252 protein-coding genes, 1 tRNA gene, 1 riboswitch and 1 other annotated feature (2 of these 255 cut by a window edge) are annotated in these 226868 nt (G+C 51.2%); of the genes, 29 read left to right on the top strand and 224 right to left on the bottom strand.

Annotation, left to right across the window (positions count from 1 at the left end):
* Together GQS10_RS04680 and GQS10_RS04675 are read left to right on the top strand one after the other, a co-directional pair.
* A protein-coding gene (locus GQS10_RS04680; protein WP_166239478.1) for a DinB family protein crosses the window boundary here: on the top strand, nucleotides 1-61 show its 3' end. Its footprint begins 455 nt before the window's first position; 61 of the gene's 516 nt are visible here — the last part of the coding sequence; its start codon lies off the left edge, out of view; the stop codon is at nucleotides 59-61.
* Between the two features lie 190 nt (nucleotides 62-251).
* Nucleotides 252-1019, top strand: a complete 768-nt coding sequence (locus GQS10_RS04675) for a class I SAM-dependent methyltransferase (protein ID WP_166239476.1) — start codon at nucleotides 252-254, stop codon at nucleotides 1017-1019.
* 151 nt (nucleotides 1020-1170) lie between these two features.
* Here GQS10_RS04675 and GQS10_RS04670 read toward each other — a convergent pair whose 3' ends face one another.
* The 29 genes from GQS10_RS04670 to GQS10_RS04530 all read right to left on the bottom strand — a co-directional run bounded on the left by GQS10_RS04670 (nucleotide 1171) and on the right by GQS10_RS04530 (nucleotide 32405).
* Nucleotides 1171-1980: a VanW family protein gene (locus GQS10_RS04670; RefSeq protein ID WP_243734951.1), complete on the bottom strand. Its 810-nt coding sequence runs from the start codon at nucleotides 1978-1980 to the stop codon at nucleotides 1171-1173.
* Nucleotides 1981-2083: 103 nt separating this feature from the next.
* On the bottom strand, nucleotides 2084-3115 hold the full coding sequence (locus GQS10_RS04665) for a LacI family DNA-binding transcriptional regulator (RefSeq protein WP_166239472.1): 1032 nt from the start codon (nucleotides 3113-3115) through the stop codon (nucleotides 2084-2086).
* 140 nt (nucleotides 3116-3255) lie between these two features.
* Nucleotides 3256-4848: an ABC transporter substrate-binding protein gene (locus GQS10_RS04660; protein WP_207952120.1), complete on the bottom strand. Its 1593-nt coding sequence runs from the start codon at nucleotides 4846-4848 to the stop codon at nucleotides 3256-3258.
* A 96-nt stretch (nucleotides 4849-4944) separates the two neighbouring features.
* Nucleotides 4945-5829, bottom strand: a complete 885-nt coding sequence (locus GQS10_RS04655) for a carbohydrate ABC transporter permease (protein WP_424991766.1) — start codon at nucleotides 5827-5829, stop codon at nucleotides 4945-4947.
* A gap of 46 nt (nucleotides 5830-5875) precedes the next feature.
* A complete protein-coding gene (locus GQS10_RS04650; RefSeq protein WP_166239470.1) occupies nucleotides 5876-6844 on the bottom strand; it encodes an ABC transporter permease in 969 nt (322 codons plus the stop codon).
* Between the two features lie 29 nt (nucleotides 6845-6873).
* Nucleotides 6874-9663, bottom strand: a complete 2790-nt coding sequence (locus GQS10_RS04645) for a beta-galactosidase (RefSeq protein WP_166239468.1) — start codon at nucleotides 9661-9663, stop codon at nucleotides 6874-6876.
* Nucleotides 9664-10175: 512 nt separating this feature from the next.
* Nucleotides 10176-11060, bottom strand: coding sequence for a DnaD domain protein (locus GQS10_RS04640; RefSeq protein ID WP_243734950.1), 885 nt, complete (start codon nucleotides 11058-11060; stop codon nucleotides 10176-10178).
* A 69-nt stretch (nucleotides 11061-11129) separates the two neighbouring features.
* A complete protein-coding gene (asnS, locus tag GQS10_RS04635; protein ID WP_166239466.1) occupies nucleotides 11130-12425 on the bottom strand; it encodes an asparagine--tRNA ligase in 1296 nt (431 codons plus the stop codon).
* Between the two features lie 144 nt (nucleotides 12426-12569).
* A complete protein-coding gene (locus GQS10_RS04630; RefSeq protein WP_166239464.1) occupies nucleotides 12570-13781 on the bottom strand; it encodes an acetate/propionate family kinase in 1212 nt (403 codons plus the stop codon).
* Nucleotides 13778-14653: a 3-hydroxyacyl-CoA dehydrogenase family protein gene (locus GQS10_RS04625; protein WP_166239462.1), complete on the bottom strand. Its 876-nt coding sequence runs from the start codon at nucleotides 14651-14653 to the stop codon at nucleotides 13778-13780. Before GQS10_RS04625 ends, GQS10_RS04630 begins: the two co-directional genes overlap by 4 nt.
* A gap of 164 nt (nucleotides 14654-14817) precedes the next feature.
* Nucleotides 14818-16317, bottom strand: coding sequence for an AAA family ATPase (locus GQS10_RS04620; protein WP_166239460.1), 1500 nt, complete (start codon nucleotides 16315-16317; stop codon nucleotides 14818-14820).
* Nucleotides 16310-16843, bottom strand: coding sequence for a hypothetical protein (locus tag GQS10_RS04615; protein WP_166239458.1), 534 nt, complete (start codon nucleotides 16841-16843; stop codon nucleotides 16310-16312). The genes GQS10_RS04620 and GQS10_RS04615 overlap by 8 nt, the downstream gene beginning before the upstream one ends.
* Before the next feature lie 138 nt (nucleotides 16844-16981).
* On the bottom strand, nucleotides 16982-17515 hold the full coding sequence (locus tag GQS10_RS04610) for a hypothetical protein (RefSeq protein WP_166239456.1): 534 nt from the start codon (nucleotides 17513-17515) through the stop codon (nucleotides 16982-16984).
* Complete coding sequence (locus GQS10_RS04605; protein WP_166239564.1) at nucleotides 17508-18800, bottom strand: amidohydrolase; 1293 nt, start codon at nucleotides 18798-18800, stop codon at nucleotides 17508-17510. Before GQS10_RS04605 ends, GQS10_RS04610 begins: the two co-directional genes overlap by 8 nt.
* Nucleotides 18801-18811: 11 nt before the next feature.
* Nucleotides 18812-19444 (bottom strand): redox-sensing transcriptional repressor Rex, encoded by a 633-nt coding sequence (locus tag GQS10_RS04600; RefSeq protein WP_166239454.1) that lies wholly within the window; start codon nucleotides 19442-19444, stop codon nucleotides 18812-18814.
* A complete protein-coding gene (gene dinG, locus GQS10_RS04595) occupies nucleotides 19441-22329 on the bottom strand; it encodes an ATP-dependent DNA helicase DinG (RefSeq protein ID WP_166239452.1) in 2889 nt (962 codons plus the stop codon). Before dinG ends, GQS10_RS04600 begins: the two co-directional genes overlap by 4 nt.
* Nucleotides 22330-22403: 74 nt before the next feature.
* Entirely contained in the window at nucleotides 22404-23048 is a 645-nt protein-coding gene (locus tag GQS10_RS04590; RefSeq protein ID WP_166239450.1) for a tetratricopeptide repeat protein, read from the bottom strand.
* 115 nt (nucleotides 23049-23163) lie between these two features.
* Nucleotides 23164-23547 (bottom strand): aspartate 1-decarboxylase, encoded by a 384-nt coding sequence (gene panD, locus GQS10_RS04585; protein ID WP_166239448.1) that lies wholly within the window; start codon nucleotides 23545-23547, stop codon nucleotides 23164-23166.
* Nucleotides 23540-24436: a pantoate--beta-alanine ligase gene (gene panC, locus GQS10_RS04580; protein WP_166239446.1), complete on the bottom strand. Its 897-nt coding sequence runs from the start codon at nucleotides 24434-24436 to the stop codon at nucleotides 23540-23542. The genes panD and panC overlap by 8 nt, the downstream gene beginning before the upstream one ends.
* The gene (gene panB, locus GQS10_RS04575) at nucleotides 24437-25300 is read right to left on the bottom strand and encodes a 3-methyl-2-oxobutanoate hydroxymethyltransferase (protein WP_166239444.1); all 864 of its coding nucleotides are present in this window, start codon (nucleotides 25298-25300) and stop codon (nucleotides 24437-24439) included.
* A 390-nt stretch (nucleotides 25301-25690) separates the two neighbouring features.
* Nucleotides 25691-25933, bottom strand: coding sequence for an AbrB/MazE/SpoVT family DNA-binding domain-containing protein (locus tag GQS10_RS04570; RefSeq protein ID WP_166239442.1), 243 nt, complete (start codon nucleotides 25931-25933; stop codon nucleotides 25691-25693).
* A 134-nt stretch (nucleotides 25934-26067) separates the two neighbouring features.
* Nucleotides 26068-27057 carry a biotin--[acetyl-CoA-carboxylase] ligase gene (locus GQS10_RS04565; RefSeq protein WP_166239440.1) on the bottom strand — a complete coding sequence of 330 codons (990 nt, stop codon included), beginning with the start codon at nucleotides 27055-27057 and terminating at the stop codon, nucleotides 26068-26070.
* A complete protein-coding gene (locus tag GQS10_RS04560; RefSeq protein WP_166239438.1) occupies nucleotides 27054-28340 on the bottom strand; it encodes a CCA tRNA nucleotidyltransferase in 1287 nt (428 codons plus the stop codon). Before GQS10_RS04560 ends, GQS10_RS04565 begins: the two co-directional genes overlap by 4 nt.
* The gene (gene bshA, locus GQS10_RS04555) at nucleotides 28331-29491 is read right to left on the bottom strand and encodes an N-acetyl-alpha-D-glucosaminyl L-malate synthase BshA (RefSeq protein ID WP_166239436.1); all 1161 of its coding nucleotides are present in this window, start codon (nucleotides 29489-29491) and stop codon (nucleotides 28331-28333) included. Before bshA ends, GQS10_RS04560 begins: the two co-directional genes overlap by 10 nt.
* A gap of 49 nt (nucleotides 29492-29540) precedes the next feature.
* Nucleotides 29541-30230, bottom strand: a complete 690-nt coding sequence (gene bshB1, locus GQS10_RS04550; protein WP_166239434.1) for a bacillithiol biosynthesis deacetylase BshB1 — start codon at nucleotides 30228-30230, stop codon at nucleotides 29541-29543.
* A complete protein-coding gene (gene mgsA / locus GQS10_RS04545) occupies nucleotides 30227-30649 on the bottom strand; it encodes a methylglyoxal synthase (protein WP_166239432.1) in 423 nt (140 codons plus the stop codon). Before mgsA ends, bshB1 begins: the two co-directional genes overlap by 4 nt.
* A 12-nt stretch (nucleotides 30650-30661) precedes the next feature.
* A complete protein-coding gene (gene dapB / locus GQS10_RS04540; RefSeq protein ID WP_166239430.1) occupies nucleotides 30662-31465 on the bottom strand; it encodes a 4-hydroxy-tetrahydrodipicolinate reductase in 804 nt (267 codons plus the stop codon).
* Nucleotides 31466-31470: 5 nt separating this feature from the next.
* Nucleotides 31471-32001 (bottom strand): tetratricopeptide repeat protein, encoded by a 531-nt coding sequence (locus GQS10_RS23610; protein WP_166239428.1) that lies wholly within the window; start codon nucleotides 31999-32001, stop codon nucleotides 31471-31473.
* Nucleotides 32002-32048: 47 nt separating this feature from the next.
* Entirely contained in the window at nucleotides 32049-32405 is a 357-nt protein-coding gene (locus GQS10_RS04530) for a nucleotide pyrophosphohydrolase (protein ID WP_166239426.1), read from the bottom strand.
* 155 nt (nucleotides 32406-32560) lie between these two features.
* On the opposite strand from GQS10_RS04530, the gene GQS10_RS04525 reads away from it, so the two are divergent.
* The gene (locus GQS10_RS04525; RefSeq protein WP_243734949.1) at nucleotides 32561-33385 is read left to right on the top strand and encodes a YitT family protein; all 825 of its coding nucleotides are present in this window, start codon (nucleotides 32561-32563) and stop codon (nucleotides 33383-33385) included.
* An 18-nt stretch (nucleotides 33386-33403) separates the two neighbouring features.
* Here the strand turns inward: GQS10_RS04525 and GQS10_RS04520 are convergent, their stop codons facing one another.
* From GQS10_RS04520 to GQS10_RS04180, 69 genes are all read right to left on the bottom strand, one after another.
* Nucleotides 33404-34291, bottom strand: a complete 888-nt coding sequence (locus tag GQS10_RS04520) for a sporulation protein YpjB (protein ID WP_166239422.1) — start codon at nucleotides 34289-34291, stop codon at nucleotides 33404-33406.
* 57 nt (nucleotides 34292-34348) lie between these two features.
* Nucleotides 34349-34942 carry a DUF1405 domain-containing protein gene (locus tag GQS10_RS04515; RefSeq protein ID WP_243734948.1) on the bottom strand — a complete coding sequence of 198 codons (594 nt, stop codon included), beginning with the start codon at nucleotides 34940-34942 and terminating at the stop codon, nucleotides 34349-34351.
* Nucleotides 34943-35065: 123 nt separating this feature from the next.
* A complete protein-coding gene (locus GQS10_RS04510; RefSeq protein WP_166239420.1) occupies nucleotides 35066-35974 on the bottom strand; it encodes a c-type cytochrome in 909 nt (302 codons plus the stop codon).
* A 24-nt stretch (nucleotides 35975-35998) separates the two neighbouring features.
* Nucleotides 35999-36670 carry a menaquinol-cytochrome c reductase cytochrome b subunit gene (gene qcrB / locus GQS10_RS04505; RefSeq protein WP_166239418.1) on the bottom strand — a complete coding sequence of 224 codons (672 nt, stop codon included), beginning with the start codon at nucleotides 36668-36670 and terminating at the stop codon, nucleotides 35999-36001.
* A 17-nt stretch (nucleotides 36671-36687) separates the two neighbouring features.
* A complete protein-coding gene (locus GQS10_RS04500; protein WP_243734947.1) occupies nucleotides 36688-37227 on the bottom strand; it encodes a Rieske (2Fe-2S) protein in 540 nt (179 codons plus the stop codon).
* Between the two features lie 166 nt (nucleotides 37228-37393).
* A complete protein-coding gene (locus GQS10_RS04495; protein ID WP_166239416.1) occupies nucleotides 37394-37792 on the bottom strand; it encodes a DUF2487 family protein in 399 nt (132 codons plus the stop codon).
* A 214-nt stretch (nucleotides 37793-38006) separates the two neighbouring features.
* Complete coding sequence (locus GQS10_RS04490; protein WP_166239414.1) at nucleotides 38007-38195, bottom strand: IDEAL domain-containing protein; 189 nt, start codon at nucleotides 38193-38195, stop codon at nucleotides 38007-38009.
* A gap of 62 nt (nucleotides 38196-38257) precedes the next feature.
* A complete protein-coding gene (locus GQS10_RS04485; protein ID WP_166239412.1) occupies nucleotides 38258-38779 on the bottom strand; it encodes a gamma carbonic anhydrase family protein in 522 nt (173 codons plus the stop codon).
* 84 nt (nucleotides 38780-38863) lie between these two features.
* Nucleotides 38864-39994: a hypothetical protein gene (locus GQS10_RS04480; protein WP_166239410.1), complete on the bottom strand. Its 1131-nt coding sequence runs from the start codon at nucleotides 39992-39994 to the stop codon at nucleotides 38864-38866.
* 122 nt (nucleotides 39995-40116) lie between these two features.
* Nucleotides 40117-40710 carry a histidine phosphatase family protein gene (locus tag GQS10_RS04475; protein ID WP_166239408.1) on the bottom strand — a complete coding sequence of 198 codons (594 nt, stop codon included), beginning with the start codon at nucleotides 40708-40710 and terminating at the stop codon, nucleotides 40117-40119.
* 1 nt (nucleotide 40711) lies between these two features.
* Complete coding sequence (locus tag GQS10_RS04470; protein WP_166239406.1) at nucleotides 40712-41335, bottom strand: zf-HC2 domain-containing protein; 624 nt, start codon at nucleotides 41333-41335, stop codon at nucleotides 40712-40714.
* A 6-nt stretch (nucleotides 41336-41341) separates the two neighbouring features.
* A complete protein-coding gene (locus GQS10_RS04465) occupies nucleotides 41342-41941 on the bottom strand; it encodes an RNA polymerase sigma factor (RefSeq protein WP_166239404.1) in 600 nt (199 codons plus the stop codon).
* Nucleotides 41942-42411: 470 nt separating this feature from the next.
* A complete protein-coding gene (locus GQS10_RS04460; RefSeq protein ID WP_166239402.1) occupies nucleotides 42412-43035 on the bottom strand; it encodes a hypothetical protein in 624 nt (207 codons plus the stop codon).
* Nucleotides 43036-43199: 164 nt separating this feature from the next.
* Nucleotides 43200-44294 (bottom strand): prephenate dehydrogenase, encoded by a 1095-nt coding sequence (locus GQS10_RS04455; protein ID WP_166239400.1) that lies wholly within the window; start codon nucleotides 44292-44294, stop codon nucleotides 43200-43202.
* Nucleotides 44291-45397: a histidinol-phosphate transaminase gene (hisC, locus tag GQS10_RS04450; RefSeq protein ID WP_166239398.1), complete on the bottom strand. Its 1107-nt coding sequence runs from the start codon at nucleotides 45395-45397 to the stop codon at nucleotides 44291-44293. The genes GQS10_RS04455 and hisC overlap by 4 nt, the downstream gene beginning before the upstream one ends.
* Nucleotides 45398-45516: 119 nt before the next feature.
* Nucleotides 45517-47223 carry a methyl-accepting chemotaxis protein gene (locus GQS10_RS04445; protein ID WP_166239396.1) on the bottom strand — a complete coding sequence of 569 codons (1707 nt, stop codon included), beginning with the start codon at nucleotides 47221-47223 and terminating at the stop codon, nucleotides 45517-45519.
* A gap of 223 nt (nucleotides 47224-47446) precedes the next feature.
* Nucleotides 47447-47653 carry a sporulation histidine kinase inhibitor Sda gene (sda, locus tag GQS10_RS23770; RefSeq protein WP_166239394.1) on the bottom strand — a complete coding sequence of 69 codons (207 nt, stop codon included), beginning with the start codon at nucleotides 47651-47653 and terminating at the stop codon, nucleotides 47447-47449.
* 276 nt (nucleotides 47654-47929) lie between these two features.
* Nucleotides 47930-48742, bottom strand: a complete 813-nt coding sequence (trpA, locus tag GQS10_RS04435) for a tryptophan synthase subunit alpha (protein ID WP_166239392.1) — start codon at nucleotides 48740-48742, stop codon at nucleotides 47930-47932.
* Complete coding sequence (trpB, locus tag GQS10_RS04430; RefSeq protein WP_166239558.1) at nucleotides 48735-49931, bottom strand: tryptophan synthase subunit beta; 1197 nt, start codon at nucleotides 49929-49931, stop codon at nucleotides 48735-48737. Before trpB ends, trpA begins: the two co-directional genes overlap by 8 nt.
* A 5-nt stretch (nucleotides 49932-49936) precedes the next feature.
* Nucleotides 49937-50707: a phosphoribosylanthranilate isomerase gene (locus GQS10_RS04425; protein WP_166239390.1), complete on the bottom strand. Its 771-nt coding sequence runs from the start codon at nucleotides 50705-50707 to the stop codon at nucleotides 49937-49939.
* A 1-nt stretch (nucleotide 50708) separates the two neighbouring features.
* Nucleotides 50709-51512, bottom strand: a complete 804-nt coding sequence (gene trpC / locus GQS10_RS04420; RefSeq protein WP_166239388.1) for an indole-3-glycerol phosphate synthase TrpC — start codon at nucleotides 51510-51512, stop codon at nucleotides 50709-50711.
* Nucleotides 51502-52542 (bottom strand): anthranilate phosphoribosyltransferase, encoded by a 1041-nt coding sequence (gene trpD, locus GQS10_RS04415; protein WP_166239386.1) that lies wholly within the window; start codon nucleotides 52540-52542, stop codon nucleotides 51502-51504. Before trpD ends, trpC begins: the two co-directional genes overlap by 11 nt.
* Nucleotides 52543-52569: 27 nt before the next feature.
* Complete coding sequence (trpE, locus tag GQS10_RS04410) at nucleotides 52570-54111, bottom strand: anthranilate synthase component I (RefSeq protein WP_166239384.1); 1542 nt, start codon at nucleotides 54109-54111, stop codon at nucleotides 52570-52572.
* 311 nt (nucleotides 54112-54422) lie between these two features.
* Nucleotides 54423-54797 (bottom strand): chorismate mutase, encoded by a 375-nt coding sequence (gene aroH / locus GQS10_RS04405; protein ID WP_166239382.1) that lies wholly within the window; start codon nucleotides 54795-54797, stop codon nucleotides 54423-54425.
* Between the two features lie 3 nt (nucleotides 54798-54800).
* Nucleotides 54801-55895 (bottom strand): 3-dehydroquinate synthase, encoded by a 1095-nt coding sequence (aroB, locus tag GQS10_RS04400; protein ID WP_166239380.1) that lies wholly within the window; start codon nucleotides 55893-55895, stop codon nucleotides 54801-54803.
* Between the two features lie 17 nt (nucleotides 55896-55912).
* Nucleotides 55913-57076 carry a chorismate synthase gene (gene aroC, locus GQS10_RS04395; RefSeq protein ID WP_166239378.1) on the bottom strand — a complete coding sequence of 388 codons (1164 nt, stop codon included), beginning with the start codon at nucleotides 57074-57076 and terminating at the stop codon, nucleotides 55913-55915.
* A 181-nt stretch (nucleotides 57077-57257) separates the two neighbouring features.
* Nucleotides 57258-57434 (bottom strand): hypothetical protein, encoded by a 177-nt coding sequence (locus tag GQS10_RS04390; RefSeq protein ID WP_166239376.1) that lies wholly within the window; start codon nucleotides 57432-57434, stop codon nucleotides 57258-57260.
* Nucleotides 57435-57507: 73 nt separating this feature from the next.
* Nucleotides 57508-58293 (bottom strand): CheR family methyltransferase, encoded by a 786-nt coding sequence (locus GQS10_RS04385; protein ID WP_166239374.1) that lies wholly within the window; start codon nucleotides 58291-58293, stop codon nucleotides 57508-57510.
* Nucleotides 58294-58431: 138 nt separating this feature from the next.
* Entirely contained in the window at nucleotides 58432-58875 is a 444-nt protein-coding gene (gene ndk, locus GQS10_RS04380) for a nucleoside-diphosphate kinase (RefSeq protein ID WP_166239372.1), read from the bottom strand.
* Nucleotides 58876-58904: 29 nt separating this feature from the next.
* Nucleotides 58905-59885 (bottom strand): heptaprenyl diphosphate synthase component II, encoded by a 981-nt coding sequence (gene hepT, locus GQS10_RS04375; RefSeq protein WP_166239370.1) that lies wholly within the window; start codon nucleotides 59883-59885, stop codon nucleotides 58905-58907.
* 13 nt (nucleotides 59886-59898) lie between these two features.
* On the bottom strand, nucleotides 59899-60756 hold the full coding sequence (locus GQS10_RS04370) for a menaquinone biosynthesis protein (protein WP_341805003.1): 858 nt from the start codon (nucleotides 60754-60756) through the stop codon (nucleotides 59899-59901).
* A complete protein-coding gene (locus tag GQS10_RS04365) occupies nucleotides 60753-61361 on the bottom strand; it encodes a UbiX family flavin prenyltransferase (RefSeq protein ID WP_166239366.1) in 609 nt (202 codons plus the stop codon). The genes GQS10_RS04370 and GQS10_RS04365 overlap by 4 nt, the downstream gene beginning before the upstream one ends.
* Nucleotides 61358-62230 (bottom strand): UbiA-like polyprenyltransferase, encoded by an 873-nt coding sequence (locus GQS10_RS04360; protein WP_166239364.1) that lies wholly within the window; start codon nucleotides 62228-62230, stop codon nucleotides 61358-61360. The genes GQS10_RS04365 and GQS10_RS04360 overlap by 4 nt, the downstream gene beginning before the upstream one ends.
* Nucleotides 62227-62943 carry a demethylmenaquinone methyltransferase gene (locus GQS10_RS04355; RefSeq protein ID WP_166239362.1) on the bottom strand — a complete coding sequence of 239 codons (717 nt, stop codon included), beginning with the start codon at nucleotides 62941-62943 and terminating at the stop codon, nucleotides 62227-62229. Before GQS10_RS04355 ends, GQS10_RS04360 begins: the two co-directional genes overlap by 4 nt.
* 13 nt (nucleotides 62944-62956) lie before the next feature.
* Nucleotides 62957-63814, bottom strand: coding sequence for a heptaprenyl diphosphate synthase component 1 (locus GQS10_RS04350; protein WP_166239360.1), 858 nt, complete (start codon nucleotides 63812-63814; stop codon nucleotides 62957-62959).
* 91 nt (nucleotides 63815-63905) lie between these two features.
* Entirely contained in the window at nucleotides 63906-64433 is a 528-nt protein-coding gene (locus GQS10_RS04345) for a hypothetical protein (protein ID WP_166239358.1), read from the bottom strand.
* A 93-nt stretch (nucleotides 64434-64526) separates the two neighbouring features.
* The gene (mtrB, locus tag GQS10_RS04340) at nucleotides 64527-64748 is read right to left on the bottom strand and encodes a trp RNA-binding attenuation protein MtrB (RefSeq protein WP_166239356.1); all 222 of its coding nucleotides are present in this window, start codon (nucleotides 64746-64748) and stop codon (nucleotides 64527-64529) included.
* A gap of 131 nt (nucleotides 64749-64879) precedes the next feature.
* Entirely contained in the window at nucleotides 64880-65812 is a 933-nt protein-coding gene (locus tag GQS10_RS04335; protein ID WP_243734946.1) for a phosphatase PAP2 family protein, read from the bottom strand.
* Nucleotides 65813-66003: 191 nt separating this feature from the next.
* Nucleotides 66004-66080, bottom strand: a tRNA-Pro gene (locus GQS10_RS04330).
* Between the two features lie 75 nt (nucleotides 66081-66155).
* On the bottom strand, nucleotides 66156-66590 hold the full coding sequence (locus GQS10_RS04325) for a divergent PAP2 family protein (protein ID WP_166239354.1): 435 nt from the start codon (nucleotides 66588-66590) through the stop codon (nucleotides 66156-66158).
* Nucleotides 66587-68491, bottom strand: a complete 1905-nt coding sequence (locus tag GQS10_RS04320; protein ID WP_166239352.1) for a hypothetical protein — start codon at nucleotides 68489-68491, stop codon at nucleotides 66587-66589. Before GQS10_RS04320 ends, GQS10_RS04325 begins: the two co-directional genes overlap by 4 nt.
* Before the next feature lie 52 nt (nucleotides 68492-68543).
* Nucleotides 68544-68897: an EamA family transporter gene (locus tag GQS10_RS04315; RefSeq protein ID WP_166239350.1), complete on the bottom strand. Its 354-nt coding sequence runs from the start codon at nucleotides 68895-68897 to the stop codon at nucleotides 68544-68546.
* A gap of 12 nt (nucleotides 68898-68909) precedes the next feature.
* Nucleotides 68910-69815: a decaprenyl-phosphate phosphoribosyltransferase gene (locus GQS10_RS04310; protein WP_166239348.1), complete on the bottom strand. Its 906-nt coding sequence runs from the start codon at nucleotides 69813-69815 to the stop codon at nucleotides 68910-68912.
* Between the two features lie 161 nt (nucleotides 69816-69976).
* Entirely contained in the window at nucleotides 69977-70249 is a 273-nt protein-coding gene (locus GQS10_RS04305) for an HU family DNA-binding protein (protein WP_166239346.1), read from the bottom strand.
* Nucleotides 70250-70501: 252 nt separating this feature from the next.
* Nucleotides 70502-71053, bottom strand: coding sequence for a class I SAM-dependent methyltransferase (locus GQS10_RS04300; protein ID WP_341805002.1), 552 nt, complete (start codon nucleotides 71051-71053; stop codon nucleotides 70502-70504).
* A gap of 278 nt (nucleotides 71054-71331) precedes the next feature.
* On the bottom strand, nucleotides 71332-72810 hold the full coding sequence (spoIVA, locus tag GQS10_RS04295; RefSeq protein ID WP_166239342.1) for a stage IV sporulation protein A: 1479 nt from the start codon (nucleotides 72808-72810) through the stop codon (nucleotides 71332-71334).
* A 278-nt stretch (nucleotides 72811-73088) separates the two neighbouring features.
* Nucleotides 73089-73859 (bottom strand): hypothetical protein, encoded by a 771-nt coding sequence (locus GQS10_RS04290; protein WP_166239340.1) that lies wholly within the window; start codon nucleotides 73857-73859, stop codon nucleotides 73089-73091.
* Nucleotides 73853-74206 carry a 2Fe-2S iron-sulfur cluster-binding protein gene (locus tag GQS10_RS04285; protein ID WP_166239338.1) on the bottom strand — a complete coding sequence of 118 codons (354 nt, stop codon included), beginning with the start codon at nucleotides 74204-74206 and terminating at the stop codon, nucleotides 73853-73855. Before GQS10_RS04285 ends, GQS10_RS04290 begins: the two co-directional genes overlap by 7 nt.
* Nucleotides 74203-74829, bottom strand: a complete 627-nt coding sequence (locus GQS10_RS04280) for a nucleotidyltransferase family protein (protein WP_166239336.1) — start codon at nucleotides 74827-74829, stop codon at nucleotides 74203-74205. Before GQS10_RS04280 ends, GQS10_RS04285 begins: the two co-directional genes overlap by 4 nt.
* 36 nt (nucleotides 74830-74865) lie before the next feature.
* Nucleotides 74866-75159, bottom strand: coding sequence for a 2Fe-2S iron-sulfur cluster-binding protein (locus GQS10_RS04275; protein WP_166239334.1), 294 nt, complete (start codon nucleotides 75157-75159; stop codon nucleotides 74866-74868).
* 48 nt (nucleotides 75160-75207) lie between these two features.
* A complete protein-coding gene (locus tag GQS10_RS04270) occupies nucleotides 75208-75378 on the bottom strand; it encodes a DUF2768 family protein (protein ID WP_424991764.1) in 171 nt (56 codons plus the stop codon).
* 119 nt (nucleotides 75379-75497) lie between these two features.
* Complete coding sequence (locus tag GQS10_RS04265) at nucleotides 75498-75770, bottom strand: stage VI sporulation protein F (RefSeq protein WP_166239330.1); 273 nt, start codon at nucleotides 75768-75770, stop codon at nucleotides 75498-75500.
* Nucleotides 75771-75863: 93 nt separating this feature from the next.
* The gene (locus tag GQS10_RS04260; protein ID WP_166239328.1) at nucleotides 75864-76919 is read right to left on the bottom strand and encodes an NAD(P)H-dependent glycerol-3-phosphate dehydrogenase; all 1056 of its coding nucleotides are present in this window, start codon (nucleotides 76917-76919) and stop codon (nucleotides 75864-75866) included.
* Between the two features lie 20 nt (nucleotides 76920-76939).
* Entirely contained in the window at nucleotides 76940-77536 is a 597-nt protein-coding gene (gene plsY, locus GQS10_RS04255) for a glycerol-3-phosphate 1-O-acyltransferase PlsY (RefSeq protein ID WP_424991765.1), read from the bottom strand.
* Nucleotides 77537-77556: 20 nt separating this feature from the next.
* Nucleotides 77557-78879 carry a ribosome biogenesis GTPase Der gene (gene der / locus GQS10_RS04250; RefSeq protein WP_166239325.1) on the bottom strand — a complete coding sequence of 441 codons (1323 nt, stop codon included), beginning with the start codon at nucleotides 78877-78879 and terminating at the stop codon, nucleotides 77557-77559.
* Between the two features lie 142 nt (nucleotides 78880-79021).
* The gene (locus GQS10_RS04245; protein WP_166239323.1) at nucleotides 79022-79210 is read right to left on the bottom strand and encodes a capping complex subunit for YIEGIA; all 189 of its coding nucleotides are present in this window, start codon (nucleotides 79208-79210) and stop codon (nucleotides 79022-79024) included.
* A 133-nt stretch (nucleotides 79211-79343) separates the two neighbouring features.
* The gene (locus GQS10_RS04240; RefSeq protein WP_243734945.1) at nucleotides 79344-80216 is read right to left on the bottom strand and encodes a YIEGIA family protein; all 873 of its coding nucleotides are present in this window, start codon (nucleotides 80214-80216) and stop codon (nucleotides 79344-79346) included.
* Nucleotides 80209-80844 (bottom strand): hypothetical protein, encoded by a 636-nt coding sequence (locus GQS10_RS04235; protein WP_166239319.1) that lies wholly within the window; start codon nucleotides 80842-80844, stop codon nucleotides 80209-80211. Before GQS10_RS04235 ends, GQS10_RS04240 begins: the two co-directional genes overlap by 8 nt.
* Before the next feature lie 133 nt (nucleotides 80845-80977).
* Nucleotides 80978-82024 carry a type 2 isopentenyl-diphosphate Delta-isomerase gene (gene fni / locus GQS10_RS04230; protein WP_243734943.1) on the bottom strand — a complete coding sequence of 349 codons (1047 nt, stop codon included), beginning with the start codon at nucleotides 82022-82024 and terminating at the stop codon, nucleotides 80978-80980.
* Nucleotides 82025-82107: 83 nt separating this feature from the next.
* Nucleotides 82108-83325 carry a 30S ribosomal protein S1 gene (rpsA, locus tag GQS10_RS04225; protein ID WP_166239315.1) on the bottom strand — a complete coding sequence of 406 codons (1218 nt, stop codon included), beginning with the start codon at nucleotides 83323-83325 and terminating at the stop codon, nucleotides 82108-82110.
* 188 nt (nucleotides 83326-83513) lie between these two features.
* Complete coding sequence (locus GQS10_RS04220) at nucleotides 83514-84095, bottom strand: lysophospholipid acyltransferase family protein (protein WP_166239313.1); 582 nt, start codon at nucleotides 84093-84095, stop codon at nucleotides 83514-83516.
* On the bottom strand, nucleotides 84082-84783 hold the full coding sequence (gene cmk / locus GQS10_RS04215) for a (d)CMP kinase (protein WP_166239311.1): 702 nt from the start codon (nucleotides 84781-84783) through the stop codon (nucleotides 84082-84084). Before cmk ends, GQS10_RS04220 begins: the two co-directional genes overlap by 14 nt.
* Nucleotides 84784-84897: 114 nt before the next feature.
* Nucleotides 84898-85110, bottom strand: a complete 213-nt coding sequence (locus tag GQS10_RS04210) for a hypothetical protein (RefSeq protein WP_166239310.1) — start codon at nucleotides 85108-85110, stop codon at nucleotides 84898-84900.
* Between the two features lie 44 nt (nucleotides 85111-85154).
* Nucleotides 85155-85808 carry a flagellar brake protein gene (locus GQS10_RS04205; RefSeq protein ID WP_166239308.1) on the bottom strand — a complete coding sequence of 218 codons (654 nt, stop codon included), beginning with the start codon at nucleotides 85806-85808 and terminating at the stop codon, nucleotides 85155-85157.
* Nucleotides 85809-85939: 131 nt separating this feature from the next.
* Entirely contained in the window at nucleotides 85940-87316 is a 1377-nt protein-coding gene (gene ypeB, locus GQS10_RS04200; RefSeq protein ID WP_166239306.1) for a germination protein YpeB, read from the bottom strand.
* A gap of 303 nt (nucleotides 87317-87619) precedes the next feature.
* Nucleotides 87620-88327: a glutamic-type intramembrane protease PrsW gene (gene prsW, locus GQS10_RS04195; protein ID WP_166239304.1), complete on the bottom strand. Its 708-nt coding sequence runs from the start codon at nucleotides 88325-88327 to the stop codon at nucleotides 87620-87622.
* 43 nt (nucleotides 88328-88370) lie between these two features.
* Nucleotides 88371-89615, bottom strand: coding sequence for a Glu/Leu/Phe/Val family dehydrogenase (locus tag GQS10_RS04190; protein WP_166239302.1), 1245 nt, complete (start codon nucleotides 89613-89615; stop codon nucleotides 88371-88373).
* A gap of 173 nt (nucleotides 89616-89788) precedes the next feature.
* Complete coding sequence (locus tag GQS10_RS04185) at nucleotides 89789-90400, bottom strand: genetic competence negative regulator (protein WP_166239300.1); 612 nt, start codon at nucleotides 90398-90400, stop codon at nucleotides 89789-89791.
* A gap of 174 nt (nucleotides 90401-90574) precedes the next feature.
* On the bottom strand, nucleotides 90575-90913 hold the full coding sequence (locus GQS10_RS04180) for a hypothetical protein (RefSeq protein WP_166239298.1): 339 nt from the start codon (nucleotides 90911-90913) through the stop codon (nucleotides 90575-90577).
* A gap of 174 nt (nucleotides 90914-91087) precedes the next feature.
* On the opposite strand from GQS10_RS04180, the gene GQS10_RS04175 reads away from it, so the two are divergent.
* A complete protein-coding gene (locus GQS10_RS04175; RefSeq protein ID WP_207952133.1) occupies nucleotides 91088-91999 on the top strand; it encodes a polysaccharide deacetylase family protein in 912 nt (303 codons plus the stop codon).
* Nucleotides 92000-92082: 83 nt separating this feature from the next.
* Here GQS10_RS04175 and GQS10_RS04170 read toward each other — a convergent pair whose 3' ends face one another.
* Both GQS10_RS04170 and GQS10_RS04165 read right to left on the bottom strand, forming a co-directional pair.
* The gene (locus GQS10_RS04170; protein WP_166239296.1) at nucleotides 92083-92304 is read right to left on the bottom strand and encodes a hypothetical protein; all 222 of its coding nucleotides are present in this window, start codon (nucleotides 92302-92304) and stop codon (nucleotides 92083-92085) included.
* Complete coding sequence (locus tag GQS10_RS04165) at nucleotides 92282-92926, bottom strand: CPBP family intramembrane glutamic endopeptidase (protein WP_166239294.1); 645 nt, start codon at nucleotides 92924-92926, stop codon at nucleotides 92282-92284. Before GQS10_RS04165 ends, GQS10_RS04170 begins: the two co-directional genes overlap by 23 nt.
* Nucleotides 92927-93037: 111 nt before the next feature.
* Here GQS10_RS04165 and GQS10_RS04160 point away from each other — a divergent pair, with 111 nt between their 5' ends.
* Entirely contained in the window at nucleotides 93038-93961 is a 924-nt protein-coding gene (locus GQS10_RS04160) for a hypothetical protein (protein ID WP_166239292.1), read from the top strand.
* 2 nt (nucleotides 93962-93963) lie between these two features.
* On the opposite strand, the gene GQS10_RS04155 is transcribed toward GQS10_RS04160, so the two are convergent.
* Nucleotides 93964-94287, bottom strand: coding sequence for a rhodanese-like domain-containing protein (locus GQS10_RS04155; RefSeq protein WP_166239290.1), 324 nt, complete (start codon nucleotides 94285-94287; stop codon nucleotides 93964-93966).
* A 203-nt stretch (nucleotides 94288-94490) separates the two neighbouring features.
* Nucleotides 94491-94728 (top strand) — a binding site (T-box leader).
* Nucleotides 94729-94799: 71 nt separating this feature from the next.
* Here GQS10_RS04155 and serA point away from each other — a divergent pair.
* On the top strand, nucleotides 94800-96389 hold the full coding sequence (gene serA, locus GQS10_RS04150) for a phosphoglycerate dehydrogenase (protein ID WP_166239288.1): 1590 nt from the start codon (nucleotides 94800-94802) through the stop codon (nucleotides 96387-96389).
* 141 nt (nucleotides 96390-96530) lie between these two features.
* Here the strand turns inward: serA and GQS10_RS04145 are convergent, their stop codons facing one another.
* The 28 genes from GQS10_RS04145 to GQS10_RS04010 form a co-directional block, all read right to left on the bottom strand.
* Entirely contained in the window at nucleotides 96531-98030 is a 1500-nt protein-coding gene (locus tag GQS10_RS04145) for an ATP-binding protein (RefSeq protein ID WP_166239286.1), read from the bottom strand.
* A 1-nt stretch (nucleotide 98031) separates the two neighbouring features.
* Nucleotides 98032-98748, bottom strand: coding sequence for a response regulator transcription factor (locus GQS10_RS04140; RefSeq protein WP_166239285.1), 717 nt, complete (start codon nucleotides 98746-98748; stop codon nucleotides 98032-98034).
* 51 nt (nucleotides 98749-98799) lie between these two features.
* A complete protein-coding gene (ccsA, locus tag GQS10_RS04135) occupies nucleotides 98800-100056 on the bottom strand; it encodes a cytochrome c biogenesis protein CcsA (RefSeq protein WP_166239283.1) in 1257 nt (418 codons plus the stop codon).
* A 3-nt stretch (nucleotides 100057-100059) separates the two neighbouring features.
* The gene (gene resB, locus GQS10_RS04130) at nucleotides 100060-101739 is read right to left on the bottom strand and encodes a cytochrome c biogenesis protein ResB (RefSeq protein WP_166239281.1); all 1680 of its coding nucleotides are present in this window, start codon (nucleotides 101737-101739) and stop codon (nucleotides 100060-100062) included.
* Between the two features lie 20 nt (nucleotides 101740-101759).
* Nucleotides 101760-102281 (bottom strand): redoxin domain-containing protein, encoded by a 522-nt coding sequence (locus tag GQS10_RS04125; protein WP_341805001.1) that lies wholly within the window; start codon nucleotides 102279-102281, stop codon nucleotides 101760-101762.
* 61 nt (nucleotides 102282-102342) lie between these two features.
* On the bottom strand, nucleotides 102343-103089 hold the full coding sequence (locus GQS10_RS04120; protein WP_166239277.1) for a pseudouridine synthase: 747 nt from the start codon (nucleotides 103087-103089) through the stop codon (nucleotides 102343-102345).
* Between the two features lie 103 nt (nucleotides 103090-103192).
* Complete coding sequence (locus tag GQS10_RS04115; protein ID WP_166239275.1) at nucleotides 103193-103543, bottom strand: N-acetylmuramoyl-L-alanine amidase; 351 nt, start codon at nucleotides 103541-103543, stop codon at nucleotides 103193-103195.
* Nucleotides 103544-103609: 66 nt separating this feature from the next.
* Nucleotides 103610-104143 carry a spore maturation protein gene (locus tag GQS10_RS04110; RefSeq protein ID WP_166239273.1) on the bottom strand — a complete coding sequence of 178 codons (534 nt, stop codon included), beginning with the start codon at nucleotides 104141-104143 and terminating at the stop codon, nucleotides 103610-103612.
* Nucleotides 104144-104149: 6 nt separating this feature from the next.
* Nucleotides 104150-104755 carry a nucleoside recognition domain-containing protein gene (locus tag GQS10_RS04105; protein WP_166239552.1) on the bottom strand — a complete coding sequence of 202 codons (606 nt, stop codon included), beginning with the start codon at nucleotides 104753-104755 and terminating at the stop codon, nucleotides 104150-104152.
* Entirely contained in the window at nucleotides 104749-105912 is a 1164-nt protein-coding gene (locus GQS10_RS04100; protein ID WP_166239271.1) for a D-alanyl-D-alanine carboxypeptidase family protein, read from the bottom strand. Before GQS10_RS04100 ends, GQS10_RS04105 begins: the two co-directional genes overlap by 7 nt.
* Nucleotides 105913-106041: 129 nt before the next feature.
* On the bottom strand, nucleotides 106042-106584 hold the full coding sequence (ytfJ, locus tag GQS10_RS04095) for a GerW family sporulation protein (RefSeq protein WP_166239269.1): 543 nt from the start codon (nucleotides 106582-106584) through the stop codon (nucleotides 106042-106044).
* A gap of 74 nt (nucleotides 106585-106658) precedes the next feature.
* Entirely contained in the window at nucleotides 106659-107321 is a 663-nt protein-coding gene (locus GQS10_RS04090; RefSeq protein WP_166239267.1) for a DUF2953 domain-containing protein, read from the bottom strand.
* A 105-nt stretch (nucleotides 107322-107426) separates the two neighbouring features.
* A complete protein-coding gene (gene scpB, locus GQS10_RS04085) occupies nucleotides 107427-108083 on the bottom strand; it encodes an SMC-Scp complex subunit ScpB (protein ID WP_166239265.1) in 657 nt (218 codons plus the stop codon).
* Nucleotides 108052-108837: a segregation and condensation protein A gene (locus GQS10_RS04080; RefSeq protein WP_166239263.1), complete on the bottom strand. Its 786-nt coding sequence runs from the start codon at nucleotides 108835-108837 to the stop codon at nucleotides 108052-108054. The genes scpB and GQS10_RS04080 overlap by 32 nt, the downstream gene beginning before the upstream one ends.
* A 97-nt stretch (nucleotides 108838-108934) precedes the next feature.
* A complete protein-coding gene (ribH, locus tag GQS10_RS04075) occupies nucleotides 108935-109405 on the bottom strand; it encodes a 6,7-dimethyl-8-ribityllumazine synthase (protein ID WP_166239261.1) in 471 nt (156 codons plus the stop codon).
* A gap of 112 nt (nucleotides 109406-109517) precedes the next feature.
* Nucleotides 109518-110753 carry a bifunctional 3,4-dihydroxy-2-butanone-4-phosphate synthase/GTP cyclohydrolase II gene (locus GQS10_RS04070; RefSeq protein ID WP_166239259.1) on the bottom strand — a complete coding sequence of 412 codons (1236 nt, stop codon included), beginning with the start codon at nucleotides 110751-110753 and terminating at the stop codon, nucleotides 109518-109520.
* A 54-nt stretch (nucleotides 110754-110807) separates the two neighbouring features.
* The gene (gene ribE, locus GQS10_RS04065) at nucleotides 110808-111488 is read right to left on the bottom strand and encodes a riboflavin synthase (protein ID WP_166239257.1); all 681 of its coding nucleotides are present in this window, start codon (nucleotides 111486-111488) and stop codon (nucleotides 110808-110810) included.
* Nucleotides 111489-112598, bottom strand: a complete 1110-nt coding sequence (gene ribD, locus GQS10_RS04060) for a bifunctional diaminohydroxyphosphoribosylaminopyrimidine deaminase/5-amino-6-(5-phosphoribosylamino)uracil reductase RibD (protein WP_166239550.1) — start codon at nucleotides 112596-112598, stop codon at nucleotides 111489-111491.
* A gap of 226 nt (nucleotides 112599-112824) precedes the next feature.
* A riboswitch (FMN riboswitch) is annotated at nucleotides 112825-113009 on the bottom strand.
* Nucleotides 113010-113174: 165 nt separating this feature from the next.
* Nucleotides 113175-113606: a peptidylprolyl isomerase gene (locus GQS10_RS04055; protein ID WP_166239255.1), complete on the bottom strand. Its 432-nt coding sequence runs from the start codon at nucleotides 113604-113606 to the stop codon at nucleotides 113175-113177.
* Between the two features lie 141 nt (nucleotides 113607-113747).
* The gene (locus GQS10_RS04050; RefSeq protein ID WP_166239253.1) at nucleotides 113748-115943 is read right to left on the bottom strand and encodes a methyl-accepting chemotaxis protein; all 2196 of its coding nucleotides are present in this window, start codon (nucleotides 115941-115943) and stop codon (nucleotides 113748-113750) included.
* Nucleotides 115944-116112: 169 nt separating this feature from the next.
* Entirely contained in the window at nucleotides 116113-117444 is a 1332-nt protein-coding gene (gene lysA, locus GQS10_RS04045; RefSeq protein WP_166239251.1) for a diaminopimelate decarboxylase, read from the bottom strand.
* A gap of 101 nt (nucleotides 117445-117545) precedes the next feature.
* A complete protein-coding gene (locus tag GQS10_RS04040; RefSeq protein WP_166239249.1) occupies nucleotides 117546-119132 on the bottom strand; it encodes a spore germination protein in 1587 nt (528 codons plus the stop codon).
* Between the two features lie 39 nt (nucleotides 119133-119171).
* Nucleotides 119172-119606, bottom strand: coding sequence for a stage V sporulation protein AB (locus tag GQS10_RS04035; RefSeq protein WP_166239247.1), 435 nt, complete (start codon nucleotides 119604-119606; stop codon nucleotides 119172-119174).
* Nucleotide 119607: 1 nt separating this feature from the next.
* Nucleotides 119608-120237, bottom strand: a complete 630-nt coding sequence (locus GQS10_RS04030; RefSeq protein WP_166239245.1) for a stage V sporulation protein AA — start codon at nucleotides 120235-120237, stop codon at nucleotides 119608-119610.
* Nucleotides 120238-120358: 121 nt separating this feature from the next.
* Nucleotides 120359-121114, bottom strand: a complete 756-nt coding sequence (sigF, locus tag GQS10_RS04025; RefSeq protein WP_166239243.1) for an RNA polymerase sporulation sigma factor SigF — start codon at nucleotides 121112-121114, stop codon at nucleotides 120359-120361.
* Nucleotides 121115-121124: 10 nt separating this feature from the next.
* Nucleotides 121125-121589: an anti-sigma F factor gene (spoIIAB, locus tag GQS10_RS04020; RefSeq protein ID WP_166239241.1), complete on the bottom strand. Its 465-nt coding sequence runs from the start codon at nucleotides 121587-121589 to the stop codon at nucleotides 121125-121127.
* Nucleotides 121586-121939 carry an anti-sigma F factor antagonist gene (gene spoIIAA, locus GQS10_RS04015; protein ID WP_166239240.1) on the bottom strand — a complete coding sequence of 118 codons (354 nt, stop codon included), beginning with the start codon at nucleotides 121937-121939 and terminating at the stop codon, nucleotides 121586-121588. The genes spoIIAB and spoIIAA overlap by 4 nt, the downstream gene beginning before the upstream one ends.
* 149 nt (nucleotides 121940-122088) lie before the next feature.
* Nucleotides 122089-123261 carry a D-alanyl-D-alanine carboxypeptidase family protein gene (locus GQS10_RS04010; RefSeq protein WP_166239238.1) on the bottom strand — a complete coding sequence of 391 codons (1173 nt, stop codon included), beginning with the start codon at nucleotides 123259-123261 and terminating at the stop codon, nucleotides 122089-122091.
* Nucleotides 123262-123602: 341 nt separating this feature from the next.
* Between GQS10_RS04010 and GQS10_RS04005 the strand changes: the two genes are divergently transcribed.
* The gene (locus GQS10_RS04005; RefSeq protein ID WP_166239236.1) at nucleotides 123603-123902 is read left to right on the top strand and encodes a hypothetical protein; all 300 of its coding nucleotides are present in this window, start codon (nucleotides 123603-123605) and stop codon (nucleotides 123900-123902) included.
* Between the two features lie 197 nt (nucleotides 123903-124099).
* Here GQS10_RS04005 and GQS10_RS04000 read toward each other — a convergent pair whose 3' ends face one another.
* The 12 genes from GQS10_RS04000 to GQS10_RS03945 all read right to left on the bottom strand — a co-directional run bounded on the left by GQS10_RS04000 (nucleotide 124100) and on the right by GQS10_RS03945 (nucleotide 134917).
* Nucleotides 124100-125446: a pyrimidine-nucleoside phosphorylase gene (locus GQS10_RS04000; RefSeq protein WP_166239548.1), complete on the bottom strand. Its 1347-nt coding sequence runs from the start codon at nucleotides 125444-125446 to the stop codon at nucleotides 124100-124102.
* Between the two features lie 37 nt (nucleotides 125447-125483).
* A complete protein-coding gene (locus GQS10_RS03995) occupies nucleotides 125484-126065 on the bottom strand; it encodes a superoxide dismutase family protein (RefSeq protein ID WP_243734942.1) in 582 nt (193 codons plus the stop codon).
* A gap of 208 nt (nucleotides 126066-126273) precedes the next feature.
* Entirely contained in the window at nucleotides 126274-127119 is an 846-nt protein-coding gene (locus GQS10_RS03990; RefSeq protein WP_166239232.1) for a purine-nucleoside phosphorylase, read from the bottom strand.
* A 14-nt stretch (nucleotides 127120-127133) separates the two neighbouring features.
* The gene (locus GQS10_RS03985) at nucleotides 127134-127958 is read right to left on the bottom strand and encodes a purine-nucleoside phosphorylase (RefSeq protein ID WP_166239230.1); all 825 of its coding nucleotides are present in this window, start codon (nucleotides 127956-127958) and stop codon (nucleotides 127134-127136) included.
* A gap of 33 nt (nucleotides 127959-127991) precedes the next feature.
* Entirely contained in the window at nucleotides 127992-129167 is a 1176-nt protein-coding gene (gene deoB / locus GQS10_RS03980) for a phosphopentomutase (protein ID WP_166239228.1), read from the bottom strand.
* Between the two features lie 81 nt (nucleotides 129168-129248).
* Nucleotides 129249-130157 (bottom strand): site-specific tyrosine recombinase XerD, encoded by a 909-nt coding sequence (gene xerD / locus GQS10_RS03975; protein ID WP_166239226.1) that lies wholly within the window; start codon nucleotides 130155-130157, stop codon nucleotides 129249-129251.
* Nucleotides 130158-130247: 90 nt separating this feature from the next.
* The gene (locus GQS10_RS03970) at nucleotides 130248-130484 is read right to left on the bottom strand and encodes a YqzK family protein (protein ID WP_166239225.1); all 237 of its coding nucleotides are present in this window, start codon (nucleotides 130482-130484) and stop codon (nucleotides 130248-130250) included.
* An 81-nt stretch (nucleotides 130485-130565) separates the two neighbouring features.
* A complete protein-coding gene (gene ald / locus GQS10_RS03965) occupies nucleotides 130566-131681 on the bottom strand; it encodes an alanine dehydrogenase (RefSeq protein ID WP_166239223.1) in 1116 nt (371 codons plus the stop codon).
* Between the two features lie 182 nt (nucleotides 131682-131863).
* Nucleotides 131864-132310, bottom strand: coding sequence for a ferric iron uptake transcriptional regulator (gene fur / locus GQS10_RS03960; RefSeq protein WP_166239221.1), 447 nt, complete (start codon nucleotides 132308-132310; stop codon nucleotides 131864-131866).
* A 107-nt stretch (nucleotides 132311-132417) separates the two neighbouring features.
* On the bottom strand, nucleotides 132418-133059 hold the full coding sequence (gene spoIIM, locus GQS10_RS03955) for a stage II sporulation protein M (RefSeq protein WP_166239219.1): 642 nt from the start codon (nucleotides 133057-133059) through the stop codon (nucleotides 132418-132420).
* A gap of 74 nt (nucleotides 133060-133133) precedes the next feature.
* Nucleotides 133134-134345: a PHP-associated domain-containing protein gene (locus tag GQS10_RS03950; RefSeq protein WP_166239217.1), complete on the bottom strand. Its 1212-nt coding sequence runs from the start codon at nucleotides 134343-134345 to the stop codon at nucleotides 133134-133136.
* Complete coding sequence (locus GQS10_RS03945) at nucleotides 134342-134917, bottom strand: NUDIX domain-containing protein (RefSeq protein ID WP_166239215.1); 576 nt, start codon at nucleotides 134915-134917, stop codon at nucleotides 134342-134344. Before GQS10_RS03945 ends, GQS10_RS03950 begins: the two co-directional genes overlap by 4 nt.
* Nucleotides 134918-134986: 69 nt before the next feature.
* Here GQS10_RS03945 and mciZ point away from each other — a divergent pair, with 69 nt between their 5' ends.
* Nucleotides 134987-135160 carry a Z-ring formation inhibitor MciZ gene (gene mciZ, locus GQS10_RS03940; RefSeq protein WP_166239213.1) on the top strand — a complete coding sequence of 58 codons (174 nt, stop codon included), beginning with the start codon at nucleotides 134987-134989 and terminating at the stop codon, nucleotides 135158-135160.
* A gap of 70 nt (nucleotides 135161-135230) precedes the next feature.
* Here the strand turns inward: mciZ and GQS10_RS03935 are convergent, their stop codons facing one another.
* Entirely contained in the window at nucleotides 135231-135656 is a 426-nt protein-coding gene (locus GQS10_RS03935) for a VOC family protein (RefSeq protein WP_166239211.1), read from the bottom strand.
* Nucleotides 135657-135986: 330 nt separating this feature from the next.
* Entirely contained in the window at nucleotides 135987-137126 is a 1140-nt protein-coding gene (locus GQS10_RS03930; protein ID WP_166239209.1) for a M20/M25/M40 family metallo-hydrolase, read from the bottom strand.
* Between the two features lie 70 nt (nucleotides 137127-137196).
* Between GQS10_RS03930 and prli42 the strand changes: the two genes are divergently transcribed.
* Nucleotides 137197-137298, top strand: coding sequence for a stressosome-associated protein Prli42 (gene prli42 / locus GQS10_RS03925; protein WP_243734941.1), 102 nt, complete (start codon nucleotides 137197-137199; stop codon nucleotides 137296-137298).
* 46 nt (nucleotides 137299-137344) lie between these two features.
* Here the strand turns inward: prli42 and GQS10_RS03920 are convergent, their stop codons facing one another.
* The 4 genes from GQS10_RS03920 to lpdA all read right to left on the bottom strand — a co-directional run bounded on the left by GQS10_RS03920 (nucleotide 137345) and on the right by lpdA (nucleotide 142359).
* Nucleotides 137345-138784 (bottom strand): dihydrolipoamide acetyltransferase family protein, encoded by a 1440-nt coding sequence (locus GQS10_RS03920; RefSeq protein ID WP_166239544.1) that lies wholly within the window; start codon nucleotides 138782-138784, stop codon nucleotides 137345-137347.
* A gap of 28 nt (nucleotides 138785-138812) precedes the next feature.
* The gene (locus GQS10_RS03915) at nucleotides 138813-139796 is read right to left on the bottom strand and encodes a pyruvate dehydrogenase complex E1 component subunit beta (protein ID WP_166239207.1); all 984 of its coding nucleotides are present in this window, start codon (nucleotides 139794-139796) and stop codon (nucleotides 138813-138815) included.
* Nucleotides 139796-140866, bottom strand: coding sequence for a thiamine pyrophosphate-dependent dehydrogenase E1 component subunit alpha (locus GQS10_RS03910; RefSeq protein WP_166239205.1), 1071 nt, complete (start codon nucleotides 140864-140866; stop codon nucleotides 139796-139798). Before GQS10_RS03910 ends, GQS10_RS03915 begins: the two co-directional genes overlap by 1 nt.
* Nucleotides 140867-140931: 65 nt before the next feature.
* Complete coding sequence (gene lpdA / locus GQS10_RS03905) at nucleotides 140932-142359, bottom strand: dihydrolipoyl dehydrogenase (RefSeq protein ID WP_166239203.1); 1428 nt, start codon at nucleotides 142357-142359, stop codon at nucleotides 140932-140934.
* A 99-nt stretch (nucleotides 142360-142458) separates the two neighbouring features.
* Here lpdA and GQS10_RS03900 point away from each other — a divergent pair, with 99 nt between their 5' ends.
* The gene (locus GQS10_RS03900) at nucleotides 142459-142725 is read left to right on the top strand and encodes a DUF2627 domain-containing protein (protein ID WP_166239201.1); all 267 of its coding nucleotides are present in this window, start codon (nucleotides 142459-142461) and stop codon (nucleotides 142723-142725) included.
* A gap of 52 nt (nucleotides 142726-142777) precedes the next feature.
* Here GQS10_RS03900 and GQS10_RS03895 read toward each other — a convergent pair whose 3' ends face one another.
* The 34 genes from GQS10_RS03895 to GQS10_RS03730 form a co-directional block, all read right to left on the bottom strand.
* Nucleotides 142778-143152, bottom strand: a complete 375-nt coding sequence (locus tag GQS10_RS03895; protein ID WP_166239199.1) for a cupredoxin domain-containing protein — start codon at nucleotides 143150-143152, stop codon at nucleotides 142778-142780.
* 206 nt (nucleotides 143153-143358) lie between these two features.
* The gene (locus GQS10_RS03890) at nucleotides 143359-143667 is read right to left on the bottom strand and encodes an HNH endonuclease (RefSeq protein ID WP_166239197.1); all 309 of its coding nucleotides are present in this window, start codon (nucleotides 143665-143667) and stop codon (nucleotides 143359-143361) included.
* A gap of 15 nt (nucleotides 143668-143682) precedes the next feature.
* Entirely contained in the window at nucleotides 143683-144447 is a 765-nt protein-coding gene (locus GQS10_RS03885) for a hypothetical protein (RefSeq protein WP_166239195.1), read from the bottom strand.
* 92 nt (nucleotides 144448-144539) lie between these two features.
* On the bottom strand, nucleotides 144540-145217 hold the full coding sequence (locus GQS10_RS03880; protein WP_166239193.1) for a DUF1129 family protein: 678 nt from the start codon (nucleotides 145215-145217) through the stop codon (nucleotides 144540-144542).
* A gap of 4 nt (nucleotides 145218-145221) precedes the next feature.
* Nucleotides 145222-145554 (bottom strand): PadR family transcriptional regulator, encoded by a 333-nt coding sequence (locus GQS10_RS03875; protein WP_166239542.1) that lies wholly within the window; start codon nucleotides 145552-145554, stop codon nucleotides 145222-145224.
* A gap of 231 nt (nucleotides 145555-145785) precedes the next feature.
* Entirely contained in the window at nucleotides 145786-146298 is a 513-nt protein-coding gene (locus GQS10_RS03870) for a hypothetical protein (RefSeq protein ID WP_166239191.1), read from the bottom strand.
* A 293-nt stretch (nucleotides 146299-146591) separates the two neighbouring features.
* The gene (spo0A, locus tag GQS10_RS03865) at nucleotides 146592-147398 is read right to left on the bottom strand and encodes a sporulation transcription factor Spo0A (RefSeq protein ID WP_166239189.1); all 807 of its coding nucleotides are present in this window, start codon (nucleotides 147396-147398) and stop codon (nucleotides 146592-146594) included.
* 124 nt (nucleotides 147399-147522) lie between these two features.
* The gene (gene spoIVB, locus GQS10_RS03860; RefSeq protein ID WP_166239187.1) at nucleotides 147523-148851 is read right to left on the bottom strand and encodes a SpoIVB peptidase; all 1329 of its coding nucleotides are present in this window, start codon (nucleotides 148849-148851) and stop codon (nucleotides 147523-147525) included.
* 128 nt (nucleotides 148852-148979) lie between these two features.
* Nucleotides 148980-150674, bottom strand: coding sequence for a DNA repair protein RecN (gene recN / locus GQS10_RS03855; RefSeq protein ID WP_166239185.1), 1695 nt, complete (start codon nucleotides 150672-150674; stop codon nucleotides 148980-148982).
* 24 nt (nucleotides 150675-150698) lie between these two features.
* The gene (gene ahrC, locus GQS10_RS03850; RefSeq protein ID WP_166239183.1) at nucleotides 150699-151145 is read right to left on the bottom strand and encodes a transcriptional regulator AhrC/ArgR; all 447 of its coding nucleotides are present in this window, start codon (nucleotides 151143-151145) and stop codon (nucleotides 150699-150701) included.
* Between the two features lie 40 nt (nucleotides 151146-151185).
* A complete protein-coding gene (locus GQS10_RS03845; RefSeq protein ID WP_166239181.1) occupies nucleotides 151186-151641 on the bottom strand; it encodes a hypothetical protein in 456 nt (151 codons plus the stop codon).
* A 92-nt stretch (nucleotides 151642-151733) separates the two neighbouring features.
* Nucleotides 151734-152555 carry a TlyA family RNA methyltransferase gene (locus GQS10_RS03840; RefSeq protein WP_166239179.1) on the bottom strand — a complete coding sequence of 274 codons (822 nt, stop codon included), beginning with the start codon at nucleotides 152553-152555 and terminating at the stop codon, nucleotides 151734-151736.
* 18 nt (nucleotides 152556-152573) lie between these two features.
* Nucleotides 152574-154466, bottom strand: coding sequence for a 1-deoxy-D-xylulose-5-phosphate synthase (gene dxs / locus GQS10_RS03835; protein ID WP_166239177.1), 1893 nt, complete (start codon nucleotides 154464-154466; stop codon nucleotides 152574-152576).
* Nucleotides 154438-155067, bottom strand: a complete 630-nt coding sequence (locus GQS10_RS03830; protein ID WP_166239540.1) for a CNNM metal transporter family protein — start codon at nucleotides 155065-155067, stop codon at nucleotides 154438-154440. The genes dxs and GQS10_RS03830 overlap by 29 nt, the downstream gene beginning before the upstream one ends.
* A 332-nt stretch (nucleotides 155068-155399) precedes the next feature.
* Nucleotides 155400-155564: a hypothetical protein gene (locus GQS10_RS03825; RefSeq protein ID WP_166239175.1), complete on the bottom strand. Its 165-nt coding sequence runs from the start codon at nucleotides 155562-155564 to the stop codon at nucleotides 155400-155402.
* Between the two features lie 257 nt (nucleotides 155565-155821).
* Complete coding sequence (locus GQS10_RS03820; RefSeq protein WP_166239538.1) at nucleotides 155822-156730, bottom strand: polyprenyl synthetase family protein; 909 nt, start codon at nucleotides 156728-156730, stop codon at nucleotides 155822-155824.
* 14 nt (nucleotides 156731-156744) lie between these two features.
* Nucleotides 156745-157008 carry an exodeoxyribonuclease VII small subunit gene (gene xseB / locus GQS10_RS03815; RefSeq protein WP_166239173.1) on the bottom strand — a complete coding sequence of 88 codons (264 nt, stop codon included), beginning with the start codon at nucleotides 157006-157008 and terminating at the stop codon, nucleotides 156745-156747.
* Nucleotides 157009-157012: 4 nt separating this feature from the next.
* Complete coding sequence (xseA, locus tag GQS10_RS03810) at nucleotides 157013-158317, bottom strand: exodeoxyribonuclease VII large subunit (RefSeq protein ID WP_207952129.1); 1305 nt, start codon at nucleotides 158315-158317, stop codon at nucleotides 157013-157015.
* Between the two features lie 50 nt (nucleotides 158318-158367).
* The gene (gene folD, locus GQS10_RS03805; protein ID WP_166239169.1) at nucleotides 158368-159234 is read right to left on the bottom strand and encodes a bifunctional methylenetetrahydrofolate dehydrogenase/methenyltetrahydrofolate cyclohydrolase FolD; all 867 of its coding nucleotides are present in this window, start codon (nucleotides 159232-159234) and stop codon (nucleotides 158368-158370) included.
* A gap of 24 nt (nucleotides 159235-159258) precedes the next feature.
* A complete protein-coding gene (nusB, locus tag GQS10_RS03800) occupies nucleotides 159259-159732 on the bottom strand; it encodes a transcription antitermination factor NusB (RefSeq protein ID WP_166239167.1) in 474 nt (157 codons plus the stop codon).
* A gap of 88 nt (nucleotides 159733-159820) precedes the next feature.
* Entirely contained in the window at nucleotides 159821-160042 is a 222-nt protein-coding gene (locus GQS10_RS03795; protein WP_166239165.1) for a DUF2273 domain-containing protein, read from the bottom strand.
* 15 nt (nucleotides 160043-160057) lie between these two features.
* The gene (gene amaP, locus GQS10_RS03790) at nucleotides 160058-160597 is read right to left on the bottom strand and encodes an alkaline shock response membrane anchor protein AmaP (protein ID WP_166239163.1); all 540 of its coding nucleotides are present in this window, start codon (nucleotides 160595-160597) and stop codon (nucleotides 160058-160060) included.
* A gap of 86 nt (nucleotides 160598-160683) precedes the next feature.
* Entirely contained in the window at nucleotides 160684-161097 is a 414-nt protein-coding gene (locus GQS10_RS03785; RefSeq protein WP_166239161.1) for an Asp23/Gls24 family envelope stress response protein, read from the bottom strand.
* 136 nt (nucleotides 161098-161233) lie between these two features.
* Nucleotides 161234-162592 carry an acetyl-CoA carboxylase biotin carboxylase subunit gene (accC, locus tag GQS10_RS03780; RefSeq protein ID WP_166239159.1) on the bottom strand — a complete coding sequence of 453 codons (1359 nt, stop codon included), beginning with the start codon at nucleotides 162590-162592 and terminating at the stop codon, nucleotides 161234-161236.
* Between the two features lie 17 nt (nucleotides 162593-162609).
* Nucleotides 162610-163110, bottom strand: coding sequence for an acetyl-CoA carboxylase biotin carboxyl carrier protein (accB, locus tag GQS10_RS03775; RefSeq protein ID WP_166239157.1), 501 nt, complete (start codon nucleotides 163108-163110; stop codon nucleotides 162610-162612).
* A 179-nt stretch (nucleotides 163111-163289) separates the two neighbouring features.
* Nucleotides 163290-163949, bottom strand: a complete 660-nt coding sequence (locus GQS10_RS03770; protein ID WP_166239155.1) for a SpoIIIAH-like family protein — start codon at nucleotides 163947-163949, stop codon at nucleotides 163290-163292.
* A 49-nt stretch (nucleotides 163950-163998) separates the two neighbouring features.
* Nucleotides 163999-164646: a stage III sporulation protein AG gene (gene spoIIIAG, locus GQS10_RS03765; RefSeq protein WP_243734940.1), complete on the bottom strand. Its 648-nt coding sequence runs from the start codon at nucleotides 164644-164646 to the stop codon at nucleotides 163999-164001.
* 26 nt (nucleotides 164647-164672) lie between these two features.
* A complete protein-coding gene (gene spoIIIAF / locus GQS10_RS03760; protein ID WP_166239153.1) occupies nucleotides 164673-165350 on the bottom strand; it encodes a stage III sporulation protein AF in 678 nt (225 codons plus the stop codon).
* A 12-nt stretch (nucleotides 165351-165362) separates the two neighbouring features.
* Nucleotides 165363-166583 (bottom strand): stage III sporulation protein AE, encoded by a 1221-nt coding sequence (gene spoIIIAE / locus GQS10_RS03755; RefSeq protein ID WP_166239151.1) that lies wholly within the window; start codon nucleotides 166581-166583, stop codon nucleotides 165363-165365.
* Nucleotides 166584-166621: 38 nt separating this feature from the next.
* Nucleotides 166622-167011 carry a stage III sporulation protein AD gene (spoIIIAD, locus tag GQS10_RS03750; protein ID WP_166239534.1) on the bottom strand — a complete coding sequence of 130 codons (390 nt, stop codon included), beginning with the start codon at nucleotides 167009-167011 and terminating at the stop codon, nucleotides 166622-166624.
* 9 nt (nucleotides 167012-167020) lie between these two features.
* Nucleotides 167021-167224: a stage III sporulation protein AC gene (spoIIIAC, locus tag GQS10_RS03745; protein ID WP_166239150.1), complete on the bottom strand. Its 204-nt coding sequence runs from the start codon at nucleotides 167222-167224 to the stop codon at nucleotides 167021-167023.
* 16 nt (nucleotides 167225-167240) lie between these two features.
* A complete protein-coding gene (gene spoIIIAB / locus GQS10_RS03740) occupies nucleotides 167241-167756 on the bottom strand; it encodes a stage III sporulation protein SpoIIIAB (RefSeq protein ID WP_166239148.1) in 516 nt (171 codons plus the stop codon).
* The gene (spoIIIAA, locus tag GQS10_RS03735; RefSeq protein WP_166239146.1) at nucleotides 167749-168750 is read right to left on the bottom strand and encodes a stage III sporulation protein AA; all 1002 of its coding nucleotides are present in this window, start codon (nucleotides 168748-168750) and stop codon (nucleotides 167749-167751) included. The genes spoIIIAB and spoIIIAA overlap by 8 nt, the downstream gene beginning before the upstream one ends.
* 74 nt (nucleotides 168751-168824) lie before the next feature.
* A complete protein-coding gene (locus tag GQS10_RS03730) occupies nucleotides 168825-169091 on the bottom strand; it encodes a YqhV family protein (RefSeq protein WP_166239144.1) in 267 nt (88 codons plus the stop codon).
* A gap of 197 nt (nucleotides 169092-169288) precedes the next feature.
* Between GQS10_RS03730 and comA the strand changes: the two genes are divergently transcribed.
* The 3 genes from comA (at nucleotide 169289) to GQS10_RS03715 (ending at nucleotide 171416) form a co-directional block, all read left to right on the top strand.
* Entirely contained in the window at nucleotides 169289-170107 is an 819-nt protein-coding gene (gene comA, locus GQS10_RS03725; RefSeq protein WP_166239142.1) for a phosphosulfolactate synthase, read from the top strand.
* 51 nt (nucleotides 170108-170158) lie between these two features.
* Nucleotides 170159-170872, top strand: a complete 714-nt coding sequence (locus GQS10_RS03720; protein ID WP_166239140.1) for a 2-phosphosulfolactate phosphatase — start codon at nucleotides 170159-170161, stop codon at nucleotides 170870-170872.
* A gap of 79 nt (nucleotides 170873-170951) precedes the next feature.
* Nucleotides 170952-171416 carry a DUF441 family protein gene (locus tag GQS10_RS03715; protein WP_166239138.1) on the top strand — a complete coding sequence of 155 codons (465 nt, stop codon included), beginning with the start codon at nucleotides 170952-170954 and terminating at the stop codon, nucleotides 171414-171416.
* 58 nt (nucleotides 171417-171474) lie between these two features.
* Here GQS10_RS03715 and GQS10_RS03710 read toward each other — a convergent pair whose 3' ends face one another.
* The 5 genes from GQS10_RS03710 to GQS10_RS03690 form a co-directional block, all read right to left on the bottom strand.
* Nucleotides 171475-172731, bottom strand: a complete 1257-nt coding sequence (locus tag GQS10_RS03710; protein ID WP_166239136.1) for an aspartate kinase — start codon at nucleotides 172729-172731, stop codon at nucleotides 171475-171477.
* A 169-nt stretch (nucleotides 172732-172900) separates the two neighbouring features.
* Nucleotides 172901-173458, bottom strand: coding sequence for an elongation factor P (gene efp / locus GQS10_RS03705; RefSeq protein ID WP_166239134.1), 558 nt, complete (start codon nucleotides 173456-173458; stop codon nucleotides 172901-172903).
* Between the two features lie 32 nt (nucleotides 173459-173490).
* On the bottom strand, nucleotides 173491-174579 hold the full coding sequence (locus GQS10_RS03700; RefSeq protein ID WP_166239132.1) for a M24 family metallopeptidase: 1089 nt from the start codon (nucleotides 174577-174579) through the stop codon (nucleotides 173491-173493).
* Nucleotides 174580-174582: 3 nt separating this feature from the next.
* A complete protein-coding gene (aroQ, locus tag GQS10_RS03695) occupies nucleotides 174583-175032 on the bottom strand; it encodes a type II 3-dehydroquinate dehydratase (RefSeq protein ID WP_166239532.1) in 450 nt (149 codons plus the stop codon).
* Between the two features lie 86 nt (nucleotides 175033-175118).
* Nucleotides 175119-175604: a YqhR family membrane protein gene (locus GQS10_RS03690; RefSeq protein ID WP_166239130.1), complete on the bottom strand. Its 486-nt coding sequence runs from the start codon at nucleotides 175602-175604 to the stop codon at nucleotides 175119-175121.
* A gap of 132 nt (nucleotides 175605-175736) precedes the next feature.
* Here GQS10_RS03690 and GQS10_RS03685 point away from each other — a divergent pair, with 132 nt between their 5' ends.
* Together GQS10_RS03685 and GQS10_RS03680 are read left to right on the top strand one after the other, a co-directional pair.
* A complete protein-coding gene (locus GQS10_RS03685) occupies nucleotides 175737-176687 on the top strand; it encodes a DUF1385 domain-containing protein (RefSeq protein WP_166239128.1) in 951 nt (316 codons plus the stop codon).
* Nucleotides 176688-176703: 16 nt separating this feature from the next.
* The gene (locus tag GQS10_RS03680; RefSeq protein WP_166239126.1) at nucleotides 176704-176973 is read left to right on the top strand and encodes a hypothetical protein; all 270 of its coding nucleotides are present in this window, start codon (nucleotides 176704-176706) and stop codon (nucleotides 176971-176973) included.
* On the opposite strand, the gene GQS10_RS03675 is transcribed toward GQS10_RS03680, so the two are convergent.
* Entirely contained in the window at nucleotides 176970-177935 is a 966-nt protein-coding gene (locus tag GQS10_RS03675) for a patatin-like phospholipase family protein (protein ID WP_166239124.1), read from the bottom strand. The genes GQS10_RS03680 and GQS10_RS03675 overlap by 4 nt on opposite strands.
* A 148-nt stretch (nucleotides 177936-178083) precedes the next feature.
* Nucleotides 178084-178506, bottom strand: coding sequence for a transcriptional regulator MntR (gene mntR / locus GQS10_RS03670; protein WP_166239122.1), 423 nt, complete (start codon nucleotides 178504-178506; stop codon nucleotides 178084-178086).
* Nucleotides 178507-178646: 140 nt separating this feature from the next.
* Between mntR and splB the strand changes: the two genes are divergently transcribed.
* Complete coding sequence (gene splB / locus GQS10_RS03665) at nucleotides 178647-179705, top strand: spore photoproduct lyase (protein ID WP_166239120.1); 1059 nt, start codon at nucleotides 178647-178649, stop codon at nucleotides 179703-179705.
* A 7-nt stretch (nucleotides 179706-179712) separates the two neighbouring features.
* On the opposite strand, the gene GQS10_RS03660 is transcribed toward splB, so the two are convergent.
* From GQS10_RS03660 to GQS10_RS03630, 7 genes are all read right to left on the bottom strand, one after another.
* The gene (locus tag GQS10_RS03660) at nucleotides 179713-180420 is read right to left on the bottom strand and encodes a cytochrome c biogenesis CcdA family protein (protein WP_166239118.1); all 708 of its coding nucleotides are present in this window, start codon (nucleotides 180418-180420) and stop codon (nucleotides 179713-179715) included.
* Nucleotides 180421-180435: 15 nt separating this feature from the next.
* A complete protein-coding gene (locus GQS10_RS03655) occupies nucleotides 180436-181242 on the bottom strand; it encodes a metal ABC transporter permease (protein WP_166239116.1) in 807 nt (268 codons plus the stop codon).
* 3 nt (nucleotides 181243-181245) lie between these two features.
* On the bottom strand, nucleotides 181246-182013 hold the full coding sequence (locus tag GQS10_RS03650; RefSeq protein ID WP_166239114.1) for a metal ABC transporter ATP-binding protein: 768 nt from the start codon (nucleotides 182011-182013) through the stop codon (nucleotides 181246-181248).
* A 169-nt stretch (nucleotides 182014-182182) separates the two neighbouring features.
* Nucleotides 182183-184195 (bottom strand): methionine--tRNA ligase, encoded by a 2013-nt coding sequence (gene metG, locus GQS10_RS03645; RefSeq protein WP_166239530.1) that lies wholly within the window; start codon nucleotides 184193-184195, stop codon nucleotides 182183-182185.
* A gap of 354 nt (nucleotides 184196-184549) precedes the next feature.
* Nucleotides 184550-184765, bottom strand: coding sequence for a membrane protein insertion efficiency factor YidD (gene yidD, locus GQS10_RS03640; RefSeq protein ID WP_207952125.1), 216 nt, complete (start codon nucleotides 184763-184765; stop codon nucleotides 184550-184552).
* Entirely contained in the window at nucleotides 184765-185193 is a 429-nt protein-coding gene (locus tag GQS10_RS03635) for a Fur family transcriptional regulator (RefSeq protein WP_166239110.1), read from the bottom strand. The genes yidD and GQS10_RS03635 overlap by 1 nt, the downstream gene beginning before the upstream one ends.
* A gap of 99 nt (nucleotides 185194-185292) precedes the next feature.
* Nucleotides 185293-186261: an ABC transporter substrate-binding protein gene (locus GQS10_RS03630; protein WP_166239528.1), complete on the bottom strand. Its 969-nt coding sequence runs from the start codon at nucleotides 186259-186261 to the stop codon at nucleotides 185293-185295.
* A 305-nt stretch (nucleotides 186262-186566) separates the two neighbouring features.
* Here GQS10_RS03630 and GQS10_RS03625 point away from each other — a divergent pair, with 305 nt between their 5' ends.
* Genes GQS10_RS03625 through GQS10_RS03615 form a run of 3 tightly spaced genes read left to right on the top strand, consistent with a single transcriptional unit; the run spans nucleotide 186567 to nucleotide 189366 of the window.
* Nucleotides 186567-187565 carry a FecCD family ABC transporter permease gene (locus GQS10_RS03625; protein WP_166239108.1) on the top strand — a complete coding sequence of 333 codons (999 nt, stop codon included), beginning with the start codon at nucleotides 186567-186569 and terminating at the stop codon, nucleotides 187563-187565.
* The gene (locus GQS10_RS03620) at nucleotides 187562-188548 is read left to right on the top strand and encodes a FecCD family ABC transporter permease (RefSeq protein ID WP_166239106.1); all 987 of its coding nucleotides are present in this window, start codon (nucleotides 187562-187564) and stop codon (nucleotides 188546-188548) included. The genes GQS10_RS03625 and GQS10_RS03620 overlap by 4 nt, the downstream gene beginning before the upstream one ends.
* 14 nt (nucleotides 188549-188562) lie before the next feature.
* Nucleotides 188563-189366 carry an ABC transporter ATP-binding protein gene (locus GQS10_RS03615; protein WP_166239104.1) on the top strand — a complete coding sequence of 268 codons (804 nt, stop codon included), beginning with the start codon at nucleotides 188563-188565 and terminating at the stop codon, nucleotides 189364-189366.
* On the opposite strand, the gene GQS10_RS03610 is transcribed toward GQS10_RS03615, so the two are convergent.
* Both GQS10_RS03610 and GQS10_RS03605 read right to left on the bottom strand, forming a co-directional pair.
* Nucleotides 189363-190034 (bottom strand): NlpC/P60 family protein, encoded by a 672-nt coding sequence (locus GQS10_RS03610; RefSeq protein WP_166239102.1) that lies wholly within the window; start codon nucleotides 190032-190034, stop codon nucleotides 189363-189365. The two genes, GQS10_RS03615 and GQS10_RS03610, sit on opposite strands and share 4 nt — an antisense overlap.
* A gap of 58 nt (nucleotides 190035-190092) precedes the next feature.
* A complete protein-coding gene (locus GQS10_RS03605; protein ID WP_166239100.1) occupies nucleotides 190093-190689 on the bottom strand; it encodes an LPXTG cell wall anchor domain-containing protein in 597 nt (198 codons plus the stop codon).
* Between the two features lie 104 nt (nucleotides 190690-190793).
* Between GQS10_RS03605 and map the strand changes: the two genes are divergently transcribed.
* Both map and GQS10_RS03595 read left to right on the top strand, forming a co-directional pair.
* Nucleotides 190794-191540 (top strand): type I methionyl aminopeptidase, encoded by a 747-nt coding sequence (gene map / locus GQS10_RS03600; protein ID WP_207952117.1) that lies wholly within the window; start codon nucleotides 190794-190796, stop codon nucleotides 191538-191540.
* A gap of 127 nt (nucleotides 191541-191667) precedes the next feature.
* Complete coding sequence (locus GQS10_RS03595) at nucleotides 191668-192441, top strand: CPBP family intramembrane glutamic endopeptidase (protein ID WP_166239096.1); 774 nt, start codon at nucleotides 191668-191670, stop codon at nucleotides 192439-192441.
* 70 nt (nucleotides 192442-192511) lie between these two features.
* Here the strand turns inward: GQS10_RS03595 and GQS10_RS03590 are convergent, their stop codons facing one another.
* Nucleotides 192512-193063 carry a glutathione peroxidase gene (locus GQS10_RS03590; RefSeq protein WP_166239094.1) on the bottom strand — a complete coding sequence of 184 codons (552 nt, stop codon included), beginning with the start codon at nucleotides 193061-193063 and terminating at the stop codon, nucleotides 192512-192514.
* Between the two features lie 165 nt (nucleotides 193064-193228).
* On the opposite strand from GQS10_RS03590, the gene GQS10_RS03585 reads away from it, so the two are divergent.
* From GQS10_RS03585 to GQS10_RS03565, 5 genes are all read left to right on the top strand, one after another.
* A complete protein-coding gene (locus GQS10_RS03585) occupies nucleotides 193229-194110 on the top strand; it encodes a selenium metabolism-associated LysR family transcriptional regulator (RefSeq protein WP_166239093.1) in 882 nt (293 codons plus the stop codon).
* Between the two features lie 84 nt (nucleotides 194111-194194).
* On the top strand, nucleotides 194195-195097 hold the full coding sequence (gene phnD, locus GQS10_RS03580) for a phosphate/phosphite/phosphonate ABC transporter substrate-binding protein (RefSeq protein ID WP_166239526.1): 903 nt from the start codon (nucleotides 194195-194197) through the stop codon (nucleotides 195095-195097).
* 30 nt (nucleotides 195098-195127) lie between these two features.
* Nucleotides 195128-195886, top strand: a complete 759-nt coding sequence (gene phnE, locus GQS10_RS03575) for a phosphonate ABC transporter, permease protein PhnE (protein WP_166239091.1) — start codon at nucleotides 195128-195130, stop codon at nucleotides 195884-195886.
* Nucleotides 195887-195930: 44 nt separating this feature from the next.
* Nucleotides 195931-196677 carry a phosphonate ABC transporter ATP-binding protein gene (phnC, locus tag GQS10_RS03570; protein WP_166239089.1) on the top strand — a complete coding sequence of 249 codons (747 nt, stop codon included), beginning with the start codon at nucleotides 195931-195933 and terminating at the stop codon, nucleotides 196675-196677.
* 104 nt (nucleotides 196678-196781) lie between these two features.
* The gene (locus tag GQS10_RS03565; RefSeq protein ID WP_166239087.1) at nucleotides 196782-197423 is read left to right on the top strand and encodes a VC0807 family protein; all 642 of its coding nucleotides are present in this window, start codon (nucleotides 196782-196784) and stop codon (nucleotides 197421-197423) included.
* 59 nt (nucleotides 197424-197482) lie between these two features.
* Here GQS10_RS03565 and GQS10_RS03560 read toward each other — a convergent pair whose 3' ends face one another.
* The 5 genes from GQS10_RS03560 to GQS10_RS03540 form a co-directional block, all read right to left on the bottom strand.
* Nucleotides 197483-199006 carry an FGGY-family carbohydrate kinase gene (locus tag GQS10_RS03560; RefSeq protein WP_166239085.1) on the bottom strand — a complete coding sequence of 508 codons (1524 nt, stop codon included), beginning with the start codon at nucleotides 199004-199006 and terminating at the stop codon, nucleotides 197483-197485.
* Nucleotides 198993-200330 carry a hemolysin family protein gene (locus GQS10_RS03555; protein ID WP_166239083.1) on the bottom strand — a complete coding sequence of 446 codons (1338 nt, stop codon included), beginning with the start codon at nucleotides 200328-200330 and terminating at the stop codon, nucleotides 198993-198995. Before GQS10_RS03555 ends, GQS10_RS03560 begins: the two co-directional genes overlap by 14 nt.
* A 150-nt stretch (nucleotides 200331-200480) precedes the next feature.
* The gene (locus GQS10_RS03550; RefSeq protein WP_166239081.1) at nucleotides 200481-201593 is read right to left on the bottom strand and encodes a DUF3900 domain-containing protein; all 1113 of its coding nucleotides are present in this window, start codon (nucleotides 201591-201593) and stop codon (nucleotides 200481-200483) included.
* Nucleotides 201594-201686: 93 nt separating this feature from the next.
* Nucleotides 201687-202739 carry an acyltransferase family protein gene (locus GQS10_RS03545; RefSeq protein WP_166239079.1) on the bottom strand — a complete coding sequence of 351 codons (1053 nt, stop codon included), beginning with the start codon at nucleotides 202737-202739 and terminating at the stop codon, nucleotides 201687-201689.
* Nucleotides 202740-202890: 151 nt separating this feature from the next.
* A complete protein-coding gene (locus tag GQS10_RS03540; RefSeq protein WP_166239077.1) occupies nucleotides 202891-203826 on the bottom strand; it encodes a GNAT family N-acetyltransferase in 936 nt (311 codons plus the stop codon).
* Between the two features lie 118 nt (nucleotides 203827-203944).
* Here GQS10_RS03540 and GQS10_RS03535 point away from each other — a divergent pair, with 118 nt between their 5' ends.
* A complete protein-coding gene (locus GQS10_RS03535) occupies nucleotides 203945-204466 on the top strand; it encodes a PCYCGC motif-containing (lipo)protein (RefSeq protein WP_166239075.1) in 522 nt (173 codons plus the stop codon).
* A 55-nt stretch (nucleotides 204467-204521) separates the two neighbouring features.
* Here GQS10_RS03535 and GQS10_RS03530 read toward each other — a convergent pair whose 3' ends face one another.
* The 9 genes from GQS10_RS03530 to msrA form a co-directional block, all read right to left on the bottom strand.
* Nucleotides 204522-205322 carry an alpha/beta fold hydrolase gene (locus tag GQS10_RS03530; protein WP_166239073.1) on the bottom strand — a complete coding sequence of 267 codons (801 nt, stop codon included), beginning with the start codon at nucleotides 205320-205322 and terminating at the stop codon, nucleotides 204522-204524.
* Nucleotides 205297-205866 (bottom strand): helix-turn-helix transcriptional regulator, encoded by a 570-nt coding sequence (locus tag GQS10_RS23605; RefSeq protein ID WP_166239071.1) that lies wholly within the window; start codon nucleotides 205864-205866, stop codon nucleotides 205297-205299. The genes GQS10_RS03530 and GQS10_RS23605 overlap by 26 nt, the downstream gene beginning before the upstream one ends.
* Before the next feature lie 240 nt (nucleotides 205867-206106).
* Entirely contained in the window at nucleotides 206107-206724 is a 618-nt protein-coding gene (locus GQS10_RS03520) for a YcnI family copper-binding membrane protein (RefSeq protein ID WP_166239069.1), read from the bottom strand.
* A gap of 27 nt (nucleotides 206725-206751) precedes the next feature.
* Nucleotides 206752-208401, bottom strand: a complete 1650-nt coding sequence (locus tag GQS10_RS03515; protein WP_166239068.1) for a copper resistance CopC/CopD family protein — start codon at nucleotides 208399-208401, stop codon at nucleotides 206752-206754.
* Nucleotides 208402-208537: 136 nt separating this feature from the next.
* A complete protein-coding gene (locus tag GQS10_RS03510; protein WP_166239066.1) occupies nucleotides 208538-210307 on the bottom strand; it encodes a thioredoxin-like domain-containing protein in 1770 nt (589 codons plus the stop codon).
* Between the two features lie 40 nt (nucleotides 210308-210347).
* Nucleotides 210348-210638, bottom strand: coding sequence for a DUF3817 domain-containing protein (locus GQS10_RS03505; RefSeq protein ID WP_166239064.1), 291 nt, complete (start codon nucleotides 210636-210638; stop codon nucleotides 210348-210350).
* A 4-nt stretch (nucleotides 210639-210642) separates the two neighbouring features.
* Complete coding sequence (locus tag GQS10_RS03500; RefSeq protein ID WP_166239062.1) at nucleotides 210643-211605, bottom strand: EamA family transporter; 963 nt, start codon at nucleotides 211603-211605, stop codon at nucleotides 210643-210645.
* Nucleotides 211606-211693: 88 nt separating this feature from the next.
* Complete coding sequence (locus tag GQS10_RS03495) at nucleotides 211694-212359, bottom strand: VOC family protein (protein WP_166239060.1); 666 nt, start codon at nucleotides 212357-212359, stop codon at nucleotides 211694-211696.
* An 87-nt stretch (nucleotides 212360-212446) separates the two neighbouring features.
* Nucleotides 212447-213406, bottom strand: coding sequence for a peptide-methionine (S)-S-oxide reductase MsrA (gene msrA, locus GQS10_RS03490; RefSeq protein ID WP_166239058.1), 960 nt, complete (start codon nucleotides 213404-213406; stop codon nucleotides 212447-212449).
* A 198-nt stretch (nucleotides 213407-213604) separates the two neighbouring features.
* Here msrA and arfA point away from each other — a divergent pair, with 198 nt between their 5' ends.
* Nucleotides 213605-215098: an arabinosylfuranosidase ArfA gene (gene arfA / locus GQS10_RS03485; RefSeq protein ID WP_166239524.1), complete on the top strand. Its 1494-nt coding sequence runs from the start codon at nucleotides 213605-213607 to the stop codon at nucleotides 215096-215098.
* Nucleotides 215099-215257: 159 nt separating this feature from the next.
* On the opposite strand, the gene GQS10_RS03480 is transcribed toward arfA, so the two are convergent.
* The 8 genes from GQS10_RS03480 to GQS10_RS03445 all read right to left on the bottom strand — a co-directional run bounded on the left by GQS10_RS03480 (nucleotide 215258) and on the right by GQS10_RS03445 (nucleotide 221803).
* Entirely contained in the window at nucleotides 215258-215458 is a 201-nt protein-coding gene (locus GQS10_RS03480) for a DUF6199 family natural product biosynthesis protein (RefSeq protein WP_166239056.1), read from the bottom strand.
* Between the two features lie 21 nt (nucleotides 215459-215479).
* Nucleotides 215480-215980 (bottom strand): hypothetical protein, encoded by a 501-nt coding sequence (locus GQS10_RS03475; protein ID WP_166239054.1) that lies wholly within the window; start codon nucleotides 215978-215980, stop codon nucleotides 215480-215482.
* Nucleotides 215977-217287, bottom strand: a complete 1311-nt coding sequence (locus tag GQS10_RS03470) for an FtsW/RodA/SpoVE family cell cycle protein (RefSeq protein WP_166239052.1) — start codon at nucleotides 217285-217287, stop codon at nucleotides 215977-215979. The genes GQS10_RS03475 and GQS10_RS03470 overlap by 4 nt, the downstream gene beginning before the upstream one ends.
* The gene (locus GQS10_RS03465; protein ID WP_166239050.1) at nucleotides 217284-217616 is read right to left on the bottom strand and encodes a PadR family transcriptional regulator; all 333 of its coding nucleotides are present in this window, start codon (nucleotides 217614-217616) and stop codon (nucleotides 217284-217286) included. Before GQS10_RS03465 ends, GQS10_RS03470 begins: the two co-directional genes overlap by 4 nt.
* A gap of 101 nt (nucleotides 217617-217717) precedes the next feature.
* Entirely contained in the window at nucleotides 217718-218185 is a 468-nt protein-coding gene (locus GQS10_RS03460) for a hypothetical protein (protein WP_166239048.1), read from the bottom strand.
* A gap of 55 nt (nucleotides 218186-218240) precedes the next feature.
* Nucleotides 218241-219026, bottom strand: a complete 786-nt coding sequence (locus GQS10_RS03455; RefSeq protein WP_166239046.1) for a MerR family transcriptional regulator — start codon at nucleotides 219024-219026, stop codon at nucleotides 218241-218243.
* Between the two features lie 24 nt (nucleotides 219027-219050).
* Complete coding sequence (locus GQS10_RS03450) at nucleotides 219051-219842, bottom strand: VOC family protein (RefSeq protein WP_166239044.1); 792 nt, start codon at nucleotides 219840-219842, stop codon at nucleotides 219051-219053.
* 89 nt (nucleotides 219843-219931) lie between these two features.
* On the bottom strand, nucleotides 219932-221803 hold the full coding sequence (locus tag GQS10_RS03445) for a hypothetical protein (protein ID WP_166239042.1): 1872 nt from the start codon (nucleotides 221801-221803) through the stop codon (nucleotides 219932-219934).
* A gap of 225 nt (nucleotides 221804-222028) precedes the next feature.
* Between GQS10_RS03445 and GQS10_RS03440 the strand changes: the two genes are divergently transcribed.
* A complete protein-coding gene (locus GQS10_RS03440) occupies nucleotides 222029-222679 on the top strand; it encodes an HAD-IA family hydrolase (RefSeq protein WP_166239522.1) in 651 nt (216 codons plus the stop codon).
* A 254-nt stretch (nucleotides 222680-222933) separates the two neighbouring features.
* Here the strand turns inward: GQS10_RS03440 and GQS10_RS03435 are convergent, their stop codons facing one another.
* The 4 genes from GQS10_RS03435 to GQS10_RS03420 all read right to left on the bottom strand — a co-directional run.
* Nucleotides 222934-223392, bottom strand: a complete 459-nt coding sequence (locus tag GQS10_RS03435) for a hypothetical protein (RefSeq protein WP_166239040.1) — start codon at nucleotides 223390-223392, stop codon at nucleotides 222934-222936.
* A 1-nt stretch (nucleotide 223393) separates the two neighbouring features.
* On the bottom strand, nucleotides 223394-224182 hold the full coding sequence (locus GQS10_RS03430; RefSeq protein ID WP_166239038.1) for a hypothetical protein: 789 nt from the start codon (nucleotides 224180-224182) through the stop codon (nucleotides 223394-223396).
* A 175-nt stretch (nucleotides 224183-224357) separates the two neighbouring features.
* Complete coding sequence (locus tag GQS10_RS03425) at nucleotides 224358-224723, bottom strand: sensory rhodopsin transducer (RefSeq protein WP_166239036.1); 366 nt, start codon at nucleotides 224721-224723, stop codon at nucleotides 224358-224360.
* Nucleotides 224724-224745: 22 nt separating this feature from the next.
* Nucleotides 224746-226868: the 3' portion of a glycoside hydrolase family 88/105 protein gene (locus GQS10_RS03420; RefSeq protein WP_166239034.1), read on the bottom strand. The gene runs 172 nt beyond the window's last position; the window shows 2123 of its 2295 coding nt (coding positions 173-2295); its start codon lies off the right edge, out of view; the stop codon is at nucleotides 224746-224748.

Raw genomic sequence — 226868 nt, 5'->3', positions numbered from 1 at the left:
TGCCTCGACGATGACAGAATACGCCTTATTCTGGTATACAAGCGAACCCGCTGTACGGTAAACCGGCAAGGAGCATTTGCTGCCAAGCATCTGCTCCTTTCTTTGTTCCGATTATACTCAACATAACCAGCTAATAGATAATACCTATTACCTGAATCATTTTTATATATTTCTATTCTTTATGCTCTTGTGCAACAATGTCCATAGGAAGGAAATGGATACCTAAACCAACAGATTGGAGCTGCTGTCCTATGAAACCCGCTCAAACCTGGAAACCCGCGCATTATGATGAGAAGCTTGGATTTGTTTCCGCTTATGGCAAAGAGGTCGTTCAGCTGCTCGATGCGAAAGCCGGAGAAGCGATTTTGGATGTCGGCTGCGGTACAGGGGATTTAGCTCACGAGATCGCGCAAAACGGAGCTGTTGTTACCGGTGTGGATCAATCCCCTGAAATGATTAAGAAGGCCCGCTCTAAATATGCAACGACTCCGTTCCATGTCATGGACGCGCATCATTTGGATTTTCATGAAACGTTCGACGCTGTATTTTCCAACGCCGCGCTCCATTGGATGAAACAGCCCGAGCTCGTGATTGAAGGGGTTTGGAACAGCCTTAAGAGCGGCGGTCGGTATGTCGCTGAGTTCGGCGGAAAAGGAAATGTGGAAACGGTTGTGTCAGCCATCGTGCAGGTATTATCGGATGATTACGGAATTGAGGCCACACAGCGTAATCCTTGGTATTTTCCCAGTATCGGAGAATACAGTACACTGCTTGAAAAGAAAGGGTTCCGGGTTGTATACGCCGTGCATTTTGACCGGCCAAGTCCGATGGAGGATGGCGAGGAAGGAATCTATCATTGGTTAAAAGGGTATGCCGATTGCTTCTTTTTAGGCCTGTCCGATCACGAAAAACAAGCCGCTTACGAGCGCATCGCCCAAAAGACGAAAAACCGTCTTTTTCAAGACGGCGTGTGGAACATCGATTATAAACGCTTGCGCATTGCGGCCGTAAAACCTTAGAGCAGCTCCTTGCCCCTCAACGCGACAAGCTTCTATACTTGCTCGAATCTAGCGTATTATCGGTGAAAGCCTTGCAGCAGCACTCTATTCATCCTTCGTCCCTTTGGAAACGATTACTGATGTAAAAACAACGTCCTTGCGTCCGTCCATTTCACCGATCGCCGCCTGCCTCGAGCAACGGGGAATACATCGTTAAGGCGTGATTTTCCGTAACATACTCCTCATCGATACACTCGCCATCCCGATTCAGCACCCGGCGATAAATTGTGTTATGGCGCACATACCCGCCCCAGTACTCTTGGGTGAAGCGATGATCCTTTTCAAACACCTCATAACGGTACAGCGGGCGAGTGGCTGCGCGCCATTCTCCGATCAGCTGGTCATCCGACAAATACACATGCAGCTGATAAGGCTCTGACGTATCGTTGCGAATTTGCAAATCCAAGTAATTATAAGCACAGGTCGCTCCGCTTCCAAAAGGCTGGGTCCGGTTTGAATCCGGAAACACGTCGTAGCTGTGGCGGTGGCGCTCCGTCACCGTAAGCGGGGTATGCAGAGTAATCCAGTACAATAAATTGGAAAGCTGGCACAGCCCCCCGCCAATACCGGGCTTAAACGTACCGTAAAACAGCACCATCCCCTCTACATACCCTTTTCTTCGATTCGGCTTCCCAATCGTTTTCCAATACGAAAATGTTTCTCCCGGCTGCAGCAGAAGACCGTTAAGCTGCTTAAGCGCGATCCGAAGATTAATCACTTTATTGTGCTGATACCACATCTCTACGTCCTTTAGCTTGCGAAGCGTCGGCGTTTGATGGCTTGCTGCTACGTAAGGCAGCCAATCCTCGGAGTACGTGCGAGCAAACGTGCCGCGCCTTTTCATCCACTGAACATATCGCTTCCATGTAAAATACAGCTTCCCTGCGGCTAGTCGTATTTTTGAACGTTTGATCGGTTTCAAGCCGGCTCCCCCCGCCTTCTCGTCTTCCATTTCTCATTTAACGAAGCACGCTTTCAAAAGGTTGCAGTGGAACCGCCGGCACAGTCTTCCAGCTGGGCGTCAGCTACCTTTTTCGATACGGTGCGGTGCTTTGCCGAACGACAAGCTGCGGCTGCAGCGCCGTTATTTTTTTGATTTTTTCGCCGTGAATCATTTGGTGCAGAAGCTGAACGGACTGCCTTCCAAGCTCGTACGTCTGCTGTGTAACCGTCGTTAATTCGGGAATCAACGTCGTAGATAACGGGGTATCATCGTACCCTACAATCGACATTTCCCCAGGAATAGTGAGGCCATGCTCGATCGCCGCTTTAACGGCGCCCACCGCATTGAAATCGTTCACACAAAATACCGCGCTAGGCCGTTCATGACCCTGCAGCAGCCTTGTCATCAGCTCTTTGCCGCTCTTAACCGAAAAATCTTGATGCAAAATCCATTCCTCGCGAATCCGAAGACGGTTCTCCAACATTTTCTTCTTAAAGGCCTTTACTTTATGAATGGTTGGCGTCATATAATCGACCCCGCCGATAAAGGCAATCTCTTGATGCCCCAATTCAATCAGATGCTGCACGGCCATTTCCGCACCTGCTGCTTCATCAGCCATCACGCGGTGAAGACCGCTCTTGGGAAGGCTGCCGTTTATAAGAATCATAGGGATTTGCTGCGACAGCTCGACCACCTCGTTCACCATCTCAGGGCTGCAGCGGGATAAATTAATTCTCCCCCCGAGAAAAAGAATGCCGTCCACCCGTTTTTCCTTTAACACGGAAAGGTAGTCGGATTCCCTACGATAATCGCCCCCTGAGTTGCACAAAAAAATGGTGTAGCCGTTGGCCCTGGCCTCATTCTCCGCTCCCTTAAACACCTCAGGAAAAAACGGATTCGTTATATCCGGCAAAATCATTCCGATCATCCCGGTAGCTTTGCTGATCAAGCTTCTTGCAAGCGCGTTCGGCTGAAACTGATACTTTTTAATAACGGCATTCACTTTTTCCCGCGTACTATGCTTAACCGGTGCAGTGTCGTTGAGCACTCTCGAGACCGTCGCCACAGAAACATTCGCTTCTTTTGCAATATCGTATACGGTAATCGTTTTCATTGGACTATCCTCTCAGCATCCATCGTTCGTCAAATATAACAATAAGTGCTTAAGAAAAAAATGTAAATAACAAGGATGAAGGCAAGCCAGATCCGCAATGAGGACCTGCTCACCTTCATGTGAACTGCTATGAATAAGGACTATTTCTCCATAAATTTCTTATATTCGTCCATTTGCCGCTGAAGCTCGGCAAGTACTTTATCATAGCCTGCGGTCTTCAGCTTCTGGCGGAATTGTTCCACAGCTTGAACAGGGTCCCCCGCTTTGCCATACGAAATCGCTGCTCCCATCTCTCCCGTTACTTGGGAAATCGCCGTAATTTCTGCCTCAACCGGGGTTTTGTCAAAGACGAATTGGCCGTACGGATACGGCTTCTTGTACTTGTCGTACTCCGCATAATAGGTTTCTTCAATTTGATCCCAAGTGGTTGCGCTGGGGATTTCGAATTTATCAACGCGTCCGCCCCAGAAGTTCGAATAATAGTTGTCTCTTGTCTGGTCATAGCCTTCCGGACGCACGCGTTTTCCGTCCTTGATTTCGTAATGTACACCCTCAATGCCGTAGTTGAGCAGGCGATAAATTTCCTCGTCGTTGCGCAGCAAGTCGTATGCCATTAATGCGCGCTCCGGGTTTTTGCTGTGTGCGCCGACCGACGTGCCCCCATGCGTAATCGTAAGCTCCAGCAGATTTTGCCGCGTTCTCGAAAACGGGAACATTTGCAGCTCAGAGCCCGGCTGCTGTGTATCCATTTCTACGCGCAATCCAGAGAATGTTTGCGTATGATGCTGATCAAGACCGGATAGCCCCGCCTTCAGCGAAGCACGATTGTCGTTTTTATTGTTCAGCACGTCCTCACGCCAGAAGCCCCGATCCCCCCAGTCCTTCATCATTTTCGCAAAATCAACGAACGTTTCCTCAAACACTGGGCTAACGACGGTATACCGTTCATCGTAAGATTTCGTAAAGTAAATCGGCATATAACCGGTGGAGATCGGCAGTCCTAGCGCGTCCGTATGGGAAGTCGCCCAGCCGTCCCATAGGCCGGTCGCTCCTGTTGCGTCCCATGGAATGACCTCCGCCTTATGATCCTTTATCCATTGAAGATAGTTTCCGATGCCCTCGAAGCTATCGATCGGTTCCGTAATCCCCGCTTCCTTGGCCCAATCCCCTCGGTAGAAAAAGCCATGATTCACCCATTGGGTGTAGCTGTTTTCCGGAATGAGGACAATCTTTCCGTTATATTTGCTTTCAGCCCAATGCTCCGGCGGGATCTCCGACCAAGTTTTCGGTGCATATTTAGGCAGTAAGTCGTCAAGGCTCATGAAAGCCCCTCTCTGCGCGTTCCCCCAGGTATCCAGCCAGTCTGTGCCGACCGTAATTAAATCAATCGGCTCGCCGGATGCGAGCAGCAGGTTGTATTTGGTCTGCCAATCGGCCCACTCAACCCACTTCCACTCCAGCTTGACGTTAATTTTCTCCTTCATCTTTTCATTGATTTTCTGCAAAACCTTCTCAAACTGGCCATTCGTCGGTTTATTGCCAAGGACGACATAGCTGATCGTTACGAATTTGGAGGTATCAGCGCCGGCCTCTCCATTGCCTTTCGCTTCCTCCTTAGAGCCTCCCGGGTTCGAGCTGCCTCCGCCCTCATTTCCTCCGCCGGTGCAAGCCGTAAGACTAAATGCGAATACGAACGCCAGCAGCAAAACAAACAGCTTTTTTATCTTCACCATACTTCTTCCTCCCTTTATCTCAATGGCCAAGCTTTGTAAACGCTTACTACAATCGGTGGAAGCTCCCCTTATTCCGCTTTAACCTTGAAACCAGCTTCAGCCTTTCACCGCTCCAACCGTAATCCCCTTAATAAAGAACCGCTGCACAAACGGGTAAAACAAAATAACCGGCCCCGTTGCCACGACCGCCGTCGCCATTTTCATCGATTCGAGCGGCACGTCGCGCAGTTCAACATTAGAGGCGGCAGCCGAATTTCGAATAAAGTCGGCACTGGTAATGACGTTATACAGAAACAGCTGAAGCGGCCGGTATTTCATATCCGCCGAGAGAAACAGCATGGCATGATACCATTCATTCCAATACCCCAGCGCGATAAATAAACCGATCGTGGCGAGCGCCGGAGTCGACATCGGCAAAATCAGCCGGATGAATATCGTGAAGTCGCCTGCACCGTCCATTTTCGCCGATTCCGTAATGGCATGAGGGATTGATTTGATAAAGGCCCTCATCATAATAATGAGAAACGGGCTCATCAGTCCCGGAAGCAGCACTGCCAAATAATTGTCCTTCAAGCCCAAATATTGCGTCATCAGCAGATAGAACGGGACAAGACCGCCTGAAAACAAGGTCGTAAAGTAGATGAAAAAGGAAATTCCATTACGATATTGGAAGTCAGGACGCTGCAGCACATACCCGGTCATTGCGACGAGAAACAAGCCAACCGCTGTTCCGACAACAGTGATCCCCATCGTTACGAGGTATGACCCCACAATGAGATCCGGATTTTCAAACACGATTTTGTAGGCGAACGTGCTGAATTCCCGCGGCCAAAAATTGAAGCCGTGTTTTTTTATCGACATTTCCGACGTAAAAGACGTTCCAAGCACGAGCAAGAAAGGCAGAAGGCAGCACAGCGCAAAGACGGAAATAAAAACATAACCGAACAGCTTGATCAGTGTTCCGCTAAGGTCTGTGCGAATGCTGCTGTATGATTTCTCTTCTTGGATATCCACGCAGCGTTCCCCCTTAGAACAGCGAGTTTTCCGGCGAGAGCCTTCTTACCAGCCAGTTCGCGGTAATGACAACAAAAAAACCGAAAACCGACTGGTATAAGCTGACCGCACTGCCGATCGAGAAATTGAAGTTATTCATAAGCGAACGAAAGACATAGGTTTCAATAATATCCGTTGTTGCGTAAAGACTTGTATTATTGGCCCCGACCAGATTGTAAAATAAGCCGAAGTTCCCTTTAAGAATTCCTCCGAGCGAAAACAACAGCAAAATAATGAACGTCGGCTTAAGCCAAGGCAGTACGATGTAGCGAATGCGTTGGAATGCATTGGCGCCGTCGATTTCCGAAGCCTCCACAATCTCGTTATCCAATCCCATAATGGCCGCAAAATAAACAATGGAACCGTACCCCGTTGACTGCCACAAATAAGTGAGCACAATGATAAACGGCCAAATGTCCGGATTCGAGTACGTCTTCATCTTTTCAAAGCCAAAGGCTTGAAGCATTCCGTTCAGCAGCCCGTACTCATAGTTCAGAATATTGTAGGCGATCAGCCCGATCAGCACGGCAGAAATAAAGTGCGGCAAAAACATGAAGGTCTGGGCTATTTTTTTGAACCATTTTCTCCGAAGCTCGTTAAGCAGCACGGCAACTAAAATTTGCAGCACGTTCCCAAGCACAATAAAGGCTAAATTGTAAGCGATCGTATTGATGGTAAGACGCCACAGGTCCCCGTTCATGACGAGGAATCTAAAGTTATCGAACCCCACAAACGGGCTGCGAAAAATGCCGTCCGAGTAATTGTATTTAATGAACGCAAGATAGAGCCCCGGCATCGGCAGGTACGCAAATACGATAAAAAATACGATCGCCGGAAGAGACATGAGGAGCAGCGTTCTGTTATTCCAAAATTTCCGGAATCGAGACGCCCTGCTGGGCACCGTCTTTCTATGCGGTACCGTCGGTTCAGTGGTCGGATGCATATGAAACTCTCCTTTTCGAAAAATTGCAGCTACACGGGTAAGAACGAGAGGCCCTCCAACCTGCAGTCCCCCTCCCCCTGCACGGCTTCCAGTAAGATGGCGAGTTTATTTTGCCTTTCCTTGAACCAAGGTCCGGGCAAATAAAAGGAATCCGCACTTCCCCCAGTGATTCTCGGGCGTTCTGGGCTGCCGGGCAGCCAAAGGCGTCCAACCAGCTGTTCATTGAACAGTACCGACAGCTTTAGGTTGGCCCCCGCTGCTTTTACTCTCCATCCCTTCCCTTCATTGCTGTCCTGGAGCTCTCCCAGCAGCCAAGCCATATCTCCTCGCTTTAACTCCATCGGAAGCTTCACCGGTAAAGCGTTGGGGATGGAACCCGCGTGTGCCCACAGCTGTTCCTCTTGGCACGAAGAAAGTGTCCAATCCGTTACAGCTGTTCCTTCGAACAGCATCACCTTCCCCGCCGCCGCTCCAGGCGACTTCTTCACATATAACGTGATGTGCACCCTCTCCCCCGGCCGAACGAATGGCGTAATGACAGCGAATGGATTTGACGGATCAATCCTTCCCGCTTCCTTTCCATTGACCATCAGGGCTGCTTCCGCCTGTATTCCTTTGAAATGGAGAATCCAAGAGTCCGCATTTCGTGAAGCCGTAAAGCTTTGATGGTAGTATTCGTTCGCTGGACGATCCGACGACAGCCATCCCCCGAAGCTTACGACCGGCCACATAGGATCTTCCGTTGTCACGGCTGTAAAATCCTCAGGATGCGTAGGGCCGCCCGAAGATTGTACACGCCAATTTTGCGATAATTCCTTGATGCTGTTCACCGAGACAAGGCCTCCAATCCCTTTCAAAGCATGGAGCCGCAGTCCCGGAAGCCGCAGATCGTCAAAATTGGTATGTCCCCAAATTTCAGCTCGAACGGTTAATGTTTCTGCGCTATTATTCTCTTCCAGCGGGATGTAGCAGCTGCTTCCGCCCGGTGCGACAGTCGTCACGTACTCGTTGCCCGAGTACAAGGAAATGACATCGCTTGCCTCTTGCATAAAAATCCCTAAACGGCCCGAGTTTGCCGACTCGTCGACCACTGCCTCATACCATGCAAAGCCTCGGTAAATGCTGAAGTGTTCCAAATGGTCGACTTTCCCCGCAACCGTTACGCGATCGACAGCCATGGATTGCTCCGGCGGAACGCTGCCTAATGACCATTGGATGGAAGCATCTACAGCTTCCGTACGGTAATTTTTCTTCTGCTCGAACCGGACAGTGCCGTCATCTTGAACTTCCTCCAGCATTAAAGCCGCAGAGCGGTTCATCGTAATCAGTTTTAACCGGCGGCCACCGGACAGCTGCAATGTGCAGGCTGCGGTTTCGTTCGCATGGAACGTCAATGTCACCGTATCGTTTTGCTCTTGCACGGATATATGGGTCGTATCCAGTACGGAAGGCTGTGGCAGCCGTAAAGAGATTTCACCCTCATGATCCGTGTGAAATAAGAGAGTCGTTAGCGCTTCCTCCCTTTTCACGAGAAACAGCTCCGCCGTCGCATAGAGGAGTGTTCCTTCTATGCCCCAACACTCCATAGGAACATCACAGGGCAATGCTACGGAACGCCCCCGTTCAAGCTGAAGCGAAGTGAGCTGTGGAACTTGGGAGCGGCCGCATTGAATCCTCACTTCCTCCGCCTGCTCACCTACGTTTGAAAGGAAGAGCAGCTCGCCGCCGTCTTTTAAACGCAGGGCGTTAGATACAATTTGTCTGCCGCTGGCTGCCGCGGCGCTGACAACGAATTCCTTCCCTGAAGGCTCCGCTTCGGTTAGGGAAGGGCCGTACGTTTCGATGAGTCGCCGCAGCATTTTTCCCTCGTATGCTTCCGGGCGCACGTGACCTTCCGGTGAAATCATGCCGCCGAAGTCATAATCCGAGGTCATAAAGGAAAGCGGCTCGCCCCAATTATTCGTGCCGTTCGTAAATCCAAAATCCGTCCCCGATACTTGCAGGTACGGACCGAGCAGCTTTACGCCGCAGGAGAGCAGCCGCCTCAGCAGAAAGTGGGAACGATTCGTCTCCGTAACGAGGAGCGGCAGTCCCATGCTTGCAAGAAGCTCTTGATAGTGGATCACCTTTTCCTCGAAGCTTGGGTCCAGGTCGTTCGGATAGAAATTACACGTCGGCACAACCCCTTCGGCCAATCCTGAAGCCTCCCGCAATCCGCCCTGCCCGGCGCAAGCGATGAGCGGAACCGTGATCCCATGCGATGCCGCCATATCCCGCAAAGAGGAGATATACCCATTCGGGTCGCTGCATCCATAGAAGTCCAGCTCGTTCTCAAGCTGCACGCAGATCACGGTGCCTCCTGCACCAACTTGATACCTGCGAAGTACAGGAAGAATCCGGTCAAACCATTTGGACACATAGTTCAAAAATACCGGATTATGATCGCGCAGCTTGATCCCTTCGATTACGTTCAGGTAAGCAGGGAGCGCTCCCCCATCCCATTCCGAGCAAATATAAGGCCCCGGTCTGGCAACTACCCATAGACCGGACTCCGCCGCCTCTTGGAGGAAGGCTTCAACGTCTTTCTCTCCGCTGAAATCCCACTGGCCCTCCTTCGGCTCATGGTAATTCCATGGGAAATAGACGTCGATGCAGTTATAGCCGAATTGCTTTAACTGCTCCATTCTTTCACGCCAAAGAGCTTGTGGAATTCGAAAGTAAAAAAGCGATGCGCATAGCAAAATGTCCGAGCTTCCTAAAATTTCAATTGCGTTCGAAGACAGCTGGATGGGCTGCAGCGTCTCAGTGTTTGCTTTCATGCGTTTCCTCCGTTCGTTTGAAATCAGATGAAACGGGTTTCATGAAACCCATTTCACAAAGTGGAGTTGTTCTTGCTTCCTGTTCTTTTTTACTAGCTTGCTCTTCTTGCCTTGCTCTTCTTGCTGATGGCACTGTTGTTGCGGTTGGCTGCTGCTGGATGTTTTTATAGCGGAAAGAGAGGCGAAAGCTTATAGGACATACGACGACTGATTCCTATTGCTTAAGGAGAAATAACGGTTGGTAGTAGAACAAATCACACTAAAGATAGCGCTTACATTTAAAATACCAATGTTTTCCTTTTGTGTCATGCAATTATTTTTACTTCTTGCGTAAAATCAGCAATAATTTTGGCCTGCCTGTCCAAGCTGACGTAGGATCGGGAAGTAATGATTACATACAGAATTGTCGGCGCACCAGAAAAAAAACCAGGCCGCCCATTCGGACAGCCTGGTTTACATATGCATCGGTATGTTAGAATTCCACCGAAATTGTGTTCACTGAAAATGAACGATCACCGGGCGCGGAAGCGCTGAGTGTACTCCTTGGCCTGCTCAACCGTACGCACTTGGTTACGGCTCCATTCGAGCAGAATCCGGTCAATGTAGTTGAAGCGCAGTTTTCCCGCAAACACGGCTTCTTTCAGCGCAGCGGCGATCAGCGGCTCGGCATAACGGTCAAAGTCGATCCATTTGACAATCGTTTCGCACTCCATGGGAGAAAGCGGACGGCCAAATTCCTTTTCGAACATGGTAAAGACATCGACCTGTTCCACCGCCTTGCCGCTTTGGGGTCCCCCTCCAGCTGCGGAAGAACGCGGCGCTCCGCCTGAGCCTGCTTGACCCGGAGACGTCGTCGCCTCCAGCCCTGCCGCGCCCTGAGTAGCAGCAAGACCAGCCGGATTCTGCCGCCCCCCAGCCTGCTGCCCTCCGAAGTCGCCGGCAGAAGAACGCCGGCCGGAATCAGCCGACCAACCGCCGGTAGGATGCCCCGGCTCGGCGTGCTCCGAATCCGATGCGGCTTCGGTCTTCTGACGCTGCTCGGCAGCCCACAGCTTGATCGTCCGTTCCCACAGCGGTCCAAGGTTAAACCGGTCAAAATGCACGCCGGAGAACGAATCATAGTCCTCCTCCAGCTCGACAAACCCGCCGCTGACAAGCTTCTCCAGCGCTTCGATCACTGCGTTCGGCGTCGCGCTCATTCGCTCCTGCAGCTGCTCATGGGTCGGGAAATCCACCCTCTCATTTTCCATAAACGCATGCAGCTGAATGACCAGCATCGCTTCCGTATCGGTGAGGCCAAGCTTAGCATACACCTGCAGAAACATCAGCGGTATGGAAGCTGAGCCTGTCCGGACAGCGGCAAGAGCGCCCTGTTCCCAAGAATTCAACCCGTTCATGCGTCAACCTCCCGGTTCCTGCTCCAAAATCCTCAAAACAATATTCTCCCTGCTGCTGCAAAGGACCCCTTACGGGTATAAACGATACAGCAGACGCGGGAACGGAATCGTCTCCCGCACATGATCCAATCCGCAAATCCATGCAACCGTGCGCTCTAGCCCCAAGCCAAAGCCGGAATGCGGCACCGAGCCATATTTGCGCAGATCCAAATACCATTGGTAAGCTTCACGGGAGAGCTCGTGCTCGTCGAAGCGCGCTTCCAGAAGCGCCGGGTCGTCAATACGCTGCGACCCGCCGATAATTTCCCCATAACCCTCCGGCGCGATCATATCGGCGCAGAGCACAACCTCCAGCCGGTTCGGATCCGGCTTCATATAAAACGCCTTAATCGTCGTCGGATAATGTGTAATAAATACCGGCTTATCGTAAGCTTCGGCAATCGCCGTTTCATGCGGCGCACCAAAGTCCTCGCCCCACGGGAACTCAAAGCCGTTCTTGTTCAAGAACTCGACCGCTTCATCGTACGTTATCCGCGGGAATGGACCGACGATTTTCTCCAGCTTGCTTGTATCCCGCTCCAGCACCTTGAGCTCCTTCTCACAGTTGCGCAGCACAGACTGCACGATGTGCGATACAAACTGCTCCTGAATCTCAAGATTCTCTTCGTGCTCCACAAACGCCATTTCCGGCTCAATCATCCAGAACTCAATCAAGTGACGACGCGTCTTCGATTTTTCGGCACGGAACGTCGGCCCGAACGAATACACACGGCCTAACGCCATAGCCGCCGCTTCCATATACAGCTGACCCGATTGCGTCAAGAACGCATCCTCGTCAAAATATTTCGTATGAAATAAATTCGTTGTGCCTTCACAAGAGGAAGGCGTCAATATCGGAGGATCGACCAGCTTGAAATCGCGCTCGTCAAAAAACTGCTGAATCGCGCGAATAATTTCCGAGCGAACCGTCAGGATCGCACGCTGACGCGGCGAGCGAATCCATAGATGGCGATGATCCATTAAGAAGTCGACGCCATGCTCTTTCGGAGTAATCGGATAGTCCTGTGTAATATGAATCGGCTCTACATTCGTCAGCGTCAGCTCATACCCGCTAGGGGAACGCGGCTCCTCACGTACAATCCCTGTCACCCAGAGCGAGCTTTCCTGCGTCAGCTGCCCAGCTTTCTCCCAAACCTGCTCGCCTACCTCGTTCTTAACGAGAACGCCTTGAATAAAGCCAGTCCCGTCACGCAGCTGCAAAAACTGAATTTTACCGCTCGATCGTTTATTATGTACCCAGCATCCGATTCGGACCTCTTCGCCCACATGCCGGTTTACATTTGAAATTAACGCTTTGACCGCCATCTTGATACCACCTTGTTTCGTGATGATCAGGAAAACTACAGCTTATCCACCCAGGAAAGCGCCCATGCTGCACCGCAAATGATTGTATCATGCGAAAACCAGCATAAAGCGCCTCTGGGTGAACCCATTAATCGACCACTGTAATTATCCTTGATTTCCCGATTGTACCAAATTGAAAGTATCCCGGGCAATGACGAGCTCCTCATTCGTTGGAACAACGAGCACTTCCACCTTCGAATCCGCAGAAGAAATGCGTCTAACCTCACCGGAACGAATCTTGTTCGCTTCCAAATCCAGCTTTACTCCTAAGAACGACAAGCCTTCGCACACGTGAGCACGCAGAGTAGCGGAATTTTCTCCAACACCCGCTGTAAATACCATAACATCTAAACCGTTCAACGCCGCAGCGTAAGAACCGATGTACTTCCGCAAGCGGTACGTGTACATCTCGAAGGCAAGCTCGGCGTTCTTGTCGCCCTCCGCCATTGCCTCTTCAATTTCACGCATGTCGCTGCTAATATTGGAAATCGCGAGCAAACCGCTGTGCTTGTTCAGCATGGAGTTTACCTCGTGAATCGCGAGGTCCTGCTTCGCCATCGTAAACGGCACAATCGCCGGATCCAAGTCACCGCTGCGCGTGCCCATCATCAAGCCCTCAAGCGGTGTCATCCCCATCGACGTATCCACCGATTTTCCGTCCTTAACCGCAGACAAGCTGGCGCCATTCCCGATATGGCACGTAATAATCTTAAGATCCTCGATCGGACGTCCGAGAAACTTTGCTGCTTGCGCACTGACATACGCATGCGAAGTCCCGTGGAATCCGTAGCGGCGAATCTTGTATTTCCGATAAAGAATTTTTGGAATCGCATATAAGTAAGCATGCTGCGGCATCGTTTGATGGAACGCCGTATCGAATACCGCAACCTGAGGCACTCCAGGCAATACCTGATCAACCGCGTTAATGCCCATCATATGAGCCGGATTGTGCAGCGGCGCAAGGTCAAACAATCTCTTAATTTCTTGCTTTACTTCCTGTGTAACGATAACGGAAGAGGAGAACGATTCGCCTCCGTGTACAACGCGGTGACCTACGGCTTGAATTTCATCCACCGATTTCAAGACGCCGCACTCCGGATGAACGAGCTTATCCATAACCTTACGGATCGCCGTCGTATGATCAAGAATCTCACTTACCTCACGAACCTCGGGAGCGTCGGTAGGCTCATGAGTAAGCATGGCTGTATCCATGCCGATACGCTCAACCTTTCCCTTGGCCAAAACCGACTCATCGGTCATATTGTACAACTGATATTTTAGGGAAGAACTTCCCGCATTAATGACTAAAATGTTCATTTGATCCGGTCACCGTCCTCATCATATCGGAAAAATCCGCTGCCTGTTTTCGTTCCGAGCTGCCCAGCGCGCACCATCTTGCGGAGCAGCGTAGAAGGTCTGTATTTAATGTCGCCGAATTCCCTAAAGAGGCGTTCAAGCGCATACAGTACAGAATCAAGACCAAAGCGGTCCGCCATTTCAAGCGGGCCATAACGGAAATCGTAGCCGATCCGCATCGCTTTATCGATATCCTCAGCCGTCGTTACACCTTCTACGAGAGTATGAACAGCCTCGTTAATGAGCGTACAAATAAGCCGCGTAGTTACGAATCCCGGGGATTCATACACTGCAATCGGCTCTTTTTGAATAAATTCCTCGACGAACTTTTTCACCGTTTCAAACGTTGAAGTGGAAGTTTTCAAACCACGAATGATTTCTACCATATCGATCTTTTCGACAGGGTGAATAAAGTGCATGCCGATCACACGTTCCGGCTTCGTAGTTTCCTCAGCCAACTCCGTTAAGCTAAGAGTTGAAGTATTGCTCGCCAGAATCGTATCCTTGCCGCATACTTGATCCAATTTGCGAAAGACCTTTTTCTTCACATCTAAATCTTCCGTTACGGTTTCGATAACCAAATCGCATTCCGAAACCCGTTTAAATTCCGAAATTTTATGTATCCGCGATAAAATGATTTTTTTCTCCGAGTTCGTAATTGCCCAGCGTTCAATTTCTTTGTCCAAGTGCAGTGAGATCATCTTGTATCCGCGATCCAACTGCTCCTCCGTTTTTTCGACCAGAAACACGTCGAGCCCTTTCACCGCAAGCATTTGGGCAATACCTTGGCCCATCGTACCGGCGCCGATTACAGCGACTTTGCGAATATCCATATTTTGTTCCACCTCATCTTTTTCTCTATGACTAAGAATGGTTCTCAGCCTATCCAGCGTTGAGTATATCATTTCCGTTCAAAACTCTCTAGGACATTTATCACATCAATTATGTACAAATACCGACACATCCCGCAAAAAATTACAGGAAGTGCCGGATTCGGTTAAGCGGCCGTGGAAAACTGCTTCATCAGTTCTCTGAAACGGTCGCCCGATAAGGTTTCTTCTTTAATCAAAATCTCAAGGGATTGCTCAAACACCGGGCGGTAATTTGCCAATACCTCATGTGTTGTTGCAATTAAACGGTCAAGGATTGCTCCGTTTTCCTTCGTATACTCTTCCTTCGTCACCATCTGCAGGTTTACGATACCAAGCTCGGTCAAGCCCGAGTCGATCATCGTCTGCACCAGCTGCAGCGCTTGGTCGAAGTCGCCTTTGGAGCCCGTGCTGCGGTGGCCGTAAAAAATTTCTTCGGAAACTGCTCCGCCTAAAGCGACCATAATTTGATTTTCAATAAAAGGCTTCGTGTATAGATACTGGTCCTGCTGCGGCTGATGACGCACATAACCGAGCGCCTTACCGCGCGGACTTAGCGCTACCTGCGCGACCGAGCCCGGGCGCACATGTTCAGCAACAATAGCATGTCCCAGTTCATGGATTGCTACACGCTTCCGCTCATCACTCGTTGTTTCACGGTCTGTTTTTTCGCCCATCATGACCTTATCGACCGCCTTGGACAAGTGACCCTGACTGATCAGCTCCGACTGCTCACGCATGGCATAGATCGCCGCTTCGTTCATGACGCTTTCAAGCTGCGCACCCGAGAAGCCGTACGTTTCCTCGGCGACCTTATCCATCGAAACATCATCGGCAATCGGTTTGTTGCGCATATGAATGTTCAGGATATGCAGACGGCCTTTTTTATCCGGAAGATCGACATTGATATGACGGTCAAAACGTCCCGGACGCAAAAGCGCGCTATCCAGCGTTTCTTTCCGGTTCGTCGCTGCAATCAGCAAAATACGCGGCGCATCCGTAGTATGAATGCCGTCCATTTCCGTCAGAAGCTGGTTCAGCGTCTGGTCGTATTCCTTATGCTGGCCGCCGTCACGCTTGCCGCCGATCACGTCAATTTCATCAATAAAAATGATCGCACTTTCTTTATTTTCTTTAACCGCGCGCTGACGTGCTTCCTTGAACAAGTCACGGATGCGCCCAGCGCCGACGCCGACGTACATTTCCACAAATTCCGAACCGGACGCAGCAACATAAATCGAGTTCGTATAATGTGCAGCCGCTTTCGCGAGCAAGGTTTTGCCCGTGCCCGGAGGACCTTCCATCAAAATGCCTTTTAACGGACGGATCCCGAACTTCTTAATTTCTTCATGCTTGATCAAAAAGTCAAGAGCTTCCTTCAGCTCTCCCTTCGCTCTCTCTTGGCCGCCGATATCCTCGAAGGTCAAGTAAGCAGGAGGCTTCGATTTCGTTTTTCCGCGATCCCCGCCTACGCCGCCGACACCGGCACGCATACGGGTCATATAGAACAATGAACCGAGAATTACGCCCATCAGTACAATAGGAACAACATTTACACCCATAAACACTAAAAATGCAATGACAACAGGAACAAGTCCGATCATAATTTCTTTACCGTACTTACTCATTCGCCCACACCCCCAATGTCGCAGGTTTACGAGGCATAATGACATGCTTCGTAGCGCCGGTGCCATCCTTCATCGTAATATAGACGTTGAGTTCGTCCATGCGGGTGTCAACCACAACCCCCAATCCTTCGGCCTGCTTTTGCAGCGCATCAGGAATGCGGCTGTACTGCTTCGTTTCCATTGCCTCGGCCACATCAAACAATGCCTTCGACCATAGCTTCTCGAGCTCTTCTGATGCCGATTCGGCTACGTCGACCTCCAAGCTTCTATTATCAAGATAAGAAGCTCCCTTTGAACGGATTTCCTTAATGACCTTGCTCAGGTCGACATCCGGAGCAAGCGTGAGCTCAAGCTCCACCGACGTGCGGCCGTACTGCATTTCTGCTTTCTCCACACCCTCAATCGCCTGTACCGTTTCAAGAAGCGGATTTTCTTTTGCAACACTATGATAAACGAACCACCCACCGAAAAGCACGACGGAAGACACGATTACACTTGTTAAAATAGGAAGAAGACGCAGTTTCATTTCTTACGTCCCCCTTTCTAATCTATCGGTTTTTGATATATCTGAGTACATATCAGAGTATAGCATATCATTTGCCGATTAGGGGATGTAATGTGTGGAAGCCTGCGTCTTCGATCCAATATTGCAATTGTATACAGCTTAATTTGGCCGTTTGCTCAACTTATAGGTTTCAAGCCACTGTCCGGAAGCAAACGAATAAAAATCGTAGTAATACCGTCTGCCCCCGTCTTCTTCGCGATAATAAAACAGCTCCCAGGCCAAATCATTATGCCATTTGGCCGGAGAAATCCGTATGATATGCTTTTCCGCATCGCGTTCCGCCATTTCCAGCATTCGCTCCCGCGAAACGCCGCTGGACGGATCCACCACAACCGGAGCCTCGCCTTCCGTTATCCAAACCATTCGTGCATTACCTGCCGCATCCTTGCCGCTCACGATATGGAATTCCTTCTGTCCGACAAAGCGTTCGATATCGGTAATTTCGATGATCGGGGTATCGCGAAGCGTTTGCTCCATCGTCTGCTTCTCGTCCTGCCATTGCGGCGTTGAGGCAGTCCGATAGAAGTAAGTGACGAAAATTATCGATACCATGACCAAAAATAAAGCGCCGAAGCCGATTTTGGCCCCTAAGCTGATCGGCGTTCCCCGCCTGGATTCGCTGCGGCTAAGCAAGCAGTTCTCCGTAAGCGCGGGCGGCTTCCGCCATCACCTTTTCTTCATCCACGGTGAGGCATACCCGATTTTTGAGCAGCTGGCGTCCATTCACCCACATATCGCAGGTGTCTTGACCGGCAGCGGAATAAACGACATGCGAAATCAAGTCGGTTTTCGGGGCCAAATGCGGCTGATCGAGCTTCAGCGAGATAATATCCGCAGCGTATCCTTCTTTGAGCGCCCCGGTGTCCTCAAGCCAAATCGACCGGGCTCCGTCAAGTGTTCCCATCCTCAGCGCTTGCGCCGCCGGAATGGCCGTAGGGTCGCCGCTGACACCTTTATGAATAAGCGCGGCCAATCGAACCTCCTCGAACATATCGAGGTTATTGTTGCTTGCCGCCCCGTCTGTTCCAAGGGAAACAAGCACACCCGCTTTCGTGAGCTCAATCAGTCTCGCTACCCCGCTGGCCAGCTTCAAATTGCTGCCCGGATTATGGGATACGCGAACATCATGGCGGGCAAGAATTTCAATTTCCTCATCCGTTAAATGAACGCCATGCGCAACAAGCGTCGGCCTTGTAAAGACGCCAAGCTTCTCCAAGTGAGCAACCGGGCGCGCACCGTATTGATCGACGTTGTCCTGAACTTCTCTCGCCGTTTCGGACATATGGGTATGAATCGGAAGCTGCAGGTCATGTGCCGCCTGCACGATCCGCTCGATATAGTCCGGCGGGCAAGTATAAGGCGCATGAGGAGCCATCATCGTTGTAATGCGTCCTTCTGCTTTACCGTGCCAATCCTTTGCAAACCGGACCGCTTCCTCCAGCTTGGCCGTTTGTACATCCGGAGGACATAAGCCGATCACTCCGCGGCAAAGGCGGGCGCGAACGCCCGTTTCCTCGACCGCTTTTGCGGTCTCATCCATGTTGTCGTACATATCGACAAAGGTTGTCGTGCCGCTCTTGATCATTTCCACGATGGACAGCATGACGCCTGCGCGAGCCTTCGGCGCATCGATTTTGCCTTCCATCGGCCAAATTTTTTCCTGCAGCCATACCTGCAGGTTCAAATCGTCCGCGTAGCCGCGCAGCAAAGACATTGCAGCATGGCCATGCGTATTGACAAGACCGGGCATATACAGCTTATTGCGTCCGTCGACGACTTCCATGCCTTCCGTTTGTGCCGGGGCTTCCGTGCCTATGTACGATATTTTGCTGCCATCCATAACGAGATGTCCTTCAATGACTGGACGCGATTCGTCCATCGTAATGAAGGTACCGTTTTTAATCCAGGTCTTATTCATGATCCCGTTGCTCACTTGGCTTCCTCCTCTAAATAAAACGCAAGGCTTTGCAACTCTGTCGTAAAATCGGCGTAATGCACGCGCAGCTCGTTGGGCACACGCAGAATGATCGGGGCGAAGGACAAGATCGCCTCGACCCCTGCTTCCACAAATAAATTCGCCACATTTTGCGCCTCAGCCGCAGGTACGGTAATGATACCGATCCGTACACCAAGCCTCTTGACCGTGTCGATCAGCTCATTCATCGGCTGCACAGCCAGCTGATTAATCGAGCTGCCAACCTTTCCTTCCGAGGCGTCAAACACAGCGACGATTTTCATATTATCCTTCAAGTACGCATTATAATTGCACAGAGCCTGACCTAAATTGCCGGCTCCGACCAGGGCAACGTGAATCAGCTTGTCGAGCTTTAAAATTTGCCGGATTTTCTCGATCAAATAACCGACATCGTAGCCGATGCCCTTTTTGCCGAAGTCACCAAAATAAGCAAGATCCTTACGAATTTGTGCAGGATTCAAATCAAGGCGCTGTCCCAGCTCCTGAGAAGATACCGTTTGGACGCCGCGCAGCCGCAGCTCGTTTAAATACCGCAAATAAATCGGCAGTCTGCGGACGACGGCTTCGGATATTTTTGGGGGTTTCATACCATCTCCACCTGTTCCTTTTCCTTCAACCACTGGTCCATCCGCACGATCATTTGGTCGGCGGACATATGTTCAATTTTTGGACCCGGCAGCGAGTATAAAAAATGCTTTCCATACTGTGTATGCAGCACCCTCGTATCATAAATGATGACGATGCCGTGATCATTCGCTGTCCGCACCAGTCGGCCGAAGCCCTGCTTAAATTTAATAACGGCCTGCGGAACCGACAGCTTCATAAACGGATTTTTATTTTGCTTCTTTAAAAATTCGGAACGTGCCTCAACCAGCGGATGGTTCGGCGGAGAGAACGGAAGCCGCACAATCGCTAAGCAGGTAAGCGCGTCCCCGGGAATATCGACGCCTTCCCAAAAGCTGCTTGTGCCAAGCAGCACCGTTTTCGAATTTTGCTGGAACATGCGCACAAGCTTATTGCGTCCTGCCCCTTCCTGGCCCTGGCCTAGAACGCCGATACCTTCTCCGCGCAGCGCTTCCTTCAGCGGCTCGTAAATCTGCTTCAGCATTTTATAGGAAGTAAACAGCACCAGCATGCGGCCGCCGGTTACCTTGGCAGCTTCCGCTAAGGATGGAATGAGGCGGCTGACAAACTCGGCTTCTCCCGCCTGCCCCTTGACGATTGGGAAATCGCGGGGAATGACGACAAGCGCCTGCTCACGGTATCGGAATGGAGAAGGCAGCTTCACCGCTTTCGCCTTTCCGGATTCCAGCGCCGCATCCAGGCCAAGCTGTTCACATACATACTGGAACGAGTTTTCAATGGACAGCGTCGCCGAAGTCAGCACGACACTTTCCTTCGTTCCGAAAAACTGCTCGCGCAGCAAGTCGCTTACATCAATCGGCACCGCTGAAAGCTGCAGCGATTTGCTCTTGTAAGCCGGATTCATTTCCATCCAGTACACATAGTTTTTATCCGCCATTTGCACGAAAAACCTTGTAGCATCGCGCACTCTGTATAAATCTTTAACCGTACCGTTCAAATCTGTCAAGTAGCTCTGTACATCAAGCTCGTCTTTATATTCCTTGAGCTCATTAAGAACCTTCTCCAGCTTACGCAGCGTATCGGAAAGCCCCGTATAGAGGTTCTCTTCTGTTTCCTTCATTTTGTCCCATCCGATTGGAGGCTCGCTTTGCTTTAAGCGGAACACGATCGCGCCGCCCTCAGGCAGCGAGTCAGCTGCTGCAGAATTGGAGGCAAACGTATACAGCGATTCATAAAGCAGATCCCACTGCTCCTTAATCGTTTGCACGCTGCCGAGCATTTGCCCTAAAGAAGAGGCCCACGCCTCGGCGCGTTCCTGCTCCTGCTCTGCATTCTCAAGCTTCATAATCAGCGCCGGAAGCTGTCCCGTTTTACTGTCGCGCATCATCCGCAGCAACGGATTTACCAGACCGAAGTAATGCACATCCATCCCAAGGTGATTGCTCGCGACTTCCTCTACTTGATGGGCCTCGTCGAGAATCAGGTGGCGGTACGATGGAAGCAGACGATGATCCGCCTTCATGTCGGAGAACAACAAGGAATGGTTCGTAATGACGACATCGGCCTGTGATGCCTCATGTCGTGCACGGTGATAAAAACAGCTGCGAAACCACGGACATGCACGGTTCAAGCAGGAATCTGTATCGCTGGCGACGCTTGACCAAATATCCGACCCGCGCAGGCCTAGCTGAATTTCGTCATCATCGCCCCGCAGCGTATCGGCGAGCCATACGACCATCATTGCCGCAGCCAGCCGTTCTTCCTTCGAAGCGGCAGGATCAAGCGTATTTACGCGCTGCTCAAATTTACGCAAGCACAAGTAATGATGCCGGCCTTTGAGCAGCGCAGAGCGGAACGGAACCGGAAACAGCTCGTGGAGCAGCGGGATATCACGATCGAACAGCTGCTCCTGCAGCGTAATCGTATGCGTGCTGACAACCACTTTGTTCTCTGTGGTCAGGCTGTAGTAAATGCTCGGGACAAGATAGCCGAGCGATTTACCGGTACCGGTGCCCGCCTCAACAAGCAGGTGCTTGTCTGCGTCAAACGCTGCATGAACCTCGCCCATCATCTGATCCTGGGCAGGCCTGTCCTCGAACGACTGCAGACGCTCCTTAAGCGCTTCCCGGATCCGGTCGGCAAACGCGTCAAAGCCTTCTTCCAACAGCTGCTCCTGCTCTTCGGTAAATTCGGTTTTATCATCGTCGGTCCACTCTTGTCCCGAAAGGGCAAATTGACGGTAATATCGATATTTCGGGTTATCAACAAAACCTTCCCGCTCCCGTTCCTCCAAGTTGGTATGCAGGAACCAAAGAAGATCCTCGGTCGTCGGATGAAGGCTTCCCTCAAACAAATAAACGACGCGCTGCAGCGTGACCAGCGGCAGATCGTCAAGCTTTTCCAAGCATTTAAGCCAAATATGTGCGGTCGCTTCAGCATCGCTGTCAGCTTGATGAGGACGATCATGCGTAATGTCGAATGCTTTGCTGACAAAGGAAAGCTGAAGGCTGCTTAGGGTGGGGTACAACAGTCGCAGCCAATCGACAGTATCCAGTACTCTCCCGTCAAAAGGCATGTAACCGCAGGATTGAAGTGAGCGCTGCAAAAAAGACAGGTCGAAAGAAGCGTGGTGCGCAACAAGGGTACTGCCGGAAATCAGCGGAACCATATCGATCAGCACGTCTTCTAAGGAAGGGGCGTCCGCTACATCCTCTTCCGTTATTCCGGTTAAACCGGTTATAAAAGGAGGAATCGCGATGCTTGGCTTTATGTACGAGCTGAACTGCGTCGTAATTTTTCGATCCTCTATAATAACGAGACCAACCTGGATCGCTTCGTCCCCAGGCTGATCTCCAGTCGTTTCAAAATCGAGTACTGCGAATTTCATCGCGTTACTTCCTTCCTCAGGGTTGTGTCCACTCCCTAGCATACCAAAAGAGCGGGACAAAAGGGAACCCTCCCTTAAGGAATTAACCCGATGCCTAGCTCCCCCTCCGGAATTCCAGCTGCCATTTGCGTGCACAGCTCTAAATTTCGGATCGGGTCTTGAAACGTCGGGTCGAGGGAACGCGCATTTTCAAAATATTCGGTAGCCTGCTCTAAATTCCGCTGTACAAAATGAATACAGCCCATGGCGTTAAAGGCTACAGCCTTAAGACGCTTGTCTTCAGACATCGGTATAATAAATTGAAGATGACGTGAGGCTTCGGCGTATTCGCTAAGCTTCATATACCCCAGTGCTAAATATAATCGAGCGGGCAAAAACTCGGGCTGTCCAGCAACTACCTGTTCAAACTCCTTAACCGCTTGTTCAAACATAAGCAGCTTAAAATAGCCTTGACCTTTTTGATAATGATCGGCTCCATCCTGACCTTCAACCGAAACTTCCTTCAAACCGGCGGCAGACTGTGCGTGATGGGTTCCTTGATGCAATTGCCCCATTTTCTCTTCGAATAATAACCACTGTTCAATAAAGGTGTCGCTCATCGATTTCAACACGTCAAGCTGATCCTCGAGCTCCTGCTTCTTCTCTCCGTCGGCTTTCGGGTATTCCTCGATGATTTGATCCAGTGCGTCATGCATAGTGGCAAAAAGCTGTTTGATCACCCCGCACCACCTCCTCAGCTAAATTGGCTTCGGACGCATCCGCTGCAGACAATGTCGCCGGTTTATGCTCATTTTTTGTTTCGGGAGGTTTTTTCATACGAGGGTTTCGCAGCTTTTATATGACTGTACCGTGAATTTCTTCCTTTACTGTGTCGATGACACGATTGTTGGAATCCATAATCGCAACCTTCGGCTGGAAGCTCAGCGCCTCTTCATTTGTCATCATGCCGTACGCAATAATGATGACAATGTCACCGATATGCACGAGACGCGCCGCGGCGCCGTTCAAACAAATGACTCCCGATCCGCGAGGTCCGGCAATAACATAAGTTTCCAAACGCGCTCCATTGTTGTTATTGACGATCTGCACTTTTTCATTGGCAATAATATCAACCGCATCCAGGATATCCTCGTCGATCGTAATACTGCCAACATAGTTCAGGTTCGCTTCCGTTACCGTAGCGCGGTGAATTTTGGATTTCATCATTGTTCTAAACAAGCCGAACCCCTCCTTGAAAAATGCGGTTGTCAATCAATCTTGTGCTGCCGAACCGAACGGCCAAAGCGGCAATCCATTGAGCCGCCGGCAAGCTTTCTTGGGAAGCGGACACAGCCGCAATAGGGCCCTGTATCTGCTGCAGTGCAGGGAAAGAGAGAACCTCCGCGTAATCGATCCGGGCCAGCGGCATCGCTTCAATGCTGCTGCGCATCTTCCCCTCTAGCAGCTCGGCCGTCATGCCAGGCTCCCGGGCCCAAAGCTCCAGCTGATCCAGCGTCCGGCTCAGCACAACCGCCTGTGCGCGCTCCTCTTCATTTAAGTACACATTGCGTGAGCTCATGGCCAATCCATCCTGCTCGCGGAGCGTTGGACAAGGCACAACCTCAACAGGTAGATTTAAATCATTTACCATTTGAGAGATGACCGCCACCTGCTGCGCATCCTTCATGCCGAAGAACGCCTTATCCGGCTGCACCATCTGAAAGAGCTTCATCACAACCGTCGCCACGCCGTCAAAATGTCCCGGCCTTGAAGCCCCGCACAGACGCTCAGTCACATCGGACACGATGACCTTCGTACGGATGGGAGATGGATACATTTCTTCCACCGTTGGTAAAAATACTGCGTCCACCCCCGCGCTGCGGGCAAGGTCCAAATCCCGCTCCTCATTGCGCGGATACCGTTCAAAGTCTTCATTCGGCCCAAACTGCAGCGGATTGACGAAAATGCTCATGATCACGCAGCCGGTTTCTTGCTTTGCACGGTTCACCAAGCTTAAATGGCCGTCGTGTAAATAGCCCATTGTCGGCACAAAGCCAACGGTCCGGCCCCCGCTTTGCTGCTCCGCTCGGTATTTGCGCAGCTCCGCGATTTCACGTATGATCTTCATCTACTCGTCACCCTTCTTGGAGCCATATAAGTATTGAACGACTTCGTCATCGAGCGCAAAGGTATGCGATTCATCCGGGAATGCGCGGCTCTTGACCTCGCTGACATACTGGGATATCGCCGTGCGGATCTGCGAGCCGACATCGACGTATGTTTTCACAAATTTCTTCGGATGCGGCTCGGCCGTATATTGTACGACGTCATGAAACACGAGTACTTGACCATCGCAGCCTCTTCCGGCACCAATCCCGATCGTAGGGATCGACAACTCTTTCGTAATGAGAGCGGCTAGCTCCTCCGTTACCATCTCCAAAACAATCGCGAACGCACCGGCAGCTTCGAGCGCCTTCGCATCCTTCAGCATCCGATCGGCCTGCTCGGTGCTTTTCCCTTGAATTTTGTACCCGCCGATCTGGTGAACAGCCTGCGGGGTAAAGCCGATATGTCCAAGCACCGGCACTCCTGCCGCGACAACCGCCTTTACGGTGTCGGCGATTTCCTCGCCGCCTTCCAGCTTAACCGCCTTGCACCCGCCCTCGCGCATTAAGCGGCCGACCTGTGCAAGCGTGCTGTCCAAGCTTCCGTGATACGTTAGAAATGGCATATCCGCAACGACGAACGTGTTGCGAACGCCGCGGGCCACCGCACGGGAATGATATATCATATCGTCAATCGTAACGGGCAGTGTGGAATCATATCCGAGCACAACATTACCGAGTGAGTCACCGACTAGGATCACATCCGCTCCCGCCTGTTCCGCTAGCTGTGCGGTAGGATAATCATACGCAGTGATCATTGCGATTGGCGTTCCTTTTTGTTTCATGCTTCTAAGCTTGGCCGTAGTGACCGGTTTTCTGGATTCCATGGCATTCCCTGCTTTCCGGAAAATTAAAAAAACCCTCTGGTCTGAACCAAAAGGGTGTTCCGCGCATAAGGAATCGACATGCATGATCCTTCTGTCTCGGTCCTTACGGCTCAGAGCAGAATCCGACATTACACTATTATAGTATGAAGATGTTTGAGTTCCTTCATCCCCGGCACTTCGCAATCCTAATCGAAAGGCCGGTCCATTGCATGTATAGTGCAGTTCACTTTCGTGATACCGCCTTGAACGTAGTATAGCAGAATCTGTATTATTTTCAATACAGTTTGCCTGCAAAACAAAAAACTTTATGCTATGCTTGCACAGTTTTATTCATAGGTGTCGGAAAAGACAAAAAAAATACGCCACAATGGACGTATTCTCAAAGCTGGTCTATGCCGTATGCATTTCGCCGACACATGCGGAGCAGATCATTTTGCCTTTAAAATAAGTAATGTCCTCCGCATTTCCACAGAACAGGCAGGCTGGCATGTATTTCTTCAAAATAATGCGATGCTCGTCTACGAAAATTTCCAATCCGTCACGAATATCTATACCCAGAGTCCGGCGAAGTTCAATGGGAATAACGATCCGACCCAACTCATCAACATTACGCACGATACCGGTTGCTTTCATTGAGCTCACCTCCGTATGAATAATAAACATAAAAGATTACAAATTTATTATTCCATAAAATCTTTACATTTCCTAGTATATAAGGAAGTCGTTTCGCACGATTAAAAAGTGCTGGATTTTTTCTCAATTTAGTGTTATCGCGTTCGCATATCCCCGGTATAAACGGTAACCGGCTTCGTGCTTCCCGCTCCGTTTGGCACAGCCACAATGAGCCCGCCCAGCTCATCCAAACCGATCGCCGTACCCTCAACGAAGCCGCCGTGTGTGCTGATGCTCACCTGCTTTTGCAGCGTCACGCTATGCGCTTCCCACAAAGCCTGGACGGCTCCGAAGCCGGATACAAGATAGTGCTCGTAAAGCTGCTCCCATTCTGCAAAAAACCGGGCAATGAACTCCTCCCGATCTACTGCGCGGCCGGAAGCGATTTTTAAAGAGACTGCCTTGTCCAGAAGCTCCTCAGGGTAATCCTCGACATCCAAATTCGCGCTAATCCCAACGCCGACGATGACATGGCTGAGCCGTTCATCCTCCGCAGAGGATTCCAGCAGAATACCGCTAACCTTCTTCCCGTCTATCAGCAGATCGTTCGGCCACTTAATACCGGCTGACAGCTCAGGGAATATTTGGCGGATCGTGCGGTACAACGCAACAGCGACAACGATTGTTAGCTGCGGCACATAATGCACCGGAATCGGCGGCGTCAGCACAAAGCTCATCCAAATCCCCTTTCCTTTGGGGGAGTGCCAATGGCGGCCCATCCGGCCCTTGCCTTTCGTTTGCTCCTCGGCGATCACAAGCGTCCCTTCCGGTGCACCCATGGCGACCCACTGGTGCGCGGCAATTTGCGTGGAATCAAGAGAATCATGGACATACAGGCGCCGTCCGAAAACTTTAGTGGTCAACAGCGAAGTGAGCTTCACCGGATCGATCCGATTCGGCTCCTCAATCAGCTTATAGCCTAGTCGTGAGATCGCCTCGAACTTATACCCGTCTTCCTTCATTTTGCGGATATGCTTCCATACCGCTGTCCGAGAGCACTGCAAATGCTTGCTGATCGTTTCTCCCGATAAAAATCGGCCCGAATGCTCCCGGAACAGCTGTGTTAAGGTCTCGATAGTATTCATCCCTGCGTTCCCCTCTCTACGAGCTGCTCTACCGCATCCCGTGCCCTTTCCAGCAGCGTGTCGCGTTCATTCGGCACACGCCCGGCCGCCGTATCGGCCAGCAGCCGGTCAAGCAGCAAGCCGATAAAAGGACCTGCTTGTTTATTAGGCAATAGCTCTTGCAAATCATTTCCTTTAATGTCGAGATCCTTTAAGCCCCAAACAGGGATTTCGGCGATCCAGCTTTGGCCCTGTATTCGCAGCTGCTCCCAAACCTTTCCGGTCAGACAGGCTTCATAAGTAAAAGCCAGCTTAAGGATCGCCTCCGTCGTTTCAAGACCGAACCGAAGCGATGTCTCCTTAAAGCGTTCGCTCAGCTGTGCGGCTGTCAACTGTTGATCTTCCCAGCTGTCCACAGTATCGATTAGATCTACCCGCTCGACAATTGACTTCGTTACAGCTTTTGAAAACGTTAGGCGCAGAAGGAGCGAACGGAGCTGTTCCGTCCGTACCCCGGAATGTACAAACAACCAGGCCCAGCGCAAAAGAGGATCATCCATTCGATCAATGGAGTAGGCGGACTCTTCCGCGAACAGTTTTTCCGCTCGTGAGAGCGGGATAGCTACCGGCTTCTTCGCAAAATGAAGCAGATTGCTTTCATACAGCAGCCGCAGCGCCTGCGAAGGCTTTGCTCCGCCGATCATTCGTTCAAGCTCTGCGCGTACACGCTCCAATGCGATATGCTGCAGCAGACTGGCCTGATCCCGCAGCGCCTTCCACGTGTCGGTGTGAACCCGCAGGCCGTATTCTGCGCTGAACCGGATGCAGCGGAGCATGCGCAGCGCATCCTCGCGGAAGCGCTCGCCCGGATCTCCGACGCAGCGCAGCAGCTTGTCCCGCAGGTCGGCCTGCCCGCCGAACGGATCAACAAGCTCAAAATCGCTTGTCATTGCCATTGCATTGATCGTAAAATCACGCCGCTTCAAATCTTCCGTCACATCCTGCACAAAGGAAACGGAAGACGGACGGCGATAATCGGTGTATTCCGCCTCGGAGCGATACGTGGTTACCTCAAAGGGATGGCCGTCCTGTATAACCGTTACAGTGCCATGCTGCAGTCCAGTAGGCACAAACTTCGGAAAAACAGACATCACCTCAGCCGGAGTGGCTGAGGTGGCGATGTCGATATCTTTTATATTTCGGCCTAACAGCCGATCACGGACAAAGCCCCCGACAAAGTACGCTTGGAACCCTTTCAAGCTTAATTGACGCAGCACTTCACGTGCCGCTTCTATCATCTGCATACGAGCTCTTCCCTTTGCGGTTCACGGTTCAACACCCTGTAATAGATATCCTCATAACGATAACGAATTAAATCATTGCAAAATACGGTTCTAGCCCGCGTTAAACAAGCGTTGCTCACCTTTTCGTAGAGAGCGTCATCGGAAAGCAGCCGGATGGCATATTCCGCCATGGAAGCAGTGTCCCCGATCGGCGCAAGATAACCGGTCTCGCCATGCGTAATCAGCTCCGGAATTCCGCCGGCCTCCGAGGCGACAGTCGGCACGCCGCATGCCATCGATTCCAAGGCGACGAGACCAAAGCTTTCTTTTTCCGAAGGAAGGAGAAGAACATCGGCTAACGAAATGACATCCGCAACCTCTTCCTGTTTGCCTAAGAAGACTACGCGATCCTGCAGACCAAGCTCCTGCACTTTCTGGTTGACTCTCGGCAAATCCGGTCCTTCGCCGACAAAAACCAGCTTGCTCTTCACCTGCTCGTTGACTCTATGGAATATATCGACGACGTCCATGACTCTTTTCACCGGTCTGAAGTTCGAAATATGCATTAATATTTTTTCACCCTGCTCTGCGAAATCACAGCGGTATTCCGAGCAGTCGCGAGGATAATAGACGCGCTTATCTACAAAATTATAGGTAAGGTCGATCGGCTTTCGAATGTCCAGCAGTTCGACCGTTTCGCGGATTAAATCCTGAGACACGGCCGTAACCGCATCGCTTTGGTTAATGCCGAGGCGAATGATCTCTTTAAGCGTCTCATCCTGCGCCAGCACGGTGATGTCGGTTCCATGCAGCGTCGTAACCACCTTCAAATGGTCGCCGACCATCTGCTTCGCCAAGTAAGCACAAATCGCATGCGGTACAGCATAATGGACATGTAAAATGTCCAAGTTTTGCATTTTCGCCACCTGCGCCATTTTGCTTGCAAGCGATAAATCGTAGGGCGGATAACGGAATACATAGTAATCGTTGACTTCCACTTCATGATAAAAAATATTTTTATGATAAGATCCCAGCCGGAACGGCAGGCTGTGCGAAATAAAATGGACTTGATGCCCCTGCTCGGCTAAAAGCTTCCCCAACTCCGTAGCTACAACGCCAGATCCCCCCAGCGTCGGGTAACACGTAATCCCGATTTTAAGCTTGTTCGGCATGTTCTGCCCTCCCCGGAACCATTTTTACTATCGTATTGTAAGGAATCCATTAAAATACGTCGATTTTGAGCGGCAGCTTGCTAACAAATCCTTCTGCGTAGCGCACACCGATTTTTTGCCCCATGAGATGATCCCTTGCTTCAACCCTGGATACATAAGCTTGATTCAAAGGCGTATCGACATAGGAGCTGTCCAATTTCTCAAATTGCGACCGATAGGCGGACAATGCGGCGGTTTTCAATTCATATACCTCGGAAACATCTACCGCAGAATTCGGCTCGTAAGTATCGTTAATAAAATAATAATAACACCATGATACCGTAACCGGTTCATGCTCCGGCATGTAATTACGCAGCTTAGCATTAAACACCGCTTGATCCACAATGGACGAGCAGGCGACATGATCCGGATGCCGATCCTGCCAATACGGCGCAAATACAATCGATGGGCGCAGCCTGCGAATTTCCCGCGTCACCGCATCAATAATATCCTTCGTCATATACAAGCCGCGGTCAGGCAGCTTCAAATTGCTTCGTTCGGCAAGCTGCAGCACCTGCGAGGCTTCAGCCGCCTCCTGCTGACGCAGCTCGACCGTCCCGTTGGACGATAATTCAGCCTGCGTCAAGTCGCAAATCGCAATCCGCCGCCCGGCCTTGGCCGCTTTGGCAATCGTCCCGCCCATTCCGATTTCCGCATCGTCCGGATGCGCTCCGAATACGAGAATATCGACCGGAGTCATGCTTCGGCAGCTCCCGGCTTATATTTATGTACAAGCTCACGCCATGCAAAATCGCCGCGATCGAGTGCACGGACAAGAAGTTCGGCTGTCGCTACGTTCGTCGCTACCGGAATGCCATGCACATCGCAGAGGCGAAGCAGCGCAATAATATCCGGCTCATGCGGCTGTGCCATCAGCGGGTCGCGCAAGAAGATGATGAGATCCATCTCATCTTGTGCCACTAATGCGCCGATTTGCTGGTCACCGCCCAGCGGACCGGACAAGAATCGATGCACCTGCAGACTTGTCTGCTCCATAATGCGGGCTCCGGTCGTGCCGGTTGCATACAGCTTGTGCTTTTCAAAAACATGCTCATATGCGACAGCAAAATTAACAATCTCGTCTTTCTTTCGATCGTGGGCAATTAATGTGATATTCATGGTGATCATCCCCTAGTCCAGAAAATGTTCAAAGCCGTAAACCATGCCGGTAACACCCATTACTTTCTTCACAGCCATCGCGACACCCGGCATGTAGCCTGCACGCTCGTATGAATCGTGGCGAATTTTAAGCGATTGGCCAAACGCCCCGAAAATAACCTCCTGCTGGGCAAAAATGCCTGGCAAGCGTACGCTGTGGATCCGGAAGCCGTCGTAATAGCCGCCGCGGGCCCCTTCAATCGTTTCGTGCTCATTCGGGTTGCCCTGCTTCATTTCTCGGCGAACCTCAGAAATGAGCTCGGCCGTCTTCACCGAGGTACCCGAAGGCGCATCCAGCTTTTGGTCACCATGGTATTCAATAATTTCAAGATGAGGGAAATATTTAGCAGCTTGGGCGGCAAACTTCATCATTAGGATCGCACCGATCGAAAAGTTCGGTGCAATCAATCCGCCGATGCCCGCATCGCGGCACATCAAATCCAAGTCTTCAATATCCTTAGGGGTAAAGCCCGTCGTCCCCATAATCGGTCGTACGCCGTGTGAGATCGCCAGCTTGGCATGCTGCAGAACGACCTTTGGTGTCGTAAAATCGACAAGAACATCGCATGGACTCTCATTCAGCGCATCTTCTAACGACGCTTGTACGATAACTCCGCAAGCCTCTCGTCCCGCCATTTGACCGGCATCTTGGCCGGCTTTGGATGGACTTACCGCTGCAGCAAGCGACAGCTCGGAGTCAGAAAGCACCATGCGTACGACTTCTATTCCCATACGGCCGCTGGCGCCTGCCACAGCCACTCGAATCGGTTGGTTCATGTGTATTAGTCCCTTCTCTTTGTAGAATGAATCCATTGCTTAAATTGCGATTCGCATTCGCTCAGCAGCGACTTCGCTTCCGCATGCTGAGGATCAAACTTTAAAAGCTCTTTCAATGTAGACACCGCTTCTGCGTAATTTCCTAACTGACGATGCGCCAGCGCTTGCAGCAAGTACGCTTCCGTGAGCAACGGATCAAGCGCAATAGCCTGCTGAAGCGTTGCAACGGCCATATACAAATTTTCCGCAGAGCCGCCGTAATACCTTTCGACATCATGCACCATTTGTTTGGCCTGCAAGGTCTGTAAATGATATCGATACTGCTCGGAGGACGGCATTAAGCGCCCGGCCTGCTCGGCATGCTCGATGGCTTTGGATAACTTGTTGCTCCGCGCATACGTCACGGAAATTTTATAATGATAACTGGCGTTGTCCGGATCGAGCGCAATCGCTTCTTCGAAGTGCCGGATCGCCTCTTCAAAATCGTTTTGCAAAATGGATTCGTAAGCCTTTTGAATTTGATGATCCCCATTCACGCTGTCCCCCCCGCCTTTCTAAAAAAAGGTGATGGTACAGCATATGTTCAGGATTCCGGATCGGTGTTAATTTTCGTCCATCGGTTGGCATCTCTTGTCGAAAATTTATGCATAACCTTCTCGTAAGCTTCCGTCAAATCGATCCCCAAAGAATTGGCAAAGCATATGGTGACATACAATATATCGCCAAGCTCCATTTCGATTGAGTTTTCCGCTTCATCCGCTTTCTTCTTTTTAGGACCGAATTGGTGGTTAACTTCCCGTGCCAGCTCCCCGACTTCCTCGCTCATTCTGGCCATAAGCGCCATCGGCTCGAAATATCCTTCTTTAAACTGCGATATGTATGCATCGACTTCATGTTGAATCTCGTGAAGTGATTTTCTTTTTACTTGTTCGGTACTCATGCAATCCCCTCTTTCTATGATAACATGTTAGCGTAAAGGAACTATGAAAACAAATGCTTTTTTCGTGGAATACTACGAAAAGTACAAACCGCGAAGGAGGAACCTTTCTGAACCTGCTCACAAGAAATCCGATTTTATCCCGTTTGCTTCCGATCATGCTCGGTACTGCCATTTACGCATTCGGAATTCATTATTTTATTTTGCCTAACGCCTTAACGGAAGGCGGAGTCACAGGGATAACCATCCTGCTGAATTACGCCTTTTCGATCCCTCTTTCCATCTCCACACTTGTTCTCAACGTCCCGTTATTTATATGGGGTTGGAGAGTGCTTGGGGGGAAAAACATGATCTATACGATTGTGGGTACGGTTTCCCTAGCGTTCTTCCTTTGGATTATGGAGCTTCTTACGGCAAGTGGATGGATGGTTCCGTTTCAATCTGAGCAGGATTTATTTCTCGCTACGCTCTATGCAGGCGTAACGATCGGGATTGGAATCGGAGTTGTGCTTCGCTTCGGGGGCACTACGGGCGGTGTCGACATTATTGCGAGAATATTACATAAAAAGAAAGGCTGGAGCTTCGGACAAATCATATTAATGTTTGATATCCTAGTGCTCGCCGCATCACTGCTCTACATCTCGCAAGAACGTGTGCTGTATACGCTGGTTGCCGCTTTTATCGCCTCCAAGCTGATTGATATCGTCCAGGACGGGGTTTATGCTGCCAGGGCTTTTACTGTTATTTCCGAGCATGCTGAAAAGCTCTCGCATGAAATCATGCAAGAGCTGGACCGTGGTGTCACACTGTTTCCGGCGAAGGGCGCCTTTTCCGGGAATGAAAAGAACGTTGTGTATTGCGTCGTACAGAGACAAGAAACACGCCGTCTGCAAGGCTTGATCCGGCGTGTTGATCCCAAAGCGTTTATTATTATTTCTGAGGTTCATGACGTACTTGGCGAGGGCTTCCGGCCGGATACTTAAGATATCGCAAGATTTCTGCTACATCCACGGGTTCTGCCGGCCTCGCCCCGTTTTGACCTGAACAAAATCCCGCTCCACCTGATAACGGCGATAGCCGACATAAGTAAGCACCGAAACGATAATCGATCCAATGATAGAAATCAGCATGAACGGGCTCGCAGGCGGATTTACCGGTGCAAAAGCATCCTTGTCGGAAGTCCCTTTGCCAAACAGTCGGTCAATTTCAGATGATAATTGGCCGACAATTGGCTTTAGCTGCTCCGGTTTGGAGTTCTCTTGCGTGCTGAACGTATGTAGAGCTTTAAAGAGCGAATCCATCGTCTCCGCTTCCGTCGGGCTTTTACTAATCAGAACAGAAGGACGTATGATCCTATAGTGATTGTCGGCGTTCACAATCAGCTCCCGAAGCTGCACAGCTTCCGGCGTCTCCAACGCTTTCTCCAATCCCCTCACATCGTCCTTCATTACTTTGTAGTATTGATGCCACATTGGTTGACTTTTATGAGTCAAAGCATCAACCGCTAATCGAACCTGTGCGGCCCGTACAAAGCCTTCATCGACATTAAAATCCGCCGAATTAAACGTCCGTTTCGCATCGGACACTACGGTTGTTAACGCCTGCATTCCTTCCACGGAAGTCACCCCTTCGAAGCGGAGCTTGCGAATACCCGATTCCAGCAGCTGCAGCTGCTCTCTAGCCTCTTGTGCATTCCCGTCAGAGGCTGTCCGGTAAAAGGACTGCGCCGTTCGGTCCAGCCAATTTACAGCGGCAGCCTGCTCCTGATCGATTTGATCAGCAGGATTTTGCCGAGGATCCGGCGGTTCCTTTACCGTGGTACAGCCGGATAACAGGATAGAAAGCGATACGATCACAACCAATGTCGAACATGCCAATGACCGTTTCATAGCGGAAAACATTCGGACATCCCCCCTAGAAAGCATCTTATGGAGGGATGTCCGTTTTTAGAAGCTGTTTTTTGATTTTGTCCAATAAAGAACGACTGCACAGGCCACTCCGAGTATCCCTAGGGAAACCGTGAACAGCGAGACCACACCTAGGTCGTCATGCAGGACAGAAGAAAGCCAAGGAAACACACCGAAGGTGTAATCGATCCAGTCATTCGTGATTGTCCACACCGCTGCCACTGCTACCGTCGGCAGGGTAAAGGAGTAGAATCTTCCATACAAAAGCACCTCGACAGCCATCGCTAAATGGGATGCAATCAGCATGTAATGCTCCCATACTAAAGGCTCACCCTGTGCTGCAGAAGCGACAATCATCGCAACCGCCCAAATCCCATATTTCACTGAGGTAACGATCGCCAGCGCCTCAATCAACCCTCTGATTACCCGTCCTGCGGGTCCATGCTGCAGTGGAGTTTTGCGGTGCTGCTCGATCAGCAAATAAACGAGTGATAGCGTAAAGAAAAGGCTCGCTGTCGGACTATCCGGCACAAACCAGACAAGCCATTTCGCATAATGCTGCCACGTATCGATGAGCTGGAGCCGGTACCATTCATATCCGTACCAGGTACCTAAAGCATTACTCACAAACATGGCCCACAGAAAAGCAGGATGCAGTAGAAAAGAACGGCTAAACAAATATGATATCATCGTCTTCACAACATTCACCTTGTAAAAAAGGAGAACCTTCAAGGTTCTCCTTTGGATTGTAATATTTTATTTCTCGGCTTTTTGTGCTGCCAGCCAGGTTGCCAAAGCATCCATGTCGGCATCAGTCAAGCCTTTCTTGAGGCTTTCTTCCCACTGCTTTCCAGGCATCTTGCCAATGCCATCCTTCATCAGTGTAACAAGTTCGTCCTTTGAGAACTTATCGCCAACACCGCGAAGCGCAGGGATTCCAGCATTTGCCATACCCTTAAGATCTGGCGAGTGACATTGTACGCAAGTGGATTTTTTGTAAATCTCCATTGCCGGATTACTTTCATCCACGATGGCTACCGCTTGTTCTTTCGCCGCTCCAGCCGGCTTCGGCGATTCAAATTCCTCACCGTTCTTGCGGGCTTCTTCCATCTTTTGTTCACGCTCAATATGTTCCGGAACGATTCCGTTAATTTTCAGCTCTTCCTGGTAGTGAGCCCAGGAAACGCGTGTTAAGTAAATGACCGCTACAAGCGTCAAGAACATAAGAGAGGAAGCAATTGGACGGCGATAGAAACGGCGTTCTTTGCCTGTATCCAAGAATGGAGCCAGTGTCAAAGCACCGAACATCAATCCTGGAATACCTAGCGTTCCGAGTACAACGAATGCATCGGATGTATACGGGTACTTCAACAGCTGGTACATAAATAAGAAATACCAGTCCGGCATCGGAATAAACGCTGTATTCGTCGGGTTCGCCGGATAACCAAGCGGAGCCGGTTCAGAGATAACGAGCGCAAGAATGCCGACTAACACAACGCAGCCGACCATCCATTCCTTCAGCAAGAAATTCGGGATAAAGGCTTCCGATTTGCCCGGGAAGGAGGTATAGTCCGCCGGAAGAAGCACTTTCGTATTTTTACGTACACGTGAGTCGCCTACGTAAACAATTTTTTCGTTAGGATCATGTCCATGACCGTGTGCCACGAAGCCGCCCTCCTTAAATTAGAATCATAGCGGTCCCGAAATGCCCTGTTTGCGGATCATAAAGAAGTGAGCCGCCAGGAGACCGAGCAGTACGGCAGGTAGGAAAAACACGTGCAGCGCGAAGAAACGAGTAAGCGTCTGTGTGCCGACGATAGAACCCCCCTGCAGGAACGTCTTGACGTATTCACCAATGAAAGGTGCGGAAGCGGCAATTTCGATACCAACCTTCGTTGCGAAATATGCTTTGTTGTCCCATGGCAGAAGGTATCCTGTAAAGCCAAGACCCATCATGACCATAAAGATCAGCATGCCGACAACCCAGTTCATTTCACGAGGCGCTTTATAAGAACCGGTGAAAAATACGCGAAGCGTATGCAAGAACATCATTACGATAACTAGGCTTGCGCCCCAGTGGTGCATGCCGCGCACGATAACGCCAAACGCTACTTTATGCTGCAGGTAGTCAACGCTGGCATAAGCATTTACGATATCCGGCGCGTAATACATCGTCAAAAACATGCCGGACAGCACTTGAATGACCGTGATAAAAAACGTCAAACCGCCGAAGCAGTATACAAACGCCGAGAAGTGATGCGCAGGGTTGACGTGCTCCGGAACCTCATGGTCGGCAACGTCCCGCCACATCGGCGTAATGTCCAGACGTTCGTCGATCCAGTTGTATACACTCTTTAACATCTGTTTTTACGCCCCCCTTATAATCTTGTATTTTTAGTCAGCCCGCCGAGATACACAAAACCGTTCTCAATCTTGACTGTGTATTCGTCAAGCGGCGCCGGCGCAACGTTAAGGTTTTTACCGTCCTTGGAATAGTGCGCGCCGTGGCAAGGGCAAAAATACTGCTGGGAGGCCGCAGGATCGGTGTTCCAGTTGATTGTGCATCCAAGATGCTTACAAACTGGAGACAGTGCGAAGACTTTACCGTCATCTCCTCTTGCGATCCATGCCGATACTTCCGGATCGCTCTCGTACCATCCATCAACCTGATGGATTTGGAACGTGAACGATTTTGGTTCATTCGTGATCTTGTTTTCTTCGATTACTTTTACAAAGTCAGTTTCCGCTTTCGGCTGCAAAATTGGATCGACTGCGAAACGCAGCATCGGAATCGTAACGCCGGCAGCCATAAAGGCACTCGCCCCGCCGAGCGTATAAGAGAGGAATTGACGTCTGGACATTTCCTTCTTAAGCGGCTTACGTTCTTCCGATCCATGTTCGCGGTGATTGTCGCTCATTCTGTTACCCCCTTTTCTTGCTGATATGCTTACGTTCTCAAGGAGAACACGTTTTCGACATACTAGGACATTACTTATAATAGCTTACGCCTCATATAGCGTCAAGAAAGAAGCAGGAGCTCAAACTCGCCTCTCCGCAGGGATGCCGAAAAATGTTACGATTTTGTCACAACTGTGAACGCCACAGCGCTTCAACGGTCTCCCGTGTCGGATCCCCCGGAATCAGAATCAAATCAACCCCATCAAGCTCATAATTCTTGAAGCTTTCATCCAAGCACGCCACAATCACATAACGGAATTGTTCTTCCTTTAATCGCAGGGCCGTACGTGAAAGTGCTTCGATGTCGGCCTGTACCGAATCGGCATAATGAAACGCCGGATATGTAACGACTCTGCCTTTATACGGGATTTCCAGCGTATCAAGAAGGTCTCTCAGCCGCTCTAATGCGGCCGTTGTTTCGTATGGAGCTTCATTCCCCCGCAGCGCTGTTACAGGCAGCACGCAAGTATCCAGATAAGGCTGAAGCTCGTCCCATTGCTCTTGTGAAATGTCGCTAAATTTCATTCTTTGTACTCCTCAACAAAATCATACCAACAATCTGTGCTCAATTTTACAATTGCCCGCTTTGAAACGCAACCGCACTGGCTTGAAAGGGAGCACGAAATAAAAAAACCGGAGCCGTAGATCAAAGATTTCCTCTGACAGGCTCCGGTTTTAGAACTCTTCATTTTGGGAACAGGCCGAACCTTACTTTATGCATTTCGATCGCCTCGAAGCATTATGCAGTGGACATTAAGCTCTTCAATTCTGAAGTTAATGTTAGAAACGCCGCTTTGTCCTTATTGGAGAGTGCCGCGTCGATTTCCCGGTACAGCTGCCGCTGCTTGTATTGGCGAATCGCTTCGTCCAGCACCATTTCCGCCATTAGACTGTTCACAGCCTCATTAACTATGATTTTGCGTTCCATGGGATCTACCTCCAAATCTTCGAGAGAAGCACTCTCTCCCGTTGATCAGCGATTTAGAAAGTTCATTGACCCATCCGGAATTCCGACTGAAACTGCCTGCCCTTTTCTACGTAATTGGCTGTCGTCCGCTTCATCCGCTGCAAATCTTCTTCCGTTAATTCCCGGACCACTTTGGCCGGACTACCTAGACTAAGGGTATAGGGAGGGATCGTTTTATTTTCCGGGATGAGCGAACCTGCTCCTATTAAAGCATATTCGCCGATTGCCGCTCCGTTAAGGACAATCGCCCCCATCCCAATTAATGTACCTCTGCCTATCGTGCAGCCGTGAATAATGGCGCTATGGCCAACGGATACATCATCCTCAACGATAAGCGGCTGATCCGTGTTCACATGTCCAACCGCCAAGTCCTGAATGTTCACGCGGCTGCCGATTACAATCGGCGCCAAATCTCCCCGCAGTACAGCGTTAAACCAGATGGATGAAAGCTCGCCGACCGTTACATCGCCCGCGATCCGCGATCCCGGCGCGTTGTATACGCTCGGATGAATCTTAGGGTACGTGCCTTGAAACGGATATTCCATATTTCAACCGCTCCTCTATTCGTTGCGCCAATTCCTTTAATCGACTTGACGCTCACGGAAATTGGAGTGATTTTACAAAAGCTTCTATCCGTTGTCAACTGGTATTTCAATTCGTTCTTCGTCAGCTACATACACGCCGCGTACAATGCTGCTTCCCAGCTTCGTCATCTTAATCACCGTGCCGGACGACTCATCCTCACCGATGCGCAGTAATCCAAGATGCATCATCATTTGCAAAATCCGGAGTTGAAATACCGATTCTTGGGTATCGTAATAGAACGGCTTCACTAGCGGAAGCAGCACCTCCATGATGGAAGAAAGCGCAATCCACGACGATGTGGACAGCCGATTTACCCAATGGACAATCGATGCGATATTGGGAACCGGCCCCTTGTAAAGGCGCAGCCAAAACTTGTAAATGTCCAGAACATCCTCTTTGCGCCCGCTCTGTATGCGTTCGGCTCCAAGTTCAGTGAGCGTGAGCTTCAGGCCGTTCTCCTGAATCAAGTGGTTGTAGTAGCAGTAGTCGTAGATAAAAGAAAACCGGTTCGGATAATCCTTAAATTTTCGTCCATAACCAAATCGTACGCCGACTCTGCCGACCAATTCCTCCCGCACAGCAAACCTGTCCATGATGTGCTGCTGCGAGCGCTTGTACATCGTTCCTTCCGCGGTAACATCGACTTCCTGCTGATATAAATAGTGTAAAAATTGATAGATGTCTTCAGCAAGAAGTCCCTGTTCATCCCGGTAAGCCCCCGGTTCCCCGTCCAGCAAATGAATTTTTTGCTCAAAATGGCGGGCCAGCGTTCCTTCGAATCGCTGCTTTAAATCTTCCGGCAGCTGAAACAAATACTTGGTGTGATGGGAATGCCCGTTAAACAGCCAACCATAATGGCGAAACTTCGTAATAACCTCTCTTGGATTCCATTTCTCGTCTTTTTCCTTGTCGAACCGGCTTTGCGATGCGCGTGCGGTTAATTCTTCCAAGCTGAACGACTGCCGCGGATCAAATAACAGCGAATTTAAGAAGCGTATGTCCTCGATCGTGAGGTTCAATAGATTTTGCTCAAACACTTCCTTACGGCTCATCCTGCTCAAAATGTTTTGAATCAGTTCGTTTTTCGAATGAGAACTGCACTCGCACTCGTAATGATCCGCAATTCGGCTTAACTGGTGAATATCCGCAAAACTCAGCATATCGGCCAGGTTCATGGTAAAGCCCCCCTTGCCACAAAAATGGTAACGTCTTTTTTGTAAGCTAGTAACCATTATGGGAGAGTTAGAGGAAATTTATTCCTATGTACAGCAAAAAGAGCCTTCCAAATTGGAAAGCTCTAGTCTAAATGCGAGATACAATTGTATAAAAGGATTACATCACCCTTCGGCCCGCGCTTGATCACGCTTAACGATGTGTTGTCAGGCCCTCTCAATTCCGGGTCGCCCATCAGGATGGAAAACATCATCCGGATCGTTCCGCCGTGTGATACGAATAGGATCGATTTTCCCGGATGATTCCGGCTCCAGTCGTTTACGCATGCCCAGCCTCGTTCGCCAAGCGATTCATTGGATTCTACCCCGTATGCCGGGTCCTCCGGAAATCCGGTGATGCCCCAGCGTTCCAACCGCTCCTCCGCTGTGGTTCCTTCCAACGGACCGTAATGCCGCTCCCTCAACCTCTCATCTTCATATACCACTGAGATGCCAAGCCGCTCCGCAATTTTCGCTGCGGTTTCCTTTGCCCGGGATAAGTCGCTGGAGACGATTAGATCCCAATCACCAGCAGTAAATCTTGCGGCAATCGCTTGCGCCTGCTTCTTACCGTTCTCGTTCAATGGAATATCCCGATGACCCTGAAGCCGTCCGGCTCCGTTCCAATCGGTATGTCCGTGCCTGACAAAGCCGATCCGAGTCATTTCCTGCTTATTCATCCTAGCTTCTCGTTCTGGCAAACCAGTTCAGGATAAGCAGTGCCCCTACTAAACCGAGGAAGGAACAAGCCAGCACGTAATTCGGATGATAAGTAACCGAACCCATTTTTAGAATAAAAGGATCGCTAAGCGAAGCGACAGGCACACCCTTCATTCCCGAGGCGGCCAGTTGGTTTACCTTGGCTTCGCCAAGTGCATTGGCTACCGGCATCAAACCCGACGTATCCGCGCTAAAAATATGAAACTCATCGACAGGCTCTTGGAACGTAAACGAATAAATAAAGCTGAACAAAAACAACGCCAAACTAAATGCAACCACACCCATGATGCGCAGCCGCAGCTTCCGCGGAATGGCGAACACCCGCTCCTGTACCGGAACACGCCATCCCTCATCGGCATAGATCCGATCCATAACTCCCATTGAAACAGAAGCTCCGGTTTGCTCAAGCGGCAGCTCGAAACCGCCCGTTGAGCGGATCAGTTCATTGCTCTCCCGCCATATTTCAAATTCTTCCGCGCAAGAAGCGCAGCGCTTTACGTGTTCGTCGACCGCCTGCCTGCGAAAATCATCGCGCGGCAAATCCCAATAATCGCCGAACAGTTCCGTCACATCGCTGCATTTCATTATCATTCATCCCTTCGTGCTTCTCGAGTACTCGAATTCCTCGAACACCGGCTCGGAGAAATACGGCTCCAGCTGAGATTTCACGCTGGCACGCGCCCGAAACAGTAGAGACTTCACACTGCTTACCGTTTGTCCGAGAATATCCGCAATTTCTTGGTAGTCAAGCTGATCGTATTCTCGCAGAATAAGGGCTGAACGCTGCTTCTCCGGCAAATTGTTAATCGCCGCCCGAACCATCCCAACCTTCTCGCCCCGCAGCGCCGCCTGCTCCGGCAGCGCTCCGATTTCCGTCTGTGGAACTGGAACGCCCTCTTCAAGGGAGACACTCGTCGCCTTCTGTTTGCGAAGCTCACTGAGCACGGTATTTCTGGCGATCGTGTACAGCCAGGTAGAGAAAGAAGCCTCGACTTCCCGGAAGGTTGTTAAGCTTCGATACGCCTTATAAAAGGTTTCCTGGCACAAATCCTCCGCCATCATTTCCATATGTGCGCTTTTGAGCATATGGAAAATAAACGCTAAAATTTTGCGTTCATACCGTTTGACCAGCTCTTTATACATCTGGACATTGCCGTCTTTAATTTCACGGATCAACTGGGAATCGGTCATCTACACGACCCTCCTTGCCGCAGCAGGTGTTCCCAGCCGTTCTAGTAATAAGTACCGAACTGGGATGAAAAAGTTGCGCTCACGGCGGAAAAAATGTTTTCTCCTACGAGAAATCGTCTATAAACATTCTTTATGAATCGTCAAAATCCTTCTTTATTCGACCCACTTCAAAAAATTGGAATTCACCAACATTCATTGTATGGCCATCCAACAAAAAGATGCTAAAAAACCAAAAAAAAAGCCCGCCATTAAAAATGGCAGGCTGCACTGATTTAGTGCAAGTTTCGGATAGGAGTGGAGAGAAACCATACTGTACTTTTATTATATGTATCCGTTTTCAAAATGTCAACAAAAATTTTTAAGCGCTTTCTTAAATGTTTCGAAACGTTCATGGAGGCCGCGTTCAGCTTCTCACCCTGTTGTTGTGTTCTAAGCTGAACGCGGTTTATATGGCTCATCATCCGTATTCTTCAAATCGTCCACTGATCATGGCAAATGGCAGTGAGGTACCAGCTCCCCTCAACTTCCGAAAAGACCAGCCTCAGACTTGCCCAATCCATGCCCTCTAGCTCTTTTTGAAAGCCGGGAAAATGGTATTCGACCGTAATGTGTTGTTCAGGAGGATAGAGCTCGAACAGGTTGTTGGTGGTCGTCCCCTTGCCCATCGTCCGATTGTAGCTAATATGCTCTGCTTCTGAGTAGGGATGATCGTAAACAAACTTGTTGTAATACTCGGCAAACGTCAGCTCAATCGGTTCGCCGCTTCCGGCGTAATGCCCCCAAGCTTTCCTGGTTTGATCCGTAAAAGCCCCAGCCCAATCCTCAGATTGGAACGTAATCTGTTTCTTCGGCTCTACGTAGGCATACGGGGAAAAAAGGACGCCTTCCTTCGGATGCGTCAGCGAGGCCAGCGCTTGCTCATCCTGGTCCCGTAAGGCCGCGATCGCCTTGGACACCGTGTCCTGAATTACCTGTTTGGCATCCTCTTCTCTTTCAAACGAAGCCGGATCATTCACAGTTGAAGCAGGCTGTAAACCGCTACAGCCTCCCAGCGCCAAGCAGATGACCACTAATAACATTAACCAAGGTCTCATGAACACATTCCTCCTTCACTCTCGCTGCCTTCTCCACTAACTAACGCAATGTGGTGTGGTGATGTTGCAGTCTGGATACGAAACAGGCTCGAGTGATTTAAGGGGGAGGAAAATCAAAAAGCCGTACTACCTTATCGAGTAGTACGGCGTCAGGTTCATATTCGTTAAAGATTGACTTCGTAGCCAAGCTGCTTCAGCAGCGGCACCGCCCGTTCCTGGTCCTCCGCATCCGCAAAAGATAAACGCAATACCCCCGGCACATCGAGCCTGCTCTCCATGATATGAATATTGCGCAAATTAATCTTATGCTCGCCAAGAATCGACGCAATCCTTCCAATGACCCCCGGATGATCGGGGATGTCTACATAGAGGTCATACTGGGCGGTGATGATGCCCTTCCGGCGTTCCGGAAGCTTCCGCCTGAAGTCGCCCGATTCCGTAAACTTACGGATAATCTCCTCGCCATCCCCCTGCTCCAATACACGGACGAAATCGGCAATTTCACGATTCCAATCCTGAAGCAGCCTGAGCATGACATCCCGATTGCTCAAGAGGATATCACGCCATACGATCGGATCGCTCGAGGCGATTCTCGTGATATCGCGGAAGCCGCCTGCTGCCAGCTGCTCATGAAGCCCATTTTCTCCGTTATACCGCGCTACCAGTCCTACTAACGCCACCGCGATAATATGCGGCAAATGGCTGATTGCCCCTACGATATCGTCATGCTTCTGCGGATCCATCGTCACCAGATTTGCCCTTGTATGAGCAAGCAGACCTTGAAGACGCTGGATTGCATCCGGTGGTGTTGCTTGATCCGGAGTCAGCACATAATAGGCGTTTTCATATAGCAGTGAAGTAGCTGCTTCCACCCCCGACTGCTCTTTACCAGCCATCGGATGGCCGCCGATAAAGCACACACCTTCAGGAAGCTGAATTTGTTGAGCACAATGCGCGATATTCGCCTTTGTACTGCCGACATCGGTAATGATGCAGCCAGGGCGAAGCGGCAGCTCCGCCAAACGCTGCAGGTACGATTCAAGCAAGCCGACCGGAACGCAAAGGAAAATAAAATCCGCGCCTTCCGCCGCTGCCTCGAACGAGGTTGTCGCTTCGTCAACAACCTCCCGTTTGACATATTTTTCTACGGAAGCTGGGTTGGACGAATGACCGACAACATGAAAACCAGGCTTGCCCTTAAAGCAAAGGGCGAGCGAGCCGCCGATCAGCCCTACTCCGTAGATTGTAATTTTGGTCATACCTGCTCTGCCACATCCTCAAGCACTTGTTCCAACGCACTAATAAATTTCTCGTTTTCTTCCTTGCTGCCGATCGTCACACGGAAACATGTTGGGAAACCGATCGAGGCCGTATGTCCTCCACGCACGATAATCCCCTTACGCAATAATCCTTCATAGACCAGTTTTGCGTCACGCTTCGCATCTACCAAAATAAAATTGCCATGCGCAGGATAATAAGCAAGGCCCAAGCGCGAGAACTGCTCGGTTAAATAGAGCAGACCTTCATGATTTTTTCTACGGCAATCTTCGACAAATGCTTGATCCTGAACAGCAGCCAATGCGGCAGCCTGTGCAAAGCCGGTCGTATTAAACGGCTCGCGCACTTGATTAATCGTATGAATCACATCGGGATGACCGATGCCATAGCCAATACGGAGCGAGGCCAGACCGTAGCATTTCGAGAATGTGCGGAGCACGATTACGTTTTTATATTTCTCCGCCAGCTCTAGACTGCGCGGGTACTCTGCGGAAACGATATACTCGTAATAAGCCTCATCCAGCACAACAAGCACATGGGAAGGCACTTTGTTAAGGAAATCAACAACCTCTTCATGAGACACGATCGTGCCGGTCGGGTTGTTCGGATTGCAAATCCAAACCACTTTCGTTTTTGGCGTTACGCGAGAAAGCATCGCAGGCAGATCATGTACGCCATCTTTCAAAGGAACCTCGATAACCGAAGCATTTTCAATTTCAGCATTATGCTTATATTGAGGGAACGTCCGGTCCGCCATGATCGTTTCATCGCCCTGCACAAAGTAAGCGCGGGCAATCATCAGAATGACCTCATCGGAGCCGGCCCCGAAAATAATTTGATTCGTTTGTACGCCAAGATGCTGCGCCAGCGCCTTCGTTAGCTCAACGCTTGCTCCGTCCGGATAAACATGGGCCTGGTCGACATGCTTGACGATCGCCTCCTTCGCCTTCGGCGAACAGCCGAACGGATTTTCATTCGAGGCAAGCTTTATAACCTCCGTTAATCCGAGCTCCTGTTTCACCTCATGGATCGGTTTTCCCGGCTGATACACCGGCAAATGGACGATATTCGATTTTGGCTGCATGGCGATCCCCTCTTCTAATTTGTCGCGTTAAAGCGCTATGGTCCATTGTCTCATACTTCACGTTGAATGTTAAGACATATTTTTGCGCAGCGACGGTACCTCTGACTCCATTCTGGCGGCTATACCTTAAACCGTGCGGTTAGCCTTTGCAGCTCACCGGCCAAATCCGCAAGCGAAGCCGATGAAGCCGATACCTCTTCCATGGCCGCCAGCTGCTCCTGCGTTGCCGCTGAAGCCTGCTGCGAACTTTCCGCAGCCGATAATGCAGTACCAGCTATAAGCTCTATAGAACGGTTTACCTGTCCTGTCTGGTCCGTCATTTGTTTCATAAATGTACGAATATCTGAAAGCTGATCAGCGACTTTATGAACACTGCTCTGTATCGCTTGGAAGGATTCATTCGCCTGCTGAACGTAATGGGACCCGCCCTGGATTTCATTTGCCGCCTCCAGCATAGAAGCGGAAACCTGCTGCGTGTCTTCTTGGGTTGAAGAAATAAGCTCCGAAATCTCTCTAGCGGATTTGGCCGACTGCTCCGCCAGCTTCCTGACTTCGCCGGCAACAACGGCAAAGCCTAAGCCGTGCTCCCCCGCTCTCGCCGATTCTATCGCAGCGTTTAAAGCCAGCAAATTGGTTTCTTGTGAAATGGACGAAATCACATCAACGATTCGCCCAATGGCCGCGGAGCGTTCCGTCAGTTTCTCTATGGATGAAGATAAACCGCTGATTTTCGCTTCAATGAACCGCATATGTTCATTCATTGCCTCTAAAGAAGTAACCCCCGCTCCTGCCCGCTTCATTGCTTCTTCAGCGTTGACGCTTACCTCCTCCGAACGGCCGGTTACTTGTATTACATCCTCCGCCATGCGTTTCATTGCGGCCGCGCTTTCTTCAATACTTCGCACCTGCTGCTCCGCGCCGTTCGCCACCTCATGAACCGCCCCGGCGATATGCTCTGTCGCTTGGCTTGTTTGCTCCGCGCCGGCATGCAGCTGTTCAGAAGAAGCGGCCACCTGCTTTGCAGTAATGTCTACCTGCCGAATCATTAGCTGCAGGCTGCCGAGCATGCGGTTGAAGGTAAGAGCAAGCATTCCCGCTTCATCCTTGCTGCGGATATGAATCTCTTTCGTTAAATCCCCTTCACCGTCAGCAATTTCGGCCATTTGAGCATTCACCAGCAGAAGCGGGCGAATCACTCTGCGCACAAGAAGCACAATAGCAGCGATAAACAGTAGCCCAGTTAAAAGCATGGCAAGCACAATTTCTATTAAAATGACTCGGACGTGGCTTTGAATCGCATCTATTGTCGGGCCGACAAGCCACATGCCAATAATGGTACCCGTTCCATCCTTAATCGGCCGATACAAGGTTAGATGCTTTTTCCCAAGGATATCTGCTTCACCAAGGAAGGACTCCCCTGTTTTCAATACAACATCTGTAATCTTCGAATCAGCTTGGGTCCCAACCGCACGCTCCCCATTGAGTTTCACATTTGTCGATATTCGTGTATCCCCAAGAAAAATCGTCACAGTTCCCCCGGTAATGCTCGACATCGAATCAACAAAATCATCATTTCCATTCATTTCAAAATCACCTTTAAACAGCTTTCCATCCCTTACACTCCAGTTGCCCGGATATTGTCGGTCGAGCCAATTATAGCCCAGCTGCGAAACCGCTTTAACTCGCTCTTCATATATTTGCTTCATCCCTTTGGTTATTTGCTGATAGGCTACAAAGCTAACGATCACAATTAACGACAAAATCGCACCGACAAATAACAGCGTCAGCTTTCCCCGCATATGTAATGGCCATAGTCTCTGTTTCATCGTATGCACATCCCTCTGATGTTTTTTTTACAGCTACTTGTAAAGGATATGCGAACATAATTTCTTCTTCTGTTAGCTTTGTCACTGCGAAATACGCCGATATAAACAAGAAGACACCCATGCGGAAGACATGGATGCCCTTTTAGAGTTTGAATAGTGGTTACAGCAGAGTGAGCAATGGTAGAAAGTAGGCGAGGCTCCGAGACCTTCGGCTTACCTTTCTTTAACGCGTTTTGGAATCCGTACAACGGCCATCCGGCATTGTTTTGGTAAGAGTTTCCACAAGCAGAGGACATAATTTCCCCTCCATTTGTCCTCGCCGGAGAAGTTCGGAAACAAGGAGGTCGATAAAATCAGGTTCACATCCGACGAAGGTAGCATCAAAGTACACTTGGCACAGCTGGTTGTCGCTTAGCCTAGGAAAGTTCATCTTCGCCCCACCCTTCCTGCCTTGTATAAAATAATAAATCTGGTTCTGATTTCCTATATTAAAAAAAGTATAAACATAATAGGTTGCGTCTGCATTATCATTAAAAACAATTATAATCTTCTTGACAAATATTCCTAAATATACTTATTCCCTAACGATTCGCTGTGGTGCTTTACAGACATAAAAAGCGCACCCCTTAGAGGAATGCGCTTTACGTTTACTACGAATAGGTAATACGATGGTTAGTGAACTCATATTAGGACAGATAGGAAGCTTTTACACTTTAAACTGCTTAACGAATTCGTAAATTTGGCGAAGGCCTTCTTGCTTCGTTTGCGGGTTTTCCAGAAGCGGCAGCACCTCTTCAATTTGGCGCACGATCGCGCTGCCCACAATAACTCCGTCGCCGATTTCGCTCATTTGCTGTGCCTGCTCACGGCTGGAAATACCGAAGCCGATGCCGACAGGCAAATGCGTAGCCGCCTTCACCGAGGCGATAAACTCCTGGATACCTTCGTAAAACTGCGAACGAACGCCCGTTACCCCGAGTGAGGATACACAATATACGAAACCAGCCGCCTGGGAAGCAATTTTGGAAATTCGCGTATTGGATGTCGGCGCCACGAGCGGAATCAAATGTATGTTGTGCCGCTGAGCAAGCTCTCGCACCGGCGCATCCTCCTCGATTGGCAGATCCGGGATGATTAAGCCGGAGATGTCATTTTCAACAAGGAGATCGAACACCCGCTCCAAGCCTACTTGAAGCAGCGGGTTGTAATAAGTGAATAGGATAAACGGCAAGCTTACCCCTGCTTGGCGTGCCTTGCTGGCAACACCAATACAGTCGACCACGTGAATCCGATGCTGTAACGCACGCAGCGAAGCGCGCTGAATCACCGGACCGTCCGCCAGAGGATCGGAATAAGGGACGCCCAGCTCGATCATATCGGCGCCGGCTTTTTGCAGCTCCTGCAAAATTTCTACGGTCGTATCCACGTCGGGGTCGCCGACCGTCAAAAACGGAATGAGCGCCGTGCCATTCTCGGCCCGAAGCCGCTCAAACGCCTGATCAATACGATTCTCAGACACCTGCGTTCCCTCCCAAATACCTCATAATCGATTCGACGTCCTTGTCGCCGCGTCCGGACAAGTTTACCACGATCATCTCATCGCGGCTCATCGTTGGGGCCAGCTTCAGCACATGCGCAATCGCATGCGCGCTTTCCAGCGCAGGAATAATGCCTTCCTTGCGGCTAAGCAGCTGCAAAGCCTCCAGCGCCTCGGAATCCGTAACCGGCACATAGTCGGCCCGGCCGGTATCCTTCAAATACGAGTGCTCAGGCCCGATGCCCGGGTAATCGAGTCCGGCTGAAATCGAGTGCGCTTCCTGCACTTGGCCGTACTCATCCTGCAGCAGGTAGCTCATCGAGCCTTGGAACACGCCCGGCCGTCCTTTTGACATCGTTGCCGCATGCTGCTCCGTGTCCACGCCCTTGCCGGCAGCTTCAACGCCAATTAATCGGACGCTCTCGTCTCCGACGAACGGATAAAAGATGCCGATCGCGTTGCTTCCGCCGCCAACACAGGCGACTACGGCGTCCGGAAGACGACCGCACTGCGCAAGCGACTGCTTGCGCGCTTCATCACCGATTACACGCTGAAAGTCGCGGACCATCATCGGATAAGGATGCGGGCCGACAACCGAGCCAAGAATGTAGAAGGTGTCGTGCACGTTGGCCACCCAATAACGCAGCGCCTCATTGCCGGCATCCTTCAGCGTCCGCGTCCCGCTCGTTACCGGAACAACTTCAGAACCAAGCAGGTTCATACGGAATACGTTAAGCTGCTGGCGCTTCGTATCCTCCTCGCCCATAAACACCTTGCATTCGAGGCCAAGCAGCGCAGCGATTGTCGCCGTCGCTACCCCGTGCTGTCCCGCGCCGGTTTCCGCGATGACCTTCTTCTTGCCCATACGCTTGGCAAGAACGCCTTGGCCGATCGTATTGTTGATTTTGTGCGCGCCGGTATGGTTCAGATCCTCGCGCTTTAAATAAATTTTCGCGCCGCCCAAATGCTCGCTAAGCCGCTCTGCATAATAAAGCGGTGTCGGCCGCCCGGAAAACTGCTGCTGCAGCTCTTGGATTTCGTTCAGGAAGGACTCATCCTTCATATAATGGCGAAACGCCTGCTCCAGCTCCTCCAGAGCATTCATCAACGTTTCCGGCACATATTTACCGCCAAATTTACCAAATCGTCCTTGCTCGTCCGGCACATTCATTAGACTCACGCCCGCTTCACCCTTTCAACAAATTGTTTGACCTTGCTTTTATCCTTCACGCCGTCCGTTTCCACACCGCTTGACACATCGACCCCATCGGGGCCGTAGGCTTCAATCAGCCCGGCGACATTGTCTGCATGCAGTCCTCCGGCTACCCATAGCGGGATGCCCCTGCTTCGGCACCAATGTAAATAGGGAGGGATTTTATCCCAGGAAAAAGCCTGTCCGGTTCCTCCGTGCGTCACTGGATCATGGGTGTCCAGCATAAATCCGTCCACTTCCGCTGCATAAGGAGCCAGCTGTGCCTCCACCGCTTCCTCCGTAAGGAGTTCGGTATCCCCAAGCTGTACAGGCAGCACCTTTACAAGCCGCACAGATGGCCGTGCCTGCTTTACCCTGCTGCAAAATTCCGGCGGCTCGCTTCCGTGGAGCTGTGCAATATCGAGGCCCGCCGTGTCGATCACGTGAAGCAGCTCCTCGTACGCCGGATTGACGAACACGCCCACGGTTTTCGGCACACGTGACCCGGAAGCCTCATCCGCCCCGTGAGCCTTGACCGACGCCTGCTCCTCCCCGGCAGCCTTTCCTGCCGAACGAAGCAGCCGCGTGAGCTCTCCGGCCTGCTCGGCCGTCACCCTTCGCTTGCTTTCCGCAAAAACAAAGCCAATATAGTCAACCGGCAGCTCCGTCAGTGTCTCGAGAATCTCGGGATGACGGATGCCGCATATTTTCACCGTCGGCCGCGCTGAATCCGAAGCCTCTTTCACCTTCGGCATATCAGCTTCCACTCCGCTCTGAAGCAAGCGGCCCCATCAGCGAAAACACCGCTTCTTCTACATTCGGCTGGCGCATAAAATGCTCGCCGATCAGCACGGCGCGCGAGCCCGCGTCATAAAGCCGGTTTATTTCCGCAGGAGCTGAAATCCCGCTTTCGCTGACGACCATTTTCCCTTTCGGGATGATCGGAATGAGCTGTTCCGTTACCGCCAAATCCGTAACGAAGGTTTTTAAATTGCGGTTATTAATTCCAACGAGCGATACATCCTGCTCCAAAACGCGCTCCAGCTCTTCGCGGTCATGCACTTCGACCAGCACATCCATGCCGATGTCTTTCGCCAGTCTGTGGAGCGACTTAAGCTGTGCATCCGTAAGAATTGCGGCAATGAGCAGGATCGCGTCAGCACCGATCACTCTCGCCTCCAGCACCTGCATTTCATCAATGGTGAAATCCTTGCGCAAAAGCGGTACCTTAACCGCCTCTCTTACCAATGTTAAGTAGTCCGCCGCGCCTTGAAAATGCTTTACGTCGGTAAGCACGGATATGCAATCCGTTCCGGCCCTCTCGTAAGCTTGAGCAAGGGTCACCGGATCGAAATCTGCGCGAATCAATCCCTTTGAGGGGGATGCTTTCTTCACCTCAGCGATCAGCCCCATTCCGCGCTTCCGATCATGCAGCGCCCGCTCAAAGCCCCGGCATGCCGGCAGCCCGGCAATTCGGCGCTCCAGCTCCGCCGAGGTGACCCTTTCCTTTAATTCCTTAACCTCTTCCTGCTTATCGGCAACAATTCGATCAAGATACATGAGCCATTTCCCCCGTCAACTGAATAAGGTCCTCCAGCTTGCGCATCGCGTTCCCCGAATCGATGGCTTCGGCTGCAAGCTTAACCCCCTGCTGCAGCGTCCCCGCCGCTCCTGTTACAAAGAAGCAGGCGCCTGCATTCGCCAGAACCACCTCACGGCAGGCATTACGTTCTCCCTGCAGCACGGCGCGAATAATCTCGGCGTTATCCTCCGCATCGCCTCCGGCAATCTCCTCCACCGGATACTGGCGGAGTCCAAGGTCATCCGGAGTCAGCTTATAGGTGCGAATCGCCCCTTCCTTCAGCTCCGTTACCACTGTCGGTGCCGAAATGCTGATTTCATCCATGCCGTCATCGCTGGCAACGACCATAGCTCTGCGGACGCCGAGCTCGCGCATGACATGAGCGACAAGCTCCGTCTTTTTCTGATCGAATACGCCCATCAGCTGGCGGTCGGCGCCGGCCGGATTCGTAAGCGGACCAAGTAAATTAAACGCCGTTCGGATGCCCAGTTCCCGGCGAGGACCCGCGGCATGCTTCATGGATTGATGATACACCTGAGCGAACATAAAGCAAAGACCAAGCTTTTCCAAGCAGTGAGCCGCCTGCTCCGGTCCGAGACCGACGTTAACACCGAGCGCCTCCAGCACATCGGCGCTGCCGCTGCGGCTCGACATCGCGCGGTTGCCGTGCTTGGCTACGCGAATGCCTCCTGCCGCCGCGACGATGGCCGAAGCCGTTGAAATATTAAAGGTCCCCGCCCCGTCGCCGCCCGTTCCGCAGGTATCGAGCAAATCATCCCGGACCGTTTGTACTCTGGGAGCTTTCAGACGCATCGCTTCGGCAAAGCCGGTAATTTCGTCGATCGTCTCCCCCTTCATCCGGAGTGCTGTCAGCAGGCTCCCGATCTGTGCCGGTGTTGCGACTCCATCCATTATTTCCGTCATGACCTGACGAGACATGTCCCGCTCCAAATCCGATCCTTCCACAATCGCGTTAATCGCCTGCTGGGTCAGCGTTTTCGTTGCCATACGTTTCCCTCCGATCTATCCCCAAGTTTAATAATAATCCTGATTCACCTTGCCCGCGGACTGCGAATCCCTCGTAAACATCATTTCCGCCGCGCGAATCGACTTGAGCATTCCTTTTGCTTTGTTCACGGTTTCCATATATTCATTCTCGGGCACGGAATCCCATACAATGCCGGCACCCGCCTGTACATAAGCTTTTCCTTCTTTAAAAATTATCGTGCGAATCGTAATGCATGTATCGAGATTGCCCGAAAAGCCCAAGTAACCGATTGCTCCGGCATAGGCGCCTCTTGCCTCCTTTTCAAGCTCGGCAATGATCTCCATCGCTCTCAGCTTTGGTGCACCCGATACCGTTCCAGCCGGAAGACAGGAGAGAAACGCATCAAAGAAATCACGATCCTCACGCAGCTCGCCGGATACATGCGAAACAATGTGCATTACATGCGAGTAACGCTCAATTTCCATAAAGGTGTCACAGCGAACAGAGCCCGGAACCGAAACCCGCCCGATATCGTTCCGCCCCAAATCGACCAGCATCAGATGTTCCGCGCGTTCCTTCTCATCGGCCAGAAGCTCCCGCTCAAGCTCAGCATCCTTCTCCGGCGTTGCTCCGCGCGGCCTTGTACCGGCGATTGGTCGCGTATGCACGCGGCCCTCTTCGACACGGACAAGCAGCTCCGGCGAGGCGCCTACGATAACCTCCTCCCCCATTTTCAAATAATACATGTAAGGGGAAGGATTCACCGTGCGCAGCACCCGATACACATGCAGCGGAGACACGGTCGTATCCAGCTCAAAACGCTGGGACAGCACCACTTGAAAAATATCGCCGGCGCGAATATATTCCTTGGCTTGATCCACGTTTGACAGGAAGCGCTCTTTAGTCAAGTTGGAACGCATATCATCCAAGTGGATGTCTGCATCTGCCGGAACGGCCCGCGACGGAATTGCCGGAGCTACGGGCGCCTGAAGCCTCTCGATCGTGCGGTCGATTTTGGCGCACGCTTCCGCATACGCTTCCTCCGTCTGCTCGGCTCCGGCTCCTTCCGGGATGTGCGCATTCGCTACCACAAGCATCTGCTGCTTCAGATGGTCGAATACGATCACCTGATCGCAAAACATAAAATTCAAATCGTCCATATTCATATCGTCGGCCGGATGGGAAGGCAGCCGCTCGTAATAGCGAAGCAGATCGTATCCGAAGAAACCAACCGCCCCTCCGGTAAACCGCGGGAGATTCGGAAGTGCCGGACTGCGGTATTCTGACAGCAGCTGCTTAAGCCCTTCCAAAGGCTGATCCTTCAGCAGCTGCTTGCGGCCGTCCCTCTCCACCTCGATCGTACCCTGCTTCCCGCGCAAACTCATGAACGGATCAAAGCCGATGAACGAATAACGCGCCCATTTCGCACCGCCCTCTACACTCTCGAGCAGAAAGGCATGCGACTCCTCGTGAAAATGCTGGAACACGCGTATTGGCGTCTCCGTGTCCGCGAGCACGCTGCGGACGACCGGAATGAGATTATAGTGATCCGACAATCGCTTTACTTCGTTCAAATCGGGCGTATACATACGAAACGGCCTCCTTAGGTCCTGAAACATTCTTATACTGAACGAGCATCGCAGCAGCTGCAGAAAACGAAAAAGCCCCTACGCAGGGCGTAGAGGCGGATAAGTCCAGTCCGAATAAGAAATTGACAAATACGCAAATAAGCATGGAAACACATGCAGCTTCACGTCATTCACCAATGGATTTGCGAAACATAGGCTTTCGCATCATAAGAACTCTACTCGGCTCACTTCCAAAACTCTCTCAACTCTGCTCTGCTCTTCACTCAACTATTCTTATATCACTATACAAAAGCTGCGGTAACGCGTCAACCTTATTTTGCCTCTTTGGATAAATCAGGCCGAAGCGCCTTGGCCCGGTTCATATAAATATGCTTGATTTCATCCTGTCCTTTGGTTGTATTCACCATTACCATAAACCTTATACACATTGGCAGGCTGTTTTGCACCGGAATTTCCATCGAACACATCAGCGGAACAAGCTCCCAACCGCTTAGTTTACGGATTGCACCTGCCGGAAACGCCGCATCCAAATCGTGGGTTACCGTAATAAAAACGGAAGCGATCTCATCAGGCACGACTCCGTTGGCCTGCACGATTTCGTCAAGCAGCTGTGAGGTCGCCTGTAAAATGTCCTCCTCTGCATTGCGCTCCACCGTAATTGCCCCGCGAATTCCCCTTACCATCATGCTCTACGCCTCCCGTTTCAATTCCTCTACCGTTTCTCTCACCCATTCCGTCGGCACATCCGGATTGATTTCCACTTGTCCGATGGCTGTCGGAATAATAAACACCATATTTCCATGCTTGAATTTCTTGTCATGCATCATCGCCTTCATGATCTCATCTGTATCAAGATGAGGCGGCAGACGGACCGGAAGCTCAACGCTCTTTAAAAGCCGTTTTGTCGTTTCATAAATCGACGCCGGATGGCCAAACCGAACCGCCAGCTTCGCAGCGCCGACCATGCCGATAGAAATCGCCTCTCCGTGCAGCAGCTCCCCATAACCTGCAACGGCCTCGAGCGCATGCCCGATCGTATGGCCTAAATTGAGAATCGCTCGAAGATCGTTCTCTCTTTCGTCGCGGGAGACCACAATCGATTTCACCCGGCAGCCATGATATAAAGCATGCTGGAGCGCTTCGGGCTCCAGCTGCAGCAGGTCCTTCGCATGTTCTCCGCACCATTCGGCGAAAGCTTCGTCCCAAATGAGACCGTGCTTGACAACCTCCGCAAGTCCCGAGCGAACCTCCCGAGGAGGAAGCGTGAGCAGCGTATCCGTATCGTAAAGCACCATCTGCGGCTGATGAAACGCGCCGATAATGTTCTTGGCCATGTGGTGGTTAACGGCCACCTTCCCGCCGACGCTGCTGTCATGCGCCAAAATTGTTGTCGGGATTTGCACAAAGCGAACCCCCCGCATAAAGCTGGCCGCCGCAAAGCCGGCCAAATCACCGACAACGCCGCCGCCAAAGGCGATAATAGCGGAATGCCGGTCGAGCCCCGCTTCGAGTGCTGCCGTGACGATGTCATTCAGCATTTCCAGCGACTTGGACTTTTCCCCCGAAGGCACGATGAACGGAGTGACCCGGTATCCACCATCCTGCAGTCTTGCAACAACCCGATCCAAGTGAAGCGCTTCTATGGAAGAGTCTGTGACGATCAAGTGTGGCGATTTGTCCGGCAAATGCTGCTTGCGAAAGTATTCAGCGACATCATTCAGAAGACCGCTGCCGATATAAATCGGATAGGAACGGCTGCCCAGCTCTACTTTTAGTTCTCTCACGCCGAACCCTCCGTATATTAATATTGTTCGATTTGCTCCAGGTAGTTCTCGTAATTCGCACGGATTTCTTCAAGGGAATCGCCCCCGAATTTCTCCATAAAGGCGTTCGCCACTTCCCATGCGATTACGTTTTCCATAATAACACCCGCCGCCGGCACCGCACATGTATCGGAACGCTCCACCTGCGCCGTGAACACTTCCTTCGTGTCAATGTCGACGCTTTGCAGCGGCTTGTACAGGGTCGAAATCGGCTTCATGACGCCGCGAACGACAAGAGGCATTCCCGAAGTCATGCCGCCCTCAAAGCCGCCAGCGCGGTTGGAGGCCCGCTTAAAACCGCCGTCCTGGGAATACACAATCTCATCATGCACCTTGGACCCGCGAAGCTTTGCCGCTTCAAAGCCGATGCCAAATTCCACGCCCTTGAACGCCTGGATCGACACCACCGCCTGTGCGATACGTCCGTCCAGCTTGCGGTCCCACTGCACATGGCTGCCAAGACCAACCGGCAAGCCTTCAATAATTACCTCAACAATTCCACCCAGTGTATCTCCGTCCGCTTTCGCCGCATCGATCGCTTCGATCATTTTCGCTTCCGCTTCCTTGTCGGCAACGCGCACCGGAGATTCCTCCGTAATTTCGCGAAGCTCGTCAACCGATACATCCATGCGATTTACTTCAATGTCACCGATCCGGATGACATGGCTGACCGTACGAATCCCGAATTGGGCAAGCAGTTCGCGGGCAACCGCGCCGACTGCCACTCTCGCCGTCGTTTCTCTGGCGCTCGAGCGCTCGAGAATATTGCGCATATCTCGTTGATTGTATTTCAATCCGCCGTTCAAATCGGCATGGCCTGGACGCGGGCGATTGACACGGCGCTTTGCTTCGGAATCGTCCGGCACCGGATCCGCACCCATAATTTGTGTCCAATTTTTCCAGTCATTATTCGACACCACGAGCGCGACCGGCGCTCCTGTTGTTTTGCCATGACGCACGCCGCCAACGATTTGCACCGTATCCTTCTCGATCTGCATCCGGCGACCGCGGCCGTGCCCTTTCTGTCTTCTTGCCAATTGTTCATTAATAGCTTCCGCAGCAATCGGCAGATTGCTCGGCAAACCTTCGATTATCGTTGTTAATTGGGGCCCGTGGGTTTCCCCAGCCGTTAAAAATCTCATGTTGCTTCCTCCCTCTCCCGGAACGCTTCCGTTCCCTTGGCGCTTTAGCGCTTTTATGCGGTAAATGTCTTGTCGTTTATTATAGTACACCCTTCCATCCTTGACAACCAAAAGAAGGGAGCCTGCACAGAAAAAAAAGCACTTCATCCCGCCAAATGCGGCGTGAAGTGCTTTCCGCTGCTCATTGATTGACCAGTGTTCCTGTAGGCTGCTGACGTCGTACGCTTGGATGGTCGGCCCATTCCGGCTCGTTTACCATTCCCATAAGCTTTAGGGAATCAATGCCTAAAATTTGCGCACATTCCTGAATGGTAATAAAACCCCGGCGATAGGCGTTGATCACTTTACTTTTGTCCATAACATCCTCCGAGTAATTTCAGGTTCACTCATAGTATTGGAAGATATGGAAAAACATATACGAACGTTTTCAGTTATACGTCGGCGACCTTCCGGTAAAAGAACGTATCCATCGGCTCCAGACCGTATTGTCCCGGTGAAAAAATTTGCTCGGTGCTGCCGACAAACAAAATGCCTCCGGTGCGAAGCGCCCGGCTGAACTTGAAATACAGCTTATGCTTGGCTTCCTCTGTAAAGTAAATCATCACATTCCGGCAAACGATCAAATCAATATTTGTATCAAACGCATCGGTTAGCAGATTGCCTTTTTCAAACTTAATATTTTTCTTTAACTCGTCGGAAACTGCGAAAAGCTCACCTTGCTTGGAAAAATATTTATTCACATATAAAGGAGGAACATCCTTCAAAGAGCGATCAATGTACACGCCGCGCTTCGCTTTTTCAAGCGCGCCGGTGTCTAAATCCGTAGCTGTAATCTGCACCTGCGGAAAGCCTTTTTGCTCTGCGGCAATCATTGCGATCGTATACGGCTCTTCCCCTGTCGAGCAGGCAGCGCTCCACAGCTTGACCTTACGGCCGGTGCGAAGAAGCTCCGGGACGATCTTTTTCTCTACAATTTCCCACCTGTTCGGATTGCGCCAAAATTCAGAAACGTTAATTGTCATGCGGTCCAAGAACTCGTGAAGCACTTCCTTGTCTTTAATCATCGCGTCAAAAAATGATGCGAAGGTGTCATGACCGCGGCGCTGGCGAAGTGTCGTCAGCCTCCGCTTCATCTGCGCTTCCTTGTATTGGGCTAGGTCAATGTTTAGGTGCTGATTCACTTTTTGGATAAATAGGAGAAAGTCTTTGTCTTCCATGATGATCCCCTTTATACGAAGTATCCGATAACTATTCCACGTACCCGGTGAAAGTTCCTGCTTGTAAACATTTCTCTCTTCACAAAAAAACATCCCGGACCGCCGAAGCATGACCGGGATGTATGCGAGTACAGAGGCTTACAGCCACTTCTGAACTGCGCGGGTATAGGTAAGAAGCTCATCTGGTTTAAAGAAGTTGGAAATTTCCCGTTCTGCGCTTTCCGGAGAGTCCGACCCATGAATTAAATTGCGGTTCGTATGTGCCGCGTAATCGCCGCGAATCGTTCCCGGCATGGAATCCAATACATTCGTTTTGCCCATCATCATACGGGATATGGTAATTACATCGTCGCCTTCCCATACCATGCCAAAAACAGGTCCCGAAGTAATAAAAGAGACGAGGTCCTCAAAAAAAGGCTTGCCCAGATGCTCCGCGTAGTGCTTTTCCGCCTGCTCTCTGGTGATGTTCATCAGCTTTCCGCCGACCAATTGAAACCCTTTGCGTTCGAATCTGCTCACAATCTCTCCAACTAATCCACGCTGCACGCCATCCGGTTTTACCATCAGAAATGTTCTTTCCATCTTCCAAAACTCCTCTCGATTATAATCGATTAATAAGAGCGGTTCCCGACGAATAGAGCAATTTCGCGCATGTACTCTTTGCTTTTGTGGTCCGGGAGATCATCCAGAGCCGCAATCGCTTTATCGATATATTTTTGGGACAAGTGCTCAGCTTCTTTAATGCCGCTGCTGCGACGGATTTTCTCGATAAGACCCGGCACTTCGGCGTACGCCCTTTCCCCGCCCTCTGCAATTTGGTCGAGAACGCGGATAATATCTGGCCGTAACTGCTGATCGCGCAGCGCGTAAATGACCGGCAGCGTAACGTTGCCCTGCCTTAAGTCGCTGCCCGGCGGCTTGCCGATCGCGTCCTCGGTACTCGTTAAATCAAGCACATCGTCACGGATTTGAAACGTCATCCCTACGTTATAGCCAAATGAATATAGCGTTCGGCATACCGACTCCGGAGCTCCGGCTGCGATCGCTCCCAATTGACAGGAAATCGCAACCAAAAGTGCCGTTTTGCGGCGGATGCGCAGCAAATAATCCCGGACCGACTGCTCGTGCCGGTAAAAATAACGGATCTGCTCCATTTCACCGATGCACATTTCTACCATAGCTTTAGACAAAATCGTATGTATTCGCGGATCATCCAGCTCTGTTATGACGTTTAACGCCTTGCCTAAAATATAATCGCCCGTATACATCGCAATCCGGTTGTCCCACTTCGACTTTACCGTTAGCTGACCGCGCCGAGTCTCCGCATCGTCAATGACATCGTCGTGTACCAGTGTCGCCATATGGATGAGCTCCAACGCGACGGCTACCAATTTTAACCGCTCGATATCATAATTCCCAAAACGGCCTGCCATTAAAACAAACACCGGCCGAAGGCGCTTTCCTCCCGCTTTCAGCAGGTGCAGTGAGGATTGGTTCAGCATCGCGTGATCGGTTCGCACCGCCGCTTCGAGCTGCTTTTCGATATAATCCATATCTTTTTTAAAATGGGTATAAATCTGCAAAAGTTTCATTCATTCACCTGCATTACCAAGAGTCTTGGCTCTCCTGCCAAAGGACAGGTTCCACAAGCCGGGGAAGCAGCCCAAGCTCGTAAGCAAGCCGGAAATACAACGTTAATCCTGCTTTTTCGGCCGCTCCGAAATCGTAACGGAGACCCGAAAAATACTGCTTCCAAAATCGTTCACTGCCTCCGATTTGAAGCATTGCACGATGGATCATATCCTGAGGCAAGGTTAGCCCCATTTGCTTGCACCGCTGAAATTCCTGGACGATATCCGCAATAAGCCGAGGATAGCGGTCCGCCGCATCCCGGCGAAGCGCCCAGACTGCATAGGTCATACCATATCCTGAGAATTGTTTCCATTGTTCCCCAAGATCCGTAACAAGATACCGCCCCTTGTTCGCCCATTCCGCACGAATGGCATCATCCCCGATCAGCAATGCTGCTTCGCAGCACTCCATCATGGCATCGAGATTCGGCGTCGAGGGCTCATAAACAGGACTTACCTCGTAATATTTGTGCATTAATATTTTCAGCAGATTGACCGAGGTAGCCGACGTTGTAGTCACTGCAATCGAACGGCCGTCCAGCTGCCTCACCGGTACCCGGTGGAACAACAATATGGAACCGACCTTTCCATCGGAGCTGACCGAAAGATCCGGCAGGAGCAGGAGCTTGTCCGCATGCTCCGCATAAGCAAAAGATGAAACCGCGCTCAAATCGATATTGCCTTCGGCAAGTCCGCGATTCAGCTCCGAGGGCACTCTGCGGATCATTTCCACGCGCCCCTCCAACGCTGCACCCGGAAAATCGTAAAACAAAGGCCAAGCATTCGTGTAGTTAATTTGGCCGATTTGCAGCGGCCGACCATTTTCGCTCACGAGCGATCTCCCCATCTTTTGTATAAATCATGATCGATGTCCATGCAATCCAGTACTTTTCCCACCATAAAATCTATCATCTGCTCAATCGATGTCGGCTGGTGATAAAAGCCGGGCATGGCCGGCACGATGGTTGCGCCCATTTGCGCCAAGGTCAGCATGTTCTGTAGGTGAATGGCATGGACCGGCGTTTCTCTGGGAACTAGAATGAGCTTACGCCCTTCCTTCAGCATGACATCCGCCGCTCTTTCCAGTAAATTGTCGGACAAACCGCCGGCAATTGCCCCAAGGGTCCCCATCGAACACGGAATAACGACCATTCCTTTCGTTCGATAGGAGCCGCTGGCAATACCCGCCCCAATATCCTGGATCGGGTAATACCTCCAGCTGCCGGGCAACCCGTCGAACTTTGCCTGTAGTGTTTCCAGCCGGTTCGTTACCTGCCAGCCATGCTCGTCCTTCAGCACCCGCCAGCCTGCATCGGTAATCACCAGACGCACCTCTTCACCAAGCGACAGCAGCGCCTCACAAAGCCGAATCCCATATACAGCCCCGCTAGCTCCGCTGATCCCGACAATCCACGGCCTGCTCGCTGCTTCGCTCATGAATGAAGCACCACCACATCCATAAATGTAAATACAAACATCACCATGCTAAGCACACCGTTCATCGTAAAGAACGATAAGTTCACTTTCGACAGATCATTTGGATTTACCAGCCGGTGCTCGTAAATGAGCAGTAAATACGAAACGACAGTACCCAATAAGTACAGCCAGTTTAAATCCGCCAGCAAAAACAACAGCCCAAAGCCCGCTGCGGTAATAGCGTGAAACACTCTGCCCGTCATGAGCGCAGCTTTTAATCCAAATCGGCTTGGAATGGAAAACAGCCCTTCCTTACGGTCATAATCGATGTCCTGACAGGAATAAATCAAGTCAAAGCCGGCAATCCAAAATACGACAGATACATAAAGTACAAGAGCGGTCGCGTTGATGCTGCCCGTAACGGCCACCCAGCCTCCCAATGGAGCCAAACCGATGGCCAAACCAAGCACGAGATGACAAAGCCATGTAAACCGTTTTGTATAGGAGTAGAACACTAAAAAGAAGACCGCGATCGGCATTAATTTGACGCACAAAGCGCTTAACTGCGATGCCGCGATGTAGAGCAGCAGGAAAGAAGCCGCGATAAAAAACAATACTTCTTTCGAGGACAGCAGTCCTGCCGGAATCGCGCGCATGGCCGTCCTTGGATTTTTAGCGTCAATCGCTTTATCGACTACACGATTGAGGCCCATCGCCGCCGATCTGGCTCCAACCATCGCAAGCGTAATCCAGCCGATTTGCGGCCAGGTTGGAAGCTGGCCAAACGTAGTTACCGCGCCAAGTATCGCTCCCATGAAAGCAAACGGCAGGGCAAAAATCGTATGCTCGAACTTTATCATTTCTAGAAAAATTTTAATTTTGCTTATCATAGCTCAGTACCCTTCTTGCCGATATGTAATGCCGCAATTCCTCCAGTTAACGGGTAAACCTCAACATGCTGAAGCCCTACCTTTGAAAATAAGGCGGCAAGCTGCTTATGATCCGGAAATTTCGCCAGCGATTCAGGAAGCCACTTGTACTGTTCATAGCTCTTCACTGTCAGTTTGGCGATCTGCGGCAATATTCGCTGGAAGTAAAAATAATAAAGAGATTTAAACGGCTCCCACACAGGTTTGGAAAGCTCTAAACATACAACGCTTCCTCCCGGCTTGACAACCCGCTTCATTTCGCTCAGTACCTGCTCAAAATCCGGAACATTGCGAAGGCCGAAGCCAATTGTCGCAAAATCAAAGGAGTTATCCGCAAAAGGAAGCTCCATCGCATTCCCATGCACGAGCGTAATTTGCTTGTCCAATCCAAGCGCTTTAATTTTCTTATCTCCAAAGCTAAGCATATTTTGGCTGAAGTCAAGACCCACAACAGAGCCGGTTCCGCTTGCCTGAGCCATAGCGACCGTCCAATCACAGGTGCCGCAGCATAAATCAACTGCCGTTTGCCCCGGCTGCATGTCCATTTTGCGCATGGTAAAACGACGCCAAGCTTTATGTCGTCCGAAGCTTAAAACGTCGTTCATCAAGTCATATTTAGGGGCGATTTTTTCAAAAACCGCATGTACGAATTTTTCTTTTGCTTTTCCTTCCAAGCTGCATTCCACCTTAAATTTCTTCGAGACACTTTGGAGCGGCAGTATGTCTAATAAACGGCTCTCCAATCGCAAACAATTCCTTATGTAAGACCTCTGAATCCACTCGCCCTATCGCTATCTGTACAGCATCCCATTGCTCGCGAAGCATCGAAAGCAGCTGTGTCCGAATATTATACTTCAGCAGCAGGCCCTTCACCTTCTGCACATCCAAATCCTCTGCTGCAATTGCTTTTTGTTCATCCTTCTGCGCATGACCAAGCAGATGCCAATAGGCCCAGCTGCCGCGGAAGCTCTCTGCCGATTCGCTGCAAGTCAGCTCCTTCAGCAGCACCTCGCAGCGTGTAAAGCCGCATAAAATATCGGGCCATAAGGATCTGTACGGCTCCACCATCTTTTGCGCCAGTGATAAAAACAAGCCGGAACGTATATCGACATGGTGCTCGATATATTCATCGGCAGTCAGTTTACTTTGATTCATCTTTGCATATAAGTTCATTTTCAGGCGATTGACCTCGCAAATGGCCTGTGAAACCTGCTGTACAACGTCCACATGTCCCGCTTTAGAGAGCAAATGATAGAATCTGCTGCTGAAATAATCCCCCGCCAGCACACGCATCTGCCGGGCTAAAAACGCCTTCTTCGAAGAAACCTGCTCCTCGGTGTCCACCAGCTCGTGCGTATCGAGTCCTAATTGAACGAGGGAAACGGCCAGCGAGTTCACTTCACCGCTGTTTTCATTCGGCCGACCGGCCTGCAAAAACGAATACAACAGGCGGGTACGAAATTCCGGAAATTCAGGCAAATCCGTATTTTTCTGAATCATATCATATTCGGTATATTTTTTGGCTATTTCCGAGACTTGATACATGAAGCAGCCTCCAATACTGTACTAAGAGCAAAAACCTGCTGAGAATCCTTACTATTATAACACAATACGAATCAAGACGCACACGCATCGGTCATGTTTCTGGCCGCCACTTCGGACCCCAGTTCAACGGAATTTCTTTTCCAAGCAATTCGCGGAATTTCAGTTTTTTTTCTCGAAGCTGTGTCAACGTTTCTTCGCTTAGATGACTCCGGCTCGCTTCCATCGCAACAAGCAGCTGATTGCTTCCTCCTTGGCTTGGATCCTCGAGCACCCGGACGAGTACACCCTTTACGTTCTGCTTTTCCATAATTCCCAGCTGTGCGAGCTTCCCTAGGTCCTCGTACAGCTCTTCCGTCATCCTCTCTTCTTTAGTTAACAGATCGACGGATAAAATACTTGAGCTCCAATCCACCCGGCGGATTTCGGAATGAAGCGGCAGCTTCGCCAGCTCATTCACCGCGGTTTCCGAGGTCATCGGCATGGTCGGCTGCGGCTGAAACACTGACCGGTCCTCCTGGAGCATCCTTCCCTTGTCCTCCAATTGCGGCAATAAAGATAAAGAAAACGCGATTCCGATCGATATGATCGATGCGGCTGCTAGACGAACGAACCACGCCATTTCCCGATTCCTCCTCACAACGTCCCTTATCTCATTTTACAATGCAAAAGGGCAGGCTATGCCTGCCCTTTCACCGCCGGGGAACATTTAGGACTACTCGTCGGTTTGAATATTCCCGTATTTCGTCATAATCGTCGCCTTGCCCCGGATTTTCACAGCCGATGTGTGCTCCGTGAACTGCGCGATCATGACCTCACCTTTATCCAGCTTTTCCGTATGATGAAAGCGGGTATCCTGTCCGCGCGTCAGCCCGATGACATGGACCCCGTTCTCTTTTGCCTTAATAACAAAATAATCATTTGTTCCGCCTTCCATTTACGTCCCCTCCTCCTCTGTCTTCAATTTCCCGCCTGCATTGCTCTTGTTACAATATAACGGACTTTTCTGATGAAAGCAACGAAGGCAAAAAAGGCATTCCCTTGTCGCAGGGAACGCCTTCATTTACATTATACTGTTGTTGTTGCGGCACCTAATTCCGGTTTCGGCTGCGGCGCCTGCCAAGCCTGCTTTACACGAGCCGGCATCAGCTTTTCTTTGACCAAGTATACGATTCCGTCCGCCAGCTTGACGACGCCATACGCAAAGAGCATTCCCGCAAACAAATCAAGCACCCAGTGAATTTGTAGGTAAAGCGTCGACCATATGATCGAGCCGCAGTACACAGCCATCACCCATTTGAAGACCGGATCCTTCTGGCGCAGGGCAAGCAGCATCATCGCAAACGCAATGGATGTATGCATGCTCGGAAAGCAGTTCATAACCGTTACAAGCTTCGCATTTTCATCGGCAAACTCACGAAGCAGCAGGTCCGGCTGACCTTTCACCCACCAAACCTCACGAAGTAAAATCAAATTATAAAACGGCAAAATGAGCGGCAGTTGCATGATATGGCCGGACAAAACGAAACGGAACATATCGGCTAATCTGCCCGAAAACACACAGTAAATAATCCCCAGCCATAGAGGCAATACGAAGCCCAAATTGTAAATCCATCTCATATAGTAATCAAGGGTATCCCAGTGAAAGAAACGGGCCCAAGCCGCGTCGTTGAGCGGAATGGAGCGCATAAAATCGTCCCATACCCAAATATGCTTGCTGTTTTTAAATAAGCTGTCCGCAATTCCCCACCAAAAACCGGGCCCGGACTTACTCACGAAATAAAATACGACAAGTGTCGGCACAACCACGGCAAAAAAATACGGACTCATTTGTTTATTGGCATACTTACGCACTCCGATTAAGCAAACCAGTAAAAGCAGCCAAGCCTTTTTGTCCCAATGAAACGATAAACCGATCTGCCAAATTAAAAAGATGGAGGCTAAAATACCAATCATGGACCAGTCTATACCTTTAAGGGCTGCTAACCATTTTCTTGTCATATGTTTCCCCTTCACGACATTAATCAAACCGTAATCAACTATATGATAATGTTAACGGATTGTAAAGTGTTAAATGAATGTAAAATGAAATCGCTTACCCTCAGTTTAGGACATAAAAAATCGCCCACACTCATCCAAAGTCGATCAGTAAGGGCGATGATTATGTATGCGAAAATCAAACATATAAATAATGGTCGGGTATGCGGGAGTTGAACCCACGACCTCACCCACCCCAAGGGTGCGCGCTACCAAGCTGCGCCAATACCCGACATTGCCGACGAAAAAATCGGCAAAAGTATGTTATCTCATTTATAATCGGATGTCAATGCCCCGAATCTCAACCTTACCAGCCGAGAAGAGACGACAGCAGATCTAGAACAAAACCGAGAAGCGCCCCAAGCACAAGACCTCCGGCGACTTCGATTCGCGTATGACCCATCGATTCACGCAGCTTCTTCAGCTTGCGGGAAAGCTCGGTATCCTTCGCCGTCAGCTGATTTAAGTGCTCTGCATGATATCCGACATGTCGGCGCAATCCAAGAGCGTCAATGATCACGATATACGTAATAGCGACGCCAAGTCCAAACTCCGGAGTCAGGAAGCCATGCTTAAAGCCAATCAAGGCAACAGTCGTAGTCATTATCGTGGTGTGGTTGCTCGGAAAGCCTCCATTGCCGATCCGGGCCTTCGCTTCTCCGCCAAAGCGGATATAGTTCACTATAAATTTCATCGTGCCGGCCACCAGCCAGCCGATAAAAGGTGCCAATACATACATCATAAGCCCGATCCTCCGCCGGCCAGTTTCGTTAACGCAGCAGCTTCAATTTTATACACCCGGTACCGGTCCTCGAACGTCTCAACAAGCTGGAATGCATCCGGATGCTGAGCGGCCATTTTATCTACAAATGCGTTTTGCACTGTAAATAAATAATCCGACTTTCCTTCCAGCATCGCTGCGGCCAGCTGCTTACCTTCTTCCGCCGTCCCATTCAGCATCACGACTTGATTGCTGAAGCTTGGCCCAAAGAACGGATATAAGAACCGGTCGTACCAAACGGCAATGGATGTTCCTTGCGGCAGCTTGTCCACAAATTTATATTCCGGGAAATATACATTTCCGATCGTGCGCTCATTTGCCGGAAGCGATAAAGCTAACCGAATTTTATCCATATTCAAGGTAACCTTATGGTGCGCAGCCAAGGAAATGACGATCAATGCCGAGATAGCAAGCTGCAGCGGCCACTTTAACAGCACGAATCGAACCTTTTCCACCAAAAATGCTGCTGCAATTGCACCAAAGGCGACAAAGAAAATCGTGTAACGCGCCCACCAGGAAGCAGGCTGAACCGCGAAAATAAGCAGGAAGGGCAAGCAAACCGTGACAAACACAAAACGGTTTTTCCAGGCCATGTATGCGGTGTACCCAATCGCAGCAGGCAGCAATGTATACAGCCACTGCAGTCCGAAGCCCCCGATGCGCTGGTCGTAATAGGCAGGAGAAGGTTCAGCGCGCCAGGACATCAGCAGCTGCTTCCATGCCGGCTTTCCGAGAAACTGTTCCGGAGTATTGGCCACCATAATCAGATCGTGAACGGAGCCTGTCCCGGCGAACAGCACATGGCCAAGAATCTTAACTTCAAACGGGTAAATCGGGTTCCCATAAACAACCCAAGTGCGGATATACCAGATTCCGCCCAGCACAGCGAGTGGGATCAGGTACAGCAGTGAATTGCGAAGTCCTTCTCTTTGCCGGCGTCCGGCTAAACCGAGCACAATGCTGTGTATAAACAACAACAATGCCAGCAAGCCGATGTAAGCGACTCCCGACGACTTCATCCCTAGTGCCGTACCCCCGGCAAGTCCGGCCAATACGGCATAAACCATGGATGGCTGTTTTACATACTGCACAGTAAAGTAAAACGATGCCAGGAACACAGCTGCAAAAGCGACATCGACGTAATTCGTGCGCAGCTGCGACACAACGATCGGCGTCAGCAGCCAGATAAAACCGGCCGCAGCTGAAGCATATCGGCCAATTCCTGCCGCCCGGGCAATGCCCGACGTTGCCCCTGCGCCCAACAAGGCAAGTGCGATTTGTCCCGCGTTCACGTAACGATCATGTCCGAAGAAAATGACATACCAGGAATAGTACAGCTCCGAATTAATCGGATACACATTCGACCACAACGCATATGGGACGATGCCGATTTCACCATTTTGCATCCATGCGGCAATCGAAACGAGATGATAGTACAAACTATCCCAATCAGAGGAAGGAAGCAAATAGGCCAAAAATACAGCAAGCAATATTTCCGCCGCAGCAATCGCCCCAAGAATCAGCACCCAAGGCTGGCTCCACAAGCTTTCCCTTCTTGTCGGCGCCGGCTCAAAGCCAAGCCCGGACGAGCTCGGATAAGACAGCTCACTAAGCTTCGGCCGCCCTGAGGCCAACCGAACGGCAGCCACGCTGCATGCGGAAATCGCGAGATTTACAAGGGCAGCGCCCATTCCGTTAAATTGCTTCAGCAGCCCACCGGCTATCGTTAGAGAAAGCAAAATTTGTGAAATCCAGATGACCGCGCACGCGAGCAGTGCATCCAATCCGGACAGCCGCAGCTTTCTAGTGACAAGCACAGCGGAAAACAGCACAACTGCATTGATAACCAAAAACATAAGCATGATTCGATCCCTCCGGCGTTAACGCAGCGTTCAACTTAGCCGAACGTGCGGTTTAACGTACTAACAGCAGCACACCGATGACGATAAACGCCAGTGCAACGATCTGCGTCCATACAATCGTTTCTTTAAAAATAAAATACGAGGCAATGACAACGATGACGTAGCTTAAGCTAACAAGCGGATACGCCACGCTTAATTTCATTTTGGAAAGCACTGCAACCCATGTCACCGCGCTTAGTCCGTAGAGCACAAAACCGCCGATAATAAATGGATTCAGCGCCACCTTCATGACGGTGTCAACCAGGCTGCCCTTAACGCCGTTCAAAGCCCCCGAGCCCTTTTTCAGCATAATTTGCGCGCTGGCTCCAAGCAAAATACTGATAAAAGCCAATACATACTTCAGCATATTTTCGTTCCCCTAACCGCCGTAAAAGTAAAGGATAATAAATACAGTGACACCGTACAGCAGCACTGTCGTCAAAATATGCTTATCCTGAAGCAGCACCTTTTCCGGGCTCCCGCCCTTCTCTTCCATGTAGATCAAATATAAATAGCGGAAAATACCGTAAATCACAAATGGCAGCGTCCACATCAAGTGAACGGTCACGCCGGACGTAAACGTATATAATCCATAGCTCATAATGGTTGCAGTTGTGACAATGCTGATCATCTGGTCAAGCAGCTGTGGAGAATAAAACTGCAGCACCTTGCGGTGCGAGCCTTTCTTTTCCTGAAACAGGATCAGCTCGTGGCGGCGTTTGCTGATCGCAAGAAACAAAGCCAGCAGCATGGTACATACCAAAAACCAAGGCGTAAACGGACGCTCAATAACCATAGCTCCGCCAACCGCGCGCATTACAAAGCCCGCAGCAACGATCATCACGTCAATGATGACGACATGCTTCAACCGAACCGAGTAGGCAATATTCATAATAAAATAAGCGACAAGCAAAATCGTAAAAGGCACGTTAAGCATCAGCGATAAAGATAAGGCCGCGATCAATAGAACAATTCCAAGTGTTAAAGCCGTATTGGGTCGAATCGCTCCGGAAGCCATCGGACGAAACCTTTTTTCCGGGTGTACACGATCCTGCTCGACATCCATATAATCGTTAATAATATATACGACACCGGCCACGCAGCAAAACAGCAGGAAGCCGAACAGCGAATTCACAAAGGCAGACACCCCAACCTCTGTCACCGAAAATAAAAATGCGCCAAATACGAGAACGTTCTTTGTCCACTGCTTTGGGCGCAAGCATCGGAAAAATGCTGAAAGTGCATTCCCGCTTGCAGCCTGCTTTACTTGTTTTACTTCCTCCATAGGTGCCCCTTTCCAAATCGACCAATCACATAGTTTCCTAATTGCCTCAAATATTCTTAACCTAACACAGCCAGCAGAACCCGTCAAGCTTGGTATTTTTTCCTAAAAAGAAAACCGCGAACGGAACCGTTCGCGGTTTGTCGTACGCACTTATGTAATGACTATTGGATTCCGTCTTTCAGCGCTTTGCCAGGCTTGAAAGCAGGAACCTTGCTCGCCGGAATTTCGATTTCTTCTCCGGTTTGCGGGTTACGGCCTTTACGTGCGGAGCGTTCACGGACTTCGAAGTTGCCAAAGCCCACGAGCTGTACCTTGTCTCCAGACTGGAGCGCCTCGGAGATGGATTCGAAAACAGCGTCTACCACCTTGGTAACGTCCTTCTTCGCCAAGTCCGTAGATTCCGCTACTTTATTGATGAGATCAGTTTTATTCATGCCTTTCACCTCCCCCCAAGAGAGAAGTCATGACGCATTATCCTTGATACTACTTGTCTTCACCGTTCTAATGAAAAATATACATATCCGTTCAAAAAAACGTGATTCCGCAAGGCAAAAGCGACAAATCCATAGTAATACAGCGGTACGATGCTTTGCAAGTCCTAAGTTTTGAAACCTTGTTCAAATTTCAAAAAAACAGTCCCCGCCGACGCTTCCGGGGGGACTCTTTATTATGTGATATGCAGGAAATTAATCCATTGTTTGCGCTAATTTTGGTGCTGCAGAGAAAAACAACTCATTGTAGAGGAAGCATTTACGAAATCTTTTTAATACGGTGCATTCGTAATCATGAGAGGCAAACAAATGGATATAATCCTCCTCTTCTCGGATATAGTCCCCCTTATCATACCACTTCATAAAACGGTTACATATCGGTGTACGGCTGCATAAGCACGGCTCCATCACAATAATCGTTCCCGAAGGCTTCAGAATACGGCGAAACTCATCCATGTAAAGAGAAATTTCCTCCGAGGAAATGTGATGCAGCACAGCAACAATGAGAATGTAGTCCACCTTCCGGTCGTCGATCGGCAGCCGGTTATTCTGTAGAACCTGAAACGAATGCTCCGGGTACAATCTTCGTGCGTAGTCGATTCTCTTTTCATCCGGGTCTACCCCGATATAGAGGCCTGGAGTGAACATGGAGCAGTTCGCACCTGTTCCGGATCCGAAATCTAACACAACGTGATCATTAAACTGAAAGCTGCTTTGAATATGGTCATGTATATATTTCTTTGTCACCCATTTGGGTCGAACAAACCAATGGTAGAGCTGCGCTGAGAACATGTTGTTAATCTTGATCTGCTCCTTTTGTTGAGATCTTTTTCGTGAACATTTTTACCTTAATTGCGGTAGAAAATGCGATCCCGCACATGCAGCTTTACCCATTTGAAGTACATGCCTCTACTCTCCAAATTTTTATTCACCAGCACAAAAAAGGTAACGCACCTATGCCGAAATTCCGACCGATACGTTACCTTTTGCTGTTTATTTAGAGTACTATTTCACTTATGATCGATTTACAGGATGATGGCAATCAAACCGCCGGAGCCTTCGTTAATAATGCGGCCCAGTGTTTCCTGCAGCTTGTAGCGGGCGTTGTCCGGCATCATCGCCAGCTTGCCCTGGATCCCCTCGCGTACAATGGAGTGGAGCGAGCGGCCAAAAATATCGGATTCCCAAATCTTCGTCGGGTTGTCCTCGAAATCCTGCATTAAGTAACGCACCAGCTCCTCGGACTGCTTCTCCGTACCGATAATCGGCGCGAATTCAGACTCGACGTCGACGCGGATCATATGGATCGACGGCGCCGTTGCCTTCAGGCGAACGCCGAATCTCGAGCCTTGACGGATCAGCTCCGGCTCATCGAGCGCCATTTCCGCAAGCGTCGGTGCTGCAATGCCGTAGCCGGTCGTCTTCACCATGTCGAGCGCTTCCGCCACTTGGTCGTACTCGCGCTTCGCGTGGGTAAATTCCTGCATCAGCTGCAGCAGGTGATCCTTCCCGCGAATTTCTACCCCGACCACTTCCATCAAGATGCGGTCGTAGAGCTCATCCGGGGCATACAGGTCGATTTCCGCAACGCCTTGACCCATATTCATTCCCGCCAAACCGGCATTATCGATAAACTCGTATTCGGTAAACTGGCTCACCACACGGTCCACATCGCGCAGACGGCGGATGTCCTTCACCGTATCGCGAACGGAATTCTCAAAGCTGGCACGCAGCCAGTGCTTTTCTTCCAGCACCATAACCCAGCTCGGCAGGTTCACGTTCACTTCGTGAACAGGGAATTCGTACAGCACCTCACGGAGCACGCCGAGCACTTCCTGCTCACCCATGTTGGCAACGCTCATTGTCATCGCTGGAATATCATATTTCTCGGAAAGCTCCGCACGGAGCGCCTGTGCTTCCGGGCTTTGCGGCTTCGTCGAGTTGATGATGAGGATGAACGGCTTGCCGACTTCCTTCAGCTCATTAATGACGCGCTCTTCCGCATCTACATAAGACGAACGCGGAATTTCAGCGATGGAGCCGTCTGTCGTTACCACAACACCCAGTGTGGAATGCTCTTGAATGACCTTGCGTGTGCCGATTTCCGCTGCTTCTTGGAACGGGATCGGCTCTTCAAACCACGGAGTGCTAATCATACGCGGTCCGTTTTCGTCCTCGTACCCTTTTGCACCTTCCACGGCATAGCCAACGCAATCGACAAGACGAACATTGACATTCAAGCCGTCAGCGACATTCAGCTGAACCGCGTGATTCGGTACAAATTTAGGCTCTGTCGTCATGATGGTGCGTCCGGCCGCACTTTGCGGCAGTTCATCGGTCGCTCTTGCGCGCTCCGACTCACTTTCCATGCTAGGCAAAACTAAAGTTTCCATAAAACGCTTGATAAAGGTAGATTTGCCCGTGCGGACCGCACCAACGACCCCCAGGTAAATATCTCCGCCGGTTCGTTCTGCGATGTCCTTGAAAATATCTACTTTTTCCAATGAGATTCCCTCCCAAAAGGTAGTGTAATGATGCCGCCTGTCGCCGTACTACCTTCCTCAAGCCAATGTGACCACGGATGCGTAAAGCGACTTACTCGTACATTCATTTGGACTAGTATCAATATATGTACGTCGGCCACGAATATGACAACCTTTTCCCTCCGCTTTATATTACGTCCTGGGCCCAAGACGTGAGGGTCGGCCGAAAAGTGACTCCGATATGATATATGAACAGAAGAACCATCTTATTCTTAAAAGCGATGGAAAAGAGCCCGGTCCTATTGGACAACGGGCTCTTGATTGATCCAGCGATATGGAAACGAACGCACAGGAATGAAAGGGAATTCCTTTACCAGAAGCTCGCGGAGGTCATCCTGCTCTCCGGGTAGTATCGATTTTTTCTGAACGAGCATAGCGATGTCGAGCGCGTAATCAATCCCGACCTCACCCTTGTCCGACAAAACAAATGTGATAAATTGATTGGAATACGGACTGCGGATTTGCTCCTCCTTCACGCCCAGTTTTGTAAAATCGATACGGGAATAGCCGGGAGCAACCGGGTCCCCTTGAGGCAGCTGCCCTCCGTTGGAGGCAGCATATTGTGCGATCTTTTTTTGCAAATCGGACGTTTTCTGGAAAGCCGCCACGTCCAGCAGCTTGACCTCGGGATTTGTCTCCGGATGTACAAGCACAAATTGATACGTTCCGCCGTTCTCAAACGCAATCGTTGGAATTTGACTGATCATATGCCGTTCAACCAGCTTGCGCATATCAATCACATATTTTTCATAGATGGGAGTGTCCTCCGTGCTGTTCTTGATTGGAGGCACGCCAGTTTTCTTTTGATATTCTTCAACTCCGTTTTGAACAATGAGAATAGCCTCTTTCACTGCGGCCGGGTTCAGCGCAGCACCATCTGCAGCCGTGGCAGGCCTTCCGCCGCCGCAGCCGCCGAGTATAAGAACAAGCAGCATAGAGACTGCTGCCAATAGCATTACATTTATGCGTTTGTACCGGTTCCAACGTCCTTCTGTTGGTTGGTTCACCACAAAGAATCATCCTCCTTCTGCTGTTCCAGCTGTTTTCGGATTGCCGCTCGAAGAGGGTCCTCCGGCACATGTACCTCCGTATCGCGTGCTACCTTGGCCTGACAAGCCAAGCGCACCCCTTCGTTGACGGCTGCTCCAAGCTTAAGCAGCTCATTGTGTGCGGGCTTTTCCAGGCTGCTTACATCGGCGGCATGAACCTTGCACATCAAGCAGCCTGCCTTGCCTCCGCAGCGGGTACGCAGCACGATTCCGGCGCGCCTTGCCGCTTCCAGCAGCGTCGTTCCAGGCCGCACCTCGGACGTTTTCCCCTCCGGCAAAAAAGTCACCTTCACCGTGCCGCTCTTCATCCCTTAGCCCCCTCGCCCAGCTTTTGGAGCAATGTATCCAGCTGACCTTGAAATAGGTCAGAAAATCGATTTCGGCTCGCTATTTCAGCCAGTAGCGGATTTGTATTCCCGTTGTGTGTACGCCGCGCAAGCACCTCAGCAATCGCTTGATAACGATCCGGCCGGCCGCGCAGCACATTAAAGACTAGCTCATGCTCAAGAGGCATAAGCCGCAGCTTCCCGTCCTGATAAGATGACAAAGAAGCATAGCTCCACAGCAGCTCTTCCACCTCAACACGGTAGCTGGCTTGCTCGGTACGAACTCGAAAGTCACCTACGAGCTCAATTTTAACCCCTTGCAGCTCATAATGGCTTAACACGGATCGATAAATAGGCGTCTCGTCCTCACGCGGTTGATCGTAACAGCAATCCTGGAAACGCTCATAAACTGCATGAACCGACTCGCGGTCAACATAAATATCGATGTCCCGAGGCTCAGCCTCAAGCGTAACCCCTTGCAGCGCAAGACCACAGCTTCCTCCGACCAGCAGCTTCCCTGCAAAAGGGCCTTGTCCACCATGGCCATCCTCACGATAGAGCCTACCGGCAATCTCGTTCATTACCTGATGGAGCGGTTCCGACAACATGCTGTCCACCTCATTTTCTACCACTCTCGATGTCTAAAAATACGTTTTGTTTGTCGCGCGGATGACCCCAGCCTGCTTCACAACCGCCTGACAGCCAAGCCGGTAGCCCTCTTCGATCTCGTCTTCATCCAAACGGTCCCACTCTTCATCTGTCGGCTCGTTCAGCAGCTCTTTGCCTTCGTCAACATAACAGCGGCATCTTGCACAGGTTCCTCGCGTACAGGAAAATTGAAAATCGATGCCGTGCTTCAAGGCAAGATCAAGAAGGGACATCCCGACTCCTTCGTCAATCGTTTTTTCCACGGTCTTCCCACGAAGCGTAATCATGTGCTCCCTCGCTTTCTTTGCATTCTCTCTTATACTTCCAGAATAATGTTAAAACATTGAAATTAATCCATACAGCAGCGCTGGAATCAACAGCAAAAATGCGAGGAAGGATAATATAAACCGAACAGCCCCTTTGGTCTTACTCCGTGCGAAGGTTACGAGCAGCACCGCCACCAGCATTAACCCCATCGCGATAAAAGAGGCCCACATCTTATCCATTGAGCTCATTTTTCTTCCCACCTTACCGAAAAAATCATACCTCTTATTATACCATACCCAAAAACAAAAGCGCAGGCTTCATCCGGAGATGAGCCTGCGCCATTTATGAAGATGCGTTCTTACTTCTTCATCATCATTTTCATTACCTGCTCCAGGTTGCCCGTGCCGCCCGACTTTTTGATCGCTGAGACGATTTCGTTCGCAGTGGATTCCGGTACAGGCACTCCCACCATAGAGGATACCTGCTTGATCAGCTTCCGGAGCTCGGCTTCGCTTTGCATCGTAGAGGGCTTAACAGCGCCAGCCAGCTTCTTGATATCGCGCTCCGTTACCGCTTTTCCTGTTTTTTTCTTCACTACGTTCAGCACGTCTTTGGATATATTTTTAGACATGGTCTACCTCCTTCACACATGACAGATCAACCCAAGCGGATTGAACCGGTTTCTTCATCATTGTATGAAGGGGCAACCCTGTTGGTGTAGGCGCTAGACCTTTTTCCGCTGCAGCGGCCCTATCGGCGTGCGTGCAACCTCTTCGATTTCGTGCGTACGGCCCCGTCCCATTAAATCCTCAACCGCAGCCCGAGGCGATTTTCCTTCGAATAATACAGCATGAAGCTCACGTGTGATCGGCATTTCCACCCCGTGCTTTTGGGCCAGCAAATGTGCCGCCTTGGTCGTTCGTATTCCTTCCACGACCATCCCCATGCTGCGCTGTACCTCTTCGGGGGACTGTCCCTGTGCCAGCTGATACCCCGCGCGCCAGTTACGGCTGTGCTTACTTGTACACGTTACCACCAAATCCCCGACGCCCGATAAGCCCGCAAAAGTAAGCGGATCGGCGCCGAGCTCTGTGCCCAGCCTTGCAATTTCCGCAAGTCCGCGCGTCAGAAGCGCTGCCTTGGCGTTGTCGCCGAAGCCCAGTCCATCGGATAAGCCGGCGCCAAGCGCAATAATATTTTTCAGCGCACCGCCGATTTCCACACCGACGACATCCGGATTCGTATATACGCGGAAATAGGAATTGATAAATAAATCTTGGGCATGCTCACGGCTGCCGGTATCATCCGCAGCGACAACGACGGTCGTTGGGCTGCGAGCGGCCACTTCCTCCGCATGGCTCGGCCCGGAAAGCACAACGATGCGCCCAGGCTCCACCTGGGGCAGCTCGGAAGCAAGGACCGCGGTCATCGGCAGCAGCGTTTCGGCCTCAAAGCCTTTGGTAGCGTGGATGACCAGCGTTTCTTGCGAAATGTACGGAGAGGCGTTTCGTGCCACCTCCCTCATCGACGCCGAGGTTGCCGCAATCACTACCGCCTCGGCCCCCTCAAGCGCTTCCTGCATATCATTCGTTGCGTAAATGCCTTCAGGGAGACGGGTTTCCGGTAAAAAACGCCCGTTTACCCGTTTCTCGTTTATTTCCGCGACCTGTTCCTTGTTGCGCGACCACAAGAAAACGTTCAGCCCGTTGTCGGCGAGAACGGAAGCAAGCGCGGTTCCCCAGCTGCCGGCCACAAGCACAGCCGCTTTGCGTTCAGTCACGTCAATTCCCCCCAGACAAATTAGGCGCGTTTTCCTAATTTATTTTCTTTTCCTTGTGCCAGCTTCACAATATTGGTGCGATGGCGCACAAATGCGAAAACCGCGATGATGATGCTCGCAACCAGGATAGAATCCGGGCGATCCATCAGCCAAATCGAAAAAGGCAGCAGAGCTGTAAAAATGAGTGAGCCGAGCGAAACATAACGAGTAATAACGATCGATAAAATCGCAATAATTCCGGCAATCAGCGCAGGCAGAAAGCAAAGCGTCGCCACTACGCCGATCGTTGTTGCAATACCTTTCCCCCCGCGGAACGAAAAGAATACCGGCCAATTATGTCCGATAATCGCGCCAAGTCCAGCTAAGATCGGCAGCAGCTCTTCTCCTTCAGCGCCCAGCCATCTGCCGATCCATACCGCGGCAATTCCTTTACCTACATCCAAAGCCAGCACGCCGATAGCCGGCCCTTTCCCCAGAACACGAAGCGTATTCGTTGCACCGGCGTTTCCGCTGCCGTGCTTGCGGATATCAATATTTTTAAACCATTTGCCATACAAGTAGCTAAAATTAATCGATCCCAGCAAGTACCCGGCGACAACCGCAGCGGCCGTTACGATAAACGTCACGAGTCTCTCCCCTATTCGTCATCCGATTTCTTTCTTGTAAACAACCGGACCGGCGTCCCTTCGAAATCGAATGCTGCTCTAATTTTATTTTCCAAATACCGCTCGTACGAAAAATGCATAAGCTCCGGATCGTTGACAAAGAGCACAATGCTCGGCGGCTTAACCGAAACCTGTGTTGCATAATTGATGCGCAGGCGGCGGCCTTTGTCCGACGGCGGCAGATTGATGGAAACCGCATCAGCAATTACATCGTTCAGCACATGCGTTTGGATCCGCATGCTGTGCTGCTCGGCGACATAATTAATGAGCGGAAGAAGCTTGTGCAGCCGCTGCTTCGTCATCGCGGAAACAAACAGCACCGGTGCGTAAGTCATGAACAAGAAGTGCTCGCGGATCTTCTGTTCAAAATGATGAAGCGTCTTGTCATCCTTTTCTACGACGTCCCATTTGTTTACGACGAAAATCGATGCTTTACCCGCTTCATGAGCATACCCTGCAATATGTTTGTCCTGCTCGATGATGCCTTCCTCGGCATTGATGACAATCAGCACCACATCAGAGCGTTCGATCGCTTTCATCGCCCGCATCACACTGTACTTTTCCGTGGTCTCGAACACTTTGCCGCGCTTGCGCATACCCGCGGTATCAATCAGCACGTATCTTCGGTCATCCCGTTCAAACGGCGTATCGATCGCATCCCGCGTCGTTCCGGCAATGTTGCTGACAATTACGCGGTCTTCCCCAAGAATCGCGTTAACCAGCGACGATTTGCCTACATTCGGCCGTCCGATCAATGAGACACGAATAACATCCTCATCGTATTCGTCGTCCTCTTTTTCGGGAACGATTTCCATAACGCGCTCGAGCAGGTCGCCGATGCCGATACCGTGTGCCCCCGAAATTCCGATCGGATCGCCAAACCCGAGCGTATAAAATTCGTAGATGTCCTCCTGACGGCGGATGTTGTCGACCTTATTGACAGCGATCACAACCGGCTTGCCAGAGCGGTACAGCATCGAAGCGACTTCCTCGTCGGCCGATGTCACGCCCGCCTTTGCGTCCACCATAAAAATAATCGCATCAGCTTCTTCAATCGCCAGCTCGGCTTGAGCGCGGACCAGCCGCAGAATCTCATCCTCGCCTTCAATTTCAATACCGCCCGTATCTATAATACTAAAGGCTTTTCCATTCCATTCCGCTGTTCCGTAAATTCGGTCGCGTGTGACCCCCGGCTTGTCTTCGACAATCGCTAGGCGGTCTCCTATTACTCGGTTAAAGATCGTCGATTTCCCAACGTTGGGACGGCCCACGATCGCAATAATCGGCCTTGACATACGTTCACTCCCCTACAAGCTTCCAAACTGTTGCTTACCTAAAATATCCATACACTTCATCATAGCAAAAAACAAAACGTTTTGCGAATCCGTTTCATGCAATACACAAGTATTTATGGATTGGAATCATGCGTTAACCCGCCTAATCCTGAGAACGATGATCGACAAGTATAATGGTTCCTTCAATAAGCTCATGCGCCGTCGCATCTAAAATTTTTTCCAGCCTTCGGCTTAAGGATTGCAGCTCTTCGCCGTTTCCGGCAAAAAAGATGGGGGTATCCCCAGCCGCCTTATCCTCATGAACCGTAACAATGGCCCGAATCCCTGCCACGAAAGCCTCACCTCCCTATCCCCTCTCAACCTTACTGTGAAATGCAATCGGCACGGATCTACCGGTCCGCTTTTCAAAGCAATTCTCTGACCTGGAGCCGCCCATTGTACACCATGCGGACGGTTACTGTCCTTCACGCTTCCGACGGCATACGCACCGCACTTTCCAATACAGGCACCTGAAGCGCAGTTTTCACCGCATGCTTTGGATTGTTTTTACGGGGAAGCAAAAACACGCCGAGCCTTCCGTCACGAAGATCGAGCTTCGTAAGAGGGATAAGCGAAGGCTCGCCCGTATCGCGAACCACACCAAGAATCGTACATAAATCATAGAGAATCGCCTGACGCTGGCCGAGATTAGATAACGTAACCCGGCAATTTTCATTTTTCGGATTAAAAATAAGCCCGAGCGCTTGTTCTTGGATGAGCTTTCGGCTTTCCTCCAAGCCGACGTTCATAATGTGAATGTCGCCGACAAATACGTTCGGACCTTCAAACCGGATGGGCGCTGCTTCGACATCGGCAATTTCTTGAATCGACTTCCCCGATTTAAAATAATTTGCAATCAGCAGCGCCGCCGCTCCAGCCGCAACCCCCCAATACCATGCAAAAAGCACGGTAAACAGCGAGCTGGTGAAAGCCGTAAAGATCGCGAGGTAATTGCGGCCCTCAAATACCATAGCGATCCCTTCAATATAGGTCGCCCCGCGCTGCACGAGCTCCATACTGTCCAGCTTCGTTAAGGTTTCCCGTTCCATATTCCGCACATCGCGAAACTGCTGTGCCGCTAAAGCCAGGAACGTTACCGCCGTGTAATCACGCTCAAATAACGAGGGAACGGCCACGGCTCCCAGCGCGGCGGCGATCACACCTAGAGAAAGGTGAATGATTTTTCCGTGCGGATACGTTGGATACTGCCTGTAATCGGTACGAAGCATTGAAATACGGCTTATTAAGCCAATGACTGTACCTACCACAATCGCAATCGTATATCTTTCGTCAAACATCCGGATCATCTTCCCCTTTCTTTATACCGAGCCGATTTCCAGCCCATTGTCTGGACCGCTGCCAAGCCGTTTCAACTGCCGCGCTAAGCAGGCGAACCGTCAACAACTGCGTCCACAAGTGATCCTGCAGCATCGGCCCTCCAAGCAGCCTTGCCGAGCCTTCCGGCTCCAAAAGCTGTATGGTCGCATCGTGGAAGGTAAGGGCAAGACTGATCACAGCAATTTGCTGGAGCGGCTGGCGCGTGTATGCAAGCGTCATGAGTACGGCAACGACATCCGCTTGAAATAACAGCCGATACAGCTGAAGCATCGGATCAACCTGCTGCAGCTTTTCCATTAAAGAAATGATCGCCCCAAGAAAGAGCGCAAAGGAAATACCATGCAGCGACTGCAGGAACGGCCCTTTCATCCAAATGACGACAATCATGGTCACGAGCGGGACGTAAACGCCAACCGCCTGCAAATCGCCGTATATCGGAATGGTAAAAAAGAAGCCGCCTATCCATGCTGCAAAAAAAAGAAGTATTACATAGTTCGAAACGCTCCCTAGTAATACTTCCTTCCATCCGCTAGCCCACAAAATCCATACGCTAAACAGGAGGATCAACGACAAAATACCGGGATTCATTTTATCACCTGACCGTCATTGGTACTCCTATTGTTTGCTCGTTTTCCCAAAATTACACGCCAAAACAAAAGATCCCCCGCCAAATAGACAGAGGATCCTAGGTATTGGTTTCATTTTTACAATCGTACTGCTTCTAACCTTCTCCACGGCGGGCAAAATCCACGGTGTTGATCCCCCGCTGCCTGCACCACCGTTCAACGGGCCCTGTTATGACAAGCGGCTTATCCCAAAGCTCCGGCACACTTCGCGCGCCAAGCGCTGTCATCAGCAGCTTCAGCTCCTGCTTGGTTTGTTCAATTAAAGCGACTAATGCATCAAGACCTTCGCTGCGCAGCACCCGCAGGAAGGCTCCCGCCATGCCGACGGCGGAAGCGCCAAGAGCAAGCGCCTTTCCGGCCTCTAACACGCCGCTAATCCCCCCCGTAGCCGTAACACTGCCTCTCGGGTAAACAGAGAGAGATTCCAGCAGCGCAATCGCCGTCGGATGTCCCCAACCATTGAGCCAGGGCATCGCTTGTTCTCTCCGGGCATTTTCAATGGCAGCGAAATTCGTGCCGCCCGACCCGCCGCAGTCGATCACCGATACACCGGCATCCCGCAGCTTGCGCGCGCCTTCACGCATGATCCCAAAGCCAACCTCCTTGACCATTACGGGCACTGGAGAAGCTTTGACAATGCTTTCGATCCGTCCCAGCATTCCGCTAAAATTCCGGTCTCCTTCCGGCATGATCAGCTCCTGCATAATGTTTAAATGAATTTGCAGCATGTTCGCTTCCAGCATATCAATCGCTCGGAGCGCTTGGTCTACGGTGGCTTCACTGCCTAAATTGGCGAGAACGATTCCGTTCGGATTCATCTCCCTGACGATCCGATAGCTTTGCTCGACTTCGGCATGTTTTAATGCCGACATTTGGGAACCGACCGCCATCGGGATCCGCGCCTGCGCTGCAGCAATCGCCAGCTCACGGTTAATCTGCTCCGTCTCTGTGGAGCCTCCAGTCATCGCATTAATATAAATCGGAGCCTCAATGGCAATAGTTCCAAGCGACGTATCCAGCTTAACCTCGTCCATCGATAAATCAATAATACATTGGTGCACGAAAGTGATATCGTCGAAGCCATGCCGCCCGCTTTGGCCGATTCCAAGGGCATGCTCGACGTGGTCCATTTTTCTAGACATTCTCAAAGTTCCAGTCGCCTCCCAGACAAAAGAAAATAAGGGCGCCTTAACGCCCTTATCCTCGTTCATGCTGCCGCAGCAGCTTATTTAAATTTGCTGAGCTTGTCGCCGAAACGCTCGCCAAGAGTCATCGTTAACCCTTGAACATTATCGCCCATCGGCTCCTGCTGCTTCGGCTCACGCTTCGGACGCTCTTGACGCGGTTCACGCGCAGGTGCTTCTTCCGTTTCCTTAATGCTGAGGCTGACACGCTTTTCCGAAGGATTCAGGTCAAGAATTTTTACCTTCACCTCTTCGCCTTCCTTCAGCACCTCTTGCGGAGTAGCCACATGACGGTGCGCGATCTGCGAGATGTGAACAAGACCCTCTACGCCCGGAGCGATTTCAACAAACGCACCGAAGGATACAAGACGCTTTACCGTGCCGGTAACGATATCGCCGATAGCGAATTCGCTGCCAACCTTCTCCCAAGGACCCGGTTGAGCCGCCTTCATGCTCAAGGAGATCCGCTCATTCTCAGGATCAACCTTCAAAATTTTAACCTTCACCTTGTCGCCTTCTTTGACAACATCGGAAGGCTGCTCAACATGGTTCCATGCCATCTCGGAAATGTGCACCAGGCCGTCGATTCCGCCGATATCGATGAAAGCGCCGAACGGAGTCAGGCGCTGAACCGTACCTTCAATGACTTGATCAGCTTGAAGGTTGTTCAGGATTTTCTTCTTCTCTGCTTCGTAATCATCGTCAAGCACATCCTTCTGCGAAAGGATAAGCTTGTTGTTTTCTTTATCGATTTCTTTCACTTTCAGGCGCAGGGAACGTCCTTTGTAATCGCTGAAATCTTCAACGAAATGACGCTCTACCATAGAAGCCGGCACAAAGCCGCGTACGCCAACATCGACAACGAGACCGCCCTTAACCACGTCGGCAACCTTCGCTTCGAATACCTCGCCTTTGTCAAACTGCTCTTGCAGGCGATCCCAAGCTGTCTCTGCTTCAACCGCTCTCTTGGAGAGCACGAGGCTTTCCTTCTCATCGTTGATGCTGACAACCTTAAGGGTTACCTCTTGGCCCTTCTCCACGATTTGCGCTGCACTGTCCACATTCACTGCGGAAAGCTCACGAATCGGAATTACGCCGTCATATTTATAACCAATATCTACGAATGCTTGATTATCTTCCACTTTAACGATGGTTCCCGTTACCACGTCACCCTTCTTGACCGTGGAAATGTTCGCCATTTCGTTCGTTTGGTCTGCTGCCGCAGTACCCTGATCTTGAACCTTTGTTTCTTCCGACATTTGATTACCTCCTCAACATTCGCTTATCCCAAGTTTGTGGTCACCCGAGAAAAGCACTACTCACCATGAATTTATTTAAAACCGGCATGGAAACTTGCTATGCCGGATTCATGACGTCTAGGTTTTCCACAAATAGTATAATTCCAAAATACCATTTCCATACTTCGGAATCAAATCGAACGCGAAAATTAATTCGATGCCGTTCCGCGATTCGCCAGCTCCCGTATCCGGCGCATAATTTCTTCCGTCGCTTGTTCCAGCGAGTCCGAAGTATCGCCGCTGAAGGCCGACATGTCTACGGGTTCTCCAAAATAAATGTTCAGTTTACGAAAGGGCTTATAAGAGCCGACCACAGCGGTTGGAATCACGGTTGCGCCGGATCGCACGGCAAGACTTGCCGCGCCCTTCTTCCCCATACCTCCGCCGCGCGTTCCCTCTGGAAAGATGCAGAGCATCTCGCCTGAGCGAAGCAGCTGTATGGCGTATTTAATGGATTCTTTGCTGACGCCGCCGCGTTTAACGGGAAAAGCGCCTAAAGCACGGAACAACCAGCCCAAAGGCTTTAGTTTAAAAAGCTCTTCCTTCGCCATAAAACGAACGATTCGGTCTAGCTGTGTACCAACGACAGGCGGATCCCAATTACTAATATGATTGCTGCAAATAATAACGGCGCCCTCTTTCGGGACATGCTGAGTCCCATGGGCCTCAATGCGGTATAAAAATCGGAAAAGCTGACGCAATAAATAACGGGCAAACTTATACGTTTTCATTAAGCTTCTCCCCGCCCATCTTAGCTTTGCACAAATCGATGATCCGTTCGACGACCTGTCCGATGCTCATCTCGGTCGTATCCAGCAGAATGGCGTCATCCGCCATGACAAGCGGTGAAACCTCCCTTTCCTGATCGATCCGGTCGCGTTCGGAAATTTCAGCCATCAGCTGCTCAAGCGTAATCCTGCTGCCCTTGTCCTCCAGCTCTCTGCGTCGGCGCTCGGCCCGGACACGTACGCCCGCTGTCATGAAAACTTTCACTTCAGCGTGAGGCAGTACATTCGTACCGATATCGCGGCCATCCATGACAACGCCTTTCTCTAGAGCCATCAGCTTCTGCTTTTCAACGAGCAATGCGCGAACTCCGGCGATTTTCGCTACATCCGATACCGATGAGGTAACCTCCGAAGAACGGATCGCTTCCGTCACGTCTTCGCCGTCAACGAAAACCTGCTGACCCGAAGGATGCGGGAACAGCCGGATATCGGATTGCCGAGCAAGCTCAACAATCGCATCCTGCTCGCTGAGCGGCAGGCCGCGCTGGAGCATCTTCCAGGTAACGGAGCGGTACATTGCTCCTGTATCGACGTATACGTACCCAAGTTCATTGGCTACCAATCGGGAAATGGTGCTCTTCCCCGCCCCAGCCGGGCCGTCGATTGCTACGTTTAGTTTATGTATCGACATCGGGCAATATCTCCTTACGAACCATCGGCCTTTGCATGCAAAAAAGCAGGCATAGCCTGCCGACCCGGTTCTTATTATATCATACGAAAGAAACGTGTTGCAAAATCACTACCCCTATTCCTGTGAATAAGGCAGCCCTTCCAAGCCTTCGATCCCGCTCAAAAAGCTTCGAACGACCGGCCATCGAAGAAGCGCTTGAGCCGCGATTAGCAGTAAAAAACAGACCCAAGTCAATTGCAGCAAACGCTTCTCCACCGAATTGGACAGCCGTATAAATAATTTCACATATCGCTTGACCGGATTTCGTTTGGACATAAGCATCACCAAGAATAGATTTCCTCGAATGACACCATGCTATGCGAAAGCTGCCGTCAATTTTTACGGATATCAATCTGCCGTTCAAAACAAAACTTAACAATACGCTGGCGTTCTGTTTCGGAAATTTCACCGTACCGGCACATGACAAGCTGCTTGCCGTTGTCCAGCTTTTTGGAACGAACAACCTCCAAGCCAAAGTTGGCATGATCGATTGCTCCGCTTTTAAACGGAATCAGCAGCCAGCTGCTCAGCTTATCGCCTTCCTTAATCGGCAAGTGTCCTTCGCAAACGAATGAAACACCGCCGCCGCCAACATCCTCGGTAACCCCAATAAATTGCAGGTGTTCCTTAAGATTTAAAGCGATTTCCAGGTTCGCCGGCACCCGTAAGTAGCTGCGGCGCTGAATCTTTGTGATTGATTCGGGATCCGGCTTTCTTATAATAAAAAGCTTGATCGCATCTTCCTTCATCCCGATTACATCGGTTTGAAAATAATGCTTAACTCCGCCGTCAAGCATATAATAAGCGGAAATTTGGTCTCCTCGAACCAAACGCTTCATACGTCCCGTTTTCTCATGAATCGGCACTTCGATATAGAAATACTCACTGTCAACGTCCGCGATACGGGACTTGTATTCCTGCTTCGCCTCTTCTTCGTCATACGAAGCAATCTGGAGAAACAGCAAGCTGTTAATTTTGGGCAGCATTCTCTTGATCCCCCCGCTGTCACGCTTATGATGCTTGTCCATTGGATTATAACATGGCGGTACCCTGTTTAGAAGCTTTAAATTGTCCCGCCATAGCAAAAGGCCGGCTTTCGCCGGCCTCTTTCAAACTGTTAACCATTGTTCTGGTTCGGATCTCGGACATCCAGCTTCGCATCTTCTTCGCGAATTTTTTCCACTTTTTCATGGATTCCGGTCACGGCATTAATGTAGGCCTTATACAGCCCGCCCATCATTGTACCAGTAAATTCGTACGTTAACGTTTCTTCCTTCATATCGTTCTTGATTAATGCCACTTCTTCTTCCGTTACCTTGAAATCGCCATTGAGCGATTTACGCGCCTCATCCGCTGTAATGGCCGGCTTCGGTAAATTACGCTGCTTATGCTCATAAATATAGTCTGCTGCATGCAGAGCCGTTACTTCGCCGTTATCCAGCGCGACTTTTACAACGACACGCTCCGGCATGATAAGGATTCCGTCCTGAACCGTCACAAATGTCAAGCTCACGACATTTTGGTACTGATCGTACGAGACCGGCTCCATGTCCCCATATCCTTTATCCATGAGGAACTGGTGGGCCCGGTCAGAGGCTTGATCAATCGTCAGCTTCTTCTCGGCAACCTGACGAGGGTTCATAAAATAAATTAATCGGCCGCCTTGCTTCGTGAAGTCCATTTGGATTCCCCGGCCCTGCTGCGCATTCGGCACCGTTACGGAATAAGAGCTGAATTCCGTGCCCGCGCCGTTTTCCACAACCTCCATGTTAGTCGGATTTTTCATTCCGAGGAAGTTGGCCGCCGCCTGCTTCACCTGCTCCGGACTAACCTCTTGCCCGCCCAAAGCGGAAAAGCTGCGCTTTTCAAACAGACTTGCCATCGATGGACCCCAGTTTACTTCATCATAAGCATTGACCTGCTTGTCCACGGTCATAAAACCGTCGACAATCGTATTGTCCATATTTTCGTTCTGAGATGCGAGCGCTACCTCCACATCCATCCAGCGAAGATTTTCCGCAAGCACCGATTCCTGCACATCGCGTAGGTGGCCGGAAATTTCTTTTGAACGTTCAAACAAGGTCGTTAAAGTCTTTTTCTCATCCGCCGTCAGCGGCTGCGCCTTCAAATCACGCATTGCCGTACGGTATGAAAAATTCGAAATGTTCGCCAAAAATTCTTCTGTCTTATTGAAAGGCATTAGCGTTAGTGGCAGCTGGTTCACTTCATTTTGCGCTTCGCTTGTCAAACGCCATACGTTAAGCAGACATTTGCGATGCCAATCACCGCCTTCACCGACTGCAACGGCACTGCCAAGCTCTGTGTTTAGTTGATCCAAATGGTAAGACAAATCATGAAATGCTCTCTGATACTGATTCTCTGCTTTGAGAAGCACTGCATTTTTTTCTTGATGCTCTTGATACCCCCAAAATGCGGTTCCGATCAAAAATATGGTAACGATCGGAAACAAAATGGCGCTCAGCCGTTTGTACATGCTGCATGTTCTCCCTTCCATAACCAATATGTTACGGATAGTGTTTATCACCAGTAGGAGGTTTATACAGTCATCTTACAATTGCTGAGCGCCATTTTTTTAAAATGTGTTTTCTTGAATTTCGAAATCGGAAGCGTTGTTGCAAATGCATTGCTTAAAACCCGTTTCCACGCGGCCCTTCTCGCGTTTTCCCCGTAATATGAACCGCTCCCCGCATTGATTGCAGCGAATAACAACCTTTAAGCGTGGTTTATCTGTCATCGTGATGTACAACCTCCATCTTAGAAAAAGTGCGCACCCTCATTATTGACCATTCATGAAGATGTTAACCTCTTCTTCCCGATGAAGACTGCGAAAAGGCGATACCGCTAATGCACGGTTCATTTTCCAAATCGCTACGCCCCACAAAACAGCCATCAAAATAGCCATCCATACATACCAGCTTGTGGTCATCGTCAGTAAGATCCAGTCAAACCATCCGTGCCAAAAAATAGGAACGGCTAATGAAGCCAATAAAAGCAGCTTCTTGCGAGTTTCTGAAAACTTCGCCTTGCCTATGAAATACCCCATCACGACACCGAATAAAGCGTGGGCAGAGACCGGCAGCAGCGCACGAATAATCACCGAAGACAAGTCGTAAGGGTTTAGGAGTACATGGAGCAGGTTTTCCACTGTCGCAAATCCGATCGAGGAAGCTACGGCATAGACGATACCGTCATACGGCTCGTCGAAGCTTGCACTTGGGAACACAAAAAAATACACGATAAACCACTTGAAAAACTCTTCGATCCCCGCCGAAATAACAAAGGAAAACAGCCATTCGTTTTCTCCAAACGCGAGAATAAAGCCCCGCTGAATAATCATAATCGGAAACACGACAAGCATGCCAAGCAAAAACACGCTTGCTACCGCACGGATCGGCTCCGTGACATAACGATCCTTTAAATAAAAATAAGTAAGCAAAGCTAAGCCGGGAGCTACCGCAACAGTTAGTAACGAAAGCCACTCCAATCCCTACCCCTCCTTTCCGCTTGTTCTTGCAGGCCGAAAATGGTTAAATCCAGCCCCGGAATCTCGAAGCCTCCGCCATTTTCCGTACACCGACCATATAGGCAGCCAGCCGCATATCGACCCCTCTAGTGCTGTGAATGTGGTACACATTTTCAAAACCGTTAATCATGAGCTGCTCCAGCTTCCGATGCACTTCTTCTTCCGACCAATAATAGCCTTGGTTGTTTTGTACCCATTCGAAATACGATACAACAACACCGCCGGCGCTGGCCAGCACATCAGGAACGAGCAGTACTCCACGATCCGTGAGCATTTTCGTCGCTTCAATCGTAGTAGGCCCGTTCGCCGCTTCCACAATGATGCTCGCTTTGATCCGATCCGCATTGTCCCGTGTAATTTGATTTTCGATCGCGGCCGGAACAAGAATATCGCATTCCTGCTCTAAAATTTCTTTGCTTGGCAGTGTATTCTTGAACAAATTTGTTACCGTTCCGAACGAATCCCTGCGGTCAAGCAAATGCTCAATATCCAAGCCCTCAGGATCGTATAACGCTCCATGCACGTCGGCAATACCGACGACCTTTGCACCCGCCTCGTGCATAAACTTCGCAAGAAAGCTTCCCGCATTGCCAAAGCCTTGAATAATGACACGTGCCTGGTTCAAGGCAATATTTTTACGGCGCAGCGCTTCTCCAATCATAATCGTAACGCCTTTGGCTGTGGCGGTCTCCCTGCCGTGCGAGCCTCCAAGCACAAGAGGCTTCCCCGTAATAAAGCCCGGCGCCTCAAATTCACGAATGCTGCTGTATTCATCCAACATCCAGGCCATGATTTGGGAGTTGGTCATGACGTCGGGCGCCGGGATATCCTTTGTGGGTCCGACAATCTGGGAGACGGCCCGCACGTAACCGCGACTTAAACGTTCCAGCTCACGAAAGGACATTTCACGAGGATCGCAAATGATTCCGCCCTTTCCCCCGCCGTAAGGCAGATCTACAATCCCGCATTTCAAGCTCATCCAGATCGATAATGCCTTAACCTCATCCTCGGTGACGTCGGGATGAAAGCGGACGCCGCCTTTCGTCGGCCCAACCGCATCGTTATGCTGTGCCCGGTATCCCGTAAACACCTTCACTTTGCCGTCGTCCATCCGCACGGGAATCCGCACCGTAAGAACACGGAGCGGCTCCTTTAACAGCTCGAACATCTCTTCGGGATACCCGAGACGGTTCAGTGCTTCGTGAATAATCGTCTGCGTTGATACCAGTACGTTTAAGTTTTCTTCCATTATGAGGTCAACCACCTTTACGCTTCAGTGTTGAACAGATACTAATAGGTAGCATAATCTCGAATTGGAAGGTCTATGCGCGGCATCCGCCTACGAGCAAAAAGCATCTGTCAAAAACAGCTGTTTTTGAAGATGCTTCTTCAGCGTATGTCCCTTGAGTCATGTCATCTCATCTAGAAATGGCGGCATAGCACCTCAACCGCTTTCGTTTCCGCAACAACCTTTCCATATTCCTCCAGCACTGCTTTGGTAACAGAGGAGGCGTCACCAAATTCAGAAAGGATCGCAACAAGCTTCTGCTCCTCTTTTTCCTCCAGCCCGTCAGGGTCTAGAAGTAAAAAATATTTCTCTTTATAAGAATATAAAGCCGTGTTCTGCGCTTGGATATGATGCTGTAACAGCTTGGCGCAGGCGACTGTATCTTCAAAATCGCGGAATTGGTACGTAATCATTTCATTATGGTCAATCGTCAATTCCATTTCATACACGTTGCTCGGCAAATCCAAATCGTCCTCAAAATCATCATCATTATGAATTCGTTCCGGTTTACCTCGTGTCACGATCACAACCATTCCCTGAGCAGGAAGGGCAAATACTTCTACTGCAAGCGGACCCGTTGCATCGAAGCCGAGCTCCGAATAAGCTTGCTCCATCATATCGCTGAACAATTCGTGAACCTTAGGAATTTCGCGCCACATATCATCCTTTTGAATACCGCGGTCCGACAAATCGTCAAACGTAAGAAAAATTCGAATTTTGTCCTGGCTTAAACGTTCCATCTTCATGGAGGGTCCCTCCCTTGCATATCTGCTGTAAACAGTTTATGAATTCGATAAAGCAATGGTGCTGTGATACTTCTACTATTCTATTAGCTCTATGTTAACATTATTTTATTTTTGTTGCACTATGAAAGAAAAAACAAAAAAAAACACCCCGCAGGGTGTTTGTGAAAGAAATGCTTACACTTTGTATACCGTTTCGCTGTCCGTCAAAATTTCGCTGACTTCTTTTTGAAGCGCCGGATCATTCTTCACGATCGATTCAATATTTACTAAGCTGGTGTTGCCGCTGCTTTGCGTGCTGCTTGCTTGCTCCGCTTCCTTCGTTTGAGCATTGCCGTATTTGGAGCTGATCTCCGAAGAATTTTGCGACATTTTTTTTGCGCCGCCCAATGCTTTATTAAGCTGGTTTCCAGCACTGCTTACCATCGACATCATCATCGGACGGTTACCGCGCTGTAAATAAAGCACTGCAGCCGCGCCCAAAATACCGCCTAACATTAATGTTCCCATGCGCATAACGTTATCCCTCCCGTTGTATCGTTAGGTACAATTTTATTGTGAACTCCACACACCGAAGTGATGCACGGGAAAGCGAGGAAATAAGAGGGGGTAATCTAAAAAATGGGTCTGTGATACAATAGGTACAAAACAGAGAGCTCAATCGAAAAAAGGAGACGTACCAACGTGAAAATGAAGCTGATTGCCTCCATGCTGATCCTTTCTTTAGCCGTAGGCTGCGGCGGGAACACGGAAACCAAGCAGAGCCCGCAGACCGCCGAAAAGCAAGCCCAGCCTCAAGCCGGGGCAGGGGGAACCGCGGACCCCTCAAGTAAGACACCGGACCAGACGCCGGAGCAGTCTGCTCCAGCTAAACCTGCTGACCAAGCCGCAGGTCAAGTGACTGCACCCGAAAAGCCGGCGGAGCAACCCGCTTCGCCTGCGCCTCAGCAAGCAGAGGCTCCCCAAGTGCTGTATACGATGAACAAAATATACAGCATCGTACCAAAGGAAGGCTCGGATGCACCGAAGAAGGTCGTGCTGCTGACCTTTGATGACGGACCTAAAGAAAAGGAGCTGCTAACCAGCATCCTGGACACGTTAGATAAACATAAGGCGAAGGCAATCTTTTTCGTGAACGGTTACCGAGTGAAGGCCAATCCGGACTTACTGACGCTCATTCATGAACGTGGCCAGGTCATTGGCAATCATTCGTGGGATCACATCGATTTAAAGAAGCAGACGAATGAAAAAATTGATCAACAAATTGCAGACGTTCAGAAGGCAGTCAAGGAAATTACGGGCACCGCACCGAAGTTTTTCCGTCCGCCTCACGGCTCCTCCAACGAACATGTAAAGAACAAAGCGAAAGAGGAAGGCATGCTGTTTATGAATTGGTCTAACGGCTCCAGAGACTGGGAAAAGGGCTACGATAAACCGGAGAAAGTAATTGCCAGCGTGATGGAGCAGCTTGGACCGGGCAGCAACATCTTAATGCACGAGCTTCCATGGACAGCCGAAGCACTCGATTCCCTGCTCACGCAGCTTAAGGAGAAGGGGTATGGCTTCGTCGATCCTAATACGATTGACACCACAGTAAAATAAACACCGATACAGCACAAAACGAGGAGCCGTTGGGGATTTCGCCCTTTTCGCTCCTCGTTTCATTTTATAAATAAATAAATGGTTTACTCCATATGCTTCGTTCCCCAAAAAATCAGCCCGGCTGTCAGCACAAGAAATAACGCGATAAGTGAATTAAAAAACCATTTCTCCAGCTTCATCTTGTTGGACGGATATACAGCTCTGCGTGAGGGCAATGTAGAACTGGCTCCCTGCTGTTCCTTCCTCATTCTAGCGCTTCGTGACGGCAAGGAGCTTTCCGTATTAGTGCTCTGGATGGGATCCACTGCTTTCTTCCTCCTTCTCCCCCATGTTCTCTTCCGGCTTTCGGTAACGAATAATTAAGCCCATTATCGTATCAATGACAAAATGCGCGGTAATCGGTGCCCATAAGCTTTCCGTTTGCACATAAATCCAGCCTAGACCATAAGAAATTCCGAAGACGAGTCCCGTCAGCAGCCAATGGCGCAAATACCGCACATGAATAGCTGCAAACAAAATGCTTGTCCAATACGGTCCGAATGCGTGCTGAATCGCCCCCCGGAATAGCATTTCCTCACAAATCGACACCACAAACGAAATAACGACAATATGTAATATGGAGCGGTTTTGAAACAGCCTTGCATTCACTCCGCCATCGTCCGTCACTTCCTCCGGAACCCATTTGGAAATGAGAATATCAACAACAATGACGGCAGCAGCAAACAATGCACCCCAAAGCCAAACATGCCAGCCACTTGGAAAAAAAAGAAGCTGTACCGGGTTTCTCCCTTGAAATAAAATAAGAACAACGCCTAAAACCAAAGTAATTGCTTGTGTCGCATACAAGTTTAGCATGAGCGTCCGGTCGTCAATTTCGTCGATCCGGACCTGACGGAAACGAATCTTGCGCGGGTCAAATTTTTTCATCGCTTATTCCTTTTTTATACGAATTCCCCTATACTAGAAACGACATCTAACGACTTTATTCGACTATTTTTAAACAGAAATGAATTTAATTATTCGATAAGGAGCTTGTTCATGGAAAAAAGACTTACGAAATATGATTATATCATATCCGTACTTATTGTCTTCATGCTGATTGCGGCCGCCGGCGCATTTTTTTACGGCTGGAAATCAGGTTACAGCGAAGCGCAAACGAAGTACGAGGAAATGATCGCGAAAGAGCAGGAAGAAAAGACACAAGGCTCCATCGCCTACCACCAGCAGCACTTGGTTTCCTTTTACTATACCGTGTACCAGCCATACCGCAATTTTCAAGATAAATGGTTTGAACAGCTGCAAAACATGGACCGCAACAGCACCACGGTTGACAACGGCTCTGTAATGAAAGAGCTCCATAAAACAGCGGCCGCAAAATACGAAGAAGCATCGCAGGCCCAAATCCCAGAGGCTTCCCCATTATTGAGACAAGCACAGAGCAGCTACCTTAAGAGCTTAAAATTGTTTATGGACGCAACAGCCTCCTGGCAGTCAAAAAGCAACTCCTATAAAGGAGCAGAGCTCATTAACGAGCTGGAAAAGGATGTCTATTTCCAAGAAGCGAAAAACTTCGCCTTAACCGGACAGCAGCAGTATTTTGCTTCGATCGTGGAGTGGAATAAGACCGTCAATGCCGGACTTCAGGGCCTTACCATGGTGACTAAGCCCGATCTGACCGTTAAGGAATGGAATCAGCTGAACCTCAACCTGAAAAACCAGTTTACCGCCGGGCTTCTTGTCAGCGCCAAACAATTCGGGCCGTATATTCCGATGGATGCAGTAACCCGCATCGATGACTTTTTCCAATCCGGAAAAGCGAAGAAGCTGGGCATCGACAGCATTTCCAAAGCGCTGGACACCTTACTGAGCACTGGCGCAATCCGTAACGGCGATTTCTTGGAGAACCGTTCGAAATACAGCCAAGAAGACGCTTTGCCGCAGCTTCCCTTCTTTACAAAGTAAGATTAATCGTAGGCGAAGCCTTTGACTGCCGCTACGGCGGCCATACCGCCTTCTACATTGACGACATCGTAACCGCGTTCTTTCACATAATCGCAGGCCATGCGGCTTCTCACTCCGTGAGCGCAAATAAAAAAAATGGTTTTCTCCTCCGGAAGCTCGTTTAATCGAAACGGCAAGCTCTGAAGCGGAATGAGAGTCGCAGGCTCTATATGGTAGTAATCCCACTCCACCTGCTCTCTTACGTCAATAACGACGGCTTCCTTCAATTCTCCAGCCTCCAGCTTGCGAATAAACTGCTCGGGATGGATAACAGCTGTAATCGACATAGACGGGCACCTCCGATTTTTTTCAAGCATATCCGATGTTACAAAATTGTTCAAGGTTCGACCATTGCATATTCGAGGGTGCTTGCTATAAAATAGAAATTGTGAGTCAAGCCGCTTAAAAATGGGAGAAACACCGGATTCACCGATGGAGTTTTTCCTCATTGACTGGTATTTGTTCCCGTGATACATTATCAATAATATATAGCAATCCGTTGAAGGAGAACCGAAGACGAACGGACCCCCAGAGAGCCGGTGGCAGGTGGAAACCGGCGGTACCCCGTTGTTAGGTAGCACTCCAGAGGAGCTGCATGAACGCTTCGGCCAGTAAATGCAGCCGGCTTAATGCCGTTATCGTTTCCGGTCTTCGACCGGCCAAGGTGTTTCTGTGCGAGCAGAAGCACGAACAAGGGTGGCACCGCGAGTAGAGTCCTCGTCCCTTATACGTTAGGCATACGTATGAGGACTAGGGCTTTTTTGTTATGTTTACCAATATAAGGAGGGGACAGAGAACCATGTTTAAAGTGTTAGTAACCGACGGCATCAGCGATCAAGGGATTCAACAGCTGACTGATGCAGCAGACGTAGAAGTCGTAAAGAAAGGCAGTCTGAAAGAGGATGAGCTTACCGCCATCATCGGCGAGTATGACGCACTGCTTGTCCGCAGTGCAACGAAGGTAACCGCCAAAGTATTTGAGGCGGGCACGAAGCTGAAGGTTGTTGGACGGGCCGGTGTCGGCGTCGACAACATCGAGCTTGAAGCGGCTACCCAGCGCGGCGTAGTTGTCATTAACGCTCCAGACGGCAACACGATTACGACCTGCGAGCACACTTTTGCCATGATGATGTCACTTGCTCGCCACATTCCTCAAGCATATCGTAAAACTGTGTCCGGCGAGTGGGACCGCAAGTCCTTCCTCGGGGTCGAGCTTTACGGCAAAACACTGGGCGTTATGGGTATGGGCCGGATTGGCAGCGAGGTTGCAAAACGCGCAAAAGCCTTCGGCATGGAAATTTTTGCATTCGATCCTTTCTTGACGGAAGACCGCGCGGAAAAGCTCGGCGTAAAAGTCGGAACGGTTAACGACATCGTAAAAGTCGCTGACTTCATTACGGTGCACACGCCGCTTACCAACGAAACCCGCCATATGATCGCCCGCCCGCAGTTTGAAATCATGAAGCCGGGCTGTCGCATCGTTAACTGTGCACGCGGCGGAATTATCGATGAAATGGCGTTAGTTGAAGCGATCGATCAAGGCATTGTTGCAGGAGCGGCGTTTGACGTATTCGAATCCGAGCCGCCAAGCCAGGATCATCCTTTCCTCAACAATCCGAAGGTTATCGTAACTCCGCACCTTGGCGCTTCTACGATTGAAGCACAAGAGAATGTTGCCATCGACGTTTCCGAGCAGGTCCTTCATATTCTTCGCGAAGAGCCGTTTAAAAACGCGGTCAACATGCCTCCGGTGCCTTCCGCAGTTTTGACGAAGCTGCAGCCATACTTTACGCTTGGCGAAAAGCTCGGACGCTTTGTTGCCCAAATGAACGAAGGCGCGGTTCAAGAAATCGTCGTCAGCTATTCCGGCGAGCTGTCCGAAGTGGACACCATGCCGCTGACGCGTTACATCGTGATGGGCGTCCTGTCGCATCATCTCGGCCGCGAGCAGGTGAACATCGTCAACTCCCTTCACCTTGCAAAAACGCGTGACCTTAATGTAACTGTACTGAAATCGCAGGCTGCAAAAGGCTTTACGAATCTGGTTTCCGTGACCTTAAAGTCCAAGGCAGGCGACAGCGTCATTGCCGGTACGCTTTTAAGCGGCTACGGCGCACGGATTGTACAGATCGGCCAATATCCAGTGGATATTCCGCCGGAAGGCAATTTGCTGCTCGTATCGCATAACGACCGTCCGGGAATCATCGGTAAGGTCGGCACGCTTCTCGGCAACAATGACGTTAACATCGCTACGATGCAGGTTGGCCGTAAAGTCATCGGCGGCTCTGCGATCATGGTGCTTACGATCGATAAGCAAGCGGAGAAGAATGTTTTAGCGCAGCTGAATGCTCTGGAAGAAATCGAAAGCGTCAAAGACATTACGCTGTAATCTATAATTGTTCAAGAGGTTCGCCGGCGACGGCGGACCTCTTTTTGTCGTTGTATGTTCTTGTCGGATCTCCCTGTCATTTCGCTCATTGTTCCACGACCAACAACTTTTCCTTTGCTAATTCAACAAAAAAAACCTCTATCAGCCAATTGGCGATAGAGGGATGGTGATAGAAAATGTCGTACCTTGTCCAACGGCACTCGACACTTTAATGGTTCCACGATGCGATTCAACGATGCTTTTCACGATAGCAAGGCCAAGCCCTGTCCCGGTAGCCGCACCTCTCGTACGGGCTTTATCGGCCTTGTAGAACCGTTCAAATACATAAGGCAAATCCTCGCTGGAAATGCCCTGCCCTTCGTCCTGAACCTCGATGAAGACGGCACGGCCGGATACTGCGGTCGGATGCGTATAATCGACGAGCTCTAGCGGCTTGGCCCGCAAATAAATCGAATTGCCGGCAGGAGTATGGCGAATCGCGTTATCCAGCAGATTGGTCAGCACTTGCTCAAGCCGGTCATCATCGACATGACCGATGAATTCCACACCCTCTTCAATTTCCAGATGAAGCGTAATGCCGCGCTCCTTGCTTAAGGCGGAAAACTTACGGTACACACGGGCGAGCAGTGCAGAAACGTCCGCTTCACGGAATTGGAATTCCATCCGGCCCGCTTCCAGCTTCGCTAAATCAAGCAAATCCTGAACGAGCCGGCCCATGCGAAGCGACTCGTCATGAATAATTTGCGCCAGCTCCCTCCGTTCGTCCGGAGAAGCGGCGATTTCATCGATTAACGCTTCACTGTAGCCTTGTACCATCGAAAGCGGCGTCCGCAGCTCATGTGAAACATTCGCAAGGAAGTCTTTTCGCAGCTTGTCCAGGCGGTGCTCCTCGGTTACATCGCGGAGAACGGCTACTGCTCCGCGGACCGTGCCGCTCTCGTAAAGCGGCGCCATAATAACCGACCACACTTCATTTTGAACATGCAGCTTCGTCGTTACGTCCGTTTCCGTTTCACGAACCGTTGTAAACAGATCGTAAATCGGCTCGGGAAGGACCGAACCGGCGGCTAGACCGCCTCCTGCTTGTCCAGCTGGCGGATCAATCACACGCAGCGTATCGGGGCTTTCCGGCGGCCAGGCCATCAAACGGCCCCATTCCGTAATAATTTTCTCGCCCTGAGGATTGGCCAGAAGCACGCGCCCCTCAACGTCAAATGTAATTACCGCGTCCGCCATACTGCGCAGAATGCTGGTTAGATGCTCCTTCTCCCGATTCAAATCACGTATCGTTTCATCCAGCTCTTCAGCCATCAAGTTGAAGGTTTGAGACAGCTCGCCGATTTCATCACTGGAGCGAACCTCCAAGCGAGTCTCATAGTCTCCCTGCGAGATCCGGTCGGCTGCCCGCTTCATTTCTAATAACGGCTGCGTAATTTTTGTCGAAAGGAAGAACGCAAAAAACGTGGTCATTGAAAAGCCGATAATACACGTAATAATGAATACCCGCTTGACCTGATCCGAATTCGTAAACGTCATGTCGATGTATTCCAACGAAAAAACGCCTAAAATCAGGAGCACGACGGCTACGAGAGCAATGATCGTAATCCACAGCTTGCCGACTACGCTTTTCCACACCTTCACGTTATTTCGGCACCTCTAGCTTGTAGCCAACACCCCAAACCGTCGTAATCATCGACGCGGCTTCCGGCGACACCTTGTTCAGTTTTTCGCGAAGCCGCTTGACGTGGGTATCGACGGTGCGGAGATCGCCGAAGAACTCATAATTCCAAACATCCTTCAGTAAATCCTCGCGGGAAAACACCTTATCCGGCGACATGGCCAAATAATGGAGCAGCTCGTATTCCTTTGGAGTGAGACTGATTTCTTGCCCTCCTGCCGTAACACGGTGAGCGTCGTGCTCAATGACCAAATGCGGGAATACGATGTTATTGCGGGTATCCGTATCTTTAGACAAGAAAGCGGTAGCGGAGGAACGCCGTAAAATCGCTTTGACTCGGTAAAGAATTTCGCGGGGCGAGAACGGCTTCACCACATAATCGTCGGCACCGGCCTCAAAGCCGCTGACCCGGTTCGCCTCTTCCCCTTTCGCCGTAAGCATCAGCACCGGGGTCGCCTTCTTTTCCCGGAGCTTTGTGCACACTTCGATTCCGTCCATTCCCGGCATCATCACATCAAGAATGATTAGATCATACTCGGAAGAAAGCGCCATCCGAAGCGCGGTTTCCCCTTCTTCCGCTTCATCAATGCGATACCCTTCCTTTTCCAAGTACATCCGCAGAAGCCTGCGAATCCGTTCCTCGTCATCCACGACTAAAATATGCTTAAGATCATTATCCATATCCGAAACCGCTCCCTTCATGTCCATCCGGCAAGTAAAAACAGCTATATACTAGACTCCAGCATAAGAGTGCATTCCCGCTATGATTAAGTTCACGCCGACAAGAGTAAACATGACAATCGTAAAGCCGATTACTGATAGCCAAGCCGAGCGCCGGCCCTGCCAGCCGCGGGATAACCGCAGATGCAAATACGCACTATAAAATAACCACGTTATAAGTGCCCATACTTCCTTAGGATCCCAGCCCCAGAAACGGGACCATGCGATATGAGCCCAAATCATCGCAAAAATTAACGCGCCCAGCGTAAAGAGCGGAAAGCCGATGGCGATCGAGCGGTAACCCACCTCATCCAAATCCTCCGGATCGATTCCGTTCATAATCGGAGAAATCGCCGCAGCCAGTTTTTTGCGAACTAGCAGACGAAGCACAGCATACACAGCTAGAGCCGAAAGAACAGCCCATGTCACCGTATTTAGCTTCCGCCCCGCATTAACCCCTTTCATCCAGTACGGAGCTTCCATAAGCGGCTTCTCCATGCCCAGGAACGGCTTCATTGATTCCAGCTTCGCATCATACGGAGCGAAAATCGGCGGAAGCGAATAATCCGTCACCTGCGTTTTAACTACTTCCTTGCCCTGCTCGATTACCGTCACCTGCTGTGAAAACTGCGCATGATAATCCGCACCACGAAAGGCAAATACGGAACCGACAAAACCAAGGATAATAAGCAATACGAACAATACAAACTCTACGCCCCGCTGCTCTCGTACGGATGCTTTGTCCGTGGCCTTAAAGTCCACCGCACGAAGCAGATACATTAGCCCCGCAGCAAAACCAACGGCAAAAAATGCTTCTCCGGCGGCGGCTGTGGTTACATGGATTTTAAGCCAATACGAATTTAAGGACGGAATCAGCGGCTGTGCTTCCCACGGAAACACCGACGCATAAGCAAGCACGATGACCCCGACCGGCAAAGCAAAAACACCGAGCAGCGTTACGCGATAAATGGCATAAAGCACAACGAAAGCAGCCATAATCATCATGCCAAGGAAGGTCATAAATTCAAATAAGTTGGATACAGGAATATGTCCGATATCCGCCCAACGGGTGAAGAAAAACAAAAGCTGGGCTGCCAAGCCGGCGCAGGCAAGCACAAACGAGCCAACGCTCCACCTTTTACTGCGTTTTTCCTGATCCTTTCCTTTCCACTTCGCCCTTGTCACAGCAATGACGAAGCCAAAAAAGGACAGCGTATATAAAAGCAAAGCTACAACTAACGATCCATGGCTTAACGATGTTAACGACATAAACTACGGTTTCACCCCTTCTTCTTTAAAACGCTCCAGCTCCTTCGGCTCTACCGTGATTCCCCCGGCAGACAGTGCTTTCGCGGTATCGTGACGCAGGCCGTACCAATTTTTGTTGGTGTGGGCGCCAAGCAGCACATTACGCTCATCAATCCGTACCCAAATGCGCCGGTGCTGCCAGTAAAGCCCCATGACGACGCCAATCATAAATATAATCCCGCCGATAAACAAGAACGGTACGACCGTATCTTTACGAAGATTCAGGCTCGTGGTGTAGGTTGCAATTTCTACATCCTCCATTCCGCGGGCCTTCAGCTCCAGCTTCGCCGCGATGGAGGCGTTCAGCTTGTCCTGCTGATACATAACTTTATCGACTTCACGCGGGAAATAAATAAACGATTCTCCTTGCGCGGCAAGTCCCGGACCTTGAATGACAAAGATGAAAGCGGGCGCCTTGGGATCACGCGATTTCGTTATCGGTACTCCCTGTTCGTTTAAAGCGAACTCAGGAAAATAATCTTTCAGCGTTAACTTGTAAGGCCCCGCTGTGTATTCCAGCTTCGGATTTTTCGTCTGCAGCTCAATCGGACCATAAGACTCGCTGCCCTCCGTCTTCGGCGTTAAATACAGGTTCACCTTGGTCAGCGTCGGAGTAATGTCGTAATCGAACTGATAGGCGGAAATTCCTTTGTAATGGAGCGGATCGTTCAGCACGATCGCATGTCGGAGAACCTCCTTCAGCTCCGGCTCCCCATTCGGGGAGCTGCAGTTTGCTGTACACTCATACAGAACGGCGTCCGTCTGAAATAGCTTCGGGATGATTGCTTTATCCTCTTTAAAGGAGCCTCGCAATTCATCCTCACCGTATACCTCCAGCGTAAACCTCTCATTTTTTAAGTATAAATTCGTTCCAGGTATTTGCTTCGTTTCTCCTTCTAAGATGGAGATGTATTCATCCATCGTCATCCCTGGGAATGAGCGAAACACAAGCGTCAGCAAGAAAATGATAAGGCCGATGTGGTTAATGTAAGGGCCCCAGCGGCTGAACCGGTTTTTTTCGGCCAGCAGGGCCGATTCTCCACGGTACACTCGATACCGCCTGCGCTTCAGCGACTGCTCCAGCTTATCCAGAAGCGCTTCTCCATCGCCGTCGGGCACCTCGCCCGAGTAAACGACCTTCTGGCGCTGCAGGAAATCCTGATGTTTACGAACCTGCTGCTTGCTGAGCGCCCGATATAATGGAAGCACGCGGTCCAAGCTGCATACAACGAGCGATGTGCCGATCATCAGAAGCAGGGTGAGAAACCACCAGGATGTATACGTATGGGACAGTCCAAGCAAATAATAAATTTTGCCGGCTGTCCCGTAGGTTTGTTCATAATAAACGGAGGGATCGAGGTTCCCGAGAAATGTATCCTCCTGAGGGAAAATCGTCCCAAGCGATGCGCCAGTCAGCGTAATAATGATTAAATAGACCGCCACCTTCACGGAGGAGAAAAAGCTCCAAACCCGGTCAATGGCGGTTTTTTCCTGCTTCTGCGAGCGCCGCGCCATTCCATCATAGCGCATTTCGAGCGGCCCTTCATTGTCCAAAAGCTCTGGGGTCGGCTTCCCGCAAGCCTCGCAAAGTACAGTTCCGATCGAATTTTGATGGCCGCATTCACATTTCGTATTTTCTATCAAACCAGCTGCGACCTCCTGTCTCAGCGAATTGCACCCACCATATTTTCAATATACGGCTCCTGCATTCCACCCACAAAAATGTCTTGAATTACACCGTCACGGTTCACAAAAAAGGTCGTCGGATATTGAAAAACGCCGAACCTTTCCGCAAGCTCCAAATCCTTGTCTATGACGACGGGATAGGTGACGCCGAACTGCCTGGTAAAGCTCTCCACCCGAATCGGCTCTTCGTCCAAATTCACGCCGATGATAACAAGACCTTCCTGCTTCCACTTCTCATACTGCCTTTGGAGTGCAGGGGTCTCCTCGACACAAGGCGGACAGAAGGTGCCCCAAAAGTTAACGATAACCGGCTTTCCTTTAAAATCCTCAAGAGAAACCTGCTTTCCCGAGGCGTCAGTTAACGTAAAATTCGGCATCGGCTCTTTCGCTTTCGGAGGCTCCTGCTTGTCCGACATAAATAAACTGCCGCCGATGGTGTAAACACCAATCGCCACAACAGCTAATAATATTACAATTTGCAGCAACTTTCGATTGCTCACGACTTCACCGCCTACTAACAGCATTTCCGTCTATCATTATAGCGAATCACAGAAAGAAACTTTAATCTGTATTTTGAACATTATGTGATTTCTCTGCGAGCCGTCTTAATTCTGTCACTTCTTCTTTCGAAAGATTTCGAAATTTGCCGCGTTTCAGCCCGTCCAACGTAATGGAACCAAAGCGAACCCGCTTTAACCGCTCCAACGGATAACCGACCGCTTCGAACATTCGGCGTACTTGGCGGTTGCGCCCCTCGTGAATCGTAATCGATATGACGGACGATTTCTTTTCCGGATCAACGTCCACGTAATCAACCTCAGCAGGAGCCGTCATTCCGTCCTTAAGCTTTACGCCAGATGCAAGCTTTTCCAAGACAGAGCCATGAGGCATTCCTTTTACCGTTGCATGATACGTCTTCGGCACATGATGTTTCGGATGGGTTAGCATGTACGCCCATTCGCCGTCATTCGTTAACAGCAGGAGTCCTTCTGTGTCATAGTCGAGACGCCCGACGGGATATACCCGCTCCTTCACACCGTGCAAATAATCTAATACCGTTTTCCGTCCGCCCGGATCGGTTGCGCTTGTAATCACACCCTTGGGCTTGTTTAACAAAATGTAAACATGCTGCTCTTTGGCAATCGGTCGTCCGTTTACTTTAATGCTGTCTACAGCGGGATCAACTTTAAAGCCAAGCTCCGTCACGGTTTCGTCGTTGACTTGAACCTTCCCGGCTGCAATCATTTCTTCACATTTTCTACGGGAAGCTACGCCTGCTTGGGCGAGCACCTTTTGAAGTCGTTCCATTTCTGCCTTCACCTCAAACTAATGATACCCATCATGGAAGGAAATCACAAGCTGCCCCTTAAACAGAAATAAACCCCGGGACGGGGTTTGCTCGTTTTTCTGTTTAGTGCTTTTGATGCGGATCGGGAGAAATGGAAATAACAAGCTCCGACCATGGAAAATAACGGCCTGGGCATTCCAGCGCATGGGGATACAGCTCCTGCGCCGAAAATCCATAGGTCTGGCTGAGCCGGACGATCAGCTTGCAAGCGACGAACAGCTGATTGCGCAGGGCATCGTCAAGCGGCAGCGCAGCTTCTTGAAAATCGCCTTCAATACATATATGAATAAAATCTGGATCCGTTTCCACGCTGCCCGGGATAATTCCCCCGTCCTTTGTAACATAATAATCATAGCCTTTACCGTTAATGTTCGGACAGGCCGAATGATGAACAACTACGCCATGATACCGCATCGTCCTCACCTCAGTTCTACTGCGCTGATGCAGTATATGGGAGGACGGCACGGATGGTGCAGCTTTTTAAGCGAAAACGAAATAACAAACGGCAACGGCAGCAATAAAGCCGACTAAATCCGAAAGCAGACCGACCTTCAGTGCATACCCCGCTTTTCGGATCCCAACCGCGCCGAAATAAACGGTAAGCACGTACAGGGTCGTATCGGTGCTGCCCTGCACCGTAGAAGCGATCCGCCCGATCATGGAATCCGGACCGAACGCCTTAATCAGCTCCGACGTGTAGGCAAGTGACCCCGAGCCTGTAATCGGGCGGAGAATGGCCAGAGGAAGCACCTCGCTTGGAACTCCGATCCAATCCGTAAACGGCTTCACCCAGCCGATGAACAAATCCATGGCTCCAGAAGCGCGAAATATACTAATCGACACCATCATGCCGACAAGATGCGGGATGATCCGGATCGCCGTGTCAAAGCCGTCCTTCGCCCCATCCGTAAACGACTCGTAAACCGGAACCTTGCGGAAAAACGCATATAATGGAATAAAAACGATAATAACCGGAATAGACCAGACAGATATAATATTAACGATTTCCAGCAACCTAACTCACCCCTTCGGCGGACGAGATGCGGCCATACCGCTGCGGAACCGGTACCAGCGGTCCAGTATAATCGCGGCCATCGTTGCGATTCCCGTTGCAAGGAGTGTCGGCCCGACGATTTCCGTAGGATTTTGCGAATCGAAGCTCATTCGGATCGCGATCAGCGTAGTCGGAATCAGCGTAATGCTGGCTGTATTAATGGCGAGCAGCGTACACATTTCCGGGGTAGCCTTTTCCTTGTCGGGGTTCAGCTTCTGCAGCTCCTGCATCGCTTTAATGCCCATCGGTGTAGCCGCATTTCCAAGTCCTAATATATTGGCGCTCATGTTTGACATAATGTAACCAATGGCCGGATGATCCTTCGGAATTCCTGGAAAAAGAAACCGTACGACCGGGCGCAGCAGCACTGCAATTTTTTGCAGCAGCCCGGCATCCTCGGCAATCTTCATCATTCCGAGCCAGAAGACAAGAATGGATATGAGGCCAAAACAGATCGTAACCCCCGTTTTGGCCCCGTCAAAGGCTGCTTCTGTTACGGCATCCATCTTTCCAGTTGCGGCAGCAACAAGAAATCCCGTCACAATAAAAAACAGCCAGATCTGGTTTACCATACACTCACCATCGCCTTCCATACCTCCGCCACCCAATCCAGATAGCTGCGCGCCTGCACCGGCTCCGTAAATTGAAAGGTCGATCGCTCGGACGCGATGAGCTGTGGACTGCCCGCCGTGTAATACGGCACCGAAGCAACGGTTTCCCCATTCACTTTAAACAGAACTCTTCCCCGCAGACCGAACGTATAGTCCACACTGTTTTCCGGCTCTTCCTTCAGCTCCCGCTTCAAAGCCGACTTTTCCGATTCAAGCAAGGGATACGTGACCGTGGATCCGGCAAAATAATCCGTTCCCTCGATGAGATCGTTTTTGCGAATAAGTGTCGTCTGGGCAAAATGCTTGAAGCCATAATCAAACAGCGTCGCATGATCCGCCCAATCGTTTCCGTCATTCAGTGTAACGGCAGCCAGCTGCTGTCCGTCACGGGTCGCCGACGAAACCAGGGTTCGATGCGCGAGCTTCGTGTACCCTGTTTTTACTCCGTCTGCTCCTTCGTACAAGGAAAGCATTTTGTTTTTGTTATGCCAAACATAATCCCAGCTTTCGTTCGGATTCGGAGCTTTCTTGAGCTTCGTCTTGACGATTTCTTTAAAGACCGGGTTTTTCAGCGCATACGCGGTCAGCTTCGCCAAATCGTTCGCCGACGAATAATGCCCGTCTGCATCCAAGCCATGCGGGTTGCGGAACTGGGAATTGGCTAGGCCGAGCTGCTTCGCTTTTTCATTCATCATGAGTACGAAGCCCTCTTCGGTCCCGCCGATATGCTCTGCAATTGCGGTTGCCGCATCATTGCCGGAACGCAGCATCAGCCCGTACAGCATGTTATGCAGACTCATCTCTTCTCCAAGCTTTACATAAATCGAAGAGCCTTCTTTGCCGAACGCATTTTTGCTCACCTTCACAAGACTTGACAAATCACCATTCTCAATAGCAACGATCGCCGTCATAATTTTGGTCAAGCTGGCGATGCGCATTTGTTTATCGCCGTTATTATGGGTGAGAATACGGCCTGTGTTCACATCAATCAGCGAGTGCGCCTCTGCGTGGGTGCCGATCGCCGGGCCCGGTCCGCCTCGTTCTGCCCGAACAGGTACGCCGGTCAGAGCGAGAGTAAAGAACGATAAGAAGGACAGCATAATGCACAGCTTTTTCATGATTTCCTCCTCCGATTGCCAAAAAGACTTTGTCACACAACGATTTTGTACAAGTATATGCCCGTCCCCGAGGGATATGTATGCAAATAAAAAGCCGCATCCCAAATGGAATGCGGCCACTTTGGTCGATTAGACCATGTAGTTCGGCTGGTTGCTGTTATTCGTATTGCTTGTGCCAGTTGTGCTGCTTGTACCGCTAGCAGCTGGTGTCGTGGAAGCCGCACCTGTGATGCCCATCGCTGCCTGAGCCTGCTGCATTCCTTTCCCCTTAAGCATGCTCTGGATCTTCTCTACAACTTGAGGAGCGGAGTCAATCAGCTTCTCTGCAATATGCGTTTGGTTGTCAAGCGGAACAACCTTCACGCCTTCTTTGCCGACAACGAGGAACGCGATTGGCGTGATGGATACCCCGCCGCCGCTGCCGCCGCCAAATGGCAGAGCAACCGTTGCGTTCATGCTGTCATTGCGGAACGATACAGTTTGATCCGCTTCGCGGTCTGCGACAAACTCGCTGCCGCCTGCTGCAAAGCCAAAGCCAACCTTGGAAATCGGCATAATTACGCTGCCGTCTGGCGTTTCGACCGGATCGCCTACAATGGTATTGACATCAACCATTTCTTTAATGTTTTCCATTGCAGTTTTCATGAGACCTTGAATTGGATGATCAGACATAAGGGAAGCCTCCTTCTGATTTGCTTAGTTGATGAAAAAGCATTTCGGTTGTAGTTTCTCCAAGTCGGACGCAGTTATGTAAGCGCCGGTTTTTTGATCAACTCGTTCCACCATACCTTAAGCCCGCCGTCAGTCTTTGTAATCCGGGCAATAAGAAGACAACCAATATATGCCATAAGGACGAGGCGGGTTTGAATTCTGCATTCCAGCTCGGTGGCAAAATATTTATGGTTGTACACGGGGGACACTTGAATAACCGTCCGTTCGGAAAGCGGAAGAAACCGGCGATGAATATAGCCGAGCACACCGCTCTTTACTCCCCAGATAACCCCTGTGGATAACGCTGTATTTACGGCATCACCTAGGCCAATTTGAGTGTCCCAGCGAAACGCTTTTACATGGACAACCTTCAAGAGCTTCTTAATCAAGTCTTGAAAATGTTCCACATGGCTGATTAAATTGCGCAGCCGAGCGATTACCTTTTCCAGCATGTCCATGTTGATCCCTACTTCGCCCATTGAGGTAGAGGTTTGTGTTTTGACTGCCACTGATGTTCCCTTCCATTTGACCGTCGGTACCGTCACTTTATACTTCACAAGACCGAACGCAGCTTTTACCTCCACGCTGGCGTAGTCATCCTCTTCCATTCTGCGGAAGACGAGACGGATGGAAACCATACTGAGCAGCAGAGCCGATACGGCAATCAAGGCAAATAAAATGAGAAACCACCACAGCAAACCGTTTTCCCCCTAACAAAAAAACTTTGCAGCAAGTGCCAGCAGGCGCCGCTACAAAGTTTATTATCACCAACAAATATGTTCCAATGCGAATGAATTTATCCTTTACGCCTCATCGGGGTCCTCAGGAAAAACAGGTGAAGGTGCAGCCGAAGGCGAACCCTCCGAAACCTCTTCGATCGTCATTTGGCGTCCACCCATACGCTCGAACAGCATACGCGTTTCCTCCTCCAAACGGTCCCGATCCTCAAACGCGTTCGTATCCGGCATATCTTCCAAGTGATTCAAGCCGAAATAATCCAAAAATTGCTTCGTCGTTCCATATAAAATCGGCCTGCCCACCGCTTCCGCACGCCCGACCTCGCGAATCAGATCCTTCGCCACAAGCGTCTGCAGCGCCCGATCTGACTTTACGCCGCGGATTTCTTCGATCTCCACCCGAGTAATCGGCTGCTTATAGGCAACGATCGCCAACGTTTCCAAAGCGGCCTGTGACAGGGTCGCCCGCGTCGGGGATTGCGCCAACCTGTTAAAGAAGGGGGCATGCTCCGCTAAGGTGGTCAGCTGGTACGCACCGGCGATTTCCATGATTTGTATCCCTCGGCGCTGCCGCTTTAATTCGTCCTGAAGCTCAGATACCAGCTCCAAGGTGCTTTTTGCATCCATCTCCAATACTTCGGCCAGCTGCTTAATGTCCATGCCTTCATTGCCTGCGGCGAACAGCAGCCCCTCAATAACGGATTTCATCTCCCGGTAATCCATCGTCCACAGCACCTCCTTCCCCGGAAGCCGTTATGACGATATCCTCAAACAACCGGTGCTGGAAGCAGGAAATTTTCTTCATCTTCATCAGCTCCAATAATGCTAAAAACGAAACCACGATGTCTTCGCGGGTCATGTCCTCTGAAAACATCCGGGAAAACAGCATGCGTCCGCCTTGACTGACAAGGGCTGAAAGCACCTGCTTCATCCGGTCCTTGACCGAAATTTCATCGCGGCGAATATGCGCGACACGATCTCTGCGCTGCGACTTGCGCAGCACCTTCTGAAAGGCAAGCAGCAAATCAAACGGCTGCAGGCCAAGCAGCGGGTTTTCCTGAACCTCAACGACGAAGGGAGACAGATCCTCCGGCTCCTTCGAGTAGATTAAGCTGCGGTCCAGCTCCCGTTCGCGCAAATGATCGGCGATGCCTTTATATTTACGGTATTCGATTAATTTTTGAACAAGCTCCGCCCGGGGATCCTCCAGATCCTCCTCGTACTCGTAATCGAGCTCGATCACGGGAGGCTTTGGCAGCAGCATTTTGCTTTTAATGGCGAGCAAGGTGGACGCCATCAGCACAAATTCGCTGGCCAGCTCCAGCTGAAGCTCATGCATCGTATCCATGAAGGCAAAATATTGATCCGTAATGTCACTGATCGGGATATCGTAAATATCCACCTCAGCCTTATCGATCAAATGCAGCAGCAGATCGAGCGGACCTTCGAATGTGTTCAGCTTGTACGATACAGACATAGAACTCCTCCGGGAAAAGAAACAAGACATTTTACAGCATCCATTTAATATACTTCATGGAGCGTAAAATGTCCTGCTGGAAAATGATCCTGTTCAATTATTTTTCGAACTGTTTCGACAAATTCGCCATTTCAATGGCGGTAACTGCAGCTTCCCAGCCTTTGTTTCCTGCTTTTGTGCCCGCTCTCTCAATCGCCTGCTCGATCGAATCAACCGTCAATACGCCGAAGATGGTAGGCACACCCGTTTTCAAGCCGATCGCTGCCACCCCTTTCGCAGCTTCATTGCACACATAATCAAAATGCGGTGTAGATCCGCGAATAACCGCTCCCAGGGTAATAACGGCGTCGTACTTGCCGCTCTCGGCCATTTTTTGCGCGATTAGAGGAATTTCGAACGCTCCCGGCACCCAAGCAACCGATACCTCGTTATCATCCGCTCCGTGACGCTTTAAAGCGTCGAGCGCGCCTCCCAAGAGCTTCGAGGAAATGAATTCGTTAAAACGTCCTACGACGATTCCATACTTTAATCCTTGCGATACTAGGTTTCCTTCGAAAATATGCGGCATAATAACAGTTCTCTCCTTAATCGATCTATATTTTAGTTAAAGTGCTTCACGAAAATCAAATAGTAAAATCTTTGTTGTTGCTTTCGCTGCTGTAATACGGCGGAAAATGTTACTATTCCTCGGCAAATTGCAATAAATGACCGAGCTTCGCTTTTTTCGTGCGCAGGTAGTTCGTGTTATCGTCATTGGCGTCCATTTGCAGCGGCACGCGCTCCACAACCTTAAGGCCATACCCCTCAAGCCCCTTGATCTTGCGAGGGTTGTTTGTAAGCAGACGAATTTGGCTGACGCCCAAATCCTTTAAGATTTGCGCCCCGATTCCGTAATCTCGCAGATCCGGTGCAAAGCCCAGCTTCAGATTGGCATCGACGGTATCCAATCCCTGCTCCTGCAGAGCGTACGCCTTCAGCTTATTGATCAGGCCGATTCCGCGGCCCTCCTGCCTCATATAGAGAAGCACACCCGAGCCGTTGTCGTCAATCTGCTTCAGTGCAGCGGCAAGCTGCGGACCGCAGTCGCAGCGGTGGGAATGAAAAACATCCCCCGTCAAGCATTCGCTGTGAACACGAATAAGGGTCGGCTGATCCGGATCAATCGTTCCCTTTACCAAGGCGACGTGCTCCTTGTTATCCACTTCATTCGTGTACGCAATCGCGGTGAACTGCCCGAAATCGGTTGGCATCTTCACTTCGACCTCGCGATGAACCAAATTATCTTTTTCATTACGGTAGTGAATGAGATCGCGAATCGAAACAATTTTCAGCTGATGCTTTTGGGCGATTTCAAACAGATCGGGCAATCTGGCCATGGATCCGTCCTCTTTGATGATTTCACAGATAACGGCCGCGGGATAGGAGCCGCACATTTTTGCAAGATCAACCGCCGCTTCCGTGTGCCCGGCTCTGCGCAGCACTCCGCCATTCTTCGCGATCAGCGGGAAAATATGCCCCGGCCGGCGGAAGTGCTCCGGCTTCGTGGACGAATCGATTAGCGCTTTTACCGTCTGCGAACGCTCATGCGCGGAAATTCCGGTGGTCGTATCCATATGATCGACCGAAACCGTAAAGGCCGTACCGTGATAATCGGTGTTTTTGGACACCATTAGCGGCAAATCAAGCTGCTGCGCCCGCTTCTCCTCGATCGGCACGCAGACAAGACCGCGGCCCTCGGTAATCATAAAGTTTATCACTTCGGGGGTCGCCTTCTCTGCCAGAGCGATAAAGTCGCCTTCATTTTCCCGATCCTCGTCATCGACGACGATAACGACCTTCCCCATCATTAAATCGTAGATGGCTTCTTCAATCGGATCGAGCCGCTTAACCGATTGCTCCTTGGATGTATCCGACATACTCCGTTCCTCCGTTTCTCTCTGGTCTAGCGTTATGTTAAGGTAATGTCTTTCTTATGATGTAAAACCGTTTTCCGCTAAAAACTCCATCGTCATTCTGCCGCTAGACCTCCTGCTGTGAGTGCCTTGATCCCCTCGATCTTGGCCGAATTGCAGAAAACGCTCGATATACTTGCCGACAAAGTCGCATTCGATATTCAGCGCATCGCCGGCATATTTATGCTGAAGCACGGTCTCCTTTAACGTGTGCGGGATAATCGACACTGTAAAGTCACGGTCACCCGCGAGAACGACGGTAAGTGAGATGCCGTCCAGCGTAATCGATCCGGTGGTCACGATATACTTTAGCGTTTCCTGCTTTACGGGCTCAATGCGGAATACGACGGCATTGTCTTCCTCGTAACGCTCCTTGATGACACCCTGGGAATCCACGTGACCCTGCACAATATGTCCGCCGAAACGGCCATTGGCGGCCATTGCCCGTTCCAGATTAAGCGGGGAGCCGGGCTGCAAATCCTTTAGCGTCGTTTTGCGGAACGTTTCGGGCATCACATCGACGCTAAAGCTGCTTGCGTCAAATTCGACAACCGTCAAACATACGCCATTGACAGCAATGCTGTCGCCCAAATGCACATCCTCCAGCACCTTGCGGGCTTCCACCGTAATCACCATCGCCTGGCCTTTGCGGCTGATCCGCTTCAACCGGCCGATTTCTTCAATAATTCCGGTAAACATTTATTCATCACCGCCTTTATCGTAAACGGGATAACCCGCTATACATACATCGTCTCCGAACTGCTCGACGGAAACACGCTTTAAGGGAACCGCTTCGCTCATTAGAGCGGCCCCGTCGAAGTCAAAGGTGCCGGGTGCCAGCTTCCCGCCTCCGATAATTTTCGGTGCGAAGAACAGCATGATCTTATCGATGAGCCGATGCTGCAGCATTGCGCCGTTCAGCGTCCCTCCCCCTTCCAACAGGATAGAGGAAATTTCGCGCTCCCCAAGCAGCTTCATAGCAAGCTTCAGGTCAACCATCGGCCCGCTGCCGCATTCCATCACGACAGCCCCCTCACGCTCAAGCTCAGCTTTCTTGCGGTCAGACGCAGCTGACGTGGTCAGAATGATCGCAGGCGTTCCTTCCGTTTGAAGCACTTTCGCTCCAAGCGGAATCCGCAGCTGCGAATCGGCAATTATACGCACCGGATCGAGCGCCGGTACCGTCAACCTCGTGGTGAGCGAGGGATCATCGGCCAAAACGGTGCCGGCACCAACCATAATCCCGGCATGCCGGTGGCGGAGCGTGTGAACGAAAGCTCTGCTTTGCTCGCCGGTGATCCACTTGCTGTCCCCGGTTCGCGAAGCGATTTTTCCATCCAGCGTGCTGGCCGTCTTCAGCGTCACAAATGGCAGGCGGTGCACAATATACTTATTGAACGCCTCATTGAGGCGGCTCGCTTCTTCGGCAAGCACGCCGGTGCTGACATCAATCCCGGCTTCCCGCAGCAGCGCAGCTCCCTTGCCCGCCACCAGCGGGTTCGGATCCAGCGAAGCGATAACAACCCGCTTCACCTTTTCCTGCACAAGGCGGCTCGCGCAAGGCGGCGTTTTCCCATAGTGGCTGCAGGGCTCAAGCGTGACGTACACGGTACTGCCCTCAGCTTCCGCTCCGGCCATATTGAGCGCGTGTACCTCCGCATGGCCTTCACCGCGCTTAAGATGCGCTCCCATGCCGACAATCCGGCCAGCTTTTACAACAACACAGCCGACGACCGGGTTCACTCCGGTTTGTCCTAACGCTCCGGATGCCATTTGCAGCGCCAGCTTCATATAAAATTCATCAGTCATGAATTCCGAGCTATCCAAGCCATCAACCCCCTAAAAAACCGAAAAGCCCTTGACGCTTCAGGGCATCAAGGGCATAGGAAACGAAGGGTTTATCGATGTACAATCCGCAGAAAACATAGAACATCCAATATTGCACCAAATCGGGTGCAGGAAATAGACGTTTCAGATTGACCCTCATTCATTGTGAAAAAAGGTACGTTCTGCCGCGCACATATGTAACCGTTCCGTTTTCCTTCTCCCATCCAGACTATACTGTCGGTCCCGGAATTTCACCAGGTCCACCGCTTCGAGCAGCACTGCAAGCAGTACTCGAACGAAAACGGGTCACGGACTAAGCGCCGATAACTACAATCGCGAAAATATCGGCTCATCACCGCCGGTGGGGAATTTCACCCCGCCCCGAAGGAAACACATCGTATGAAATTTGTCGCATCGGGAGGTTATCCATCCCAATGATTCACTTACATTGAAATGAATATTATCACCAAAACGGGGAAATTGCAAGAAGTTCGTTCGCTGCTTCAAAAAAGTAAGAGCCTTCCCCAATGTTGAGGAAGGCTCTTCCCTATATCGCTATTACACTTCTTTAATTTCTACCGTCTCCATTTTGTCATGGCCGCGGAAGGCATCGATATGCTCCATGCCCTTTACAACCTTGCCAAACACGGTGTGCAGTCCGTCAAGATGCGGCTGCGGCTGGTAGCAGACATAAAACTGGCTTCCGCCAGTGTTCGGGCCTGCATGCGCCATTGCAAGAGAGCCGCGCTCATGCTTGTTCGGGTTGATTTCGCACTTAATGGTATAACCTGGGCCTCCACGGCCGTCGCCGTTCGGGCATCCGCCCTGTGCAACGAAGCCTGGAATGACCCGGTGAAAGTTCAAACCGTTGTAATAACCGGAATTCGCCAGCTTTTCAAAATTCGCTACCGTATTCGGCGCATCGTTTTCAAACAAGTCGATCACGATTTCTGCACCGTTTTCCATCTTAATGTTCGCCTGCTTTGCCAATTGGTTCCACTCCTGACCTTAACAAGATGCTTGTATTGTACTACAAGCAGAACGCATGTACAAATTGAGACAGTGCTCAAACCGCAGCAGCGCTCGTTACTTTACAGGGTGACGCAGTTACAGCCGCAATCATAGCCGCGACTACAGCTTATAAAGCTTGACCGCCTCTTCCATTTCGGCGGACAAACGGCCGAGTCTCTGGCCAGACTCTGCCAGTTCCTTCATCGCTTTAAGCTGCGCCTCAGAAATTTGCGCGGCCCGCTGCGACAGCTTGTCCGCGGTTTCCGCCGCGGATACCGTTTCCGCCGCCGAAGCCGATACCTGCTGCGATCCGGCGGACATCTCCTCCGACGCGGCGGATACCTCCTGCATTTGCTGGGAGACACGCTGAACCGCCGCCACGATGCTTTCAAATGCGGTCCCGGCCTCGTGGATCATGCGGTTGCCCTTATCGATTTCGGCGTTGCCCTGCTCGGTTTCCGTAATCGCTGATGCAGCGGACCGGCGAAGCTGCTCGACACGCTCCAGTATCGATTTCGCGGAAGCGGAGCAGCTTACGGCCAGCTTCTGCACCTCCGATGCGACGACAGCGAAGCCACGCCCATGCTCTCCGGCACGCGCCGCCTCGATCGAGGCATTTAAAGAAAGCAGCTGTGTTTGTGCGGCGATATCCGTGATTACGCCCATGGCGGACGCGACCTGAGCCGAGACCTCGGCAAGCTCCTGCACGCTGCCGCTGACTCCGGACATTTTTGCCCGGATCGTTTCCATTTGCCCTACCGCCGTACGGACTTTGATGCTGCCCTCTTCCGCCTGCTGCGACGCCTCGGCAGCCGCTTCGGCCGATACCGAAGCATTTTCGGTCACTCTCATCAGACCTGACGCCATCTCATCCATAGCGCGTGACATCTCTTCCGTAGAACGGAGCTGCTGCGAAGCTCCTGCGGCAATTTGCCGAACGGCTTGAACGACCTCCGCCACCCCTTGCGACGCTTCCGACGAAATTTCCTGCTGGCGGCCCGCCGATTCGGCGATTTCCTCCGTCTGCTGCCGGCTCATCGCAACGACGCGGTGAAATTCATCGGCAACCCGGTTAAACGACAATCCCGCATCGTTCATTTCATCCTTGCTGGTCAGTTCGTACCTAGCCGTTAAATCTCCCGCTGCTAAGGAAGCCGACACCCGGTTCAGCTCGCCTACGGCCTGCCGGATCGATTGATAAAGGGCTGCGAACACAACGTATACGGCCAGCGTAACTACGACAACAACCAGAAGGATCAGATTGCGCGCCCATGCATCCTTCGAGATCCGCTGCTCCAACTTATGATTGAGCTCTTGAGTCAAAACATCATGCATTCCAAAAAGCGTGTCCAGCAGCTTCGTGCCTGCTTGGAAAAACACATCGGGCTTAGTTGAAACCGAGGAGGAAACGAGGAAGTTATTTTCCAGCTCTCTAAAGTAAATCAGAAAGCTTTCGCTCACTTTCGTCATTTGCTCCTGCAGCATCGGCTTAAGCTCCGGATTTTCCTGACCAAGCATTTCCGAAACGTATTGCAGATCCTTGAGCTTCTCATCCGAAAGCTTGCGCAGCGTAAGCAGCTGCTCGCGATCCTCCGTAGAAACCGTCTTTGTCGCCGCCGCTCCCGTGCCTCTTCCGCGAATCTGTCCGATCGCTTCCGACAGCTCCGGAATCGTATGTACGGTCATGTCCATCAGCTTGTACGTATCCGCCTGCGGATCCAAAGTAAGAGAGGAATTGTCAGCGATAAACGACATCAGCTTTAAGATATCGGAAATCAGCTTCGTGTGTCCCTCAAAGCTTTGAAATGACTGCATCGACAAGGCGGTTGTCTTCAGCTCGCTCCATTGCCGATTAATGGCCTCCCACCGTTCCTGCGAGCCCCATTGTTTGCCGAAGCGATCATGCACCGCAGCTACTGCCGCGAGATCCGCGTCAATTTCCTCCTGCTTTTTCAGAGCCGCTTCACGCAAACTGCTGTCTCCATTCAGCACCCCGCTTAATAAGCCTCGATGCTGCTGCACGTGAGTAAGCAAGGTTTTGAGCGGAATAACCGCCTGAACGCCTTCCTTTTCTGCTTTTGTCGTACGGATGACCCCGTTTAAATCATTTACCAAAAAAGATGTTACCAGCACAAGAGGGATTAAAAAAAGCACCGTCACAAATCCGAATTTTTGCCAATACTTGAAGCGGTCTAACACCATCGAAATCGGCTTCAGTACCTTTTCTGCAAAAGCCCGAGTATTTCGTATGCCTCCCGAGATTCGTTGCCGGTCTACGTTGGATTTCTTCATTTGCAGTTTGATCTTCTTCAGCATGATGCTTCTCTCCCTCTTTCTTCTAACTACTCTCGATGCAGCTTTCGACATTTTTCTATGTCAGTTTTACTTACATTTTAAACGATACTTGAAAAATAATCACCATATTAAGAAAAAAAACTTCCCCAACCCAGTAATCAAGGTCGGGGAAGTAAATTTTTTGTGAATATTAACGAGTCATTGCCGGCTTTTGCATACGCTCAGGGATCACATCGTTGCCAACAATGTTGTCAAACGATTCACGGCGAACCGCCAGATCAGCCTGACCGTCCTGAACAAATACGACTGCCGGACGGCGAATACGGTTGTAATTGCTTGCCATTGCATAGTTATACGCACCCGTACATGCAACTGCAAGAACATCACCCTGCTTAACCGCCGGAAGCTCAAGATCCCAGATAAGCATATCGCCGCTCTCACAGCATTTGCCCGCGATCGAAACAACCTCTTCGTTTGCTTCTTTTGCACGGTTAGCCAGCATTGCTTCATACTTGGATTCGTATAATGCAGGACGCGGATTGTCCGTCATGCCGCCGTCAACCGCAACGTACTTACGTACGCCTGGGATGTCCTTCGTTGTGCCCACAGTGTACAGCGTGGTGCCTGCATCGCCTACGATGCTGCGGCCCGGCTCTACCCAAATTTCCGGCTGCGGATAATCCGCTTGGCCGAATTGCTCCTTCACCGCGTCGGTGATCGCCTTCACGTAAGTCGCAACCGGAAGCGGCGTGTCGCCTTCCACATAACGGATACCGAAACCGCCGCCCAAGTTGATTACTTGGAATACGACGCCAGCTTCGCTGCGTACGTCCACCGCAAAGCGGGCAACCTTTTCCGCAGCCATACGGAAGCCTTCTACCTCGAAAATTTGCGAGCCAATGTGCGAGTGAATACCGAGGATCTCGATGTTCACGAGCTCCTTCGCTTCCTTCATCACGCGCATTGCGGAACCGTTCTGCAGGTCGAAACCGAATTTCGAGTCGGTTTGGCCGGTCGAAATGTACTCGTGCGTGTGTGCTTCAACGCCCGGTGTAACGCGGAAGAGAACCTTAACTTTAGTCCCCTTTTCGCCGGCGATCTGGTTCAGCATGTGCAGCTCGATAAAGTTGTCGACTACGAAGCAGCCGATCTTCGCGTCAATCGCCATTTCAATTTCTTCCGGCGTCTTGTTGTTGCCGTGGAAATGAATGCGCGAAGCCGGGAAGCCTGCTTGCAGCGCCGTGTAAAGCTCGCCGTCGGAAACAACGTCCAAGGAAAGTCCTTCCTCATCGGCGATTCGGCACATGGCCATAACGCAAAACGCCTTACTTGCATAAGCAACCTGAAACTTCATGCCGGAAGCGCGGAACGCTTCCATATATTCGCGGCAGCGCTGACGTACGAGCGCTTCGTCCACCACATAGAGCGGCGTGCCGAATTGTTCTGTCAATTGTACCGTATCGCATCCGCCAATTTCCAAGTGCCCCTGGTCATTGATCTTGCTTGTCCCATGAAAATACATAGTCTATACTTCCTCTCCCAAATATCTGTTTAACTAGGTTTAGTATTAAATTATCATACGACTAAACGAATGACAATGTATAAACATACGCCATTTTTGTACTATTCGTTTTCTTTTCCGCCTTCTCCCATTCGGGTCCGGTCATACGGCTTCGTAATGGTTGGACGGTACTTTTGCGTAAGCACGGGTCTGCGGATGATAACATCCAGCATCCCCCTGGCGTTGAATGGAATAAACGGCCATAGGTACGGGGAATTGTACGATCTTTGTACGGCAAGCATCAACAGCACAAACGTCGTTCCCGCCACAAGCCCCGGTACCTTGAACAATCCGACTAACGCCAGCAGGAACAGCCGCACCACCCGGTTGGCCAGCCCCAGCTCATAGCTCGGCGTTGCAAAGGTGCCGATCCCCGCGACAGCCATGTAAATGATAACCTCGTTGATAAACAGCCCCGCCTCAACTGCAACCTGCCCGACTAAGACGGCGGCAATCAAGCCGAGCGCCGTTGCCAGCGGGGTTGGCGTATGAATAGCCGCAAGCCGCAGCAGATCAATCCCAACTTCAACCAAGAAAAATTGCAGCAGAATTGGCAGTCTTGCATCCTTCTGCGGTCCGATCACATCAAGAAACGTTGGCTTGAGGGCCGGATCGTACACATACAAGAACCACAGCGGCAAAAGAAAAATGGAAGCAAAAATACCAAGGTAACGAACCCAGCGCATATAGGTGCCTAAGAAAGGCGTCTGGCGGTTTTCCTCGGCGTGCTGAACATGGTGGAACAACGTTGTCGGCAGGATCATCGCGCTCGGCGAGGTGTCCACGAATATTGCTACATGACCTTCCAGCAAATGTGTTGCCACAACATCAGGCCGTTCCGAATAACGGACAACGGGATACGGATTCCAGCCTTTGCCGACAAGCGCCTCTTCAATTTGCTTATCCGCCATCGGAAATCCTTCGTAATTTATATTTTCCAGCTTCTTTTTTACATCCTTCACGAGACTCATATCGGCAATATCATTGATATAAGCGATACATACGTCATTTTTCGTACGCACACCCGTCTTCTGCAGCTCCAGCTTCAAGCGCGGATCGCGCAGCCTGCGGCGGAGCAGCGTTACGTTCGTCATTAAGGTTTCAATAAATCCGTCCCTTGACCCGCGCACAACACGCTCCAGTGTCGGCTCCTCCGGTCCACGCTGCGGAAACTGCTTTGCGTCGATCACGATACAGCTTTTTTGCCCCTCGATAAACAGCACGCTTCCCCCGGCCATCGCTTTATCCAGCGCGTCCTTCATGTTATCGACCTTTTCCACCTGGATATGCGGGATATACCGGGCAAACAGCGTTTCGATCACCTCATGCTGCAGCTCTTGGCGGCTAATATACGTGAGACGGTCAATGACAAGCGTCAATACTTCATCCTTGGCAAAGCCGTTAAAGTAAAACAATCCGCATTTAACGCCGCCAAACGTCATTTCACGTAAGACCGCATCAAAGCTTACGCCTAGACCAACCTGCTCTTCCAGCGTACGCTTTACCTCTTCCATGCTTCCTGCAATATTCTCGGTTTCCTTCAGCTCCTGCTCACGCGGGGTTAATACCAAATCCGCCGTAATATTAAAAGGGCTCTTTTTCGATTGCCCGCCCTGCTTCATCTCTTTCGAATCCTCTTTTACCTTCATCCCACTCACCTTCCCATAGTTCGTTGAACTTGATCAAGCTTATTGCCATAACAACCGGAACAGCAGCCAATCGAATAAAGACCCGGCAATTTTACCGAAAACCATAGCCAGCAGCAGCGCGATTAAACAGCTTTCCATCTTTAGCCGCTTGGCCAAAATCGGAAATACGTTTAACACCTCAGTTAACGCCGCAGCAATCATGCCTACAAATGTACCGAGGAAAAGACCCGCAACGGGCAAAATGAATCCGGTAAGCCGCAGCCTCCATTCAAAAAAATCGGCACATGTCCAGTACATCGCTCCACAAATCACCGCACCCTCAAACCAATGCGCTCTTTGAAACATGCGGGTCAGCTGGGCCATTCTCGGAATAACATCCAGCACAACCAGCAGAGCGACAAATGCGCTTCCGACCGCCAAGCCGCTCGAGAGCCCGACGACGGCGAATAATGCATTTTGCCAGAGCGCCTCCATCTTAACGATCCGTCCTCTCTGCGAGCCTCCGGTACTCGTCTGCGATCACGTATTGGTTGATGTTTTCCTGGTACAAAAACAGCTCTACCTCGAGCGGTGTAGGCTCCTCATTAAATTTCTTCTTAAACACGTGGTTGAAAAAGAGCACCATGCCTAGGCCGATTCCAATGGAGTAAGGAATTTGCATCCAGTAAGGATGCTCGATCCGTTCTCCTGTAAGAAGCTCCGTCAGCCGGCGGTGCACCTCCTCCATGGCTACATCCTCGTGAAAATTCATAATGGCGAGCCCCGACCCGAGAAAAAGCAAAATCCACACGACAATGATCGGAAACAAGCCAGGCCGCCGCTTTTCAGCATAAATATCGACCAATACATGCGGTTCTCCGAAATGCTCTACCTTCACGTCGGGGATCAGCGCCATCATCCGATCGACGATCCGTATCATATCGATCAGCACAATATTTCCATCGCGCTCCTCCGGATCGTAGAGCACAATATTTTTCACAGCTGCCTCCCATTCCGGTTCGACGATCAGCTGCGCCACCTGCCCAAGCCGGATCGGCTCGCCAGCGGGAACCGTGGCCCGCTTGGGCAGGCGCAAATACACCGTAGCATTCGTTCCGTTCCGCAAAGCCTTCCCTCCTTTGGAGATTCCAGGTCCACGTGGGCGGCGAAGCCTCCGTTGCGCTTATTATGGCAAAAAAAGAAGACGCGTAATCATCGCGTCATCAAGAAAGAAAAAAGACCAGCCGCTACTGTGCGATCTGGTCTTTAATCGATTGCAATATTTTCTTTTCCAGCCTCGACACCTGCACCTGCGATATGCCGAGTCTGCTGGCTACCTCCGACTGGGTTTGATCCCGGAAATAACGCAGGTAAACGATCAAGCGTTCACGCTCGCTAAGCGTACCGATGGCCTCATTGAGGGCAAGCTTATCGAACCATTTTTCCTGGGTATCATCTGCAATTTGATCCATTAACGTGATTGGATCCCCGTCATTCTCGAACACCGTTTCATGTATCGACGAAGGCGGTTTATTCGCCTCCTGGGCAAATACGACGTCCTCCGGCGTAATCCCCAGCTCCTCCGCTACCTCGCTGATCGTAGGAAGGCGTCCGAAGCGGGACGATAATTCATCCTTCGTTTTTCGAACCTTGTTAGCCAGCTCCTTCAGACTACGGCTAATTTTCAACGTGCCGTCGTCCCGAAGAAAGCGCTGAATTTCTCCGATAATCATCGGAACCGCATAAGTCGAAAATTTAACGTCGTAGGACAAATCGAACTTATCGACGGATTTCAGCAAACCGATGCAGCCGATCTGGAATAAATCCTCCGGCTCATACCCCCGGCCGAGAAAACGCTGCACAACCGACCAAACCAGCCGGATATTGCAGTTCACCAGCGTATCGCGGGCCAGAGAATCGCCCGATTGGCTCAGAGCGATTAAGCGTTTGACTTCGGTATCATCCAAATAAGTGTGCGAGGCATTCTTCAAATCGACATCCATAAGCCAACCCCTAATTAAAAAGCGCTTTTTTCGATTCGATGCGTTTTGCCATCTCCACTTTTGTACCTTTGCCGTGGTCGGAGATAATCTGGACGCTATCCATAAAGTTTTCCATAATGGTGAAGCCCATTCCGGAACGCTCCAGCTCCGGCTTCGAGGTGTACAAAGGCGTGCGGGCCAAATCTAAATCGTCAATTCCGCAGCCCTCATCTTCGACCGTGACATACAGCATTTCATCTTCGATGCGTGCGCGTATGGTGACAACGCCGTCCTCACGTCCCTCATAGCCATGGATAATGGCGTTCGTAACGGCTTCGGAGACGACCGTTTTGATGTCTGTCAGCTCGTCCATGGTCGGATCAAGCTGCGAAGCGAAGGCCGCTACGGTAACGCGGGCAAACGATTCGTTCTGAGATATGCTGGCAAACTGCAGCGTCATTTCATTGCGGAACGATTGCGGTTGGTTTCGGCTCATGATACGACCCCCAATCCGGACAATGCGTCCTTTTCGCTTTTTTCAACGGAAAGAATTTTGAACAAGCCGGACATCTCAAACAGCCTGGCCACGGACGGGCTTACGTCGCACATGACCATTTTGCCTCCCTTGGCCGAGATCGCCTTGTACCTTCCGAGAATAACTCCGAGCCCGGAGCTGTCCATAAAGGAGAGCTCCTTCAAGCTCAGAATGATATGGGTTGCGTCGTGCCGGCGGATAGCATCGTCAATTTGGTTGCGGACGGTTTCCGCAGTATGATGGTCAAGCTCGCCGGCTAACCGTACGATGAGCGCCTTACGGTGATGCTCCAGTTGAATGTGCAGACTCATGCGTGCTCACTCCTAATAATTGGGATGTTTCGTGAGCAACGTTTTCTACGGACAGCCTGCCGATTCCTGCCCGGCGACAAAACTAGAAGAAGGCTGCCATAGATAGACACAATCTTCAACTAACTTTCGTCCGGTTACGCTATTTTTCGTCAATCCACAAAGAACAGCTTTCCGGTTGCGCGCTTCAGCAGCGTCCACCAGCTCGCCTTTTCCACATCGGCCGGGGATTCAATCGGGAATTCTTTAATGACCTGATCGCCTCTGTAAACAACTAGCTTACCGATTTGCTGACCGTACTTGATCGGCGCCTTCAGCGACGGCTCGATCTGCAGCTCGTGGCGGATATCCTGGTTGGCGTCGCCTTTTTTCATCAGTACACTGTATTGATGCTTCGCCTTCAGCTCAAGCGTAGGAACTTGGCCCTTCTGGATCTCAACCGTCCCGATCGGATCGCCTTCCTTCAAAATCGGATAGTTCGCATACTGCGAGAAGGCATAATCGAACATGCGCGTTACTTCCGCATTGCGGGTTTTGGCATCCGGCGCGCCCATCACCACCGCAATAATCCTGAAGTTTTCACGAACCGCTGTAGCCGTCAAACAAAACTTCGCTTCGCTCGTATAGCCGGTTTTCAAGCCGTCTGCACCGCTGTAAAAACGGACCAGCTTATTCGTATTCACCAGCCAAAACGGCTTTTCGCTGTCCTGGCGCAAATAATCCTGATATTGACCCGTAAATTTTGTAATTTCAGGGTGCTTCAATAATTCTCTGGACATGAGAGCAATATCCTTCGCCGAGGAGTAATGGTTGTCCACAGGCAGCCCATTCGCATTGGAAAAATGCGTATCCGTCATGCCCAGCTCCTTGGCCTTTGCATTCATCAATTCGACAAACGCTTCCTCCGAGCCCGCGAGCTTCTCCGCCATAGCAACCGATGCATCGTTTCCGGAGGCCATTGCAATGCCCTTCAGCATATCCTGCACAGACATTTCTTCACCCGGCTCCAAAAAGATTTGCGAGCCGCCCATCGATGCCGCATATTCACTTGTACGAACCATATCCGTCATTTTCAGCTTGCCTTGATCGAGTGCTTCCATGATGAGCAGCATCGTCATTACCTTCGTAATGCTCGCCGGCGCCAAACGGTCGCTCGAATTTTTGTCATACATTATGGTGCCTGTATCCGCGTCCATCAAAATCGCAGACCGCGCGTTCGGAGCAAGGTCAACCGCCTTTGGCTCTTCGGCAACCGCCGTTGCAGGCAGCATGAACGCCGCCAAGGACAAAATCAGGAGCAAAATCGTAAAACGCTTTGAGTTCATGAATGTGTGTCCCTCCTTGAGCATTGGAAAAAGCTTGAAAACTCTTGTACCATTGTTGACCGAATCGGAGGAATTTATTCCCGGAATGCAGCGATAGAGAATGGTTTGTAAAAATATTTCATTTAAGCAGAATCGGCGGGAGAATTGTTGAGGGAGTGGAAATATGTTCGATACCGGAAAAAAGCTGCGCATGTCAACTGAATCAGGTTGCAGTGAGACAAGCTTTGCGGTGTAATAAAAAGGAGAGAATATTCTTTACTATAACGTTCGCGTGAAATACGAGCTTCTAGGTTGGACTACCGGACACTGGAAAGGTATGCTTTGTATGGGGAGGAATCGTAATGATTGGGAAATGGATCGTTTTCATCGCACTAGCAGCGGCAGTGCTCCTACTATATAAGATCGGACGCGGTTTCCTTCAACGGCAGACGATAAAAACGCGCTCAGGCGGGACCGGGAACGTCATTCCGATCCATAGAGCGGGTAACATCAAGGGAAAGGCGAAATCTTCACAGCCATGCTCCTACTGCCGTAAAAAGAGCAACAAGCTCGCCTTCTATAGTGACGAGGCCGGAGCTGTAATCGGGCTGTGCAAAGATTGCCGTAGCAAAGCGGACCGCAGAGGGTTGATGAGGCTGTAGTATCGATCAAGCAGCCGAATTCGATCGAACCCTTTCATGCTCCGCGGCCGCGTTCAGCACTGAAAACCTTCTATATCATGAAAAAGAAACCGCGGATCCATCGGTCCTTTGGGAAGCGCCCCAAAGCCGGTTGATTCGCGGTTTCTTATGTAAGCTTTACATTAGGTATTGGTTCGAGCGCCGCTTCTTGCCTCGGCTCAAGCCTTGGCTTCAAGCCGCTGCACGCCGTCCTTCGTTACGACGGCATACAGCAATGGCGGTGCTTCCGTAGGCTGGGAATGAATGTCGTACGCGCTGCGGACCATTTGCGCTACACGTTCCAGCTCATCCGGCTGCGTTCCGTTGACATGCAGCTCCGCGATCGCTTCGCCTGCCTCAACCCGCTCACCGACCCGCTTCCGCAAAATAATGCCAACGGCCAAGTCGATTTGCGATTCCTTCGTAGCTCTTCCGGCTCCCAGAAGCATCGCAGCCGTGCCGATTTCTTCCGCCACAATCCTGGTGACATACCCGGCTGCACCGGCTTCCACCGGTACGATACGGGCTGCTGCCGGCAGAGTACCCTGCGGATCCTGAGCAACCGCAGCCGCACCGCCCTGCGCCTTGATAAACTGCTCGAACTTCGCAAGGGCGGTACCGTTTGCGATCGATTCCCGCAGCAGACGCTCTCCTTCCGCAGGAGATTCGGCTTTTCCTCCCAGAACAAGCATATGCGAACCGAGCGCAAGGCAAATGTCCGTCAGCGACGGCGTGCCTTCGCCCTTCAGCACATGGATTGCTTCTTTAACCTCCAAGGCGTTGCCGATCGCGGAACCAAGAGGCTGATCCATATCGCTGATGACCGCAACCGTATGTCTGCCCAGCTCCGTCCCGATATCGACCATCGCCTGCGCGAGGCGGATCGAATCATCCAGCGACTTCATAAACGCGCCGTTTCCGGTTTTCACGTCCAGCACGATGGCATCAGCGCCGGACGCAAGCTTCTTGCTCATAATCGAGCTGGCAATGAGCGGAATGGAATTTACCGTTGCGGTTACATCCCGCAGACCGTACAGCTTTTTGTCCGCCGGAGTAATGTTTCCGGACTGTCCGATAACGGCCAGTCCGATTTCGTTTACCTGGCGGATAAAATCGTCGCGGCTGAGCTCCACGCGGAAGCCCGGGATCGACTCCAGCTTGTCGATCGTGCCGCCGGTGTGGCCAAGGCCGCGCCCGGACATCTTGGCCACCGGCACGCCTGCCGCAGCCACCATCGGGGCAAGGGCAAGCGTAACGCTGTCGCCAACCCCGCCCGTGCTGTGCTTGTCGACCTTCACGCCATGAATCGGACTCAAATCGATCATATCCCCCGATTCCGCCATGGCCATCGTCAGCTCAGCCGTCTCGCGAGGGCTCATGCCTTGGAAAAACACCGCCATCGCCCAAGCCGAAACCTGATAATCCGGAATATCGCCTTTTACATAGCCGTCGATTAAAAACCGGATTTCAGCTGCCGATAATTCCCCGCCGTCGCGTTTTTTCTGAATGATATCTACCGTCCTCAACGCCGTCACCTACTTTATCATCTCTTTAATTATTACGTTATTGAATCACCCCGCAGGCAACCCGATCCCCTGCGCGCCCTGCCGGATCCGTATAATAATCGTCCGGCTGATCATGAATGACAAGGGCGGTTCCGCCTGCTTTCAGCAGTGAATTGCTTTTTCCTTGCTCCAGTGTTGCATGAGGCGCGACGAGCTCCGTGCGGACCGATCCGTTCTCTTCCACGCGAATATTCGGCAGATCGCCCGCATGGTAGCCCTTCGGATTATCAAAGCCGTGCTGATGTCCTTCCGGGTTAAAATGGCCGCCTGCACTTGTAAAGTCCGGCGCCTCGCAAACGCCTTTTTCATGAATGTGGATCGCATGCAGCCCCGGACGAAGCCCAGACGCCTCGAGTGCGATCGCCACTCCCTTGCCGGTTTGCTCCAGCTTCGCTTTACCGACCGGCTTGCCCTCCCGATTGATGAGCTCAACACGGATTTCCTTGACCGGCTTTTGCGCGGACTGCTCAAATACGGCCTCGCTCGACGGCCCGCCATTCGTTGGACGAACCTCACATCCTGCCGCTGCTGCGGCAATCGCCAAAATACTCAACCATTTCCATGATGCTTGAATGTTCAAAAGAAGCATCCCCCTTGTACAAAACTGATTTTACTCCCAACTTTTGGTTAGGTCGTTATCAGTTTGCGCCAAGAGCTCGGCCCGTAAACCTTTACCAGTCCATTGCAAACATTGTGATAAAAAGGACTGCAGTCTCCAGTAGGTTCACCGGAAGTATGCAGTCCACCAATGCTAGTCTTCATTCATGTAAATCCGCAGCCCTGCCGCCTTACAGGTTTACCTCACGCACGAACGACTTGACGAGCTCAATGAACTTCGGCTTCGTGCGGTTCGCCGTCGCCATCACCTGCTCATGCGTTAACGGCTCGAGCTCCTCGCCGATCGCCATGTCCGTGATGCACGAAATGCCGAGCACACGCAGCCCGCAGTGGCCCGCGGCAATCGTTTCCGCCACGGTGGACATGCCCACCGCGTCGCCGCCCATGCGCGCCAGCATCGTAAGCTCCGACGGCGTCATGTACGCCGGGCCGCTGATGCCGCAGTATACGCCCTCGACAAGTCGCAGCGCGTCGCCTTCCGGCCCCTTCACGTCTTCCGCCAGCTTCTTCAGCAGCTCTCCAAGCTCGCGGTTGTAAGCTTGGGACATATCCGGGAAGCGCGGTCCGAGCCGCGAATCGTTCGGTCCAACCAGCGGGTTGGCGCCGGTCAAATTAATGTGGTCGCGGATCAGCATCAGGTCGCCCGGCTGGAAGCTGCGGTTCATGCCGCCCGCCGCATTCGTAACGACAAGCGCCTTGATGCCGAGCTCCTTCATCACGTATACCGGGAACACCACCTTTTGCATCGGGTACCCCTCGTAGAAATGAAAACGGCCCTGCATCGCGATCACTGTTTTCCCTTCCAGCGTACCCACGACGAAACGTCCGGCATGGCCTTCCACCGTCGATACCGGAAAATGCGGCACATCGCTGTAATCGATCGCTACGCCGTCTTCAATCCGGTCCGCAAGGTCTCCCAGCCCGGAGCCCAAGATCAAGCCAAGCTCGGGAGCTTTGCCGCCAAGCTTTGAGCGAATATAATCCGCTGCTTCATTAATGTTATCCACATAGGTCATTTGTCGATATCCTCCTACAGTTTCTCTACGATGCCGCGAACCAGCGTCAAGAATGTTTCTTTTACACGCTCTGCTGTTTCCATTACCTCGTCATGCGATAACGGCTGATCGAGAATGCCTGCGGCCGCATTGGAAATACATGAAATGCCCAGCACCTCAATGCCTGCGTGACGAGCGGCAATGACCTCAGGAACCGTGGACATGCCAACCGCGTCACCGCCAAGGGTACGAATCATTCGAATCTCCGCAGGTGTCTCATACGATGGTCCCAGCACGCCGCAGTATACGCCTTCTTGCAGCGGAAGCCCCTGCTCAGAGGCAACGCCCTTGGCGAGCTCGCGCAGACGCTTGCTGTACCCTTCGGACATGTCCGGGAAACGGGCACCAAGCTTGTTATCGTTCGGGCCGATCAGCGGATTGCGGAACATAAAGTTGATATGATCTCGGATCAGCATCAGATCGCCAGGCTTATAATCGAAATTAACGCCGCCAGCGGCATTCGTCACGATCAAAGTGTTCACGCCAAGCGCGCGCATGACGCGAACCGGGAACGTAACGGCGTCTCCTTCGTAGCCTTCATACAGATGGAAACGGCCCTGCATAACGATCACACGCTTCCCCTGCAGCTCGCCGTAAATCAGCTTGCCCGCATGGCCTTCCACGGTCGAAACCGGGAAATTCGGGATTGCTCCATAATCAAGCGCCACCGCATTTTCCACCTGATCGCCGAGCACGCCAAGACCGGAACCTAAAATAAGACCGATCTCAGGGGCTGCAGGCAGCTTGCTTTGCAAAAATTGAACTGCTTCTTCCACATGCGAAAATGATTTACGTTCCATTTCATATTCCTCCATCCGGCTGTCACATCTCTATTATTTCAGAAGCTGCAAAAACGACGTTCCGTTTCCAGTTGCGCTGGTCTCGAAATTATCGGCAATCGTCGCCGCCAAATCAGCAAATGTTTCGCGTACGCCAATCGATCCTGCACCGTGCATCGACGGGCTCCACGCCAGTACCGGAACGTACTCGCGCGTATGGTCCGTCCCTTGGTGAACGGGATCATTGCCGTGATCTGCAGTAATGATCAGCAAATCCCGCTCCCCGAACGTTTCCATCAGCTCTGGAAGCGCGCGGTCAAATTCCATAAGAGCTTGTCCATAACCCTCCGGATCGCGCCGGTGTCCATACAGGGAATCAAAATCGACGAGGTTCGTAAAGCAGAGCCCCTTGAACGGGCTCTTCATCGTATCAATCGTTTTGCGGATTCCATCCGCGTTGCTTTTCGTCGGGAGCGATTTCGTAATGCCTTCCCCGGAAAAAATATCGTTGATTTTGCCGACGGCGATCACATCGTGCTTGCTCGTCTTCAAATGATTCAGCACTGTGGCTTCCGGCGGCTTAAGCGCATAATCGTGACGGTTCGGCGTCCGTTCGAACGCACCCGGCTTGCCTACAAATGGCCGCGCAATAACACGTCCGACGGCAAACTCATCCTTCATCGTCAGACGGCGGGCGATCCGGCACGCCTCGTACAGCTCCTCGAGCGGTATAATCTCCTCATGCGCTGCAATCTGAAACACGCTGTCCGCCGAAGTATATACGATCCAAGCGCCGCTTCTCATTTGCTCCGCGCCAAGCTCGTCCAAAATTTCCGTGCCCGAAGCCGGCTTATTCCCCAGCACCGATCTTCCGGTTTCCTCCTCGAACTGCTTAATAAGCGCCGCCGGAAAACCGTTCGGATACGTTTGGAACGGGATCGTTACATTAAGCCCCATCAGCTCCCAGTGACCGGTCATCGTATCCTTACCGACCGAAACCTCCGCCATTTTCCCGTAGTAGCCTTTCGCGGGCTGCTCGGGCGGGATGCCTGTAAGCGGCTCGATGCTGCCTAATCCAAGCGCTTGCATATTCGGCAGTGCAAAGCCGTCCACTTTCTCTGCGATATGCCCCAACGTGTGCGAGCCCGCATCGCCGAATTTCGCTGCGTCGGGCAGCTCCCCGATTCCGACACTGTCAAGCACGATCACACAAATACGTTCGTATTTCAAAATGCTTTTCCTCCGATCTCCGATTAAACCTTATGTACTGCTAGCAATATGCTGTTCTGCCTTTCTCAAATCCCGTCTCCGCTACGGCTTTTGCTGCAGCTTTGCCCGAGGATGGGTCCGGTCGTACACATCCTTCAGCATCGTCTTCGTCACATGTGTATAAATTTGCGTGGTGGAGATATCGGAATGTCCGAGCATCTCTTGAACCGCACGCAAATCCGCCCCATTCTCCAGCAGGTGGGTAGCAAAGGAATGCCGTAGTGTATGCGGCGTAATTTCCTTCTGAATGAGGGCCGCAGCCGCATGCTTCTTAATCAGCTTCCAAAACCCTTGACGGGAAAGCCTGCTTCCGGCCGGATTCAAAAAAAGCGCGTTGTCGGTTTTCTCCGGCCGCGCCAGCTTCGGTCTGGCCCAATTCAAATATTGGTCCAGCCACCCCGCTGCGATCCGCCCAAGCGGAACAATCCGTTCCTTAGAGCCTTTACCGATACAGCGGACGAAGCCCATCCCTAGATTGACGCTGCCTTCATCCAGCGAAACGAGCTCGGACACACGGATACCGGTCGCATAGAGCAGCTCAAGCATCGCCTTATCGCGCACGCCGTATACCGTTTCCGTATCCGGCGCTTCCAGCAGACGCTCGACCTCTCGGATATCGAGCACCTTCGGCAAGCGGCGCTGCTGCTTCGGCGCTTCCATATCCGCTACAGGATCCTTGCTCAAGACTCTCTCCTGCAGCAAAAATTGATAAAAAGAGCGAATGGCCACAAGACAGCGTGCGATCGTCGCCGAAGCTCTTCCGCTTTTTTTCAAGTACTGTACGTACTGCAGCACATGCGTTTTTCCCGTTTCTTCAATGGAAGCCACATTGCGCTCGCGTAAAAACTCCAAATAGCCGGTCAAATCGCGTTCATAGGCTTCCAGCGTGTTTGCCGAAAGCCCGCGTTCGACCGACAAAAAATGGATATAATGCTGCAAATGCTGCTTCATTCGGAAACGCCCCTTTTTTCGTCTACAGAGAACTTGTTGCTTTCCTTTATTCTCCTCGAACGATGGCAAATCCTTCTTTTCTAAGAAGCCCTATTCCCCGTACCAGTAGAACAACTTCAAACGGTCGACCATGCTCGAATCCCCGCCGTTTTCATTACCATTATACCCAAACACCTTCACGGCCGCGCCATCCGGCTCCTCATAGCGCACCTTAGGCTCGATCCAGGTCGAGATCACATCCATTGCATGATATAACAAAATCGTAAATAGTAAAAACAGCACTAGAAATTTCGCGCGCTCCAGCCATTTCGATACCGAAATAATCATATGCCCGTCCCCCTTATTTACTCAGGATAAACATATGAGGGCCGGGTTTTGTTTATGCTTGGCCTTTGAAGTAACCTGCCCTTACAAAAGCTCGGCAAGAGGCTTATACGGTTTATTTACCGACTCGGCAACCGCGCGGTGCGTGACATGCCCGCGATACGTATTCACGCCAAGCGCTAAAGCTGCATTTTCGCGAACCGCTGCTTCCAAGCCTTTATTCGCCAGCTCCAGCGCGTGATAAATCGTAACATTTGTAAGAGCCAATGTCGAGGTACGCGGAACTGCACCCGGCATGTTGGCTACCGCATAGTGAAGTACGCCATGCTTTTCATAGGTGGGGTCACTGTGCGTCGTCACCCGGTCTATCGTTTCGATGGACCCGCCTTGATCGACCGCCACATCGACGATGACAGCACCCTTTTTCATCTGCTTAACCATCTCTTCCGTAACCAGCTTCGGCGCTTTTGCACCCGGGATGAGGACGGCGCCAATAAGCAGGTCTGCCTTTTGAACCGCGCTGGCAATGTTATAAGGATTGGACATCAATGTCCGGATTTGTCCGCCGAACACATCGTCAAGATACCGCATCCGGTCGGCGCTCCGCTCCAAAATCACAACGTTCGCGCCAAGGCCGAGCGCCATTTTTGCCGCGTTGGTGCCAACAATGCCGCCCCCCATGATGATAACATCCGCAGGGGGAACCCCGGGTACACCGCCCAGCAAAATGCCGCGTCCGCCGTATGCCGCCTCCAGGAAGTGGGCGCCGATTTGCACCGACATGCGCCCGGCCACCTCGCTCATCGGCGTTAAAAGCGGCAGTGACCCGTTCGGAAGCTGGATCGTTTCGTAAGCAACGCCCGACACTTCACGCTCCAGCAGCGCATCGGTCAGCCCGCCCGCAGCCGCTAAATGCAGGTAGGTGAACAGCAGCTGCCCTTTGCGGAATAAGCTGTACTCCTCCGGCAGCGGCTCTTTTACCTTCATAATCATATCGGCCGAGCTCCACACCTCTGCGGCCGTCCCGGCAATATCCGCCCCGGCAGCGCGATATTCTTCATCGGCGAAGCCGCTGCCTTCGCCTGCAGAACGCTCCACAAGCACCGAATGTCCGGCGGCGGTTAGCATTCCGGCTCCCGCCGGGGTTAAAGCCACGCGGTTTTCATTATTTTTAATTTCCTTGGGCACTCCGATTTTCATGGGGACACCTCCATTATTATCCAACGTTCAATAATATGTTATCCATTTTACACCAGTACGTATCTTCCGTCATCAAGCTTAGGTCTATCTAGCTTCTTATTTCCATAGCTTGCCGTTTCAAGGCAAATTTTATAAGCAACAAAAAAACCGCTCGCTGTCTCCGGGCGGGAGAAAAGCGGCGGTTATTCATCCTGCTTATGGCACCGGTGGCAAATGCCTTGAAAATCAAGCCGGTGATCCAAAACTTTAAAGTTAAATTCCTTTTCCAAACGAACCTCAAGCGGAGTCAGCCAATCTTCCATAATTTCGTCCACCGCACCGCATTGTACGCAAATCAAATGATGATGATGATGCCGGTTATTATCATTGCGAAGATCGTAACGGGCAACCCCGTCCCCGAAATTCATCTTCTCTACCACATGAAGCTCGCTTAACAATTCCAGCGTGCGGTATACGGTAGCGAGACCAATTTCCGGCGCCTTCTCCTTGACGAGCATAAACACATCCTCGGCGCTCAGATGATCTTCTTCGTTCTCGAGAAGGACACGTACTGTCGCTTCCCGCTGCGGTGTGAGCTTGTACCCTTGCGATTGCAGCTGCTGTTTAATTTTTTCGATCCGTGATTCCAACGTCCTCACCCTCCCGCCGAACCTTCCGTCACAGGTCATATGGTACCATTATAGGGTGAGGATATGGACAAAGTCAAACCTTTTGCAGAGAAGCAATCTTTACTGTCCTAGTATACGAGTGCGGACACAATAGGCGCCGTCCACCCGATAATGACCGGGGATACGTAGGCCTGCATCAGCGCCGCTCCCATCGTCACTACGATCATGAGCACCGTTACTGCTGAATACACCGCAAATGGCTCTCCGACGGTCCCGCGCTGCTGCATGAACTTCACTTTGACCAGCTGAATCGAAAAGGACAAGGCCGCTACACTGGCAATGAGCAAGGCAGGAATGAGCAGCATGTTTTGCGGGGCTACAGACGCCAGGGCGAATACCATGCCGTCCCACGAAAACTCCGAAGCCATAAATCCAACCGTAAAGCCGATCAATACACCCTTTAAGAAATCGAGCAGCAAAATGAGCGGAAGCCCGACCACAGACAGTCCGAACAGCCAAATCAGACCGATCCACTTCGCATGGGTGCCGAAATAATGGAGAATATCGCCGCTCCCGGCTCCGTTTGCTCCTTGTATCGACATATGAAAAAAGCTGTTCATCATGAGGGACAGCTCTTCCTTTTGACTTAACGACATGGCATTCACCATAAGCGAACCGAATACAACACCCATCAAAAATAACACGCCCACGAAAATATAGAGCGGCAGTTGGTCCTTATGGAACAACTGAAACTTCGAATTAGCCAGCATGTCCGATCCCTACCTTTCTTCTGCGTCTCTCACATATTATGAGTGCAGAGGCTTGGATATGACAGCTTGGCCCTTTACTTGATCACCTTGCCGTACCGTCCGCCGCCGCCGGCGGACAGCTTAAGTGTGCCCTCTCGCGCTTCACCGATCAAGCGCGCGAGATCGGGCCCGGCGACCTCCTCCAGATCGCCCAGCGGCACCTGATGCAGGATGTTCATTTCGGTGCCGAAATGATCCAGCAGCCGCTGCAGCAGCTTTGGCCCGAGGCCCGGCAAAAATTCCAGCGGCACCTGAATATAATACGGCGGGCGATGGTCCGGCGACTGGCCGGGCGGCTTGTCCGACAGCTCGGCGATGCGCGATGCTACGCCGGAGATGACGCCGGTTTTGCCGCAGTTCGGGCAAGGCGCGGCTTCGCTGCCGCCGTAATCTCCGGCGGAGCCGCCCTCGCTGCCGGCATCGCCGCCGCTTCGCAGCGTACCGCAGCCGGTGCAGAAGGTTTGATGGTACTTGCCGAGCCGCGGGCTCAGACCGTAATTTGCCGTGACGCAGCGGCCATCCTCCCTCAGCAGCGCCTTTCGAACCTCGGCGAAGCTTGGCTCGGCCAGCCGCATTTTATTATATTCCCTGCCGATCTTGGCCAGGGAATGCGCGTCCGAGTTGGTGACGAAGGTATACGGCGCCAGCTCGGAAATGCCGTCCGCCATCGACGTGTCGCTGCTCAGCCCAAGCTCGACGGCAGCGACTTTAGACGGATCAAGCAAATCTGCCATACGATCCACGCTGCTGCCGTACAAGCTTTTGTGCGGCGTAAATATATGCGCCGGAATAAGAAAGCCGCCCCTCGCAGCCGCTTCCTCCTGCAATGTACGAGCCGGAACGTAAATACGCTGTGAGCTAAGACTCACATTTTTCATATGCCTGCCAAGCCAATTTGTAAAATCCTTAATGACTTGAAGGGTTGGCAGGTACACAAGCAGATGCGCTGGCCTGAGCCCCGGGTCTCTGACCTCGATTTCACTGCCGAGCAGCACTGTCGTTCCCTTGTACCTTATTCCCCCGCCCTCAAGCTCTTCCATTTCCCCGTTATGTAAATAATGCTCGATTTCCTCCTGCACCTGCGGCGAGTGACAGTCGATAATACCGGTCACTTGAATGCCCTTCCGTTCCGACGCTTCGCGCGCAATGTTATAGAAGGTTAAATCCTTCGACCCGCTGATCTTCACCGGACTTCCTTTTTCCGTACGCCCGATGTGAATATGAAGGTCTACGTAATATTCATTCACGGCTGGATTCTACCTGTTTGCAAATACTGCTGCCACGCGTATACCGCGGTAATCGTTTTGGCGTCGCTGATGCGCCCTTCAGCGATGTACTGCTTCGCCTGATCAAGCGTAATCGCCTCCACATCCAAAAACTCATCCTCATCCAGCTGCTCCTGCCCCTTGACCAGCTTGTCCGTAAAATAAATATGGATAAGTTCGTCGGCAAAGCCCGGCGAGGTGTAGTACGAGCACACATGCTGCAGTTCCTCCGAGCGGTAGCCGGTTTCTTCCTCCAGCTCCCGTCCCGCAGCCGAAAGCGGCGCTTCGCCCGGATCCAGCTTGCCTGCCGGAATTTCCACCTGGCTCTTCTCCAACGGCTTGCGGTACTGCTCTACGACGAGCAGCTTGCCGTCCAGCAGCGCGATTACGGCCACGGCGCCCGGATGCTTCACAACTTCTCTCGTTGCCGTTTCCCCGTTCGGAAGCGTAACATGATCGACCTGCAGCGAAATGACGCGGCCTTGAAAGATCGGTTCCGTGCGAATCGTTTTTTCTTCAAACTTTTTTCCAGCCTGCTTGTGATTTTCAGTCATACGTTTTCCCTCCTGTTCATAGCTTGTATTATATCAAACTTTGATAGATTTCCATGAGGGGGAGCCAAGATGAAAACGCACGTCACGGGCAGCAGCATTTTTTTAACGGGAAAAGCATGGGAGATCCGGCATAAGCTTCAGCGCTTGGTGCGGAAGGACGCTCTTAAGCATGCAACGCTGCACATGTATTTGCAGACCATCACCCCTGTGGAAAAGAGAGCGGTTGAACCGATTCAGCCTTGATGCTCAGTGTTCATACCTATGCGGCTCGTGTGTGATCCTTCTGAGATTTCGTGCAGAGCCTCCGCTCGGTTCATCTTTCCGCTTCCGTGGATACGTGAAAGGTGACGCCATATTTATCCGTAACGATGCCGTAAGCCGGACTCCAGAAGGTTTCCTGCATCGGCATTCGCACTTGCCCGCCATCCTTTAGCGCTTCGAACATCGTTCGGGATTGCTCTGCATCCTCGGACATGATACAGATGGTTACATGGTTTCCTTGCTGAAGCGGCTGACCTGGAAACGTATCGGAAAACATCATGTCGCTTTCTCCAATGGTGATCATGGCATGGGATACCCGGTCCTTCGCTTCATCCGGCAGTGGAAATTCGGGATTATGCGGCATTTGTCCGAAGGTTTGGATGCCGACGACATTGGCTTCAAGCGCCTTCTCATAAAATGCAATCGCTTCCTTCGCTTGTCCGTCCAACACTAGATAAGGTACCAATCTTACACTCATCGTTTGTTCACTCCTTTTCATTTGCGCTCCACAAAATACAATCCTCTTCGAAGGAAGAAAAACTTAGCGAGGCTTGGACAATTCTCAACTCACCTTTGCCTGACGCTCCTCATTTTACCCTTTTGTCCTTTCCTGAAACCATGATTGTGTAAATAAACCGGTGATTTACTATTATCAAATATCTGAGATCACAGGGAGTTATCGGTTCGTAAGAATCCTACTCCTCTAAACAAACAAAAAGCCCTGCTTTGCTGTATACTTCTACAGTCAAAACAAGGCTCTGCATTCACTTCAAACCATCCGGCCTAACGCTAAATTCACAGCTTTTTCTTACGCCTTCTTTTCCTTAACCGACTCCTGAATAATCGCTACGACAAACTCCGTCAGCTTAACAATATCGTCCGCCTTAATGCGTTCCTTTGTCGTATGAATATCCTCATAGCCAACGGACAAGTTAATCGACGGGATCCCAAGCCCGTTGAACATGTTCACGTCGCTGCCGCCGCCAGATTTAAACGTTGAACCCTTCAAGCCAATCTGCTCCAGCGCTTGGAATGCAACACGAACCACCTGTGAATCATTATCGAAATGGTACGCAGGGTAAATGACATGGCTGTCAAACTCCACCCGCGCGCCAAACTCCTCCGCCGTTTCCTCAAATGCTTTACGCATTTTGTCCACCTGCACCGCCAGCTTGTCGTCCTTTAAACTGCGGGCTTCCGCCGTAATGTAAACGTAATCGCAAACGACGTTCGTTTCCGTACCGCCCTCAAAGCGTCCGATGTTAGCGGTCGTTTCATGATCGACCCGGCCCAGCGGCATGCGGGAAATCGCCTTGCTCGCCACTTGAATCGCGCTGATTCCCGATTCCGGGCTGACGCCGGCATGAGCGGCCTTGCCGTAAATTTTGATCTTGATTTGCGCATGGGTCGGCCCCTGCGTGCACATTTCACCGATCGAACCGTTACAGTCAAGCGCATAACCATAATCCGCTTGGAACGTGCCCGGCTTCATCGACCGCGAGCCGATCAAATGCGATTCCTCGCCTGCGGTAATGACGAACAGCAGCTTACCGTGCGCAATGTTCTGCTCCTTCAGCACACGAATCGCTTCGAACATTGCAGCCAGTCCAGCTTTATCGTCACTGCCTAAAATCGTCGTGCCGTCGCTGCGAATAAATCCGTCATCGTCCAGACGCGGCTTGATGCCATTCCCCGGCACGACCGTATCCATATGCCCAGTAAAGAAAACCGCCGGTGCAGCCTCATGACCCGGTGTCGCTTCGAGCGTACAAATCAAGTTGCCCGAGCCGTGCCCGGTTACCTCGCGAGTGTCATCCTCCACTACCTGAAGGCCCAGCTCGCCAAACTTTTGCTTCAGCACGACGGAAATCGCTTCCTCATGCTTCGTCTCACTATCTACCTGTACCAGCTCATAAAACTCGTTCAGGATACGTTCCCGGTTAATCATGGCACTTCCCTCCATTATGCTCATACGTTACAATACAAGCTAGAACCCCACACAAGGAGTGAACTCATTCATGCTGCAAAAAAAATGGTGGTTTAAGCTCGTTATTTGGCTCATGCTCTTATCTATGCTGCTCTCGACCGTTGCATTTGCCTTGAATTTCATTCTTGTATAAAGGCCGGCCTCCCGGCCCTTATACATATTCCTCTTGAAAAGCACCTCTAGTACAGCTTCGTATCCGGACCAAACGCCTCCAGATTCTCCTTCACCCGCTGCAGGAAGCGGCCGCAAATGACTCCATCCAAAATCCGGTGGTCAAGCGACAAGCAAATATTAGCCATCGAACGAACGGCAATCATGTCATTAATAACCACTGGTCGTTTAACGATAGACTCAAAAGTAAGGATCGCCGCTTGCGGGTAATTGATGATCGGATACGACAGGATCGATCCGAACGACCCGGTGTTATTGACGGTAAAGGTGCCGCCCGTCATATCGGAAGGCGTGAGCTTTCCGTTGCGGGTTTTCCGCGCCAGCTCCTCAATGTCCCGGGCAAGTCCGGCGATTGTTTTCTCATCCGCACGCTTAATGACTGGCGTTAATACGGAATCCTCCGTCCCGACAGCCAACGAGATATTAATATCGCGCTTGACGATAATTTTATCTACCGCCCAGATGGAATTCATAATCGGATAATCCTTAATGGCATTGACGACAGCTTTCAGCAAAAATGCTAAATAAGTAAGGTTTACACCTTCCTGCCGTTTGAAATCATCCTTAATCTTATTGCGAAGCGTCACCAAATTGGTAACGTCCACTTCGATCATTGTCCATGCATGAGGGATTTCCGTTACGCTCTGCCGCATCCGGCTGGCAATCGTATTGCGGATCGGCGTTACATCCAAGAAGTATTCCCCGCGTCCGCCGCGCCCTTCCCCTTCGACTTCAATAGCAGGAATACGCGGCTCTTCCGACAAGTGCAGGCCCGAGGATCTTACCTGTTGAGCCGAAGGTCGTTCGGATGCCGGTTCTGCTGCTGACACTGCCGGTCTCATCGGGGCAGCCGGAGGGGTTGCAGCCGCGGCCGGCTGACCTGCTAAAGAGGCCGAGTTCCCTGTGGAAGCTGCGCTTCGTGCCGAGAGAGCGGCCGATGCTCCGCCGTTTTCCACGTAAGCAAGCACATCCTTGCGGGTAATTCTGCCGCCAAGGCCGGTGCCCTGCAGCTGGGACAGATCAATGCCATGCTGCTGCGCAAGGGTCAATACAGCCGGAGAGTAGCGGCTTGCCATCGGCCCCTGAGGCTGTACCTGTACCTGTACCGACGGCTGCTGTCCCGCCCCGAAACCGCCGTTACTAGCGCCCGTCGCTTCCGGCTGTCCTGCCGGCTGTCCGTCCGCTTGAGCCGCAGGCACGGCAATGACACAGATGGCCTGCCCTACCGCCGCCTCTTGGCCTTCACCGACAAGCAGCCTAACCAAGGTTCCTTCCACAGGCGAAGGCATTTCCGTATTCACTTTATCCGTCATCAGCTCGCAAATTACATCGTATTCTCTTATGTAATCACCGGGCTGCTTTAACCATTTCCCCACAACGGCCGAAACGAGCGTCTCCGCCAAATGCGGAATCGTCACTTCAACTTCAACCGTTTGTCCTGCCGTCATCGCCACAAGACAGCACCTCCTCTTCCTCTTAAAACTGCGCCAGCTGACGCATTGCCGCTTTCATTTTCTCTGTGTTGACGAGGAAAAATTTCTCCATCACCGGATTCATCGGCACGGCCGGAACATCGGGCCCGCAAACGCGCATAATCGGCGCATCCAGATCAAACAGCAGCTCCTCGGCAATAATCGCAGATACTTCTGCTCCGACGCCCCCTGTTTTATTGTCCTCGTGCGCGATCAGCACTTTGCCCGTCTTCGCGGCCGCCGCCAATATCGCTTCCTTATCAAGAGGCTGCAGCGTGCGAAGGTCGAGCACGTGCGCACTGATTCCTTCACGCGCTAATTCCTCTGCCGCCTGCAGTGCATAATGCACCGTAATTCCATAAGAAATGACGGTAATGTCCGTCCCTTCGCGCTTCACATCCGCTTTGCCGATCGGCACAGTGTAGTCGCCTTCCGGAACCTCGCCGCTAATCAGCAAGTAGCATTTCTTATGCTCAAAATACAGCACCGGATCCGGATCGCGAATCGCTGCCAGCATTAAACCTTTCGCATCATAAGGCGTAGACGGGGCGACAATTTTCAGTCCCGGCGTCCCGAAGAACACGCCTTCCGGACACTGCGAGTGGTACAGTGCGCCGCCGCCCGTCGCCCCGTAAGGCACACGGATGACAATCGGGCAGTGCCAATCGTTATTCGAGCGATAGCGGATCAACGCCGCTTCGCTTAGAATCTGATTCGTCGCCGGAAAAATAAAATCGGCGAACTGCATTTCCGCAATCGGCTTCATGCCGTACATCGCCGCGCCGATCGCTACCCCGGCTATCGCCGATTCCGCCAGCGGCGTATCGAGTGTCCGGTACTCGCCAAACTGCTCAAACAGCCCCTTGGTTGCATTGTTGACGCCGCCCTTGCGGCCAACGTCCTCGCCGAGGACAAACACGTCCTCGTCCCGCTCCATCTCTTCCCGCATCGCGGAACGGAGCGCCTCCAAATACTTCATAACCGCCACTATGCGTTCGCTCCTCTCCGGGAAGGATTCGGGTTCATCGCGTTCGGACGATCATTCTCGTCAAGCGCATAAACATGCAGCAAAGCGTCTTCCGGCTGCGGCTGCGGCGCGCGTTCTGCATACTGCGTCGCCTCCTGCAGCTCGCGGGTGATCGCCTCATGAAGCGCCGTATCCTCTTCCTCGCTCCAAATACCCTGCTCCAGCATGTACGTCTTTAAACGAAGCACGCCGTCGCGCTTCTTATTTTCTTCAACCTCTTCCTTCGTCCGATACAGCATATCGTCATCTGCAGTGGAGTGCGGATGAATCCGGTACATGACCGCTTCAATCAGCGTCGGACCGTCACCGGCCAAACCGCGCTCCCGTGCTGCTTTTACCGCCTCATAGACATCGAAGAAATCATTGCCATCGACACGCACGCCTGGAAACCCGTAGCCGATCGCACGGTCAACCACATTCCCCGCGACCTGCTTATCCAGCGGCACAGAAATGGCGTATTGGTTATTTTCGCACATGAAAATGACAGGAAGCTTATGTACTCCCGCGAAGTTGCAGCCCTCATGGAAATCCCCCTGGTTGCTGGAGCCTTCGCCAAAAGTGACAAAAGAAACAAACGGCTTGCGCTTCATCTTTGCAGCCAGTGCGAATCCGACCGCATGCGGCAGCTGCGTCGTTACCGGACTGGAGCCGGTTATGATGCGCAGATGACGGGAGCTGAAATGCGCCGGCATTTGGCGCCCGCCGCTGTTCGGGTCCTCCGGCTTGGCAAACGCGGATAGGAGCAAATCCTTAACCGTCATGCCTGCGGAAAGCACAAATGCATAATCTCTATAGTATGGGAAAAAGTAATCGGACTCGCGGTCCAGCGCAAACGCTGCCCCGACCTGAGCCGCTTCTTGACCGATTCCCGGGACGTGAAATTGGATTTTTCCAGCCCGCTGCAGCAGGAAGCACCGCTCATCGTATTTTCGTGCCGTCAGCATCATCCGGTACGCCTGCCGGACGTCCTCGTCCTGCAAACCTAGCTGGCGATGTCTTGCATTTAGCGCGGCAGAAGTTTCGTAAGCCATGCGAAACCCCTCCTTTAATGTGATATTTATCACCTGGTAATAAGACTTGGAGCTATACGTTCATCTTACATGGCGAGCGACCGTCCGTCAACCGCCAGAACCGCTTCGCCAAGCGCTTCGGCAAGCGTCGGATGAGGCCGGATCAGCTGGGCCATTTCCCAAACGGAAGCATTCAGCAGCTGGGCAAGCGCAGCCTCTCCGATCATATCGGTCGCGCGTTCGCCGATGAGATGCACTCCTAAAATATCATCGGTTTCCGCATCCGTCACGACCTTGGCAAACCCATTCGGTTCGCCGTGAACAATCGCCTTTCCAAGCGCCTGATAAGGAAATTTTCCGATTTTCACCGACCTTCCGGCCTCACGGGCTTCGCGTTCCGTCAACCCGACGGATGCGATTTCCGGACGAGTGTACACGCAGCGGGGAACATGTCCGCCGTGGAATGCGGTTTGCGCATCCCCAGATAAGTGTTCCGCCGCAACGATACCCATATGCGCAGCAGCGTGAGCAAGCTGGGGACCGCCGGTGCAATCGCCGATTGCATAGATGTGCGGCTCCGCCGTTTGCTGCCATTCGTTCACCCGAATGAAGCCTCTTTCCAGCTTTACATCGGTGTTTTCTAGGCCAATCCCCTCTACGTTAGGGGCCCGGCCCACTGAAACGAGCAGGGCGCCGGCCGTCAAAACCTCACTGGATTCGGCCCCCTCCGCCGCAGCTGCAATCGTCACCCCGTCCGCATGCTTTTCGAGCGTATCCGCTTGAACCTTAACACCCGTTAGGATCCGAATGCCTCGTTTTGCAAACAAACGGGCCAGCTCCTTGGATACATCCTCATCCTCCAAGGGCAAAAGCCGCCTTTCTGCTTCCACAATCGTCACTTCAACGCCGAAGTCGTTCAGCATCGAGGCCCATTCAACGCCAATAACTCCACCGCCAACAATAATGATCGAAGGAGGCAGCGCCTCAAGCTCCAGCGCCTCATCGCTGCTAAAAACCCGCTCCCCGTCCGGTTCAAGTCCGGGGATGATGCGCGGCCTGGAGCCGGTTGCGATAACGAGATGGGAATTGACAAGCGTTATGACATCCCCATCCTCTTGCTCAACTGCTACAGCCCCGGCCTTTGGCGAAAAGATCGAAGGCCCTACAATCCGGCCGTTGCCGTAATACACATCGATTTTATGTTTTTTCATCAGCATTTGAACGCCGCTATGCAGCTGCTGAACCGTTTTATTTTTACGCTCCTGTACTTTACCGAAGTTCAGCGACAAGCCGGATGCTTCAACCCCGAAGGCTTCCGCTTCCTTCATCGTGCTGTACACCTCGGCACTGCGCAGCAGCGCTTTACTTGGAATGCACCCCCGGTGCAGGCAGGTTCCCCCCAGCTTGTCCCGCTCTACAACGGCAACGGTTTTCCCCAGCTGAGCGGCACGGATTGCGGTAATATACCCGCCGGTTCCGCCACCTAGTATTACTACATCATATGTATGAGTCATGATTTCAAACACCCTCCTTCTCTTTATTTTATCTGTAATGCACGGTAGAATGATAGAGAAAGTTCGCAATCGTCAAAACGTTACAAGAAGGGACAAGCTATGAATCAAACGTTACAGCGTTTTATTGCCGTCATACTGTTAGCATTGCCCGGCTTATCGGCCGCATACGGCTTCTTACTTATGAAAGATGCCGTTTTCGCCTCATTCGGGCCGAATACATTGCCCTGGCTGAAGCTGATCATCGGCTTTATTTTATTTGCAATCGGTGTTGCTTTTATCGCGGGCTGGATTTTCTTTCGCGACCGCAAGCGCAATTATGTTGCTCCGCGCTTCCGTGAGAAGAAACCACGCAGACCAAAGCAATAGCACCCACGAAGGCAAAAAGAAGGCAGGGACCGCAGTCCCTGCCTTTTCCGTATTATTTTACAACAAGCGTCGACTTCATTTCCAAGTGTCCGGTTCCGCAAAGAACGATACATACGATTTCATATTCGCCTTCTTTGTCGAACGTAACTTCCTTGGACAGAGTGTTTCCGTCAAGCAGTACATCCAGTCCTTTAATTTCGATGCCGTGAACGCCCGTCTTGTTCTCAAGAACGACTTCCATCTTGGAACCCTTCGCAACCTCATAAACCGGCTTATCGAACTTCCAGTTCGTCGCAACAATTTTCACGCGGTTCGCTTCAGCAGCCAGCTCTTCCTTGGAAGGAGCCTTCGGAAGTTGATTGAACGTCACTAAAAGACCGTACATCGCTCCTACTAGAAGTAATAACGACATGATCCATTTGTACATTGCAGGTCCCCCTAAACGTCATATATCCATAACTTTAAGTATAATCAAACGGTTATGCGCTGTCCTTAGGAACATTGGCGGAACATTGACCGTTTTGTGACAAAATTACGAAGATAATAACGACGAAAATACGAACAATTGCTACTATAACACATGGGAACAGGCTGTGTAAACCTTGCCCTATTGTACAAAAAAATGCGCCCCGGCTACCGGCCGGAACGCACCGCTTTTGATTTTTTTACCCGCGGCACAGCGGAAGAAGGCTGCTTTACGATCCATTTTAAATACGCAGACAGCTGCTCGTTTGCACGAAGCGCTTCGATCGTGTTAAGACCTTGCTCCAGCTGGGCATTTGTAAACAAAGCATGCACCTGCTTATGGCACGCAATGCAGAAATCTGCCGTTGGAAGAAGCGTCCCCCCACGTTCCTTCGGCGTGAGATGATGTACGGTCGTTACGATATTCTCCCGGCCGCACAGCTCGCAAACCCCAAGCTTGTCGCTGCGTTTTCCCATAGTTCCTCCCGCAACTTACGGATTAGCTTTAGAAGCTTCTCCAGCCAGCTTCAGCAAGTCATTTTTCCTGAAGGCATACACCTCTTGCGGACTTCCTTCTTTCTGCTGCGCCTGAATCGTTTTCGTCCGAACGTCTACCGAGACCGAATAGGCCCCCAACAGCTCCCCGATATTAATTTGCCCAAAATGGTCGCCCTGCCATTGATAAATGATGGCCTGCATGGGTAAACCGTGAGACGAAATAATTTCAGCCGTCCCGTCATGGTCCAAATCCGTTTCCTCGGCCATTCCTGTGTCCACCTTAAAGAACGGCTTTACCTTGCCATCCACAAGTTCAAAATAATTCGTCTCTGCATAATTCGCACCGTAAGGTCCGGTTATTTTCAACAGCGACTTGCCGTATTGGGTCCATACCCCCGACCCCAGGAGATCGGAGGAGGCGTAAGCCGCTCCTGCCACGGGACCAAGGCCGAACAGCTTTTCATTTCGTTTCATCGCAGCATATATATGTTCAGTATCTTCTTTTTTCGTGTAAAAATACAATGTATCCGGACCAATCTGCTTTTGTAAAATAAGCTGCTCCAACCCGGAAGCGCTCATTTCCGTTACTTTTTGTTCTGTAGAAACGTCTTGCGGTACAAACGGGATATTGACCTCTGTTTCCGCAGCCGGCGATGACTGCAGCTCCGATTTTTCTGCTTGCGGCTCCGCAGATCGTGGCCCTTGGCAGCCTGCAGCGACCATTCCCATAAGTGCAAGTACATAAAGCAGCTTTCTCATTCTTGTTTAATCTCCTTTGGCAGTGAGGTTCATCCTCGGTCTACCGCTATAGACGCCCGATCAATCGCAGAGGTTGCAAAGGAAACATATCCTTATTTTGTAAAATGGAGCTTGCGATTCGCCCATATCGTAATAAACAACAATACAGCACCGACAGCGACATAACTCCAACCGTTGGGATGAATCGTGGGACCAAAGCTTGGGATCATTCGAGGGATCAAAAAGAATGCGGCAACCGCAGCCGTTGAACATAAAAATACGACTATTCTTTCTTTCCACTTGCCCATGGTACTGTAGATCGAGCGCTGCACCAATTTTAGCACCAGAAAGACAATGAATCCGATCAGAACCGCTTGAATCAAAAACCGTACCACAGCCGTACCTAAATATACGGATTCAACCGGATGCCCCATCATATTTTGGATGACCATGACCCCGCCATAAGTAAGCAGCATCCATGCTGCAAATTGAAGCAATAAAAAAATGACAAAGCCCGCGGCATTTTTCGTATTTTCCTTCGGCAAGCTGCCGATTAAATCCCTGCAGTACTGCTGCGGATCGCTGCCAAAAATTTGATTCGCACTTTTTCCTTCCGCTTGAGCATCGAGCAAATGATCCAGCAGCTCCATCAAAAGCTCCTCCGAACGCTGCTCGGATAGCAGCATTTCGGCTCGAACATAAACAAGCAACTTTTCGTAATAAGCCGCATTTTCAGCGGTAAGCTGTTTACGCTTTTCATTATTCAGACGAATCAGCTCTTTGGTATTCATATGTTCATCCTCCATCCTTTCCATCGAGCATTTTTTCTACTGGCCGTGCAATACTGCTCCATTCCTTTTGAAAATCCAGCAAAGTATCGCGGCCGCGGTCGGTCAGCTTGTAATATTTGCGCTTCGGCCCGTTAGGCGAGTCTTTCATCTCTCCTTCAATTAGCAGCTCCTTTTGAAGCCGGAGCAGGATTGGGTAAATCGATCCTTCGCTTACATCGTTTAACCCATATTGCTGCAGCTTTTGAGACAGTTCATAGCCGTACGTTGATTCCCTTTCAATAAGAGACAAAATACAGCCTTCCAATACACCTTTTAACAGCTGGCTTCGTAATGACATCACATCATTCCTTTTAGTATTATGCATTACAAGGTAGTGAGCCGAAAAAACAGCTACCTTGTTTTGCAAGATAGCATTGGTTTTATTATATAGTGTTTGAATCGAGATGACAATAGGTTCCGAATGGTTGTCTTCTACACAGAACGTATTGGCGTATAGGCTACGGTAGGTTATTTCCCTTCCACACGCCTTCTCCCCAAGTGTTAGTTCCAACCTTAATTACTTCCAGCTTCAACCCTTCCCTGTGCGGATAAGGCAACCCAACTCTAAAAATCCGTTTGCCGTCTGCAGAGCCCTCAAATAATCTTCGGTGACTTCCAGAGCTTTGACTTCCACTGCAAAAGCATAGCTAGCACTTCCTGACGGCCAATGTCCATATACATCATAGATATAGATCCCCTCTTCAGCAGGCAGCGTGAGCTTATTTCCCCTTAAATCGGCGGTTTTCGGCTGATGATTCACCCATAAATTGATTCCGAACTCTACAGGAGGGCGATCAAACGTGATCGTCAATTCCGCATTTGGAGCAGCAGCAACGGGCACATTCTTTTTCACCAATTCGTAAGGAGGGGCCGTGTCAGCGCAAGTACCCGAATTTTTATACGACCAGCAATAGGAGCCGCGAACAACCGGAATCGTTTCATCATTCCATCGAATTTCCGGCACCGGCACTTTGGCTGGATCGGCATGTTTTTCATTTGAATCGCGTTCCAATAAACGGACCGCATTCTCCAGCTTTTCCAATTCTAAAGGGGACAGGTTTAATCCAGCTTCAGCAAATGCATGTTGAACATCTTCTAACGAAAAGTATTCCTGAGTGCCCGATGACCGGGCCGTAAGCCTCGAGCTGCTTGCATCATAGTACAGCCCCGCTGAAATCATGACAACAATGAAAACCAATACAACCAGCCGTCTCATCATAGTTCGTTCCTTTCATTTTCTAAGGTCATACAACATAAACGGCCTGGAATGACATTTTGTTGCCGCAAATAATAAAACCCGATAAACCTTTAAGGTTTATCGGGTCGTGTCGCAGTTCAGCTCACTTTATGCTCAATCCGCAGCTTGTCGGCCACCATCGCGATAAATTCGCTATTGGTTGGCTTTGCCTTGGAAATGTTGATCGTGTAACCAAACAGGTGACTGATGCTGTCGATGTTGCCGCGCGTCCAAGCGACTTCAATCGCGTGACGAATGGCGCGTTCTACACGGCTCGGCGTCGTGCGGTATTTTTCGGCAATCGCCGGATAAAGCGACTTTGTAATGGCGCCCAGCAGCTCAATATTGTTGTACACCATCGTGATGGCGTCACGGAGGTACTGGTACCCTTTAATATGTGCAGGAACGCCGATTTCGTGGATGATGCTTGTAATATTCGCATCCAGATTGCGTCCCTTCGGTACAGGAGCAGCTGCAGTAACCGGCCTGCGAACTGCGCTTGACGCTGATTTCATAGCAGAGCCTGGCGAAGCGAGCTGGCGAATGCGGTTGGTGAGCACCTCCATATCAAATGGCTTCAATATGTAGTAGGATGCTCCCAATTGCACAGCCTTCTGGGTAATATTTTCTTGACCAAATGCAGTCAGCATAATGATCTTTGGCTGCGGCTGTATGTTCATGTCCTTCAGGCGTTCCAGTACACCTAAGCCGTCAAGATGCGGCATAATAATATCTAAAATAAGAACATCCGGGATCTTCTGTTCTTGTTCGATCAAACGTAATACCTCGTCACCGTTATAAGCGGTTCCAATGACGGACATATCTTCCTGATCCGCGATATATTCGGAAAGAAGATTCGTGAATTCCCGGTTGTCATCTGCTAGCAAAACCTCTATTTTTTGCAAAACGTACGTCCTCCTCAACAGTAATGGTCTTCTAATTATTATGTTTTCGACAACGAATTATAAATTCCTTCTGTCGAAAAATTTATTTTTTGTTTTTTTACCATCAAGAAATCCTAAGGCGCTGTTAGCTAGCCTTAGGATTTTGTGCGGACGGACCGATCATTATGCCTGCGTCGCGAAGCATCCACTCTACAAAGCAGCCGTAGCCGGAGCTTGGATCATTGACAAAAACATGTGTTACTGCCCCGATCAGCTTACCGTTTTGGATGATAGGGCTGCCGCTCATCCCTTGAACGATTCCTCCAGTTTTGGAAAGAAGCTTCGGATCCGTAATTTTGATGACCATTCCTTTTGTTGCCGGTGCATCCTGCTTGGCAACATGAACGACCTCGATATCGAATTTTTCAACCTTCTGCCCTTCGACGACTGTGTATATATGAGCAGGTCCTTCGGTAATTTCTTCGGCAAAAGCGACCGGTACCGGCTCGTTAAATTCATTTTTCTCCGGTGCCTTGTACATTCTTCCGAAAATACCGAAATCCGTGTTTCTTTCGATGTTACCCATGACTTGATCTTCCCGAATAAGGTGCGCCCGTTTTTCGCCAGGCTCGCCGTTTTGGCTTTTCGAAATCGAAGTCACGTTGGACGGTACTATTTCACCGCCGCCGACAACGATTGGCGTTTGCGTGTCCATATCAGTTATTACGTGACCCAAGGCACCATAAACACCATGGTCCGGGGCATAAAATGTCAAGGTTCCTACACCGGCTGCAGAATCACGGATGTACAAACCGAGACGATAGGTTTTTTCATTTTCATCATACTCTGGAGTAATTTCTGTATCGAAGGTTTTTCCGTTTCGCTGAACCTTCAGCTTGATTGGTTTTCCCGATTTTCCAGCTTCCTCCACAAGGGGGGATACCTTTGTCACATCAACAATTTTCACACCGTTCATTTCGGTGATTAGATCACCTAATTGTAGCTTTGCTTTTTCGCCCGGTGAAACCTTTTGTCCGTCTTTCCCCGGTATTAAATGATGCCCTACAACGAGCACTCCGGCCGATTTCAGCTTCACACCGATCGTTTGGCCGCCCGGAATCACTTTTAGATCAGGCACAATGTTGACTGTTAACGTTTTTAACGGAATCTTTCCGAAAAGCTTCAGCTTCATCTGTGCTTGACCCGAATGCCGGGAGTCCAAAGAAATCGGTTCATTTAAATTAACTTTGAAGGAGTGCTGTATATGGCCGTTCACCCGCAGCAAATCCGGGTTATCCACCGATACGTCGGCACTGACCGGCATGCTTAAATGAAGCTGCTTGCTTTGGCCGTCAAAAAGCCTCAGCTCATGGGGAAATGAAGCAAACTGCTGGAAAGGGGCGGTCGTACATAATAAGCATACGCAAAACACTAGCAGGAGTCCGGCAAGACGCCTCCGGTTGTTGGACTTCAAGCTGCATCACCCTCCCTATGCTTTTTGTTTTTCGCTTGACGAAAAAGGTGATCGCCATTTGCGTACCTATAAGGTACCCCGCCCTATATGTTTTATTACTGAAACATCATTCCTTGCTTTCCTATAAGTCAGTGGTTTTTCATGTTTTCCGCCAGAACTAACATTTCTTTCGCGTGCGTAAGCGTCGTTTCAGTTATTTCTACGCCGCCCAGCATGCGTGCCAATTCTTCCGCCCTTTGCTCATTTTCCAGCAGCTGTACCGTTGTATATGTACGTTCATTTTCGGTGTGCTTACGAATTAAGTACTGCCTGTCAGCCATACATGCAACCTGAGGCAGATGTGTGATGGAGAACACCTGGCTGTATTCGGAAAGACGTGACATTTTTTCCGCGATGGCCTGCGCCGCACGCCCGCTCACCCCGGTATCCACCTCGTCAAAAACTAAAACCGGAATTTGATCGATCGCAGCAAAGATCGATTTCATCGCGAGCATCACCCGTGAGAGCTCCCCGCCGGAAGCGATTTTGCCGATTGGCTTCAAAGGCTCGCCCGGGTTCGGTGAAATCATAAATTCCGCTTGATCGATACCGGTTTTGACGAAGGTTCCTTGCGGAAGCGGTTCGATTTGGACCTGAAACCTCGTTTTCTCCATGTGCAGGTCCGACAAATGCGTTTCAATTTGCGATGCGAGCTTAAGCGCGCTTTGCTTCCGGACCTCCGACAGTCTTTCACCCAAGTGCATCAAGACGGCTCTTTGCTTTTCCAGCGCAGCGCTCAGCTGCTCCAGCTTCTCATCTTTGCGGTCGATGTAGTCGAGCTCCGTACCTATTTTTTCCGCATAGACCAAAATATCCTCTACGGTCGCGCCGTATTTGCGCTTCAAACCGGTAAGCGAAGCTAGCCGGCTTTCAATTTCATCAAGACGAACCGGATTGAATTCAATTTGATCGCGATATGCCCGCAGCTCATGAACCGCATCCTCCAGCTGATAATACGCCGATTGGACTTGATCCAAAATCGGCTTTAAAGCAGCTTGATCATAGGCCACCGCAGCCTGCAGCTTTTGTAGCGCCTTTCCTACGGATTCCAAGCCTTGTTTGTTCCCGTAAAGCGATTCGTATGCATCAGCTACACCAGAATACAGCTTCTCTGCATTCGCTAGTTTGCGTTTTTCTTCCGCAAGTAATTCATCTTCTCCTTGGCGAAGAGAGGCCGCTTCGATCTCTTGCAGCTGAAAGCGGTACATGTCACTAAGCTGCAGTCCATTTCGGTTCGCTTTTTGTACTTCTTCATACTCTTTTACTAGAGCAGTATAATGCTTATACTCTTCCTGGTACTTCGCTTTGGCCTTGGCAACCGTGCTTCCCCCGAAAGCATCCAACCATTCCAAATGGAACTCTGATTTAAGGAGAGACTGGTGCTCATGCTGGCCGTGAATATTGATCAGGTGCTCGCCGATTTCCTTCAGCATCGACAGGTTCACCAGCTGACCGTTCACTCTGCTGGTGCTTTTCCCACTGCTTGTTACCTCTCTACGGATCAAGACCGGATCTTCGCGCTCCGCAGCGATTCCAAGCCCTTCCAGCACCATCCAAAGCGGATGCTCCTTCGGAAGATCAAACAACGCCTCAATTTCAGCCTTGTCACAGCCATATCGCACAAGATCTGCAGAACTGCGACCACCGGCGACAAGCGAAAGCGCATCGATAACAATCGATTTACCCGCACCGGTTTCACCGGACAGCACATGAAATCCAGTGCCGAATTGCACCTGAAGCGACTCAATGACCGCTAAATTGCGGATACTAAGCTCACTTAGCATAATTTCCCTCCTGTTAGCCTGTTATCAGAGCATGTCCAAAATTTGCTCGGAAATTTTTTCACCTTGCTCTTTCGAACGGCAGATGAGCAAAATCGTATTATCTCCGCTAATCGTCCCCATCAGCTCCGGCCAATCCAAGTTATCGATCAGCTCGGTAATGGTGTTAGCCGTGCCTGGCAAGCATTTCATAACGACCAAGTTGTCGGCATGGTCAATTTGCACGAAGTAATCCACTAAAGCACGCTTAAGCTTCTGCAGTGGATTATAGCGCGGGTCCGCAGGCAAGGAATATTTGTAGCGCCCATCGTTTAGCGGCACCTTAACGAGATGCAGCTCCTTCATATCCCGAGATACTGTTGCTTGAGTGACTTGAAAACCAGCTTCGCGAAGTGCATCCACCAGCTCGTCCTGTGTTTCAATCTCATGATTTGTCACGATTTCGCGGATTTTAATGTGTCGTTGTCCTTTCATGTAAACCTCGCAACCACCTTTTCTAAATGGACGTTAATTTTTATAATTCCAGCTCAAATTGGATCAGTCGAATGGACCTTTGCGGAACATCGACATAGAGTATCCCTTCAGCCTCTTCATAAACATAAGCATAGGGCAGCAGTCTTTCTCTAATCGCAGCGCCGGTCATTTCCAAAGGCTTCCGGGCACGGGCGATCTTCACAAGATAATAGGAGTTCTCTTTTCTGGCGATATAATCGATAAAAAGCTGGCCAGGCGGAATCGGAGCTCCGTCGATTTTGATATGCACCTTGACCTGAGTCTTCTTATTTACAACCTCATAGCCTTCCTCTTCGAGAAGCAGGACTGCCTCATTGACTTCAATCGGCTCGTCGGATACCGGTATGGTAACCTCAGGAGGCAGAAACAACCACTTCCGAAACATTACGTATGCCCAAACAAGCAGCGCTGCAAGCAGCAGCGCAAATACAGCAATATCGCTGCCTGTCATTGCCATCCCCCCGCTCCTCTCATAATTCGAGCATCCCGGTTATTTTTCCTGTAAGCATGTCCCGAAAATGCGAAAAAAGCCCATCTGAACCAGATGAGCTATCCGCCAAAGCTTTGGGCAACCTCTTGAAGTGTACGGGAAATAATTTCTTCTTTATTGTTTGGTGTTTCCGGAGGCTCTCCCGTGCGCCAGCAGGCTAGGAATTCTACATTCCCTTCTCCGCCCTTAATCGGCGAAAAGGTTAAGCCTTCGAGCAGAAATCCGAAGGCCTCCGCATCCGCAAGCACCCGACGCAGTACATCGCGATGTACCGCCGGATCACGAACAACCCCAGACTTGCCCACAGCCTCACGTCCCGCTTCAAACTGCGGCTTGATTAAGGCAACAGTAATACTCCCGGGATCGAGCAGCTTATGCAGTACGGGAAGTATGATTTTAAGCGAAATGAAGGAAACGTCGATTGAAGCGAAGGTCGGCTTCGGCCCCTTCAAATGCTCCGGCTCCAGGTATCTGAAATTGGTTCGCTCCATCACGTTCACCTTCTCGTGATTACGCAGAGACCAATCCAGCTGGTTATAGCCGACATCAATTGCATAAACATAGGACGCGCCATGCTGCAGCGCACAATCCGTAAAGCCGCCCGTAGAAGCGCCAATGTCCAGCATTATAACACCCGTGAGATCAATCCCGAATACACGGAGCGCTTTTTCAAGCTTAAGACCTCCGCGGCTAACGTAAGGATGAAGATCTCCCTTCACCTTAATTGCCGCACTGCGGGGCACCTTCGTCCCCGCCTTTTCCGCCCGTTCTTCGTCAATATAGACCAAGCCCGCCATTATAGCAGCCTTCGCTTTTTCCCTGCTATCAAAATACCCCTGCTCAACGAGCAGGACATCTACACGCTCTTTATCCGATGCCATTCGTATCTCCTTGAGCCGCTATGCGCGCTGGCGCAATCTTGTCTGAAAGCTGCGCAGCTCTGCTGCAAGCCGTTCGGCCGTAAGACCGACCTCTGCGCGCTGTTCCTTAATGCTGCCATGCTCGACAAAATAATCCGGAATGCCGAGAAGCTTCAGATTCATCCCGCTAATTCCGTTTGTAGCAAAATATTCGGCCACCGCACTGCCCGTACCGCCCTGGACAGCATGCTCCTCAATGACTACCATATCGCGCTTCTCGTCAGCGAGCTGCTTAAGCATCGCTTCATCAAGAGGCTTGATAAAGCGGGTATTGATCACTTTGACCCGCATGCCTTCCTTCGCCAAGGCTTCGGCCGCTTCTAAAGCCACCTGAACCATCGGGCCTACCGCGAGGACGACCGGACCTTCCCCTTCTTGAACGACTTCCCATGATCCGATTGGAATCGGCTTCAGTTCGTCAATAGGGTCCAAGACTACACCTGTGCCGTTGATCCGAGGATAACGAACAGCAATCGGGCCATCGTTATACTGCACTGCGGTATACAGCATATGCCGCAGCTCATTTTCGTCCTTCGGCATCATCAAGACCAAATTCGGAATATGCCTTAAATAAGAAATATCGTATACCCCGTGATGCGTTTCCCCGTCCGGTCCGACGAAGCCGGCACGGTCAATTGCAAACACGACGTTTAGATGCTGGCGGCAAATATCATGCACGACCTGGTCATACGCCCGCTGTAGGAAGGTCGAATACACTGCAAACACCGGCTTCATGCCTTCCATTGCCAGCGCTCCGCTAAAGGTAGCGGCATGCTGCTCCGCGATCCCAACGTCGATCATGCGACCCGGGAACCGCTTGGCAAATTTAAGCAAGCCCGAGCCGCCCGGCATGGCCGGGGTGACTGCAACGATACGGGAGTCCCGCTCAGCCAACTCAATTAGAGTGTTTCCAAATACCTCCGTATACATAGGAGGACCAACCGTCTTCAGCACCTGCCCGGATTCGATTTTGTAGGCTCCGGCCCCATGCCAAGCATGGGAATCCGCTTCCGCAGGCGCATAACCTTTGCCTTTCACGGTAACGACGTGCATCAGAACCGGTCCCGTCACCTTTTCTGCCTGCTTCATTGTTTCCACCAGAAGCGGAATATTGTGTCCGTCCACTGGACCGAGATAAGTGAAGCCCAGCTCTTCGAAAAGAACGCCGGAAACAACCAAATACTTTAAACTATCCTTCAGCTTTTCCGCCGTTTTAGCCAAGGTTCCGCCGATCGCAGGAATTTTCTTCAGCAGATGCTCGACTTCTTCCTTCGCTTTCATATACGTACGGTCCGAGCGGATTTTCGTTAAGTAGTTATGTATAGCCCCTACGTTCGGAGCGATCGACATCTCGTTATCATTCAATACGACGATCATATTTTTCTTTTCATGACCAATGTGGTTGAGCGCTTCCAGCGCCATCCCGCCCGTCATAGCGCCATCGCCGATGACCGCGACAATTTTATGGGACTCGCCCTTAAGATCCCGAGCTGTCGCCATCCCCATTGCGGCGGACAGCGAAGTCGAGCTGTGCCCGGCTTCCCATACATCGTGCTCGCTTTCCGAGCGCTTCACATATCCACAGAGCCCTTTATATTTGCGAAGCGTTCCAAAACGATCCTTCCGACCGGTCAAAATTTTGTGGACATAAGACTGATGCCCTACGTCAAACACGATTTTGTCCTCCGGACTGTTAAGTAAATAATGAAGAACGAGCGTAAGCTCAACGACTCCTAGGTTTGGCGACAAATGCCCGCCTGTCACCGACAGCTGTTCAATCAAAAACTGGCGGATTTCATCAGCCAGCTGTTCAAGCTGAGGTAATGTCAACGCTTTAAGATCGTTAGGTTTCTGAATTTGTTCGAGCAGCACGCTGTTTCCCTCGCTTTCCTCCGTTATTGGATTTTTTCTTCTTTGACTGCAGAACACGTATTCCGAGCCGGTGCTCCAGTACATAAAAGAGCCTGCCGATCAGAAGAACGATATGCGTCGCGTGGCTGATGGCAAATGATTTACCAAGTGCCTTGCCCCCTACCGTTAATCCGGACACAAGTCCGGCCACGGCAACGCTGATTGCGGTTTGCACGGGGCCATCCGCAGAGGACGTCAGCTTCAGCACAACCAACGCGCTCGCCGTTCCGCTAATAATCCCGCATATATCTCCAATAACGTCGTTACAAAAGTTGGAGAAGCGATCCGCGTTTCGTACGATCAGAATGGCCTGCTTGGAACCGTCCACCCGCTCGGATGCCATCGCATGAAACGGAATTTCGTCCGCTGCAGCTGAGGCCAAGCCGATCATATCGAAAAAGATGCCGCATAGTACAATCAACAAAACAACGATCATACCGATCCCCCAGCTTACGCCCGCAAGCACAGTCGTGGAGGTTACGGAAAACACGGAAGCGAGAAAAAAAGTCAAAATAAATATAAAAACACTCCATCTGATGGAGTTTTTAAAGGAATATTTCATTCGATTCGTCCAATCGGTTTCTTTCGGCAACCAATAAATATGTAGAGTGGCAGCTTGCGAAGTAAACGCTGTGGCTTAGGTCCAGTAGGTTTTCCCAAGCAGTCACCCTCTTGTCGCCAAGAAGGCAGTTTCCCTTTATGACTGCCTTAACGCCGTCACCGGTCGTTAGACTAGATTACCACTCAGTCCACACTATAATCCTCCGCAAGCCTCTAGGCAGAACAGTCTAGGAGTTTTCCTCTGACAATCCTTGACCATTTTTTAGCCTCTTTTGCAAGACAGATTTCATGCAGCATCCAGCAGACATTCTCTTGGCCGAGAGAAAGATCCGCCTACCATCTGCAATCCCCACTGGCTCGCTCAAGGCAGGCTACGCTGCACGCAAGTCGTCGGATACCGCCAGCCGAAGCCGGCACAACCGTCGGACCCGCCATTGCAGGTTCATACCCCAAGCCGTAAACAAGGGTCGAATGCGTAACCGCATTCTTCTTCTCCACGCACTTGGGCCTCCGCGGAAGCAGGGTCATCGCCCACATGCCATTGTGGATCGCCCCGCAACCTTAACTCCCAGCATCAACCCCCGACTGGGCGTCGAGAGCCAACACAAGGAACTTCATCGATGTGCCCTTCGGCGGATTTTTAGGCCCGCCCTCAAAATGGTGGACCGACTAGAATACTGCACCACTCATCAGTGCCTAATCGCAAATCATTATACCATAGTCGCGCAAACACGCGAAAGTGGATAAGCGCCCCTTTAATACTCGCGCTTTACCAAGTAATCAGCAATTTCCAGCAGCCTTCTCGGCTTCGGAAGGCCTGCAGCCAGAAGCGACTCTCTTGCCTCTTCGGTCAGCATCGCAATTTGCGAGCGGCAGGCGTCCAAACCAATTAAGAATGGATAAGTCACCTTTTGCTGCTTTTCGTCGCTCTTAACCGGTTTGCCAAGCTTGCTTTCATCCCCCGTCAGATCGAGAACGTCGTCCTGGATTTGAAAGGCAAGCCCGATATTGCGGCCGAATATGGTAAGGGCCTGCAGAGCAGCATCGGATGCTCCCGCAGATCTTCCGCCGGCTCGTACCGAATATACGATTAAATCGCTTGTTTTATGCAAATGAATATATTCCAGCTGGGAAAGCCCCGTCATTCCCTGCTCGGCATCCATATCGGCAGCCTGACCGCCAACCATGCCTCGCGGACCCGCATATTCAGACAGCTCCGCCACCATGGCAAGGGTCTGCTCAGCCGAAACTCCCAGTCTGTAATGGGCTTGCGTCAAATAGTAGAACGCGTGGGTCAGTAGCCCATCGCCGGCCAATATCGCGGAAGCTTCGCCGAACACCTTATGGTTCGTCGGCTTGCCCCTGCGCAGGTCGTCGTTGTCCATAGCCGGCAAATCGTCATGAATAAGTGAATACGTATGAATCATTTCGACGGCGGCAGCCGTTGGCATGGCCAGCTGCGGCTTTCCTCCGACCGCTTCTGCCGCGGCAAAGGAAAGCACCGGACGAAGCCGTTTTCCGCCCATGAGCAGCGAGTATCTCATCGCTTCCAGCAATCCGCTTGGTATCCCCCAAGCTCCCGGAAAGCTTTGTTCCAGCTCTGCTTCCACGGCAGACGCCCAGTGGCGTATATATTCGGTAATGCTTAATTGTTCCGTATCCATGCTGTTTTGCGTGGTCAAGCTTGTTCACCCTTCTCGTCAAAGCCGGCAGTGAACGGTTTTTTCTCTATGGCACCATCTTGTTCAACCAGCATATCAATTTTTCGTTCCACCTGTTCCAGCTTGCCGTTGCACAGCTGGGAAAGCGTCATCCCTTCCTGGAACAGCTCGATGGCCTGCTCCAGCGGTACATCTCCTTTTTCCAGCCGTTCGACAATCGACTCCAGCCGTTCCAAGGCGCTTTCAAAGGTTAGCGTTTCTTTGCTGTCCTGCGCTTCCATGACGTTACTCCTCCCCCTTCATGGACCAAACCTGGCAATCCAGCTGACCGTCACGCAGCTGGACCTTAACGAGATCCCCCAGCTGAACGTCTTCAACCGATCGGATCAGCTTTGATTTTTTTTCATCGTATACAATGCTGTATCCCCGCTGCATAATTTTCAACGGGCTCAGCGCGTCAAGCTGGCGTAGCGTGCTCCCCAGCTGCGTCCGCCGATCCTTCGCGTACTGCTTCGCGCTCTTAACGAGCTGAAGCTGGGCTATCGAGAGGCGCTGCTTCGCAGCAGTGAGCTGGCTGCCCGGATCACGGGCGGCGAGCCGCCGATCGATGCGGATCCACCGCTCGTTCGACCGCCGCAGAAGCGCTTCCATCCGCAGTCGCAGTTGCTCGCTCAGCCGGTCGAGCCGTTGCGCCGGCTGCTGCAGCATCGCGTGCGGCTGCCGAAAAATCGGCGAATGCGCCGCCCGCCGCAGGCGCTCCTGCTTCCGCGAGAGCTGCGCGTATAAGCCCTGCTGGAGCCGCTCCGTCAAATGGCGCAGCCCCTGCCGCACCTCGTGAAAATGCGGCACGGCCAGCTCAGCGGCCGCTGTAGGCGTTGCTGCGCGAAGATCGGCGACAAAGTCGGCGATCGTAAAATCCGTCTCATGGCCGACCGCGGATATGACGGGAATCGCCGATGCGGCAATCGCGCGCGCGACCTCCTCCTCGTTGAAGGCCCACAGCTCCTCCAAGGAGCCGCCGCCTCTTCCGACGATCAGCACTTCCGCCTCCGCCAGCTCATTCATGATGCGAATGGCTCGCACAATCGAGGCCGGAGCCTGCGTTCCCTGGACAAGGACAGGGAACAAAATGATCGGAACGGCCGGATACCTGCGCTGAAGCGTCGTCATAATATCGCGCACAGCTGCCCCGGTCGGCGAAGTAATGACGCCGACCGCCTTGGGAAACCTCGGAAGCGGACGCTTGCGCTCAGGACGGAACAGCCCTTCGGCCTCGAGTCGTTTCTTCAGCTGCTCAAAGGCCAAATACAAGCTGCCGATGCCGTCCGGCTGCATTTGAGTGACATACAGCTGATACTGCCCGTCCCGCTCAAACACAGAAATATTGCCCCGGGCCAGCACCTTCATGCCTTCCTTAGGCATAAACGGCAGCGACTGCCGCTGCCGTGCAAACATCACGCACTTGATACGCCCTCCTTCATCCTTCATCGTAAAATACAAATGCCCGCTCGAATGATTCGTAAAATTCGATATTTCACCGCGCACCCACACGTCCTGAAGCAGCGAATCGGATTCGAGCTTCATTTTCATATACCGGTTCAGCTCTTGGACGGAAAGTACGCGTTCGTCCTTACGCACGGTTACTTCACCTGCTGACGCTTCGCCGCTCTTTCAGCGGATTCGAGCGTATTATACATAAGCATGGCAATCGTCATGGGCCCAACGCCGCCCGGAACCGGTGTGATTGCGCCCGCTACCTCGGCGACCTCTTCAAAAGCTACGTCGCCCGCGAGCTTCCCCGTATCAAGACGGTTGATGCCAACGTCGATGACGATCGCACCCGGCTTTACATGCTCCTTGCGGATCAGACCCGGTTTACCGACAGCCGCAACAAGAATATCGGCTTGTCTCGTAATATCAGCCATATTCGCGGAACGCGAATGGCAAACCGTTACCGTGGCATGCTCCCGAAGCAGCAGCATCGCCATCGGCTTGCCTACAATGTTGCTGCGTCCTACGACAACCGCATGCTTTCCAGCCAGCTCAACGCCAGTCCGCTTCAGCAGCTCCATGACACCTGCCGGAGTGCAGGGCAGAAACCCTTCGTGACCGCTCGTCAGATTGCCTACGTTTACCGGATGAAAGGCATCGACATCTTTTTCCGGCAAAATCGCATCGTCGATCTTATTCTGGTCAAAATGGGAAGGCAGCGGCTGCTGCACGAGAATGCCGTGAATCCGCTCATTGCTGTTAAGCTGGCCGATCAGCGCAAGCAGCTCCTCCTCCGTTGTCGATTCCGGAAGACGATGCACCTCGGAATACATGCCGAGCTGCTCGCAGGTTTTCGCTTTGTTCCGTACATACACCTGCGATGCCGGATTTTCACCGACGATCACCACGGCAAGTCCCGGTTGAATTCCTTGTGCACTCAACCTCGCTGCTTCTTCCTTCACCTGTGCCTTCAGTTGTTCGGATATCGCTTTCCCGTCAATGATTTGTGCGCTCATGTCTCTTCTCCCCCGTCTCTCCCGTTACACCTTTTCTTGTGCCGCCTTCGCTTTCAGCTCGTCCAGCTTTTTTATCATTTGACCCAACACGCCGTTTACAAATTTCCCCGATTCATCGGTGCCAAAATGCTTTGCCAGCTCAATGGCCTCGTTCACCGCAACCTTTGGCGGCGTTTCGGCTTCCACCACGAGCTCAAATGCCGCAAGCCGCAAAATTTGACGGTCTACGCGGGACAGCCTGTCCATCTTCCAGCCCTTTAAAAATTCAACGAGCAGGGAATCCAAAAGCTCTCTATTCTCGTTTACGCCGCGCACCAAAGCACGGACGTAACGCGCCGTTTCCGCGTCAACCTCCGTCATTTTTTCCGGGTCGGGCTGTTCCTCTTTATTCATGGTCTCTTCCAAAATGGCATCGACCGCCCGATCGTCGGGAACCTTATTCATTTCCAAATGATAAAGGCTTTGCACTGCTAGTTCTCTTCCTGTTCTACGTTTCATGAAAGGTGAGTGTTCCTCCTTGACTATATCTTCTAGTATATGACATTATCGCCGAAAGCCAAACAAAAAAATCCCAAAAGGATGGGATTTACCGAAACCATCTATCGGAAAACCATCGGGACAAAAAGCTCCAGTCCATTAATGGTTCCCCTCTTTCCACCTTGCCGCCGAAATAATAGCCGACCAGCATTAGAAAAGCGAACACGAGCATGTCCCAAAAGCCCCAAATCAAATAAATGAATCCGAAGAACATTCCCGCGGCCGTGCCTGTCGTCTTCCCCCGGTGCCTTTCCCATAATTCCTTCCACATCGGGATCCATCACCTCTATTCTACGCGGCTTTTAAACGTTTGCGATTGCACGATGTTCGCGACGAAGACGGAAACGAACGATACCGGAATGCCTGTAATATCCTCGACGAGCCCCTTTACCGAGCTCTGCACCTCTTCCGTCATCGACGGAATGGAGGTTTCACCGTCTACAACCGTACGGATGGAAATTTCAAGTCCCGCATCCGTGACACGCACCCGAGCTTTCAAGTCGCGTACTCCGCGCACTTTCGAAGCTGCTTTCAGCGAAAGATTTTCAACGGTTTCCAGTGAAATGCGAATATCCCCGAAATCCGTGCGTTGATCGATGGAAGGCGCCCCGGAACGGCTTCTGCGCAGCGACAAGTATAAAAAACGCAGGCTCAGTAATATGAGTATAGCCGATACGGAATACAAAGCCGGCAGCAACCAAACCGGTTCGGGTTCCATAGCTTCAGGCGATATCACCCCGGATACCAACAGCAGCGTCCCAAATGAAATGACAATAACAAGCAGGCTGAACACAAAAAGCAAAAATTTATCCGCAACACGGATCATCCGGCTTGTCCTCCTTTGCAGCAGATTAGAATAGAAGCAAACCCCCTGACCGATCAGGGGGTTTGGCTGAGCCGAAAGAGCGGCGTTTACTTCACGCGCAATGTCGTAAAGTCTTCCTCTTCGGGTTTATTGTCCATTCCTTTAAAATGAACATCGTGAATATGTACATTAACTTCAACAACCAATAGGCCTGTCATCGATTCGATGGCATGCTTAACATTATTTTGAATCGCGGAGGCAACCTCCGGAATCCGTGTACCATACTCAATTACGATCGAAACATCAACTGCAGCTTCGCGTTGGCCGACTTCCACCTTAACGCCCTTCGCCAAGTTTTTGCGTCCGAGCAGTTCTGCAACGCCGCTTGCAAAACCTCCGCTCATTCCTGCTACCCCATCTACCTCAATGGCAGCCAGGCCGGCTATCACTTCGATGACCTCAGGAGCAATTTGAATGTTTCCCATCTCTGTTTTCACAAAATCTGGAGCAATCGTGTTCACCGAAAGACGCACCTCCTTATGTTTTCATCTACCGCGCAATCGACGGTGTTGTCCGTCTTAGTATTTATAACTATACCATTCTGGCTGTTTTATGACAAACCGTAGAAAATCTGAGGAGTGCGTTTCGGATCATCGCTTATTCTCGCGGGTCGTTTACGTCGTAATCCTCTAGAAACTTGATGTCAAAGTCGCCCCGTATAAATTTCGGATGTTCCATGAGCTTACTATGGAACGGAATGGTGGTTTGTATGCCTTCAATAGCGAATTCCGCTAAGGCCCGCTTCATCCGGTTGATCGCCTCTTCGCGCGTAGCGCCCCACACGATGAGCTTCGCGATCATCGAATCATAGTGCGGCGAAATCGTATAACCCGGGTATGCCGAGCTGTCCACACGAACGCCGAGCCCTCCCGGCGGCAAATAAAACGAAATTTTACCCGGCGACGGCATAAAATTACGGTTTGGATCCTCTGCATTTACGCGGCATTCGATCGACCAGCCGTTAATCTGCACATCCTCTTGCGAAATGCTGAGCGGATTACCTTCCGCCACTGAAATCATTTCCTTCACGATGTCGACGCCGGTCACCATTTCCGTAACCGGGTGCTCTACCTGAATTCGCGTATTCATTTCCATAAAGTAAAACTGACCGTCCGGTCCCAGCAAAAACTCAAGCGTGCCCGCTCCGGAATAATTCACCGCTTTCGCCGCGCGCACCGCAGCTTCGCCCATTGCCTTCCGCGTTTCCGGCGTAAGAACAGGACAAGGCGCTTCCTCGACCAGCTTCTGACGGCGCCGCTGTACCGAGCAATCGCGCTCGCCAAGATGGATGACGTTGCCGTGCTTGTCCGCGAGCACTTGAATTTCAACGTGCTTCATGTTGGTCAAAAACTTTTCAAGGTATACGCCGCCGTTGCCGAAAGCCTTCTGCGCTTCCTGCTGCGCTTCCGTCATCTGGCGCACCATATCTTCCTCGTTGTCGGCAAAGCGGATGCCTTTGCCGCCCCCGCCGGCCGTCGCTTTAATGACGATCGGGTACCCGATATCGCGGCCGATGGCTACGGCGTCTTCCACTGTTTCCACCAAACCGACGGAACCGGGAATAACCGGAACATTCGCATCGCGCATCGTCTGCTTCGCCGTCGACTTATCCCCCATTTTGCTGATCGCATCCGGGGATGGGCCGATGAAGGTGATGCCGCACTGCTCACAAAGCTCGGCAAAATCAGCATTTTCCGCCAAAAAGCCGTAGCCCGGGTGAATGGCATCCGCGCCGGTAAGCGTCGCTACACTCATCAAATTGGTAAAATTCAAATAGCTGTCCTTGGACAGCGTAGGACCAATACAGTACGCTTCGTCCGCCATACGGACGTGAAGCGAATCGCGGTCCGCCTCCGAGAAAACGGCAACGCTGGTTATGCCGAGTTCACGGCAGGCGCGGATGATCCGCACAGCGATTTCACCGCGGTTCGCTATTAATATCTTGTGAAAAGTCATCTGGTGTTTACCTCCCATTAACCGCGACGAACGACAAATAGGGGTTGTCCGTATTCGACAAGCTGTCCGTTCTCAACCAGAACCTCGACGATTTCCCCCTTGACCTCCGCCTCGATCGGATTCATCAGCTTCATGGCCTCAACGATGCAAACAACAGATTTCTCCGTCACCTTCGAGCCGACTTCCACGTAAGGAGCCGCTCCCGGGGACGGTGCAGAGTAAAATGTACCGACCATCGGAGACACGATTTTATGTAAGGATGCGTCGTCCGCCTTCGGTGCAGCCGTTTCAGGCGCAGGCGCCGATTCTGGAGCTGCAGGGGCTGACACGGCAGCTGGCGCGGCGGCAGGGGCAGTCGGAACATATACCTGCTGCGGCGCAGAAGTTACGAGAACGTTTTCCGTTTTATTCGGCTTGCGGATCATAAGCCGGGAGCCCTCGTTTTCGATTTCAATTTCCTGTACGGATGTTTGATCGACTAATTTTATTAGTTCTTTAATTTCGCTCAGTTTGAACATGGCCCGTTTCGTTCACTCCTTCAGGCACCTGAACAGCGGAAGCCTGTCTTAGTTTTGCAACGTTAGTATTATAACACAAACCTTCTTCACTTCAAGATGATTCCTCCAAACTACCGCCCAAATGGTGGAAAAATCCCGCCGGATCATTCCGGCGGGAGATAACGATAGGTTCGGTTCAATTAGTTTTTAAATTCAACCGAAACGCGGTCTGCGCCGATGCCGAGCTCTTTCATTGTCATGTCGATGATGGATACCGCTTCGGAACGCTGAAGCTTATCAGCCATTACGACCACTTTATACTTGGAGCCGTCTTGAACAACGACAGCATTACCGAATTGAGTAGCCAGCTGATCTTCCAGGCTAATCATTTTAACATGCTGCTCCTCCAGTTTGTACATATCCTCGTAAGCCTTCGTTACCGCCTCGTTATTTTGCTTCGAATCGTTGATGATCGTCATCAGCTTCTCGCTCATTTTCGTTAACTCTTCGTCTCTACGAAGATTTGCGTCGATAAAGTACTCTTCAGCAGACATCGCCTGCGCAGAAACCTGCTGCAGCAGCTCCTCATCCGTCTTGCCTTGTTCGCCGGCTGCTTCCGCCGCGGACGTCTCTTTATCCGCCGGAGCTGCGTCGGTTTTTGCCGTATTGTCAGGCGCGTTGGTCTTTACCTTATCCTGGCCGGTTACCGCTGTCGCATCATACTTGATTTCTTGCGTCTTCGTCGTTTCTGTTCCGGCCTGCAGCTCGTTCACATCATCGGTAAACAGGTAGTAAGCGGAGAGCACCACCATCAAGCTAAGCATAGATACGAGCCATACAGTTTGTCTTTTCGAGTTCATGTTTTCATCCTCCTAGAAATGAATTGATCAATTTATTTTAAGAATGGTGTTATTGCTGTTTTCTCGGCACAACCGATATGCGATGCGCCGGCACCGCTAAACCGCGTTCTACCGAATCAACGATCAGCTTTTTGACCGTCATATTTTCTGCGCCCCTCGCCACGACGACAACGCCGCGTATTTTCGGCTTGATCGTCTTCACCACAAGAGGGACTTGGCTGCCGTCGCGGCCGGAAACGTCGTAAAGCACGACCTCTCCCTCACGTCCAACGTCCGTAATGTGGCGGGTGCCGCCTCCGTCGGCCTTTTCCTGCGTTACCGACTGGGTATCCCTCTGATCCTTCTCCACTACGATTTCCTCTGTCGACTCCAGCGTGACCATGACATCCACCTCGCCGACGCCGATGATTTGCTCTAAGATTTCCTTTAGAGCCGTTTCGTATCGGTCCTCGTAGCTTTGAAATTTCGTATCCTGCATCACGGCCTCAGACGAAGCCGGCTTACTGCTTGGCGGATCCGCGGTGCTGCCCGAAAGCGGCGTCTGCAGCGGCCCAATTTCCTTTACCTGAAGCATCGAGCTTACCAGCATGAAGCCTATGCCGAGCAAGCCGAGCAGCAGCAGCCATTGGACCGTTTTTCTCCGTCCGGTATCCTTGCCGCCAAGCGTATTGGTTAACCAGTTGAAAAATGGCCCCAAAGCATCACCTCCTTCAAGCGTAAACTTCAGGAAGACTTCCTGTCGGCGTCAACGTGGATCTTTAGCGCACCCGGTTCAATCCCCCATTCGCTGTGAATCACTTCGCTCACCTTCGAACGGATGTCATTCACCGTTTGCTCGGCGGCAGCCTCCGATACGGCTTCGGCCGCAGGATTGATGGAAATATCAATCATGACCGGCTTCACTTGGCCGATCGGTTCTCCGGACAAGCCGCCATCCGGTTTTGGACTGCTTTCATTCGCCACGGAAACAGACAGCTTCGCAACCTTCGGCTGGCCGTCCTCTCCGGCTTGTAGCACAGCGTCTACCGCCGTCACCTTATAGCCGGTCTGTTTTTCCACATGCTCCCGCACCATTCTCTCCAGCGTCTGCTCGACCTGCACCAGCACCGTCTCGTTCGATGCGCTGCGCATCCGCTCTCCTTCGGCCAGAACCTGGTCAAGCGGAACCACTTCCGTGCTCCAGGTGCGCGGCTGCATCGAAACCGAGGAAGCCAGCACATTTAAGTTCACATCAGTGTGAAACAAGCGGACAACCGGAGACAGCAGTGTCAGCAGAATGAACAAGCTGACGACCAGCTTTACGTACCGCTCCATGCTGCGATTCGGGAGCATCAGATCGATAAAAGCGGCGAAAAGGATGATGGCGATAATTTCTTTCAGCCAGCCGGCTAGCCAATCCATCGGATTCCCTCCTTATCGCACCATTAGCGACACGTTTCCAACCGTAATCATCACGGTTATGGCGAAGAAGAACATAAGCCCAACCGTCGCCAGAGCGGCAAACACATAAATCAAGCTTTTGCCGATGGTCTGAAGGCAGGAGCCGATCGGACTGGTGCCGAGTGGCTGCATGACGGCGGCGCATAAGTTATAGATAAAGGCCAAGGCCAAAATTTTCATCGCCGGGAATGCGCAAAGCAGAAGAATGATAATAACCCCGGCTAGCCCTACTGCGTTTTTGATGAGCATGGAGGCGCTGATCACCGTATCCGACGCTTCTGCAAACATCCGGCCAACCACCGGGACGAACTGCCCAGTGATATATTTCGCTGTCTTGAGCGTGACCCCGTCGGCAACACCGCCTGCCGCCCCCTGCACGGAGATCACTCCAAGAAAGATCGTCAGCATAATCGTCAAACCCGCGATGCTGATCGTCCGCAGCATATTGGCAAGCTGGGTAACCTTGTACTTCTCCGATAACGAGCTGACGATATGAAGGACAGCGGAGAAGAACAAGAGCGGAAATACGAATACATAAATGAACGTTCCGACGGTATGAATCATAAATACGATCAAAGGATGCAGTACCGTCACGGAAATCACATTGCCCATGGAAGCCAGCATCGTAAGCAGAACCGGAATCATAGCGATCATAAAATGAATCATGTCGGCAATCGCGTCATTGGCGTAGGTGATGGCGATATGAAAGCTGTTAAACGCGATGATGATCAGTACCATGTAACAGATGCCGTAAGCAATTTTGCTCACTTCAGCCCTAACGAAAGCCGATTGCAGCGTCTCAAGCATCACGCTAAGAATCGCTAATATTACAATAGATCCGAGCAGCTTTCCGTTTAAAATGATTTCCCGGATAAAGTAGCCCGCCAGCCCCTTGATGACATTAACCGGATTCAGCTTCTCACCGCCCGGCAGCAGCATTTCCATCAAGGTAGGGGTCTGCTCTATCGGCAAAAACTCACCGTAATTTTCCATTAACCGGTCCCAGTACTGCTCCACCTGCTCAGACGGAACCTCCTCGGCCTGCTGGCGGACGACTCCGTTTAGCGGATCGGCTTGAGATGTCGGAGCTTGCGTGTTCTGGGTTTCCGGTGCAGCCATAACCTCTGCAGGCAAGGGCCATAGGGATAAAAGCAGGAATAGTGCGGCGGCGATTGCTATCAGATAACGGTGCATCATTTATCCCCCCTACAGCTCCTCCGCTGTGCTCCTGCTTACGCAGGCAGAAGCTTCAGCACCGTTTCCAAAATGACGGTTATGATCGGAAGGGCCATAGCCATGATCAATATTTTCCCTGCCAGCTCCACCTTCGAGGCGATGGACTCTTGTCCGGCATCCCGAACGATCTGCGCCCCAAATTCGGCGATGTATGCGATGCCGATTATTTTCAGAATGGTCTTCAAGTACACCATGTTGACGCCCGATTTTTGGGCCAGCCCCTCCAGCACCCTCATGATGTTGGATATGTTCCCGAGCAGCAGGAGGAAGATGACCATACCGGTAAAGGTTGCCAGCAGGAAAGCAAACATCGGCTTTTGTTCCTTAATGACTAGGGTTAGCACCGTTGCAATCAAGGCGAGCCCTACGATTTCAATGATTTGCATCGGCGCCACCTACTGGAAAAGAAAGATCGTTTTGATTTCCTTAAAAAGCTCGTCTAGCATTCGGATGACCATCAGCATAACGACCACGAATCCGATAAGCGTCGCCCAATGAGCCATATCTTCCTTGCCCATTTGCTTCAGCACGGTATGGATCATGGCGATCACAATGCCGATGCCGGCGATTTGAAAAATCGCGTTGACATCCATATTCATGAACGATCACATCCCGTCAATACATAAGAATTACGACCAATGCGCCCATCAACACCCCCAGCGTACGCCACATTTTTTCGTATCGCCGCTGATCCTCCCGGGCCGTTTCTTCTTCCGACCGGAGCTGGCTTGAGGCAAGCCGGATATGCTTGACCTGATCCTGCCTGTCGGTAAGGCCCAGATTGGCGCCCAGCCGCTGAGCGATTTCCCGCTCCGCCTTTTCCATCGCGGTATCGCTCCACGTTTCCTTCACCGCCTGCTCCCAGCAATCGGCAGTGACGGCGCCGGGCTCCCGCATCAATTCCGCGGTTTTCCGGAACAGCCGCTCCAGCGGCGCTGGAGTTTGTGCGGCGATGCGCGTGAGTGCTGTCGGCAGCGGCGTATAGCCGTACACAATTTCGGTTTCCAGCAGCTGGAGCGCATGAATCAGCTGCCTGATTTGCACCGGCCGCTTCCCATACCGCGAAGCGCGCTGAAAGCCGTACAAGGTTGCTGCGGACATGATGAGGACAGCTCCAACCAATTTAAGCATCGGCTGCCTCCCTCCCCGCCGAGAGTGCCGGGACGGCGATCTGTCTTCCGGAGTCATCATATACAGATAGGGAAAATCCTCTGCGATTCCCCGGCTTCCTCGCTTGTATCACAATAAACCGGGAAAATACGCGCTCACCGATCAGCTCGCGCAGCGCCGGTCTGCGGCCGACGTCCTCGACGCTGTGACCGTGCGCCGTAGCCACCACGCGAATGCCGGCATGCAGCGCCTCGTGGATTGCTGCCGCGTCCTCAGGCCTGCCGATTTCGTCGACAGCGATAACCTCCGGCGACATCGAGCGGATGAGCATCATCATCCCCTCCGCCTTCGGACAGCCGTCCAGCACGTCCGTACGCGGCCCGAGATCGAACACCGGCGTCCCTTCTACGCAGGCCGCAATTTCCGAGCGTTCATCGACAACGCCCACCTTCCAGCCTGCTTTCACGCGGGGGGGACTGCCTCCGCTCATCAAACGGACCAAATCACGCAGGAGCGTCGTCTTTCCTCCCATCGGCGGTGAAACGATGAGCGTGTGCTTGACCGTCGAACCATCCGGCTCAAGCAGGTAAGGCAAAATCGGTGCAGCTGCGCCTTTGACTTGTCTCGCCAACCGGATATTAAAGCTGGAAATATCTTTAATTAGCTTCACCCTGCCGGAATCCACAATCGTTCGTCCGGCAAAACCGACCCGGTGGCCGCCGGCTATCGTGATGTATCCCCGTTTGAGCTGCTCCTCGATCGTATACACCGAGTGATTCGTTAAGGTATCCAGCAGCCGCAAGCAATCGGATCGCGTCGGGAGATAGGCCCCGTGAGGCTCGGCTCTCAGTCTCCCATCCAACTGCAGAAAGCCGTGTCCTCCGTCATATACAATTTCCAGCGGCCTGGCCTCACGAATTCGGATCTCCATTAGTGCGGAAGCAGCCGGTTCCGGAAGCTTCCGCAGCGCTTGTGCGATATCAGGAGGCAGCAAGGTTACAATTTGTTGTGTCATAGCGGCCCTCCAAGTTGTCCGAGGTTTACCACATCTATATGCACAGCCTGTCTATTTATGACTAATTGCTAGATTTACTTTTTTAAGATACCGATAAAAATGAGTGCGACACCTGCGAGAATCCAAGCCAGCTTCCCGAAGGAAAACTTATCGGCTACGCCGACGAGTCCCACCGTCGTTACGGTCAGCATGACGAGAGGACCGACCAGCGCCAGTGAGGAATTCACTAGCAGCGCTTTCTCCACCGAGTTAAAGCGAAGCATGAGCAGTGCTGCGGTCAATTCTACTAAACCTGAAAACACGCGCAGCATGGCCATTGTCATTACAATTTTGTTTACCATATCCTTTTAAACCCTCCCCGACGATCGCATTCAATCCATTGTATGCAGGCCTGTCTCTGTTTAGGATGTAGCTCGTCTTTTTCTGCAAAAGAAATCGTCACACCGAACACCGATGCCTGCCAAATGGGCACACCCCTATCCGCTGATGCATATATTGCTTGCGAGAGAAATCCAAAACAGCGAGGAGAATTCAGTTCATGGAAGCAAAACCGCATGCGGAGTGGCATCCGATGCTGCAGGACCCGACCGGTTCGCGGGCGGGTAAACCTAGAACAGCTGGCAAAACGATGGTCATCGATAAAGGTCTGGGCATCCGTGCTTACGAGGATCTGCTTGAAACGTCCGGAGCTTACATTGACATGATTAAGCTTGGATTCGGCACCTCCGTGCTTTACAGCCGGAAAGCGCTGCTAGAAAAGATTGCGATTGCAAAGCAAAACGGTATCGCGATCATGCCTGGGGGCACGTTTCTCGAGGTGGCGATTACGAAGGGGCTCGTGGCAAGCTTTTTCCAATCGGTGACAAAGCTTGGATTTACCGCAATCGAGGTATCGGACGGTACGATTGATATGAATCGCCGTCTGCGCAGTGAGCTTATTATCCGGGGATTGGATGAGGGACTGGAAGTGTACACGGAATACGGTAAAAAGATGTGGGGCTCTCAGATTGAGATCGAGGACTTTCTGGAGACGGTCCATACGGATATTTCGCTTGGCGCCGCGCATGTTACCGTGGAAGGGCGTGAATCCGGGATCGGCGTCGGCATTTTTGATGAAAACGGAGAATGCAAAGAGGATGAGATCGACCTCGTCATTAAAAATGTGCCAAGTCCAGATTGTTTAATGTGGGAAGCGCCCCTCAAGTCGCAGCAAACACAGCTCATCCTGAAGCTCGGGCCGGATATTCATCTTGGCAACATCGCTCCTGAGGAAGTTATCGCGCTCGAGGCATTGCGCCGCGGGCTAAGGTCGGATACGATGAAGTTAGGGATGCGAACAGAAAACCACAATAAATAATGCTTCATCCTTGTTTCGTACCAATATTATATGAATAAGGAGGCACTTGGTATGCGTGTGGATGTCATTGCGAGCGTAGGCGAAGCAATTGTTGATGATTTGCTGCACAAAACCGTCGTCGCGATCGATGTGCTCCGTGCGACAACCGTCATGACGACCGCTCTTGAACAAGGGGCGGAAGGCATTGTGCCTGTAGAAACGGTCGCTCAGGCACGAAGCCTGCAGCAGGCCGGAGATTTGCTCGGCGGTGAGCGCGGCTGCAAAAAAATTCCCGGCTTTGATTACGGGAATTCCCCTTATGAATTTTTAGACGGCAGCATTGCAGGACGCAGACTAATTATGACAACGACAAATGGCACAAGAGCGATTCAAAAGGCGCAAAAGGCCGGCTGTGTGCTTGCCGGCTCATTTCGGAATGCGGCTGCCTGCGCCAAGGCAGCGGCTGCTTTAGACAAAGATATTGTACTTCTCTGCGCGGGAACTCAGGACGTATTTTCATTAGAGGATGGGTTATGCGCCGGAGCACTGCTGCATGAGATCCGTTCGGTAGCAAAGGGTGTACTCGCTCCAAACGATTTCGGACTCGCGATGGAAGCGGCGTTCCTGCAGCATCGCGCAAATTTGACGGATACTATTCTTAACTGCAGCAACGGGATTCGTCTAACGAAGCTGGGTTACTCGCAGGACGTCGGGTTCTGCACGGAAATCAGCGTATCCAGCACCGTTCCGAAGCTCCACGGACATATTCTTAAGCCGATTCAATAGGATTTCTGCGTTCTTGTTCTAAAATGCCCCCCTGTTCATAGACTAGACTTGTACTCTATCATGGACAGGGGTTTTTGACGTGAACGGAGATGTGCTGTTGCTCGTTTTAATTCTCATCGGTATGATCGGGCGTTCTCCGATCATTACAACAGCGGCCTGCATACTGCTCGTCGTAAAGCTTGTCAGCTTGGAGCGCTTCTTGCCGACGATTGAGAGGCGAGGTTTAGAGCTCGGCCTGCTGTTTTTAACAATGGGCGTGCTCGTGCCCTTCGCAAGCGAACGCATTTCCATAAAAGACATCTTGTCCGTATTCACCACATGGCCGGGAATATTGGCGCTGACGGGCGGAGCGTTCGCAACCTTTCTGAATGGAAAAGGGCTTGATCTGCTGAAGGCGGATCCGCAGCTGATTGTCGGCCTTGTCATCGGATCGATCTTCGGGATTGTATTTCTAAAAGGAATCCCGGTCGGACCGTTAATGGCCGCCGGGATTACTGTCATCTTATTAAAAGTGTTTTATTTCATCTTTGATCGTTTCGTTTAAGCAGACAGCCCGATAAAAAAGCCCGACCGGCATTCGGTCGGGCTTTCGACTGTTGTGATTATCGGCGTTCGGACGGTCCACCGACAAAAGCCTGTTCGTCGGAATCGAGACCGAAGCCGGTGTGCAGTGCACGAATGACATCCTGCAGCGGCTCGCGTTCAATGACACAGGAAACCTTAATTTCGGACGTGCTGACCATCTTGATGCTGACATTTTGCTCCGAAATAATTTGGAACATCCGTGCCGCAACCCCAGGGTTGCTCACCATGCCGGCACCGACGATCGATATTTTTACAAGACCCTGCTCGGATTCTACGCCGCGGTAATGCAGCTTTTCCTGCAGCTTCTCAAGCACTTGCACCGCTTTGTCCAGATCGGACAGCGCAACAGTGAAAGAGAAATTGGCTTCGCCGTTAAGAAGTGCGCCGCTTTGCACGATAATATCTACGTTGACGCCCTCGTTCGAAAGTGCGCCGAATACCTGGGCAAGCTGTCCCGGTACGTCCTGCACGCCCAGCAAGCTGATGCGCGCTACATTTTTATCATAAGCGATTCCGCTGACTACTACTCCCTGCTCCATTACCGCATCCTCCTTAACCGATGTCCCCTCGTTATAAGTAAAGCTAGAACGAACAACCAGATTGACGTTATAATGCTTTGCGTACTCAACCGCACGAGGGTGAAGCACCGCTGCGCCAAGGTTCGCCAGCTCCAGCATTTCGTCATACGAAATTTCCTTCAGCTTGCGCGCAACCTTTACAATTCTAGGATCCGTCGAATAGATTCCATCGACGTCCGTATAGATTTCACATAGATCCGCTTTGACAGCTGCCGCTAAGGCCACAGCCGTCGTGTCGGAGCCGCCGCGTCCAAGCGTTGTAATTTCCCCAGACTCCGACATCCCTTGGAAGCCGGCTACAATGACAACTTTACCGGCATCCAGTGAAGCATGAATCCGCTCCGGCTTAATATCCATAATGCGAGCCTTCCCATGAACCGGCTCCGTCAGCATTCCCGCCTGCCAGCCGGTATACGAGACCGCGTCTACTCCAAGTCCGTGGAGCGTCATCGACAACAGAGCTACAGACACCTGCTCTCCCGTTGTTAGCAGCATATCCATTTCCCGCGCCGGCGGGTTGCTGTTCAATTGTTTGGATAAATCAATCAAATCATCCGTCGTATCGCCCATTGCGGAAACGACAACGACACAGGAGTTGCCTTCCGCTTGCTTTTCTTTAATCCGATTCGCTACGCGGAGCATCCGTTCGGGTGTGCCAACGGAACTGCCGCCGAATTTCATGACCACTAATGCCAATTCGTCTCACTCCCATGCCTTTAAAATTACATTGTTACATTATACCATACGATCGGCGCCTTGTGGGGATGTTTGCCTAATTTTTCAGAAAACTTTAACGACGAAAAAGGCTTTTCGGAATTGAATGCTGCATGCATCCAATTCCGAAAAGCCTAATCCATCGAACGGGTTATGCGCGGGAAATGTACTTTCCTTCGCGAGTATCAATAAGAAGTACGTCGCCTTCGTTAATAAAGAGCGGCACTTGAACGTCCAGTCCGGTTTCCATCTTAGCGTTTTTCGTAGCGCCCGTCGCCGTATTGCCCTTAATGCCCGGCTCGGTCTCGATCACCTTCAAATCAACGCTGTTCGGCAGGCTGATGCCGATAATTTCGCCTTGGTAGCTGGAGATCTGTACGTTCATGTTTTCTTTCAGGAAGTTAAGCTCCCACTCCAGCTGCTTGCGGCTGAGACCGATTTGGTCGAAGGTTTCCGTATCCATAAACGTGTACTCGTCGCCGCTGTTGTACAGATACTGCATCGTACGGTTTTCAACGATAGCACGTGCTACGTTTTCACCTGCGCGGAAGGTACGTTCAACGATGTTGCCGTTGCGGAGGTTTTTCAGACGGGAACGAACGAATGCCGCGCCCTTACCCGGTTTTACGTGCTGGAAATCCTGTACTGTAAAAATATCGCCTTCCACTTCGATGGTAAGGCCTGTCTTAAATTCGTTAACTGAAATCAATGTAATTCCCTCCTGAAAGCATATGTATGTCGCTATTCCAGCACCGTAAATTGTTTGCTGGAACGCGTTAAAATCCGAATTCCGCCCTCCGTCATGACGACGTCGTCTTCGATGCGTACGCCTCCGAATCCCGGCAAATAAATTCCCGGCTCCACCGTTACTACCATGCCTGGCTGGAGAACAACGTCACCCGTCTTGTTCAGCCTCGGGCTCTCATGCACTTCCATGCCCAGTCCGTGTCCGGTGCCATGGCCGAAGTATTCGGCGTACCCGTAACGCGCGATAATATCTCTCGCGATCGTATCGCCTTCCTTGCCGGTCATGCCGGGCTTCAGTGCGGCTAATACCGCCATTTGCGCTTCCAGGACGATATCATAAATTTCCTTTGCCTTCGGGTCCGGCGCACCATTGCCCCCAACATATACCGTCCGTGTAATGTCGGAGCAATATCCTTTATAGAGCGCACCAAAATCCAGTGTGACCAGCTCGCCTGCACCGATCTTCTTATCGCTTGCCACCCCGTGAGGAAGCGCCGAACGTTCGCCGGAAGCGACAATCGTATCAAACGAAGACGAAACCGCCCCGCGCTTGCGCATATAAAATTCAATTTCAAGCGCAATGTCGCGTTCACTGGCACCCGGCTTCAGATATTGCAGAACATGCGAGAAGGTAGCGTCCGCTAAATCAGCCGCCTCCTGCATCACTTCAATTTCTTCCTCGTCCTTCACCATCCGCAGCGCTTCAACGAGCGGCGGCGCAGCAACGATCCGAATGCCCTCAAGCTCCTGCACAAGGGATTGATAGGATGCATAGCTGACATGGTTCTGTTCGAAGCCAAGCTCAGCGATTCCGAGATTTTTTAACGTAGACTTTACCGTTCCCAGCGGTCTGACCTGCTCGTGCTCCACAACCGTAAAGTGTTTTGCCTGCTGCGGGGCTTGAGTCATGTAGCGGAAATCCGTAAACAAAATCGCTTCGTCTTCCGTCACGAGCACATATCCCGCCGAACCGGTAAAGCCTGTCATATACTTGCGATTAAAGCCGCTCATGATCAGCAAAGCCGGAAGGCCATTGTCACGCATCGCACTGCGAAGTTTCGATAATCGGTTAGGAATGCTCATTCCTTATTCCTCCCCCGTACGGGTAAGATGTCGGTGCAGGGCAAGCAGCGCAAGCTCGTAGCCGTGGGCGCCCAATCCGCAGATTTGCCCAACACAAACAGGCGCTGTCACGGAAGTATGACGGAACTCCTCACGCTTGTGAATATTCGAAATATGCACTTCTACAACAGGGAGCGCAACGGCACTAAGGGCATCACGAATCGCGTAGCTGTAATGCGTAAACGCGCCAGGATTGATGATGATCCCTTGAGCTTGTCCATATGCCGCATGAATTCGGTCAATCAGCGCCCCTTCATGGTTCGACTGAAAACATTCAACCGTGACCCCCAGCTGTTCGCCAAGCTTCGTCACTTCAGCTTCAATCGAGCCTAACGTAACGCTGCCGTATACTCCCGGCTCCCGAATGCCGAGCATATTCAGGTTCGGTCCGTTTAATAAAACAATGTTCAACAGCGGCGGCCTCCAATTCCATGAAACAACCCGATTTCAAGCACCAATTGCCATTTTACCATATAGGGGCGTTCAATGGAAATGGTTTCTTACGCCGATTCCGGCTCGCGCTGCCGCTCATCCGTATATTCCAAGGAAGCGGTGTAACCGATAAAGATGCCCCACAGCAAATAAATGCAAAGGTCAACAATATAAGTGTCCCAGCTCATATTCCCGATCCACGGCATCATACCGGTTAACGGACCGACGAGCAAATAAATTAGAAAAAACCAAGCCGCGCCATAAGCGATTCCGAACCATGGACCTTTAAGCTTCGAAAGGGCGTAAGTATAAATGAAGCTCGCCACCAGCGAAAACACAATAAAAAACAGCCAGCCGACAAAGTGGCCGCCCCAGCCGGCGATAAAATCATGGGTGAAAAACGGTTCTGCCATGTAGCCCGGTAACACCTGCGAAAAATTTAGAAAATAAGAAATCATCTTAATCGCACCCCAAATGAGACCTGCATATACTCCGAGCTGCAGCGCGAAGCCGAACTTATTCGTATGGCGCACCGTCTGCGTCTGCTTTTTCATAGCTTAACCATCCTCTCAAACGTTTTTCGTAGTATGTGCAACACCACCTGACTGTAATCGTCAGGCAAATGTGGTATTTGCCTTGATTTTTCGGTACAATAATTCTATTACTCATCGAGGATGGTGGCCCGATTGTCACAAGAAGCATGTCCTGTTCCCGTATACGGCGGCCAAGCGGTGATCGAAGGGGTCATGTTCGCCGGCCAGCACGTCCATGTGACGGCCGTAAGGCGTAAAAACAAGCAGATTGACTTTTTCGAAGTACCGAAAAAGCCGGCCAAGCGGCTTACAGCACTTAAAAAGATCCCATTTATCCGCGGCCTTGTCGCACTGGTGGAATCCAGCGCCAAAGGCTCGCAGCATCTTAATTTCTCGGCGGAGGCCTATGCAGAAGACAGTGATGAGCCTGCCGAGCAGAAGAAGGAGACGATGGACTCCAAGCTGACGATGATTTTAGGGGTTGCGGTCGTTGGAGTGCTTTCCTTTATTTTTGGCAAATTTATATTTACGCTCGTCCCGGTATTTATTGAAGATCTGCTATTCGGAAGATTTTTCGTCAACCAAGATGTCATTCATAACCTTATCGAAGGCTTTATCAAGATCATCCTCCTCGTCGTATACATCCAGCTGATTGCACAAACGCCGTTGATCAAGAGGCTTTTCCAATATCACGGCGCGGAGCATAAAGTAATTACCGCTTACGAGGCCGGCGACCCGCTTACCGTGGCAAACGTGCAGAAATACAACACGCTGCACTACCGGTGCGGAAGCAGCTTTATGGTGTTCACCGTGCTAATTGGGGTTATTATTTATTCGTTATTCTCTTATGATGACATCTGGGAACGTGTGCTGCAGCGTATAGCGCTCCTTCCCGTGGTTGTCGGTGTTTCATACGAGGTGCTCCGGTTTACGAACAGTGTGAAGGACAACGCTGTATTGAGATGGCTCGGTTATCCGGGGCTGATGCTGCAGAAGCTGACGACCAAGGAACCGACCGACGATCAAGTGGAGGTTGCTATTGCCTCCTTCCAAAGAATGCTGGAGGCGGACCGCCGTTACAATTCATCAAACGCTAACAACTAACGGGAGGGATGACTGCATGAGAGGAAGAAGGTTTTCGGTTGCCGGATATATCATTGCAGGATTAATTGTAATTGGGGTATTGGAGCTTTTCTTGCGCAATCCTTCTGGAATGCTGATCCCCCTTCTCGTGTTTGGCCTTGTGTTTTATTTTTACAAAAACCCGCCAAAGCTTGGTCGCAGGGGCGGCTTTCAGCCCGGCCGGCAGCGCGAAACGAAGCGTCGGAATACCTTCCGCGTCATTCCAGGCCGCAAGCCGGACGACGAAGAACCGCCGAAATACCATTAAGGCATATACCTGCCGTTTGACCGAAACACTTTTATCATCTGTTCATCGTTAAGCAGCTTTGCAATAAATTTTTCGCCTGCCTGGAAGCCGGAATCAAACAGCTCCAGGCTTTTTTCTTCTTTAATATCAAATTCTGTCGTACTTACACCGAGCGTAGGTATTTTTATCGTTCGATATCGATACTGGTCCTCGATATACCGTTCGTCATGGGCACCCAGCATCGTGGAAAACAAAGCGTTAAGCATAGAAAGAGGACCGTTAATTTGCCGAACCAGTGAGCCTTGCTTTCCGACCAGCATAAAACCGAGGGTAGGCAGCTTAGGCCCCTGATATTCGGATTCATCAAACAGCCACAGCGGGAAATTGCTTAAAATGGCGCCATCGACGATATAAATAAATTGATTGGAAAATGAGGGCTGCTTGCCTTTTCTACTTAGGGGCATTCGTAAAATAACAGGATCGAAAAAATATGGAATACTCGTGCTCATCCGAACCGCTTTGGCGATCGGAAGTCGTGCCGGATCAAAGCCATACTGCTCAATCGCATTGGGCAGCACTAGCATTTTGCCCATTGAAATATCCGAAGCGACGACCCGAAGCTTCTGCGGCGGCAAATCGCCAAACGTCCGAACGCCCTTGGCCGTAAGCTTCTCCGCCACCCACTTCTCCAGCGCATCCCCGGCATGCAGACCCTTTTTCAGAAAAAGGCGTACCCCAGGACCTACAATTCGTAATTGATGAAGCCAGGTCGGTTTAATGAAATTAGCAAACGGCATAGAAATAATCATCCGTTTCATTTCATCCGCGGTATAACCTGCCGCCAAAAATGCGGCTACAATCGCTCCGGATGAGGTTCCCGCCACACTATGGAACGTAAAACCCGCTTTTTCCGCTGCTTTGACCGCTCCAACCAGCCCGATTCCCTTTACGCCTCCGCCTTCAAAAACAGCATTTACCTTCACATAAGCCCCCCGCTCGCACCGCTTGTTAGCTCTATTTACTGATCTTATATGCGGACCGGGCTTGACTCATGTAAGTCGAAAAACAATGAGGCTATCGAACTTCCTTTGCCAATTAAAAAAACGTCCACTGCTGGACGCTCTTCCTTGGTTATTCATTATCCATTTCACTGCGGATTTTCAACATTTCCTCCCGATATTCCGGGTGCCTGCGGAAATATTCAAGAAGTGTTTCGATGCATGTAATCGAGTCCCAGCTTAAGTGGTGCTCGATTCCTTCCACATCCTTATAAATATTCTCCTCCATGACGCCGATGCCATGAAGAAACTCCTCCAGCAAATGATGCCTGTCCACCAGTCGTTTCCCGATCTTTTTGCCTTTGGAAGTTAAAATTAGTCCACGGTATTTCTCGTAAATCAAATATTCATCCTTGTCCAGCTTCTGGATCATTTTCGTAACGGATGATGGATGGACCTCAAGTCCTTCCGCGATATCGGAAACCCGTGCATACCCCTTCTCGTCGATGAGCCGATATATTCGCTCTAGGTAGTCTTCCATACTCGGCGTGGGCATGCGGCTTTCCTCCTCTCAAAATGGCAAGTACATACAGTATGATACCCGTTCAACGGCAAAAGCGCAAGCTTTACGCCAGCAATTGGGCGGCTTGATTGCGGCCCGCTTGAAGCACACTATAACAAAAAAGGAGGTGTCCCATGGCCACTGAGCTTCTAACGCCCCCGAGGAAATCAAACCTATTTTTACCCGAGCTTGTTTATTTTGAACCGGATTCCTTGGACTATCCAAAAGGAAAAAAAATTTATGAATGGGCGCAAGCGCAGGATCTTCCGATTCGTATGACGACCTCGCATAACCGGATCACAAATTTGCCGGGAGACAGCGAGCTTGAAAAATACCGCATTGCCAAACGGACTCTTGTAGTGGGAGTGAAAAAGACACTCAAATTCGAGCAATCGAAGCCGTCTGCCGAATACGCCATTCCGATTGCAACCGGCTGCATGGCACACTGCCACTACTGTTATTTGCAAACGACGCTGGGCGCGAAGCCTTACATTCGCGTTTATGTTAACATGGACGACATTACCGGAGCGGCGGAAAAATATATCCAGGAGCGCGAGCCGGAAATCACGCGCTTCGAAGCGGCTTGTACCTCCGACCCGCTCGGCCTGGAGCACATTACCGGATCGCTGTCCGATTTGATCCGTTTTATGGCGGAACAGCCCTTGGGGCGGCTGCGCTTCGTTTCGAAGTTTCATCATGTCGAGCCGCTGCTGGATCTGCCGCATAACGGTCATACAAGGGTGCGGTTTAGCGTGAACGCGGATTATGTCATTAAAAATTTTGAACCGGCAACCTCCGGGTTCTCGGAACGTATTGAAGCGGCCGGAAAAATGGCTCGGGCCGGTTATCCGGTTGGGTTTATAGTAGCGCCGATTATTTGGTTTGACGGCTGGGAGGAAGGATATGCCGAGCTGTTCCGCCGGCTTAAGGCGGAGCTTCCGGCCGATGCGGAGAAGCAGCTGACCTTTGAGCTGATACAGCACCGCTTTACGAAAACCGCCAAGCGGGTCATTGAACAGCGCTATCCGAAGACGAAGCTGGAAATGGATGAAGCAAAGCGGAAATACAAATGGGGAAAATACGGGCAGGGCAAATATGTATATCCCGATGAACAGGCAAATGCCCTGCGCGAGTTTATAACGGAGCAAATTTTCGAGAAGTTTCCGAGCTCCTCGATTGATTATTTTACGTAACGTAAAGCTAAAATTTAAGCCAATCCGGAGTAATACTCGTAAACCAAATCGTCAGACGGAACATTTGGCCGGTATAGAGCAAAATGCCCATGATGACCATAACTGCACCGCCGATTTTCATGATCGTTGAGCTGTAACGAAGAATCCATTTGGTCGAGCCTATAAAAAAGGCCAATAGTAAGAACGGCAGCGCGAAACCGATGGTGTACGCCGTAATGAGCCCGAGCCAGATGCCGGGCTCGGTTGCGGCGAGTGCCGTAATGGCTGCCAAAATCGGCCCGATACACGGCGACCAGCCTGCGGCAAAGCCGATCCCAACCACGAAGGAGCCAAAATACCCGGCCGGCTTGCCGTTAAGCTGAAGCTTGCGTTCCTTCATCAAAAATTGCGGCTGAAAAATGCCGAGTAAAAACAAACCCATCACAACGATCAATATGCCTGTCAGCTTGCTGATCAGCTCACGGTTCATCGTAAACCATTCCGCCAAGATTCCGGCGCCAAAGCCAAGTGAATAAAAGACTACCGAAAAGCCAAGAGTAAAAAACAACGTATGCAGCAGCGTCCGCAGCCGGACCTCCGCGGTTTTCTCCTCCTTTAGCTTCGAAACCGAAAAACCGGTAATATACGATAAGTACGAAGGATAAAGCGGCAAACAGCACGGAGAAATAAACGACGCAAATCCCGCTCCAAAAGCAATCCAAAGATTTAACTCCATCCAAGAGCCTCCTTACTACATCCGAACCCGCCGTTTCGTAACCATAACGATGATCAGCATCGCAATGAGCAGCAGCACGACCGTACCACCTGGAGCCCAGCTCGCTACACCGGCTACGCTTAAGCCAACGGCAACCGCGATTTCCGAAAACAACACGGAAAGCCACATCGCACGCTTAAAGCTGCGGGCAACAAGCAGGCTGCATGCGACAGGGATCGTCAGCAATGCCGATACGAGAAGCGCGCCGACCACCTTAATGGCGACACTGATGACAAGGGCGGTAAGCACCGTAATCATAACATTGTAAAATCGCGAAGGCAATCCGTTTACCGCAGCCGCATCCTCATCAAAGGTCATCAAAAACAGCTCTTTGTAGTTGATCAGTACAGCCGCCACAACCACTGCCGTAATGACCACAATTAACGTCAAATCCAGCCGGTCCAGCGTATAAATACTGCCGAACAAGTACGAGGTAACATTTTTATCAAAGCTTCTTCCTAGGGTAAACAAAAAGCTCGTCAGCGCAATGCCCCCTGAAAGCATAATGGCAATCGAAAGCTCCGCATAGGTTTTATAGGAACGGCGCAGCCATTCGATGGCAAATGAAGCGATGACGGCAAACAGCAATCCTACCATAATCGGGTACTGAGTACCGATCAAAAAGCCGAGCGCGACCCCTGCTATGGATACGTGGGAAATGGTATCTCCGATCATAGACATGCGGCGAAGCACCAAAAACATTCCAATCATGGGGGCTGCCAAGCCGATCAGCATTCCTCCGAAAAGCGCGTATTGAAAAAAGCCGTACAAAAATATATCCATGAATTATCTCCCCACCCCTGCAGCCGGTACGGCCTGCAGCGAATGCGTCAAATCGGTTTCGCCGCAATTTTCCGGTTCATGCGTATGCTGTACATAAAAGTTGAGCTTCCCAAAGCTTTGCTTCGGCTTGTCGCCGAGATACGACTTCATCATTTCAACATCATGGGAAACCATAAGAAACGTCATGCGGTGATGCTGATGCATATGGCGTATGAGCTGAAAGAAGCTTTCCTGCGTTTCCGCGTCTACACCCACCGTCGGTTCATCCAGAATAAGCAGGTCCGGCTGATTAATCAGCGCACGCGCCAAAAACACACGCTGCTGCTGGCCCCCGGAAAGCTGGCCGATGCGGCGTTCTGCAAGATCTTCGATATGAAGCGCACGCAGGGCTTCTTCGCCTTTCTTCTTATCCTGGTCCGTCAGCCTACGGAATAGGTTTCGCTTCCCGTAAAGACCCGAAAGCACCACCTCGCGAACCGTTGCAGGAAACAACGGATTTAGAGCATTTTTCTGAGGCACATAGCCGATGCGGTGCCACTGGGTAAATTTATGGATCGGTTCGCCAAACAGCCGGATTTCTCCTGCGTTTGGCTTGAGTAAGCCGACAATCAGCTTCAGCAATGTCGTCTTTCCCGCACCGTTGGAGCCTATGATACCAACAAAATCACGCTCCAGCACCTCGGCATCCAGGCCATCCAGTATTGTTTTGTGTTCATATGCGTAACGGACTCCTCTCAGCGATAAAACCGGTTCATGGCAGTGCTGATTCATTCGGTCACGCTCCTTTCTTTCTGCCGATTCTTTATCTATATAAATCGTAATTATTCTTATTAATAACAAGGACAAATTATACGCCCGGCATGCGGTTGTGTCAATCTTTTTTAGGATGCGCATGGATCGAAAAAAAAGCCCACCGATGGCCCGGCAGGCTAATTCTTACTTATTTTACGATAGCCCCGTTCGGCATGGACTCCGGTACGGTAGCAAGCGTCAGCTGATCCCCCTGGGAGGCGGCCAAGATCATGCCCTGCGACAGCACGCCGCGCAGCGTGACCGGCTTCAGGTTCGTGACGCAGATGACCTTTTTGCCGACCAGTTCCTCCGGCTTGTAATGCTTGGCGATGCCGGAAACAACCTGCCGCTGCTCAAAGCCGAGATCCAGCTTGAGCTGAAGCAGCTTGTCGGCCTTCGGCACAGGCTCTGCGGCGATGACCTGCGCGACGCGCAGCTCTACTTTCGCAAAATCGTCGATGCCGATTAGATTCGCGCCCTGCTCACCCGAAGGCGCAGTCTCCGCTTTCTTGCCGCCGGAAACAGCCTCTGCCGCCGCTGGGGCTTGATCGGCCTCGGCAGGCGCTGCTACTCCACCCATCGACTCGGTGATAAAGGCAACTTCCGCCTCCACCTCGAGACGCGGGAACATCGGCTCCGCCTTTTCTACGCGAACTCCCTCCGGCAGCATGCCGAATGTCCGAGCGCTGTCCCAAGCAAACACAGCTTCAGCGGCATCCGCCAGGCCCAGCTGACGCTGAATCGCTTTGGGCGTGCGGGTCATGAACGGCTGCAGCAGGATGGACGTGATACGAAGCGACTCCGCCAAATGGTACATCACCGACCCAAGGTCTCCGCGCTTCGCCTCGTCTTTCACCAGCGACCACGGCTGTGTTTCGTCAATATATTTGTTCGTGCGGCTGATCATATTCCAAATCGCCGACAGCGCAACCGAAAACTCCATTTCGTCCATCGCTTCCTCTACCTTGGCCACAGCCGAGGCGATCGCTTCGCGCATCGGCGCATCAAACGGCGTAGAGCCTTCGCTGCGGGATGGAATGACGCCGTTGAAGTACTTATCGATCATGACCACAGTACGGTTCAGCAGGTTCCCGAGATCGTTTGCAAGGTCGAAGTTAACCCGCTCCACAAAGCTTTCCGGTGTAAATGTACCGTCCGAGCCGAACGGCACCTCGCGAAGCAAATAATAACGAAGCGCATCAAGGCCGTAACGTTCAATCAAGACAACCGGGTCGACAACATTGCCCTTCGATTTAGACATTTTGCCGTCCTTCATGAGCAGCCAGCCGTGCCCGAACACCTTCTTCGGCAGCGGAAGCCCAAGGGCCATCAGCATAATCGGCCAGTAAATCGTATGGAAACGAACGATCTCTTTCCCTACCAAATGCACGTCAGCCGGCCAGTAACTCCGGTAGAGGGTGTCGTCCTCCGTACCGTATCCAAGCGCCGTAATATAGTTGGACAGCGCGTCGATCCAAACGTAAATGACATGCTTTTCGTTACCCGGAACCTTTACGCCCCAGTCGAAGGTCGTACGGGATACCGCCAAGTCCTCCAAGCCCGGCTTGATGAAGTTGTTAATCATCTCGTTCTTGCGGGATTCAGGCTGGATAAAGTCCGGATGCTCCTCATAGTACTTCAGCAGGCGGTCGGCGTACTTGCTCATACGGAAGAAATAACATTCTTCCTTTACCTTTTCAACGCCGCGGCTGCAGTCAGGGCAATTGCCCGATACGAGCTGGCGCTCCAAGAAAAACGATTCGCAAGGCGTGCAATACCAGCCCTCATAGGTACCTAAATAAATGTCGTCCTGCTCCAGCAGCTGCTTAAAAATCTTCTCTACAACGCGCTTGTGGCGGTCTTCCGTAGTACGTATAAAATCGTCGTATGAGATTTCCAGCTTGCTCCAAAGCTGCTGAATACCCGACACAATGTCGTCAACGAATTGCTGCGGGGTTACGCCCTTCTCCTTCGCTTTACGCTCAATTTTTTGGCCGTGCTCGTCCGTTCCTGTCAAGTAACGAACGTCGAAGCCGCGAAGCCGCTTATAACGTGCCATAGCATCTCCAGCCACCGTCGTATACGCGTGCCCGATATGCAGCTTGTCGCTCGGATAATAAATTGGTGTCGTAATGTAAAATGACTTGCGTTCCGTCGTCAAAACGATCAACTCCTTATGGATTGTTGAAAACACAAAAAAACCCCCGCCCGTATGGGACGAGAGTATGCTCACGTGGTACCACCCAATTTTCTCCCCGTACCGGCTTAAAGCATGGCACGCGAAGCTTATGGTCTTGCGACCGGCCGTTAACGCGGCCTAGCGCCGGAATCTTATGGCTCGCTATTCCGAAGCCGCTCGAAACCGGTACCTCCCGGACCATCTTCGAAATTCCGTTTCCATGCCGGTTTCCAGCCCCCCGGCTCTCTGGTATGGTCGGTTCATTTCTACTCATCCGTTCACAGGAAAGAAATGGTTCAATTTGTATTAAATCATACGAAAAACAGCCGCCCCTTGTCAAGCAGGAGGCACATGATCCACGCCACCCGGGTGAAACGGATGGCATTTGCAAATTCGCTTCACGGTAAGCCAGCTGCCCTTGGCCGGACCGTGGCGTTCAATGGCCTCCAGCGCATAAATCGAGCAGCTTGGATAAAACCGGCAGGTTGGCGGCTTTAAGGGTGAAATCCATTTGCGGTACACCCGAATCGGCGCCTGCAGCAGCTTCCGCATCACGGCTGCTGTGCACCGCTGCGGCATTCCCCGCAATAGCCGTACACCTCGAATTTATGCCGCACCACTTGAAAATCATCCGGCACCTCGCAGCCCGTTTCCATCGGGCAGAAAGCAACGGGCAGCGTCCGTTCACATCCCAGACAAATTAAATGGTGATGGTGGGAATGCTCGCTGCAGTGGACGCGAAACTTGACGCCGTCCTCCATCACGAATTGCTCCAAAATGTTCATATCGTGCAATAAACGCAAATTGCGGTACACCGTGTCAAAGCTCAGACCGGAGTACCGCTTGCCCATGAATTCGTATACGTCCTTCGGCGTTAAGTAGCCCTCGGCATCAGAAAATAAGGAAGCTAGTGTTTTCCGCTGCTCTGTAATTCGCAGGCCCTCTTTCGCCATCTTTTGTAAAATTTCATCGGCGGTCATTCGTAACTCCTCCGTCCGCTTTTTTGCTGCTCGTTTTCATCTATAATGCAATAAATAAGAGTCAGAGTCAACGAACGGAGTCGTTTACGCTACAATTGCTTACTTCGAAATACCATAAAACTTTTGCAGATCGTCAAGCAGCAGGTTTGCCGCCAATACGCCGCCTGCGGTGTTCCAGATGGTGTCACTTACCTTGTGCACATTGCCTGCTTTCACTACGTTCAGGTTGTTCCAAAGCGGATCATTGATCCAATCCTGCTCTACCTGGTTCGCTTTGCCGTCGCCGGTTTCATAAGTGAAGTAGAACAAAATGTCGCCGTCCATTTCCGGGATGCGCTCTTTCGATACGTTGGTTGCGGCAAATTCATCTTTATTTTGCGAGTCCGGACGGGCAATGCCGATTTGCTCGAAAATCACACCAGAGAAGGTTTGCTTATAATAAATGCGGGATTGACCAGCCATAAAGCGAACAACCGAAACTTTCTGCTTCAGTTTGTCGCCTGCCGCAGCTTTAAATTCCTCAATGCGCTTGTCAAAATCAGCAACGATTTTGTCGCCGTCCTCTTTCTTGTTAATCGCTTCCGCATAAAGCTTGAAGTTGCTCTTCCATTCGCCGCGCAGCGTTTCCGAGAAGACAGTTGGAGCAATCGCACTCAACTGCTCATACACCTTTTCCTGACGCAGCTTGTTGCCGATAATCAAATCAGGGTTAAGTCCTGCGATCGCCTCGATGTTCGGCTGCGATTCCGTGCCCAGCTCGACTACACCGTTCATTTTTTCTTTAATATGCGGGTACCAAGGGTCGCCTACCCACGACTTTACTGCGCCGACCGGCGTGATTCCAAGCGCGAGAAGCGCTTCCGTACCTTCGTTTGTTAAAATAACTACGCGCTTCGGTGCTGCCGGAATCTTCGTTTCTCCCATCGCATGCTTAACCGTGTAAGAGGTATCCTTCGGTGCCTCTGCTTTAGGCGCCTCCGTACCTTGTGATTGTTCAACCGGAGTGGTCTTTCCTCCGCAGCCGACCGCCGTCATCGCTACGATGAGCAGCATCGCTACGAGAGCCATAACGTTCTTACGGGTAAATGGTGTGCTGAATGTCATCCTGTAAAACTCCCCTTTTTTGTGATTTTGATAATGATTCTCATTCCCGCAAATCGAATGATACACGCCCTGTAGCTTGAAGTCAACTACTATTTACAATCGCAAAAAGAAGTCAAAACATCCCCGTTAAAGCTGAGAATGAATATCAACTTCATTGACTTGCTACGTCTATTTTTTTACACTAGTCTTACATTACTGAATGTACTACTCTACGGATTTGAGGAGAAATACAGAATCGCACATCACAGCAGGGAAAGCGTGGAAAATTCATGTTGGCAAAAGCATCAAGTAAAGTCTGGGGAATGGGCGCGGCGGTACTCATTCTTGCCGGATTTATGGTTTGCAGCGTGTTATTCGGAGTGTATCAAACCAGCCTTGAGGAAGTATTCGGGGCGTTCACCCAATTTAACGGGTCCAATTCACATATCGTTATTCAAGAGGTACGGGTTCCGCGGGCCATCATCGCCTCTTTTGTCGGAGCATGCCTCGGCGTTTCCGGCGTCTATATGCAAACGCTGACACGTAATCCTCTCGCCGATGCGGGAATTCTTGGCGTCAATTCCGGCGCCGCATTGTTTATTGTCGTCGCGTTCGTATTTTTCGGCGTAGGCTCGGTATCGCAGTTTATTTGGATTGCCTTTGCCGGAGCCGCGCTTAGCAGCATCGCCGTGTACACTCTTGGATCGGTAGGACGAAGCGGGCTCACCCCGATGACGCTTACTCTTGCCGGAGCGGCGTTTTCGGCCTTTGCTACATCTCTCACACACGGTATTCTTACGCTGGACGAGCGGGCTAATGATGAAATTTTATTTTGGATTGCAGGCTCCATTGCCGGCCGAAAGCTCGATATTCTTATCGCAGTTCTGCCTTATATGTCCGCAGCGCTGCTCCTCTCGCTTTTCTACGCACCGGCCCTAAACGTGCTTTCCTTAGGGGAAGATGTCGCAAAAGGGCTTGGGCAGCGCACCGTTCTCATCAAAGCCGTCGCCGGGCTGATCGTCGTGCTGCTGGCCGGTGGATCGGTGGCCGCTGCAGGACCGATCGCTTTTATCGGACTTATCGTTCCGCATATTGCCAAATATTTTGCCGGAACCGATTTGCGCTGGGCTGTTCCGTACAGCGCATTTGTCGGCGCGATCATTCTTGTAGCGGCGGACACCGCTTCGAGATTTATCGCCTTCCCGAAAGAAATGCCGATCAGCGTTATGACTGCAATTATCGGAGCTCCCTTCTTTATTTACACGGCTAGGAAGGGAGTTTGGAAATGAGATACGAGCATCGCAAGGCCTTAAAAGCGATCGTAGGCTTGATGATCGCCGCATTTCTTCTATTAGTGCTAAGTGCCGCAATCGGCACCAAAATGATTCCGCCAATGGACGTGTTGAAGGTCTTATTTGGCGGCGGCAATAAAGCGGATTCGCTTATTATTTTGAAGTTCCGCCTGCCGAGAATTGCCACTGCGGCACTCGTCGGCGCAGCACTTGCGCTTTCCGGAGCCATTCTGCAAGGCATTGTCCGCAATCCGCTAGCCTCTCCCGACATTATCGGGGTAACGGGCGGCGCTTCCGTAGCGGCCGTTATATTTATTAACTTATTTCAGCAGGCAAGCATCGTATGGCTTCCCCCTGCTGCATTCGCAGGTGCAATTTTGGTTACAGGGCTCATTTATTTCCTAGCTTACAAAAAAGGTATCAGCTCAATGCGGCTCGTCCTTGTCGGCGTAGGCATTAATGCCGTTACTACGGCCTTTACCACATTATTTATCGTTAGCAGCCCCACCCAATTAACTGCAAAAGCGTTCATCTGGCTCACTGGCAGCGTCTACGGCTCCAGCTGGACCACGGTGCTGACGATTCTTCCTTGGACGCTGCTGCTCTTCCTGCTCGCGCTGCTGTACGGCGCGCGCATGAATTTGCTGCAATTAGGAGACGATGTCGCAACCGGAGCAGGTACACCGGTATCCAACAGCCGTACCGCGCTGCTTGCAATCAGCGCCGGCCTTGCCGGAAGCGCAGTCGCCGTTGCCGGTGCAGTCGGCTTCGTAGCCCTGCTTGCCCCGCATATTGCGCGAAAGCTCGTTGGGCCAAGCTTCGGCGTGCTGCTCCCGGCATCCGCATTGGCTGGCGCCTGCATTGTTATGCTGGGCGACTTCATTGCCCGGTCCGCCTTTTCGCCGCTTGACTTGCCGGTCGGCATCTTTACTGCCGCTGTCGGCGCTCCGTTTTTTATTTATCTATTACGACGCCAATAGGAGGTATCGGTGAAATGACAGCCTTAGAAGCCAAACAGCTTACACTCGGATATGGTGAGCAGCTGATTATCGACAACTTGGATTTACGCATCCCAACCGGACAAATCACTGTATTCATTGGAAGCAACGGCTCGGGGAAATCTACCCTGCTGCGCTCCATGGCGCGGCTGCTTAAGCCGATAAGCGGGAGCGTTCTGCTGAACGGCAAGGATATCCGAGACCTGCCGACAAAGCAAATCGCCAAACAATTGGCCATCCTTCCGCAAACACCAACGGCTCCTGAAGGCTTAACGGTATATTCACTTGTCAAGCAGGGACGTTATCCACATCAAAATATGTTTCATATATGGACGAAGGAAGACGAGCAGCATGTCCAAAACGCACTTCAGGCGACCCGCTTAACACAATTTGCGGATCGCCCGGTCGATTCCTTATCCGGCGGTCAACGGCAGCGCGCATGGATTGCGATGACGCTTGCCCAAAATTGCCCGATCGTTCTTCTTGACGAGCCAACGACATATCTTGACTTGTCCCATCAAATCGATGTGCTTGATTTACTGTACGATCTGAACGAGCAGCAGCAGCGTACGATAGTTATGGTGCTCCACGACATCAACTTGGCTTGCCGATACGCGCATCATATTGTCGCCGTTAAAAACAAAACCGTAGTCGCACAGGGCAAACCAGAGGACATTATAACTTCGGAGCTGCTGCGTGAAGTGTTTGACCTGGAATGCACCATTGTAAACGACCCGCTCTCCAACACACCGATGTGTGTGCCTTCCTGCCGCGGCCGCTGCTTCCGGCCGTTAAGTTAGTATACTCTCCGCGCTCCGACATACCGCTGCCCCCAATATGAGCTTTTCAGTGAATCGATGGCTATGCCTTCGGAGGCTGTGGCCGAGATAAACCGGTGATCACCGAGGTAAATCCCGACGTGAGACACCGGTTTTTGTTTGGTCGTCCGGAAGAACACGAGATCACCTTCTTGAAGCTTACTCCGCTCAACCGGTTCTCCCCACGTAAACATGATTTGCGAAGTGGTCCGATTTACCGGGATATTGTGCTTTTTCAGCATATAATAAACGAAGCCGGAGCAATCGAAGCCGCTCGGGCTCTGGCCACCCCAAACATAGGGCACCCGCAAATAATGCATGGCATCGAAAACAATCCGCCTTTTCAGGAGTGCCCGGTTAATGTAATCACGTGTAATGCGATCGGCCAGTCCCGTTGGCGGAAGGCCGTAATCCAGTTGAAATTGCTGCACACGATCTTTAAGAGAAGCGTAGCTTGACTTGCTTTCGCCGGTATAACCGAGTGTAGACAGCTCTGCCATTGTCGGTTCCTCCTGATTCGTTCTACGTACCCCGATAGGAGAATTTGTTTCCATTTCTTCAGGCTTCGCTGCTGCCGACGGCATATTCGCTGACCAAATAACGATAATAATCAAAAATATGGCGACATGTTTTCTAATGTTTGTAATCACTTTTGAAACCAACCTCTGTACAATGTTATGTACCCGCCGAGAAAGGCGGGGTTAAGCATTATTTGTAGTTGTTCTGGGATTCGTTACGGTTACGGCCAAACAGACCTGCTAAACCTAGAAGACCAAGCATACCTAACCAGCTCCAGTCAGCATCATTTGCTCCTGTTTCGGCAGTTGCCGCATAGTTGTTTGTCCCGTAATTTGGTCCATATGCATCATTTGTGCCAAACGTATCGTCGTCATCATTTCCATCAAACAGCGTATTGTTGTTATCATCATTACCAAAAATGCCAAAACCATTGTTGTTATTGTTTGTTTCGTAACCTGTAGCAAAGTTTGTGTCACGGCCATATCCGCCAATGTCGTCAGTATCTACTGCAGTTCCTCCAAATGGAGTTGTGTAGCCTGCATTGTTCGTCATGTTGTTTGTTGTTGTTCCAGCACCTGTTGCATTTGTACCAGTTGTCGTGCCGCCCATCCCTGTTGTGCCCGTTGTGCCTGTACCCATTGTTCCTGCCGCTGTACCGTTGGCTGTGCCTGTCATCGTACCGTTCGTCCCTGTTGTGCCAACTCCAGTGCCGGCTGCGTGCGCCGAAGAAACAGTAAGACCCAGTGCAAACACGCAGGACAACATCAATGTACTCACTTTTTTCACGGCGATTCTCCTTTGTCGTAAAGTTTTGTTGTTTCGACATTATGTTTTCTCGGCAAGCCCGATATTATGATGTTAAGACCTGTCAATACGAAAGGATGAATGTCATGACCCGCAAAATAACCGCACAGATCAAAGGAATGCATGAATCCGGAAAGCTTCTGGCACAGTGCCATCAGCAGCTGTCCAGCATCATTCAGCCCGGAATCTCAACGATCGAGATTGATCGTTTTGTAGAAAATCACCTTTATGGACACGGGGCAAAGCCGGAACAAAAAGGATATAAAGGTTTCCCCTTTGCGACTTGTGCCTCGGTAAATGATGTGATTTGCCATGGGTTCCCAAACGAAACCCCGCTAAAAAATGGCGATATCGTAACCATTGATTTTGTTGTGAATTTGAACGGGTTTTTAGCGGATTCCGCCTGGTCCTATCGAGTAGGTACCGTTTCCAAGGAAGCTTCGGCGCTTTTGGAGACAACAGAAGAAGCCCTTTATGTCGGTATCCGTCAAGCTGTTCCCGGCAATCGGGTCGGGGATATTTCGCACGCCATCCAGCGATATGCGGAACAGAAGGGCTATTCCGTCGTGAAAGAATTTGTGGGCCACGGGATTGGGAAAACCATTCATGAGGAGCCGAAAATCCCTCACTATGGTCAGCCTGGAAAAGGCCCCTTGTTAAAGGAAGGAATGGTCATTACAATCGAACCGATGCTGAATATAGGGCAGCCCTATGTGCACTTTGATCCCGACGGATGGACCGCGCGTACGTTGGACGGAAGCTTGTCCGCTCAGTATGAACATACGATCGCAATTACAAATGAAGGGCCGCTGATTTTGACACTCCAGCATTAGCCTTCTCTGATCAGGTTCTCTCCTGCAGCAATATTACAATTTGATTACGATTCCGCAGTAGCCGTCATGTGGATTGGCATTGTCGAATATTGTGAATCAAATGTAAATGCTGCAGGAGGTACCTATGATGAAGCTCAACTTTTCCATATGTGAAGCAAAACCATATAAATATTTATTGATGCTTCCAATTCTCATTATTTTGTTACACATCCCCTTTTCGGAAAACGCTTTCATTAATGGATGGTATTATTATGGTCTGCTTCTTCTCTTCGGACTTGCTTTAGGGCGGAAAGACATTATTCGTTACTGCAAGCCGGTAAAGCGTTCCTGGTCTCAAACCGCCAAGGCTGCATTTTACTTATTGTTAACCAAAGGTGTGCTTGGCAGCGTCGTTCTCTTGGCCATGAGCTTGGCGGGTAATTCCGATCCGCAGGGCGTCTTGTACGAGTACCATTCCGTTGATATTTTTCTCCAGCAGATCACGATCGTTCCTTTTGTCGCAATTTCTGAAGAGTTTTTTAAAGTGCTCATTTTTTTAGGCTTATACTGGACGTTCCGCCGGCTCTCGCCGGTTTCAAGGGCCTCTCTGGCCGTCCTTGGAGCATCCTTCATATTCGGAGCGATACACAGCTTCGAATATGCGGCAGCCGCTGTTCTACCAATCGCATTGGGTGCGATCCCAACTTATTATTTCTTCATTAAATACAAAAGCTTGTTTCCGCTGATCATAACCCATTTTTTATGGGACGCTTTTTTTCTTGCCGGTCAAATTGAAGGCTTTGGTAAAGCCTTTATCACCTTCCTGCAGATCACGTCTATTCTCTCCATTGTAGTTATTGTCGTACACCGGCTTTTTTGGGTCAATCGCGCAGGCGGACCGGGTGAAACGAGCGTTAGCTGATCCTTGATTTTCATGAAAAAAAGCCTATGCACTTCCGCTTGGAAGGCATAGGCTTTTTTTCATCTTTGGTTTAAGACTGCAGCAACCGCTCTATATCGGAACGCATCTCGTTAGCTTCCGAAGTGGATTCAAAGCGCTTAACAGGGTTTCCGTTTTTATCGATCAAAAACTTTGTAAAGTTCCATTTAATAGAATCCCCATGTAAATAATGCGGATGTTTTTCATGCAGCAACTGAAGCAAAATTTTAGCTACAAAATGCTCTTCATTAAAGCCTTCGAATGGCAGCTTCGAGGCTAGATATTCAAATAACGGATGCGCTTCCTCGTCCCTTACCCGAATCTTTTGAAACATCGGAAAGGTGACTCCATAGTTCATCGTACAAAAGGCTTCAATTTTATCATTTTCTCCCGGCTCTTGATTATCAAATTGATTGCATGGAAAACCGAGAAGAACAAGGCCTTGCTCTTTGTATTCGTCATGCAATGCTTGTAGATCCTTATACTGATATGTAAAACCACATTGACTTGCTCCATTAAAAATCAAAACCACTTTACCCTCGTATTCCTTGAGGCTAACGGGCTGTCCATTCATTCGAACCGCACTAAAATTGTAAATACTCATAAGAACACCTCATGTTGTCGAAATTTGTCTGCTTTTTTATGGTATTACGAACAATGCTCGATGTCAAAACAATTCCTGTTAATTATGTTAGTCGGATAAGTAGCCAAATGGGTTCTCACCCTGTAGAGTAGTACATATATGCTAAAAATGTAGGTGAACCGCATTATGAATGCAAAAAAATTGGAGGCGTTCGTGAAGGTCGTTGAGCTGAGGAGCTTCTCCGACGCTGCCCAAGCCGTGGGCCTAACTCAGTCCGGTATGTCCAAGCAAATTCGTTCCCTTGAAGAAGACCTTGGCGTCACCCTTTTGCACCGCACGACCGCTTCCGTCGAATTAACCCCAGCGGGCCGGATCGTATACAGCAAAGCTCATAAGCTGCTGCGCGATTGGGAGCAGCTTATGCTGGAATGCGGCAGACTTGCCGCCGGCAGCGGTGGTCTGCTCCGCATCGGTGCTTCCACGGTCCCTTCGACGTCGCTTCTTCCCGAGCTTCTGCAGCGTCTGCGCAGCGCTCAAAGCGCACTTGAGTTTACCGTGGCAACCGGGAGCTCAGGAGAGATGCTGGAGCAGCTAGAGCAGCAAGAGCTCGACGCGATCATTGTGGGGATGGCTCCCAACGAGGATCGGTTTTCATTCCTTCCTCTCATAGAAGACAAGCTGCTTGTAATCGGTAATGAAAGCTTTCGCAACATCACAACGCTGCCACAAATTGTGGAAAGTCCGCTTATTATCCGCGAACAAGGCTCCGGTACCCTTGCTGCGCTTGAGCAGGCTCTTTCTACGGAGAAGCTTTCCCTCTCAAAGGCAAACGTTGTAGCAAGAGTCAGCAGCAGTGAGGCCGCCTTAGCTATGGCCCGTGCCGGACTCGGACTTGCCGCCGTATCGGCCTTATCGTTGTCGAGCGAAGCGCTTCGTTCCGTTACGGTTTTATATGAGCTGCCGACTAACCGGAAATTTTATGCGGTATGCTTACGCAACAGAGCTCACGACCCGGCGATCAAGCTGTTTTTTAAGGAAGCCGATCGTCTGCGAAACAGCTTTACATAACCGTTTGCCTCTGCTACATTTATTGATGAATTATTTTCATGATGCTCATGAAATACCATCATAAGGAGACGAACCATGCATCAAATCAAAAAGTATTTGTCAGTCACCATTGCCGCCTGTCTTGTATTGTTAGCGTTAAGCGCATGTGGTACGAAGGAGCAAACGCAAACCTCCGATTCGGATAAACCAAAGGCTGAGCCTTTTGAAATCGCTGTGATCCCTGCTCAAACTCAGGGTCAAATGAAAGAAGCGATGGACAAGCTTCAGACATTGCTGCAGGAAAAGCTCGCTATGCCGGTTTCGGTTAAAGAGTATCCTGATTATAACGGTGTTGTTGAGGCAATGAATTTCGGACACGTCGACATGGCATTCTTCGGACCTCTGACTTATGTCATCGCTCACCATAAGAGCGGGGCCGAAGCGATTATTACGCAGCTGGTCAAAGGCAAGCCTTATTATCACTCGTATATTATCGCCCACAAGGACAGCCCATGGAACTCGTTGGACGAGCTCCTTAAAGAGTCTTCCAAGCTATCCTTTGCATTCGGCGATCCAAACTCAACCTCCGGCTCGTTGGTTCCAGGAATCGAGCTCAAAAATCGCGGGGTTTATGAAACCGCGGAAAAACACAGCTTCGCTAATCTCAAATTTACCGGATCTCACGACGTTACCGCTCTTGCCGTGCAAAATAAGCAAGTGGATGCTGGCGCAATCGACAGCGCTATTTACGAGGGCCTTGTCGAGCAAAAGAAGGTGGACGGCTCCCAGATCAAGGTGTTATGGCAGTCCGACAAGCTGTTCCAATATCCATGGGCAGTGAAAAAAGGAACGGACCCAGAATTAGTGAAAAAGCTTCAAGAAGCGTTCGTTGGAATAACGGACGAAACGATTCTAAAAGGCTTTGCCATCAGCGGCTTCGCGGCAGCAAGCAACGCCGACTATGAGCCGATTCGCCTGGCTGCGGAAAAAGAAGGCAAGCTGAAGTAAAGTGACGATTCGTCTGGAGGAGTTCGTCCTATGCTGTGGTTAACCAAAAGAACTCTGCTCACCGCCGCATTGATTGCGGCGGTTTTCATTATTAGCTCTGTCGATACGGAGCTTGATATAAGCAAACTCACTCGCATTTCCAATATGTTTCGCTTTATCCGCGACAGCTGGCTTCCTCCGGATTGGAGCAGTGCTCCTGAAACGCTGCGTACCACTTTGGTGACTCTCGAAATTGCCTTCCTAGGGTCTTTTACAGCGCTCTGCGTGTCTTTGCCCCTATCCTTTATGGCTGCACGCAATTTGGCGCCTGCATGGCTTGTCGGCATCGTACGCTGGGCCTTATCCTTCTTACGCGCGGTACCGGAAATCGTATTCGGACTTATCTTTGTGACCGTTGTCGGACTTGGCCCTTTCCCTGCGATCCTTGCCATTATGCTTCATAACATCGGTGTGCTCGGCAAGCTGCTCTCTGAGCTAGCCGAGGCGTCCGACCCGGGTCCACAGGAGGCTCTTCGTTCAACTGGAGCTTCGCGACCATTCATTGCGATGTATGCCGTTTTCCCAGCCATGATTCCGCACATTCTTTCTAACTTTTTTTACCGGCTCGAGGTTGCCATTCGCGCATCGCTAATATTAGGCTTTATTGGGGCTGGCGGCGTAGGTCAGCAGCTGTTTTTGCATTTCAAGCTTTTCGAATATGAAAAGGTAGCCGTTGACGTGCTCGTTATTATGGCGCTCGTTGTGAGCGTCGATTGGATCAGCGCCAAGCTGAGAAAGCTCGTTATCTAACAGCCTTGATGGATTTGGAATAGCCTCGGGAAGGAGTAGCCCTCATGGATCTTGTACTTCAGGATATCACCGTGCAATATGACGATCGATATGCCCCACCCGCCCTGCAGGATGTGCAGTTAACGCTGCAGGACGGCCAGTTTGTCGTTATCCTTGGACCAAGCGGAGCCGGCAAATCTACCTTGATCCGCTGTATGAATCAGCTGGTGCGGCCAACCCGCGGCAAAGTGTTTTGGGGAACGCATGAATTAACCGCCCTAACGGAAAAGCAGCTGCGCCCATATCGGGCCGGGATCGGCATGGTTTTCCAGCAATTTCACCTCGTCCCCCGCTGCTCTGTGCTGACCAATGTATTAACAGGCCTTATCGGCTCGCGGCCCGCATGGAAAAATGCTGTCGGCTGGTTCGACGGAAGCGAACGGGAGCGCGCTGGGCACGCCTTGGAGCAGGTGGGATTAGCCGGATTTGAACGGAGAAGAGTGGATCGTCTCAGCGGCGGTCAGCAGCAGCGGGTAGCGATCGCCAAAATGATGATGCAGCGCCCACTCCTAATTCTTGGCGACGAGCCCGTTGCCAGCTTGGATCCCGCCACTGCGCGCGGCATTATGGAGCTGCTCACCGCATTGCATCGCCGCGAAAAGCGGTTGACGGTCGTCAACCTTCACAACGTTGAGCTCGCCAAGCAGTACGCTACGCGAATTATTGGGATGAATCGCGGCCGGATCGTATTTGACGGTCCTCCGGAGCAGCTGACAGACGAGGTCGAAAAAGAAATTTACAGGGAATCGTAAAAACTTCGCATAAACTTAATACGCTGCGGCAAAAACAAAGAGTAACATTGTAAGAAACGACATCACGCGATGTACTCTGCGTAAGGAAAGGTGGCTGCAGCTTCATGCGGACAAAACGAGCGGTTTTGGACGTGTTGGCGTACCTCGTTCTTCCATTTGCCGTCTGGAGTATCGGTCAAATGTGGCTAAGCCGGTATACGGCTCTGCTCATCTCTGCAGTCCCCGGCTTTCTTTACACTGTGTATCGATTTGTGCGAAACCGGCAGTGGAATACGACAGGCCTGTTTCTTCTGGGCACAACTGCAGCCAGCTCAACGGTCGATTTGTTGTCCGGCTCAGCGCAGGCTATGCTTCTGAATAATGTATATTACAAATTTGCCCTATCCGCTTTTATTATCGGAACCGTTGCAGCGCGCAAGCCGATTTCCTTATATTTTGCCGCGGATTTGGCGTACTTCAACGGAAAAGACCGCTTAGAAATGATTCAGTTCTATTCGAAGCATTGGATGATCCATTTTCAATTATTAACTGTGCTGTTTGGCTGCAATTACGCGGTTTTGGGCATCGTAAAGCATTATCTGGTTGATCTTTATGGGGTAGACGGATACGCGAGCATATTCCTGATCCTGTCCTGTCTGGAGGGTACGCTGGGTACGCTTTATGTGGGCTGCTGGCTGCTGCTGCGAAAAAAAATTAAAGAGTCCGAAATCTATGCCGCTTCCGATAATTCACTGCAAAATATATAGCTGTTTTTTAGAATGAAAAGGGTGCAGACCGCTTGAACAAAGCGGCTGCACCCTTGTTTTTAGTAAAGCTTGAGCTTGGAAAATGCGCGGATCGGCTCCTGCAGTGCCAGGTAGCCGTTCTCGTACAGCGTCCGATACTTCTGATGCAGATTGGCATCCGGCGAATACTGCGTAATCCCTTCCTGAGAGGCCATGCTGGTACGGGCTTCGTCCAGCGTGCCGTACACACCTGATGCGGCCGCAGCAAGTATAGCCGCTCCAAGCAGCGCCGTTTCATGCTGTTTTGGAACAAGCAGCGTCACATCGGAGACGCTCGCTTTAATTTCCAGCCAGAAACGGTTTTTCGTTCCACCGCCGACGACGGTTACACGCTCATGCCGCTTGCCGGTTAGCTTTGCCGCCGCCTCCCGCATAAACTCCATCTCATAGGCGGTACCTTCCAGCACCGCTTTGATCAGCTCAGCCCGCGTGTGCGCCGCCTGCAAGCCGATAAATGCCGCCTTGGCCTTCGCATCCCGCTTCGGCGCGCCGCTGCCGGACAAGTACGGGTAAAAGAGCACGCCTGTCGGCTCCTGCTTGCAGCCGGCGAGAAGACTAAGAATCTGCTCGTAGGACAGGCCGTTATCGTTAAGCTGTCCGCGCAGCCATTCCACCGAGCCGCCGGAGAACGTGATGCTGCCCATCCAGAACATCGCATCCGGTACGACATGGGCGCCGAATGAAAAGCCGCTCTCGTAATCGTCGCGGGTAAGCGCGCGCTGCCCCATCATGCCGACCAGTGTTTCCGCCGTGCCCATCGAATCCATCATCGTTTCCGGCGTGACGGCTCCGGCTGCAAGCGCAGAGCACACATGGTCATGACCGCCGATGACAACCGGCACCTCTGAAGGCAGCCCAAACGCACCTGCGCGGTCGCTCAATACGCGTCCAACGATTTCACCGCTGCGCTGCGCTTCCGGGAATATTGCCGGGTCAAGTCCAAAATGACGGATCCAGTCCTCATCCCAGCGCTTCTCGTCAATGCGGTAAGCATAAGTTCTTGCCGCCAGCGTATAGTCCGTTGCGGCCTGTCCCGTCAAACGAAAGGCAATATAGTCCGATGCCGACAGCCAAACCGGACGACCGCCGCCATTCAATGCTTCTGGGACATGCTCCTGAATCCAGAGAAGCTTCGGCAGTCCGTATTTCGGACTCGGCTTCAGTCCTGAAGCGACAAACCGGTCAAATGGATCTGCCTGCGCGGCAATATGCTCCGCCTGCGGCTGTGTAACCGGAGAAAACCACGGAATAAACGGCGATAACGCTTTTCCCGTGTCGCGGTCCACCAGCAGCCCGCTTTCCGCCATGCTCGTTATCCCGATGCCCGCAACCTGCGGCGCCCCCGGTACGGACACAACCTCCCGGATTAATCCGGCAATCCCGTTCCACAGCGCTTCCGGGTCGTATACTTCCATATCCCGGTAGGTGACGGTATCCGTGTGGCACATGGCAATATGTACGAGTGCACCGTCTTCCCCAAACAATGCCGCCTTCGAATGTGTTGTGCCTACGTCAACCGCAAGAAATCCTTTACCTTGTCCCATCTGTTTCCCTCTCCTCCCGTTCTGCCTCACCCTCGCCTAAAGGGCTGCGAACGATATCTATTTTCCGATAACGGTGGCGGTCCTTCTTCTTAACGACGAATATCAAGTCGCCGTAAGCCCAAGGCTCGCCTTCCTTTAACGCAGAATTATGAGCATATAGCCAGCCGCCGATGCTGTCAAAATCGTCAGGCTGCAGCTCGGTGCCGAAAAAATCTACGACCTCGGATAAATGCGCTTTACCATCGACGATAATCCGTTGATCATTGATTTTTTCCAGCTCTGGAACTTCCTCCTCGTCAAATTCATCCCGGATTTCCCCGACAATTTCCTCGAGGATATCTTCAATGGTCACCATGCCTGCTGTGCCGCCGTATTCATCGACCAGCACTGCGATATGCATGTTTTGCCTTTGCATTTCTTTCAGCAACGTCTTCACCGGCATCGATTCGGAAACCGACATCACCGGGCGAATTAGTGAGGTAAAATTTACTTCGTTATTGTCAGTGCAGTTAAAGAAAAACTGCTTCGTGTGAATCATGCCGATAATATTATCTTTATTTTCATTCGCCACCGGAAAACGGGTATACTGCTCGTCCCGCATAATTTTCAAATTTTCTTCAATCGGCCGGTCCGCATACAAGCAAACCATATCCGTTCGGGGCACCATAATCTCCCTTGCTTTCAGTTCGTCAAAATCGAAAATCCGGCTGACATAGCCGTACTCCGCTTGATTGATTTCCCCGCTTTCGAAGCTTTCCGTCAAAATGATGCGCAGCTCTTCCTCCGAATGTGCTTCCTCGTGCTCCTTGACCGGTCGAAACCCAAGCAGTTTAATAAAAACGGCAGCTGAGCCGTTAAGCACCCAAATAATCGGATACAAAATCCGGTAAAAAGCGACCATCGGGCCGGAAAGCGCCAAGGACAACGCCTCTGATTTTTGGATCGCCACGCTTTTAGGAGCAAGCTCACCGAGAACGACATGAAGAAAAGTAACGAGAGAAAATGCAAACACAAGAGATATCGTGCCTGTCACCTGTTCCGGTAGACCCAACGAAGCAAACAACGGATGCAGCAATTTCTCAATGGTTGATTCGCCAAGCCAACCAAGTCCCAGTGCTGTTATCGTAATCCCAAGCTGGCAGGCGGACAAGTAACCGTCTAGATTGCTTGTTATTCGCTGTACCGCTATGGCTTTCTTGTTTCCTTCCAAAGCAAGCTGGTCTATCCGGGTAGTGCGCACCTTCACGTAAGCGAATTCAGCGGCCACGAAAAAAGCGGTTGCGATCAGCAGCAGTCCAATGAATAGCAGGTTTATCGCAGTCATAGAAGCTCCTTCCGGTCGATAGTCAACGCTGCGCTATTTCCCAATTATAGCAAGGGAAAGCCTATGATACAAAACAGTAATATGAATAAACGACAAGAAAAAACCGGGCTGCCGCCCGGCTATTTGTAATATGAACCTGTATAATCCTGTTTATTCGCCCGAAGGGTCGATCGCATAAGGCGGCAAGCTGCTGCCGGAGTTCATCTGCCGTGTCTCTTCCTCGCGTTTCGCTTTCAAATAATCTACAACATCGTCCAAATGTGCCGGGTGCAGCAGCTCTACGGGAGAAATTCCTTGTGTAAACAGAAAAGAATCGCCCTCCAGCAAAACAACATATTTCCCATCGACTTGGGCAAAATGAACATTAACGCCATAATCACTCAGCTTCGCCTTCACGAACACATCGCCCAGCTTAAATTTCAGCTCCAGATCCGGCTTATGCTCTGTGACCGCCACAGCGGCATCCAGCACCTGTTCATGGGTCCAGGTTGGCTGCAGATCCCGTTTCTCGCTCGCTGCCCACAGCTCCAAATGCTGCTCTTCCCGTTCCCGTGCCTCAGAACGATCGTCCTGCCATTTTTCTTCAATATACTGCTGAACCCTTGTAACCATTTGCTCGTTCATCATTTCCGGAAGGGATTTCTCATACGTTACAAACTTCAAGAAATCCTCAAAATAACGGGCGTGAGACGCCTGATGAATTTTTAGCTCGCTTTCCTCCAGCATACCTTCTTCAGGCATATGCGGGTACTGAATCGATTTGATGCTGCGGGCGCTGATCGCCATATCAACGGCAGCAATCAAGCTGTTCTCATCGGCAATCCGGGCGATTTTCGGCTCGAAATCGCACTTTAAAACAAACAGAAAAGGCTCATCAAACCATTTGTCCACTTTCGCCCTAGCAACGATCAGAGCGCCGCTGCGAACCGAGCTCGTCTCGGCATAAGCGAGCAGCAGGTCATGGCTCCATGTCTGATAATCGTTAAAGCTTGCGGCCGTGCGCAGCCGTTGAAATAAGTTGTAATTCGGGTTGCTTGACAGCTCATGGCCCGGCTCGACAATAAACCTGCCGATCTTCGTTGGAGCCTGCTCCGTGTTCGGATGCTTTTCTACCTTGCGTTTGCAGATTCGAACGAATTCCTCGTCCAGAAACGATTTCAGCTCGCTGTCCTGGTACGATTCACCGTCCATCGTTTGGTAATGCTTATACGTTTTATCCGCATGAATAACATAAAAAGATAAATATTGAATAGAAAAATGCATGCTTACGCTCCCTCTAAAAAGAATGAAGGTGGATGAAAGGTCATTTCTCCATTGTAGAGGGCACAGCCGTAATGTCAATCCTAAATGCTTGGTCTACCGTCCGTTATGTCCCGCAAACAAGCGTTTCCCTGCTTTCGAAAGCGGCTTGTCGAGGGGCAGCACCGGCTCAACGAACCAATGGAGCGCGGCTTTCACACGCGGGTGAATGAGTAGCAGTGTAAGGAATGCGGTAAACAACAGAGCCGCGGCCAAGGCGACACCTTCGTTGATCCCCGGCCAGTTCCACCAGCCCATAACAACGAGCAGCTTCACAATAAACCCGTGAAGTAGATACACATAAACCGTCCTTGCACCTGCTTCGCTAAAGCGGTACGTCGTTCTCGGAAGCAGAGCCAGCAAGGCGAAGGTCATTGCGAATTGAAGTCCATATAGCGCGGTGCGAATCGAGAGCCCTTCCATCCATGTCACGCCAAGCTCCGTCCATGTTGCGTTGCCTAACAGCCACGCTTGGCGAAGCGGCTGACCATACTGCAAGAAGGCTGCGAACACGAGAAGCCAGACAAATCCTGCCGCCCATTTACGATATTTGCTCGTGATTATTTTCACATAATTGGCAGTAAAAAAGCGTTCCCCTAACAAGAAAAACGGGAAGTATATAAAAGTGCGCGAGAACGACAGCCAAAAGCCTTCCGCAGGAATCGCTCCAACGGCTAAGCCGAGCAGCATGGCAGCAGCTACGGGGTAACGAAGCTTGCGAAATAGAGGGAGCATAGCTCTCCAAAACCACTGGCTCATTAAAAACCATAGCAATCCGTATGGTACTGCAAGCGAATAAATCGCGCCCGGTGCATGAAACAGCTGCGAATCTGCCAGCACGTATAACGTTTGAAACAAAATGAACTGAAAAGCACCGTTAGCCAGAGTCATCGTGCCCGCCAGGTTCCAGCGGAAGCTGCGCGAGCAAGCTCCTGCCGCAAAAGCGAACGCGGGGATGTGGAAGGTATAAATCCATTGGTACAGCGCCCGCGTAAGCTCTCCCTCGCCGATCAGCGGCTCGATCATGTTTGCGGTAACGACAAACAAAATCAATGCGATTTTCAAATGATGAACAAACGTTTCCTGCTCCTTCGTGTCAATCGTATGCATTTCTCCACTACTCCTTTTTCCGAACTCGACTGTCTTCGTTGGAAAACCAATCGAATGATGCGGTCATGCTCCATTAATAAACGGACAGCATGCTGCATTTTTTCTTTTTCTCTATCTTATCGGAATTGGAGCAGTAAGTATGTGAATATTGTCACATAGTATCAGGGTAACGAGAGTTCATCAGAGCATTTTCCATATAAACAAGCGATAGCTTCGTGCCAAAGCCGGCTTCATCCAGCAGCTTGCCCAGTGCTGTATTGGATTTCGGCACATAGGCAAATGTCCGGCTGAAAGGGCGCTCTCCATCCGTCCACCTGGCTTGTCTTTGCACCATTACTTGCTCGAGCAGCTGCGCGTATACGGCATCGGGAGCTTCGGCGTCCGGAGAGACGGCACACTGCAGCACAGTTACCCCGAGCTTGCAGCCGTTTTCATCCCATTGCTCACGGTACAGCGCATAACCTATATCCCGACCGTTTCCCGACGCGATTAAGCCTCGCCCTTCCCGCAGTAAGCTGCTCCACTGCACCTGCCAATTCGCAGTCCCGCGATAAAAATCAAGAGCGCCGATCTCACGCGGCATCGCTTCCCGAATTGTTAGGGCGTTTGAGCGGCTTCCAACGTTGAACAGGTTTTCCTGCTCGCCCTCCTCCAATCCGCGAAAATCCAACGTATCAACCACCCGATAGCCCAAGGATTCATATAGGCGGATTGCGCCCTCGTTTTGCACGAACGCCTCCAGTGTCGCAAGCTCCACTCCTTCCGTCGAGTACGCTTCCAAGCTTGTTTTCATCAGCATTCTGCCGACGCCCTGTCCACGATATTGCGGGGCAACGCCGATTCCGCCTACCCAGCCGGTTTTCCGCCCGCCCTGGCTGCGAATACCGTTTAGTACTAGCCCAACCGGCTCTCCACTCGAATCAAAGGCGACGTAAGACAACCGGGCTTCCATTTGTTCATTGGCAAGCCGGTCTACAAACGTACGCTCCGACATCGTCATCGGTACGTAATACCCTTGAAAACCATCGTTCCATGCCTGCAGCGATTGTTTGATCGTACACTCATTCATCGGCTTTATTGTCCACATTTTGACCCGTCCCCTTTTTTGTTCACTCGTATTTCTTTTTTACCACATGCATTCGGGGAAAAAAACTAGTAAAATCGTTTATATACTTTTCTACTTTTTTATAAAATGGAGGAAGATGATGAGAAAAAGATTTACGGTACTGTCCGCGATGGTAGGACTCACCGTTTTGGTAAGCGCCTGTGGGGGCGGAGGAAGCGGGGGCACAGGGAAGCAGGCCGCTCATCAGCATGAGCAGACCCATTCCCATACGGAGCATGCCGCAAACGGCGATCTTCGCGAAACGACCGCCTCCGCCAAGACGCTTCCCGCTTTCCTCGATACGCAGCGGAGCGAAATCCGCTCGGTGTACGAGGTTGCGGCGATGTATGCGGATGTGCTCGAATATGTGCCTTGCTACTGCGGCTGCGGCGAATCGGCCGGGCATAAGAGCAACCTAGAATGCTTCATTCACGAGCGCAAGCCGGACGGCTCCATCGTATGGGACGATCACGGCACGCGCTGCGGCATTTGCCTGCAAATCGCCGTCGACGCCGCCAAAATGTCCAAGCAAGGACAATCGGCCAAGCAAATACGCGATGCGATCGACCAAAAGTACGGGCAGAACGGCGTCAAGCCGACTCCAACGCCGATGCCCAGCTAGAGTAATGCAGTGCTGACAAGCTATGAATAAAACCTTCGAGCTTCCTTCCTCATGCTCAAGTCGACTGCAAAAATTGCAGCGCCACAGAAGACACCTGTGAAGGATGCTCCAAATGAGGGTAATGGCCGCTGTTTGGAATCACGAATTTGGCAGCCCCCTTGACCCTCTGGTGAAGGAGGTCGCATGCCTGTTTATTAAAGGGATGATCGCGATCTGCTTCGATGACCAACGTAGGGGCTTCCAATTCCGCAAGCCGTTGGAGCGCGAAAGGCTGTAAAGGCTTTTGCAAAGAAGGGCTGCTCGTATAAAATACTTCATTACTTATATAAAGGCGGCGAAATAGCTGCCTTTTTTGTTCATCCTTAGGAATTAAATAGCTCCAAAATGCCTTCGACATAAACACCTCGGACGCCTTTTCAATTCCAAACCGCTTTACCCGCAAGTAATCCAGAATGCCCGCCCATGTCATGCGGAACGGATATTTCAGCCCATGAATGGATGGGGCCACAAGAATCAGCTTCTTCACATATTGCGGGAACTGCAAGGTGAAATCGATCGCAGCGGCTCCGCCGAAGGAAGACCCGATGATGCTGGTCTCTGTAATTTGATACCAGTCCAACAGTTTTTTGATATCCTCATAGTACGAAAATGGACCGGCAGGAGGCGAGCTTTGACCGTATCCCCTTTGATCGAAGCGAATCACCCGGTACTGCTGCGCTAGAAGCTCCGCCACTTCGTCCCATACCGCTAAGTTGGAATATCCTCCATGCAGCAAAAGAACGGTCTCCCCTTCCCCCTGGATGGATACATGAAGCTTGACCCCTTCCCACTCAATAAACTCGCTCTTTCTCTCCATTGCCGTCACTTCTCCCCTCAAGATTTGTTATTGCTTGTTCACACCATTGCAATCTGGCCTCCGCGGAAGCGATCCCGTAATCCAAAGTTAGCAGCCAGGTCGGAAACTCTTCTCTTTGAAACGGTCTCTGCAGTCCTTCCTTTTGCCTGCGCAGCTCCTCTACCATTGCTTTCAGCTCGATGGCTTCTTTCCGCAGTAATAAAATCATAGAGAAATCATCCTTGCGATCTGCAAGCGACAGCTTGAGCAGCAGTTCATCGCGGTATTGAATCGGATTTACCGGCTCTTTAATCCATTGCTGAAATAAATCGCGTCCCTGCGCCGTGATCCGGTAAACCTTCTTTCCACGGGGATCCTCCGTTTCCATCAACTCAGCGAATCCATCCTCCACAAGCTGCTTCAGCACGGGATAGATTTGTCCGTAACTTTCACTCCAAAAATATTGGAGCGATCCGCCAAAACGTTTGCGGATATCGTAGCCCGAATGCGGGCCGCCGTTTAAAATTCCAAGGATCGCATAAAGCGTATTGTTCTTCCGTTTCACTTTTTCACCTATATATCTTTTAGATACATATTACTGAAGCATTCTCCATTTGTCAAAACATTTCACTCCATAAGAAAACCTCTATCGATGCCCCTTCAAGGATGAGCGACCGCAACTCATAGGTAGGTTTTCTTGTGATAAAGAATGTGTTCAACTCCGCTGAAAACTTATACATTCTTTATCGTTAAAAAAAAAGACAAGCATCCAGGAATCTGGACCTTGTCCTCTTTCGAACATCTCTTATTTCGCCCTCTTGCTTAATGCAGCGATTAATGCAACCAAGGAAAGCACCAAAGCTGCCGCCGATAAAATTAACGGCAGATTTACGCCTCCTGCCGCAGCAGGCTCAGACGCTTCCGCTGCGCCCGTATCATGTCCGTGGCTGTCCGTACCCGCAGCCTTCGCTTTTACCGCTGTTACGGAAGCCGGCTTATCGGCGCCCTCTGCACCGATCCACTCGACAACGCTTCCGTCAGCATACGTTTGATAAGCTTTCCACACAATCGCTTTCGCATCGGCGGCTACTTTTCCGGACATGTAAAACTCTCCGAACTCGGTCGCAGATAAGCCCGGTCCCTCGGCCGTCCATACTACGCTTTCGATCTTACCGTTCGCATCCTTTGTAAAGGTGTAGCTCCAGCCCGGCTTTGGCTCAAAACGGCTGACATTTACTTCGGCCGGAATTTTCACTTCCACCTTCGTCGTTGCGACTTCCTTCTCCGTCGGAACACGAACTGCAAATTTTTCATAGGAGCCTTGCGTAGCCTCTCTCGGATAAACGACAACGTGGGCGCTTGCAATTCCCGCATATAGTGTGAAGCTGAGCAAAAGCATGAGGAATACGGCTATCTTTTTCATTGAAAATACCAACCTTTCATTATCCCATTAGTAAAATACAAACTGTCTCTTATATACCTTCTCGTCATCCTTCGGGTCCATCACGCGAACCTCAAGCTCCCATTCCCCGGAAAAAGGAAGATACGGACCGGATGCCCGATATTCATAGTACGAGAAGCCCGGAAACAAATTCAGTCCGGCCGCCGGCTGATCCGCCAAAACGATCGGGACGGAAATCGGCGCCGTGCCAAGCTTCTGCTCATTGCGAAGCAGCATAACGACCTGCTTCGGTGCTCCCGTACCCTCCGGAAGCCACACCTTGACGGTGAATAGATTGTTCTTCCCGGGGATAACCGGCGAAATCTCCGCAGTCATATGCACCGTTTCGCCCATCACATGCCAATTTACCGGTTCGTTGGAAGGTCTTGGACTGATCGTCGTAAACACAGCACTGATAGCGATAATGGCAGCCATAAGACCAATATCAAGCCACAGCAGCGGCTTCGCCAGCTCCCCCTGCCGCTTTTTCAAACCCAATCGAAGCAGCGCAGCAGTTATTACAACAATGATGACAACTGCTGTTTTGGCCAGCAGCCAGCGGCCCCATGGAACCTCTGCAAGCAGGCGCCAATCCGTGATGTACAGCAGCGCGGCTGCCGTTCCACTTACCGCCAGTACCGCGATCGAAAGCAGCGCCGTCCCGGAAAACGTTCGGGTAAACAGCTTGGCATGAATTCTGCGTTCCGGATGACTCCACTCAGTTAGCAGATAAAGCAGTCCGCCAACCCACAAAGCCGCCGCAGCCAAATGCACAACGTTGAGAAGCAGCGTTACCCAAGCCGGATCATAAGCCGCCGCATGCCCGTTAACGCTTTCTGCAGCAAGCACAAGTCCAACCCAGAGCACATCGGACCATGCCTTTTTATGAAGCAGAGGCGCGGCAGCCACTGCAAGCACAATAATGATAATCCAGGCCATGCCCGCGGAGGTCAGCAGCACCGCCCATGCTTCCGTATAATCCATTCCTTCGACAAGCCCGAGCATCTGAAACAAGGCGCAAAAGCAAGCTAACGGTAAAAATGTCCTCCGGAGAATAAGCGACCCTTTCATGTAACCCGGAGCAACAGCCTCATCCGCCCGCCGCCGCAACATAATGCCCCACAGCACCCAGCCGGCTAAGGCGGTTAACGACAATAAATAAGCCGTTCTTAGCACGTACAGCAGCAGATCATTTCCGCCGCCTGCTTGGTGATGGTCATGCCCGCTTTGACCGTTTGGCGGCTGAACAGCCAGCGTCCCCGGCTCGCCGACCGTAAACAAATACGACTGGCCAATCGGATGCCCATCGGAGGAAATCACTCGGAAGCTCACCGTGTAATGTCCCTCCGGCAAATTCGGCGTCTGCACGCTGATTTGCTTGCGGTCCTCGCTGATGGCCGGCTTGCCCGAGCTGACCTCTTTCCCGCCGCTGCCGAGCACTCTTATTTCGAACAATGCTGCTTCTACCCGCTCGTTGAACGTAACCGAAACCTGCTGCGGGCTTGCTGTTAATTGACTGTTCGCTTCCGGCGACATCTCCACCACGGACGCATGTCCTTGGACAAGCCCGGGAAACAGGAGTATGGCCGCAAGCAGAACAGATAACGAGAACAAAACATATCGTTTGGCAAAGCTGATAATGACGAACTCCTCCTTCAATATCCATGTCCCAATATAAAGGATTTGGCCCGAGGTGACATGACTCTTTCGGGCTATTCGGAATGATCGTTAATCATTTGTTCACATTTTTGTACTAGGAAAAGCTCCTCCGGCTATGGCAGCACCGGAAGAGCTTTTATAAATCGGTTATATGTACGATTTCTTGTTTCCCTGACGGAAGATGATACGCCAAAATCCGGTGATGATTCGTATCGGCGACGTACAAGTATTCACCGATCACCGTTAGCCCGCCGGGCTCGTTAAGCGACAGGTCCATGCAGTCAGCAACATCGACATCTGCACCGCAGCTGGAACTGCCCGGCACACACATTCCGCTCGCATGCGAAAGGTGACTCAGCAGATGATCGATATGCTCGGAACACTCCCCGGAAGATAGCATATCCTCCGTCTCTTCTTCATGGGTTGGGCCGATCGTGCGCGCGCTCTGCTCAAGGTTAGACGGCGCACTGGAAGGACGTGTCTCCCTTTGCTCGGCTCCCGGTCGTCCGCCGATAAGCGTTTGCCACGTACCCGTTGGCGCCCTTGTGCCAAACCAGCTCATCTCTGGGTGCTCCGCCGCTCCATCACGAGGTGCTGCCGAGCCTTTATCGGAAGGCTTCCATTGATGGACGGCATGCTGGAACGTATCGGCGACGAACAGCCGACCGTCCGCCGCCGCGACGCCCTGCGGATGCTGCAGCAGCGGCTTGTCGCCGGCTCCCGCGTCCTCGTCGTCGGGCCCGGCCAGCGTCGAGACCTCGCCGTCGCTGAGACGCACCGTGCGCACCGCGGACGCCTCGCTGTCGGCGACAAAGAGCTTGCCCCCGAGCACGGCGATGCCGCTCGGCTGCGCAAAGCAGCTCTCGCCGGCAGGGCCGTCGGCGAGAGCCTCCTGGCCGCGCCCGGCGAACGGCTCCACCAGCCCGCTGCGAAGCTCGCAGCGCCAGATCTGGTGGGCGCCGGCCTGCGCCACATAAAGCGATTCCCCGTGCTGCGTCACATCCCACGGGGAATTCAGCGCAGCTTCCGCAGCAGGGCCGCCCCGTCCGCCGGGCCGGCCCTGCTCTCCGCTGCCAGCAGCCGTGCCGACTGCGCCGCTGGCCAAGTCCAGCACCCGCAGCCGGTGATTGCCGGGGTCGCATATATACAGCGACCCCTCCGCATAATGCAGCCCCTGCGGGTTGCGGAAGCGCGCTTCCTGCGCCGAACCGTCGCGGAAGCCGGGCTCCGTCCCGCCCGCGATAAACCGTACGGCCGCCATCCCCGGGCCGCGAAGCTCGAGCCCGACCACCCTGTGGTTGCCGGAATCGGCGACGAATAGCAGTCCCCGCTCCGGATCGGCCGCCACTTTCCCGGGAAATGCCAAGCCGGTGCGCACCGCCCCCGGTTTATGCCTTCCCGATTGAATCGCCAAGGGCTCAGCGGCCTCACTCGGTGCGATTCGTGACGGATCAAGCTCCCCCTTCGCCCGAGCATCGGCCAGTGCCGCGCTCACCGCATGCGCAAGCCGCTCACGGTTGCCTTCGCCCGACCAGGTGCCAAGGATCTGCCTGCGCGGCCCGACCAAGACAAACGTCGGCCATGCTTTTACCGCATACGACTGCCATATCACGCCCGCTTCATCGACCACGACCGGGTGACGAATGTGCAGCCGCTCGATCGCCAGCTGAATTTGCCGTACATCGCGTTCCGTCTCGAAGTTTCCGGTGTGAACCCCGATTACCTTAAACGGCTCCTCGGCAAAGCGCTCCTCCAGATAAGCCAAATCCGGCACGGTATGCATGCAGTTGATGCAGCCGTATGTCCAAAAATCAAGCAGCACGATTCGACCAGACAAAAGCTCCCACGAGAGAGGCTTGTCCGTATTCAGCCAAGTAAAGGTTGTCGGCAGCTGCGGCGCTTTCATTCCTTCTCCTTCCCGCCCAGAAGCAAAGCCAAGACTGGGATTACATCTCTTTCCGCAGTCTAGCCTCGAGCACAAAGTTTGCAAACGGTATTAATGAAATAATAAATGCAGTCATTACTTTCAGAATCGGCCATTTTAGTGAAATCCACACATGCAGCAGCGTCAAAATATATAACGAGAACAGCAGGCCGTGAACGGCCCCGACCACGGTAACCGGCTGCGGAATGCCGGCCCAATATTTCATCGGCATCGCTATAAACAGCAGCAGCAAGTACGAAATGCCTTCCACCAGAGCGACCGCGCGAAAACGGCCTAATGGTGATGCCATCATAAGCTCATCCCCCTTTCCAATGATTTGTCGACGATGGCGTCGGAACTGGCGCTGGAACAGCAGGTGCAGGCACAGGCACTGCGGGCTGCCGCAGCGTCAGCATAACACCCGTTATAATCAGCATCAGCCCGCCGATATGATAAAATTGCAGCGGCTCGTGCAAAAACAACGCAGAAATCAGCACAGCGCTTAGCGGCATTAACGCGGAGAACACCCCCGCCGTCATCGCCGGCAGCTTCGAGGTGCCCATATTCATGAGAACGACCGCAAGAGCCGTCACGATCGCACCGGAGTACAAAATTAAAGCCCAATCCACCGTACTAGCTTTGGTGAAGGAGAAGGTCATCGCCTCCCAAATCGCGAACGGCAGAAACAACAGCGTCCCGTACATACTTGTAAATAGGGCTATCACCATCGGAGGTGTGCCCTTGGCGACCAGCTTCCCGAACGTCATAAAAATCGCTTCGCCGACCACTGCGCCGAATACAAGCAGGTTGCCAATCCATGTTCCGCTCGCCCCGCCTCCATGTCCGGAAGCACCAAACACCTGGATCAAGAGCGTACCCGCAATAGCGGTCCCGACGGCGAAGCCCTGCTGCATCGAAAAGCGTTCCTTAAACAGAATGACAGAAAGCAAACCGATCACGACCGGCGTCGTTCCCATAATGATCGAGCCCTCGAGCGCCGACGTTTGCTTCAGTCCTACCAGCAGCAAAATACTGAATAAAAACACTCCGAAGAAAGACTGAGCGAACAACACTCCGTGATCCCTCAGCGCCAGCCGGGGGAAATGGCCAACCCTGCGCCACACCAGCGGAAGCAGCAGTACAAACCCTAATCCAAGCCTCATGCCCGAGGCGAGAAAAACCGGAAACGACTCGGTAATTGCCTTGTTTACCGGAACAAAGCTCCCGACGATCAACATCGCCAGCGCCAGCGGCACAGCGGCTCCCCAAACATTGCGCACCTCTACCCACTCCTCTTTTTATATAACAATGAAACGGGGTCGAAAGGACATCGCCTTAGCGAATTTTACGCTGGTCGTGCTGCTGTTTTTACTCTTGTGCTAGCGTGATAGAGCCCCGAGCTTCAAAGGATAATCGTCCAAGCCCCTCGACTTCAGCTTCCACCGGATAAAACTCGGCGGCTTGATCGGCAAAAAACCAGCGGCGCCCCTGCTTTACAACGATCAACAAGCCGTTTTCAACCCCTACAGGCGTCAAGCCGTCGCTGTCCCCCCGCCAATTCGGAATACCAAGCTCATTCAGCCTGCGCACAAGGGGAATGACTTCTTCCGCCACGATCCCGATTTCACTGACCTCCAGCAAATCGCCAGAGGAAAACGGGTGATGTACAGCGTTGTCAAGGTTATGCCGGGCGATCAGCTCCACGATATTTCCCGCCGGGTCCTCGAAATAAAAGGCATGCGCATTCCAATCGACAAAAAATACCTCGTCATCATCCTGCTCTTTGTTCAGCGACACTCTTGCTTTGGCCCACTGCTTAGCCTCACTCCAGCGATTCTCCGGTATATTGATGGCAAAGTGATAGAATGGATTCCCATTCCCAGCCACCCGCTGGAAATGGACTAAGGTAGACCCGATTTGTACGGAGAAGCCGGAATCGTCTTCTTCACGAACCGGAAGCTCCAGGACGCTGCGGTAAAAATCGATCATTTGTTCCATTGCTGATGTTCGTAATGTTAGTTTCGTAAACCGCATGGCTTCCCCCCTTAGTGACTGACATGGTGTACCCTTCGCATCTTTCACCGGAACCCACACTTCAGATTCACACCCAAAGTGGACTTCCTATGAAAACAGCTTCAGATATTCCCCGTAGCCTTCCTTCTCCAAATCCTCCTTCGGAATAAAACGCAGCGCTGCCGAATTAATGCAGTAGCGCAGCCCGCTTGGTCCCGGACCGTCGTGGAACACATGCCCCAAGTGCGAATCCGCATCGCCGCTTCGCACCTCGGTGCGGATCATGCCGTGCGACAGATCGATCTCTTCCTTAACCGCAGAATCCTCAAGCGGCTTTGTAAAGCTCGGCCAGCCGCAGTGGGAATCGAATTTATCCAAGGAGCTGAACAAGGGCTCGCCGGAGACGATATCCACATACAGCCCCTCCCCGTTGAAATCCCAATATTCATTGCGGAAAGGCGGCTCGGTGCCGTTGTTTTGCGTCACCTCGTACTGCATCGGAGTTAAGCGGCGCTTGAGCTCTTCCTTGTTTTTCTTTTCGCCCCAATGCTCCTTAATAAACGCATCGCGTCCGGAGCCTTTCCGGTACATTTGATAACGCAGCGGTTCTTTCTTGTAGTAATCCTGATGGTACTCCTCCGCTTCATAAAACGTTTGGGCCGGCACGATTTCCGTCACAATCGGCTTGCTGAACCGGCCGCTTTCCGCCAGCTCCCGCTTGGAGGCTTCGGCCATCTCACGCTGCCGCTCGTTATGGTAAAAAATCGCGGTCCGATAGGAGTGGCCCTTATCATGAAATTGACCCTTAGGATCGGTCGGATCAATTTGCTGCCAAAAAATCGAAAGCAGCTTTTCATACGGCATAATCTGCGGATCAAATTCGATCTGCACGGCCTCCGCATGTCCGGTCGTCTCCGAACAAACCTCTTTATAAGTCGGGTTTTCCGTATGCCCGCCCGTATAGCCTGAAGTTACCTTATGTACACCGGGGAATTGATCAAACGGCTTTACCATACACCAGAAGCAGCCCCCGGCAAACGTCGCCAATTCACTTTGTTTTTCCGTCATCGTTATACCTCCATTCTATTGACCCGCATCGGTCAAGAGTAATCCAAATCATTATAACTGAAACACACGCTCTTTTCATAATAGGGCTTGCAGCGTTTACAAAAACATGTTTTAATTGAATTCATAAATACATAAACTGATTAACATAATAATAAATCAAAGAAAAGAGGAGGATTCACCGTGACGAACAAAGCAACTATGATCGTGGATAAGCATTTTGTCATTTCCGAGGTAGATAAGCGCATTTTCGGCTCATTTATTGAGCATTTGGGCCGCGCGGTTTATGGAGGCATCTATGAGCCTAATCATCCGACCGCAGATGAAAGCGGTTTCCGACAAGATGTGCTGGCACTTGTTCGTGAGCTTCAGGTCCCGATCGTGCGGTATCCCGGCGGCAATTTTGTTTCCGGCTACGATTGGCTTGACGGCGTCGGCCCGAAAGAGGAGCGCAAAAAGCGGCTGGAGCTGGCTTGGCGGGTCGTTGAGCCAAATCTGGTAGGCACGAACGAGTTTGCCGATTGGGCCAAAGCGGCCGGCAGCGAGGTGATGATGGCGGTTAATTTGGGCACGCAGGGAATCGACGATGCGCGACATTGGCTGGAATACTGTAATCACCCGTCCGGCACCTACTGGAGTGATTTGCGCATCAAGCACGGGTACCGTGAACCTCACCGGATCAAAACCTGGTGCCTCGGCAACGAAATGGACGGCCCATGGCAAATCGGGCATAAATCCGCGCATGATTACGGCGTGCTGGCACGCGAGACGGCTAAAGCAATGAAGTGGGTCGATCCCTCCATCGAGCTTGTTGTGTGCGGCAGCTCCAATTCACAGATGGCGACCTTCCCGGAGTGGGAAGCAACCGTGCTGGAGCATACCTACAAAGAAGCGGACTATATTTCCCTTCATACGTATTACAGCAACCGTGAAAATAACACGCCGAACTTCTTGGCGCGTTCGCTTGATATGGATGCGTTTATCGGCACCGTAATCGCCACCTGCGATTATATTAAGGCGAAGACCCGCAGCAAAAAAACAATGAACCTCTCCTTCGACGAGTGGAACGTCTGGTACCACTCCCATGACGCCGATAAGCAGCTCGATCCGTGGCAAATCGCTCCGCCGCAGCTTGAGGATATTTACACGCATGAGGACGCGCTGCTGGTCGGCTGTATGCTCATTTCCCTGCTGAAACGGGCGGATCGGGTGAAAATGGCGTGCTTGGCTCAGCTGGTGAACGTCATTGCGCCGATTATGACGGCCAACGGCGGGCCTGCTTGGAAGCAAACAATTTTTTATCCGTTTCTGCATGCATCGTTATATGGAAGAGGCAAAGCGCTGCAGCCGATCGTGCAGTCGCCGAAATACGACAGCAAGGACTTCTCCGATGTGCCTTATGTGGAATCCATCGCGGTTTACCTTGAAGAGGAAAACGAGGTTACCGTATTTGCGGTGAATCGTCATTTGGAGGATGGGCTTCTTCTGGAGTTGGATCTGCGGAGCTTCGGAGCATTCCGCGTGCTTGAGCATCTGGTGCTGGAGCATGACGATGTTAAGGCAAGGAATACCGAGGCGCAGCCGGATAACGTGAAGCCGCATGCGGGCGGGCAATCGGAGAGAAACGAAACCGGACTAACGGTTAAGCTGCCGAAAGCTTCGTGGAATGTGGTTCGTTTAAAGCTGGAGTCGTAATCATACAAAACGGCAGCCGGACTCACTAATGAGTCACGGGCTGCCGTTTTCTAGTAGAGCCATTCCGTTTCACTACGTTATGTTGGGTTACACAGTATACGAGAACCAGGGTTCCTTCCAACGGACAAGCTTTTGTCCAGAGCTGCCGCCATTATGTATTTAAAGCATCAAATCGGCTACGATGCTTGCTAAGCCAACTACCGTTACGATAACTCCGCCAATGCGGGTGTTCCAAAGATAAAGCCCGGAAGGCTCCGTAAAGTCGTACGACATCCAGCTGGCAGTCAGCTTCCAGAACAGCTCCGTCCTTAAAAGCATTACCAATCCGAAAACCGTCAAAAAAATCCCCATCCAAAGCATGCGCAGCCACCTCCCAAGAAGTTAGCAGCGGATTTCGTTCTCACTTCGATAAAGCTCGATACATCCGCTGTTCTGACGATTCAGCCATGCAAAATCTTCCTTGCTCATTTGAGACAAGTTTCTTTTGATCACCGATGGCTTGTGGTACCCGTCTCCAAACCACATCGACCACAGCTTAACGCAGCCTTGTTCGGGAAGATTCGTTTCCAAGTATTCCTTTACCTGATGATACCATCTGTCGTCACCTTTTCCGTTTAACCAATATACGTGCGGTTCCGAAATATAATCCTCCAGTCCCCATGGCGGGTTTGTACAAGGCGAGATCACAAGCCCTCCGATATCCGCTTCATTTTCCGCGTATAAAACCTCGGTTTCCTCATCCAGATCGTAAATCGATACGATCGCGTTTTCTGACTCTTTATAATTCATCCGCTTTAAGTCTTTCACCTTTAGCCTCTTAAAGCCATCCAAATTAATTTCCGGCATCGAGTGCTCGGAAGCGACAAAAGAAAATCTGCTCACGCCAATTCCCCATTTCCTGCTGAAGCGATCCTATTTTTTCTGCGATACAACGACATCCATAATCCAGCCGCTGCAAAATGCAATATTTGTGTGGTTCCGCCATAGGCGATAAAAGGAATTTCCATGGAGATGACCGGCAGCACTCCGAAAGATGCCAGCAGCGGCCACATAAACTGAAAGCCGAAATAAACAAGAAGACTGCACCCGAGTACGGTCGCATAATGATCATGCAGCCGCTTCAACATATGCCATAGCCGGGCAACAAAAATGAATATAACTGAAACCAGGAACAATCCGGCAGCCCAACCAAAGCAATAAATGAAATACGGCAGGATCGATTCACTATAAATGTAAGGCAGGGTGTCGATCCGTGATGCAAACCCATGCCCCGTCCAGCCTGCGGACTGCACCGCTTTTACCATTTCTACGCTGTGATAGTTGTACCTAGCATCTCGACTTAAAAATTCGCTAATGCGATCGAACAGAGAAGAATCCCTTGTTACGAATATAACCGCCCCTGACAGGATGGGCAGGCTTAGCAGAAGAAGCTGCTTTTTATCCGTTCTGGTGGTCCAAACGAATACGATAAACCCGATTGTATAGAGCATCACGTAAGGAAGTGTCGCCGTTGCGGCCAAAAGCCCGGCGGGCAGCAAATACCGCAGCGTAAGCTGGTAGAGCTGGTTGGTTCGCTTTCCCCACTGCCGTGCAGGCGTTGCTCCGGAAAGCGAGATGAGCAGCAGCAATACCGCAACTGCTCCTGTACGAAACCCCAATGGGCCGATCGCAAGCCAAGATCGTGTGCCATTTATTTCGGTGCCCAGTAGTAAGGTCAAGCCCATGACTACAATGGCCCCGCCATACAAATAGGACGTCAACGGCTTGAGCTTTCGATAATCTAAAAAATAACAGCCGAAAAGAACCGCGGTCCCTAGTAGCATATAGATGATTTTATTCCGAAACAGCAATCCCCCGAGCTCGGACCCCATAGCCTCCTGTACGGTCGCCATAGCGAGTATACCGATCCCAGCCAAGCTTATAATGGCGATCATAAACAGCCAATCATGGGCCGGCTTGTGAGCTTTGTTCAAGCCTTTGCCGACTTCATCCGGATTGCCCATTTGGCTTACTGCGGCTTGTACCGCCTGCTTCTCGTCCATCCCCTCCAGAAGCAATGCCTCGGCACGGTCTGCGATATGCCCCGCCAGCTCGTCTCTCACATTTCGATGAAGCTCTTTGGCTTGGATGCGCGCACAGACTTGGTTTAAAAAATGCTGCACTTCAACATAATTCTCTACCCGTCTCACAGCGCCCCCTCCCCCAGCACTTTATCGACCGCTGTGCGGAAATGCATCCATTCCCGTTGTTTTTCCGCTAGCTGAGCTCTGCCCTCATCCGTGATTTTATAATACTTCCGTTTCCGTCCCTCTTGCTCACTCCAAAACGAAGCCAGCAGACCGTCATTCTCCAATAAGTGCAAAATCGGGTACAAGGTCCCTTCCTTCATCACAAAGACCCCCTCCGATTTCTTCTCGATTTCTTTAATAATCTCATAGCCGTAGCGATCCTTTTCCTTCAAAAGAGCAAGCAGCATCGTCGCCGTACTGCCTTTCAGCAGCTCTTTATTCACCTTCAAGCCCTATCACCTCTTCACCTTGATTTACGATACATCGTATATCTAGGTATAAGTATATTCCTATTTTTGGATATTGGCAATAGGAAAAGGATTATGACAATTTACAGCAAAATCAAAAAGGGTTTATTCGCCATGGACACCCTGTTCTTCTCAGTCCACCTGCATAAATCAGCCCATCCTTCGTCCTCGTTACGAAAACGAAAAAATAAAGACCCGGGTACGAATTTTCTCCCACGCAGCTTGATTCCAATACATGGCTTAAAATAACCCATCTTCATGATCATCTCAATCTGCTCAGCTTTAACTGCAGATCGTCCAACAACCATTTCCCCTTCCGATAGCTGCAGCTCCCGGATCGTCAGCATTCTTTTTATCGTTAAAAATAGAGACCCGCTGCTTATAAAAATGATTGCTGCCATAAGAGTAGCGAGAATGATCGTCATTATGTCAAGGTCCTGCTTATACATTACCCTGCACAAAAAGATAAAGACCGTCATATTACATACATACGAAATGATTCCTCCCGCTCCCGCGGCATACGTTAAGTAATGCATTGAATTTCCGTTCACATAAGCCCCCCTTTTAACAGAGTCAAACCGCCTTCCCTTACAAGAACTGCATCCTCTACACGTCTCGCGATTGCATATGCTGCACCGGAATCATCCACTGATACTGACTCAAATCCTTCAGGCTGTAGCGCTCCAGCTTTGGTCCAGCTGGCTCAAAGCCAAACTTTTGGAGCAGCAGCATCAGATTAAAGCATACGAATTCGTCGGAAACCATGCAGTCAAGGGTGACGAACAGGGTAGGAGCATGATCCGTCATCCTAACCTGCTCGCCATGACATTCGGCTGCTCGTCCTTTAGGAAGACGGTATCCGATCCATCCGGTCATCGTCGTCCGATCCGCTGAGTCGGTGCGTACATAGGCTTCGCTCGGCTGTACACCGAAACGGCCTTGGAACGCTGCGGAAGTCGCTCTGACCGCTTCATTGTATGGATGAAGCTGCCGTTTTACCGTTACCGGATACCACAGAAATGGAACAGGCTGTTCCCATTTAACCAGCCGGACGGCCTGATCATCCGCTGCATCAATACCGTATAAATACTGCCGCGAAATATGAAGGGACGTTATTTTACTGTCGATTTCCTCCCGCCATTTAATCAGCCACCCCTTCCGCTCCGCACTGCTGCTGCCCAAATACTCGCGTATATCACGGAGACTCACGTCCGCTAAGCGAAGAGAATGGATGGTTAGCGCGATCGGAATTTGCTCTTCCGTATACAGACGGTAGCCGTTTTCCCCTCTGACATGGGGCCTGATGAGCCCTTCCTTTTCGTAATAACGCAGCGTACTGGCAGGCAAGCCTGTCCGATCCGAAAACAGCTGGATCGTCATCGCCTGTTCCATGTCGATCCCCCCGGCTGCTCGATATTAATAATAACTCCACACATTCAACCGGTTGCCATCCGGATCATGAAGGTGATAGCCCATCCACCGCCCTCCGACCGGCTGGCATACTTCAACACCCTGCTGAGCCAGCCATTGATTCGTATCCAGGAAAGCTTGCCGTTCCGGAATGAGAAAATACAGCCGCGCTCCCGGATTGGCTTTCACAACCGGCTGCTCTTTGGGCAGCTGCTGCAGCCAAACAAAGTCCCACTCCCCATCACCCAAAAGCACAAATCCCTGCTCGTCATAGCTGGTATCCACACGCTGTAAACCTACCATCCGGCTGTACCATTCTGCAGCGGCCTCAAGGTCCTTTACCCCAATCCAGAGCGGCCTCGGAGCATATCCAATCACACGAGAATCCGGGTGTTTGCCCTCAAACTCGCGGTCCTCACTCAGGGTAAGGCGGACACCGGCGAATGCCGTAATATCAACATTTTTACCCCCGTCCGGCATTTCGACCGGCTCAGAGCATGCAATACCTTCCGCCTGAAAATACGCGATAGCCTGCTCAAGATTCGCTGTCCGGAAGCAAAACCGGACATTCCCCTCTTCGTAGTCGTCCGGTGTAAAATGCTCATGCTGCAGCTCGAAGGACTTGAGATTCACCTGCCCTCCGGCCGGCAGCCGAAAGAAGGCTTTCATGCCTACCGGGGTGCGAGCAGTATCAATAAGCTCCCATCCCATATGCTTCTTGTACCACTCTACTCCTTCCTCAAAACGATCTGTCGGGACCATAATAAAACCGCCGTCAAAAATAAAGTTCGGCTCCATTCTTTCGCTTCCCTTCTACAATTGGAATACTTTGGAATAGTCCCATCTTACACCTTGAAGTAACTTTAATGTCAATAGAAAGAGAACAATTACTGATTCTCGTCCTCCATTTCTATGGAAACAGATAACGGCTTTCTATCTTCTTTGGACTCTTCGTAGTGAAATCTCAATACCGTCTTCGGATAGTGCACCTCGATTTGATAGACGGCCGTCTTCTCGCTGCTCCTGTCCGCCAGCTCCCTCCTCATATAACTGGACTGCGCACCCGCCCTAGTTACAAGCTTCATGATCTGTTCCACGTCTGCTCCCTCATACTGGTTTCGCAAGTATCGCGTCCACTCCTGTTCATCCCAATCCGGCGCTTTCACATGAACATTGCCTCGCCGCAGCATTTCCAATATTTCGACGACCACTCTTCCATCCGCCTCCTGCATCGCCGCAGCAAGCGCCTCGAACGCCCCGTTAAAAGCAGGGAAATCAATATTTTCATTTTTCGAAGCTAGCATAGCAAAAATGTTCTCCGGCCGATGTTCTTTGGTGAACCAATAGGTCTGAAAGTCCATCGGGTTCATTTCGTTTGTTTGAGGGATAAAATACTTCCCGTTTTCCGATACACGGAAAACGCGCGAGGCATCAAAACGCGTAGGATGTTGAAGTACATAGATACTGCTTCCATCCCCACTCACCATCATTTGGACGGAGAGGGGTTCTCGGGAATGTCCACCAGCCGGAATGATCGAAGCGAAGCCGTTCAAGCTTGAATAATATACGCTGCCGTCCTTTGCAATCTCACGTTCAAGACGGTACACCAAACGGCTGTTCATGGTAACCGGTTCTACATTGGTGTGAGCGATGTTCCCGTTTACGGACCGAACCTCTTGATTTACCCGCCAACGAATATTAGCTGTTCCCCGCAGCTCATCTCGTTTGCCCGACAAGTCCGGAATGTTCATGCTGATGTGATAGTCTCCTGCCCGCCACTCGTACGTCGTATATTGCTGCTCCGTCGAGTAAAATACATCCGATAAACTATTAAAAAACGATACACCGGAATATTGATTTTTTTCAGCCAAATGAAATGCATTCAGATGCTGGCCAAAAGCAGCCAACCCTCCGGCAACGGGCGAGCCTGCGAGAAGCAGCACCCATAAAAAAACGGCAGCACGCTTCGTATCAATCGCTTTAAGAGGCAGCCTCGGAACCTCCTCACGTGCCAACCTCAAATGAGTTTTTAATTGTCCCATAAGCTCAATTAGCAGCCACGTACCGACCAAAGCGTACGTTAGCAAGGGGACAGCGTACCCGAATACCGACGGCAAAAGCTTCGTGAAGCTGATCATGAAGGTGCAAAGTATCGCCAGCAGCGCAAGCGGGAGAAGCTTCCGGAAACTCTGTCTAAATACCCGCGGCGCCTTCGCCAGCGCTTCGCCAAAGGAAAGGTCTTGCAGAACGATCAAGTAAGGCGTAAGAGAGTACAAGAACAGAATAAGAATAATAATGAACCCTAGCGGAATGAAAATAACGGACAGAGCTAAGGTCAGCAAACCCGTGACTGCTTGAAATACACTCCACGCCATCATCGCCTGAAAATACATCCGCCCGCAAGCGATCAATGGGACCGCAGAACGCCCAAGCACCCATCCTTTGATTCCGCCAAGATACATGCCGCGTACAAAGCTCTGCAGTCCCAGCAATGCCGCCGACACAAATAAAGCCGCTACACCCCATTCCTGCTTAGCGGATGGCAAAAAGGTATAAGGAACCTTCAAATCCGATAGAGACGGCATATACATCGGAAGAGTCGCGGTTATGCCACCGGCCTGAGAGTCTGCAGCTCCCCCCGTTGCTGTTGGCAGTGAAATGGGGAAAATAGAAAAACCATAATACAATCCAAGGCCGGCCAAAGCCGTGATCAGAACCTCCACCAGTAAAACTAAGGTAACTAAGCGTAAATACGGCATCGCCGCCTCCTTTCGTAAACATTTGACATAGGAGCTAGCTCCTGTTTTTCTTTAACTCCCTCACCTCTAGTTTCAATCAAACAGCCCCTATTTTTTGTCATCATTTGTAAAACATTAGACGCTCTTGAATTCATTTTGTTGCAAAAATCTCCCAGACCAATTCATTTCTTGTATAATGAGAGAATAATTAGAGACCCACCTCGGGAGGAGTAACGGAAAATGGCGATTAAAGCGGTTGTGTTTGATTTTGACGGGTTGATCATTGATACGGAATCGTACTGGTACTATGCGTTTCGGGATGTGCTTCGTGAGGAAGGGCTTGAGCTTCCCATCGAGCAGTTTGCCGTTATTGTCGGCACTACCGATGAAGCGCTGAATGACTATATTCGGAAAGAGCTTGGAGATTCCGCCGATTATACTGCGATTCGCGAACGCGCACGCCTAAAATACAAAGAGCGTATGATCCATCCCGTGCTGCGGGATGGGGTTGCAGACTACCTGCAGGCATCGAAGCAGCTTGGCTTACGAATTGGGCTGGCATCCTCCTCTTCCCGCGAGTGGGTGGAAGGATACGCACGACAAACCGGAATATTTGATTATTTCGAGGTCGTCAGGACGAAGGAAGATGTGGAAAAGGTGAAGCCTGATCCCGCTTTATACCGCAAAGCGGTTGAAGCGCTCGGCATTGATCCGTCAGAAGCAGTTGCCTTCGAAGATTCGCTAAACGGCCTGCGGGCCGCAAAGGGAGCGGGATTGCACTGTGTGATCGTGCCGAACGAGGTTACGTCGCATCTACCTTTTGAGCAATATTCATTGCGACTTTCTTCGATGAGCGAACGAAGTCTGGAAGAAGTGCTTCAGCATATCCAAGGGTAACCGGTCGTCGCGGATTAAGAATCAACAACATCATAATGGAGTATCTGGGTATGGATTAGACTGAATGACGATGTTCCACGCGGCTAGGAAACTGAAAATGCGACAGTTATGGACGAGAAAAGAAGGTCCGAGACTGTCGCTTTTTTAGTGAACTAACGTTTGTCGTTAGCTCATTAAGCACACCAACTAGTATGCGAAATAACATGGATGCCAGGGCTTCCACTTTCTCTTTGTTCAATAATAGTCATCTGTATTTATTTAATTTTTGCCACTCCTAACGCTTGGTGATCCCATAACAGAGACTCCACCATTTCGGCCAGGCTTTCTTCGCATTCAACTATAAGGATCAGCTCCGAATGCTTACCACGCAGTAACCTTTGATTTCTTTTGACTACTTTCAAATAAATATACTTTATTACGAATCCAAGCAAGAACCCAATAAACGCCCCAATTAATCCCCAATATATCGGTCCCCAGGCTAAGATAAATCCAACACTCGCACCAATTACAGAAAAAGCCGATGCTAGAGCCATTGCAATATCAATCAGAGAAACCCCGTCTGATCGGTGAAGTGAATCAAATAACCTTCTTTGCTCCAATCGGTTATCGAGGGGGACGGCAAAGATTTTTTCTTTCTGGATTCCTTTTTCCTCCAGCAATGAAATAGCTAATTCTAAATAAGGGCTGTACTCAAATGTCGAGAATACTTGCATTTTATTGCACCTTCTTCCCTTTAAGCACTTTGAAAGCTAGATGCTGGTAATTTTTTTGCAAATAATTCTTTTGTTCATGATCAAACAACTTATTATTTTCCACAGTATTTACATAAGCATCATATATCGAGAACCCCACCAGTGACGGGAAAAATAATAACCATTCAGGATTTAAAACAGACGTCGCTTTTTCAATCCTGCCCAAAAACAAAAGACTGATCGCCTCCAGAGCATGAGAAAAATAAAAAAATACAACGGACCATATAATGACAAATCCTGCAGTAGCGATTCGATGAATATAAAGTTGTCCGAGACCAGGCATCATTAAAGACCAAAATACGGACAATATTGGATTACGTTTATCCAGATAATTAATTTCCAATGCACCTATGGAGTATGAGTTAAATGGGTGGTTTTCTCGTTTAGCCATAAGATAAACTTTGTTCATATCGACCGTCGTACGATAACTGTCCCATATGGCGAAAATGTACACTGGAATATAGATCAAGAGCCAACGTGTATCCAACACCTCTTTAGCCATGTCGATTTTCCCTTGAAAAGAATAAACCATGGCAAGGTTGAGCTGAGATTGAATATTCACCAAAACCTCCCATATAAACAGCAGATATCCCCGAATATATTTAGATAATAGTAAATGCCCAAAGCCTGGGAATGCAGCTGACCACCATGCAATGATATAGGGGTTTCTCAGATGCAGTTGTGTCGTACCAAGAATACTCACATGAGCCTTATAGCGTCTTGCTGTATTATCGTTGGAATAGTTTTCCACAACAATCTCTCCGCACTCGTTTTGAATATTTTGTCTATGGGTTGGAATTTTATGTATACACAGCAAAAAGACCGCCTAGAACGGTACCTGCCCGTCTGTCTAAGCGGCGGTGCTGAAAAAAGCCGAGCTGCAGCCGCTTCTTTTGAAGTCTCTGCGCTCGGCTTATTTTATTTCACTAATCTGCCGGATAAGCCATCGTCGTCATGAGAGCGTTCGCCGGCTGTGTGCTGTCTAGGCGGCTGTACTGTACGAAAATCGGGATATCGCTTTTCACTTCGACGGCATACGGCACGCCCACTGGAATATGCTCATCCTCTTTGTGAAGCGTGGAAGTGCGTACATGCTTCGTGCGGCGGCCCGGAAGAGCGACGACAATACCTTCGATCGGCTCGCGATCCTCGAAAAATACGTTAATTTCAACTAAAGCTTCCTCGTACCCGATATTTAATAGACAAATCGATTCGTGACTGATTAGATCACCTGTGCTGATTTCCGGAATGTAACAATCCGGGATGAGCCATTGCCGGCTTCCTTTTACCATAACCAGATCTCCTCCTCTTATTTCAACTTCTCAACACCGATGTCTGCCCTTCCTGAAAAAAACTTTCCAAACGAAGCACCTCAATGCCCGCCAGCAGCACGATCCCGATGCCGTGCGTGTCGTTAAGCAGCCAAGGCAGATCATCCTTGTAGTACGCTGCGGTGTAAGAATAACCCGACCCGCGGCAGACGCCGTATACGTTGCCCGCCCGGTCAATCGAGATGCGCGACAATCCCTCCCACGCTTTCGCGACCGCCTCGACATAAGGCTCCGTTTCCTCCAGCCAGCCGTACCGGACACCTCTGGCGAAGCCGTAAATAAACATCGAGGTACAGGACGTTTCCTCGTACGATTCCGGCACATTCAGCACCTGATGCCAGAGCCCGTTGGGCCCCTGCAGCCGCAGAAAGCCCTCGCATAGCTCGCGGAAAAATCCGATCAGCTCTCTACGGTGCGGATCTTCCGGGGGCAGCTCCGCCAGCAGCTCGGATAACGAAAACAGTACCCAGCCGTTGCCGCGTCCCCACGGTATTTCCGTCGGTTTTCCCTTCCGGTAGTCGATCACATGGGACATGATCTGCTGCTGCGGCATATACAGCGATTGCTTATACTGCTTGAACTGTAAGGCCGCATCATGCAAGCAGCTTATATCGCCGGTCAGCCGGTAATACCGGCATAGGAACGGGACACTCATGTACAGGTCGTCGCACCATGCCGTTCCGGACTGCAAATTGCTCGGCTCCCGCGTGCGGTACAGCATACCGTCCGGGCGCCGCGATTGCTCCCTGCGGATCCATTCGGCAATGCGCATGCCGATCGGCTCGGCGCCATGTATGCCTAGCTTACTGTGGGCAAGCAGCATCGTTGCACCGAAGGAGCCGCAGTCATCCAGCGAATCGAGTGTTGCCAACGTGTGCAGCACGCCCGATGCACCGAATTGATCGCGGTCCCACAGGCAGTACTCGTACAGCGTCGTGCAGGCTTCGATATGACGCTTCACATACTCCGCGAGGTCTTGCCGCGAAAGCTCCCCGGCCGTCTCAAGCAAGCCGTAAAGCGTTACGCCGAGCGGGTAGTTCCAGCGGCCAAACAGCGGGTTCTCGGCGTAAGGACGCACCCAGCCATCCGGCAGGTCTACCCGCCAAAAGGTGCCGCCTGAAGCATTCGCGAATACGCTGCACATCCGTTCGGCGTCGCTCAGTTCCGCCAAGTCTGGCTGCCCGCCTTCGGCGAACGGGCCAAGATATAGCCAAGGGCCCGGCGCCCCCTGCACCGGATGTGCCGCCTGCAGCGACAAGCCTTCGGGCAGCGGCTGCAGGCTCAAGCCCCAGCCCTCGCCGGAACGTCGGCACAGCGCAAGGAAGTCGTTGGCCCCGTGCCGAAGAGGCAGCTTCGCGGTAAATTCGCCGCCTTCCATGCGGAAAACTTCTATCCCGTTTATATATATCGTTACGGGGCCGTGCGCCATGCCCGAAATTACAAATTCGCCATCACCGCGGCGAAGATTGCGCAGCTTCGTCCAAGCATAAGCAGCTTCTCCTGCATTTGGCCCCGCAGCCTCTTCGGGTATTCCTGCAGCGGCAGCAGCATGGCTGGAAGCGGAGCGTTCCCCTTGGGGGCCTGCGCAATTGCCGCTGCCGTAAATCCGCTGCAGCGGCTGCACCTTCGCCAAAGTCGCGGGCCACCGCATATCCGGGTACCAGCGGAGCCCCGTCTGCGCTTCCGCAACGGGCTGTGCTCCCTCGCCTCCGGCCGGAAGCGCCTCCCACTCGGCATCCTGCGGCTCCGAGTAGATCCATCCCTCCTGGCCCGCGCGCTCTTTCGACGGAGCAAGCATGTGCAGCGGCACACTCTTGAAGGTTGCGGTACCGAAGGTTCCGCCGCAGCCCACCGAAGTGTGAATGAACCGCAGCACGAAATGGTTCCAGCCGCGGGCCAGCTTAATCGTTAAATTCGCCCGGTAACCCGGGATATTTTCGTCCATCAGCGTCGTGCGGTAAACAAGCCCGCCATTCACATAAAGGCGCGCCGGACAGTCCGTCTCCAGCGCAAAGCGCAGCTCCGCGTCCGCATCACTCCAAAGCTTCGACCAGGCATACACAAATTGCCCGATCTGCATATTCGGAAATCGGTCAGCCATATTGA

Origin of the sequence: Paenibacillus turpanensis, assembly GCF_011421635.1 — a bacterium.
GTDB classification, from domain to species: domain Bacteria; phylum Bacillota; class Bacilli; order Paenibacillales; family YIM-B00363; genus Paenibacillus_AK; species Paenibacillus_AK turpanensis.
The sequence above is the reverse complement of the archived record's forward strand: the minus strand, read 5'-3'. Positions and strand labels throughout refer to the sequence as shown.

Bases quoted from the DNA above. Each gene is read 5' to 3' on its own strand.
- GQS10_RS03435 (WP_166239040.1), bottom strand. From the start codon at position 223,392: ATGCAAGTATTCTCGACATTTGAGTACAGCCCTTATTTAGAATTAGCT.
- GQS10_RS04665 (WP_166239472.1), bottom strand. From the start codon at position 3,115: ATGAAAACGATTACCGTATACGATATTGCAAAAGAAGCGAATGTTTCT.
- GQS10_RS03495 (WP_166239060.1), bottom strand. From the start codon at position 212,359: ATGCGGTTTACGAAACTAACATTACGAACATCAGCAATGGAACAAATG.
- GQS10_RS03480 (WP_166239056.1), bottom strand. From the start codon at position 215,458: ATGCTTTGGATGGGGATTTTTTTGACGGTTTTCGGATTGGTAATGCTT.
- GQS10_RS04460 (WP_166239402.1), bottom strand. From the start codon at position 43,035: ATGAGACCTTGGTTAATGTTATTAGTGGTCATCTGCTTGGCGCTGGGA.
- ahrC (WP_166239183.1), bottom strand. From the start codon at position 151,145: ATGAAAGGACAACGACACATTAAAATCCGCGAAATCGTGACAAATCAT.
- GQS10_RS03820 (WP_166239538.1), bottom strand. From the start codon at position 156,730: ATGGATACGGAACAATTAAGCATTACCGAATATATACGCCACTGGGCG.
- cmk (WP_166239311.1), bottom strand. From the start codon at position 84,783: ATGTCGATACATAAACTAAACGTAGCAATCGACGGCCCGGCTGGGGCG.
- fni (WP_243734943.1), bottom strand. From the start codon at position 82,024: ATGTCTAGAAAAATGGACCACGTCGAGCATGCCCTTGGAATCGGCCAA.
- GQS10_RS03970 (WP_166239225.1), bottom strand. From the start codon at position 130,484: ATGATTATTTCGGTATCGAAATGGCTGGAGCGCGCGAAATTTCTAGTG.
- GQS10_RS04080 (WP_166239263.1), bottom strand. From the start codon at position 108,837: ATGTCTGTATCGTACAAGCTGAACACATTCGAAGGTCCGCTCGATCTG.
- msrA (WP_166239058.1), bottom strand. From the start codon at position 213,406: ATGACGGAAAAACAAAGTGAATTGGCGACGTTTGCCGGGGGCTGCTTC.
- trpB (WP_166239558.1), bottom strand. From the start codon at position 49,931: ATGAATGTGCCGGACGAGCAAGGACGATTTGGTAAATTTGGCGGTAAA.
- GQS10_RS04565 (WP_166239440.1), bottom strand. From the start codon at position 27,057: ATGAATACTATCGAGACCTTAACACAGCTGTTCCGGGAGCATTCGGGC.
- GQS10_RS04345 (WP_166239358.1), bottom strand. From the start codon at position 64,433: ATGGCGTGGTTCGTTCGTCTAGCAGCCGCATCGATCATATCGATCGGA.
- GQS10_RS03565 (WP_166239087.1), top strand. From the start codon at position 196,782: ATGCGGACAAAACGAGCGGTTTTGGACGTGTTGGCGTACCTCGTTCTT.
- GQS10_RS03450 (WP_166239044.1), bottom strand. From the start codon at position 219,842: ATGGAGCCGAACTTTATTTTTGACGGCGGTTTTATTATGGTCCCGACA.
- GQS10_RS04645 (WP_166239468.1), bottom strand. From the start codon at position 9,663: ATGAAAGCAAACACTGAGACGCTGCAGCCCATCCAGCTGTCTTCGAAC.
- accB (WP_166239157.1), bottom strand. From the start codon at position 163,110: ATGTTCAAACTGAGCGAAATTAAAGAACTAATAAAATTAGTCGATCAA.
- GQS10_RS04390 (WP_166239376.1), bottom strand. From the start codon at position 57,434: ATGGACAAAAGTAAAGTGATCAACGCCTATCGCCGGGGTTTTATTACC.
- recN (WP_166239185.1), bottom strand. From the start codon at position 150,674: ATGCTAAGTGAGCTTAGTATCCGCAATTTAGCGGTCATTGAGTCGCTT.
- GQS10_RS03945 (WP_166239215.1), bottom strand. From the start codon at position 134,917: ATGACTGAAAATCACAAGCAGGCTGGAAAAAAGTTTGAAGAAAAAACG.
- GQS10_RS04175 (WP_207952133.1), top strand. From the start codon at position 91,088: ATGAAGCTGATTGCCTCCATGCTGATCCTTTCTTTAGCCGTAGGCTGC.
- GQS10_RS03445 (WP_166239042.1), bottom strand. From the start codon at position 221,803: ATGCCGTATTTACGCTTAGTTACCTTAGTTTTACTGGTGGAGGTTCTG.
- map (WP_207952117.1), top strand. From the start codon at position 190,794: ATGACCCGCAAAATAACCGCACAGATCAAAGGAATGCATGAATCCGGA.
- GQS10_RS03690 (WP_166239130.1), bottom strand. From the start codon at position 175,604: ATGAAAAAGCAGACGCAGACGGTGCGCCATACGAATAAGTTCGGCTTC.
- dapB (WP_166239430.1), bottom strand. From the start codon at position 31,465: ATGAACCAACCGATTCGAGTGGCTGTGGCAGGCGCCAGCGGCCGTATG.
- GQS10_RS04455 (WP_166239400.1), bottom strand. From the start codon at position 44,294: ATGACCAAAATTACAATCTACGGAGTAGGGCTGATCGGCGGCTCGCTC.
- GQS10_RS04235 (WP_166239319.1), bottom strand. From the start codon at position 80,844: ATGAATCCCGGTATTTTGTCGTTGATCCTCCTGTTTAGCGTATGGATT.
- GQS10_RS04335 (WP_243734946.1), bottom strand. From the start codon at position 65,812: ATGACAAGAAAATGGTTAGCAGCCCTTAAAGGTATAGACTGGTCCATG.
- GQS10_RS03990 (WP_166239232.1), bottom strand. From the start codon at position 127,119: ATGACCTATGTGGATAACATTAATGAAGCAGCGGATTATATTCGCTCA.
- GQS10_RS03560 (WP_166239085.1), bottom strand. From the start codon at position 199,006: ATGGGACAAGGTAAAGGATTTCTTGCGGTTGACGTAGGCACAACACAT.
- GQS10_RS04485 (WP_166239412.1), bottom strand. From the start codon at position 38,779: ATGGAATATCCGTTTCAAGGCACGTACCCTAAGATTCATCCGAGCGTA.
- aroH (WP_166239382.1), bottom strand. From the start codon at position 54,797: ATGATGGTAAGGGGAATTCGCGGGGCAATTACGGTGGAGCGCAATGCA.
- trpC (WP_166239388.1), bottom strand. From the start codon at position 51,512: ATGTATCTTGATCGAATTGTTGCCGATAAGCAGGAAGAGGTTAAGGAA.
- GQS10_RS03635 (WP_166239110.1), bottom strand. From the start codon at position 185,193: ATGACCGCCGATGAAATTTTACAAAAGATGGCGAAAGAGGGCCTGCGA.
- GQS10_RS04325 (WP_166239354.1), bottom strand. From the start codon at position 66,590: ATGATGTATGTATTGGCACCTTTTATCGGCTGGCTGGTGGCCGGCACG.
- GQS10_RS04070 (WP_166239259.1), bottom strand. From the start codon at position 110,753: ATGTCGGATACATCCAAGGAGCAATCGGTTAAGCGGCTCGATCCGATT.
- panB (WP_166239444.1), bottom strand. From the start codon at position 25,300: ATGGAATCCAGAAAACCGGTCACTACGGCCAAGCTTAGAAGCATGAAA.
- GQS10_RS03770 (WP_166239155.1), bottom strand. From the start codon at position 163,949: ATGAACTCGAAAAGACAAACTGTATGGCTCGTATCTATGCTTAGCTTG.
- ribH (WP_166239261.1), bottom strand. From the start codon at position 109,405: ATGCCGCATATTTTCGAAGGAAACCTAGTATCGCAAGGATTAAAGTAT.
- lpdA (WP_166239203.1), bottom strand. From the start codon at position 142,359: ATGACTCATACATATGATGTAGTAATACTAGGTGGCGGAACCGGCGGG.
- GQS10_RS04285 (WP_166239338.1), bottom strand. From the start codon at position 74,206: ATGAAGAGCGGCACGGTGAAGGTGACTTTTTTGCCGGAGGGGAAAACG.
- mgsA (WP_166239432.1), bottom strand. From the start codon at position 30,649: ATGAATATCACATTAATTGCCCACGATCGAAAGAAAGACGAGATTGTT.
- GQS10_RS04385 (WP_166239374.1), bottom strand. From the start codon at position 58,293: ATGGAAGACAAAGACTTTCTCCTATTTATCCAAAAAGTGAATCAGCAC.
- scpB (WP_166239265.1), bottom strand. From the start codon at position 108,083: ATGGATTACCGGGAGATGAAATCCGTTATTGAGGGGCTGCTGTTCGCC.
- GQS10_RS04445 (WP_166239396.1), bottom strand. From the start codon at position 47,223: ATGAAACAGAGACTATGGCCATTACATATGCGGGGAAAGCTGACGCTG.
- spoIIIAF (WP_166239153.1), bottom strand. From the start codon at position 165,350: ATGGATTGGCTAGCCGGCTGGCTGAAAGAAATTATCGCCATCATCCTT.
- GQS10_RS04320 (WP_166239352.1), bottom strand. From the start codon at position 68,491: ATGCTTATGTTTTTGGTTATCAATGCAGTTGTGCTGTTTTCCGCTGTG.
- spoIIAA (WP_166239240.1), bottom strand. From the start codon at position 121,939: ATGAGTCTGCACATTCAACTGGAGCATCACCGTAAGGCGCTCATCGTA.
- spoIIIAA (WP_166239146.1), bottom strand. From the start codon at position 168,750: ATGACACAACAAATTGTAACCTTGCTGCCTCCTGATATCGCACAAGCG.
- spoIIIAD (WP_166239534.1), bottom strand. From the start codon at position 167,011: ATGCAAATCATTGAAATCGTAGGGCTCGCCTTGATTGCAACGGTGCTA.
- GQS10_RS04035 (WP_166239247.1), bottom strand. From the start codon at position 119,606: ATGGAGGCGCTCTGGCAAAATGCATTATTCGCCGTCGTCGGGCTCTCG.
- GQS10_RS04275 (WP_166239334.1), bottom strand. From the start codon at position 75,159: ATGATTACGCTTCGTGGGAAGACCGTGGAAAAAACGATTGACGAAGGA.
- GQS10_RS04675 (WP_166239476.1), top strand. From the start codon at position 252: ATGAAACCCGCTCAAACCTGGAAACCCGCGCATTATGATGAGAAGCTT.
- der (WP_166239325.1), bottom strand. From the start codon at position 78,879: ATGTCAAGGCCGATTATTGCGATCGTGGGCCGTCCCAACGTTGGGAAA.
- GQS10_RS03620 (WP_166239106.1), top strand. From the start codon at position 187,562: ATGAGATACGAGCATCGCAAGGCCTTAAAAGCGATCGTAGGCTTGATG.
- trpE (WP_166239384.1), bottom strand. From the start codon at position 54,111: ATGTATACGCCCGATTTGAACGAAGTAAAGCGATTGTCGGATCACTAT.
- GQS10_RS03895 (WP_166239199.1), bottom strand. From the start codon at position 143,152: ATGTACAAATGGATCATGTCGTTATTACTTCTAGTAGGAGCGATGTAC.
- GQS10_RS04050 (WP_166239253.1), bottom strand. From the start codon at position 115,943: ATGCTGAAGAAGATCAAACTGCAAATGAAGAAATCCAACGTAGACCGG.
- GQS10_RS03590 (WP_166239094.1), bottom strand. From the start codon at position 193,063: ATGAGTATTTACAATTTTAGTGCGGTTCGAATGAATGGACAGCCCGTT.
- GQS10_RS04315 (WP_166239350.1), bottom strand. From the start codon at position 68,897: ATGCTGAAGTATGTATTGGCTTTTATCAGTATTTTGCTTGGAGCCAGC.
- bshB1 (WP_166239434.1), bottom strand. From the start codon at position 30,230: ATGACTCCGGTCGATATTCTCGTATTCGGAGCGCATCCGGACGATGCG.
- GQS10_RS03845 (WP_166239181.1), bottom strand. From the start codon at position 151,641: ATGGCAATGACAGGCAGCGATATTGCTGTATTTGCGCTGCTGCTTGCA.
- ypeB (WP_166239306.1), bottom strand. From the start codon at position 87,316: ATGTACAAACGGCTGAGCGCCATTTTGTTTCCGATCGTTACCATATTT.
- accC (WP_166239159.1), bottom strand. From the start codon at position 162,592: ATGACTTTTCACAAGATATTAATAGCGAACCGCGGTGAAATCGCTGTG.
- spoIIM (WP_166239219.1), bottom strand. From the start codon at position 133,059: ATGCTGGCTAATTCGAAGTTTCAGTTGTTCCATAAGGACCAACTGCCG.
- GQS10_RS03595 (WP_166239096.1), top strand. From the start codon at position 191,668: ATGAAGCTCAACTTTTCCATATGTGAAGCAAAACCATATAAATATTTA.
- GQS10_RS04185 (WP_166239300.1), bottom strand. From the start codon at position 90,400: ATGAAGATGGAACGTTTAAGCCAGGACAAAATTCGAATTTTTCTTACG.
- GQS10_RS03875 (WP_166239542.1), bottom strand. From the start codon at position 145,554: ATGTCATTACGAAGCCAGCTGTTAAAAGGTGTATTGGAAGGCTGTATT.
- arfA (WP_166239524.1), top strand. From the start codon at position 213,605: ATGATCGTGGATAAGCATTTTGTCATTTCCGAGGTAGATAAGCGCATT.
- GQS10_RS03615 (WP_166239104.1), top strand. From the start codon at position 188,563: ATGACAGCCTTAGAAGCCAAACAGCTTACACTCGGATATGGTGAGCAG.
- GQS10_RS03920 (WP_166239544.1), bottom strand. From the start codon at position 138,784: ATGACGGCAGGACAAACGGTTGAAGTTGAAGTGACGATTCCGCATTTG.
- GQS10_RS03985 (WP_166239230.1), bottom strand. From the start codon at position 127,958: ATGGAACGTAAATCATTTTCGCATGTGGAAGAAGCAGTTCAATTTTTG.
- spoIIIAB (WP_166239148.1), bottom strand. From the start codon at position 167,756: ATGCTTAAATTGGTTGGAGCTGTCCTCATCATGTCCGCAGCAACCTTG.
- GQS10_RS04265 (WP_166239330.1), bottom strand. From the start codon at position 75,770: ATGTCTAAAAATATATCCAAAGACGTGCTGAACGTAGTGAAGAAAAAA.
- asnS (WP_166239466.1), bottom strand. From the start codon at position 12,425: ATGGCGGTCAAAGCGTTAATTTCAAATGTAAACCGGCATGTGGGCGAA.
- GQS10_RS04240 (WP_243734945.1), bottom strand. From the start codon at position 80,216: ATGTTTGACGAAAGATATACGATTGCGATTGTGGTAGGTACAGTCATT.
- GQS10_RS04660 (WP_207952120.1), bottom strand. From the start codon at position 4,848: ATGGTGAAGATAAAAAAGCTGTTTGTTTTGCTGCTGGCGTTCGTATTC.
- GQS10_RS04360 (WP_166239364.1), bottom strand. From the start codon at position 62,230: ATGATAAGCAAAATTAAAATTTTTCTAGAAATGATAAAGTTCGAGCAT.
- GQS10_RS04120 (WP_166239277.1), bottom strand. From the start codon at position 103,089: ATGGAACGACTTCAAAAGGTGCTCGCCCAAGCAGGCGTAGCTTCCCGT.
- GQS10_RS04100 (WP_166239271.1), bottom strand. From the start codon at position 105,912: ATGAAAAAGCTGTGCATTATGCTGTCCTTCTTATCGTTCTTTACTCTC.
- GQS10_RS03510 (WP_166239066.1), bottom strand. From the start codon at position 210,307: ATGAAAGCGCCGCAGCTGCCGACAACCTTTACTTGGCTGAATACGGAC.
- qcrB (WP_166239418.1), bottom strand. From the start codon at position 36,670: ATGTTAAAGAGTGTATACAACTGGATCGACGAACGTCTGGACATTACG.
- ccsA (WP_166239283.1), bottom strand. From the start codon at position 100,056: ATGTCGTTAACATCGTTAAGCCATGGATCGTTAGTTGTAGCTTTGCTT.
- GQS10_RS04180 (WP_166239298.1), bottom strand. From the start codon at position 90,913: ATGCGCATGGGAACATTAATGTTAGGCGGTATTTTGGGCGCGGCTGCA.
- GQS10_RS04615 (WP_166239458.1), bottom strand. From the start codon at position 16,843: ATGAAACTGCGTCTTCTTCCTATTTTAACAAGTGTAATCGTGTCTTCC.
- panC (WP_166239446.1), bottom strand. From the start codon at position 24,436: ATGAAGATCATACGTGAAATCGCGGAGCTGCGCAAATACCGAGCGGAG.
- ribD (WP_166239550.1), bottom strand. From the start codon at position 112,598: ATGACTGATGAATTTTATATGAAGCTGGCGCTGCAAATGGCATCCGGA.
- prli42 (WP_243734941.1), top strand. From the start codon at position 137,197: ATGCTGCAAAAAAAATGGTGGTTTAAGCTCGTTATTTGGCTCATGCTC.
- GQS10_RS03585 (WP_166239093.1), top strand. From the start codon at position 193,229: ATGAATGCAAAAAAATTGGAGGCGTTCGTGAAGGTCGTTGAGCTGAGG.
- GQS10_RS04140 (WP_166239285.1), bottom strand. From the start codon at position 98,748: ATGGATAATGATCTTAAGCATATTTTAGTCGTGGATGACGAGGAACGG.
- spoIIIAC (WP_166239150.1), bottom strand. From the start codon at position 167,224: ATGAATATGGATGTCAACGCGATTTTTCAAATCGCCGGCATCGGCATT.
- GQS10_RS04475 (WP_166239408.1), bottom strand. From the start codon at position 40,710: ATGAATAAGCAGGAAATGACTCGGATCGGCTTTGTCAGGCACGGACAT.
- GQS10_RS03910 (WP_166239205.1), bottom strand. From the start codon at position 140,866: ATGGCTTACGAAACTTCTGCCGCGCTAAATGCAAGACATCGCCAGCTA.
- GQS10_RS04350 (WP_166239360.1), bottom strand. From the start codon at position 63,814: ATGTATCAAGTCTCGGAAATAGCCAAAAAATATACCGAATATGATATG.
- GQS10_RS04005 (WP_166239236.1), top strand. From the start codon at position 123,603: ATGATTGGGAAATGGATCGTTTTCATCGCACTAGCAGCGGCAGTGCTC.
- GQS10_RS04305 (WP_166239346.1), bottom strand. From the start codon at position 70,249: ATGAATAAAACTGATCTCATCAATAAAGTAGCGGAATCTACGGACTTG.
- phnE (WP_166239091.1), top strand. From the start codon at position 195,128: ATGCTGTGGTTAACCAAAAGAACTCTGCTCACCGCCGCATTGATTGCG.
- GQS10_RS03455 (WP_166239046.1), bottom strand. From the start codon at position 219,026: ATGGAACAGGCGATGACGATCCAGCTGTTTTCGGATCGGACAGGCTTG.
- GQS10_RS03535 (WP_166239075.1), top strand. From the start codon at position 203,945: ATGAGAAAAAGATTTACGGTACTGTCCGCGATGGTAGGACTCACCGTT.
- amaP (WP_166239163.1), bottom strand. From the start codon at position 160,597: ATGATCCGTGTTGCGGATAAATTTTTGCTTTTTGTGTTCAGCCTGCTT.
- GQS10_RS03885 (WP_166239195.1), bottom strand. From the start codon at position 144,447: ATGAGAAAGCTGCTTTATGTACTTGCACTTATGGGAATGGTCGCTGCA.
- xerD (WP_166239226.1), bottom strand. From the start codon at position 130,157: ATGAAGCAGCATTTGCAGCATTATATCCATTTTTTGTCGGTCGAACGC.
- GQS10_RS04480 (WP_166239410.1), bottom strand. From the start codon at position 39,994: ATGAACCTGGCCGATATGCTGAGTTTTGCGGATATTCACCAGTTAAGC.
- mtrB (WP_166239356.1), bottom strand. From the start codon at position 64,748: ATGGAAGGCGGAACAAATGATTATTTTGTTATTAAGGCAAAAGAGAAC.
- GQS10_RS04310 (WP_166239348.1), bottom strand. From the start codon at position 69,815: ATGGAGGAAGTAAAACAAGTAAAGCAGGCTGCAAGCGGGAATGCACTT.
- ytfJ (WP_166239269.1), bottom strand. From the start codon at position 106,584: ATGTCTGATCATCCAATTCAAGGTCTCATGAAAACTGCAATGGAAAAC.
- ndk (WP_166239372.1), bottom strand. From the start codon at position 58,875: ATGGAAAGAACATTTCTGATGGTAAAACCGGATGGCGTGCAGCGTGGA.
- GQS10_RS04105 (WP_166239552.1), bottom strand. From the start codon at position 104,755: ATGGTAAACCAGATCTGGCTGTTTTTTATTGTGACGGGATTTCTTGTT.
- GQS10_RS03900 (WP_166239201.1), top strand. From the start codon at position 142,459: ATGAATCAAACGTTACAGCGTTTTATTGCCGTCATACTGTTAGCATTG.
- spoIIAB (WP_166239241.1), bottom strand. From the start codon at position 121,589: ATGAGCCGAAACCAACCGCAATCGTTCCGCAATGAAATGACGCTGCAG.
- bshA (WP_166239436.1), bottom strand. From the start codon at position 29,491: ATGCCGAACAAGCTTAAAATCGGGATTACGTGTTACCCGACGCTGGGG.
- phnC (WP_166239089.1), top strand. From the start codon at position 195,931: ATGGATCTTGTACTTCAGGATATCACCGTGCAATATGACGATCGATAT.
- GQS10_RS03720 (WP_166239140.1), top strand. From the start codon at position 170,159: ATGCGTGTGGATGTCATTGCGAGCGTAGGCGAAGCAATTGTTGATGAT.
- GQS10_RS04600 (WP_166239454.1), bottom strand. From the start codon at position 19,444: ATGAAACCCCCAAAAATATCCGAAGCCGTCGTCCGCAGACTGCCGATT.
- hepT (WP_166239370.1), bottom strand. From the start codon at position 59,885: ATGAAACTTTTGCAGATTTATACCCATTTTAAAAAAGATATGGATTAT.
- GQS10_RS03700 (WP_166239132.1), bottom strand. From the start codon at position 174,579: ATGAGCATTCCTAACCGATTATCGAAACTTCGCAGTGCGATGCGTGAC.
- GQS10_RS03935 (WP_166239211.1), bottom strand. From the start codon at position 135,656: ATGAGTGTAAGATTGGTACCTTATCTAGTGTTGGACGGACAAGCGAAG.
- GQS10_RS04490 (WP_166239414.1), bottom strand. From the start codon at position 38,195: ATGGAACGCAAAATCATAGTTAATGAGGCTGTGAACAGTCTAATGGCG.
- GQS10_RS04650 (WP_166239470.1), bottom strand. From the start codon at position 6,844: ATGCATCCGACCACTGAACCGACGGTACCGCATAGAAAGACGGTGCCC.
- lysA (WP_166239251.1), bottom strand. From the start codon at position 117,444: ATGTATTTTCATGGGACAAGCAAGATCAATGACCAGGGGCACTTGGAA.
- GQS10_RS04115 (WP_166239275.1), bottom strand. From the start codon at position 103,543: ATGCGGTATCATGGCGTAGTTGTTCATCATTCGGCCTGTCCGAACATT.
- GQS10_RS03555 (WP_166239083.1), bottom strand. From the start codon at position 200,330: ATGACTGCGATAAACCTGCTATTCATTGGACTGCTGCTGATCGCAACC.
- spoIIIAE (WP_166239151.1), bottom strand. From the start codon at position 166,583: ATGCACCGTTATCTGATAGCAATCGCCGCCGCACTATTCCTGCTTTTA.
- serA (WP_166239288.1), top strand. From the start codon at position 94,800: ATGTTTAAAGTGTTAGTAACCGACGGCATCAGCGATCAAGGGATTCAA.
- GQS10_RS03655 (WP_166239116.1), bottom strand. From the start codon at position 181,242: ATGGATATATTTTTGTACGGCTTTTTTCAATACGCGCTTTTCGGAGGA.
- GQS10_RS04470 (WP_166239406.1), bottom strand. From the start codon at position 41,335: ATGAAATGCAGCGATGTGACGGAACTGTTCGGCGATTATTGGGATTTG.
- splB (WP_166239120.1), top strand. From the start codon at position 178,647: ATGGCCACTGAGCTTCTAACGCCCCCGAGGAAATCAAACCTATTTTTA.
- GQS10_RS04165 (WP_166239294.1), bottom strand. From the start codon at position 92,926: ATGAAAAAATTTGACCCGCGCAAGATTCGTTTCCGTCAGGTCCGGATC.
- GQS10_RS04630 (WP_166239464.1), bottom strand. From the start codon at position 13,781: ATGAACATTTTAGTCATTAATGCGGGAAGTTCTTCCCTAAAATATCAG.
- GQS10_RS04220 (WP_166239313.1), bottom strand. From the start codon at position 84,095: ATGAAAACGTATAAGTTTGCCCGTTATTTATTGCGTCAGCTTTTCCGA.
- GQS10_RS03830 (WP_166239540.1), bottom strand. From the start codon at position 155,067: ATGAAATATTCCTTTAAAAACTCCATCAGATGGAGTGTTTTTATATTT.
- yidD (WP_207952125.1), bottom strand. From the start codon at position 184,765: ATGCGGAAGCTGCTGCAGGCGCCGATTCGGGTGTACCGCAAATGGATT.
- GQS10_RS04010 (WP_166239238.1), bottom strand. From the start codon at position 123,261: ATGAACTCAAAGCGTTTTACGATTTTGCTCCTGATTTTGTCCTTGGCG.
- sigF (WP_166239243.1), bottom strand. From the start codon at position 121,114: ATGGATGTCGATTTGAAGAATGCCTCGCACACTTATTTGGATGATACC.
- GQS10_RS04605 (WP_166239564.1), bottom strand. From the start codon at position 18,800: ATGAATAAGACCTGGATTAAAAACGGTACCTTCATTACGATGGACGAA.
- GQS10_RS03880 (WP_166239193.1), bottom strand. From the start codon at position 145,217: ATGAATACCAAAGAGCTGATTCGTCTGAATAATGAAAAGCGTAAACAG.
- GQS10_RS03425 (WP_166239036.1), bottom strand. From the start codon at position 224,723: ATGGTAAAAGGAAGCCGGCAATGGCTCATCCCGGATTGTTACATTCCG.
- GQS10_RS03540 (WP_166239077.1), bottom strand. From the start codon at position 203,826: ATGTGGACAATAAAGCCGATGAATGAGTGTACGATCAAACAATCGCTG.
- GQS10_RS04040 (WP_166239249.1), bottom strand. From the start codon at position 119,132: ATGAAGGTAAAAGAGGATTCGAAAGAGATGAAGCAGGGCGGGCAATCG.
- GQS10_RS04530 (WP_166239426.1), bottom strand. From the start codon at position 32,405: ATGAGTACCGAACAAGTAAAAAGAAAATCACTTCACGAGATTCAACAT.
- GQS10_RS04205 (WP_166239308.1), bottom strand. From the start codon at position 85,808: ATGCTGCCCAAAATTAACAGCTTGCTGTTTCTCCAGATTGCTTCGTAT.
- GQS10_RS03680 (WP_166239126.1), top strand. From the start codon at position 176,704: ATGAGAGGAAGAAGGTTTTCGGTTGCCGGATATATCATTGCAGGATTA.
- aroC (WP_166239378.1), bottom strand. From the start codon at position 57,076: ATGAGATTTTTAACGGCTGGGGAAACCCACGGGCCCCAATTAACAACG.
- GQS10_RS04495 (WP_166239416.1), bottom strand. From the start codon at position 37,792: ATGAAATTTAGCGACATTTCACAAGAGCAATGGGACGAGCTTCAGCCT.
- GQS10_RS03650 (WP_166239114.1), bottom strand. From the start codon at position 182,013: ATGAATCAGCACTGCCATGAACCGGTTTTATCGCTGAGAGGAGTCCGT.
- xseA (WP_207952129.1), bottom strand. From the start codon at position 158,317: ATGAAAATGAAGCTCGAATCCGATTCGCTGCTTCAGGACGTGTGGGTG.
- hisC (WP_166239398.1), bottom strand. From the start codon at position 45,397: ATGCAGCCAAAATCGAATATCGTCCATTTGCCGGTGTATCAGCCGGGA.
- GQS10_RS04515 (WP_243734948.1), bottom strand. From the start codon at position 34,942: ATGTTTGTGAGTAATGCTTTAGGTACCTGGTACGGATATGAATGGTAC.
- mntR (WP_166239122.1), bottom strand. From the start codon at position 178,506: ATGCCCACGCCGAGTATGGAAGACTACCTAGAGCGAATATATCGGCTC.
- GQS10_RS03545 (WP_166239079.1), bottom strand. From the start codon at position 202,739: ATGCATACGATTGACACGAAGGAGCAGGAAACGTTTGTTCATCATTTG.
- GQS10_RS04425 (WP_166239390.1), bottom strand. From the start codon at position 50,707: ATGCCGAAGGTGAAAGAGGCTTCGGATTCAGCGCGGCCGACGGTGAAA.
- GQS10_RS03730 (WP_166239144.1), bottom strand. From the start codon at position 169,091: ATGGTAAACAAAATTGTAATGACAATGGCCATGCTGCGCGTGTTTTCA.
- GQS10_RS04155 (WP_166239290.1), bottom strand. From the start codon at position 94,287: ATGTCGATTACAGCTGTTATCCATCCCGAGCAGTTTATTCGCAAGCTG.
- GQS10_RS03795 (WP_166239165.1), bottom strand. From the start codon at position 160,042: ATGTGGAAGGAATTATGGGAAAGGCACCGGGGGAAGACGACAGGCACG.
- GQS10_RS04625 (WP_166239462.1), bottom strand. From the start codon at position 14,653: ATGGATATTCGCAAAGTCGCTGTAATCGGCGCCGGTACGATGGGCCAA.
- GQS10_RS04520 (WP_166239422.1), bottom strand. From the start codon at position 34,291: ATGAAACGGTCATTGGCATGTTCGACATTGGTTGTGATCGTATCGCTT.
- GQS10_RS03530 (WP_166239073.1), bottom strand. From the start codon at position 205,322: ATGGAGAGAAAGAGCGAGTTTATTGAGTGGGAAGGGGTCAAGCTTCAT.
- comA (WP_166239142.1), top strand. From the start codon at position 169,289: ATGGAAGCAAAACCGCATGCGGAGTGGCATCCGATGCTGCAGGACCCG.
- dinG (WP_166239452.1), bottom strand. From the start codon at position 22,329: ATGAAATTCGCAGTACTCGATTTTGAAACGACTGGAGATCAGCCTGGG.
- mciZ (WP_166239213.1), top strand. From the start codon at position 134,987: ATGAAAACGCACGTCACGGGCAGCAGCATTTTTTTAACGGGAAAAGCA.
- GQS10_RS04640 (WP_243734950.1), bottom strand. From the start codon at position 11,060: ATGAACGGGTTGAATTCTTGGGAACAGGGCGCTCTTGCCGCTGTCCGG.
- GQS10_RS03505 (WP_166239064.1), bottom strand. From the start codon at position 210,638: ATGATGGCATCACCATTAGGCCGTTTTCGCGCGGTCGCTCTGGTGGAA.
- GQS10_RS04160 (WP_166239292.1), top strand. From the start codon at position 93,038: ATGGAAAAAAGACTTACGAAATATGATTATATCATATCCGTACTTATT.
- GQS10_RS04500 (WP_243734947.1), bottom strand. From the start codon at position 37,227: ATGAGCGACAATCACCGCGAACATGGATCGGAAGAACGTAAGCCGCTT.
- GQS10_RS04465 (WP_166239404.1), bottom strand. From the start codon at position 41,941: ATGACCGATTCCCAGTTGATCCGTGAAATTAAAGACGGCAATGTCCAG.
- rpsA (WP_166239315.1), bottom strand. From the start codon at position 83,325: ATGTCGGAAGAAACAAAGGTTCAAGATCAGGGTACTGCGGCAGCAGAC.
- GQS10_RS03840 (WP_166239179.1), bottom strand. From the start codon at position 152,555: ATGGCATCGGATAAAGAGCGTGTAGATGTCCTGCTCGTTGAGCAGGGG.
- ald (WP_166239223.1), bottom strand. From the start codon at position 131,681: ATGAAAATCGGAGTGCCCAAGGAAATTAAAAATAATGAAAACCGCGTG.
- folD (WP_166239169.1), bottom strand. From the start codon at position 159,234: ATGAGCGCACAAATCATTGACGGGAAAGCGATATCCGAACAACTGAAG.
- trpD (WP_166239386.1), bottom strand. From the start codon at position 52,542: ATGGCAACGAAAACGCTGACCCAGCAGGCGATTAACGCGATTGTGGAA.
- GQS10_RS03660 (WP_166239118.1), bottom strand. From the start codon at position 180,420: ATGGAGTTAAATCTTTGGATTGCTTTTGGAGCGGGATTTGCGTCGTTT.
- xseB (WP_166239173.1), bottom strand. From the start codon at position 157,008: ATGGAAGCGCAGGACAGCAAAGAAACGCTAACCTTTGAAAGCGCCTTG.
- GQS10_RS04365 (WP_166239366.1), bottom strand. From the start codon at position 61,361: ATGAGCGAAGCAGCGAGCAGGCCGTGGATTGTCGGGATCAGCGGAGCT.
- GQS10_RS04270 (WP_424991764.1), bottom strand. From the start codon at position 75,378: ATGGATAAGATGTGGGCCTCTTTTATCGCGATGGGGTTAATGCTGGTG.
- GQS10_RS03520 (WP_166239069.1), bottom strand. From the start codon at position 206,724: ATGAAAAAGATAGCCGTATTCCTCATGCTTTTGCTCAGCTTCACACTA.
- ribE (WP_166239257.1), bottom strand. From the start codon at position 111,488: ATGTTTACCGGAATTATTGAAGAAATCGGCCGGTTGAAGCGGATCAGC.
- nusB (WP_166239167.1), bottom strand. From the start codon at position 159,732: ATGAAACGTAGAACAGGAAGAGAACTAGCAGTGCAAAGCCTTTATCAT.
- GQS10_RS03930 (WP_166239209.1), bottom strand. From the start codon at position 137,126: ATGATTAACCGGGAACGTATCCTGAACGAGTTTTATGAGCTGGTACAG.
- GQS10_RS04620 (WP_166239460.1), bottom strand. From the start codon at position 16,317: ATGAGTAAGTACGGTAAAGAAATTATGATCGGACTTGTTCCTGTTGTC.
- sda (WP_166239394.1), bottom strand. From the start codon at position 47,653: ATGAACTTTCCTAGGCTAAGCGACAACCAGCTGTGCCAAGTGTACTTT.
- GQS10_RS03625 (WP_166239108.1), top strand. From the start codon at position 186,567: ATGTTGGCAAAAGCATCAAGTAAAGTCTGGGGAATGGGCGCGGCGGTA.
- GQS10_RS04570 (WP_166239442.1), bottom strand. From the start codon at position 25,933: ATGAAAGCAACCGGTATCGTGCGTAATGTTGATGAGTTGGGTCGGATC.
- GQS10_RS03550 (WP_166239081.1), bottom strand. From the start codon at position 201,593: ATGCATTTTTCTATTCAATATTTATCTTTTTATGTTATTCATGCGGAT.
- GQS10_RS04560 (WP_166239438.1), bottom strand. From the start codon at position 28,340: ATGCAGATGATAGAAGCGGCACGTGAAGTGCTGCGTCAATTAAGCTTG.
- GQS10_RS04525 (WP_243734949.1), top strand. From the start codon at position 32,561: ATGCTCGGTACTGCCATTTACGCATTCGGAATTCATTATTTTATTTTG.
- GQS10_RS04190 (WP_166239302.1), bottom strand. From the start codon at position 89,615: ATGGAAGAAAACTTAAACGTACTGGTATCAACGCAGACGATTATTCAC.
- GQS10_RS03890 (WP_166239197.1), bottom strand. From the start codon at position 143,667: ATGGGAAAACGCAGCGACAAGCTTGGGGTTTGCGAGCTGTGCGGCCGG.
- GQS10_RS03630 (WP_166239528.1), bottom strand. From the start codon at position 186,261: ATGGCTCTCGTAGCGATGCTGCTCATCGTAGCGATGACGGCGGTCGGC.